Raw genomic sequence first — 230,686 nt, 5'->3', positions numbered from 1 at the left:
CGCGATGAGCCAGGCCGCCATGGGCGGATGGTCGTAGTAGCCCCACGCCAGGTGACGGGCCCACTGCCAGTAGTACGCGGTGTCGAAGTAGACGTCCGTGCCCAGCGCCAGCACGAGCCGCAGCGCCGCCGACACCGCGAGCACGGCGAGGCAGGCCTTCAGGCCCGGTCCGGTGGTGGGGGTGGGTACGGCTGGGGGCGACGACGGGCTCACGCCTCTGGATAAGCGCACCGGGCTCCCGTTGACCAGAGGCGTGTTGTATCTCCGGGCTCAACGCCCCCTACACGCCAGCGGGCTTCGAGGTGGAGTTCAGGTTGCGCTCGTCGACGAGCACCATCCGCGTGCCCGGCCCATCCTTCGAGTTCCGGACGCCCTAAGCGCGGGTGCGGGGAATGCCGAGCTTCTGCCGCTTCTCCCACAGCGCCTTGCGGCTGATGCCCAGGCGCTTCGCCAGTTCCGTCTCTCCCATGTGGTCCTGGTGCTCCAGCACGAAGCGGCGGAAGTACTCCTCCATCGAGTCCGGCGAGTCTCCCGCTTCCTCGACACCGCTCTCGACGACCTCCGGTGTCACGCTCTCACCGCCGCCCGGCAGCTCCAGCGCGAGCAGGTCCGGCGTCACCACCGTCCCGTCCGCGAGGATGACCGCGCGCTCGATGGCGTTCTCCAGCTCGCGCACGTTGCCCGGCCATGGATGCGACGTCATCGCCACCATCGCCTCCGTCGAGAACGTCGCCACGGGGCGCCCGAGCTGCCGGCACACCTTTTCCAGCAGGTGCTTCGCCAACGCGGGAAGGTCCTCTGCGCGCTCCCTCAGTGGCGGAAGCCTTATCTCCACCACGCGCAGCCGGAAGTAGAGGTCCTGTCGGAACGTCCCTTCCTGCACGCGGCGCGGCAGGTCCCGGTGCGTCGCCGCCACGATTCGCACGTCCACGCGGCGCGGCCGCGTCGAGCCCACCCGGCGCACCTCGCCGTCCTGCAACATCCGCAAGAGCCGCGCCTGGGCGGGCGCGGGCAGCTCGCCAATCTCGTCCAGGAAGAGCGTGCCGCCGTGCGCCGCCTCCACGAGGCCCGCGTGTGCCGTCTGCGCGCCTGTGAACGCGCCCTTCTCGTGGCCGAACAGCTCACTCTCCAGCAGGCCCTCCGGAATCGCCGCGCAGTTCACCGCCACCAGCGGCCCGTCCGTCCTCGGGCTCTGCGCGTGAATCGCCCGGGCCACCAGCTCCTTGCCCGTGCCGGACTCGCCCAGCACCAGCACGGTGGCGGGAGAGGGTGCCACCTTGCGCACGCGCTCGAAGACCTCGCGCATCGCAGCGCAGCTCCCCACCATGCCGCTCACCGGGTGCGCCTGCTCCACCTCGCGCTTCAGCGCCGCGTTCTGCCGCGCCAGCTTCCCCTCGCGCAGCACCCGCTCCACCTGCATCAGCAGCTCGTCGTGGTCGAACGGCTTCGCGATGTAGTCCACCGCGCCCAGCTTCATCGCGTCCACCGCGGACTTCACCGTGGCATAGCTCGTCATGATGAGCACCGGCACGCCCGGGCACAGCGCAATCACATCCGTCCCGGGCGCTCCCGGCAGCCGCAGGTCCGTCAGCACCAGCTCGAACGAGTCCAGCGCGTAGTCGGCCGACGCCTCCTGCACGCTGCCCGCCTCGGAAACGTCGTGCCCCGCGCGCACCAGCAGGCGGCGCAGCTCCGTGCGGATGATGGGCTCGTCCTCGATGACCAGGATGCGACTCATGCCAGGGCTCCTCGTCCGGTCTGGGCTCCCAGCGGCTCCGGCAGGCTCACCGTCACGCTAGTGCCTCCCCCGGGGCGGCTGTCCACCTGCATGACCCCTCCATGCTCCCGCACGATTCCCGCCACCAGCGCCAGCCCCAGCCCCGTGCCCTCGCCCGGCTGCTTCGTCGTGAAGAAGGGCTCGAAGATGCGCTGCGTGAGCTCGCGCGCAATCCCGGCCCCCCGGTCCAGCACCCGCAGGTGGATGCGCCCATCGGCGGCCTCCGCCTCCAGCTCCACCTCCGCGCCGTCGGGCGAGGCGTCGATGGCGTTGGTCAGCAGGTTCACCAGCACCTGCTCCAGTCGCTGCGCGTCGCCCAGCACCTCCAGTCCCTCGGGACAGCGGTGCTCGAAGCGCAGCCCCCGGTCCTTTCGCGTGCCGCGTGCCAGCCTCGCCAGCTGTACCGCCTCCGTCAGCAGGGGGGACACCGCGACGCGCGTGAAGGGGCGCGCCTCGCCGCCCGCCGTGCCCGCGTGGCTGAAGCCCACCAGCGCCCGGACAATCGCGTCGATGCGCTGGCACTGCTGGAGGATGAGGCCCACGCGCTCGCGCACCGCCTGCGCGTCGTCCAGCTCGTACTTGAGGTTCTGCGCCAGGCTGGCAATCGCCGTCAGCGGGTTGCCAATCTCGTGCGCCACGCCCGCCGCCACCCGGCCCAGCGAGGCCAGCCGGTCCTGGTGCGCCAGCCGCGCGTCCACCGCCTTGCGCTCCGTCAGGTCCTCCACCAGCAGCGCCATGCCCTCGGAGGCGCTGCCCCTCGCCTCCGCCGCCGACAGCCGGGAGCGGTGCAGCCGCAGCACGCGCTCTCCTGTCGCCACGGTGACGCGCGCCTCCGTGTCCTCCTCGGCGCCCGCCGCGAAGCCGGACAGCAGCGGGCCCCAGGGCCCCGGCAGCGCCGCGAGCAGGAGGCCCCGCACCGCGCCCGCCTCCACGCCGGCCAGCCGCTCCAGCGCCGCGTTCCAGATGACCACCTCGCCATCCGGACCCACCGCGCACACGCCCAGCGGCAGGTCCTCGAGGATGCGCCGCAGGTAGCGCCGCACCGCCTCCAGCGCGAGCACGGGGCCGTCCTGCATGCCGCGCGCATCCCGCAGTCGCTCCTCCACGAAGCGCAGCTGCTCCGCCAGCGCGGTGCGCGCCCCCGGCTCCAGCCGCAGGGCCTCCTCCACCGTCAGCCGTGCCAGCACCGGACCGAGGAGCCCCGACAGGTTCCGCTCCACGCCGTCGCGCAGCCGGCGCAGCTCCGCGGGCCGGCGCTCGTCCGGGGGCAGGCCCAGCGAGGCCAGCGCCCGGTCCACCTCCGCCGCCGCGGCCTCCTTGCCCAGCAGCGGCGCCAGGCTGCGGCGGAACTCCTCCGGCGAGCCCGCCACCACGCCGCCCGAGGCCAGCGCGGGCGCCTCGCGAGTGCAGGCCCGCGCGGCCTCCGCCTCTCGCGCCGACTGCCGCGTGGCCAGCGACACCGCCACGAAGGCCAGCACGTTGAGCGTCAGCGACGCGAAGGTGGAGAAGCCCCACGGCTCGTCCGAGGGGAAGCCGAGCAGCCCCGCCACGCGCCGCGTCCACGCCACCACGCCCGGCGAGGCCCACAGCGGCATCACCAGCGTCACCGCCCACATGGCCGCGCCCACGCCCAGCCCCGCGAGCAACCCCGCCCGCGTGCCGCGCTTCCAGAAGAGCAGTCCGAGGACGCCCGGCGCGAACTGCGCCACCGCGACGAAGGACACCAGCCCCAGGTCCACCAGCCCCGTGCTCCGCGCGTCCAGCAGCCGGTAGAAGCCGTAGCCCGCGAGGATGATGATGGCGATGAGCAGCCGCCGCGCCCACAGCAGCCATCCGTACAGGTGCGGCTGTCCGCGCGCGTAGCCCAGCGGCAGCACCAGGTGCGTGAGGCACATGGGTGCCAGCGCGAGCGTGGTGACGATGACCATGGCGCTCGCCGCGGACACGCCGCCCAGGAAGGCCACCAGCGCCAGCCCCGTGGCCCCGCGCGACGCCGGCACGCCCAGCACGTGGAAGTCCGCGGGCCAGGGCAGCCCCACCGCGTCGCCGCTCCACAGCAGCACCGGCACGAACAGGTTCATCACCAGCAGCAGCAGGGGCAGTGCCCAGGTGGCGGTGGCCCAGCCGTCCTTCTCCGGGGCCTCGGTGAAGGCCACGTGGTAGCTGCGCGGTGTCAGGAAGGCCGCCGCGCAGGACAGCACCAGCAGCGGCGCCCAGGACGCGTCCCGGGCCGGCCGCTGGAGCCCGTCCACCGCCTCCGGGTGCGCGTCCAGCCACGCCAACAGCCCGTCCACGCCGCCGAACACGGAGGACACCGCCCACAGGCCCACGGCCATGAGCGCCACCACCTTCACCGCGGACTCGAAGGCGATGGCCAGCATCAGCCCCTCGTGCCGCTCGCGCGGGGTGAGGTGCCGCGCGCCGAAGAGGACGGAGAAGCCGGTCAGCACCGCGCAGAAGCCCAGGCCCACCAGCGTGGGCGACGCGGAGGGGCTGAGCACCTTCGCGGACTCCACGACGGCGCGCACCTGCAGCGCGAGGTAGGGGAGGCTGCCGGCCAGCATGAACAGCGTCACCGCCGTGCCGGTGGACTGGCCCGGGTAGCGGTAGGCCAGCACGTCCGCCAGGGACGTGAGCTGCAGCTCACGCGTCAGCCGCAGCAGCGGGCGCCACAGCACGGGGCTCAGCAGGCACGCCAGCGTGACGCCCAGGTAGATGCCCAGGTAGCGGAAGCCGTGCCGCGCCGCGTACCCCACGCTGCCGAAGTAGGACCACGACGTGGCGTACACGCCCAGCGCCAGCGAATACACGAGCGGGTGCTGGGTGATGCGCGCGGGGATGACGCCCCGCTCGGCCGCGTACGCCACCAGGAAGAGCACGAGCAGGTACGCGACGGACGCCGCGACGAGCGGGCCCAGCTCAAGCGTCATGGCCGCCGCTCCGGTGCGCCACCCAGCCGCCCAGGGCGATGACGCCCAGCCAGACGAGGAAGGGCAGGTAGCCGGGCGCGCCCTCCGCCAGCCACAGCCGGCGCAGCGGGGAGCCGAAGACGAGCACCGCGATGGCGAAGACGAGCAGCGTCGGCATGGCCGGCGCGTCGGGCTCGGAGGGGCGCTTCATGACCTCCGAGGATAGCAGCGGTGGGACGGCCGGGTAGCCCACCCCCGGCCCGGGCTGATAATCCAGGAGGCACATGGCGGACGTCCCTCCCTTCTCCGAGCTCTCCCAATTCACGTTGGACCGTCCCTCGCTCCGGCTGCTCCCGGAGTCCTTCTGCCGGCGCAACAAGGTGGTGGTGCTGGGCCGCGTGGACCCGGCCGCGCACGCCACGCCGGTGACGGTGGGCATGGTCCAGCCGGACAACCGCGTCATCCTCGAGCTCATCACCGACTTCCTCCGGCGCCCGCTCCAGCCCGTCCACCTCAACCACTACGAGGTGGAGTCCGCGCTGGAGGTGGGCTTCGGCGCGGGGCCCCGCATCACCGCGGACCTCACGCTCAAGGCCCGCGTGCCGTTGTCCGAGAGCCCGTCCGCCGTGGAGCTGGTGGACCACGTGCTCGCCACCGCGGTGGAATTGAAGGCGTCCGACATCCACGTCGAGGGCTACTTCGACGACGTGGACCTGCGCTATCGCATCGACGGCATCCTCCACCAGTCGTACACGGACATCGACCCGCGCTCGCTGCCGGAGGTGGTCAGCCGCATCAAGCTGCTCGCCGGGATGGACATCACCGAGCGCCGCCGCCCGCAGGACGGCCGCTTCCGCGCGCTCCTGGAGGGCTCCGACGGGCGCAAGCTGGTGGACTACCGCGTCAGCGTGGTGCCCAGCCCCGTGGGCGAGGACGTGGTCATCCGCATCCTCGACTCCAGCGTGGGCCTGGTCCCCGTGGAGAAGCTGGGCATGTCCCCGGCCATGCAGACGCTCTTCCTCCAATTGCTGTCCAACCCGGAGGGGCTGGTGCTCGTCACCGGGCCCACGGGCAGCGGCAAGACGACGACGCTGTACTCGGCGCTGGCCCGGCTCAATGACGGCCGCAGGAAGATCATCACCGCCGAGGACCCCATCGAGTACTACGTCCCCAAGGTGAACCAGAAGCAGGTGACGCAGCAGATGCCGCACGCGACGCTGCTGCGCGCCATGCTTCGCCAGGACCCCAACGTCATGCTGGTGGGGGAGGTGCGGGATTTGGAGACGGGCAGCATGGCCCTCACCGCGGCATCCACCGGCCACGTGGTGCTGGGCACGCTGCACACCGCGGACGCGGTGGGCGCGGTGGCGCGGCTGCGCGGGCTGAAGCTGGACGACGTGGACATCAGCGACTCGCTGCTGGCGGTGCTGGCCCAGCGGCTGGTGCGCCGCATCTGCGAGCAGTGCGTGGAGCCCGTCGCGCCCACCGCCGAGCAGGAGGCGCTCCTCGGCCGGCTGCTGAAGGGCGTTCAGCCGCACGCGGGCAGGGGCTGCGAGGCGTGCCACCACACCGGCTACAAGGGACGCCTGGGCATCTTCGAGCTGCTGCTGGTGGACCCGGACCTCCAGGAGCTCATCGCCCGGGGCGCGCCCACCGTGGAGCTGCGCCGCCACGCGCGAGCGCACGGGCTGCGCACGCTGGTGGAGGACGCGCTGGACAAGGTGTCCGCTCGCACGACGACGCTCGCGGAGCTGGTGCGCGTGGTTCCGTACCGCCACATCCTGTCCACCCGCGACGAGGAACAGGACGCCGGGTAGGATGCCGGCCTCGAAACGAGGGTGGGGGACCAGGCCATGCTGACCGTCCAGGAACTGCGAGCGCTGAGCAGGCGGCTGACGGAGCCGTTCTTCTGCCGGCAGGTGGGCCCCTTCGTGCTGGTGCAGAAGCCGCCCAGCCCGGTGATGGCGCAGCTCGCGCTGAAGATGGGCGCGGCCCGCACGACGATGGCGCGCGACATTCCCAGCCTGGAGCGGCAGCAGGTGGCCCTCTGGCTGCACTTCGACGCGCTCACCGTGGCCACGCTGCCGCCAATGGGCGGGCAGGACGTGCTCACCGTGGGCCGCCAGCCGGACTGCGACCTGGTGGTCAACGAGCCCTCCGTCTCCAAGCGCCACGCGCAGCTGTGCTGGCACGGCCCCGCGGCGGGCTGCACCCTGGTGGACTTGAAGTCGAGCAACGGCACCTTCATCAATGCGAAGGAGCTGTCGCCGGGCGGCGAGCTGCACGTGCGGGACGGCGACCTGCTGGGCTTCGGCGATGCGACGTTCGCCTACCTGCTCGCGCCGTCCTTCTACGCGAAGCTGCAGCGCCTGGCCCCGTGAGACTCCGGGCCCGGGGCCCCTCCCGTTCCCAGCGCACCGGGGCTACCTGAGAAGCATGGACCGGAGGGAATGATGCAGGCGGCCGGACACGGGAGCGCACGGCACCTCGCGGAGGCGGGGTGGCTCAAGGGCACGACGTCCGGTGAGCCCGGGGCGCCGGAGGCGAAGGCCGAGGAGTCCCTGGAGACGCGCGAGCCGGACGCACCCCTGTGCTGCGCGCGCTGTGGCCATCCCGTGACACGCGAGCGCCACCGCATCCCCGTCAACGGCCGGCACCGTCACACGCGCGTCAACCCGTTCGGCATCGTCTTCCACTTCGGCTGCTTCGCGCAGGCGGAGGGCTGCGCCGTGGACGGGCCGCCCACGGCCGAGGCTACGTGGTTCCCCGGATACGCGTGGCAGGTGGCGCACTGCGCCGCCTGTGGCGCGCACCTGGGCTGGGCGTTTCGCGGCGACGGGGACTTCTTCGGGCTGCTGCTGGACAGGCTGACCCTGCCATCCTGAGCGTGCTACGCACCCAGGAGCGCAACGGCACGCATCGGGAGGGGATGCACATGGACACGACACCTGGGGACTACGGGTCTCCGCGAGACGAGCAGGAGCTGGCGGCGGCCGCGGACATCATGGTGCAGTCGTATGCGATGGCGCCGGCGGCGGCGACCACCTGGACACAGCGCGTGGGGGCATCCAGCCTGCGGCTGATGCGCGAGGGCGGCCGTGTCGCGGGGACGCTCGTCTTCATTCCCATGGGCCAGTGGTACGGCGGGCGCAACGTGCCCATCATTGGCATCGGCGGCGTGGGCGTGTCTCCGGTGCACCGCGGCCAGGGCACCGCCACCCGGATGATGCGCAACGTGCTGCGCGAGGCCCGCGCGACGGGCGCTCCGCTGTCCACGCTCTATCCCGCCACGCAGCCGCTCTACCGGCGCGTGGGCTACGAGCACTCCGGCGCGCGGTACGAGGTGCGCCTCCAGGTGCCCATGCTGGACGTGAGCGAGCGCACCCTGTCGCTGCGGCCCGTGGAGGAGAAGGACGAGGCGGCCATCGCCGCGAACTACCAGCGCTTCGCCCAGGCGCGGCAGGGCTGGCTGGCCCGGGGGCCCTACGTGTGGAGCCGTGTGTATGCCCCGCGCGACGGAACGGCCTCGGGCTACCTCGTGGAGGGCGCCTCCGGCGTGGAGGGGCACCTGTTCGTCGTGCGCAAGTCACTGGCGGGGTGGAAGCAGGAGCTCATCCTGTCGGACGTGGTGGCGAACACGCCCGCGGCGGCGCGGCGCATCCTGAGCTTTTTGGGCGACCACCGCTCCCTGGCGACGGAGGCCGTCTGGTACGGCGGGGCGGATGACCCGCTGCTCCTGCATCTGCGCGAGCAGACGTACACGGTGAAGCTGGACATGCACTGGATGGTGCGGGTGCTGGACGTGGCGAAGGCCCTGGAGGCGCGCGGCTGGCCGGTGGGGCTGTCCGGGACGCTCCACCTGGAGGTGGAGGACGACCTGTTCCCGGAGAACCACGGGCGCTTCGTGCTGGAAGTCTCGGACGGCGCGGCGCGCGTGCGGAAGGGCGGAGACGGGAGCCTGCGGCTGCATGTGAAGGGCCTGTCCCCGCTCTACACGGGCTACCAGTCCGCGGAGACGCTGCGGATGGCGGGCCTGCTGGAGGCGGATGACGCCACGGTGCGCACCGCGGTGTCCCTGTTCTCCGGCCCGCAGCCGACCCTCCGCGACATGTTCTGAGTCAGCGCCCGTCGGTGGGTGCGTCCGCGCGGTGCAGCTCCTCGGCGAGCGCGGTGAGCAGCTCCCGCGCCTCCGCCAGGGACTCCGACGGCATGCGCAGGAGCAGCCGCTGGGTGGCGGCCTCGACGGTGCCCGTGGTGGGGACGTCCAGCGCGCGTCCCGGCCCGGCCACGAAGAGCAGCGTCCGGCGCATGTCTCCCGGGTCCTCCTGGCGCATGAGGTAGCCCCGCTTCACCAGCCGCTTCACCACGCCGGTGAGGGTGCTGGGGTGGACGTGGAGGACGCGCGCGAGCCGGGTGGCGGTGGTGCCGGGGGACTGCTCCACCAGCTGGAGCACCAGTCGCTGGAGGTCCGTCAGCCCCAGCGCGGCCTCCATCCCCTTCGAGGCGGTAATCAGCCCCTGGGACACCGCCCACAGCAGCCGCATGAACTCCAGCACCTCGCCCAGGTCTGTCGGCGTGAGCGCGGGGCCCGAGAACCGGGCCCTGGCGACACGCCTCTCCTTCGTGGGCGGGGCCTGGCTCACCGAGTCTTCAGCAGTCATGGCTGGTGCGCCTGCTCGGAAGAGGGGAGTCCCAGGGCGCCGGCCAGCTCGGAGAGCTTCGCCTGCACCTTGCGCATGTTCTCCGGCCCCATGCGCAGCAGGTGCTTCTCGGCGTCGCCGAGGGCCTCCAGGCGCGGGTCCGCATAGACGTAGAGCGCGCCCTTCGGGGTGAGCTCCACGGGGCCGCGAGGAACCTCGACGCGGGTGAGCCTGCCGATGGCCTGGGCCAGGGCCTGCTTCAGGCTCCGCCCGGGCGGGGCCATCTCCGCGTGGGCCGCGTCCAGCAGCGGCTCGAGCTCCTGGTACACTCGCTGGACGCCCTTCACGTCCACCGAGGTCAGGGCCCGGACGACGCCGTCGTAGCGGGCCGCGCTCTCCGGCGCCATGACGGTGCGCCCGGCGCGCTTCACGACGCGAAAGGCCCCGGCGGGCGCCATGAAGGACAGCGGCGTCCGCGGGCTCTGTCCCTCGGCGACGAGGTTCGTCGCGGCGGTGAAGCGACGGGGCAGGTCCTCCGCGGACAGCCAGCGCAGGAAGTCCGCGTCGCTGGAGAGCCCACCCAGGAGCTCCCTCACGCGCGGGTCGGTGCCGGACAGCTGCACCGCGGGCGGGGCGGGGACGGCCGCGACGGGGGCCGCCTGCTCGGGTACCGGAGCGGGCGCGGGCGGCGGCTCGGACGCGCGGATCAGGTACGTGGCCACGCCTCCGACGAGCAACACCAGGACCAGGGAGCCCGCTACCAGGGGGCCGCGCGAGGAGCGGGGGGGCGGGGCGGGCGACGGCGGGGACGCGTTCTCGGGGGTGTTCATGGGCGCTCTCAGGCGGGGAGGGAGGGCTACAGCTCGCCCGCGTGGGCCTGCTCGGCCTGACGGAACGAGAGCTCGGCGCGGCGGTTCTTCTCCGGGGCGCTCATGTCCATCGGCCGCTCCTCGCCATAGGACACGACGGAGATGCGCTGGGGCTCGACGCCCAGGCGCACGAGGTAGGCGCGCACGATGTCGGCGCGGCGCTGCCCCAGCGCGATGTTGTACTCGGTGGTGCCCAGCTCGCAGCTGTGGCCCGACACCGTCACCTTCGCGAGCGTGCGCTGGTGCAGGGCCTGGGCGACGCCCTCCAGCGCGTCACGCGCCTCGGGCGCGAGCGTGGCGGAGTCGAGCGAGAAGTAGATGGGCGCGGCGGTGAGTGCCAGGAGCGCTTCGGGGTCCGCCTCATCGGCGGCCGGGCGGGAGGCCGCGTCGGGCCGCAGAGCCGTGGGCGAGGGCGCGGCCTGGGCGGGGCCCGTGGGGGAGGTGGAGCTGTTGGCGGCGCGGCTCGCACAACCGACGAGGCCGGCCGTCAGGAGGAGACAGAGGAGGGTGCGGGGCATGCCTTGTGGTTGAGCAAGCCCCATGCCGCGCGAGCCGCCCTCGGGAGAGGGGCGCATCGCCTCCTCCGGGTCTGGCAAAGCGCGGCGTCCTAGCGTTGCGAAACGCCGGGGTCGGCGCGCTCCCGCCGGTGGATGGTGGAGACGTCAATCCCCAGCAGCTCCGCCGCGCGCGTCTTGTTGCCTCCGCAGCGGGCAAGCACCCAGGCGATGTACTCGCTCTCGAGCTGCCGCAGCGGCACCACCTGCTCGTGGGCCATGGCCAGGGGGTGGGGCTCCACGGCCCCCCCGGAGGCGTGATGCCGCAGGAGCGACAGGTCCACGGTGGGCTGGGTTCCGAGCACGACGAGGCGCTCGATGAGGTTCTCCAGCTCGCGCACGTTGCCGGCCCACGGCATGCGCGCGAGCACGGCCACTGCGTCGGGGGCCAGCGTGGTGACGGGGGAGCGCGGGTTGCGGGTGCGCGCCCGGGCCACGAAGTGCTCGACGAGCATCGGGATGTCCTCGGGCCGCTCACGCAGCGGCGGAATCCGCAGCGACACCACGTTGAGCCGGTAGAAGAGGTCCGCCCGGAAGCGCCCCTCCTTCACCCGGGCCTCCAGGTCCTGGTGGGTGGCGGCGATGACGCGCACGTCCACGCTGCGCGAGCCGTCCGCGCCCACCGCCCGCACCTCGCCGTCCTCCAGCACGCGCAGCAGCTTCGCCTGGAGCTCGGCGGGCATGTCGCCAATCTCGTCGAGGAAGAGCGTGCCGCCGTCCGCCTCGACGAAGAGGCCCCGGCGCGCCGTGGTGGCGCCGGTGAAGGCCCCCTTGAGGTGACCGAACAGCTCGCTCTCCAGCAGCGCATGGGGCAGCGCCGTGCAGTTGACCGCCACGAAGGGGCCGGCGCGTCGCGGCCCCTCCGAGTGCAGGGCCCGGGCGACGAGCTCCTTGCCGCTGCCGCTCTCTCCGCGCACCAGCACCGCGGCCCCGGAATGGGCCACGCGCTCGACGAGCGCGTAGAGGGACTGCATGGCCGTGCTCCGGCCGATGAGCGAGCCCAGGCCGCTGCGGTCCGCCACCTGGCGCTTGAGGTCGCGGTGCTCGGCGCGCAGGCGCCGTTCCTCCACCGCGCGCCCGACGTAGAGGAGCACCTCGTCCAGTCGGAAGGGCTTGGTGAGGTAGTGGTACGCGCCGCGCTTCATCGCCTCCACCGCGCTCTCCACCGCGCCGAAGGCGGTCATCAGGAGCACCGGTAGCTCGGGGTCCAGCTTGCGCGCCGCCGCGAGCACGTCCATCCCGTCCACGTCCTCCATGCGCAGGTCACACAGCACCACGTCGTAGAGGCGGGCGCGGAGCTGGGCGATGGCGTCCGCCCCGCCCGTCGCCAGGTCCACCCGGAAGCCGGCGTCCCGGAGTGGCTCCTCCAGCATCTGTCCCATCTCCTCGTGGTCATCCACCACGAGGATGCGTGCGCTAGACGGCATGTCGCTCCTCCCAACCGGGGACGGTGGCCACGGGCCACCGCAGCGTGACGAGGGTGCCCAGGCCGGGCTTGCTGTCCACCTCCACGTGGCCTCCGTGGTTGCGGACAATCTGCGCCACCATGGTGAGGCCAAGGCCCGTGCCCTGGCCCCGCTTCTTGGTGGTGAAGAAGGGGTCGAACACCTGGTGCAGGTGCTCCGGGGCGATGCCGCGGCCATCGTCCTGGATTCGCACCTCCACCATGCCCGCCGCGTCCGCTCCCTCGCCCGCGCTCAGCCGCACGGAGCCTCCGGCGCTGCACGCGTCGCAGGCATTGAGGGTGAGGTTGAGCAGCACCTGCTGGAGCTGGTCCACGTCGGCCGCCAGGGCGGGGAGCCGCTCGGGTACGTCGACCTCGAACCGGATGCGCCGTCGCTCCGCCTCCACCTGGAGCAGCTCCTGGAGACCGCGCACCACGGGGGCGAGCGAGATGGCGCGGGCCCTGGCGGGCTGGAGGCGCGAGAGGTCCAGCAGCTGGCGGATGATGCGGCTGACGCGGTCAATCTGGGTGACGATGGCGCCGAGGCCCCGGCTCCGGGGCTGGTCCGCCCCGCCGGCCTTCTGGAGCATGTACTCGGCGTGGCCGCGGATGATGCCCAGGGGCGTGCCAATCTCGTGGGCCACGCCCGCGGCGAGCACGCCCACCGTGGCCAGCTTCTCCGCGCGCAGCAGCTGGTCCTCCAGCATGCGCACGTTGCTCAGGTCCTCCAGCACGAGCAGGGAGCGGACCTCGCCATCCCCGTGCTCCAGAGGCACGGCGTGGACGTTGTACTGCCCCTTCTCGCTGAAGAGGCTGAGCGGCTCGCCATGCAGGCTGCGCACGCCACCACCCTCGCGCGCGGACGTCACCAGGGCCTCCAGCCGCTGCACCACGGGGGCGGGCGCGGCCGGGAAGGCCTCGGCGAGGCTGCTGCCCAGCACGGTGGCGGGCAGCCGCGAGCGGAGGGCCTGGTTCACCGCGCTGATGTGGCCCTCGTGGCTCAGGGCGAGGACGCCGGTGGGGATGTGGTCGAGAATCTTCTGCGTCTTCTCATGCAGGTGCGCGAGCTGGGCGGCGTGGCGGCGGCTCTCGCGCAGCTGCACGGCGCGGCGGTTGGCGAGCACGACGTACGCGCCGAACGTCACCAGGAAGACGGCGATGAGGAGCGCCGCCAGGGACAGGCGCAGGACGAGGGTGCGCTCATGGGTGCGCAGCGCCCGCGTGGAGGAGAACGTGGCCACGGACCAGGAGGACTCGCCGCTCATGCGCAGGGGCATGAAGGTGGCCACCACGTCGGCGGCCCCCAGGCCGAGCCGGTCCGCCTCGGCCTCGTCGAGCCGCAGCGTTCCGGACCCGCCGCCGCGCATGCGCTCCACCAGCGTCCGCAGGCCGGGCACGTGCGGGCTCCCGGCCGCCTCCAGGCGCGCGTACCAGGACGCCAGGGTCGGGTCGCTCATGGGAGCGGGCGTGCCGTGGACGCCGAGCAGCAGCAGCCGGGTGTTCTCGTCCACCGTCACCAGGCGCAGCGGCGCGAAGAGGGGCTCGGTGTCCACGAGGATGGCGACGGCACCTCCGCCCCCGGCCGCGTCGGTGGGGATGGGGGTGGCGAACACGCGCATCCACCCCGAGGCGGAGGAGCCGAGCGGGTGGGATGCGACGATGCTGCCTGGCGGCGCCGTGAGCGCCTGGCGCGCGGTGTCCGCCAGGGCCGGGGGGCGGACGGCATCGGCCGGCAGGTGGCGGGCCCGGTGGTCCACCAGGGTGAGCAGCTCGCCACCCTCCGGCCCGAGCACGGCGATGGCGCGGTACTGGCCCACGGCCTCCAGCAGGGCGCGCAGCTCGCGGCGGTGGTCCTCGGCGGAGCCCGGCTGGGCGAGCAGCTCGCTCGCGAAGCGCAGGTTGTCCCCCAGGTCCTCCAGGGACTTGGAGACGCCGCGGGCGGCCTCCTCCAGCTGGGCACGCCGCTCCTGGCCGAACTGCTCGACGAGCGCCTGGCGGTCCCGCTGGATGAACCACACGGCACCGCCCGCCACGCTGGCCAGGGCCATCAACAGCAGGAGGATGGGGACGAGGGGGCGGTGCATCCGTGGAATCCAGCGCCCCCACAACGCAAGGCGGATGCCAGCCGTTCCCGGGTGCGGCGGACCTCCAGGCGGCCCGACGCCGTCGTAAAACGCCAGACCCGACTGGCACTTTGCCAGGGCCCGGGCGGCATCCGCCCGCCCCGGCCGGGTGCGCCAGGCTGCCTGGCAGCGCGCCGGGCCCCCCTCACCGTGGAGGCAGGTGCTTCGCTTCCTGGACGATGAGGACGTCGCACTCCGCCCGCCGCAGGCACGCCTCGGCGACGCTGCCCATCAGCCTGTGGCCCAGTCCCTGCCTGGCACGCCTGCCAATCACCAGGAGCTCCGCCCCCTGTTCGCGCGCGGAGCGCTCGAGCTCGACCCGGGGGTCTCCCGATATCACCCGGGCGTGAAGTCGCGCTCCCTGCTCCAGGTAGGGCTCCAGGAAGCCGCGCAGCGTGGCCTCGGACCGGGCGTGCTCTTCCTGGTAGTAGGCCATCAAACGCTCGGAGGACACGCCCTCCTGGCGCAGCACGAGCGCGTAGCTGGTGTCATGGCAATGGACCACGTCCACGGGCCCGGTCTCTGGCGTCTTCAGGCGGAGCGCCAACGCCAGGGCTTCATGTGAAGTTTTGGAGTAGTCGAGGCCGACCACGATGCGCTGGTAGGCCTGCCTCGCCGGGTGCTGGATGACCAGGACCGGCGCACGCCCGGAGCGGGCGAGTTGCTCGGGCGTGGTGCCGAGCAGGCGCGCCAGCCGCCCCCTCGGCTCGCGGGTGATGGCGACGAGCTCCAACCCCGCCTGCTCGCGCTCACACTCGATGGCCGCCGTCAGGTCGTCCTCCGCGGGGCGCCGGATGAGGGTGAGCTCGCCTCCCAGCGCGTGCAGCCGCGACGCCAGCTTCCGGGCGGAGTCGCCCAGCACTCCCTTGAGGTCCTCACCCTGCCTCAGGAGGAGGGCCACGCGAGCCTCGGGCGCCAGGTGCAGCAGGCCGGCCCTGTCAACGGCGAGCGACGCGTGCGCGGACATGGCTACCACGGCCACCTCGCGCAGGCCCCGCGAGGCGTGGGGCCGTGCGACGGGCGAGGACTCCTGTCGAGGTTCCAAGTGGTTGTCCATCGCCGCTCCCCTGGTGCCCCCGTCGCGGTGGGCCCGCTCACCTTCATGCTCCGCACCCTCTGCGTGAGATTCAACGACCTCCGGGCCGCGTCAGGCTGGTTGGAGGGCGGAGGGCACCGCCCGCCGGTACGCGCGGGGTGTCCTCCCGCGGACGGGGCTCCTGGAGAACTGTGTGGAAGTGACGCTCCCTGGCCCGGGCCCCGCCCGCCCGGCGCGTGCCGCCTGGGAGATGTGGTCGAGTCCCGGGCTCTCGTGGCGAGGAGGCCCGCGACACCCCGGCGGCCATGATTACGGCACTCGTCATTGGCGGTTTCTGCGCGGCGCTCCTCGCTCCCTGGGGCGTTCGGCTCGCCCCGCGGCTGGCGGGCCGGGCGTTGATGCTGCTGCCGCTGGGCGCCTTCGTGGCCTTCGCGCGCGTGCTCCCGTCCGTCACGTCGGGAGCGCCCCTCACCGAGCGGCGGGCGTGGGCGCCGCAACTGGACCTCTGGCTGTCCTTCCGCCTGGACGGACTGGCGCTGCTGTTCGCGTTGCTCATCACCGGCATTGGCGCCCTGGTGACGCTCTACGCGGCGTACTACCTGGAGGGGCACGCGCAGCTGGGGCGCTTCTACGGCTACCTCTTCCTGTTCATGTCCGCGATGCTCGGGGTGGTCGTCGCGGACAACCTGCTCGCGCTGTTCATCTGCTGGGAGCTCACCAGCCTGAGCTCCTATGCGCTGGTGGGCTTCGACCACGAGCGGCCCCAGGCCCGCCGCTCCGCGCTGCAGGCCCTGCTGGTGACGGTCGCCGGAGGGCAGGCGCTCCTGGTGGGGCTGCTGCTGCTGGCGGCCATGGGCGGCAGCTTCGAGCTGTCCGCGCTGGTGGAGCGGGGTGAGTCGCTGCGCGCCCATCCGCTCTACCTGCCCGCGCTGCTGCTGGTGCTCACGGGCGCCTTCACCAAGTCCGCCCAGGTGCCCTTCCACCCCTGGCTCCCGGGGGCCATGGAGGCGCCCACCCCGGTGAGCGCCTACCTCCACTCCGCGACGATGGTGAAGGCGGGCATCTACCTGCTGATGCGCCTCCACCCGGCCCTGGGCGGCACAGCCCCCTGGGGGCTGCTGCTGACGCTGGTGGGCGGAGCCACCATGCTGTGGGGCGCGGCACGGGCGCTCGCCGAGGTGGACCTCAAGCGGCTGTTGGCCCAGGCCACCCTCGGCGTGCTCGGGTTGCTGGTGATGCTGCTGGGAGTGGGGACGTCCGCGGCGCTGCGGGCGGCGCTCGCGTACCTGCTGGCGCACGCGCTCTACAAGGGCGCGCTCTTCCTCGTCGCCGGGGGGGTGGACCACGAGACGGGCACCCGCGACGTGGGGCGCTTGAGCGGGCTGCGCCGCGCGATGCCGCTCACCACCACGGCGGCGGCGCTGGCCGCCCTGGGCATGGCGGGCGTGCTCCCCGTCTTCGGCTTCATCGGCAAGGAGCTCGTCTATGAGTCGGTGCTCCACGCGTCGGGCTCCGCCGCGCTCGTCACCGCCGCTTCGCTCCTCGCCTTCGCCCTGCTGGTGGCCGCGGCGGGGCTGGTGGGCGCGCGTCCCTTCCTCGGCGGCCCCGGAAGCCCTCCCAAGGCTCCGCACGAGGCCCCACCAGGACTCTGGGGGCCGCCGCTGCTGCTCGCCTCGCTGGGGCTCGTCTTCGGCCTCGCACCCGGGCTGCTGTCGCCCCTGCTCGACTCCGCGGGCGAGGCGCTCCAGCCCGGGCTGGAGCCGGTGAAGCTGTCCCTCTGGCACGGCTTCACTCCCGCGCTCGGCCTGAGCGCGCTCAGCCTCGCCGCCGGCGCGGCGGTGTTCGTGGGGCGCGAGCGCGTGCGCGGGGTGGCGGCCGCGCTCTGTCCCCCGGCGGTGCGGGCGGCGTGGGACTTCGACCGCTTCCTCGCGGGGCTCAACGCGGTGGCCCTGTGGCAGACGCGGGTGCTCCAGTCCGGGGACACCAGCCGCTACATCCTGCTGGTGCTGGGGGCCACCTTCGGGCTGCTCGGCTATACGCTGGCGGTTCGCGGGGACGCCTTCGCGCTGCCGCCCACCACGGGCGGGGTGGACGTGGCGGACGCGGGCGTGGCGCTGCTCACCGTGCTGGCCGCGGGGCTCGCCGCGCGGGCGCGCTCGCGGCTGGCCGCTGTGGCGGCGCTGGGCACGGTGGGCTTCGGGGTGGCGCTGCTCTTCCTCTTCTTCGGCGCGCCGGACCTCGCGCTCACCCAGGCCATCGTCGAGGCGCTCACCGTCGTGGTGTTCCTGCTCGCGCTGCTGCACCTGCCACGCTACACGCGCTTCTCCAGCACGGCGGTGCGCCTGCGCGACGGGGCGCTGGCGGTGGGGGTCGGAGGGACGATGGGGCTGCTCGCGCTCTTCGCCGCCAACCCACCGCCGCATCCCACCCTCTCCACGTTCTACCTCGAGCAGAGCGTCCCCCAGGCGCACGGCCACAACGTGGTCAACGTCATCCTCACCGACTTCCGGGCGCTCGACACCCTGGGGGAAATCACCGTGCTCGCGGTGGCGGCGCTGGGGGTGCACGCGCTGCTCAAGTTGCTTCCCTCCCGGAGGGTGCCGCCATGAGCTCCTCGCTCATCCTCTCCACCACCACGCGGGTGCTCCAGCCGTTGCTGCTGCTCTACTCGTTCTTCCTGCTGGTGAGCGGGCACGACGAGCCCGGTGGCGGCTTCGCCGGAGGCCTCGTCGCCGCGGCCGCCTTCACCCTGCACGCCATTGCCTACGACGTGGCCTCGGCGCGCCGGGCGCTGCGCTTCTCGCCCTCCACGCTCATGGCCCTGGGGCTGCTGCTGGCGCTGGGGACCGGGGTGCTGCCGCCGCTGCTGTGGGGCGGGCCCTTCCTCACCAGCGCCTGGGTGGAAGTGCGGCCGCTGGGGCTGGGGCCGTTGGCCCTGGGCACGCCGCTGCTCTTCGACCTGGGCGTCTACCTGGTCGTCACGGGGGTGGCGCTCACCTTCGTGCTCTCGCTGGCGGAGGTGTAGCGGATGAGCATCCTCCTGGCGCTGGTGATTGGCTGTCTCTACGCCGCGGGCATCTACCTGATGCTGCGGCGCAACCTGATGCGGCTCATCCTCGGGCTGGCGTTGCTGTCGCACGCGGCCAACCTGCTCATCTTCACCGCGGCCAGGCTGCGGCGGGGCCGGCCTCCCATCGTCCCGGAGGGCGCCCTGGCGCCGGAGGGCCCCACGGCGGATCCGCTGGCGCAGGCGCTGGTGCTCACCGCCATCGTCATCAGCTTCGGGCTCCTGGCCTTCACCGTGACGCTGCTGCACCGGGCCCACCAGGTGACGGGGTCGGCGGACCTCGACTCGCTCGAGGACACAGACCGATGACGCAGCTGCCGGTCCTCCCGCTGGTCATCCCCCTGGCCACCGCGGCCACCACGCTGCTGCTCGGGAAGAGCCCCCGGGGCCGGCAGGCGGTGAGCACCCTGGGCGCGGCGCTGCTGCTGGCGGCGGCGCTCGCGCTGCTCGCACGCGTCGAGCGCGAGGGCATCCAGGTGGTGCAGGTGGGCCACTGGCCGTACCCGTTCGCCATCAGCCTGGTGGCGGACCTCTTCAGCGCGGTGCTGGTGGTGCTCGCGGGGGTGCTGGGGCTGGCGGTGAGCGTCTATTCCATGACGGGCCTGGACGCGCGGCGCAAGGCGTTCGGCTACGACGCCTTCGTGCACGTGCTGCTGATGGGCGTGTGTGGCGCCTTCCTCACCGGGGACCTCTTCAACCTCTACGTCTGGTTCGAGGTGCTGCTCATCGCCTCCTTCGCGCTGCTGGCGCTGGGCGGTGAGCGGCCGCAGATAGAGGGCGCGGTGAAGTACGTCACCCTCAACCTGCTCGCCTCGGCGCTGTTCCTCGCGGCGGTGGGGCTGCTCTACGGGCTGACGGGCACGCTGAGCCTGGCGGACCTGGCGCAGAAGCTGCCGCAGACGCCCCGGCCGGGTACGGTGGCGGCGGTGGCGGTGCTCCTGCTGGCGGCCTTCGGCCTCAAGGCGGCCCTCTTCCCGTTCTTCTTCTGGCTGCCGGCCAGCTACCACACGCCGCCCATGGCGGTGACGGCGCTCTTCGCCGGCCTGCTCACCAAGGTGGGCATCTACTCCCTCATCCGCGTCTTCTCGCTGCTGCTCGCCCATGACTTCGCCTTCTTCCAGCCGGTGCTGATGGTCATCGCCTCACTGACGATGGTGACGGGCGTGCTGGGGGCGGCCTCGCAGTACGACTTCCGGCGCATCCTCGCGTTCCACTCCATCAGCCAGGTGGGCTACATGCTGCTGGGGCTCGCGCTCTTCGCGCCGCAGGGCCTGGCCGGGGCGCTCTTCTTCATCCTCCACCACGGGCTGGTGAAGTCGAGCCTCTTCCTCGTCAGCGGGCTGACGCACCGGCTGCGGGGCACCTACGACTTGAAGGCGCTCGGGGGGCTCTACGTCTCGAGCCCGGGGGTGGCGCTGCTCTTCGCCATCTTCGCCCTGGCGCTGGCGGGCCTGCCCCCGTCCTCGGGGTTCTTCGCCAAGCTGGCGCTGGTGCGCGAGGCGCTCGCGCAGGAGCGCTACGTCACCGTGGCGGTGGCGCTCACGGTGAGCGTGCTGACGCTCTTCTCCATGACGAAGATATGGGCCGAGGTCTTCTGGAAGGCGCCGCCCGCGCCCGTGCTCGCGGGCACGCCGCCGCTGCCGCGCTCGCTCGTGGTGCCGGTGGGGGCGCTCGCGGTGGGGGTGTTGTGGCTGGGGCTCCTGCCCGGGCCCGCCTTCGGGCTGCTCACGCGCGCCGCCGAGCAGCTGCTGTCCCCCGAGGGCTACATCCTCGCGGCGCGGGGAGGTGGGTGATGAAGATGCTGCTCGGCAACGTGGCGCTGGCGGTGGGCTGGGCCGCCATCACCGAGTTCAAGGTGAGCAACCTGCTCGTGGGGTTCGTGCTGGGCTACTTCGTCCTCTGGGCCTCGCCCACGGTGGCCGAGCGCAACGCCTACTTCTCGCGAGTCCGGCAGCTCGTGGGCTTCGTGCTCTTCTTCATCAGGGCACTGGCCGCCGCCACGCTGCGCATCTCCTACGACGTGCTCACGCCCACCCACCGGATGAAACCGGCGGTGGTCGGGATTCCGCTGGACGCGCGCACCCCCGGGGAAATCACCTTCCTGGCGCTGGTGGTGAGCCTCACGCCGGGCACGCTCGCGCTGGATGTCTCCAGCGACCGGCGCACCCTCTACATCCATGCCATGTACGCCGCGGACCCCGAGGCGGTGCGCCGCGACATCAAGCACGGCTTCGAGCGGCGCATCCTGGAGTTGCTGCGATGAGCGCGCCGGACTCGCCCGCCTTCACCCTGTTGCTGGAGGTCACCCTGGGGCTGCTCACCCTGGCGATGGCCCTCGTCTTCGTGCGGCTGGTGCGTGGCCCCACCGCGCCCGACCGGGTGGTGGCGCTGGATGCGATGGGCGTGCTGACCATCGGCATGACGGCCGTCTACAGCGTGTATACCCGGGAGCCGCACCTGCTGCGCGTGGCCGCCGGTATCGCGCTCATCTCCTTCCTGGGCACGGTGGCGGTGGCGCGCTACCTCGAGCGGATGAGGGCCCGATGATGGCGTGGCTTGGCGGTGGGCTCCTGCTGTCGGGAGCCCTGTTCATGGTCATCGCGGCGCTGGGCCTGGTGCGCCTGCCGGACCTCTTCTGCCGCATGCAGGCGGCGGCCAAGAGCGGGACGGCGGGCGCGGGACTGCTGCTGCTGGGCACGGCGGTGTACTTCGAGGATGCGGAGGTGGCCACCCGGGCCCTCTCGGTGGTCGCCTTCCTCTGCCTCACCGCGCCAGTGGCCGCCCACCTGCTGGCACGCGCGGGCTACAGCCTTCACGTGTCCCTGTTCAGGACGGAGACGGACGAGCTCCGGGAGCGCTTCGGGCGGGGCGCGGAGGTGCCCGGAGGGACTCCCGCGCTCCACACGCCCGTCCGGCCCGTTCCGCCAGAACGCGCGGAGCCACCTGCCACTCCTGGCGACTGAGGGTCGCGGCGATGGCGGGGCTGGTTGCTCGAGTGAAGCCGACTCCGCCCACGGGCGGGCCGTCCGCCGGACTTCACGGCGGGTGACAGGCCGCCAGGTTCGCGGTGCTGGCCCCATTGTGGCGTATTCTCGACCTTCTGGCAGGGGCGGAAGGTCCGGAGTTTTCCCTGCCCACGCCATCGACCATGCACGCGCCCCGTTCCCTCATCGACCTCCTGGAAGAGCGAAGCCTCACGCGCGCCGAGCACACCCTCTACACGTTCCTGGAGGATGGGGCCGGAGAGGGCACCTCGCTGACGCGCGGCGCGCTGTACACGCAGGCCCGGCGCATCGGCGCGGCCCTGCAGGCGCTGGCGCCCGCGGGGGAGCGCGCGGTGCTGCTGTACCCGCCCGGCGCGGAGTACCTCGCGGGCTTCTTCGGCTGCCTCTTCTCCGGGCTGGTGGCCGTGCCCGCCTACCCGCCGGACCCGGCGCGGCTCGAGCGCACGCTTCCCCGGCTGCGCGCCATCATCGACGACTCGCGCGCCACGGTGGTGCTCACCACCTCCTTCATCGCTTCCATGGTGGAGGTGCTCTTCGAGAGCGCGCCGGACTTGAAGTCGCTGCGCTGGGTGGCCACGGACACGCTGGAGGAGGGGAGCGAGTCGGCGTGGCGCAGGCCGGAGGTGAAGGCGGACTCGCTGGCCTTCCTCCAGTACACGTCCGGCTCCACCGGCTCACCGAAGGGCGTGGTGCTCAGCCACGCCAACCTGCTGAGCAACCTGGAGCTGATTCGCGGCGCGTTCGGTACGCGTGATGACAGCGTGGGCGTCATCTGGCTGCCGCCCTACCATGACATGGGGCTCATCGGCGGCATCCTGGTGCCGCTGTACCAGGGCTTCCACACCGCGCTGATGTCGCCGCTGGAGTTCCTCAAGCGGCCGCGCTTCTGGCTGGAGACGCTGACGCGGTTTGGCGGCACCATCAGCGGCGGTCCCAACTTCGCTTTCGAATTGTGCGTGCGCCGCATTCCTCCCGCCGAGCGCGCGGGGCTCGACCTGAGCCGCTGGGAGGTGGCCTTCTGCGGCGCGGAGCCCATCCGCGCCGAGACGCTGGAGCGCTTCACCGAGGCTTTCGGGCCCTGGGGCTTCCGGCGCGAGGCCTTCTATCCCTGCTACGGGCTGGCCGAGGCCACGCTCATCGTCTCCGGTGGTGCGAAGGATGCGCCGCCCCGGCTGCGCGAGGTGGACACCGCCGCCCTGGAGAAGGGCCGCGCGGAGCCGCCGAGGGGCGAGGCCCGGACGCTGGTGGGCTGCGGCGGCTCGCTGCCGGGGCAGCGCGTCCTCGTGGTGGACCCCGACCTGCAGCGCCTGTGCGCGGAGGGGGAGGTGGGCGAAATCTGGGTGAGCGGGCCCAGCGTGGCGGGAGGCTACTGGCAGCGGCCGTTCGAGTCGCAGAGCGTCTTCGCGGCACGGACCAACAAGGGCGAGGGGCCCTTCCTCCGCACCGGAGACCTGGGCTTCCTCGACGAGGGCGAGCTGTACGTCACGGGACGGCGCAAGGAGCTGCTCATCCTCCGGGGCCGGAACCTCTATCCGCACGACCTGGAGCTGACGGTGGAGCGCAGCCACCCGGCGCTGCGGCCCGGGTGCGGAGCCACCTTCAGCATCGAGGTGGACGGTGAAGAGCGGCTGGTGGTGGTGCAGGAGGTGGACGCGCGCAAGGTGACGGGGTCGCTGGAGGACGTGGCGGGCTCCATCCGGCAGCGACTGGCGGAGACGCACGAGGTGCTGCCGCACGCGCTGGCGCTCATCGAGCCCGGCAGTCTGCCCAAGACGTCCAGCGGCAAGGTGCAGCGGCGCGCGTGCCGGGCCGCCTTCCTCGCTGGGGAGCTGCGCGAGGTGTACGCGTGGAGCGTGGCGCTTGGTGAGGCGCCTCCGCGTGCCGTGGCTTCGGAGGAGGCCGCGAGCGAGGTGTCCGAGGCGCGCGAGGCGCCCCCCGATGAGCCCGACACCGTGCGGAACGTTCCGGTCGACCTGCTCGGTGCGAGTCCCGCGGCCCCGCCGACTGCTGCCCCGGTCGGGACAGCCGAAGCCGCGCCGGTCGCGGGGACACGCGCGAATCCGCCGGCCCCGGCCTCTGCTGACGCGCAGGAAGCGCTGCTGGCGCGAGTCCTGGCGCGCGTGGCGACCCGCCTGGGCGCTCGCGTGGGGACGGTGGATGCGGAGGCGCCGCTCACCCGCTACGGCCTGGACTCCCTGGCCGCGGTGGAGCTGGCGCACGCCCTGGAGAAGGACCTGGGCATCGCGCTGCCCGTGGAGCTGCTGCTGAGCGGCGCGAGCGCGTCGGAGCTGACGCGGGAGCTCGCCGCGCGGCGCTCGGCGGCGGGGCTGCTCCCGCCCATTCCCCGCGCGCCACGCACGGGGGCCCTGCCGCTGTCCTTCGCCCAGCAGCGGCTCTGGTTCCTCGACCGGCTGGAGCCGGCCAGCGCCTTCTACAACGTGCCCGTCGTCTCGCGGCTGGACGGGAAGCTGGACACGCGGGCGCTGGAGCTCGCCCTCCAGGCGCTGGTGCAGCGGCACGAAGCGCTTCGCACCGTGTTCGTCGACGAGCAGGGAGAGCCTGCTCAACGCATCCGGGACTCGCTGTCCCTGCCGCTCGCGCTGGTCGATTTGCGCTCGCTGTCCGCGGAGCTTCGCGAGGCGGAGGTGCTCCGGCTCTCCGCGGAAGAGGCGCGGTGTCCGTTCGACCTGGCCCAGGGGCCGCTGCTGCGGGCCGTGCTGCTGCGCGAGGACGATGAGCGGCACGTGCTGCTGCTCACGCTGCACCACATCATCGCGGACGGCTGGTCCATGCGGGTGCTGGTGCGCGAGCTGGCGGAGCTCTACGAGGGCTTCCACTCCGGCCGCACGCCCGCGTTGCCCGAGCTGCCCCTGCAATACGCCGACTACGCGGCGTGGCAGCGTGAGTGGCTGCGCGGCGAGCGGCTCGAAGACCTCCTCGGCTGGTGGCGCACGCACCTGGCGGGCGCGCCCCCGTTGCTGGAGCTTCCGACGGACCGCCCGCGTCCGAAGACGCAGTCCTACCGTGGCGCGCACGTGTCGCGGCGGATGGAGCCGTCCGCGTGGGAGCGCGTGAAGTCGCTGGCCCAGGGCGAGGGCACCACCCCGTTCGTCACGCTGCTGGCCGGCTTCCAGGTACTGCTGCACCGCTACACCGGGCAGGATGACGTCGTGGTGGGCGTGGACACCGCGCACCGGAGCCGCGCGGAGACGGCGGACCTCATCGGCCTGTTCGTCAACCAGCTCCCGCTGCGCGGGGACCTCTCCGGGGACCCGAGCTTCCGCGAGCTGCTCGCGCGCCTGCGGCCCGTGACGCTGGACGCCTGGGCGCACCAGGACCTGCCCTTCGACGAGCTGGTGCGCGGCCTCAACCCGGAGCGCAGCCTCGCCCATGCGCCGGTGTTCCAGGTGAAGCTGGTGCTCCAGGACGCCGTGCCCGCGCCGCTGCGGCTGCCCGCGCTGTCGCTGGACAGCGTGCTGGGAGACACGGGCGCCACCAAGCTCGACCTCACCCTGTCCGTCACCGACACCGCCAGCGGCCTGGAGCTGCTGTGCGAGTACGCCACGGACCTCTTCGACGCGGCCACCGTCGGTCGCATGCTGGAGCAGCTTTCCGCCCTGCTCACGGAGGCCGCCGCCGCGCCGCAGCGCCGCATCTCCGAGCTGCCGCTGCTCTCCGAGGCGGAGCGCCGCCGTGCGCTGGAGGAGTGGAGCCACACCGCGCCGGCGATTCCGGACGCCTACGCGCACCTCCTCTTCGAGGGACAGGCGCGCCGCACGCCGGACGCTCCCGCCGTCTCCACGGGAGACCGGACGCTGACGTACCGGGAGCTGGACGCCCGCGCCAACCAGCTCGCCTGGCACCTGCGCGCTTCCGGTGTCGGCCCCGACGTGGTGGTGGGCGTGCACCTGGAGCGCACGCCGGAGCTGGTGGTGGCGCTGCTCGGAGTGCTCAAGGCGGGCGGGGCCTTCCTTCCACTGGACACGGGCTACCCGCTCGCGCGGCTGGAGTTGATGCTGCGCGAGGCCCGCGTGCCCGTGCTCGTCACCCGCGAGGAGCTGGCCGACCGGCTGCCCTCGCAGGGCGAGCTGCTGGTGCTGATGGACGCGGAACGCTCCGTGCTGGAGCGCCAGCCTTCGACGGCACTGGTTCCCGCGCCGGACATCACGCCCTCGCACCTCGCCTACGTCATCTTCACCTCCGGCTCCACGGGGATGCCGAAGGGGACGCTGCTCGCGCACCGGGGCCTGAGCAACTCCGCCTGCGCCCTCCGGGACGCGCTGGGCCTGCGGGCCGGTCAGCGCCTGTTGCAGCTCGCGGCCATCGGGTTCGACGCCTCGGTGTCGGAGGTCTTCTCCACGCTGCTCTCCGGCGCGGAGCTGTGCCTCGCGCCCGCCGAGTCGCTGCTGCCCGGGCCTCCGCTCCAGCAGGTGCTCGCGGAGCGCGGCATCACCACGCTTCAGGCCACGCCCACCTCGCTGGCCCCGCTGGAGCCGGAGGCGCTGCCCGGCTTGTCCGTCGTGGCCTCCGTCGGAGAGGCCTGCACGCCGGCCCTGGCCGCACGGTGGAAGCCCGGCCGCCGCCTGCTCAACGCGTATGGTCCCACCGAGGTGTCCATCTGCGCCAGCGTCGACCTGGACGTGGACCCGACGCGGCCCTCCATCGGCCGGGCCATTGCCGGCGCCCGCGTGTACGTGCTGGACGCGCGGATGGCGCCGGTGCCTCCGGGCGTGCCGGGCGAGCTGTACGTGGGCGGCGCGGGACTGGCCCGGGGCTACCTGCACCGCCCCGCGCTCACCGCCGAGCGCTTCGTGCCCGACCCGTTCTCCACGGCCCCCGGAGCGCGGCTCTACCGCACCGGGGACGTGGTGCGCCCGCTGGCGGACGGGCGGCTGGAGTTCCTCGGCCGGAGTGACTCGCAGGTGAAGGTGCGCGGCGTGCGCGTGGAGCCAGGCGAGGTGGAGGCGGCGCTGGCCCATTACCCCGGCGTGCGTCAGGCCGTCGTGGTGGCGCGCGAGGAGCGCCTGGTGGCGTACGCCGTCACCGACGAGGCGCTGGAGCCCGCGGCACTGCGGCGCTTCCTCAAGGAGCGGCTCCCGGAGGTGATGGTGCCCTCCGCCTTCGTGACGCTGGACGCGCTGCCGCTCACCCCGGGCGGCAAGCTGGACCGCCAGGCGCTGCCGTCGCCCGAGTCGATGCATCCGGCGCGGGAGTCGGCCGCCGCCGAGCCCCACTCGGAGCTGGAGCGGCGCATCGCCGAGGTCTGGGCGCGGGCGCTCCAGGTGCCGCACGTCGGGCTGCACGACCACTTCTTCGATGACCTGGGTGGCAGCTCGCTGCTGGTGGTGAAGGCCAGCTCGCAGCTGCGCGAGGTGCTGGGCCAGGACATCCCCATCACCCACTTCTTCGAGCACCCCACCGTGCACGGGCTGGCCGCGCGACTGGAGCGGGAGCAGCGCTCCGAGTCCGCCCCCGCGAAGGCACCCGAGCGCAAGGATTTGACGGACTCGGGCTCCGGCGACATCGCCATCATCGGCATGGCCGGCCGCTTCCCGGGAGCCGAGGACCTGGACGCTTTCTGGCGCAACCTGCGCGGCGGCGTGGAGTCCATCTCCCGCTTCTCGCCCGAGGAGCTGGAGTCATCACCGCTGTTCCCGGACTCGCTGCGAAGCCACCCGGAGTTCGTCCCCGCGGGCGGCGTGCTGGAGGGCGCCGACGGCTTCGACGCGCGCTTCTTCGAGGTGTCCCCGCGCGAGGCGCAGTGGATGGATCCGCAGCAGCGGCTCTTCCTCCAGTGCGCGTGGAATGCGCTGGAGGACGCCGGGTATGACCCGGAGCGCTCCGAGGGGCTCATCTCGCTGTATGCCGGCGCGGGCTCGTCGGGCGGGCACATGCTGTCGCTGCTCGGCCAGACGCGGAAGGACCCGGCCTCGCTGTTCGAGGCGCTGGGCACCACGACGGGAGAGAATGCCGCCACCAAGACGGCCTACAAGCTGAAGCTCGGCGGTGAGAGCCTCAACGTCTACACCGCGTGCTCCACCGGCCTCGTCGCCGTCCACCTGGCCTGCCGCAGCCTGCGCATGGGGGACTCGGACGTGGCGCTGGCCGGCGCGGTGAAGGTGTCGCTGCCGCAGCGCACCGGCTACCTCTTCCAGGAGGGAATGATTCTCTCGCCCGACGGGCACTGCCGCGCCTTCGACGCGCGGGCCCGGGGCACCGTCCTGGGCAGCGGCCTGGGCGTGGTGGTGCTCAAGCGGCTCGACGAGGCGCTGCGCGACGGGGACCGTGTCTACGCGGTCATCAAGGGCTCCGCGCTCAACAACGACGCGGATGCGAAGGTCAGCTACACGGCGCCCAGCGTGCAGGGCCAGCGCGAGGTGATTGCCCGGGCGCTGTCCGCGGCGGGCGTGGACGCCGCCAGCATCGGCTACGTGGAAGCGCACGGCACCGGCACCCCGCTGGGGGACCCGATAGAGATTGCCGCGCTGACCCGTGCCTACCGCACGCATACCGACCGGACGGGCTTCTGCGCCATCGGCTCGGTGAAGACGAACATCGGCCACCTGGACACGGCGGCGGGCATCGCCGGCCTCATCAAGACGGCGCTCGCGCTGCACCACGGCGAGCTGCCCCCCAGCCTCCACTTCGAGCGGCCCAACCCGGAGATAGACTTCGAGAAGAGCCCCTTCTTCGTCAACACCACCCTGCGCCCCTGGCAGCGGGGCACGGAGCCGCGGCGGGCGGGCGTCAGCTCCTTCGGCATCGGCGGCACCAACGCGCACCTCGTGCTGGAAGAGGCGCCGCCGCGCGTGAAGGCGAAGGACAGCACGCGCGAGCGTCAGCTCGTCACGCTGTCCGCCCGCACCGCCTCCGCGCTGGAGGCGATGTCGCGCGAGCTCGCGGACCATGTGGAGGCGCATCCGGAGGTGGACCTCGCGGACCTGGCCTTCACCCGGGCCCTGGGGCGCAAGGGCTTCGAGTTCCGCCGCACGGTGATTGCCCGGGACACGGCGGGGCTGGCGCGCACGCTGCGCAAGAAGGGCACCGTCGTCCAGGTGGAGGACCTGGAGGAGGCCCGCTCCGCGCGCGTGGCGTTCCTCTTCCCCGGACAGGGCGCGCAGTCCGTCCGCATGGCGCAGGGGCTCTACACGTCCGAGCCCGCCTTCCAGCGTGAGCTGGACGCCTGCCTCGCGCTCCTGCCGGGCGCGGGGCTGAAGGAGGACCTGCGCCCGGTGCTCTTCCCCGAGCCGGGCGCGGAGGCGCTCGCGGAAGCGAAGCTCGTCCAGCCCCGCTTCGCGCTGCCCGCGCTGCTGTCGGTGGAGTACGCGCTGGCGCGGATGTGGATGGTCTTCGGCTTCCGTCCCTCCGCGATGTTGGGGCACAGCTTCGGTGAGTACACGGCGGCGTGCCTGTCCGGCGTGTTGTCCCTGGAGGACGCGCTGCGGCTCGCCGTGGTTCGCGGCGAGCTGATGTCGCGCCTGCCGCCCGGCGGCATGCTCGCGGTGGGGCTGTCCTCGGAGGAGCTGATTCCGCAGCTGCCCCCGGAGCTGGAGCTGGCCGCCTTCAATGGGCCGTTCCGCTGCGTGGTCTCCGGCCCGCTGGCGCCGCTGGAGGCCCTGGAGCACGCGCTCGCCGGCCGCAGCGTGGCCGTGATGCGCCTGTCCGCGGCGCATGCCTTCCACTCGCGCGCGGTGGAGCCGCTGATGCCCGAGCTGGAGCGGGTGGTGGCCGGTCTCACCCTGAGGGCCCCGTCCATCCCGTACGTCTCCAGCCTCACGGGGACGTGGATTCACGCCGACGAGGCCATGTCGCCGCGCTACTGGGCCCGGCAGATGCGCGAGCCCGTCCGCTTCACCGCGGGCATGGACTCGCTGATGAAGTGGGGCTGCGGCTGGTTCATCGAGGCCGGCCCGGACCAGCACCTCTCCTCCCTGGCGCGAATCCGGCTGCGCACCGAGCGCCATGCGCTGATGGTCGCCTCGCTTCCGAAGAGCGGCACCACCACCTCGGACGGAAGGACGCTGTTCGAGTCGCTGGGGGCGCTGTGGCGTGCCGGCGCGGCCGTCGATTGGGAGGGCTTCTACGCCCACGAGCAGCGCGGGCGCATCTCCCTGCCGGGCTACCCCTTCGAGGAGCGCAGCTTCCCCGTGGCGGCGCGGCCCGTGCTGCCCTCGGAGCTTCCCGCCCCCGTCGCCGTCGCCGAGACGGTGGAGCGCCCCGCCGCGACGCCGGTGGAGACGGAGCCCCGGAGCGACATCGAGCAGCGACTGGTGGAGCTGTGGCGCGAGCGGCTGGGCGTCGCGGACATCGGCCTGGACGACAACTTCCTGGAGCTGGGCGGCAACTCGCTGATGGCCGCGCAGCTCCTCACGCGGCTGCGCGAGGCGTTCCGCGTCCAGATTCCCCTCAGTGACTTGTTCGAAGCGCCCACGGTGGCCAGCCTGGCCGAGCGCATCGAGACGCGGCTCCAGGCCGAGCGGCCCGGGAGCAGCGCCGCCGCGACGGCGATGCAGCCCGTGCCTCGCACGGGCGAGCTGCCCCTGTCCTACGTGCAGGCGCGCGTCTGGGAGCTGGAGGTGCAGGAGCCGGGCAGCTCCATCTTCAACGAGCCGCTGGCGGTCCGCATCTCCGGCGCCCTCCAGGTCGCCGAGCTGGAGCGCGCCTTCAACGGCGTCATCCGCCGGCACGAGTCGCTGCGCACCGTCTTCCAGCAGGCGGGGACTGGAGTGGTGCCGCGCATCTTGTCGGAGGTACGCATCGCGCTCCCCGTGATGGACCTGCGCGACTTCGCGGGAGACCGCGAGGCAGAGGCGATGCGCCTCGCGCGGCTGGAGCCGGCGGAGCCCTTCTCGCTCGACCGGGGCCCGCTGGCGCGGGTGCGCCTGCTGTGGCTGGCGCAGACCGAGTACGTCCTGCTCGTCACCATCCACCACATCGTCGCGGACACGCTCTCGCTGGTGAACTTCATCCGCGAGGCGGTGGCGCTGTACACGGGCTTCACGGTCGGCGTCACCGTGCCGCTGCCGGAGCTGTCCGTCCAGTACCTGGACTTCGCGGTGTGGCAGCGCCGGGTGCTCGCGGATGGCACCCTGGCGTCGCAGCAGGCGTACTGGCGCCAGCGGCTCGCGCAGCGGCCCGGGCCGCTCCCGCTGCCGTTGGACAGGCCTCGCGTCGAGGGGGCGCGCCGGCGCGGAGCGCGGCACTCGTTCGCCTTCTCCCGGAAGCTGGGCGCGGCGCTGAAGGCGTTCAGCCAGCGCGAAGGGCTCACGCCGTACATGACGCTGCTGACGGGCTACAAGGCCCTGCTGGCCCGCTGCTCGGGGCAGGAGGACATCCTCGTCGGCACCTCCATCGGCAACCGCACGCGGCCCGAGCTGGAGCCGCAGATTGGCTATGTGGCCCACGCGCTGGCCCTGCGCACGAGCCTGGAGGGAGACCCGGGCTTCCGCGAGCTGGCGCTGCGCGTGCGCGACACCACGCTGTCCGCCTTCGCCCACCCGGACGTGCCCTACGAGCAGCTGCTGGGAGAGCTGGAGCCGGGCGAGGAGGCGAAGCTCTCCCGCCTCTTCGACGCCATCTTCCTGCTGCACACCCAGGACGTGTCCGCGCCCATGCTGGAGTTCCCCGGCCTGCGCCTGGGCTACTTCGACGTCACCGGGTTGCCCGCGCAGTACGGCACCTCGCTGGCGGACCTCACGCTGCTGATGCGCGAGGACGATCACGGCTTCTCCGGCACCCTGGAGTACGCCGTCGATCTGTTCGACGTCTCCACCATCGAGCGCCTGCTCGCGCAGTTGGAGGCGCTGCTGTCGGACGCGGTGGCCTCGCCGGACCGGCCGCTGTCGCAGCTCTCGCTGGAGGCCAAGGCCGAGGAGCGCCGGTTCCCCACGGCCGATGTCCAGAGCGGCAATCCGTCGTCACAGCTCTCGCTGGAGAGCTCTTCCGAGGAGCGCCAGCCCTCCACGGCGGATGCCCGGAAGGGCAATGCGGCGTCGCAGCGCGCTCTGGTGGACACGGCCGAGGAGCGTCGGTCCTCCACGGTCGTGGCTGAAAGTGTCTTCGCTCCCTCGCTGCTGTCGGCGCGAGCGGAGCAGGCGCCGGACGCGGTGGCACTGCGCGCGGGGGCTCGGAGCCTGAGCTGGCGCGAGCTGCGTGCGCAGGCGCACGCCCTGGCGACGGAGCTGCGCGCCCGGAGCGTGGGGCCCGGTGTCCCGGTGGCCGTGTGCCTGGAGCCCTCTCCCGAGCGCGCCGTGGCCCTGTGGGCCGTGCTGGCCGCCGGTGGTGCCTTCGCGCCCGTCACGACCGAGGAGCTCAGCGGGCTGTCGGCGCTGGGAACTCCGCTGCTGATTGCTTCCGAGTCGCTCCGCCTCCCTCCGAGCGTGGAGGAGGCACGCGTCCTCCGCCTGTCCCTTTCTGGTGAGCCACGCCCGGCGTCCGCGCTTCCCTCCGTGGAGGCGGGCACGCTGGCCTGCCTGGCACTGCAAGGCGAGGCGGGGCAGCGCACGCGGGTGATGCTCAGCCACCGCAACCTCGTCCACCTCTTCGCCGCGCTGGATTCCCGCGTGGACGCGAAGGCAGGCGAAACGTGGCTCAGCGCCGCCGAAGACGACCTGGAGCTGCTGTGGGCCCTCACGCGGGGGCTCACGGTGGTGTGCCCCTCGAAGGCCGCGGAGCGCGCCGTGGCACCGCGCCCCGAGAGCGCACGGAGGCCGCTGGACTTCAGCCTCTTCTACTTCGCCAACGACACGGAGGTGTCCGGGCGGGGCCGCTACCAGCTCCTCATCGAGGGCGCGAAGTTCGCGGACACCCATGGCTTCAGCGCGGTGTGGACACCCGAGCGGCACTTCCACGCCTTCGGTGGGCCGTACCCCAGCCCCGTCGCCACCAGCTCGGCGCTGGCCATGGTGACCGAGCGCGTCGCCATCCGCGCCGGCAGCGTGGTGCTGCCACTGCATGACCCCATCCGCGTGGCGGAGGAGTGGTCCGTCGTCGACAACCTCTCCAACGGCCGCGCGGGCGTGTCCTTCGCGACGGGCTGGAACGTCAACGACTTCGTCTTCGCGCCGGAGAACTTCCACCAGCGTCCCGAGGCCGTGCGGCGGGGCGTGGAGGAGGTGCGCGCGCTGTGGAAGGGCGGCACCGTGCGCCGCACCAACGGCAACGGCGCCGAGGTGGACATCTCCATCCGCCCGCGCCCGGTGCAGGCCGAGCTGCCCATGTGGCTCACGGCCGCCTTCAACCCGGAGACCTTCCGGCTGGCCGGAGAGCTGGGCGCGGGCCTGCTCACCAACGTGCTGGGCCTGGGCCAGGACTTCGAGGAGCTGTCGCGCAAGATTGCCCTGTACCGCGAGGCCCGTCGCAAGGCGGGGCACGACCGGGGCCACGTGGTGTTGATGCTGCACACCTTCGTGGCCGACAGCGTGGAAGAGGTGAAGCGACAGGCGCGCGAGCCGCTCATCCGCTACTTCCGCAGCTCGGTGGAGCTGTTCAACAGCCTGGTGGCCAGCCAGGGGCCGGGCATCGACGTGCGCGGCCTCACGCCCGCGGACATGGACGTGCTGCTGGAGCAGGGCGTCACGCGCTACCTGGAAGCAGGCGGACTCTTCGGCACGCCCGAGACGCTCGCCGCGCGCGTGGAGCAATTGCGCCAGTGCGACGTGGACGAGGTGGCCTGCCTCGTCGACTTCGGCCTCGGCCAGGAGGTGGCGATGGAGGGACTGCGCCACCTGGACGTGCTGCGCCAGGAGAGCCAGCGCGGGCAGGCACGCACGGTGTCCTCGTGGGAGGAACTGGAGCGTGCCGGGGCCGCGCGCCTCACGGCTTCGTCGCTGGAGGAGACGCTTCGCACCGGGACTCCGAGCCACCTGCGCCTCACGGCCGCGCTGGCCCGGACGCTCGCGGGGATGCCGGATGCGGCCACGGTGCTCGCGCCCGTTCGCACGCTGGTGCTCGACGACGCGGAGCGGCTCCCCGTGGACCTCGCCGCCGCGCTGAAGTCCGCGACGTCCGCGCGCGTGGTGTCCCCCGTGTCCGTGCTCCCGGAAGCCCGCGAGGGTGCCACGCAGGCGCCTCGCGTCGTCCTGGACGGCGCGGGCCGCCGCGCCCCCGTGGGCGTGGTGGGTGAGCTGTTCCTCGGCGGAGCCGCGGTGCCGCTGGGTTTCTGGAAGGCGCCGGAGGTGTCGCGCGCACGGCTGCGCGCGTCGCCCGAGGACACGGGTGTCCAGTTGTTCGGCACCGGCACGCCCGCCCGCTACCGCGCGGACGGAGCCGTGGAGGTCCTCGCCCCCGCCATCCGTCGGAGCACCCCTGCCTCGGTCCGGAGCGGTTCTTCCGTCGCTCCCACGCATGGAGACCTCTCCGCGCGTCCCGGCACGGCACAGCGCCTCCCCGTCCCTGCGAGCGTGGGGGGCCTTACCCCCGCCGCACGCCCCGGGACGGCACCGGGCAGCACCGTCGCCGCCCCCGTGCGAGCGGACGCGCTGATTCCCCGCGTGCCGCGAAACGGCGCGCTGCCGCTGTCCTTCGCGCAGCAGCGGCTGTGGTTCCTGGACCAGTTCCAGCCGGGCTCCGCGCTCTACAACATCCCCTCCGCGATGCGGCTGGAGGGGACGCTCGACGTGGGCGCGCTCGGACGCGCCTTCGCCGAACTGATGCGTCGCCACGAGGCGCTGCACACCACCTTCCAGGCCCGGGAGGGTGAGCCCATCCAGGTGCTTGCTCCCGACAGCGTGACGTCCACGCTGGACCTGGTGGACCTGGGCCACCTGCCGCCCGAGCAGCGCGAGGCGGAAGGACTGAAGCTGGCGCGTGAGGAGGCCAGCACCCCCTTCGACCTCTCCAAGGGGCCCCTGCTGCGCGCACGGCTGGTGCGCCTGTCGGAGTCGGAGCACCTGTTGCTGGTGACGATGCACCACATCGTCTCGGACGGCTGGTCCATCGGCGTGCTCATCCGCGAGGTCGTCGCGCTGTACGAGGCCTTCGTGGCCGGCCGTCCGTCGCCGCTGCCGCCGCTGCCCATCCAGTACGCCGACTATGCGATGTGGCAGCGTGACTGGCTCAAGGGGCCGGTGCTGGAGGAGCAGCTCGCCTGGTGGAAGGGCCGGCTCGCGGGAGCGCCGCCCTCGCTGGAGCTGTTCACCGACCGGCCGCGCAGCACGGACACGAGCAGCCCCGGCGCATCACACCGCGTGCTGCTGCCGCTGGAGCTGATGAAGGGCCTGCGCACGCTGTGCCGGCAGGAGAAGGGCACGCTGTTCATGGGGCTGCTGGCGGGGCTCCAGGCGCTGCTGTTCCGCTACACCGGGCAGGAAGACCTGTGCGTGGGCTCGCCCATCGCCGGGCGCACGCAGCCGCAGACCGAAGCGCTCATCGGCTTCTTCGTGAACACCCTCGTCCTGCGCACGCAGCTGGACGGAGACCCGAGCTTCCTGGACGTGCTGCGCCGCGTGCGCGAGGTGACGCTGGGCGCGTACGCGCACCAGGACGTGCCCTTCGAGAAGCTGGTGGAGGTGCTCCAGCCGCCGAGGCAGCCGGGTCACACGCCCTTCTTCCAGGTGACGCTGGTGCTGCTCAACACGCCCTCGGCGGAGCTGGCCGCGCGCGGACTCACCTTCCGCCCGGTGGACGTGGACAGCGGCACCTCCAAGTTCGACCTCATGCTGGTCTGCACCGAGACGCCTCGGGGCCTGAGCACCGTGCTGGAGTACCGCAGTGACTTGTTCGAGGAGTCAACGGCCGCGCGGATGATGGAGCACCTGCGCACGCTGCTGGAGGACGCCGTGGCCAACCCGCGGCGGCGCCTGTCCGAGCTGGCGCTGATGCCGGAGGCCGAGCGGCACCAGGTGCTGCTGGAGTGGAACGGCAGAGCGGAGGACTCCAACGACGAGCCCTGCGTCCACGAGTCCTTCGACGCCCAGGCCGCGCGGACGCCCGACGCGGTGGCGGTGGTCTTCGACGGCAGCCAGCTCACCTACGCGGAGCTGGAGCGCCGCGCCAACCAGCTTGCCTGGCACCTGCGCTCCCTGGGGGTGCACACCGGGGACCGCGTCGCGCTGTGCCTGGAGCGCTCGCCGGAGATGGTGGTGTCGGTGCTGGCCGTCCTGAAGATGGGGGCGGCCTTCGTCCCCGTGGACCCGCAGTACCCCACCGAGCGCCTGGCCTTCATGCTGGAGGACTCGGGCGCGCCGCTGGTGCTCACGCAGTCCCACCTGCTCCCGTCGCTGCCCCGGGGCATGCAGGCGCGCGTGGTCTGCGTGGACACGGAGGCGGAGGCCTTCGCCCGCCAGCCGGATGACGCCCCGTACTGGCCGCTGTCGCCGGACGCCCTCTGCTACATCATCTATACGTCCGGCAGCACGGGCCGGCCCAAGGGCATCGCGGTGCCGCACCGCACGCTGTCCACCGTGGTGGCCTGGCAGCGCGCGCGCTCCGTGAGGGCGAAGGCCACGACGCTGCAGTTCGCCTCGCTCAACTTCGACGTGTCCTACCAGGAGATGTTCGCCACCTGGTCCGTGGGCGGCACGCTGGCGGTGCCCACGCAGCAGGTGCGCCAGGACATGCCGGCGCTGCTCGACTTCATGGTGCGCCATGACGTGGAACGACTGTTCCTTCCGTTCATCGCGCTCCGCGCGCTGGTGGAGGCGGTGGCCCACGCGAAGCAGTTCCCTCCGCGCCTGTGCGAGGTGGTGACGGCGGGCGAGCAGCTCCAGGTGACGCCCGCGCTGGTGTCCTTCTTCGAGCGGCTGCCGGACTGCGTGCTGGAGAACCAATACGGCCCGTCGGAAGCGCACGTGGTGAGCGCGTACCGGCTTCAGGGAGCGCCGTCCACGTGGCCGCTCTTGCCGCCCGTGGGCAGCGCGGTGCCCGGCACGCGCCTGTATGTGCTGGACGTGCACGGCGGCCCCTGCGCCATCGGCGTGCCCGGTGAGGTGTACGTGGGCGGCGTGCAGGTGGCGCTCGGCTACCACGACCGGCCGGAACTGACGGCGGAGAAGTTCGTCCCGGACGCGCTCTCCGGAGTGCCGGGCGCGCGGCTCTACCGCACGGGGGACCGCGCTCGCTGGAAGGCGGACGGCGTCCTCGAGTACTTCGGCCGGCTGGACGGGCAGGTGAAGGTGCGGGGCTTCCGCATCGAGCTGGGCGAGGTGGAGGCCGCGCTGCGCGACGCTCCGGGCGTCCGCGAGGCCGCGGCCATGGTCCGCGAGGACACGCCGGGCGACAAGCGACTGGTGGCCTACGTGGTGCTCCAGCCGGGCACCGCATGGGAGCCGGAGGCCCTGCGCCAGACGCTCGCGCGCCGCATGCCCGAGTACATGCTCCCTTCCGCGCTGGTGCGGCTGGACGCGCTGCCGCTGATGCCCACCGGCAAGCTCGTGCGCAGCCTGCTGCCCGCGCCGGACGTGGAGAGCCTGCGAGGCGAGGCGCCCCTCGTCGCGCCGCGCAACCCGCTGGAGCAGGCGCTGGCGGAGGCCTTCGCCCGCGTGCTGAACCTCTCGCACGTCGGCGTCACCGATAACTTCTTCGCCCTGGGTGGGCACTCGCTGCTGGCCACGCAGGTGGTCGCGCGGGTGCGCACCGCCATGGGCGTGGAGGTGGCGCTACGGGAGATGTTCGAGGCGCCCACGGTGGAGTCGCTGGCGCGGCGGCTCGAAGCGCGGATTCCGGCGGGGCCGCGCCGGGCGTCCGCGCCGAGGATTGCCCCTCGCGCTGGCACGGGCGACGTGGAGCTGTCCTTCGCCCAGCAGCGGCTGTGGTTCCTGGACCAGTTCCAGCCCGACAGCGCGCTCTACAACATGCCGGCCGCCCTGCGGCTGGAGGGCGTGCTCGACGTGGAGGCCCTGGCGCGGGCCTTCACCGAGCTGGTCCGCCGACACGAGGTGCTGCGCACCACCTTCGCCGCCGGGGACAACCGCCCCATCCAGGTCATCTCCCCCGCGTCGGACCAGGCGCTGGAGGTGGAGGACCTGTCCTGGCTGCCGGCTTCGGAGCGGGAAGAGGAGGCGATGACGCTGGCGCGCGAGGAGGCGCGCCGTCCCTTCGACCTCACCGCGGGGCCGCTGCTGCGCACGCGGCTGTTGCGGCTGGCCGAGCAGCACCACCTGCTGCTGGTGACGATGCACCACATCATCGCGGATGGGTGGTCCATCGCCGTGCTGACGCACGACATGGTGGCGCTGTACGAGGCGGCCCTGGCCCGGAAGCCGTCGCCGCTGCCGTCGCTGCCCATCCAGTACGCGGACTACACGGTGTGGCAGCGCGAGTGGCTCCAGGGTGAGGTGCTGGACTCGCAGCTCGACTACTGGCGCAAGCAGCTCGACGGGGCCCCGCCCGCGCTGGAGCTGCCCACGGACTGGCCTCGCACCGCGGAGACGAGCAACCCGGGCACCTGGCTCCGGGTGGAGGTGTCGCGGCAGCTCACGCAGGCGCTGACGGCGCTCTCCAAGCGCGAGGGCGCCACGCTGTTCATGGGCCTGCTGGCCGGGCTCCAGGCGCTGCTGTCGCGCTACTCGGGGCAGGACGATGTCTGCGTGGGGGCGCCCATCGCCGGCCGCACGCAGGCGGAGACGGAGGGGCTCATCGGCTTCTTCGTCAACACGCTGGTGATGCGGACGCGGCTCGACGGGAATCCGACGTTCCGCGAGCTGCTCGGCCGCGTGCGGGACGTGACGCTGGGCGCGTACGAGCACCAGGACGTGCCCTTCGAGAAGCTGGTGGAGGCGCTCCAGCCCCCGAGGCAGCCCGAGCGCACGCCGTTCTTCCAGGTGGCGCTGGTGATGCTCAACACGCCCACGACGGAGCTGACCGTCCCCGGGCTCACCCTGAAGCTGATGGAGCTGGACAGCGGCACCGCCAAGTTCGACTTCAACCTCACGGTGAGCGAGACACCCGAGGGCCTGCGCGGCGCGCTGGAGTACCGCACCGACCTGTACGAAGACGCGACGGCCGCGCGGATGATGGAGCACCTGCGCACGCTGCTGGAAGACGCGGTGGCCCACCCCGAGCGCCGCCTGTCCGAGCTGTCGCTCCTGTCCGAGGCCGAGCGCCGCAAGGTGCTGGTGGAGTGGAATGCCACGGCGGTGGACACGGCGCGCGCGGCCTGCGTGCACGGACTCGTCGAGGCCCAGGTGGCACGGACGCCGGACGCCGTGGCCGTGCGCTTCGAGGAGGAGCAGCTGTTCTACGCGGAGCTGGAGCGCCGGGCGAATCAGCTCGCGCACCACCTGCGCGCGCGGGGCGTGCGCCCGGGAGACCGGGTGGGGCTGTGCGTGGAGCGCTCGCTGGAGCTGGCCGTGGGCGTGCTCGGCATCCTGAAGACGGGCGCGGCCTACCTGCCGCTGGACCCGGCCTATCCGGTGGAGCGGCTGGCCTTCATGCTGGAGGACTCCGCCGTGGCGGTGGTCGTCACGCAGGAGCGGCTGGTCCCGGTGCTCCCGGCGGGAGCGCGCGTGCTGCTGGACACGGAGGCGGCGGTCATCGCCGGCCAGCCTTCCGGGGCGCTGGCGCTCGACGTGTCGCCCGAGTCCGCCTGCTACGTCGTCTACACCTCCGGGAGTACGGGACGGCCGAAGGGCGTGGCGATGTCCCACCGTGCGCTGTTCCACCTGCTGACGTGGCAGCTCGGGCAGTCTGTGAAGCCCGACGCCACGACGTTGCAGTTCGCCGCGCTCAGCTTCGACGTCTCCTTCCAGGAGATGTTCTCCACGTGGTGCGCGGGCGGCACGCTGGTGGTGCCCACGGCCGAGATGCGGCGCGACATGCCCGCGCTGCTGGGCCTCATGGTCCGGCAGGGCGTGGAACGACTGTTCCTTCCGTTCGTCGCGCTCCAGGCCCTGGCGGACGCCGTGGCCCAGGGCGCGCCGTTGCCGCGACAGCTGCGGGAAGTGCTGACGGCGGGCGAGCAGCTCCAGGTGACGCCCGCGCTGGTGTCCCTCTTCGAGCGGCTCCCCGGGTGCCAGCTGGAGAACCAGTACGGCCCGTCCGAGACACACGCGGCGAGCGCGTACCGGCTGCACGGTGCGCCGGCCTCCTGGCCGCGCCTGCCGCCCATCGGCTCGCCGCTGCCGGCCGCGCGGCTCTACGTGCTGGATGCGAGCGACCAGCCCTGCGCCGTCGGCGTGCAGGGAGAGCTGTTCATCGGCGGCGAGCAGCTGGCGCACGGCTACCCCGGGCGTCCCGAGCTGACCGCCGAGCGCTTCGTGCCCGACCCGTACGCCTCCGAGCCGGGAGCGCGCCTCTACCGCACCGGAGACAGGGTCCGGTGGAAGTCGGACGGCGTCCTCGAGTTCCTCGGACGCCTGGACGGACAGGTGAAGGTGCGCGGCTTCCGCATCGAGCTGGGCGAGGTGGAAGCGGCCCTGCGAGACGCGCCCGGCGTGCGCGACGCCGCCGCCGTGGTGCGCGAGGACGTGCCCGGTGACAAGCGGCTGGTGGGCTACGTGGTGCTCCCGCCCGACGCCACCTGGGCGCCCGAGTCCCTGCGCGAAGCGCTGCGGAGCCGGCTGCCCGAGTACATGGTGCCCTCCGCGCTGGTGCGGCTGGACGTGCTGCCGCTGACGCCGAGCGGCAAGCTCTCCCGCCGCCAGCTGCCCGCGCCGGACGCCGACAGCCTGCGCGGCGAGGCTCCCTTCATCGCGCCGCGAAGCGCGCTGGAGCAGTCGCTGGCGGACGTCTTCGCCAGCGTGCTGGGCGTTGCGCGCCTGGGAGTCACCGACAACTTCTTCGCCCTGGGCGGCCACTCGCTGCTGGCCACGCAGGTCGTCTCGCGCCTGCGCGGCGTGCTGAAGCTGGAGGTGCCGCTGCGCGAGCTGTTCGAGGCGCCCACCGTGGAGGCGCTGGCCCGTCGGCTCGAAGGCAAGGCCTCCACCGAGGCGCGGGGGATGTCGGCCCCGGTGATTGTCCCGCGCACCGTGGAAGCGGAGCTGTCGTTCGCGCAGCAGCGGCTGTGGTTCCTCGACCAGCTCCAGCCGGGCACGCCGCTCTACAACATGCCGTCCGCGCTGCGCCTGGAGGGCGTGCTCGACGTGGCGGCGCTGGAGCGGGCCTTCACGGAGCTGGTCCGCCGGCACCAGGCGCTGCGCACCACGTTCCGCACCCACGAGGGGAGTGCGGTCCAGGTCATTGCTCCCGCGGCGGCCTGCCACTTCGAGCTCGAGGAGCTGGGACACCTGCCGGAAGCGGAGCGGGAAGGGGAGGCACTGAGCCGGGCGCGTGAGGAGGCGCGGCGGCCCTTCGACCTGTCTCGCGGCCCGCTGCTGCGCACGCGGCTGCTGCGTCTGTCCGCACAGCGGCACGTGCTGCTGGTGACGATGCACCACATCGTCACGGACGGCTGGTCCATTGCGGTGCTCATCCGGGAGATGGCCGCGCTGTACGACGCCTTCGTGTCCGGCCGGCCGTCGCCGCTGCCGCCGCTGCCCATCCAGTACGCGGACTTCGCGACGTGGCAGCGCGGCTGGCTCCAGGGCGACGTGCTGGAGGCGCAGCTCGACTACTGGCAGAAGCAGCTCGAAGGGGCACCGCCCACGCTGGAGCTGCCCACCGACCGGCCGCGCACCACGGACACGGACAGCCCAGGGGCCTCGCTGCCCATCGCCCTGCCGCCGAGGCTGACGCGGGCGCTGGCGGCGCTCTGCCAGCGCGAGGACGCCACGCTCTTCATGGGGCTGCTGGCGGGGCTTCAGGCCCTGCTGTCCCGCTACTCGGGACAGGACGACGTCTGCGTGGGCGCGCCCATCGCCGGCCGCACGCAGGCGGAGACGGAGGGGCTCATCGGCTTCTTCGTCAACACGCTGGTCCTGCGCACGCGGCTGGAGGAGAAACTCACGTTCCGCGAGCTGCTCGGCCGCGTGCGCGAGGTGACGCTGGGCGCGTACGCGCACCAGGACCTGCCCTTCGAGAAGCTGGTGGAAGCGCTCCAGCCCCCGAGACAGCCGGGCCGCACGCCGTACTTCCAGGTGGTGCTGGCGCTGCTCAGCATGCCCGAGGCGAAGTTGGAGCTGCCCGGGATGCGGATGGAGAAGCTGGAGGTGGGCAACGCATCCTCGCGGTTCGACCTCTCCCTCGTCTTCAACGAGACGCCGGCCGGGCTGCGCGGAATGCTGGAGTACCGGACCGACCTCTATGACGCGGCCACGGCGGCCCGGCTGGTGGAGCACCTGGGCGTGCTCCTGGAGGAAGCGGTCTCCCGGCCCGACCAGCGCCTGTCCCAGCTCTCGCTGATGACCGAGGTGGAGCGGCAGCGCATCCTCGGACGGTGGAGCACCCGCGTGACGTCCCACCCGGTGGGGACGAGCATCCACGCGCTGTTCTCCGCCCAGGCCGGACGGACGCCGGAGGCGGTGGCGCTCGTCTCGGGAGACACCCGGCTCACCTACGCGGAGCTGGAGCGGCGGGCGAATCAGCTCTCGTGGCATCTGCGCTCACGCGGCGTGCGGCGGGGTGCGCGCGTGGGTGTCTGCCTGGAGCGCTCCGTCGACCTGGTGGTGGCGCTGCTCGGCATCCTCAAGGCGGGCGCCGCCTACGTGCCCATCGACCCGGGCCTGCCCGCGGAGCGCTCGGCGCTCCTGCTCCAGGAGGCGGATGCCGGCGTCCTCGTCACCCGCGAGGCGCTGGCGGACGCGCTGCCCACCGTCTCCAGCCTGCTCGTCCTGGTGGATGCGGAGGCCGCGCTCATCTCCACCTGGCCGGACACGGACCTCGCGCTCGACTTCGGTGGCGAGGCGCTGGCCTACGTCATGTTCACCTCGGGCAGCACGGGCCAGCCCAAGGGCATCTGCATTCCCCACCGGGGCGTGGTGCGACTGGTGAAGTCCGACCCGTTCATCCACTTCGGAAGCGAGCAGGTCTTCCTCCAGCTCGCGCCCGTCGCCTTCGACGCGTCCACGCTGGAGGTCTGGGGCGCGCTGCTGCACGGCGCCCGGCTGGTGCTGGCTCCGCCCGGCGAGCTGTCGCTGGAGGACCTGGGCGCGCTGCTCACCCGCCACCGCGTCACCACGCTGTGGCTGACCGCGGCCCTGTTCGAGCAGATGGCACGGCACCAGGGCGAGGCCCTGGCCCGTGTGTCCCAGGTGCTCGCCGGTGGCGACGTGCTGCCGGCGCAGACGGTGCGCGAGCACCTCGCGCGCCTGCCGGAGGGCGAGGGCGCGGTGCTGGTCAACGGCTACGGCCCCACGGAGAACACCACCTTCTCCACCACGCACACGCTGCGGCGCGGGGACGGGGTGGGGGCCTCGGTGCCCATCGGCCGGCCCCTCGGGAACTCGACGGCCTACGTCCTGGATGCCTCGCTGCGCCCCGTGCCGGTGGGCGTCCCCGGCGAGCTGTATGTCGGCGGTGACGGGCTGGCGTGGGGCTACCTCCACCGCCCGGACCTCACGGCCGCCGCGTTCGTCCCGCATCCGTTCTGCACCATTCCCGGCGAGCGGCTCTACCGGACGGGTGACAGGGCCCGCTGGCGCGCGGACGGCACGCTGGAGTTCCTGGGCCGCTTCGACTTCCAGGTGAAGGTGCGGGGCTTCCGCATCGAGCCGGGCGAGGTGGAGGCCGCGCTGCGCCAGGTGCCCGGCGTGGAAGACGCCGTCGTCCTGGCGCGCGAGGACGTGCCCGGCGACAAGCGCCTCGTGGCGTATGTCGTGGGCCCGGCGGCGGAGGACTTCCGCGCGCTGCGCACCGTCCTCGGGAAGAAGCTGCCCGACTACATGGTGCCCTCCGCCTGGGGCCGGCTGGAGGCGCTGCCCCTCAACGCCAACGGCAAGGTGGACCGCAAGGCCCTGCCCGCTCCGGAGGCCCCCGCCTCCGACGAGGCGCGCTTCGTCGCTCCGCGCACGCCCGTGGAGGAGCTGCTCGCCTGTCTGTGGATGGAGGTGCTGCACACGCCTCGCGTCGGCATCCACGACGACTTCTTCGAGCTGGGTGGCCACTCGCTGCTGGCCACGCAGCTGCTGTCCCGCATCCGGAGTGCCTTCTCCGTGGACCTGCCGCTGCAAGCGGTCTTCGAGGCGCGCACGCTCGCGGAGCAGGCGGCGCGCGTGGAGTCCCTCACGCAGCGGGGCGCGCGGCTTCAGCCGTCACACCCCCGGCCGATGCCGCGCCAGGAGCGCATGCCGCTGTCCTTCGCGCAGCAGCGGCTGTGGTTCCTGGACCAGCTCGAGCCCGGAAGCCCCACGTACAACATCCCCATCTCCCTCCGCATCGAGGGCGCGCTGGATGTGCCGGCGCTGGAGCACGCCTTCCAGGAGGTGGTGCGCCGGCACGAGGCCCTGCGGACCGTCTTCGTCGACACGCCCGAGGGGCCCGCGCAGACGGTGGTCTCCGACGTCGAGCTGCTGCTGGCGGGCGCGGACCTGAGCGTCCTTCCGGCGGAGGCTCGCGAGCAGGAGTCGCGCCGGCTGGAGGCGGAGGAGGCGCTGCGCCCGTTCGACCTGTCCCGGGGCCCGCTGGTGCGCGCGACGCTGCTGCGGCTCCAGGAGGAGGAGTACCTCCTGCTGCTGACCATGCACCACATCGCCTCGGACGGCTGGTCCATGGGCGTGCTGGTGCGTGAGGTGGGGACGCTCTACGCCGCGCACCGCGAGGGCCGGCCCGCGCCTCTCCCGAAGCTGACGGTGCAGTACGCGGACTACGCGGCCTGGCAGCGGGAGTGGCTGAAGGGCGACGTGCTGGAGGCGCAGCTCGCGTACTGGCGCCAGCAGCTGGAGGGCGCCCCTGCCGTCCTGGAGCTGCCCGCCGACAGGCCCCGCCCCGCGGCGCGCTCGTACCGGGGCGCGACGCATGTCTCGACACTGAGCCCCGCGCTGGCGGAGAAGCTGGAGGCGCTGGCCCGGCGCGAAGGGGCCACGCTCTTCATGGTGTTGATGGCGGGCTTCCAGTCGCTGCTGCACCGCTACAGCGGCCAGACGGACGTGGTGGTGGGCACGGACGTGGCCAACCGCAACCACGGGGAGACGGAGGGGCTCATCGGCTTCTTCATCAACCAGCTCGTCATGCGCCTGCGGCTGGAGGGCAACCCCGTCTTCCGTGACGTGCTGGAGCAGACGAAGCGCGTGTCGCTGGCCGCGTACGCGCACCAGGACCTGCCCTTCGAGGAGGTGGTGCGCGCGCTCGACCCGGAGCGGAGCCTGGCGCACGCGCCGCTCTTCCAGGTGAAGTTCGTCCTGCAGAACATGCCGCTGACGCCGCCGGCGCTGCCCGGCCTGAAGCTGCACATCAAGGAGTCCGAAGCGGCCCCGTCCAAGCTGGACCTGACGGTGCTCGTCAGCCCCATGCCCGAGGGGCTGGTGTGCTCGTGGATGTACAGCACGGACCTCTTCGAGGCCTCCACGATGGAGCGCCTGTCACGGCACTTCCAGCGGGTGCTGGAGGCCGTGGTGGCGGAGGAGGGACGGCAGCGGCTGTCCGCGCTGCCACTGATGTCGGACGCGGAGCGGCACCGGGTGCTGGTGGAGTGGAACGACACCGCGGCGCCCTACGCGCGCCAGTGCATCCACCACCTCATCTCCGAGCAGGCGGCACGGACACCGGACGCAGTGGCCGTGGTGGCCGGCGACGAGCGGCTCACCTACGCGGAGCTGGAGCGGCGGGCGAACCAGCTCGCGCACTGGCTGAAGGCGCTGGGCGTGGAGCCGGAGACGCGCGTGGGCCTGTTCGTGGAGCGGCGCGCGCACGCCATGGTGGGCCTGCTGGGCATCCTCAAGGCGGGCGGCGCCTACGTGGCCTTGGACCCGGCGCACGCGCACATGCGCGAGCGTGTGCGGCACGTCCTCCAGGACGCGCGGGTGCAGGTCATCGTCACCGAGGAGGCGCTGGCCAACGAGCTGCCCTCGCAGGGCGAGTTCCTGGTCAGCCTGGATGCCGACGACGGACTGCTGGAGTCGCAGCCGGAAGAGGCGCCGGTCAGCGGCGTGGTGCCCGGCAACGCGGCGTACATCATCTACACCTCGGGGAGCACGGGGCAGCCCAAGGGCGTGTGCATCGAGCACGGGCAGCTCGCCTGCTACGTGGCGGGCGTGAGCCGGCGGCTGGAGCTGCCCCAGGGCATGAGCTTCGCTTCCGTGTCCACGCTGGCCGCGGACCTGGGCCACACGGCGCTGTTCCCCACGCTGTGCGCCGGAGGCGCGGTGCACCTGGTGGGGACGGCGGCGGCGGCCGACGCTGCACGGCTGTGGGCCTATGGGCGGAAGCACGGGGTGGAGGGACTGAAGATCGTCCCCACGCACCTGGAGGCGCTGCTCATGGACGAGGGCGCGCGTGACCTGCTGCCGCGCCGCCGGCTGGTGCTGGGAGGAGACCGGGCGGAGTGGTCCCTGGTGGAGCGCGTCCACGCGCTGGTGCCGGAGTGCGAGGTGTTCAACCACTACGGCCCCACCGAGACGACGGTGGGCGTGCTCTCGGGTCGGGTGGAGCGCGGCGAGCGCGTGCCGGGGACTCGCTCGGTGCCGCTGGGACGGCCGCTGGGCAACGTGCGCGTGTACGTGCTGGACGGGTACGGGCAGCCGGTGCCTCCGGGTGTGCCAGGGGAGCTGTACGTGGGCGGCCAGAGCGTGGGCCGCGGCTACCTGGGCCGGCCGGACGGGACGGCGGAGCGCTTCCTGCCGGACGGCTTCAGCGGTGAGGCCGGCGCGCGCCTGTACCGGACGGGAGACCGGGTGCGCTGGCTGGAGGACGGGCGCATCGAGTTCCTCGGCCGCGTGGACCACCAGCTGAAGATTCGCGGCTACCGCGTGGAGCCGGGCGAGGTGGAGGCCACGCTCGCGCAGCACCCGGGCGTCAGCGAGTGCGTGGTGGTGGCGCGCGAGGACGTGCCCGGTGACAGGCACCTGGTGGCGTACGCGGTGGGCAGGCCGGGCCGGACACTGGAGGAGCCCGCGCTGCGCGAACACCTGGAATCGCGGCTGCCGGACTACATGGTGCCCTCGGCCTTCGTGGTGCTGGAGGCGCTGCCCCTGACGCCGAACGGGAAGGTGGACCGCAAGGCGCTCCCCGCGCCGTCGCGGAAGCGCTCGGAGGCGGAGTACGTGGAGCCGCGCACGGAGACGGAGCAGCGGGTGGCCGGGCTGTGGATGGAGCTGCTCGGCGTGCCCCGCGTGGGCGTGCGCGACGACTTCTTCGACCTGGGCGGCCACTCGCTGCTGGCCACGCAGGTGGTGGCGCGCGTGCGCTCGCTGTTCGACGTGCAGCTCGCCGTCATCGACCTGTTCGAGGCGCCGACATTGGAGGCCCTGGCCGCGCGCATCGAAGCGGGCACCACGTCGGACTCGCCGATGGTGACGTTGAGGAAGGGCGGCGACGCGAGGCCCTTCTTCTGCGTGCACCCGGTGGGAGGCGGCGTGCTGGCCTACCTGGAGCTGGCGAAGCGGATGGATGCGGACCAGCCCTTCTATGGCTTGCAGGTCCCCACGGGCGGCTCCGGTGACACGGTGGAGCAGATGGCCACCCGCTACCTGGAGGCCGTGCGCGAGGTGCAGCCGGAAGGCCCGTACCTCCTGGGCGGATGGTCCATGGGCGGCCGGCTGGCGTACGAGATGGCGCGGCAGCTCCGGGAGCGGGGAGACGAAGTGGGGCTGCTCGTCGTCATCGACGCGAGAGGCGTGGATGTGGCGCCCGCGGAGGAGCTGGACGCGGAGGTCGTGCTGGAGTTCGCCAGCCACCTGACGCGGCTCTCCGCCCTCCACCCGAGGGCGGCGGAGGTGCTGGACCACGTGGACGCGGCGGAGCTGGCGGCGGTGCTGGAGGCGCGGCCCGGCGCGGACTCCGCCCTGGACGCGGAGGCGTGCGCGGAGCTGCGGACCCTCTGGACGATGTTCGCGCGGAACCGGCGGGCGTCTCGCGGGTACGTGCCCCAGCCGCTCGATGGCGCCATGGTGTTGCTGCGCGCCGCGGAAGGCCCTCCAGGACAGGAGGAGGACCTCGGGTGGCGCGGGCTCGCGCGGGGCGGGGTGGAGGTGTTCGAGGTGCCGGGTGACCACTTCAGCCTCGTGGCCGTGCCCCACGTGGAGCACCTCGCCGCGCGGCTGCGGGCCCTGCTGGCTCGGGCCCGCTCGGGGGAGGGACTGCAGAAGGCCGGGTAGCGTGGGTGGCCGGCGGCCTGTTCGGGTCGCCGGCTACCGGGACGTGGCGCCGTACTGCTTCACCTTGCGGAGCGACTCCCGCGCGGCCTCGCGCAGGGCTTCCTCCGGTGCGTCCTTCAGGGACTCCAGCGCGGCGGGGACTTCGTCACCGGGGTAGATGATTTCGCCGAGGCGCTGGGCGGCGAGGACGCGGTCCTTCAGGTCTCCGCGCCGCACTTCCTGCAGCAGGTAGTCCTTGTAGCCGGCGAGGAAGTGGTTCTCCGCCTCCAGCATCCGGGCGCAGAGCGCGCGCAGGTGCTCGCGGTCCTCGGGGGCTTCGGGCACGCGGTAGCCCCAGCGCTTGCGGCACGCGTAGATGTCCTCGAACAGGGGAGACCACGCGTCATTCACGAGCTCGCGGTGCGCCTCGATGGACTCGCGCTTGGACGCGGTGTTGCGGCCGGTCTTCGCGACACCGACGGCGGCGAACCAGCACGCCAGGGAGACCAGCTCCTTGAATCCCCGGTGCAGCTGCCCCCCGGCATCCATCGCCTCGCGGTGGTCATAACCGTAGAGCTCGCCTTGCGGGTCCGGGTAGTCGAGCGGGTAGCGCAGCGGCTCGCCCTCGCTCCGGGCGCGGCCGCGCTCCATGAACATGTAGGGCCAGTGCATGCAGAAGCGCAGCCACCGGTCCGGCGCCATCATCGGCACCTGCTCGCGGATGTCCTCTCCCGCCAGCAGCAGGGAGTTTCGCTTCAGCTTGACCTCGCCCAGCTCCATCAGCTGCGCCTCGTCCACCACGCTCATGTCCAGGGGCATGCGGGCCAGTCCGCCCAGGTAGTGCCGGAGGCGGGCCGCGCTCTCCTTCTCCCCCTCCTGGAAGCGCTCCTTGAACACCACCGTCAGGTCGAGGTCGCTGTCCTCCACCGCCTCGTTGGTGGCATGCGTGCCCAGCAGGTAGCAGGCCCGGATGCGACCCGGGAAGACCAGCTGGCAGACACCAACGAAGCCGAAGAGGGCGAGGTTGACGGTCATGTCCTCCGTCATCGCGACCAGCGGGAGCTCTTCATCCATCACAGGGGCCTCGTCTCCTCGGGCACGAGCGTCCCGGCTCCAGGCCGCGGACCCGTCGCCCGGGTGGGAGTCTCGAAGGGACGCCGGGCGGAGGCAACCCTCGCGTCCGCACGAGGCTCCATGATTTCATGGCGCTCCGTCCATGGCCCGTCGCTTCACGCCCGAAGAGGAGAAGGAGCTGCGCGCCCTGCTCGCCGCGGGAACGCCCCTTCGCATCGCCGACGTGCAGCGGGTGCTCCGGCTGCCGGAGCTGCCCCATGCGCACCTGCTCGGTGACGACACGTGGCTTCTGGGCGGACGCGTCCTGCGCTGGCTGAGCGGGGAGATGGATGGCACCCGGGACTCGGCGGACTACGACTTCTACTGTGGCTCCGTCGAAGCCTACGAGCGGACGGCCCGGCGACTGCTGGAGGCGGGCTTCACGCCGTGCCGTCGGAAGGGACCTCCGACGATGTTCCGGTGGCTGATGGGCATGGTGTTCCCCAAGGACGAGCACGCCGCGTGCGCCGCCGAGCGCGCGGGGTCCGCGTCGATGGAGGAGCTGCTCAAGGTCCGGAAGCTCCCGGACGGCAGCGAGCTGTACATCCTCCAGGTCCACTCGCCGGAGGGACACCTGCTCCAGCTCATCCACCTCCCGGCGCTCTTCCGGGAGGGGCCCCGCGTGGGCCGTCAGGTCGACGTCACGGACCTCAGCATCTGCCAGTTCACCCTGGACGGCAGCCACGTCCATGCGGGGCCCGACTCCTGGGAGGACCTGCTGCGCGGGCGCGTCCACGCGGTCCACATCGCGGTGGCGGAGCGCACGCTGTACCGGCTCATCAAGTACGCCCTCCGGGGGTTCTGGCCCCGGTGGCAGGCGCTGCGGGCCGTGCGCGAGGCGTGGAGCGCGCGGCGGCGCGGACGCGGGTGACGCCGGACCGGGGGAGGCGACGCGCCCGGGCCAGGTGACACCCTGCCCGAGGCGGCCGACTGGCGGCTACCCCGCTGGACACGGGTGGTGGTAGGAGCGCGGGGTCTTCAGGTCAGGAGAGTCGTCCATGCGGGCATTCGTCACCGGCGGTTCGGGCTTCGTGGGCAGGAACCTCATCGCGGCGCTGAAGGCGCGCGGGGACTCGGTGCGAGCGCTGGCGCGCTCTGCCTCCTCCGTGGCGGCGGTGACGGAGTCCGGCGCCGAGCCCTTCGAGGGAGACCTGTCCGACGCGGACAAGCTGAAGCCCGGCATGGAGGGCTGCGACACCGTCTTCCACGCGGCGGCGTACGTGAAGGGATGGGGGCCTCGCGAGGAGTTCTACGAGGCCAACGTGCGCGGTACGGAGCGGGTGCTGGAGGCGGCGCGCGCGGCGGGTGTGAAGCGGCTGGTGCACGTCAGCACGGAGGCGGTGCTGGTGGACGGCACGCCGCTGGTGAAGGTGAACGAGACCTGGCCGATTCCGGAGCGCCCCATCGGCAACTACCCCTCCACCAAGGCCGAGGCGGAGAAGCGGGTGCTGAGCGTCAACTCCCCGGACTTCGTCACCGTGGCGGTGCGCCCGCGCTTCATCTGGGGGAAGGGTGACACCTCGCTGCTGCCGGAAATCATCGACGCGGTGAAGGCGAAGCGCTTCGCGTGGTTCAGCGGCGGGCGCTACCTGTCCTCCACCTGCCACGTGGCCAACTGCGTGGAGGGCATGCTGCTGGCGGCGGAGAAGGGCCGCGGAGGCCAGGCGTACTTCCTCACCGACGGCGAGCCGGTGGTGTTCCGCGACTTCATCACCGAGATGCTGCAGACGCAGAACGTGGACGCGGGCACGCGCACGGTGCCGTATGGCCTGGCGGCGACGCTGGCCACCCTGGGTGACATGGTCTGGGGCGCCTTCCACCTGAGCAGCCGGCCGCCCCTCACCCGCGCCGAGCTGCTGCTGGTGGGACGCGAGGTGACGGTGAGCGACGAGAAGGCCCGCCAGGAGCTGGGCTACGAGGGCCGGATGACGCGCGAGGAAGGGCTGCGCGAGATGCGCGCGGACTTCAAGGCGAAGGCGCCGCGCACGCTGTGAGGCGCCGGGCCGGAGCGGGAAGCGGGGCTCAGGCCGCCGCCGCCGTCCGGCGCTCCCGGGCTTCGCGCGCGAGCCGCTCCAGGGTGTCGAGGGCCTCGTTGTCCTGGCGCAGGGCCTTGAGCTCCTCCGAGGTCTTCTTCAGCCGCGAGCGCAGCACCTGGTCCTCCAGCAGGGCCTGGACGCGGGCGCGGATGGCCTCCGGCGTCGCCTGGTGCAGCGGCAGTCGATAGGCGAGGCCCTGCTTCTCCAGCAGCAGGGCGTTGAGCGGCTGGTCGGCGAAGAGGGGGATGATGAGCATGGGCACGCCGTGGCGCAGTGCCCGGCCCACCGCGCCCCAGCCTCCGTGCGTCACCAGGGCGGAGACCTGGGGCAGCACCTGCTCGTGGGGCACGAAGCGCTCGATGCGGATGTGCGGGGGCATTCCCTCGGGCACGTCGCGGGCGGCGGCCGCGGTGGCGAGCACGGGCCGCTTCAGCGGGGCCAGCGCCTCCAGCACCTTGCGCAGCAGGCCCCGGTCCCGGCCCACGGTGGTGGTGCTGACCAGCACGGTGCCGGGCTCGACGGCCGGCGGGGCCTCGGTGGGGGCGGGGTCCCCGTCGAAGACGTTGGGGCCCGAGAACAGCTGATGCTCCCGCAGCGGGATTCCGGCGAGGCAGCCGGGCTGGCTGGGGATGAGGTTGAGCTGCGGGGACGCCATGACCTGGAAGAGCTCCGCGTGCTTCACCGGGCGGGGGGGCAGCCCCAGCCGCGCCCGCGTCCGCCGCAGGGGCACCACCGCGTCCACCAGGGCATGCCCCAGCCGCAGCGGGAGCCGGTGGAGCCGCTGCTTCCAGCCGCGCCCCGCCATCACCAGGGCCAGCGGGAAGCCCGTCGTCGTCACGGCGTTCCCCAGGTTGCCGGTGCTGACGGCGGGGATGCCCACCCGCTCCGCCGCGTAGCTCGCGCCCAGGGCGAAGAAGTCGTACACCATGCAGTCCACCTGCTCGCGGCGCAGGATGGGCTCCAGCAGCCCCGCGAGCTCCGCGGCGCTCTCGTCCAGGTGGCGGCGCAGGTGCACGCCGCTGTACAGCGCGCCCAACGGCCCACCGCGGGCCCAGCGCGGCGCCGACTTCGAGGTCTGGTCCAGCCGGGCGCCCACCTCGCGGAAGCCCTGCGAGGAGAGGAGCTCCGCCCCCGCGGCTTCCACCAGGGCGCGGGACGCCTCCGGCGTGTGCACCAGGACGCGGTGTCCCCGCCGCGTGAGCTCCCAGGCGAGGTCCAGCAGGTTCAGCAGGTGGCCCTTCAGGGCGTTGCCCGCGTTGGGCGCCACCAGCAGGAACGTGGACCGGCCGGAGGAGGGAAGGGAAGGCGCTGTCGTCGACATGGGCTGTGTCCTCTCAGGCTGCCACGAACTGCCGCTCCACCAGCCGGCGATACAGGCCCCCCTGCTCCATGAGGGAGGCGTGGTCGCCGCTCTGCACCACCTGTCCGCCTTCCAGCACGAACACGCGGTCCGCGTTGGCCACGGTGGACAGGCGGTGGGCGATGATGAGGGTGGTGCGGCCCTTCATCAGGCGCTCCAGCGCTTCCTTCACCAGGTGCTCGCTCTCCGAGTCGAGCGCGCTGGTGGCCTCGTCGAGGATGAGCAGGCGCGGGTTCTTCAGCACGGCGCGGGCAATGGCCACGCGCTGCTTCTGGCCGCCGGACAGCTGCACCCCGCGCTCGCCCACCAGCGTGCCGTAGCCGTCCGGGAAGCGGGCGATGAAGTCAGCGGCGTTGGCGGTGCGGGCCGCGGCCTCCACCTCCGCCTTGGTGGCGTCCATGCGCCCGTAGCGGATGTTGTCGAAGATGGAGCCGGAGAAGAGCATGGGCTCCTGCGCCACCACGCCCACCTGCTGGCGCAGCCACTCCGGGTCCAGCGCGCGCAAGTCCCTACCGTCCAGCATCAGCCGCCCGCCCTGCGGGTCGTACATGCGCGCCAGCAGGCTGGCGATGGTGGACTTGCCCGCGCCCGAGGGGCCGACGATGGCCACCACCTCGCCGGGCTGAACCGACAGGTCCACCCCCTGGAGCACGGGCGCGTCCGGCCGCGTGGGATAGGAGAAGTGCACCCCCTGGAAGTCGAGCTGGCCCTGGAGGCCCGGGATGCGCTCCCCTCCGGAGATGGGCATCTCGGGCTGGCGGTCGAGCATCTCGAAGACGCGCTCCGCGCTGCCGGACGCGCGCATGAAGTCCGCCCACAGGTCCGTCAGCCCGCTCACCGACAGGGAGACCAGGGTGGTGTAGACGAGGAAGGACGTGAGGTCGCCCACCGTCATGTCCCCGCGCAGCATCAGCCGGCTGCCGTACCAGAGCACGATGGAGCCGGCGGCGAACCCGCTGAAGGAGGTGCCGGCGATGAAGAAGGCGGACAGCCGGGAGCGCTGGCGGGCCAGCGCGGCCGCATCCTCGATGGCGCCCCGGTAGCGGACCACCTCGTGGCGCTCGGCGGCGAAGGAGCGCACGGTGCGGATGCCGACGAAGATTTCCTCGGCCACCCCGTTGGAGGCGGCCAGCGCGTCGTTCACCCTCCGCGACGTCAACCGCATGCGCCGGCCATACACGACGCCCACCACCACCACCGGAGGCACCACGAGGAGCATCAGCAGCGTGAGGGTGGGCGAGGTGTAGAAGAGCAGCGCGAGGCCGCCAATCACCTGCGCCCCGCTGCGCAGCGCCATGGCGATGTTGCCGCTCACCGTGTGCTGCAGCACCGCCGAGTCCGCGCCCAGCCGGCTGACGAGCTCCCCCGTCTTGCTCTGGTCGAAGAAGGCCACCTCCTGGGACACGAGGTTGGAGAAGAGCTGCTCGCGCAGCCGTATCACCACGCGCTCGCCCGCACTGGTGAAGAAGTAGTAGCGCAGCGCGTGCGCCACGGCCTGGAGCGCGAAGATGACCGTCATCCAGAGGGTGGCCTCGTCGATGAGGCGCTGGTCCCTGGCGCCCAGCGCCTCGTCGATGATGAGGCGGATGACCTGCGGGAAGGCCAGCGACAGCGCGCTGCCAATCATCAGGAAGACGATGCCCACCGCGAGCCGGCGCGCCTCGGGGCGGGCCAGGCTGAGGATGCGGCGCACGGTGACTCGGTTGTCGTCAGTGGGCATGGGCAGTCGGACGAAGGAGGTGCGGCGGACGCTCGCGGCCTGCGCCGGAGTGTCGAATCGTTTCGGGGGACGGCCGGCTCAGGCCGCCGCGGCCTGCCGGCGCCCGCGAGTCTCGTGCGCGAGCCGCTCCAGGGTGTCGAGGGCCACGTTGTCCCGGCGCATCGCCTTCAGCTCCTCGGAGACCTTCTTCACGCGCGCGTGGAGGACCTGGTCCTCCAGCAGGGCCTGGACGCGGGCGCGGATGGCCTCCGGCGTGGCCTGGTGCAGCGGCAGGTGGTACGCGAGCCCCTGCTGCTCCAGCACCGTCGCGTTGAGCGGCTGGTCGGCGAAGAGGGGGATGATGAGCATGGGCACGCCGTGGCGCAGCGCCCGGCCCACCGCGCCCCAGCCGCCGTGCGTCACCAGGGCCGACACGTGGGGGAACACCTGCTCGTGGGGCACGTAGGCCTCGGTGCGGATGTGGGGGCCCAGATTCGTGGGCACGTCGCGGGCGCCGGCCGTGGTGGCCAGCACCGGGCGCCCCATGGGGGCCAGCGCCTCCAGCACCTTGCGCATCAGCCCGCCGTCCTGTCCCACGCTGGTGGTGCTGACCAGGAGGGTGCCGGGGTCGATGGCGCCGAACGCCTCCGCCTTCGCCTTGGATGCACCGTCGAAGGCGATGGTCCCCGCGTAGAGCTGGTGCTCGCGGCGGGGGATGCCGTCCAGCAGGTTGCCGGGGACCATGGCGAGGTGCAGCTGGCTGGAGCCCATGGTCTGGAAGAACTCGGCGTGCTTCGACGGGCGCGGGGCAAGGCCCAGCTTCTCCCGCGTCCGCCGCAGGGGGAGGAACGCATCCACCAGCGTGTGCGTCAGCCGGGGCAGGCGGCGCGCCAGCTGGCCGGGCGGCGAGGCCCGCAGCAGCATGGGCAGCCCGTCCGCGTCGATGACGCTCCCCAGGTTGCCGGTGCTGATGGCGGGGATGCCCAGCTTCTCCGCCGCGTACCCCGCGCCGAACGCGAAGTAGTCGTACACCACGCAGTCCACCTGCTCCTGGCGCAGCAGCGGCTCCAGCTCCTGGAAGTAGGCCTCCGCGCTGGCCAGCACCGCGCGGCGGTAGCACACGTACCAGTAGGCCCTGCGCGCCAGCAGCGAGATGCGCATCCAGGAGGGAATCGTCTTGCGCGCCTCCTCCAGCCGGTCCCGGATGCCCCGGTAGCTCCTGGCCGCCACCAGCTCCGCCCCCGACGCCTCCACCTCTCCCGGGACGGCCGCCTCCGTGAAGACCAGCACGCGGTGGCCCCGGGACACCAGACCCTGGGCCAGGTCCAGCACGCGCGTCAGGTGGCCCTTCATCTGGCCTTCACCACCGGGCGTAATCATCAGGAAGGTGGCCCGGCCGCCTGACGGCGTGGAGGGCGGGTGGCTCTGCATGGGGAACCTCGGGAAGGTGCCGCGGCCCGGGCCGCGGAGGAGTCAGCGCAGGAAGTACTCGGCCTGCCCGTAGGGCATGTCCGCGCGAATGCCCTTCTCGGCGCAGTACGCCAGGAGCTTGCGGGACTCGACGAGCTGGGGCGAGTTCTCGTGGTAGCCCATCACCATGACGTGCCCCAGCCACGGCTCGCGGCCCATGGCGTAGATGTAGACCTGCCCGGGCTTCAGCCGCTGGACGATTTCGATGGCGCGCACGGCGTTGGAGCCGTTGAGCCGCCGCGACTGGTCCATCTTCCGCTGCATGGGGGCCGGCAGGAGCGGGCCATACATCCAGCTCAGCGGCCCACCCTCGGACTCCATGCCCAGCCACATCATGTCGATGTGCCCCACCTCGCGGTGGACGTGCTCGTACAGGCGCGGCTCGAGCGCGTTGGAGTCCGCCGCCATCAGCAGCGACTTGCCCTCCAGCTTCACCAGGTGGGCCAGCTTGGCCTGGATGTCCAGGTCGCCGTGCTCACCGATGAAGGGCAGGCCCATGAGCTCGCCGCCCTGCAGCGGCAGGGACTCCAGCTCCGCCAGGGCGACGACGTTGCGGAAGCCCGCGTGCTTGAGCATCAGCTTGAGGGACGGGTCCGCCAGCCCGCCGCCGCCCGCCGCCGGCACGACGACGGTGCCAATGCGGTGCCGCAATTGCAGCAGCGGCTCGAACATCAGGTGGTCGGCGTGGCCGTGGGTGATGAGGACGTAGTCGATGTGCTCCGGCAGGTCCGCGAAGGTGTAGCGCGGCATGTCCGTGGGGAAGTCGTAGCTGACCACGGGGTCCGTGAGGATGCTGACGTGGCGCGACTCGATGAGCACGCACGCGTGGCCGAAGTAGCGCACACGCACCCCGTCACCGTCATATCGGGGCGCCGGGCGTGGAGGCTCTTCGGTGAAGAAGGCGGCGAAGGTGTCCTGGTCCTTCGCGTCGATGCCCAGCGCCTCGCGCACCGGCTCTACCGCCGCCGGCGTGCGCCGCATGGCGAAGAGCCGGTCAATGGCCTCGTGACGGTAGGGAATCTTCACCTGGAGGCTGCCGTCCGCCGTGTCCAGCCGCGGCGTGCTGAAGACATACGGCCGCGCGTCCTTGTGGATGAGACGCATGGACAGGCTCTGCGAGGACTCCCGGTGGAACGGGCTGCGGTAGAGCAGTGGCTCGAAGAAGCGCGGCGTGGCCCGGTTGTTCAGGTCGTACGTCAGCTCCACGTAGCCGCGCAGCAGATCCGGAACGCGCGGGTACAGGTCCTCCAGCGAGTAGCCCTCCGCGGTGGCCAGCAGCTTGTCCAGCTCCACCATGGCCTTCGCGTACTGGATTGACAGCGCCTCCTCCGAGAGTGTGCGCTCCAGCAGCGCCTTCACCTCGGCCACCCGGTCCACCCCGTAGTTGAGGTAGGGACCACCCCGCAGGGCCGGGCTCTTCAACGCCGCCACGTGGATGGCAGGGTTGGCCACGAAGGACTCCATGATCTTCACATGGAGGTTCGCGACGAAGAGCGGCGCCGTCATGGGCGACGCGAGAAACCACCACGCGTACCACTGATTGTAGAGCGGTTCGGTGACGACGTTCTGCTTCAGATACAGCGCTGGCTGAGACATCCCTCGGTCCTCGGTGGAACGCGCCCCCCCAGCAATGGAGGGCCGTTCGGGCTCACGGTTGCGAGTCGGGGCTGACTCTTCTGGCCGCAGGCGCGGCGCAGTTTGCCACAGGCAATGAAATTGTATAGGTGTCACCCCCGCAAAATTTGTATTCAGGGCATTACTGACCGTCTCTGCCAAGCAAGGACTCCTGGCGAGAATGGTTTGCCCTTCGAGGACTGTAATGGCTGCCGGTCTTGCCCCGCGTTCCGGGACGTTGGTTGACGTGTTGCTATCGCGGGTCGGGGAGCAGCCGGAGGAGCGTCTCTACAGCTTCGTGGAGGAGGACGGGCCGGACGCGGAGCTGACGTACCACGGGCTGGATGCGCGAGCGCGGCGCATTGGCGCTGCGCTCCAGGAGTCCGCCGGGCCGGGTGAGCGCGCGGTGCTGCTGTATCCGCCCGGGCTGGAGTACGTGGCGGGCTTCTTCGGCTGTCTGTATGCGGGCCTGGTGGCGGTGCCGGCGTACCCACCCGACCCGATGCGGCTGGAGCGGACGCTGCCGCGGCTGCGGGCGATCATCCAGGACGCGCGGGCGACGGTGGTGCTCACCACGTCCTTCGTGCTGTCGATGAAGGAGGCCCTCTTCGAGCTCGCGCCGGAGCTGGCCGCGCTGCGGTGGGTGGCGACGGACGAGCTGCCCGAGGGCGCGGAAGGAGCGTGGCGCAGGCCGGAGCATGACGCGGAGTCGCTGGCGTTCCTCCAGTACACCTCCGGCTCCACGGGCACCCCGAAGGGGGTGATGCTGAGCCACCGCAACCTGCTGCACAACCTGGGGCTCATCTCCTCGGCCTTCGGCGTGCGGGACGACAGTGTGGGTGTCATCTGGCTGCCGCCCTACCACGACATGGGGCTCATCGGCGGCATCCTCCAGCCGCTGTACGCGCGCTTCCCGTGCACGCTGATGTCGCCGCTGACGTTCCTGAAGAACCCCTTCCGGTGGCTGGAGGTGCTGTCGCGCACGGGAGGCACCATCAGCGGCGGGCCCAACTTCGCCTTCGACCTGTGCGTGCGGAAGGTGTCGGAGGCGCAGCGCCAGCAGCTGGACCTGAGCCGCTGGGAGGTGGCCTTCTGCGGCGCGGAGCCGATTCGCGCGGAGACGTTGGACCGCTTCGTGGAGGCCTTCGGGCCGAGCGGCTTCCGCCGGGAGTCGCTCTACACGTGCTACGGCCTGGCGGAAGGGACGCTCATCGCCACGGGCGCGACGAAGGGCCAGGCGCCGGTGCTGCGGGAGCTGGACCGGGAGGCGCTGGAGCTGGGGCGTGCCGAGCCGCCGCGTCCGGGCACGGTGGCGCGCACGCTGGTGGGCTGCGGCACGGTGCTGGAGGATCAGACGCTGCGGGTGGTGCACCCCGAGCTGCGCGAGCCCTGCCCGGTGGGTGCGGTGGGCGAGGTCTGGGTGGCGGGGCCGAGCATCGCGCAGGGCTACTGGCAGCGGCCCGGGGAATCCGAGGCGGCCTTCCAGGGGAAGCTGGTGGACGGGCACGGGCCGTTCCTGCGCACCGGAGACCTGGGCTTCGTCGACGCGAGCGGGGAGCTGTTCGTCACGGGGCGCCTCAAGGACCTCATCATCCTGCGCGGGCGCAACCACTACCCGCAGGACCTCGAGCTCACCATGGAGGGGAGCCACCCGGCGCTGCGGCCGGGCGGGGGCGCGGCCTTCGCGGCGGAGGTGGGCGGGCAGGAGCGGCTCGTCGTCGTGCAGGAGGTCGACCTGCGCCGCTACTCGAACCTGCGCCAGCAGCTGGAGGCGGGTGAGCTGGCGCTGGGCGCCATCCGCCAGCGTCTGGCCGAGGGGCACGAGGTGCGGCCCCACGCGGTGGTGCTCATCGAGCCGGGGAGCCTGCCCAAGACGTCCAGCGGCAAGGTGCAGCGCCGCGCCACGCAGGCCGCCTGGCTGGCGGGTGAGCTGCGCGTGGTGCTGGCGTGGGAGGAGGAGGGCGGCCCCACCGACGGGGGCCCTTCCGGTGGTGGGCCCGGCTCGGACGGTCCTTCCTCCAGCGGCCCCACGGGGGGACCATCTCCGGCCACCGGGGCGGGAAGCGGGACGGTGCGCGCCGCGGGCGAGTCCGGCGCGCCGACGCGGCTGGAGGCGGTGCAGGCGTGGCTCGTCTCGCGGCTGGCGGCGCGGCTGCACCTGCGTCCCGAGGAGCTCCGGCTGGAGGAGCCCATCACCCGCTACGGGCTGGACTCGCTGGCCGCCGTCGAGCTCGCGAACGAGGTGGAGACGGGGCTGGGCGTGGCGCTGCCCATGGAGGTGCTGCTGCAGGGGCCCAGCCTCTCCGAGCTGGCCCAGCGCATCCTCGCGAAGCGCGACGGGAGCGCGCGCGTGGCGCTCACCCGCGGTCCGGACGACGGGGCGGTGCCGCTGTCCTTCGCGCAGCAGCGCCTGTGGTTCCTGCACCAGCTGGAGCCGGGCAGCCCGCTGCACCACATCCCCGCGGCGGTGCGCCTCTCCGGCGAGCTGGACGTGACGGCCCTGGAGCGCGCGCTGGGCGAGCTGACGGGGCGCCACGAGGCCCTGCGCACCACGGTGGCCGAGCAGGACGGCGTGCCCGTGCAGCGCGCCCTTCCCGCCATGGACGTGGCGCTGTCCCGGGTGGACCTGTCGGACGTGCCCGCGGCGCTGCGCGAGACGGAGCTGCACCGGCGCCTGGGGGAGGAGGCGCGCCGCCCTTTTGACCTGGCGGGGGACCTGCTGCGCGCGCTGCTGGTGCGCACGGACGCGCGGGAGCACGTGCTGCTGGTGGTGGTGCACCACCTCGTGGCCGACGGCTGGTCCATGGGCGTGCTCGTGCGCGAGGTGGCGGCGCTCTACGCGGCGCTGCGCGAGGGCCGGGACGCCGCGCTGCCGGCGCTGGCGGTGCGGTACGTGGACTTCGCGCGGTGGCAGCGCGAGTGGCTGAAGGGCGAGGTGCTGGAGTCGCAGCTCGCGTGGTGGCGCCAGCAGCTCGCGGGGGCTCCGCCCGTGCTGGAGCTGCTGGGGGACGCCCCGCGTCCGCCGGTGCAGTCCTACCGGGGCGCGAAGCTGCCCGTGCGCCTGCCCGCGGAGCTCACCCGGGCCGTGCGCGAGCTGGCCGCGCGCGAGGGCGTGACGCCCTTCATGGTGCTGCTGGCGGCCTTCCAGACGGTGCTGCACCGGTACTCCGGACAGGAGGACGTGTGCGTGGGCACGCCGGTGTCGGGCCGGCAGCGCTCGGAGCTGGAGGGGTTGGTCGGCGTGTTCATCAACACGCTGGTGCTGCGCACGCGCGTGGAGGGGCGGCTGACCTTCCGGGAGCTGCTGGCGCGGGTGCGGGAGGTGACGCTGGGGGCGTACGCCCACCAGGACGTCCCCTTCGAGCTGCTCGTGCAGGCGCTGCAGCCCGCCCGCTCGCGGAGCCACGCGCCGCTGTTCCAGGCCATGCTCATCCTGCAGCCCGTGTCGGCGGCGGCGCCCGCACTGCCCGGCCTGGAGTCCCGCCTGGAGGACGTGGACACCGGCACGTCGCAGTACGACCTGACGCTGTCGCTGCACCAGGTGCGGGACGGGCTGGAGGGGACGCTGGAGTACAGCACCGACCTCTTCCAGGCCCCCACCGCCGCGCGACTGATGGCGAGCCTGGCGACGCTGCTGGAGGGCGCCGTGGCGCAGCCCTCGCGGACGCTGTCCCGGCTGCCCCTGCTGCCGGAGGAGGAGCGGCGGCGCGTGCTGGTGGAGTGGAACGCCACCGGCCGGCCGTACGAGGAGGCGGGGCTCGCGGCGCTGCTGGAGGCGCAGGCGGCGCGCACTCCGGACGCGGTGGCGCTGGTGTGTGGTGGGGAGCGGCTCACGTACGCGGCGCTGCACCAGCGGGCCAACGCGCTGGCGCTGCGGCTGCGCGGGCTGGGCGTGGGGCCCGAGACGGTGGTGGGCCTGTGCGCGCGACGCTCGGTGGAGCTGGTGGTGGGAATGCTGGGCATCCTGAAGGCCGGTGGCGCGTACCTGCCGCTGGACCCCGGCTACCCCGCGGAGCGCCTGGCGTACATGCTGGAGGACTCGGGGGCGCGGCTGCTGCTGACGCAGGCGTCGCTGGCCGGCACCCTGTCCACCGGGGACGTGCGCACGGTGTTGCTGGACGCGCCCGAGACGCGCGCGGACGTGGCCGAGCAGGGGCCCGGAGAGGGTGCGGGCCCGGAGCACCTGGCCTACGTGCTCTACACGTCGGGCAGCACGGGGCGTCCCAAGGGCGTGCAGGTGCTGCAGCGCAACGTGGCCAGCTTCTTCGCCGGCATGGACGAGCGCGTGCCCGTGGGGCCCCGGCCGGTGTGGCTGGCCGTCACCAGCATCTCCTTCGACATCTCCGTGCTGGAGCTGCTGTGGACGCTGGCGCGCGGCTTCCAGGTGGTGGTGCACGGTGACGAGGTGGGCGCGGCCGCGGTGCTGGCGGGGCTGCGCGCGCACGGGGTGACGCACCTGCAGGGCACGCCGTCGCTGGCGCAGGCGCTGCTGCTGGAGCCCGGCGCGGAGGACGTGCTGGGTGCGCTGCGCTGCCTGATGGTGGGCGGTGAGGCCCTCCCGCCCGCGCTGGCGGCGTCACTGGAGCGGCGGCTGCCCCGGCGGCTGCTCAACATGTACGGCCCGACGGAGACGACGGTCTGGTCCTCCACGCACACGGTGGGGCCGGCCGAGTCGCCGGTGTCCATCGGGCGGCCCATCGCCAACACGGAGCTGTACGTGCTGGACGCGCACCTGGGGCCGGTGCCGGCGGGGGTGGCGGGGGAGCTGTACATCGGCGGCGCGGGCGTGGTGCGCGGCTACAGGGGCCGTCCGGAGCTGACGGCGGAGCGCTTCGTGCCGGACCCGTTCAGCGGGCGGGCGGGGGCGAGGCTGTACCGGACGGGAGACCTGGCGCGCTGGAAGTCGGACGGGACGGTGGAGTTCCTCGGCCGCGCGGACTTCCAGGTGAAGGTGCGGGGCTTCCGCATCGAGCCGGGCGAGGTGGAGGCCGTGCTCGCGCGGCACCCGGACGTCCAGGCCGCGGTGGTGGCGGCTCGCGAGGACGTGCCCGGCGACAAGCGCCTGGTGGCATATGCCGTGCCTCGCCCGGGGCAGGCGCTGGATGTGGGCGCGCTGCGAGAGCACCTGCGGCGGGGGCTGCCGGAGTACATGGTGCCGTCGGCCTTCGTGGTCCTGCCGGCGCTGCCGCTCACGCCCAACGGGAAGGTGGACCGCAAGGCGCTGCCCGCGCCGGAGGGCCGCTCGCTGGAGCCGCGCCGCGAGGCCTTCGTCGCGCCGCGCACGCCCACCGAGGAGCTGGTGGCGGGGCTGTGGGCGCGCCTGCTCCAGGTGGAGCGGGTGGGCCTGCACGATGACTTCTTCGAGCTGGGAGGGCACTCGCTGCTGGCGGCCCGGCTGGTGTCGGCGCTGCGCGCGTCCCTGGGCGTGGAGGTGCCGCTGCGGGACGTGTTCTCGGCCCCGACGGTGGCCCGTCTGGTGGAGCAGCTCCAGTCCGTGGCACGGGGCGCCGCGGACTCCGTCCCGCCGGTTCGGCCCGTCCACAGCGAGGGCCCGGCGCCGCTCTCCTTCGCGCAGCAGCGGCTGTGGTTCCTGGACCGGATGGAGCCGGGCAACCCGGCGTATAACGTCTCCGGAGCCGTGTGGCTGGAGGGCCGGCTGGAGGTGGCCGCGCTCGAGGAGGGGCTCCGCGAGGTCCTCCGCCGGCACGCGTCGCTCCGGACGACCTTCCGTGAGGCGGAGGTCGGTCCCGTCCAGGTCGTCTCGCCGGTGACGTCCGGTCCGCTGCTGGAGGTCATCGAGCTGAAGGGGGTGGATGCGTCCGCGCGTGAGGCCGAGGCGCTCCGGTGGTCTCGCGAGGAGGCGCGGCGTCCCTTCGAGCTCACGCGAGGGCCGCTGCTGCGGGCCACGCTGCTGCGGCTCGGCGAGCGTGAGCACGTGTTGCTGCTGACGATGCACCACATCGTCTCGGACGGCTGGTCGCTGCGGGTGCTGGTGCGCGAGGCGGTGCAGGTCTATGGCGCGCGCGTCGAGGGTCGCGCGCCCGTGCTGCCGGCCCTGCCCGTGCAGTACGCGGACCATGTGCTGTGGCAGCGGGAGTGGCTGCGGGGCGAGGTCCTGGACGCGCAGCTTTCCTGGTGGCGCGAGCAGCTCGCGGGGGCACCGCCGGTGCTGGAGCTGCCAACGGACCGGCCGCGCCCGACGGTGCAGGGCTTCCGAGGCGCGCTGCTGCCGGTGCACCTGCCCCGTGAGCTCTCCGGAGCGCTGAAGGCGCTGAGCCGCGCCGAGGGCGTGACGCCCTTCATGGTGTTGCTGGCGGGGCTCCAGGTGCTGCTGTCGAGGTACTCCGGACAGCCGGACGTGAGCGTGGGCACGCCAGTGGCGGGTCGTCATGGCACGGAGGTGGAGGAGTTGATTGGCGTGTTCATCAACACGCTGGTGCTGCGCACGAAGCTGGAGGACGGGGAGTCGTTCCGGGCGCTGCTGGGGCGCGTGCGGGAGGTGACGCTGGGCGCGTTCGCGCACCAGCACGTGCCTTTCGAGCGGCTGGTGCAGGCGCTCCAGCCCGAGCGGCGACTGGGGTACTCGCCGCTGTTCCAGGTGATGCTCGTCCTCCAGCAGGACCTGCAGGCCGAGCTGAATCTGCCGGGTCTGAGCGCGCGCCTGAAGGACGTGGACGTCGGCACGTCACGATTTGATTTCACCCTCTCGCTCGCGGACACGGCGGAGGGATTCCAGGGGACGCTGGAGTACAGCACCGACCTCTTCGAGGAGGCGACGGTGCGGCGGATGCTGGGTCATCTGCGCGTGCTGCTGGAGTCCGCGGTCGCGGAGCCGGAGCGGCGGCTGTTGGAGCTGCCGCTGCTGATGGAGGCGGAGCGCCAGCAGGTGTTGGTGGAGTGGAACGCGACGGCGCAGGAGTACGCGCGCGAGTCGAGCATTGCCGAGGAGTTCGAGCGTCAGGTGGCGGCGAGGCGTGACGCGGTGGCGGTGGAGTGTGGGGAAGAGAAGCTGACGTACGGGCAGCTGGAGGAGAAAGCCAACCAGCTGGCGCACTACCTGCGAGGCAAGGGAGTGGGGCCCGAGGAGCGGGTGGGGCTGTGCGTGGAACGCTCGGTGGAGTTGGTGGTGGCGCTGGTGGCCATCGCCAAGTCTGGCGGGGCGTACGTGCCGCTGGAGGTGGACTACCCGCGAGCGCGGCTGGAGCAGATGGTGGAGGAGGCGAAGCCGCGCGTGGTGGTGACGAAGCGCGCGCTGGCGGCGCGACTGCCGGTGGAGGGGCTGGAGTGCGTGCTGCTGGAGGAGGTGGCGGAGCAGCTGGCCCAGCAGCCGAAGCAGGCGCCTCGCAGTGGGGTGGGCGGACGCAACCTGGCGTACGTGGACTTCACCTCAGGAAGCACGGGCAAGCCGAAGGGCGTAGGGACGGAGCAGCGCAGCGTGCTGCGCACGGTGAAGGGGCCCAACTACGCGCGGCTGGGGCCTGAGGAGACGCTGCTGCTGATTGCGCCCGTCTCCTTCGACGCGTCGACGCTGGAGGTATGGGGCAGCCTGCTGAACGGGGCCCGGCTGGTGGTGTACCCGGCGGGGCCGGTGGGAGACGTGGAGCAGCTGAAGAAGGTGGTGAAGGGGCAGGGGGTGACGACGCTGCACCTGACGGCGGGACTCTTCGCGCAGGTGGTGGACGCGGACGTGGAGGTTTTGAGGGGACTGCACCAGCTGCTGACGGGCGGGGACGTGGTGTCAGCGCCGCACGTGAAGCGGGTGGTGGAGGAGCTGGGAGTGCCGGTGACGGCGTGCTACGGCCCGACGGAAAACACGCTCTTCACCAGCTGCCACCGGATGACGGAGGCGGGGCAGGTGGGAGAGGTGGTGGCGATTGGGCGGCCGATTGGCAACACGCGGGTGTACGTGCTGGACGGGGCGCTGAAGCCGGTGCCGGTGGGAGTGGCGGGAGAGCTGTACGCGGCGGGAGAGGGAGTGGCGCGGGGGTACATCGGCAGCGCGGAGCAGACGGCGGAGCGCTTCGTACCGGACCCGCATGGTGCGGTGGCTGGGGAGCGGATGTACCGCACGGGGGATATGGCGCGGTGGCGTCCGGACGGGGTGCTGGAGTTCCTGGGCCGGGCGGACACGCAGGTGAAGGTGAGGGGCTTCCGAATCGAGCTGGGGGAGGTGGAAGGAGCGCTGAGGGCGCACCCGGCGGTGAAGGAAGCGGTGGTGGTGGCGAAGGGGCAGGGCGCGGGCGACAAGCGCCTCGTGGCCTATGTCGTCGGTCACGGCTCCGACTCACTGGACGTGAGCGAGCTGCGTCAGGGCATGAAGTCGAGGTTGCCCGAGTACATGGTGCCAGCGGTATTCGTAGCGCTGGAGGCGCTGCCGCTAACGTCCAACGGCAAGGTGGACCGCAAGGCGCTGCCGGAGCCGGAGGGCGTGCGTCCCGAGCTGGCGCGCGAGTACGTGGCGCCGCGCACGGAGGCGGAGAAGTCGCTGGCGGAGGTCTGGGCGCAGGTGCTGGGGCTCGACCGGGTCGGCGTGCAGGACAACTTCTTCGAGCTGGGTGGCGACTCCATCCTCACGCTCCAGGTGGTTTCGAGAGCGCGCAGAGCAGGGCTGGAGATTGCTCCGAGGCAGCTCTTCCAGCGGCAGACGGTGGAGGAGTTGGCGCAGGTGGCGAAGGCGGCGGTGGCCGTGGCGCAGCAGGGCCCGGTGGAAGGACCGGTCGACCTGACGCCCATCCAGCGGGACTTCTTCGCGCAGCACCGGAACAAGGCTCACCACTTCAATCAGTCCCTGATGTTGGAGGTGACGAAGGGGACGGAAGCGTCGGCGCTGGAGAAGGCGCTGGGCGCGGTGGTGAAGCACCACGACGCACTGCGGATGCGCTTCGAGCGGGTAGGCGGTGAGTGGCGTCAGCGCAACGCCGGGGTGGAGGAGGCGGGGAGCCTGAAGCTGGAGCAGGTGGACCTGCGCGGAGTGGAAGCAGGGGCAAGGGCCGCGGAGCTGGAGCGGGTGGCGACGGGAGTGCAGGGGGGCCTGGAGCTGGAGAAGGGTCTGCTGGTGAGGGCGGTGCTCTTCGAGCTGGGAGAGGCGGGGAGGCGACTGCTGGTGGTGGTGCACCACTTGGTGGTGGACGGGGTGTCGTGGCGGGTGGTGGTGGAGGACGTGGAGAGGGCGTGCGAGCAGGCCAGCCGGGGAGAAGAAGTGGAGCTGGGGCCGAAGACGGCCTCGTACCAGCAGTGGGCGAAGAAGCTGGGGGAGTACGCGGGGCAGGTGGAAGGGGAGGTTGGGTACTGGGAGGAGCAGGGGGCGAAGCCGGTGGCGGGGCTGCCGGTGGACGAGGCGGGCGGGAGGAATGAGACGGGGCTGGAGGGAGAGGTGCGGCTGGAGCTGAGCCGCGAGGAGACGGGCGCGCTCTTGAGAGAAGTGCCCGGGGCCTACCGCGCCCGCGTGGACGAGGTGCTGCTGGCCGCGCTGATGGCGGCACTGGCGAAGTGGAGCGAGGCGCGCGGCGCGAAGGCCGCGCAGAGTCTGCGCGTGGAGCTGGAAGGGCACGGGCGCGAAGAGGAAGTCGGGCTGGACGTGTCGCGCACGGTGGGGTGGTTCACCAGCCTCTACCCGGTGGTGGTGGAAGCGCCCGCGCAGGAGGCGGCGGGGGCGTGGGTGCGCGCGGTGAAGGAGTCAGTGCGGCGAGTGCCCGGCAAGGGCCTGGGGTACGGGCTGCTGAAGTACCTGGGCAGTGAAGAGGCGCGGAGGAAGCTGGGCGCGTTGCCCAAGGCGGAAGTCGTCTTCAACTACCTGGGCCAGGTGGACGGAGTGGCAGCGCAGTCGAGGCGGTTTGCCCCGGCGAAGGAGAAGGCGGGAGCGGCGCAAGCGGCGGGCGAGAAGCGCGGGCACGTGCTGGGAGTGAATGGGCTGGTGGTGGGCGGCCGGCTGGAAGTGGCCATCGACTACAGCCAGGGCCTGCACCGGCGCGAAACCGTGGAAGCGCTGGCGGGACATTTCGCGAAGGAGTTGCGGCGGCTGGTGCAGCAGCGCGCGGACGCGGACGCGGGGCTGTGGACGGCGGCGGACTTCCCGCTGGTGAAGGCGAGCCGGGAGCAGTTGGAGAAGGTGCTGGGGCGTGGCGAAGGCGTGGAGGACGTCTATCCGCTCTCTCCGCTGCAGCAGGGCCTGCTCTTCCACTCGCTGCTGGAGACGGGCAGCGGCGTGTACGTGGAGCAGCTCACCTGGGAGGTGAGCAGCGGATTGGACATCGCGGCCTTCAGGACGGCCTGGGAGCGCGCGGTGGAGCGACTGCCGGTACTGCGCACCGGCTTTGTCTGGGAGGGGCTGGAGGAGCCACTTCAGCTCGTCCACGGCGCGGTGGTGCTGCCCTGGGAGGAGCGTGACTGGAGCAGCCTCGGACGCGAGCAGCAGCAGCGCGCGCTGGACGAGTACCTGAAGACGGACAGCCGCCAGGGCTTCACGCTGAGCAAGGCGCCGCTGATGCGCATGGCGGTGATGAAGCTGGGCGAGTCAGGGTGGCGGTTCATCTGGAGCCATCACCACCTGCTGCTGGATGGGTGGAGCCTCGGCCTGGTGCTGGAAGAGGTCTTCGGCACTTATGAAGCGCTGGTGACGGGCGCGCAGTCGCGAGGCAAGTCCCGCCCTGCCTATCGCGAGTACATCGGGTGGTTGGCGAAGCAGGACTCGAAGAAGGCGGAGTCGTACTGGCGCGAGGCGCTCCAGGGTGTGAGTGCGGCGACGCGACTGCCGCTGGAGGCTCGTGGCCAGAAGGGAGCCAAGGAGCAGCAGGACCTGCATGTGCAGCTGACGAGGGAGGAAACGTCGGCGGTGCAGGGCTTCGCGCAGCGCCACCAGGTCACGGTGAACACGCTGACCCAGGGCGCCTGGGCGCTGGTGCTGGGACGCCACGCGGGCGAGTCCTCGGTGGTCTTCGGCGCGACGGTGGCGGGTCGTCCCTCGGAGCTCGAGGGTGTGGAAGGCATGGTGGGCCTCTTCATCAATACCCTGCCGGTCCGGGTGCGCCTGCCTGGAACCGAAGTCGTGGCGGAGTGGCTGAAGGGCCTGCAGAAGCAGCAGGCCGAACAGCGGCAGCACGAGCAGAGCGGGCTGGTGCAGGTGCAGGGCTGGAGCGATATCCCTCGCCGTCAGCCGCTCTTCGAGAGCCTGCTGGTCTTCGAGAACTATCCCATCGACGACTCCATCAAGAGCAGGACGACCCGGCTGAACGTGCGGGACGTGTGGCTCGGTGAGCGGACGAACTATCCCCTCACGCTGTCGGTCATCCCTGGCGATCAGCTGCGCATGCGGCTCGCGTACGAGACGCCGCGCTTCGAACAGCACGGGATGGACGTGCTGCTGAAGCAGTGGAAGGCGGCACTGCTGGAGCTGGTGTCGAGCGCGGGCACGCGCCTGGAAGACGTGTCGCTGCTGACGGAGGCGGAGCGCCAGCAGGTGTTGGTGGCGTGGAATGCGACGGCGCAGGAGTACGCGCGCGAGTCGAGCATCGCGGAGGAGTTCGAGCGCCAGGTGGCGGCGAGGCGTGACGCGGTGGCGGTGGAGTGTGGGGAAGAGAAGCTGACGTACGGGCAGCTGGAGGAGAAAGCCAACCAGCTGGCGCACTACCTGCGAGGCAAGGGAGTGGGGTCCGAGGAGCGGGTGGGGCTGTGCGTGGAGCGCTCGGTGGAGTTGGTGGTGGCGCTGGTGGCCATCGCCAAGTCAGGCGGAGCGTACGTGCCGCTGGAGGTGGACTACCCGCGAGCGCGGCTGGAGCAGATGGTGGAGGAGGCGAAGCCGCGCGTGGTGGTGACGAAGCGCGCGCTGGCGGAGCGTCTGCCGGTGGAGGGGCTGGAGTGCGTGCTGCTGGAGGAAGTGCAGGCGCAGCTGGCCCAGCAGCCGAAGCACGCGCCTCGCAGTGGGGTGGGCGGACGCAACCTGGCGTACGTGGACTTCACCTCGGGAAGCACGGGCAAGCCGAAGGGCGTAGGCACCGAGCAGCGCAGCGTGCTGCGCACGGTGAAGGGAGCCAACTACGCGCGGCTGGGGCCTGAGGAGACGCTGCTTCTGATTGCGCCCGTGTCCTTCGACGCGTCGACGCTGGAGGTATGGGGCAGCCTGCTGAATGGGGCCCGGTTGGTGGTGTACCCGGCGGGGCCGGTGGGAGACGTGGAGCAGCTGAAGAGGGTGGTGAAGGGGCAGGGGGTGACGACGCTGCACCTGACGGCGGGACTCTTCGCGCAGGTGGTGGACGCGGACGTGGAGGTATTGAGGGGGCTGCACCAGCTGCTGACGGGCGGGGACGTGGTGTCAGCGCCGCACGTGAAGCGGGTGGTGGAGGAGCTGGGAGTGCCGGTGACGGCCTGCTACGGCCCGACGGAGAACACGCTCTTCACCAGCTGCCACCGGATGACGGAGGCGGGGCAGGTGGGAGAGGTGGTGGCGATTGGGCGGCCGATTGGCAACACGCGGGTGTACGTGCTGGACGGGGCGCTGAAGCCGGTGCCGGTGGGAGTGGCGGGAGAGCTGTACGCGGCGGGAGAGGGAGTGGCGCGGGGGTACATCGGCAGCGCGGAGCAGACGGCGGAGCGCTTCGTGCCGGACCCGCACGGGACGGTGGGCGGAGAGCGGATGTACCGCACGGGGGATATGGCGCGGTGGCGGCCGGACGGAGTGCTGGAGTTCCTGGGTCGGGCGGACACGCAGGTGAAGGTGAGGGGCTTCCGAATCGAGCTGGGGGAAGTGGAAGGAGCGCTGAGGGCGCACCCGGCGGTGAAGGAAGCGGTGGTGGTGGCAAAGGGGCAGGGCGCGGGCGACAAGCGCCTCGTGGCCTACGTCGTGGCCCACACCCCCGAGTCCCTCGATGTGAGCGAGCTCCGCCGCGGCCTCAAGACCCGTCTGCCCGAGTACATGGTGCCCTCCGCGTTCATGTCGCTGGAGGCGCTGCCGCTGACGTCCAACGGCAAGGTGGACCGCAAGGCGCTGCCGGATGTCTCCGGAGCACGTCTCGCCTCCGACCAGCCGTACGTCGAGCCGCGCAGTGACGTCGAGCGACAGCTCGCGAGCATCCTGTCCGAAATCCTTGGAGTGGAGCGTGTCGGCATCCACGACGACTTCTTCGAGCTGGGAGGCCACTCCCTGCTCGCGACCCGCACCATCTCCCGCATTCGCAGCGAGCTCGGCGTCGAGCTGCCGCTGAGTGCGCTCTTCGAGAATCCAAGCATCGCCCGGCTTTCCGTCCACCTGGTGCAGGCGCAATCCACCCAGGCCGACCCGGAAGAGCTGGAGCAACTGCTGGCCCTGCTGGAGCAGGACGCCGGCGGCGACATTGAAGCCCTGCTTGCGTCAGGGCCCCCGGCATCCCGCGAGGAATGACATCCATGAGCGACATCAATCAGCGTATCGCGGCTCTCTCGCCCGAGAAGCGAGACCTGCTCCTCCGCCAGCTTCGCAAGAAGGACGCCCAGGCGGCGCGTCCGGCCATCACCGCGCGCCCGCGTGAGGGCGGCACGGCCCCGCTCTCGTTTGCCCAGCAGCGCCTGTGGTTCCTGGACCGCATGGAGCCGGGAACGCCCACGTACAACATGCCGGCGGCCGTGAGGCTCGAGGGCTCGCTCGACGTGGCCGCGCTGGAGCGCTGCTTCGCGGAGCTGCTCCGCCGTCACGAGTCCCTGAGGACGGTCTTCCGCGACGAGGACGGCCAGGCCCTCCAGGTCATCCCGCCTCCGGGCCCGCTCGCGCTGACGCTGCATGACCTGACGTCGCTGCCCGAGGCGGCTCGGGAGCAGGAATCGCGGCGCCTGGCTCGCGAGGAGCAGCAGACGCCGTTCGACCTCACGCGCGGTCCGCTCCTGCGGGCCACGGTGCTGCGGCTGGGCGAGCGCGAGCATGTGCTGCTGCTCACGATGCACCACATCGTCTCGGACGGCTGGTCCATGGACGTGCTGGTGCGCGAGATGGGACTGCTGTACGCGAACCTCTCACGCGGCCAGGCGGGCCAGCTGCCCGAGCTGGCGGTGCAGTACGCGGACTATGCGCAGTGGCAGCGGGAGTGGCTCCAGGGCGCGGTGCTGGAGAAGCAGCTCGGATGGTGGCGCGAGCAGCTCGCGGGGGCTCCGCCGGTGCTGGAGCTGCCGACGGACCGGCAGCGGCCCTCGGTGCAGAGCTTCCGGGGCGCCAGCTGCGAGTCCCTGCTGCCTCGTGCCCTCCATGAGCGACTGAAGGCGCTGGGGCAGGCGGAGGGAATGTCTCCGTTCATGGTGCTGCTGACGGCGTGGAAGGCCCTGCTCGCGCGCTACTCGGGGCAGGAGGACATCTGCGTCGGAACGCCCATCTCCGGCCGGCACCAGTCCGAGCTGGAGGGGCTCATCGGCTTCTTCGTCAACACGCTGGTCGTGCGCGCGAAGCTGCCCGCGGAGGCGAGCTTCCGCGACCTGATGAAGCGGGTGAAGGAGTCCACCCTGGGCGCGTATGCGCACCAGGACGTGCCCTTCGAGAAGCTGGTGGAGGACCTGAAGCCCGCGCGCAATCTGAGCTACTCGCCGCTGGTCCAGGTGATGGTGAACCTGGAGCAGGCGAAGCCTCGTCGACTGGAGGTCTCGGGGCTCACCTTGACCCCGATGCCGCAGGCCGACCTGTCCGCGAAGTTCGACCTGGAGCTGCTCTTCAAGGAAGAGGCCGAAGGGCTGCGCGCCGTGCTCGTGTACAGCACGGACCTGTTCGACGCGGAGACCGCGAAGCGGATGCTCGGACATCTGCGCGTGCTCCTGGATGCGGCGGCGGCCAATCCCGAGCGGAGCCTCGCCGAGGTGTCGCTGCTGACGGAGACGGAGCGGCGGCAGGTGTTGGTGGAGTGGAATGCGACGGCGCAGGAGTACGCGCGCGAGTCGAGCATCGCCGAGGAGTTCGAGCGTCAGGTGGCGGTGAGGCGTGACGCGGTGGCGGTGGAGTGTGGGGAAGAGAAGCTGACGTACGGGCAGCTGGAGGAGAAAGCCAACCAGCTGGCGCACTACCTGCGAGGCAAGGGAGTGGGCCCCGAGGAGCGGGTGGGGCTGTGCGTGGAGCGCTCGGTGGAGTTGGTGGTGGCGCTGGTGGCCATCGCCAAGTCTGGCGGGGCGTACGTGCCGCTGGAGGTGGACTACCCGCGAGCGCGGTTGGAGCAGATGGTGGAGGAGGCGAAGCCGCGCGTGGTGGTGACGAAGCGCGCGCTGGCGGAGCGTCTGCCGGTGGAGGGGCTGGAGTGCGTGCTGCTGGAGGAGGTGCAGGCGCAGCTGGCGCAGCAGCCGAAGCACGCGCCTCGGAGTGGGGTGGGCGGACGCAACCTGGCGTACGTGGACTTCACCTCAGGAAGCACGGGCAAGCCGAAGGGCGTGGGCACCGAGCAGCGCAGCGTGCTGCGCACGGTGAAGGGGCCCAACTACGCGCGGCTGGGGCCTGAGGAGACGCTGCTTCTGATTGCGCCCGTGTCCTTCGACGCGTCGACGCTGGAGGTATGGGGCAGCCTGCTGAACGGGGCCCGGCTGGTGGTGTACCCGGCGGGGCCGGTGGGAGACGTGGAGCAGCTGAAGAGGGTGGTGAAGGGGCAGGGGGTGACGACGCTGCACCTGACGGCGGGACTCTTCGCGCAGGTGGTGGACGCGGACGTGGAGGTTTTGAGGGGACTGCACCAGCTGCTGACGGGCGGGGACGTGGTGTCAGCGCCGCACGTGAAGCGGGTGGTGGAGGAGCTGGGAGTGCCGGTGACGGCCTGCTACGGCCCGACGGAGAACACGCTCTTCACCAGCTGCCACCGGATGACGGAGGCGGGGCAGGTGGGAGAGGTGGTGGCGATTGGGCGGCCGATTGGCAACACGCGGGTGTACGTGCTGGACGGGGCGCTGAAGCCGGTGCCGGTGGGAGTGGCGGGAGAGCTGTACGCGGCGGGAGAGGGAGTGGCGCGGGGGTACATCGGCAGCGCGGAGCAGACGGCGGAGCGCTTCGTACCGGACCCGCATGGTGCGGTGGCTGGAGAGCGGATGTACCGCACGGGGGATATGGCGCGGTGGCGTCCGGACGGGGTGCTGGAGTTCCTGGGCCGTGCGGACACGCAGGTGAAGGTGAGGGGCTTCCGAATCGAGCTGGGAGAGGTGGAAGGAGCGCTGAGGGCGCACCCGGCGGTGAAGGAAGCGGTGGTGGTGGCGAAGGGGCAGGGCGCGGGCGACAAGCGCCTCGTGGCCTACGTGGTGCCGAAGGCGGAAGGCTGGCCCGGCGTCTCCGGGTTGCGGGAGCACGTCAAGGCGAAGCTGCCCGAGTACATGGTGCCGTCGGCCTTCGTGGCGCTGGAGGCGCTGCCGCTGACGTCCAACGGCAAGGTGGACCGCAAGGCGCTGCCGGAGCCGGAAGGCGTGCGCCCCGAGCTGGCGCGCGAGTACGTGGCGCCGCGCACGGAGGCGGAGGAGACGCTGGCCGACGTGTGGGCGAAGGTCCTGGGCATCGACCGGGTCGGTGTGCAGGACAACTTCTTCGAGCTGGGGGGCGACTCCATCCTCACGCTCCAGGTCGTGGCGCGGGCTCGCAGGGCGGGCCTGGAGATCACCCCGAGGCAGCTCTTCCAGAAGCAGACGGTCGCGGAGCTGGCCCAGGTCGCGAAAGTGGCGCTGGAGGCCGGAGAGCAGAAGCCGGTGGAAGGCCCCGTGGAGCTGACGCCCGTTCAGCTCGCCTTCTTCGAGCAGGGGCGGAGCCATGCCCACCACTTCAACCAGTCCCTGATGTTGGAGGTGGGGGAGGAGGTCGAGGCGTCAGCGCTGGAGAAGGCGCTGGGCGCGGTGGTGAAGCACCACGACGCGCTGCGGATGCGCTTCGAGTGGGTGGGAGGCGAGTGGCGTCAGCGCAACGCCGGGGTGGAGGAGGCGGGGAGCCTGAAGCTGGAGCAGGTGGACCTGCGGAGCGTGGAGGCTGGAGCGCGGGCCGCGGAGCTGGAGCGGGTGGCGACGGGAGTGCAGGGGGGCCTGGAGCTGGAGAAGGGGCCGCTGGTGAGGGCGGTGCTCTTCGAGCTGGGAGAGGCGGGGAGGAGGCTGCTGGTGGTGGTGCACCACCTGGTGGTGGACGGGGTGTCGTGGCGGGTGGTGGTGGAGGACGTGGAGAGGGCGTGCGAGCAGGCCAGCCGAGGGGAAGAAGTGGAGCTGGGGCCGAAGACGGCCTCGTACCAGCAGTGGGCAAAGAAGCTTGGGGAGTACGCGGGGCAGGTGGAAGGGGAGGTTGCCTATTGGGAGGAGCAGGGAGCGAAGCCGGTGGCGGGGCTGCCGGTGGACGAGGCGGGCGGGAGGAATGAGACGGGGTTGGAGGGAGAGGTGCGGCTGGAGCTGAGCCGCGAGGAGACGGGCGCGCTCTTGAGAGAAGTGCCCGGCGCCTACCGCGCCCGCGTGGACGAGGTGCTGCTGGCCGCGCTGATGGCGGCACTGGCGAAGTGGAGCGAGGCGCGCAGCGCCAAGGCCGCGCAGAGTCTGCGCGTGGAGCTTGAAGGGCACGGGCGCGAAGAAGAAGTCGGGCTGGACGTGTCGCGCACGGTGGGGTGGTTCACCAGCCTCTACCCGGTGGTGGTGGAAGCGCCCGCGCAGGAGGCGGCGGGGGCGTGGGTGCGCGCGGTGAAGGAGTCGGTGCGCCGAGTGCCCGGCAAGGGTCTGGGGTACGGGCTGCTGAAGTACCTGGGCAGTGAAGATGCGCGGAGGAAGCTGGGCGCGTTGCCTAAGGCGGAAGTCGTCTTCAACTACCTGGGCCAGGTGGACGGAGTGGCGGCGCAGTCGCGGCGGTTTGCCCCGGCGAAGGAGAAGGCGGGAGCGGCGCAAGCGGCGGGCGAGAAGCGCGGGCACGTGCTGGGCGTGAATGGGCTGGTGGTGGGTGGCCGGCTGGAAGTGGCCATCGAGTACAGCCGCGAGCTGCATCACCGCGAGAGCATCGACGCGCTGGTGAAGGAGTACGAGGCGCAGCTGAAGAAGCTGCTGCGCGAGAAGCAGGAGTCGGACGCAGGGCTGTGGACGACGGTGGACTTCCCGCTGGTGAATGCGAGCCGGGAGCAGCTGGAGAAGGTGCTGGGGCGTGGCGAAGGCGTGGAGGACGTCTATCCGCTGTCTCCGCTGCAGCAGGGCCTGCTGTTCCACTCGCTGCTGGAGACCGGCAGCGGCGTGTACGTGGAGCAGCTGGCGTGGGAAGTGCGCGGCGGGTTGAAGGTGGAGGCCCTCAAGCGCGCGTGGGAGCTGGTGGTGGAGCGGCTGCCCGTGCTGCGCACCGGCTTCGCATGGGAAGGCCTGGAGGCGCCGCTGCAGGTGGTGCACCGGGCAGTCCGGTTGCCCTGGGATGAGCGCGACTGGACGGGCCTGAGCCGTGAAGGCCAGCAGCAAGCGCTGGACGCCTATCTCCAGGAAGACGCCCAGCGTGGCTTCGAGCTGGAGAAGGCGCCGCTGATGCGCATGGCGCTGATGAAGCTGGGCGAGGAGGGGTGGCGCTGCGTGTGGAGCCACCACCACCTGCTGCTGGATGGGTGGAGCCTCGGCCTCGTGCTGGAGGAGGTCTTCAGCACGTACGAGGCGCTGGTCACTGGCGGCGAGACGCGAGGCCGGACGCGCTCGGCGTACCGCGAGTACATCGCCTGGCTGGCGAAGCAGGACTCGAAGAAGGCGGAAGCCTACTGGCGCGAGGCCCTCAAGGGCGTGAGCGCCCAGACGCGGCTGCCGCTGGAGGCTCGCAGCCAGAAGCCGATGGCGCAGGAGGAGCTGACGCTCCAGCTGACGGAGCAGGAAACGTCGGCGGTGCACGGCTTCGCGCAGCGCCACCAGGTGACGGTGAACACGCTGGCGCAGGGCGCGTGGGCGCTGGTGCTGGGCCGGCACGCGGGCGAATCGGAAGTGGTCTTCGGCGCCACGGTGGCGGGCCGCCCCGCGGAGCTCGAGGGCGTGGAAGGCATGGTGGGGCTATTCATCAACACGCTGCCGGTCCGGGTGAAGCTCGGCGGCGGCGAGTCGGTGGAGTCCTGGCTGAAGGCGCAGCAGGAGCAGCAGTCGGAGCAGCGGCAGTACGAGCAGAGCCCGCTGGTGCGGGTGCAGGGCTGGAGCGAGGTGCCTCGCGGCCAGTCGCTCTTCGAGAGCCTGCTCGTCTTCGAGAACTACCCCATCGACTCGTCGCTGAAGGGCCGCGCCAACCGCTGGGAAGTGCGGGACGTCCGAGTGAAGGAGCGGACGAACTACCCGCTCACCCTGTCGGTGATTCCCGACAAGCAGCTGCGGTTGATGCTCGCCTTCGACGTGTCCCGCTTCGAGCAGCACGGGATGGACGCGCTGCTGAAGCAGTGGAAGGTGGCGCTGCTCGGACTGGTGGCCAGCGCTGGCAGGCGCGTCGAGGACGTGCCGTTGCTGACCGACGCCGACCGTCACCAGGTCCTGTCGTCGTGGAGCGGCACTCGCGCGCCCTTCCCGGCGGAGTCCTCCCTGTCCTCGCTCTTCGAGGCCCAGGTGGACCGGACGCCGGACGCGGTGGCGGTGGAGCTCGCGGGACAGCGGCTGACGTACCGCGAGCTGGATGCGCGGGCCAACCAGCTTGCCCGGCGCCTGCGTCAGCTCGGCGTGGGGCCCGAGGTCCGGGTGGGGCTGTGCCTGGAGCGCTCGCTGGAGCAGGCGGTGGCGCTGCTCGGCATCCTCAAGGCGGGTGGAGCGTACCTGCCGTTGGACCCGTTGCTGCCTCGCGAGCGGCTCGCCTTCATGCTGGAGGACAGCGGCGCGGAGGTGCTGCTCACCCAGTCGTCGCTGCTGGAGCGCTTCCCCAGGAGCGCGGCGCGCACGCTCTGCCTGGACGGGGAGCGTGAGGCGCTCCTGCGCGAGAGTGCCGAGCGCGTCTCCTCCGGCGTGAGCGCCGGCAATGTGGCGTACGTCATCTACACCTCCGGCAGCACCGGCACCCCCAAGGGCGCCGCCATCGAGCACCGGAGCGTCGTCAACCTGGTGACGCACGAGGCGGTGGCGTACGGCATCGGGCCGGGCAGCCGGATGCTCCAGTTCGCGAGCCTGAGCTTCGACCTGTCGGTGGAGGAGATCTTCACCACGCTGACCTCGGGGGCCACGCTGGTGCTGGCGCCCTCGGAGCGGCTGATTCCGGGCGACACGCTGTGGGCGCTGCTGCGGGACGAGAGCATCACCGTGCTCAGCCTCACGCCTGCGGCGCTCGCCGTGACGCCGGCCGAGGGACTGCCCTCGCTGCGCACGGTCATCTCCGGCGGCGAGGCACTCCCGGCGGACGTGGTGGCGCGCTGGGCTCCGGGGCGGCGCTTCGTCAACTCGTACGGCCCCACGGAAGCCACGGTGGTGGCCACGCTCACCGACTGCGTGGCGGATGGCCGCATGCCGTCCATCGGTCGGCCGCTGGCCAACGTGCGCGCCTACGTGCTCGACGCGCGTGGCGCGCTGGTTCCGATGGGCGTCGCTGGTGAGCTGTACCTGGGCGGCGTGGGCGTGGCTCGGGGCTACCCGGGCCGTCCGGAGCTGACGGCGGAGCGCTTCGTGCCGGATGCTTTCGGCGGCGAGCCGGGAGCCCGTCTGTACCGCACGGGAGACGTCGCGCGCTGGCGCGAGGACGGCAGCCTGGAGTTCGTGGGCCGCGTGGACGCGCAGGTGAAGGTGCGCGGCTTCCGCATCGAGCTGGGCGAGGTGGAGGGCGCGCTGAGGGCGCACCCGGCCGTGAAGGATGCCGTGGTGATGGCCCGGGGAGAGGGCGCTGGCGCCAGGCGACTGGTGGCCTACGTCGTGGGCCACGGCTCCGAGCCGGTGGACGTGAGCGAGCTGCGTCAGGCGCTCAAGAACCGCCTGCCCGAGTACATGGTGCCGTCCGCGTTCGTGGCACTGGACGTGCTGCCGCTGACGTCCAACGGCAAGGTGGACCGCAAGGCGCTGCCGGAGCCGGAGGGCGTGCGCCCGGAGCTGTCGCGCCGGTACGTGGCACCGCGCACGGAGATGGAGAAGACGCTGGCGGAGGTCTGGGCGCAGGTGCTGGGGCTCGACCGGGTCGGCGTGCAGGACAACTTCTTCGAGCTGGGTGGCGACTCCATCCTGAGCCTGCAGGTGGTGGCACGTGCGCGCAGGGCGGGCCTGGAGGTGACGCCGAAGCAGCTCTTCCAGCGGCAGACGGTGGAGGAGCTGGCGCAGATCGCGAAGGCGGCGGTGGCCGTGGCGGCGCAGGGGCCGGTGGAGGGGCCCGTCGAGCTGACGCCCATCCAGAGGAGCTTCCTGGATGAGGCGTGGAAGAAGCCGAGCCACAGCAACCAGGCCGTGCTGCTGGAGGTGAAGGCGGGGACGGAAGCGTCGGCGCTGGAGAAGGCACTGGGTGCGGTGGTGAAGCACCACGACGCGCTGCGGATGCGCTTCGAGCAGGTGGAAGGGAAGTGGCGTCAGCGCAACGCCGGGGTGGAAGAGGCGGGGAGCCTGAAGCTGGAGCAGGTGGACCTGCGGGGAGTGGAAGCAGGGGCAAGGGCCGCGGAGCTGGAGCGGGTGGCGACGGGAGTGCAGGGGGGCCTGGAGCTGGAGAAGGGTCTGCTGGTGAGGGCGGTGCTCTTCGAGCTGGGAGAGGCGGGGAGGCGACTGCTGGTGGTGGTGCACCACCTGGTGGTGGACGGGGTGTCGTGGCGGGTGGTGGTGGAGGACGTGGAGAGGGCGTGCGAGCAGGCCAGCCGGGGAGAAGAAGTGGAGCTGGGGCCGAAGACGGCCTCGTACCAGCAGTGGGCGAAGAAGCTGGGGGAGTACGCGGGGCAGGTGGAAGGGGAGGTTGGGTACTGGGAGGAGCAGGGGGCGAAGCCGGTGGCAGGGCTGCCGGTGGACGAGGCGGGCGGGAGGAATGAGACGGGGTTGGAGGGAGAGGTGCGGCTGGAGCTGAGCCGCGAGGAGACGGGCGCGCTCTTGAGAGAAGTGCCCGGGGCCTACCGCGCTCGCGTGGACGAGGTGCTGCTGGCCGCGCTGGCCTCGGCGTTGAAGAAGTGGAAGGGCCTGGAGCGCGTGCGTGTGGAGCTGGAAGGGCACGGGCGCGAAGAGGAAGTCGGGCTGGACGTGTCGCGCACGGTGGGGTGGTTCACCAGCCTCTACCCTGTGGTGGTGGAAGCGCCCGCGCAGGAGGCAGCGGGGGCATGGGTGCGCGCGGTGAAGGAGTCAGTGCGCCGAGTGCCCGGCAAGGGCCTGGGGTATGGACTGCTGAAGTACCTGGGCAGTGAAGAAGCGCGGCGCAAGCTGGGTGCGCTGCCCAAGGCGGAAGTCGTCTTCAACTACCTGGGCCAGGTGGACGGAGTGGCGGCGCAGTCGAGGCGGTTTGCCCCGGCGAAGGAGAAGGCGGGAGCGGCGCAGGCGGCGGGAGAGAAGCGCGGGCACGTGCTGGGCGTGAATGGGCTGGTGGTGGGCGGCCGGCTGGAAGTGGCCATCGACTACAGCCAGGGCCTGCACCGGCGCGAAACCGTGGAGGCGCTGGCGGGACACTTCGCGAAGGAGTTGCGGCGGCTGGTGCAGCAGCGCGCGGACGCGGACGCGGGGCTGTGGACGGCGGCGGACTTCCCGCTGGTGAAGGCGAGCCGGGAGCAGCTGGAGAAGGTGCTGGGGCGTGGCGAAGGCGTGGAGGACGTCTATCCGCTGTCTCCGCTGCAGCAGGGCCTGCTGTTCCACTCGCTGCTGGAGACCGGCAGCGGCGTGTACGTGGAGCAGCTGGCGTGGGAGGTGCGCGGCGGGCTGAAGGTGGAGGCCCTCAAGCGCGCGTGGGAGCTGGTGGTGGAGCGGCTCCCGGTGCTGCGCACCCGCTTCGTCTGGGAGGGCCTGGAGGATCCGCTGCAGGTGGTGCACCGGGCGGTCCAGCTGCCGTGGGAGGAGCGTGACTGGAGCAACCTCGGCCGCGAGCAGCAGCAGCGCGCGCTGGACGAGTACCTGAAGGCGGACAGCCACCAGGGCTTCGAGCTGGGCAAGGCGCCGCTGATGCGCATGGCGGTGATGAAGCTGGGCGATGAGGGGTGGCGGTGCGTCTGGAGTCACCACCACCTGCTGCTGGACGGGTGGAGCCTGGGGCTCGTGCTGGAGGAGGTCTTCACCACGTACGAGGCACTGGTCACTGGCGGCGAGGCGCGAGGCCGGACGCGCTCGGCGTACCGCGAGTACATCGGGTGGTTGTCGAGGCAGGACTCGAAGAAGGCGGAGACGTACTGGCGCGAGGCGCTCCAGGGCGTGAGCTCGCCGACGCGGCTTCCGCTGGAAGCGCGGGTGGGCAAGGGCCAGACGGGACAGGAGGAGCTGGCGCTTCAGCTGACCGAGGAGGAGACGTCGGCGGTGCAGGGCTTCGCACAGCGCCATCAGGTCACTGTGAACACGCTGACCCAGGGCGCCTGGGCGCTGGTGCTGGGCAGGCATGCGGGCGAGTCCGAAGTCGTCTTCGGCGCGACGGTGGCGGGACGCCCCGCGGAGCTCGAAGGCGTGGAAGGCATGGTGGGGCTCTTCATCAACTCGCTGCCGGTCCGGGTGCGCCTGCCTGGAACCGAGGTCGTGGCGGAGTGGTTGAAGGGGCTCCAGCACCAGCAGGCGGCTCAGCAGCAGTTCGAGCAGAGCCCGCTGGTGCAGGTGCAGGGCTGGAGCGACGTGCCTCGCGGTCAGCCGCTCTTCGACAGCTTGCTCATCTTCGAGAACTACCCTGTCGATGAGTCGCTCAAGGGGCGTGCGAGCCGCTGGGATGTGCGGGATGTCCGCTCGAAGGAGCGGACGAACTACGCGCTCACGCTGTCGGCGATGCCGGGCTCCCGGTTGAAGCTGAAGCTCGTCTACGAGACGCCGCGCTTCGAGCAGCACGGCATGGACGTGCTGCTGAAGCAGTGGAAGGCGGCGCTGCTGGGACTGGTGGCCCGCGCTGACCAGCGGCTCGACGAGACTCCGCTGCTGACGGAGACGGAGCGCCAGCAGGTGTTGGTGGAGTGGAATGCGACGGCGCAGGAGTATGCGCGCGAGTCGAGCATCGCGGAGGAGTTCGAGCGTCAGGTGGCGGTGAGGCGGGACGCGGTGGCGGTGGAGTGCGGAGAAGAGAAGCTGACGTACGGGCAGCTGGAGGAACGCGCGAATCAGCTGGCGCACTACCTGCGAGGCAAGGGAGTGGGCCCCGAGGAGCGGGTGGGGCTGTGCGTGGAGCGCTCGGTGGAGGTGGTGGTGGCGCTGGTGGCCATTGCCAAGTCTGGCGGGGCGTACGTGCCGCTGGAGGTGGACTACCCGCGCGCACGGTTGGAGCAGATGGTGGAAGAGGCGAAGCCGCGCGTGGTGGTGACGAAGCGCGCGCTGGCGGAGCGGCTGCCGGTGGAGGGGCTGGAGTGCGTGCTGCTGGAGGAAGTGCAGGCGCAGCTGGCCCAGCAGCCGAAGCATGCGCCTCGCAGTGGAGTGGGCGGACGCAACCTGGCGTACGTGGACTTCACCTCGGGAAGCACGGGCAAGCCGAAGGGCGTGGGGACGGAGCAGCGCAGCGTGCTGCGCACGGTGAAGGGCGCCAACTACGCGCGGCTGGGGCCCGAGGAGACGCTGCTTCTCATTGCACCCGTGTCCTTCGACGCGTCGACGCTGGAGGTATGGGGCAGCCTGCTGAATGGAGCCCGGCTGGTGGTGTACCCGGCGGGGCCGGTGGGAGACGTGGAGCAGCTGAAGAGGGTGGTGAAGGGGCAGGGGGTGACGACGCTGCACCTGACGGCGGGACTCTTCGCGCAGGTGGTGGACGCGGACGTGGAGGTATTGAGGGGACTGCACCAGCTGCTGACGGGCGGGGACGTGGTGTCGGCGCCGCACGTGAAGCGGGTGGTGGAGGAGCTGGGAGTGCCGGTGACGGCCTGCTACGGCCCGACGGAAAACACCCTCTTCACCAGCTGCCACCGGATGACGGAGGCGCAGCAGGTAGGGGAGGTGGTGGCGATTGGGCGGCCGATTGGCAACACGCGGGTGTACGTGCTGGACGCGGCGTTGAAGCCGGTGCCGGTGGGAGTGGCGGGAGAGCTGTACGCGGCGGGAGAGGGAGTGGCGCGGGGGTACATCGGCAGTGCGGAGCAGACGGCGGAGCGCTTCGTGCCGGACCCGCACGGGACGGTGGGCGGAGAGCGGATGTACCGCACGGGGGATTTGGCACGGTGGCGCCCGGACGGGGTGCTGGAGTTCCTGGGCCGAGCGGACACGCAGGTGAAGGTGAGGGGCTTCCGAATCGAGCTGGGGGAAGTGGAAGGAGCGCTGAGGGCGCACCCGGCGGTGAAGGAAGCGGTGGTGGTGGCGAAGGGGCAGGGCGCGGGCGACAAGCGCCTCGTGGCCTACGTCGTGGCTCACACCCCCGAGTCCCTCGATGTGAGCGCGCTGCGCGAGGCCCTCGGCCTCCGGTTGCCCGAGTACATGGTGCCCTCCGCGTTCATCGCGCTGGAGGCGCTGCCGCTGACGTCCAACGGCAAGGTGGACCGAAAGGCGCTGCCGGATCCGGAAGGCGCGCTGCTGGAGCGGGCGCGCGAGTACGTGGCGCCGCGCACGGAGGTGGAGCAGACCCTGGCCGGAGTCTGGGCCCAGGTGCTGGGCACGGAGCAGGTCGGCGTGAACGACAGCTTCTTCGAGCTGGGCGGCCACTCCCTGCTCGCCACCCGCGCCATCTCCCGCATCCGAGAGGCGCTCGACGTCGAGCTGCCCCTCAAGGCCCTCTTCGAGGCACCCACGGTGGCGGAGCTGGCCTCCCTCCTCCAGCGCAGCGCGCTGGCTCCGGAGACGCTGGCGCCGCCGCTCACCCCCGCGGACCGCTCGCGACCGCTGCCGCTCTCCTTCGCCCAGCAGCGACTGTGGTTCCTGGAACAGCTCGCTCCGGGCGGCTCGCGCTACAACATCCCGGCCGTCTTCCAGCTGGAGGGAGCGCTCGACGTGAGCGCGCTCCGGCAGGCGCTCCACGCGCTGCATCAGCGCCATGAAGCCCTGCGCACCTCCTTCGCCGGTGAGGCCGGGCAGGTCTGGCAGGTCATCTCCCCCGAGGCAGAGCCCGCCCTGACGCTGGCCGACCTGCGCCACGTCCCCGAAGCCGAGCGCGAGGCCGAGGCCCTGCGCCAGGCCACGCAGGAAGCCCAGCGGCCCTTCGACCTCCGCAAGGGCCCGCTGCTGCGCACCCTGCTGCTGCGGCTCGGTGAGCACTCCCATGTGCTGGTGCTCACCGTGCACCACATCGTCTTCGACGGCTGGTCCACCCAGGTACTCGTCCGTGACCTCGCCGCGCTCTACGAGGCCCGGCGCCGTGGCGGTGAGGCGTCGCTGCCTCCGCTGCCCATCCAGTACGCGGACTACGCCGTGTGGCAGCGCACGTGGCTCCAGGGCGCGGCCCTCGAGTCGCGGCTGGCCTGGTGGAAGGACCAGCTCGCAGGCGCTCCGCCCGCGCTGGAGCTGCCCACCGACAAGCCCCGCCCGGCCGTGCAGTCCTCCCGTGGCGCCAGCCACCCGGTGTCGCTGCCTCGCGAGCTGGCGGACCGCCTCAAGGCGCTCGGCCAGCGCGAGGGCGCCACGCCCTTCATGGTGATGCTCGCCGCCTTCCAGTCCCTCCTGTTCCGCTACTCGGGCCAGGAGGACCTCAGCGTGGGCTCCCCCGGCGCGGGCCGTGGCCGGCTCGAGCTGGAAGGCGTCATCGGCTTCTTCATCAACACCCTGGTGCTGCGCACCCGCCTGTCGGGCCAGCACTCCTTCCGGGAGCTGCTCGCCCGTGTCCGCGAGGTGACGCTCGGCGTCCACGCCCACCAGGACGTCCCCTTCGAGCGGCTCGTCGACGAGCTGCGTCCGGAGCGAGACCTCAGCCGCAACCCGCTCTTCCAGGCGTGGTTCGTCCTCAACCCCGAGGAGCCCATCGCCCGCGTCCTGCCGGGACTGTCGCTGCGGCCGCTCGCGCTGGAGGACCCCACCACCCAGTTCGACCTGACGCTGTCGCTGGTGGACTCGCCCGAGGGCTTCTCGGGTGCCCTGTCGTACGCCACCGACCTGTTCGAGCCGGCCACCATCGCCCGCATGGGCAGCCACCTGCGGGCGCTCGTTGAGGCCCTGGTCGAGTCGCCCGAGCACCCCCTGGCCTCGCTGCCGATGCTCGGCCATGCCGAGCGTGAGCAGCTCCTGCGCGCCTGGAACGACACCGCCCGGCCCGTCACGGCCGAGCCCGTCCACCGCCTCTTCGAGGCACAGGTGCGCCGCACGCCGGACGCCGTCGCCGTCTCCTTCGAGGGCCAGGAGCTCACCTACGCGGAGCTCAACGGCCGCGCCAACCAGCTCGCGCACTACCTGCGCGCGCGCGGCGTGGTGCCGGACGTCCTCGTGGCCCTCCATGTCGACCGCTCGCTGGAGCTGATGGTGGGCGTGCTCGGCATCCTCAAGTCCGGGGCCACCTACGTCCCGCTGGACCCGGCGCTGCCGGAGGACCGGCTCGAGCTCATCGCCGACGAGGCCCGCGCCCCGCTGCTGCTGACGCAGGAGTCGCTGGCGGACCAGCTCAGCCACCGCGCCGCCCACACCCTGTGCCTGGACGTGGACTGGGACCGCGTGGAGCGCTACCCGGAGCGGGACCTCGAGGGCGGGGCGGAGGGGCATCACCTCGCCTACGTCATCTTCACCTCCGGCTCCACGGGCACGCCCAAGGGGGTGATGCTGGAGCACCGCGGGCTGACCAACACCGCCCTGGCCTGCGTCGACGCCATGGAGATTGGCCCCGGCAAGCGGGTGCTCCAGTTCTTCTCCAGCGGCTTCGACGCCTCCGTCTGGGAGATGTTCCCGGCCCTCATCTCCGGCGCCCGCCTGCACCTGGCGAGCCGCGAGAGCCTGATGCCCGGCACGCCGCTGCGGACGCTGCTCGCCGAGCAGGCCATCACCACCCTGACGCTCACGCCGTCCGTGCTGGCCCAGCTGTCGCCCGATGCGCTCCCCGCGCTGAAGGTCGTCGTCGCCGCGGGCGAGGCCTGCACGCCGGACGTCGTGGCGCGCTGGCGGCCGGGCCGGCGGTTCATCAACGCCTACGGGCCCACGGAGACCACCATCTGCGCCACCCTGAGCGCGGACGTGGACGCGGCGCGGCCCACCATCGGCCAGCCCATCACCAACGCCCGGGTGTACGTGCTGGACGCGCACCTGCGGCCCGTGGCCACCGGCCTGCCCGGTGAGCTGTACGTCGGCGGCACGGGCGTGGCCCGGGGCTACCTCGGCCGGCCCGAGCTGACCGCGGAGCGCTTCATCCCGGACCCGTTCAGCGGCGACCCCGGCGCCCGGCTGTACCGCACCGGTGACCTGGTGCGCTGGCTGCCCGAGGGCTCCATCGAGTTCCTCGGCCGCCTGGACAACCAGGTGAAGCTGCGCGGCTACCGCGTGGAGCTGGGTGAGGTGGAGGCCGTGCTCCTGCGGCACCCCGGCGTGCGCGAGGCCGTGGCGCTGGTGCGCGAGGACTCGCCGGGCCTGCGGCGCCTGGTGGCCTACCACGTCGGCGACGCGGCGCTCACCGCGGCCGAGCTGCGCGCCTTCCTCCAGACGCGGCTGCCCGAGTACATGGTGCCCTCGGCGTTCGTCGGCCTGGCTTCGCTGCCGCTCAGCTCCAGCGGCAAGGTGGACCGGCAGGCGCTCCCGGCGCCGGAGCTGCTGCGCGACGAGGAGTCCCATGTCGCGCTGACCACCGACACGCAGCGGCGGCTCGCGGCCATCTGGAGCGAGCTGCTCGGCGTGGAGCGGGTGGGGGCGAGCGACAGCTTCTTCGAGCTCGGCGGCCACTCGCTGGTGGCCACCCAGCTGCTGTCACGCATCCGCCAGGGCTTCGAGGTGGAGCTGCCCCTGCGCGCCATCTTCGAGGCCCGCACCCTGGCCGAGCAGGCCGAGCGCGTGGACGCCCTCGCCGGGCGCGGCGGCGAGCTCCAGGGGGGCACCCCGCGGCCCATGCCGCGACAGGAGCGCATGCCCCTGTCCTTCGCGCAGCAGCGGCTCTGGTTCCTGGACCAGCTCGAGCCGGGCATGCCCTTCTACAACATCCCCATCGCGGTGAAGATCGAAGGCGCGCTGGAGGTGGAGGCCATGGACCAGGCCTTCCAGGAGGTGGTGCGCCGGCACGAGTCGCTGCGCACCACGTTCCACCATGGCGAGGACGGCCCCGCGCAGGTGGTGCAGTCGGGCGTGCAGATGCCGCTGGCGCGGGTGGACCTGCGCGCGGTGCCCCAGGCCCTGCGCGAGCAGGAGGCGCTGCGGCTCCAGGAAGAGGAGGCGCGCCGGCCGTTCGACCTGTCCCGGGGCCCGCTCGTGCGCGCCACGCTGCTGTGGCTGAGCGAGGACGTGCACCTGCTGCTGCTGACCATGCACCACATCGTCTCGGACGGCTGGTCCATGGGCGTGCTGGTGCGCGAGGTGGTGACGCTCTACGCGGCCTACCGCGAGGGCAAGCCCTCGCCCCTGCCGGAGCTGGCGGTGCAGTACGCGGACTACGCGGCCTGGCAGCGGCAGCACCTCCAGGGCGCGGCGCTGGAGGCGCAGCTCGACTACTGGAAGAAGCAGCTCGACGGCGCGCCCTCCACGCTGGAGCTGCCGGCGGACCGCCCGAGGCCGGCGGTGCGCACCTACCGCGGCGGCACGCACGTGTCGATGATGAGCGCGGAGCTCGCCAAGGGGCTGGAGGCGCTGGCCCAGCGCGAGGGCGCCACGCTCTTCATGGTGCTGCTGGCGGGCTTCCAGTCGCTGCTGCACCGCTACAGCGGCCAGACGGACGTGGTGGTGGGCACGGACGTGGCCAACCGCAACCACGCGGAGACGGAGCCGCTCATCGGCTTCTTCATCAACCAGCTCGTCATGCGCCTGCGGATGGAGGGGGACCCTGCCTTCACCTCGCTGCTGGCCCAGGCGAAGCAGGTGTCGATGGACGCGTACGCCCACCAGGACCTCCCCTTCGAGGAGGTGGTGCGCGCCATCAACCCGGACCGCAGCACCGCGCACGCGCCGCTGTTCCAGGTGAAGTTCGTGCTCCAGAACATGCCGGTGTCCGCGCTGGAGCTGCCCGGCCTCAAGGTGAGCGCGGAGGGCGCCGACCCCGCCACCGCGAAGCTGGACCTGACGGTGCTGGTGAATCCCCGCCCGGACGGCCTGGTCATCACGTGGATGTACAGCATGGACCTGTTCGACGAGCCCACCCTGGCGCTCCTGGCCCAGCGCTTCCAGCGACTGCTGGAGGGCGTGGTGGCGGAAGGCGGACGGCAGCGGCTGTCCGCGCTCCCGCTGCTTTCGGACGCGGAGCGCCACCGGGTGTTGGTGGAGTGGAACGACACCGCGGCGCCCTACGCGCGCCGCTGCATCCACGAGCTCGTCTCCGAGCAGGCGGCGCGGGTGCCGGACGCGCTGGCGGTGGTGGCCGGCGATGAGCGGCTCACCTACGCGGAGCTGGAGCGGCGGGCGAACCAGCTCGCGCACTGGCTGAAGGCGCTGGGCGTGGAGCCGGAGACGCGCGTGGGCCTGTTCGTGGAGCGGCGCGCGCACGCCATGGTGGGCCTGCTGGGCATCCTCAAGGCGGGCGGCGCCTACGTGGCGCTGGACCCGGCGCACTCGCACGTCAGCGAGCGCGTGCGGCACGTCCTCCAGGACGCGCGGGTGCAGGTCATCGTCACCGAGGAGGCGCTGGCCAACGAGCTGCCCTCGCAGGGCGAGTTCCTGGTCAGCCTGGATGCCGGCGACGGACTGCTGGAGTCGCAGCCGGAAGAGGCGCCGGTCAGCGGCGTGGTGCCCGGCAACGCGGCGTACGTCATCTACACCTCGGGGAGCACGGGCCTGCCCAAGGGCGTGTGCATCGAGCACGGGCAGCTCGCCTGCTACGTGGCGGGCGTGAGCCGGCGGCTGGAGCTGCCCCAGGGCATGAGCTTCGCCTCGGTGTCGACGCTGGCGGCGGACCTGGGCCACACGGCGCTGTTCCCCACGCTGTGCGCGGGTGGCACGGTGCACCTGGTGGCCAAGGACACGGCCTCCGACGCCGGGCTCATGGCGGCGTATGGACGGGAGCACCGGGTGGAGGGGCTCAAGATTGTCCCCACCCACCTGGAGGCGCTGCTGGCGGCGGACGACGCGCAGGCACTGCTGCCTCACAAGCGGCTGGTGCTGGGCGGCGACAAGTCCGAGTGGGCGCTGGTGGAGCGCGTCCACGCGCTGATGCCGGAGTGCGAGGTGTTCAACCACTACGGCCCGACGGAGACGACGGTGGGTGTGTTGTCGGCGCGGGTGGAGCGCGGCGCGCGCGTGCCGGGCTCGCAGACGGTGCCGCTGGGCATGCCGCTGGGCAACGTGCGGGTGTACGTGCTGGACGGGTACGGCCAGCCGGTGCCTCCGGGCGTGCCGGGTGAGCTGTTCGTCGGCGGCGAGAGCGTGGGCCGTGGCTACGTGGGACGGCCGGACCTCACCGCCGAGCGCTTCGTCCCGGACGGCTTCAGTGGCGTGGCCGGGGCGCGGCTGTACCGCACGGGAGACCGCGTGCGCTGGCTGGAGGGCGGCCGCATCGAGTTCCTCGGCCGCGTGGACCACCAGCTGAAGATTCGCGGCTACCGCGTGGAGCTGGGCGAGGTGGAGGCCACGCTCGGCCAGCACGCGGGCGTGGGCGAGTGCGTCGTGGTGGCCCGCGACGAGGCCGGCGGCAAGCAGCTGGTGGCCTACGTGGTGGCGAAGCCGGGAAGCACCCTGACTGAGGCGGGGCTGCGCGAGGACCTGGCCGCGCTGCTGCCGGACTACATGGTGCCCTCCGCCTTCGTGGTGCTGGAGGCGCTGCCGCTGACGTCCAACGGCAAGGTGGACCGCAAGGCGCTGCCGGCCCCGTCGCGCGTGAAGGCGGAGACGTCGTACGTGGCGGCGCGCACGGAGACGGAGCGGCGGCTGGCGGCGCTCTGGCAGGAGCTGCTCGCCGTGCCCCGCGTGGGAGTGCACGACGACTTCTTCGACCTGGGCGGCCACTCGCTGCTGGCCACGCAGGTGGTGGCGCGCGTGCGCTCGCTGTTCGACGTGCAGCTCGCTGTCATCGATTTGTTCGAGGCGCCGACGCTGGAGGGGCTGGCCGCGCGCATCGAAGCGGGCACGTCCTCGGACTCGCCGCTGGTGACGTTGAGGAAGGGCGGCGAGGCCCGGCCCTTCTTCTGCATGCACCCGGTGGGGGGCAGCGTGCTGGGCTACCTGGAGCTGGCGCGGCGCCTGCCGCCGGAGCAGCCCTTCTACGGGCTGCAGGTGCCCGCGAGCGGGGCCGGGGAGACGGTGGCGGAGATGGCCACCCGCTACCTGGAGGCCGTGCGTGAGGTGCAGCCCGAGGGGCCGTACCTGCTCGGCGGCTGGTCGCTGGGCGGGCGCGTCGCCTACGAGATGGCGCGGCAGCTCGAGGCGCGCGGCGAGCAGGTGGGCCTGCTCGTGGTCATCGACGCGAGCAGCCAGGACGAGGCCGCGCCCGAGGAGGAGTGGCAGCAGACCCTGGAGTTCGCCGACCACCTGTCCCGGCTGTCGGGCGTCCACCCGAGGGCGGCCGAGGTCCTGGAGTTGGTGGACGCGGTGGAGCTGCGCTCGCTGCTCGAGGGCGCGTCCGGCGCGGCGCTGGGCCTCGACGAGGAGGCGTGCGACGAGCTGCGCGGGCTGTGGCGGCTGTTCGCGCGCAACCGGCGGGCCGCGCGGGCGTACGTGCCCGGGCCCTATGGCGGCTCGCTGGTGCTGCTGCGCGCCGCCGAGTCACCGGCCGGGCTGGAGGCGGACCTGGGCTGGGGCGCGGTGGCGCGGGGCGGGGTGGAGGTGGCCGAGATTCCCGGCGACCACTTCACCCTCATCGCCATGCCGCACGTGGAGGCGCTGGCGGCGAAGCTCACCGCGCTGCTGGAGCAGGTCCGGTCCGGACCCGTGCTCCAGGCCGGGTAGGCCCCGCCCGTCCGGCGCCGGCGGCGCGGCTCAGGCCGTCGGCGTGCCAGGACGGGGGCCGTACTTCTCGAGGCGACGGAGCGACTCCGCCGCCGCCTCGCGAAGCTCCGGCTCCGGCGCTTCCCCAAGTGCCTTCAGGGCCGCGGGCACCTCGTCGCCCGGGTAGAAGATGTCCCCCAGTCGCCGGGCCGCCTGCACGCGGTCCTTCACCTCTCCCCGCCGCAGCTCGGCCAGCAGGTAGTCCTTGTAGAGGCCCAGGAAATGGTTCTCCGCTTCCAACATCCTCGCGCAGAGCGAGCGCAGGTGCTCCCGGTCCTCCGCCGCCTCCGGCACCCGGTAGCCCCAGCGCGTGCGGGCCGCGTAGATCTGCTCGTAGAGGGGTGTCCAGACGTCGTTCACCAGCGCGCGGTGCGCTTCGATTGCCTCGCGCTTGGAGTACGTGTACCCGCCCGCCTTCACGGCCACGTCCACCGTCGCGAGCCGGCACGCCAGGGTGACCAGCTCCTTGAAGCCCCGGTGCGACTGGCCCTGGGCGTCCTGCACCTCGCGGTGGTCATAGCCGTACAGCTCGCCGCGCGGGTCCGGATACTCCAGCGGGTACCGCAGGGGCTCGCCCTCGCCGCGCGAGCGGGCGCGCTCGATGAAGACGTAGGGCCGGTGCATGCAGTAGCGCACCCACTGCTCCAGCGGCATCAGGGGGATGCGCTCCCGGAGGTCCTCGCCCGCCAGCAGCAGCGAGGTGCGCTTGAGGTTGACCGTCCCCTCCGTGAGCAGCTCCTCCTCCTCCACGACGTTCGCATCCAGCGGGAGCGTCATCAGCGGGCCCAGGTTCCTGCGGAAGCGGCGGAAGCGCTCCCGCTCGCCCGGCTGGAACCGGCCCTTGAGGACCAGCGTGAGGTCGACGTCGCTGTCGCCCACGGCCTCGCTCGTCGCGTGACTGCCCAGCAGGTAGCAGGCCCGGAGGCGGCCGGGGAAGACCATCTGGAACAGTCCCAGGAAGCCGATGAGGACGCCGTTGAGATGGAAGTCCTCCGTGAAGCCGACCAGCGAAACCTCTTCATCCATTGCGATGCGTCCCTCGTGACTTTCGAAACTCGCTGTCATCCTAGTGTGTCCACATGAATCGGGTCAGGCCTGAATACGACGTGGTGATTGTTGGCAGCGGCCCTGGTGGCAGCACGCTGGCCCAGGGGCTGGCGCGTCGCGGTCTCCAGGTGCTCATCATCGACCGGGGGGACTACCTCAAGCCCCTCCCGGCCTTCGCCGGACAGGCGGGCGTCTTCATGGACGACGTCAAGAAGGCCGGCGCGCGCAGCACCGTGGGCGGCTCGACGAAGTACTACGGCGCGGCGCTCTACCGCCTGCGCGAGCACGACTTCCAGGCCACGGCCACGGAGAACGGCGAGTCGCCCGCGTGGCCCATCTCCTACGCCGACCTGGAGCCCTACTACGCGGAGGCGGAGCGCCTGTACGGGGTGCGCGGCACGTCCGAGGGCGACCCGTCCGAGCCGCCCCGCTCCTCGCCGTACCCCCATGGCCCCATTCCCCACGAGCCCCTCGTCGCCGGGGTGATGGAGCGCATCCGCGCCCAGGGCATCCCCGTCGCCAGCATCCCCAAGGGCCTGGACGTCGGGCCCGGCGGCAAGTGCGTGCTGTGCGCCAACTGCGACGCCTTCTACTGCCAGCGGGACGCGAAGATGGACGCGGAGACCGCTGCGCTGCGCCCCGCGCTCCAGACGGGCCGGGCCCAGCTCCTCACCCGCACCGCGTGCCTCAAGGTGCTCACCTCGCCCGACGGGCGCCGCGCCACGGGCGTGCTCCTGCGCAACGATGACGGCGAGGAGCAGGTGGTCCACGCCGGCGTGGTGGCCGTCTGCGCCGGGGTGTCGAACACGCCGCTGCTGCTGTGGCGCTCGCGGGGTGGGGCCCACCCCAACGGCATCGGCAATGCCTCCGGCAGCCTGGGGCGCTACCTGGCCGGCCACACCGCCAGCTTCATCTTCCCCGTGCACGGCTGGAAGAAGCTGCCGCCGCTGCACCAGAAGACGTTCGCCATCAATGCCTTCTACGGCCCCTCCGCGGACTGGCCCTACCCGCTGGGCGTCATCCAGGCCACGGGGCAGATTCCCGTCTGGAGGAACGTGCCCGCCGCCGCTCGGCCCTTCGTGCGGTTCGTGGCCGAGCGCAGCCTGACGTGCATGCTGATGACCGAGCTGGTGGGCAGCCGCGACTCGGGCTTCGAGTTCGGCGATGACCACATCGTCTCCCGGCGCTCGCCCCCGCGCCACCGGCAGACCTTCGCCAGGCTGCGCGGCCTCGCCGTGGACATCTTCCGCCGGGCCGGCTTCCCCTACGTGTATGCGCCGCGCGGCCCGAAGGGCATCTGGCATGCCGTGGGCACCGCGCGCATGGGGAATGACCCCGCGACTTCGGTGGTGGACGCCGGGTGCCGCGTGCACGGCATGGACAACCTCTACCTGGTGGACTCGTCCGTCCTGCCGTCCGCGGGCGCCGTCAACACCACGCTGACCGTCAATGCCCTGTCGCTCCGCGTCGCCGCGGCCATCGCCGGTGAGCGGCCCGCGACGGAGCCGGGCCCCGCGCCGGGAAGGGTGGCCTGATGGCTTTCATAGGATTGCCGTCCCCGCGCCTGGAGCGCCGTTGATGGTCCGCGACTTCAGCGAGACGGAGCGGCGGGAGCTGTGTGCCCTGCTCGGTGTGGGGGACTTGCGCGACACGGAGGCCCTCGCGAAGCAGGGGCCCGTCCTCATCGAGGACGTGCGCCGCATCCTCCAGCTCCCGCCCATGCCCCACCACCAGCTGCTGGACGAGGAGACCTGGATGATGGGGGGCCGCGTCGTGCGGTGGCTCGGCGGGGAGATGCGGGATGGGAAGGACGACGGGGACTATGACCTCTACCCCGGCTCGCTCCCCGCCTTCGAGCGGACCTACGCGCGGATGCGCTCGGCCGGTTACGCCGTCTGCCAGATGGAGTACGAGCGGCCCTGGTCGAAGCTGCCGGTGCCTTCCGTGCTGCGCGGCCGGCAGCCGGCCCGTGGCGACGGCCCGGAGGCCAGGGCTCCGGCGAGGGAGGCCGGGCCCCTGGTGCGCACGCTGCCGGATGGTCAGCAGATGCACTCGGTGCAGATGCGCTCGCCCGAGGGACACTTCCTCCAGGTCGTGTACATCCCCTCGCTCTTTCCGGAGGGCCCCTCGGTGCACCACCTCATCCGGCAGACGGACCTCAGCATCTGCCAGTTCGTCCTGGACGGCCGCCACCTCCATGCGGGTCCCCACTCCTGGGCCGACTTCTTCCGGCACCGCCTCCGCACGGTCTTCATCCGCAGCGCGCGCCGCACCGCGGGCCGCCTGCTGAAGTACTCCCTCCGCGGCTATCTGCCCTATCCGCAGGCCGTGCGGGACGTGTCCGGCACCTGGCTCGCGGAGGCGCTGGGACGCAAGGCGCCAGGCGTGTAGGCGCCGCGGGGGGCCCTCCGCGCCAGTCCGTGCGGGCGCCCGGCGAGGCGGTGCGCTAGCGTGCGCCGGACGCCGTCGCCCGAGGAGGGAGCGCCATGCGCAGGTTCGAGTTCGTCGAGGGCAGCAGCTCCAAGTTCTGGGAGCCGGAGCTCAAGGGCAGCACCTTCACCGTCACGTTCGGCCGCATCGGCACCGCGGGCCAGCGCAAGGAGAAGGCGTTCCCCGACGAGGACTCCGCCCGCCGCGAGTACGAGAAGAAGGTCGCCGAGAAGCAGCGCGAGGGCTACCGCGAGGTGACGGCCGGCGCGCCGGACACCGCCGAGCCCCCGCCGCCTCCCAAGCCCCAGAAGGCCCCGCTGCCCCGCCGCGTGCCGCGCGCCACCCCCACGCCCGAGGCCGTGAAGGCCGCCGCCGACGCGCTGGCCGCCCTGCGCGCCCGGCTCGGGTGGCGCAGCTGGGAGGTGACGTCCCGTGCCCGTCGCGCCCGGCGGGCCCTGCGTGCGCTCGGGGGCGTGGACCCGGCGGCGCACCCGGAGCTGGCGGGCACCTTCACCGCGCTGATGGAGCGCGTGGTGGCAACGCCGAAGGAGGGCCGCCTGCCGCTGCGCCACGCGCTCTCGCTGCTGGGCGCGGTGGACGTGGCGGCCTTCATCCGCGCCACCGAGGTGTGGCGGCGCGCCACGGCACCGGCCGCCCCCGCCGCCACCGCCGTCTCCCAGCAGGCCGCGTCCCTGGGGGAGCCCGAGCTGGCGCTGCGCCTGGGCATGCTGCTGGCCGAGCGCCCGGGCCTCGGCGGCGGCCTGTCCGAGGACGTCTGGGCGAAGCGCTGGGCGGAGCTGAAGCCTCACGTGGAGTCACACCTGACCTCCGCGGGCGGCTCACTGGCCGCCTGGGTGAAGGGCGTGGAGGCCGGGAGCGACGCGCACCTCGCCAAGCGACTGGCCCGTCTGGAGGCCTGAGCGGACGCCGGTGCTACCGTGGGGGGCATGACGAGCACCACCCCACGAGGGCTGCTGGCGGCGCTGCTGCTGCTGGCGGCAGGCTGCGCCTCCGACAGCGGCGCGACGCGCGAAGGCAACACGTCGGATGCACGCGTGCAGGAGCTGGAGGCGCGCAACCAGGAGCTGCGCGAGGAGCTGCGCCGCAAGCAGGCGGAAATCGAGCAGTCCTTCGCCGCCGCCACCCAGGCGGAGGCCGCCGCCGGGCTGCGCGGCCTGGACTGCGCGGGCGTCACCCCCGCCAGCGCTCCGGCGAAGGGCCAGCCGCGCTCCGGCACCGTCCACTCGAAGGTGAAGCTGAGCCACCGCGCCTTCCAGATGACCCCGAGCTTCTCCGCCGCCCGCACCGCCGGAGGCTGGAAGGTGTCGCCGGGCAACTGCCAGGTGTCCGCGCAATGAGCACGCGAATGAAGCGGGGTTCCGCGTGGGGGCTGCTCACCGCCGCCGTGCTGCTCGGCGCCGCGGCGCTGCTGGGCGGTTGCGCGGCGGACCCGCGCGTGCGGATGAAGTCGCTGCGGGAGGAGAACGGGCAGCTCACCCGTGACGTGCAGGCCGCCGACCAGGCCGTGCAGGCCTCCGCCTCGTACCTCGCGGAGCTGCAGTCCCCGGCGAAGGCGGGTGGGGCCTTCTCGCTCTACTTCACGCCCGAGGCGCTGGACCGGATGGCGGCGCAGATGGTGCCGTACCGGATGCCCGGCCGCGACTTCAACAGCAAGCTCCAGGGCGAAATCGTCGTGGAGCGCGTGACGGACTTCCAGTTCCTCTCCCGCAACCGGCTGCGCTGCAAGGCGCACATGCGCGGCGAGAAAATCAAATACACCGGCAACGTGCCGTCCTTCGCGAAGGGCCAGGTGAAGGAGTTCGAGCAGGCCGTCACCAAGGGCGCCATCGCCGACATGGAGGTGGAGCTCAAGCTGGAAGGAGCCCGCGTGCTCGCCCGCGCCCAGGCCACTGACATCCGCCTCAAGGCGAAGCGCGACTCCAGCGCGGAGAGCCGCCTCCAGAGCGAGATGAACAGCCGGGCGCTGCGCCTGCCGCTGGTGTTCGACATGACGCTGCAGGCCAGCGGCGCCGTGCCGCGCCGCCTCCTGGTGACGGGCAACCACGTCGTCGTCACCTACGCCCCGTAGTCCCGGCGGGCGCTCAGCCCGGCCCACCGGCCGTGGACTCCCGGGCGGCGGAGCCCTGCGCGGGTACGGTGTCCGGCTGCCGGTCCACCTCCTCGGCGGGGAAGTTGCCCGCCGCGTCCAGGTAGCGCCGCGGCTGGATGAGGCGGCGCTCGCGGCGCGTGAGGCCCTCGGGCTCGAGGAGCTGGGGCTCGGCGCCCGGGGCACGCTCGACGCGGTGCCCGTCGCAGAAGAGCCACCCGGTGCGGCCGTCCGGCTCCTGGCGCGCGTAGTACACGTCCGGCCGTCCCACCTGGGGCTTCTCCGGGCACCACGTGGCGCGCGCGGACGACTCCCGCTGGGGGGCCTCCTCCTTCCACTTCGTCCGCGCCTCGCTCAGCGCCGCGGCCGCCAGCACAGTGGGCACCTCCTCCAGCCGGGTGCTCGCGGCCCGCAGCAGCTCCGCGCCCCGCCGGGAGATTTCAGGGAAGGCCCCGGAGCGGCGGAAGCCACACTGCTCCAGCGCCGCGAGCGTGCCCCGGTGCACCTCCATGACGGGCGGAAGCGTCCGTGTCGCCTCCTCCGCCAGCGCTCGCGCCTGCTCCGAGCCGCCCAGCTGCTCCGACTCGCGGAGGAAGCGCGCGAGCAGTCCGTTGACGGCCGTCAGCTCGTCCGCCAGCCACCGGGGCTCCGCGTCGCAGGGGCTGGCCTTCGCCCCCGCGTAGTCCCGGTACTCCGCTCGCGCCATGCCCAGCGCATACCGCTTCATGGGGGGCGCGGGCCTCCCCGCGCAGGCGCAGAGCGCCGCCCCCAGGCCCAGGACCATCAGCCGCCGCATCGTTCCCGCCATGCTCCGGAGTCTGGCATATCATTTGAGCACAAACAAACCGCCGGAGGATGGCAGCCCGAGGTGCGCGGGGGCTTGCGAGGAGGGCAGGCGGCCTGACGGACTCCGTGCGCGCCCGCCATGTCACGACTGTGTGACAGGGGTGCAAAGACGAGGTGAGCAGGCGACGGGACTCCTTGTGACGTGACGTCGGGGCGTTTCACAGTGGTGACCGACGATGCAGGGGAGAAACCGCCGATGTGGAAGGTCCAACTGGGGTGTCTCGCGCAGGCGCTGCCGGAGGCGTGCGGGTGTGGCGACGGTGCCTCTTCGCGTGAGACGGGCTCCACCGGACGCGCCTTCGAGGAGACCTTGAGGTCCTCTCATGAGGCGCGAGTCGGCACATGAAGCCCAGCGTCCTCATCATCATCGGGTTTCTCGTCGCGGTCGGCGGGGTCTTCTATCTGACCTCCCAGCGCGGCGTGGGCTCCCAGGGCGGCCCCGCCCCTCGGGGCACCGAGCCGGCCGCGCGCGGCGAGGTGACGGAAATCTCCTTCCTCTACAGCACGGAGAAGAAGGACTGGGTGGAGTCCGTCGCGGCGTCGTTCCAGCGCGAGCACCCGGACATCAAGGTCAACCTCGTGGGCAGGGGCTCGCTGGAGGCGGCGCAGGCCATCCTCGACGGCCGCGAGAAGCCCACCGTGTGGAGCCCCGCGGACAGCGCGGTGCTGCGCATGCTGGAGGCGGACTGGGCCACCGAGCCCTCGCGCGGGCCGCTCTTCGCCACCGACGGCGAGGGGGCCCCGCAGCCGCTGGTGATTACGCCGCTCGTCTTCGTCGTCTGGGAGGACCGGGCAGAGGTGCTGCAGAAGGCCAACGAGGGCAGGGCCGTGTCGTGGAAGGCCATCCACAAGGCGGTGGCCAGCGACCAGGGCTGGCCCGCGATTGGCGGCAAGCCGGAATGGGGCTTCGTGAAGCTGGGCCACACGGACCCGACGCGCTCCAACTCCGGGCTCCAGGCGCTGCTGCTGGCGACGATGGAGTACTACGACAAGCGCAGCGGCCTGACGGTGGGTGACTTGCTGGACCCGAAGTACCAGCAGTGGGTGAAGCAACTGGAGAAGGGCGTCACCCGCTTCGAGACGTCCACGGGCACCTTCATGACGGACATGGTCCGCTTCGGCCCGTCCAAGTACGACATCGCCGTGGTGTACGAGAACCTGGCGATTTCGCAGATCTCCAATGCGCAGGGCCGCTGGGGCAACCTGAAGGTCTACTACCCGGCCCTCACGCTGTGGAGCGACCACCCCGCGGCGGTGCTGCAAGGCGACTGGGTGACGCCGAGGCAGAAGGCGGCGGCGCTGGAGTGGCTGCGCTACCTGCGCAGCCGGCCCGTGCAGGAGCGCGCGCTGGCCTTCGGCTTCCGGCCCGTGGACCCGGCGGTGCCGCTGAAGACGCAGGACGCGGGCAACCCCTTCACGCGGCTCGCGCCACACGGCATCCAGGTAGACGTGCCGCCCGCGGCGGAGGTGCCCGAAGGGCCCGTGGTCCGCAATCTGTTGACGATGTGGTCTCACGTGGTGGCCGCGTCCCGGTAGCGGGCGGGCGGCCAGTGTCCGCTTTCGGGCGTACGGCCTCGTGAGCATCTCTGATGCGGGCCCGCGGCCCTCGTCCTGGGAGCGGGGAAGACGTCCTGGGCCGGCCCTCACATCGGCCCGGAATGCGCCCCATCCAGGTGTCCGTCCCTTCGTAGGCCGAGCAACCGGACGGTGCGTCAGGGAGCGTCCCTGGCCGCACCGTGCGTACGCCGTCACCTTCGCCGGGGGTGGATGGGAGGGGTACACATGACACCTGGTCTGTATGTGAAAAGAAGTGTCGTGGTGCTGTGTCTGGGACTGCTGGCGCTGGTCCCCCGGGCAGAGGCCTTCAGCGACGCGGACGCGGTGAGGGTGATTGGCTTCGCGCGCACGCAATTGGCGGACACCACGCGGGAGATGCCGGACGCGACGTGGTCTCCCAAGGCGGGCCTGTCGGACGGCACGTGGAGCCGGGAGCCCAACACGGACCTCATCGAGTGGACGCAGGGCTTCTTCCCCGGGAGCATGTGGTTCATGTTCCAGGTGGGCAGCGAGCCCCTGTGGAGGGACCGCGCGGACCGCTGGACGCGGCCGCTGGAGCTGCAGAAGACGAACCGGCAGACGCACGACCTGGGCTTCAAGCTCTTCCTCAGCTTCGGCAACGCGTACCGGCTCACCGGTAACACGTACTACCGCGACGTCCTGCTCACGGCCGCCGAGTCGCTCGCGTCTCGCTACAACTCCCAGGTGGGCATCATCAGCTGCTGCGACTGGAACTCCGCCTGGCAGGTTCCGCTCGTCACCGACACGATGATGAACCTGGAGCTCCTGCTGTGGGCGTCGCAGAACGGCGGTCGTCCGGAGTGGAGGACGATGGCCGTCAACCACGCGCTCCGGACGCTGCAGGACGCGGTGCGCGCGGACGGCAGCTCCTTCCACTACGTGGACTACAGCCGCACCACGGGGGCCATCCGCTCGAAGGGCACCTTCCAGGGGTACTCGGCCAGCTCCACGTGGGCGCGCGGCCATGCGTGGCTCATCAACGGATACACCATGGTGTATCGGTACACGGGTGACGTGCGGATGCTGGAGGCGGCGCGGAAGGTGACGGACTGGTACCTGGCCCGGCTGCCGGCGGACATGGTGCCCAACTGGGACTTCAACGCGCCCAGCATGCAGAAGGACTCGTCCGCGGCGGCCATCGTCGCCTCCGGGCTGCTGGAGCTGAGCAGCCTGGAGACGGACGCCACCCGCAGGACGCGCTACCGCGACGCGGCGCTGCGCATGCTCGACTCGCTGGTGTCGCCCGCGTACTTCGCGGAGGGCACCAACAGCCCGGGCCTGCTGCTGCACGGTGTGGGGCACCTGCCGGCGGGGCGGGAAATCAACACCACGCTCATCTACGGCGACTACTACTTCCTGGAGGCGGTGCTGCGCTTCAACCCGAAGCCGCCGTACCCCTGGTACTCGAAGACGTCCTTCTTCCAGAGCCAGCACCTGCTCGGCACCACCAACACCGGCGTGCGCACCATCGAGTTCGACATCAATCCACGTGCCTTCCCGCAGGACGGCACGGTGGGCTACGCGGACAGCTCCACCGAGATTGCCGGGTATGGAAGCCTGCCGATGACGGTGCGCATGAACACGAGCGGCTACTTCGACGTGCGCAACGGAGGCGGCTACGCGGCGCTCACGCGGGTGCCGTACGCCTCCGGGCAGACGTACCACGTGCGCATCCTCGTGGACCTGCCGGCGCAGCGCTACAGCGTCTGGGTCCGCCCGCCGGGAGGGAGCGAGATTCGGATTGCCGACCGCTATGTCTTCCGCACCGGGGCCCCGGCCATCAATGACGTCGGCCGCGTGTCGGTGAGGACGGTCATCGAGGACAGTGACTTCCGCGTGCTGCGGCACACGGTGGTCGCCGGCTCGACCGCGACGGCGGTTGCTCCCGAGCCCGAGGCCGAGGTGCTCCCGGCCCTGCTGCTGGACAGCGTGGGCGGCTTCGAGCGGGACGAGGCGGCCCGGGAGGACGGCGAGGGTGGGACGCCACTGGAGGGCGACGGGCCTCCGGGCGCGGTGGAGGACGCCATGTCCCCGCCGGACACCGCGCCCACCCCGGCGCCGGACGAGGGCGTGCCCGACGTACTGGGGAACGAGGGGCCCGGGGGCTGTGGCGTCACGGGGGCGGCGGCGCTCCCGCTGGGCCTGCTCGTGCTCGCGGGTCTGGCACTGCGCGGGAGGCGCAGGCGCGCGTCGCGATGAACCCGAGCCGAGCCCGGCCTCCCGCCGCGAACCGCGAGCGGAGGAGGGCGTGCCTTGGCTTCACACCTCCAGGATGAATCCGGCCTCCCTCCGCGACGTGCGCGCGGAGGGAGGCCGCGCCGTCTCAAATCATCCCGTCCCAGCCGGCGTCATGCCGACGGAAGGTGTCGCGGATGGCGTCGACGAAGTCCGCGGGCAGCGGGCCCTGCTCCAGCGTGCGCAGGTTGCGCCGCAGGTTGTCCAGCCGCCCGGTGCCCACGATGCAGGTGGACACGCCGGGCACGTGCGCGGCGAAGCGCAGTGCCACCTCGCTCCAGTCCAGCCCGCGCGAGTCCAGCGCCATGGTGCGCATCCGGTGCCAGTACTCGCCAAGGTCATGCGCACCGGGGCGCTCCGCGAAGCGCCAGGGCGCGTTGCCCAGGGGCCGCTTGGCGATGACGCCCACGCCTTTCTCCCGGGCCCAGGCCACGCCCCGGTCGATGGCGCGCTGGTCGAACAGGTTGACGGACGTCTGCACCACGGTGAAGGCGCCCGTGCCCAGCGCGTACTCCAGCGCGGCGTTGTCTCCGGAGTAGGCGGCGGCGCGCACCTTGCCCGCCTCCACGGCGCGCACCAGGGCCTCAATCAACCCGGGCCGCTGGAGCACGTCCACGGGGCACGAGTGGAAGTGCACCACGTCGAGCACGTCGGTGCGCAGCCGCTGGAGGGCCTGCTCCACGCCCCGGGTGATGCACTCGGGCGTCCAGTCCTCCACACCGGGCACGCCGTAGCCGCACTTGGTGGAGAGGACGAGCTCGGAGCGGCGGCCGTGCAGGTGCCGGCCGATGCGCTCCTCCGACAGCCCATAGCCGGGCGCCGTGTCGACGAGGTTGATGCCCGCGTCCAGCACGCCGTGCAGCAGCGCGGCGGCGTCCGCCTCTGCGAGGTCCGGACTGCCCACGTGCCCCGCGCCAAAGCCGAGCACGGACACGTGCAGTCCCGTCCTTCCCAGGGGACGACGCTCCATGGAACCTCCTCGCGCGGCCCCGCGGGGGCGCGCTCCAGGTGAGGTCCCCAGCATGGCACGGCGTCAGCGGCCTCCGCGCGCCGCCAGGTCGATGAAGCCGCGAATCCAGATGAGATTCACCGCGTGGCACTTCGCCAGCGGCGTGGGCGTCGTGGTCTCCAGCGTCGCCGCGTAGGGGACGCCCTGGCGCGTGTACCAGTCGGTGATGCTGCCATCGTGGTACTCGATGAGGCCGTCCGCGTCGGTGACGTTCACCTCGTCCACCTTCTGGTTGCGCACCACGGTGACCTGGCGGGCCGCCGCATCCACCAGCGGGCGGTAGGCATTCTTGTCCCCGAAGGTGTACGCGTACGTCGCCTCGCCGCCCAGGTAGTTGTCCTGGTGGATGTCGAGCGCGGCATGCGGCGGCGGGAAGCGCGCCAGGTCCGAGCGCACCGCGCGCGTCTCCTTCGGGCCGCCGTCGAACAGCACCCAACGGAGGATGGGCTGCGGGCGGCTCAGCTCGCCCTTCCACTCGCCGGGCGCCACTTCGTAGCGCATGAAGTCGTTGTTGGGTTTCTCACCGCTGCGGTTGTAGCGGGTGCCGTCCTCGAAGCCGGAGGGGTTGATGCACGGGTAGACGCGCAGCCCCACGTTCCGCTCGCGCGCGTAGGCCACCACCTCCGGGAAGTGCTCGGCCAGCGTCAGCGGGCCGGCGGGCTCCTCCCCGTGGAAGCCGGAGGTGATGACCAGCCAACGTTCACCCGGGACGGTGAGCCGGAAGAGGGGGTACTCGAGGCCCCCTTCCGTGACGCGGCCATACTCGGCCACCTCCGCGAGCGTCACGAAGGAGCGGATGCGCTGGGCATAGTCGGTGTAATTCACGGCTTGAAGCTATCCGTGTCGCACCCGGCCGCCCACCCATTCCCACCTCGGTACAGGGCCGGGGCGTTCAGTGCTCCACGGCGCCCGGGCCCGTCCTGGGTGACGGGCCCGGCCGGGCGTTCACTTCACGCCCGTGCGCTGACGGAACTCGGTGGCCAGCTCCTTGCGCTGCTCCGGCGTCAGCGTGCCGTGCACCTCCAGCGCGGCATCCGTCATCTTGTGGGCGAAGGCGCGCATGGCGTCGATGCGGGCATCCACCAGCGCGTGCAGCTTCTGCGCGTCCGGGTTGTCCGACGCGAGCTGGGTGAAGGCCTCCGCGCGCGCCCCGTGATGCTCCTCCATGAGCTGCACTCCGTCCTCGAAGAGGCGGTCCTTCACGGCGTTGATGGACTGGCGCTGCGCCTCGGTGGCGTCCAGGTCCTCCAGCTTGTCGTTCAGCCGCCACGTCACCATCTGCTTGATGCGCTCGGGGTTGTGGCCCCAGCCATGGCCGCCGCGGAAGGCGAAGCCGCTGAGGAGGAGGACGGCGAGGACGGCGGAACTGGCAATGGCGAGCTTCTTCATCATGGCACTGTCTCCAGGGGCCTGAAGGGCCCGGAAGGGGTTGTCGACAGTGCTCAATGTGCCGGTCGCCCGTTTCGTGCGTCTGTACGGGGCGTGAAGAAGTGTGAAGGCGAAGGCGGGGCTCAGCGCCGCCCCTGGACGCGAGGGCGGTGTGACACCGGCCGCTCGCGGGCCAGCACCTCGCGCAGCGAGCGCACCACGTCCGGATGCAGCTCGCTGATTTCGCGCGCTTCCTCCGGGTCCGCCACCACGTCGTACAGCTCCACCTTCACGCCGCGCGGCGTGGGCAGCTCCAGCAGCTTCCAGCGCCCCAGGTACACGCCCCGGTGCTTCGCGCGCTGCACGGGCGCCTCCCACTCGGGCTTGAGGGTGATGTCCCCCGAATCCGGTTCCACGGTGGCCGTCTCGTAGACCCAGGGGTAGGGGATGCGCACGCGCTGGTAGGGCTGGCCGTCCCTGTCACTGAACCACAGGTCCGTCTCCACCAGCGCGGGCGCATCCGGCAGCGTCACGCCCCGCGCGCCCGGCCGGACGAGCGGCGCCAGCGAGCGGCCGCGGAAGCTCTCCGGCGCGGGCACGCCCAGCAACTCCAGCAGCGTGGGGGCCACGTCCAGCGAGCGGGCGCGCTGCTCCACCGTGGCCCCTTGGGCCACCTGTCCCGGCATGCGCAGCACGAAGGGGATGCGCAGCGCGGCGCCGCCCCACAGGTGCTCCCCGTGGCCCACGCCCCGGTCCGCCTCCGCGAGGTGCTCGCCATGGTCCGCGAGCACCACCACCAGCGTGCGCTCCCACAGCCCGCGCTGCTCCAGCTCCGCGCGCACGTCGCCCACCAGCCCGTCGAAGGTACGCACCGCCGCGTCGTAGTTGGCCACCAGCGCCTGGACGTCCTCGGGCGTCGGCGGCGGCTCGCCCGGAGGCGCCTCCATCCGGGGCGTGGTGCCGAAGCGCCAGGGGCCCGCGTAGTCCGGCGCGACGAAGCGGCCCTCCTCGGGCCAGGGCGCGGCGTAGGGAAAGTGCGGCGTGGAGCCGAAGACGACGAGCGCGAAGGGCGCGTCGCGCGGCAGCCCGTCCAGCGTGCGCCGCACGCGGCCGAGCAGCGGGGCCGGGTCGGTCAGCTCGGGGAACTGGCCACGCTCGGGAAAGAGGCCGGGCACGAGCGCCGTCCACGGCAGCAGCGCCACATGGGTGATGAGCATCCGCTGGCGGATGAGGTCGGGGAACAGGAAGGAGGGCGCCTCCACGTGCTGGAAGCCGAAGTCCAGGCGGGAGAAGTGGTCGCCCGCGTAGTCCGCCACCACCGCCGTGCGCCAGCCCGCGCCATTGAGCGCGGTGGCCAGCGTGGTGAGCGGCTGCGCGCGTGCGTCGCGCCCCACCAGCGTGTGACGGATGGGATGCTCTCCCGCCCACTGCGAGGTGAGCAGCGTCGTCCACGAGGGCGCGGTGCGCGGCACCTGCACCACCGTCTCGCGGAACTGCGTGCCCTCTCGCAGCAGCCGGTCGATGTTGGGCGTGGTGGGGCGCGGGTAGCCGTTGCCGGAGAAGTGGTCCGGCCGCAGCCCGTCCGCGGAGAGGATGACGAGGTTCCACCGCCCCGCCTGCTCCTCGGGCATGGCGGGCGGAGGCCCGGCCCGGACCCGCCCGCCCGTCACCAGCAGCACCGCCACCGCCAGGGCTCCGCCCACGGCCACCACCTGTCCGCGGACCCGCCACGTCGCCCGCGCGAGCAGTGCCATGACAGCGAGGGCGGGCAGCACCGCCGCGGCCCCCTGGTACATCCGGGGCGGCGTGCCGCTCACCGCCAGCAGCAGCCACCGGGTGACGGCCGAGCGCTCATACAGCGTGGCCGCATACAGGTGCGGGTGGTGCGCCAGGTCCCCCAGCACCAGCAGCCCGTCCACCGCGAGGCAGGCCAGCGCGCTGCCCCAGAACACCGCCCGGCGGCCCGCGCCCAGGGCCCACAGCCCCGCCCCCAGCAGCGTGCCCAGGGCCAGGCCCACCCCGGTATAGGCCGCGATGAGCCGGGCGACCTGCCACAGCACCACCTCGCGCCACTGGCTCCACACGAAGTCGGTGACGACGCGGCTCTCGTTCCCCTGGTAGCCCAGCCTCATGTTGAACACCGCGCACACGGTGTAGAGCGCCAGGAAGGCGAGCAGCCCCGCCCGGCAGCCGAGCAGGAGGGCGCGGGCAGGGGTGGGGCGGTCCGCGGAGGCCATGGCCGTTTCACCCTGGGCATCGTCGAGCCCGCGCAACACCCCGAAATCGCACCGGAATGCGCATGACTGGACGCTTGGACGGCCGCACGGGGGCGGGCGCCGGCAGGCCCGCGTCGTTACTTTCTTCGCCCCCGCTTCCGCCCATGGCAGAAGAGGCTCCAGGGCCGATTTATCGGCTCCGCCGTCGCCTACCTCCAGAGTCTCGATACTGGACTGGCGAGCAGGGGAGCGCAGCCCTAGTGTTCAGCATCTCTCCTCCTGGAGTGGCACGAGCCCATGTCTTTCACCCACCTCCACCTGCACACCCTCTACTCGCTCCTCGATGGGGCGATTCGGATGAAGGACCTCATCAAGACGGTGAAGGAGAAGGGGATGACCAGCGTTGCCGTGACGGACCACGGCAACATGTTTGGCGCCATCGACTTCTACAAGAAGGCCAAGGACGCGGGCATCAAGCCCATCCTCGGCATGGAGGCCTACGTCGCCGGCCCCAAGGGGCGTGAGGACCGCTCGGAGAAGGTGTCCCACCACCTCATCCTCGTGGCGAAGAACGCGGAGGGCTACGCCAACCTCCGCTACCTCTCCTCCACCGCGTACATGCAGGGCTTCTACTACCACCCCCGCATCGACAAGAAGGTGCTGGCCGAGCACAGCAAGGGGCTCTTCGCCCTCACCGCGTGCCTCGGCGGTGAAGTCACCAGCGCGTGCTTCCGCGGCGACATGGACCACGCCCGCCGCGCCGCGCAGGAGTACAAGGACATCTTCGAGCCCGGGCACTTCTTCCTGGAGGTGCAGTCCAACGGGATGCCCGAGCAGGAAAAGGCCAACGAGAACCTCAAGCAGCTCTCGCGGGACATGGACATCCCGCTGTGCGCCACCGCGGACGCGCACTACATCAAGCGCGAGGACGCCCGCGCGCACGAGTTGCTCATGTGCATCGCCAGCGGCAAGACGCTGGCGGACGGCAAGCGCATGAAGCACTCCACGGACAAGCTCTACGTCACGAGCCCCGCGGAGATGCTGGAGGCCTTCAAGGACATCCCCGAGGCCGTCCACAACACCCAGCGCATCGCCGAGCAGTGCAACCTGGAGCTGAAGCTGGGCAAGCCCATGCTGCCCACCTTCAAGGTGCCCGACAGCCACACCCCGGACAGCTACATGGCGGAGCTGGCCTACGAGGGCCTGCGCGAGCGCTTCCAGGAGCTGGCGGCCACCGTCACGTACCCCATCGACCGCGAGGTGTACCTGGACCGCCTGAAGCTGGAGATTGGCGTCATCCAGAAGATGGGGTTCAGCGGCTACTTCCTCATCGTCCAGGACTTCATCAACTGGGCGAAGAAGCAGAACATCCCCGTGGGGCCGGGCCGTGGCTCCGGCGCCGGCAGCCTCGTGGCCTACGCGCTGCGAATCACGGACGTGGACCCCATTCCGTACAACCTCCTGTTCGAGCGCTTCCTGAATCCGGAGCGCGTGTCGATGCCGGACTTCGATATCGACTTCTGCCAGGACCGCCGCGACGAGGTCATCAAGTACGTCGGCCGCAAGTACGGCGAGATGAACGTGGGGCAGATCATCACCTTCGGCTCGCTCAAGGCGAAGAGCGTGCTGCGCGACGTGTGCCGCGTGTTCGCGCTCCCGTTCAGCGAGGGTGACCGCATCGCCAAGCTGGTGCCCGAGGTCCTCAACATCACCTTGAAGGAGGCCATCGAGATGGAGCCTCGCCTCAAGGAGATGATGGAGACGCCCACCAACCTCGGCGAGGTGGAGGGCCGCCCCGTCACCACCAAGGACGTGCTGGAAATCGCGCTCGCGCTGGAGGGCCTGCACCGCCAGCCCGGCATGCACGCGGCCGGCGTCGTCATCGCCGACAAGCCGCTGTGGGAGTTCGTGCCCGTCTACCAGCCGCCCGGTGAGAAGACGCTCATCACCCAGTTCGCCAAGGACGAGGTGGAGGCGGCGGGCCTGGTGAAGTTCGACTTCCTCGGCCTGAAGACGCTCACCGTCATCCAGCACGCGCTGGATCTGGTGAAGCGCAACCACGACAAGGACATCCCCCGGCACGAGATTCCGCTCAACGACGACAAGGTCTGGGAGCTGATGGCCAAGGGCGACACGGCCGGCGTCTTCCAGATGGAGTCGAGCGGCTTCACGGAAATGGTCGTGAAGCTCAAGCCGAACTGCTTCGAAGACGTCATCGCCGCCGGCGCGCTCTACCGCCCGGGTCCGCTGGACTCCGGCATGGTGGACGTCTTCATCAACCGCAAGCACGGCCGGGAGAAGGTCTCGTACCCGCACCCCGCGCTGGAGCCGGTGCTCAAGGACACGTACGGCGTCATCGTGTACCAGGAGCAGGTGATGCAGATTTCGCAGGTCCTGGGTGGCTACACCCTGGGCCGCGCCGACCTGCTCCGCCGCGCGATGGGCAAGAAGAAGGCCGAGGTCATGCAGGCCGAGCGGGCCGGCTTCCTCGAGGGGTGCGCGAAGAACAACGTCGACCTGAAGGTGGCCGGCGAAATCTTCGACCTCATGGAGAAGTTCGCCGAGTACGGCTTCAACAAGAGCCACTCGGCGGCCTACGGCCTCGTCACCATCCACACGGCGTGGCTGAAGGCGCATTACCCGTGCGAGTTCATGGCGGCCCTTCTCTCTTCCGAGAAGGACAACACTGACAAGGTGGTGAAGCACATCAGCGAGGCGCGCGAGTCGGGCCTCGCGGTGCTGCCGCCGGATGTGAATCAGTCGGACCTGCACTTCGGCGCGGTGGAGGGGAAGATCCGCTTCGGCCTCGGCGCCATCAAGGGCGTGGGCGAGGGCGCCATCGAGTCGATTCTGGAGGCGCGCAAGGACGGCCCCTTCAAGAGCCTGTTCGACTTCTGCGAGCGCGTGGATGGCCGCAAGGTCAACCGCAAGGTGCTGGAGGCGCTGGTGAAGGCGGGCTCCTTCGACTTCGAGAAGCGCCCGCGCCGGCAGATCTTCGACACGATTGAGAAGGCGATGAACCGCGGCTCGGCGAGCCAGAAGGACAAGGCCGCGGGGCAGAGCTCGTTGTTCGGCATGCTGGCCGGCCCGGCCTCGGGCGGCAGCGGGCTGAAGGACGAGTACGTGCAGGTGGAGGAGTGGACGGAGAAGGAGCGGCTGGCCCTGGAGAAGGAGGCCATCGGCTTCTACGTGTCCGGCCATCCGCTGCACCAGTACGACAAGGAGCTGAAGCGCTACGCCAAGCCCATCACGGCGGTGCAGCGGGCGCGCAAGGACGACAAGCTCACGGTGGCCGGCGTCGTCACGGTGCTGCGCGAGCGGCCCACCAAGACGGGCAAGCGCATGGCGTGGGTGACGATTGAAGACCTGTCCGGCTCCATCGAGCTGGTGTGCTTCCCGGGCAAGGACGGCACGCGCAACGTCATGGGGCGGGATGGCAAGTGGTCCAAGCAGGGCCCCAAGCCGGGCTTCGAGAACTGGGAGCACCTGCTCAAGTCGGATGACCCCATCCTGGTGTCGGGCACGGTGCAGATCAGCCAGCGCGACGAGGAGTCGCCCACGCCGGAGCTCATCGTGGACGACATCCAGAGCCTCAAGTCCGTGCGAGAGAAGCGCACGAAGCGGCTGGAGTTGCGCGTGCCCGCGGACCTGCTCACCGAGGAGCGGGTGGCGAAGCTGCAGGAGCTGGCGAAGAAGTACGCGGGCGCCACGCCCGTGGCCGTCAGCGTGCTCTTCCAGGGCGAGGGTGAAGCGCTCATCGGCAACACATCCATCAAGGTGCAGGTGAATGACGACCTGCTCCACGCGGTGGACCGGCTGTTCGGCATGCGGGTGGTGGAGTTCGGCTGACCGCGGGCGCCGCATCTGGTCAAGTGCCGTCCAGCTCATCTCCGCGGGAGGAATGAATGGACGGCACGTACAAGTCACTGCGCATCGAGAAGGGTGAAGGCGTCGCCGAGCTGGTGCTCACCGGCCCGGGCAAGGGCAACGCCATGGGCCCCGACTTCTGGCGGGAGATGCCCGAGGCGCTGAAGGCCCTGGACGCGGACGACAGCGTGCGCGTCGTGCTGGTGCGCGGCGAGGGCAGCCACTTCACCTACGGCCTCGACTTGATGGGGATGATGGAGTCCCTCGGGCCGCTGCTCACCGCCGAGGGCAACCTGGCGCTGGAGCGCACGAAGCTGCTCAAGCTGATTGGTGAGATGCAGCAGGCCACCGAAGGCATGGCCCGGTGCAGGAAGCCCGTCATCGCCGCGGTGCACGGCTGGTGCATCGGCGGGGGCATGGACCTCATCGCCGCGTGTGACTTCCGGTACTGCTCGCAGGAGGCGAAGTTCTCCCTGCGCGAGGTGAAGGTCGGCATCGTCGCGGACCTGGGCGCGCTCCAGCGGCTGCCGCGCATCATCGGCGAGGGGAACACGCGCGAGCTCGCCTACACCGGCGGCGACGTGGACGCGGCGCGGGCTTTGCGCATGGGGCTGGTGAATGAGGTGTTCCCCACGCCCGAGGCGCTGCTCACGGAGGCGCGGGCCACGGCGCGGCGGATTGCGGACAACCCGCCGCTCGTCGTGCAGGGCGCCAAGCAGGTGATGGAGTACTGCGCGGACAAGTCCATCGCGGACGGGCTGCGCTACGTGGCGGTGTGGAACTCGGCGTTCCTCCAGTCGCATGACCTCACGGAGGCCTTCTCCGCCTTCGCCGAGCGCCGGCCTCCCCGCTTCCAGGGTCGTTGAGACTCGCTCCAGACAGAGAGAGAGGAGCACGCATGGCACCGCGTCGGTTGTTCGAGTACCGCGTCGCCCAGTCGCAGGAAGGGCGGATTACGTTCATGGATGGTCAGTGGGCGGGAAGCATTCCCCTCCAGGAGGCATCCCGGCATCCCAAGCCCTTCGAGTACTGCGCCCAGGTGCCGGAGTGGCTCCAGGCCCAGGGGCAGAGGGGCTGGGAGCTGGTGTCCGTCACCGTCGAGGGAGCGGGCGGGCAGAACCTGACCCGGCTGTACCTGAAGCGCGAGCTGGACGTGGACTGACGGGGTGGGGGGCTTCCGCGAGCGTGCCGTCGATGCGAGGATCTCCTCATCATCATCGTGCACGTGCAGCGGGAGCCTGTCTCACATGACGGAGAGCATCGCGTTGCTGGGGTATGGGCGCTTTGGTCGCGCCCTCTCGGGGTTGCTGCTCGAAGCAGGCGTCCCGCACCGGGTGCATGACCCACGGCAGCCGGAGGTTCCCCCGGCGCTGCGCGCGGACTCGCTCGCGGAGGCGGTGGACGGCGCGAGCTTCGTGGTGCTGGCCATGCCGGTGGGGGCCATGCTCGCGGTGCTCCAGGAGCTGCGCCCGCACCTGAAGCCCACGCAGACGGTGCTCGACGTGGGGAGCGTCAAGGTGAAGCCGGTGCAGGTGCTGGCCTCGGTGCTGGGCCGGGACATTCCCTGGGCCGGCACGCACCCGCTCTTCGGCCCCGCCAGCCTCGCGCGGGGAGACAAGCCCCGGCGCACCGTGGTGTGCCCCAACGCGCTGCACCCGGACGCCGTGCGGCGGGCCCGGGAGTTGTTCGAGCGGCTGGGGTGCGAGGTGACGGAGATGACGCCGGACGAGCACGACACGCTGATGGCGCGCACGCACGTGCTCACCTTCTTCCTGGCGCACGGCCTGATGCGCGCCGACGCGGGGAAGGACCTGCCCTTCGCGCCGCCGAGCTTCCTGCCCATTGCCCGCCTGGTGGAGTACGCGAGCCAGGAGGTGCCCCACCTGCTCGGCGTCGTGCAGTCGGAGAACCCCTACGGCCGCGACGCGCGCCTGGGGCTGATGGACGCGCTCACCCGGCTGCACCTGGAGCTGGAGGCCTCGCGGACCTCGGACCGCCTCGCGGCCTCAGAGGCCCTCCCCACGCCCCCCGGGCTGGCGGAGATTCGCGAGCGCATCGACGGGCTCGACCGCGAGCTGGTGGAGCTGCTGGAGCGCCGTGCGCGCCTCGTGCAGGAGGCGGCCCGGGTGAAGGCGGAGCACGGCCTGCCCCTGCCGGACCTGGAGCGGGAGGCCAGCCTGCTGAACGTCCGGCGCCAGTGGGCGTCGGAGCAGAAGGTGGACGCCGACGCGGTGGAGGACGTGTTCCGCGCCGTGCTGCGCTTCTCCCGCCGGACGCCCCAGGCCTGAGCCGGGCCGCGCTCCGCGGCGGTCAGACCATCCGGCCCGAGCGCGCGTCGGTGTAGCGCCCCTGGTCGACGAACACGCGCCCGTTCACGATGACCTTCTCGAAGCCCGTGGCCCGGCGGATGTAGCGGCCTCCTCCTCCGGGGACGTCATCAATCATGTGCTCCTCCCCGCGGGCGACCGTCTCCGGGTCGAAGAGCACCAGGTCCGCGAACTTCCCCTCCGCAATCACGCCGCGGTCCGGGATGCGGAAGTCCCGCGCCATCTCGCCCGTCATGCGGTGGATGGCGCGCTCGAGCGTGAGCTTCCGGTGCTTTCGCACGTAGCACTCCAGCATGTACGTGGAGTCACCCTCTCCGGAGAACTGGGCGATGTGCGCGCCCGCGTCGGACCCACCCACCTTCACGGAAGGGTGGTTCAGCATGTGTCCGACGATATTCACGTTGGCGTGAATCGCATTCCTCCAGTCGAACAGCGTCGCGAGCCCATCTCTCAGGCTGACGTCCAGCAGCACGTCCGTCATGGTGCAGCCCTCCTCCTGGGCGATGTCCCAGAGGTTGCGGCCGACGTAGCCCTGGTTGTGCGGTGAGTCCGTCTTGCGGACGTGGATGCAGCGGAACAGGTTCTCGAAGGGCCGCGTCTCCTCGTGGAGCGCCTGGCGGAGGGTGCGGTCGGCGAACCCCGCGGCGCGCTCCGGGAGGCCCCGGGCCATGATGGCGGCCCACGTGGGCATGTAATAGGCCACGAGCCAGGCCCTGTTCAGGGTGAAGGCCAGGTCCAGCGGCCGCACCTGGGTCTCCAGGGCGATGTTGGCGCCACGCGCCCTCAGCGCGTCGACCTTCTCGAGCTCCGCCACCCACTGCCCTGGAGTGACGGGGTTCTCCATGATGCCAAGGACCGAGCAGAACACGCCGGACTCGAGGGCGAGCGCCCCGAGCTCGTCGAGCTGCCGCAGCCGCGTCTGGGTATCCAGCAGGTCGATGTTGCACTGCACGTACGCACGCTGGTGCGCCGAGACGACCCGGGCGAGCGCGATGCGCTCCCGGGCATCCGCGAAGCCGCTGGCGACCGGACGGTCATTCTCGTCGTGCAGGTGCCCGTAGGACAGCGAGAGGCCGAACCCTCCGCCGGAGAGCGAATCGGCGAGCACCGCGCACAGGTTGTCCAGCTCGGCGTCCGTCGCCGGGCGCTCCTGGGCGGCATCCCCCATGACGAAGTGCCTGAGCGTGGAGTGCCCCACCACCGCCCCCGCATTGATGCCGAGCCCCGGCTTCACGAAGTCGACGTACTGCCCGAAGCCCTCCCAGCAGTAGGGGACCGCGGCCGCGAAGAGCTCGGGCCTCAGGTCCTCGATGCGGTTGAACATCCGGGTCATCTTCGAGACGCCGGGGCCCTTCACGGGCGCGAGGCTGAGCGAGCAGTTCCCCATCACCACGGTGGTCACCCCGTGCTCCGCGGCCGGGGAGGCCGTCTTGTCCCAGCACAGCTGCGGGTCATAGTGCGTGTGCACCTCGATGAAGCCCGGGGCCAGCACCTTCCCCGTCGCATCCACGACGCGCTCGGCTTCGAGCTGCCTTCCCGTGCCGACGTAGGCGATGCGCTCTGCGGCGACACCGACGTCACCGACGAACTCGGGCCCGCCCGTTCCATCGACGATGCGGGCATTCTTGAGCAGCAAGGACAGGGTCATTTCTCCATCACCTCTCTGGGCTTGAGCGCCTTCATGAAGCCGACCAGCTCCTGTCCCCGGGGATTGGTGCTCTGGTCCAGGCGCTGCATGATTGTCTTCTGGTCCTGCTCGCTGCGGTTCTGGCTCAGCTTGAAGCTGCCCTCCAGCCGGCCCACCTGGAACTCGAAGGCGACGACGCCGGGGAGGAGGCGATTCATGACCTCTTCGTTCTCGTCCGGGTTCCAGGGTGTGTCATTGCCCCGCTCATGTTTCAGGGAGAGCAGCCGCAGGAAGCGCAGCACCTCCCGGGGCTCCGTCAGGACGCGGGGCGTGCCGTAGGCATGGACGGCGGCGTAGTTCCAGGTGGGCACGTTCGGCGCCGAGTACCAGGCGGAGGACACATAGGCATGGGGCCCCTGGAAGATGAGGAGCGCTTCGCCTGCCGCGGAGAACGTCTGCCATTGCGGGTTGGCCCGGGACATGTGGCTCAGCAGGGTCATCCGGCCATCCATGGCCCGCCCGACGAGGAAGGGCAGGTGGCTGGCCATGGGGACGCCGTTCTGCAGGGTGACCAGCGTCGCGAAGTTGTACTGCTCCATCAGCGCGAACAGCCGGGACTCGTCCTGCTCGAGGAAATGCCTGGGAGTGTGCATGGTGGCGCGTGTCCTTCCTGTCTGGTTTGGGGGGAGTCTGCCTGGCCGCGCGGCCTCAGTCGTCGGGGGCGTCTGGCGGGCCCGCGCTCCGCCGCAGCCGCTCCGTGAAGCCCTGGAACGTGCTCATGTCCACGTAGAGGGGGATGAGCAGCTTCCTGCCCGTGGCATCCAGGGCCACGTCACCCAGCATCTGCGCGCCCTGCCGCAGGTAGAGATGGAGCAGGAAGGGGAGGGACTGGCTCGGGACGCCTGTCTTCAGCTGACGCACCAGGGCCCGGAAGGCCTGGGCTCGCGAGGAGGGCCGCGCGGGAGGCTCGGGCGCGGAGTCCGCGTCGTCCCCGAAGGGGCGCCGGGGGTGGACCCTGCGGGTGGCCGGCAGGTGATGGCGGCGCAGGTAGTCGACGATGAGCCCGAGCGACGTCACGCCGTGGTCCAGCAGGGACACCGTACCGAAGACGCTCTGGTATCTCGGATGCAGCCGGGCGAAGGCGCCAATCGAGGACAGCAGCGCATTCATGATGGTCTGGGTGCGCGGGTGCCCTCGCAGGGCCCAGAAGCGGCCATATTCCAGGGCGGTGTCGAAGAACAGCTCGGCCCTGGGCGCGAAGGTCCAGCCCGTGTTCAGGTAGAAGGCCGCCAGTCCCTCGTGGGCGACCAGCTCGTCGCCCAGGCACAGCCGGAGCGCTCCCACCGGCTCGGAGGCCTCGCAGGCAATCAGCTGGAGGGCCCGCTGGTCCTGGTCATCCAGGCCGTAGTTCCATGGCCCGCCCTCGCCGAAGGCCCGGGCCCGCAGCCGGGTGATGCGCCGGACGAGCGCGGGTTGCTCCGCGAGCCGGATGGCATACACCGAGAGGCCCCTGAACTCGCAGAGCGGCTGCAGCCCGTGGACCGGTGAGTCGGCCTCCGCGTCCGGCTCGGGAGCGCTCAGGACGCGCGATAGACTTGTATCTGCCACAGCTGGGTCCTCTCCCTGTCCATGGCTCCCCGGAACGAGGAGGACAGCAGCTCGAAGCCCGAGGTGTCTGGCCTTGGGATGCGCATGTGCCCCCGGGTGACGACGTGGGCCCGAGGTGTGAGCCCCGGCCGCAGCTCCTGCAGGAAGTGCTGCTCGCGCGGGCCCTTGAAGAAGGTGGGGACGTCGGACAGGGAGAGGAAGTCGACGCCGTCACCGCTGTTCCGGACGGTGTCGAGCACGTCGCCCTTCACGTAGCAGACGTCCGTCTCCTCCAGCGCGCGGCGGGCCCTGGCGTGGATGTCCGGGTCGCACTCGAGGGGATTGCCCTCCGCGTAGCGGAGCTCTCCGAAGAAGACCAGCTGGAGGAAGTAGCTCTCACGCGCCCGCGCTTGCGTCAGCAGTCTGTCGAAGATGCCGCGGTAGATGCTGAAGGCGCTCTCCGGGCGGTTCTTCCGGGGGAACTCTCCCTTGTAGAGCAGGGAGTTCAGGACGGTGGCATTGCCCAGCAGCAGCAGCACGAGGCGGAAGCGGCGGTGGGGGAACGAGGAGCCCAGGTAGGCGTGCTGGGCCTCGAGGCTCGTCGCCTCGAAGACGCCCTGTCCCGCGCGGCCGGTCAGCAGGTGGTTGAGCCGGGACAGCTGCGCCAGGGTCTGCTCGAAGCGGCCGAGGTAGATGATGGGCGCCCAACCCCTCGCTTCGAACGTCCGCTCCAGCGAGCGACGCGCCGGAGCGGACAGCGCCAGGCGCTGGAAGCACTGCTTGCGCTCCTGGGGCGTCATCGGCCGGGGCGGGTAGCCCAGGAAGCCGACGAACTCCTCGTGCTCCAGCGCGCGCAGGGCCGCCAGTCGCAGCTCCGTCAGGAAGAGCTGCGGGCCGGAGATGTCGACGCAGGTGAGCTTCCGGGGCGCGCGGGCGAGCAGCGGAATCACCCGGCCACCGGAGCCCGCGACGGAGACGACGTGCCGCGCCTGCTCGGGGAGGACCGCCAGCTCCACCGACGTGTCCTCGTCGCCCAGCGTGTAGTTGAGCTGCTCGTCGAAGTACTCCGCCTCCCCCGCGCCCGCGCTCACTTCAGCATCCCGAGGAAGGCGTAGCCGGGAGAGCGCTCCTTCTTGAGCCGCTCGTACTCCGCGTAGACCTCCTCCATCATGTTGCCCATCAGCCGCAGGCTGGTCTCCATGGCCCGCTCGACGTCCTGCCAGTCCTGCTCGGACTTGCAGTGCTGGGCAATCATCCGTCGCACCTGCTCGGCGTGGTCCTCGTCAATCTTCGAGTGCGCGATGAAGAACGTCATCTGGCCAGGCTTGAGGTCGAGCCGCTCCTTCAAGCGCGTGATGAGCGGCATGATGTAGTCGTAGGAGCTCTCCGCCCAGTAGCTGTAGCCGAGCCGGCGCAACGGATTCCCGGTCGCCGAAATCCAATAGAGATAGGCAATCAACGCCTCGGTCATGGGCAGCGGAGGCGGAATCACGAGCGTGTCCTTCGACAGTCCGAGCGAGAGCACGTCGTGCAACGCCATGTGCTCGTGGCCCGTCTCCTCGGTGGCGTGCTCGAAGCAGAACTTCAGGTAGGGAATGCTGATGTCCCGCGCGCGCACGCCCACCAGCGCCTGGTTGCGGGCGTTGTGCAGCGTGTAGTGGTAGGTCTCCAGCAGGTAGATGGCGTAGAGCTGCTTGTCGACGCGGTCCTGCTGGATGGATTGGATGAGCCGGGAGCGGGCGAACAGGTCCTCCCAGGCGGACTTCAGCGTCTGGTCCAGGACCTTGAACCTGGAGTCCGTGTCGGCATTCTCGAGGGTGCTCATGTGTTGTCTCCGGGAAGGGCAGGGTGCTGCGGCCTGGGGGACGACGGGGGAAGGCGGTTCAGGAAGGGAGCACGTGCAGGGGGAACCGGGCGCCATCGACACCGGAGACCAGGCACGCGCCGACCACGCGCCCGTGCTCGAAGTCGCACTCCATGGTGGTGCCCGGTGCGAGGCCCTGGACCCGGAGCACTTCGTCCGACGCCGGTTCGAGCCTCAGCAGGGGCTGCTCGTTGACGAGCGCGATGAGCCGCCCCTCCTGCACCTGGACACGTCCCGCGACGGGCGCTGGCAGCGGGTCATAGGACGTGCCGGGAGGAACGAAGCCCGCGGGAAGGCGGAACTCGAAGGCGAAGCGCCGCAGGTGCTCCTCCCCGCGGGACGGCTCGCCGGCCATCTTGATTCCCCGCGCCCGCTGCGACGCGATGAACTCCGCCGGGAAGAGCCCGAGCACGAAGTCATTCACCAGCAGGTCGATGACCAGGTGCACCCGGGTCACCCGGCTGCGGTTGCAGGCGCTGTGGGGCAGGGAGAAGTCGCCGTACCAGAGCTCTCCCTCCTTCCAGTCACAGCGCCTGCCGCCGATGAAGAAGTCGACGTCCGGGTGGGTCACCACGGGGACGTGGAGTCTCAGCATTCCATCCTGGAAGGAGACGAACTCGTCACGATGTTCGGAGATGATGCCGCCCGGCCCCAGCGATAGCAGGCGGACCAGCGGCTTGGGACAGGCCAGCCCCTCGAGGATTTCCGCGAGGTACGGAGCCCGCCCCAGCGCGGCGGTCGGGCTCGACGCCTCGGCGGTGCCCTGCTCCAGCCGCGGATGTCCGGCCCCCGCCCGCGGGGCCATCAGGCTGAGGCTCTCCCACGCGCGGTGGGATTCGCCCGCGTACCCGGCGGACACGCGCTGCAGGGCCTCCAGGTGACACAGCTCGGCCTGCATCCGGGCGGTGTCGTAGGTTCGTGGCAGGCGTATCGCTGCGTGGTGCATGGGCTGTCTCCCCCGGCGCGGACTACGAGGCGGCGCGGCCCTGCTCGACGTGTCTCGCGCCGGCGAGGAGGCGCTCGATGTTCTTGTGGAGGACGAGCTCCCGCTCCAGCGGCGTCAGGTCCGCGAGCGGCCCGTCTTCCTTCGTGACTGTCGCCACGAAGCTCTGCTGGGTGCCCTGGAGCCGGAAGACCGGCCAGTCCGTCCCGAAGATGACCTTGTGGTTGATGCCCCGGGAGACGGCGGCCCTCACCACCTGCCCGTTGCCATCCGCCCGGAGCCTGCTCTGGAAGGCGCTGATGTCCAGGTAGACGTTGGGCCGGTGCGAGCACATCATCGCGCACTCCTCGGTGAAGCTCACCGAGCCATGCGCGAGGATGAAGTTGACCGTCGGGAAGCGCCGGGCCGCCTCGTCGAGCATGAAGGGATTCGTGGTGTCGAAGGCCAGTGCCGGCGACGTGGGGCCGATGTGCAGGAGCACGGGGACCCGGTAGTGCGCGCACAGCTCGTAGTAGGGGAACAGCGCCGGGTCGCTCGGGCTGTACCCGCAGGGCGGGTAGACCTTGAGGCCCCGGAACCCGAACTCCGCGAGCGAGCGCTCGAAGAGCGCGATTCCGTCCGCGCCCCAGCGGGGGTCCACCCCGCCGAAGACCTCGAACTTGCCCGGATGCCGGAGGAGCACCTCGCGGTGTCTGAGGAACGACTCCTCGATGGTCAGCGGGCAGTCCTTCAGCGCATGCGTGAAGTCCGGGACCAGGAGGATGCTCTTCGCGATGCCCGCCTCCGCCATCTCCGCGACGAGCTCGTCGCAGAGCGGGTCCTGCAGCTTCTGCAGGTACATGCTCGCAATCATCTTCGGGGAGGCCCGCACCCCCTGGGCCACCAGCGCCGTCACCATGTTGGAGATGGCTCCGTCGATGAACGAGCGGGGCGTGTGCTCCGGGGTCGCGATGTGGCAATGCGCGTCGATGAGGGTCGGAGGTGCTGCGGCGTGCGCGTCCATGGTCATCCCCTCTCAGGAGGCCTGCTGGGCCCGGGCCCGGCTCACAATCTGTCTGCTGGCGTTGAGCGCATCCGCCACGGTGCGCATCTGGTTGACGTTCAGGTCCATGGCCTGGTCGCCAATCTCGATGCCGAACGCCTCCTCGAGCCGGAACACGAGCGCGGCGATGCCGAGTGAGTCGATGCCGAGGTCGTTGCGCAGCTGCAGCTCGGGGGTGATGCGCGTCTTCCGGAGCTGGCCCGGAATCGCCTCCGCAATCAGGGACAGGACCTTCTCGTCGAACTTCGCGTCAACTTCCATGGGTTCTCCTGACGGGGGCTGCCTTGCCTTCAGGCCGCCGCGGACTCGGACTGGGATTGAAAGTGCGCGGCGATACGCTTGCGGTCGAGCTTGAGATTCGGACGCAGGAAGCCGTTCTCACGGGTGAAGACCACGTCCGTGAAGAGGACCCGTCCCACGCTCCTGGACGGCCGGCGCACGCCCAGCTCATTCACGAAGCGCTCGATGCGTGCCCGGGCCTCCGGGTCCTTCAGGTCCTTGGGAAGCACCACGGCGACCAGGGCCCGGGTCCCCGGGTCGATGAACACCACCGACTTGGCGACGTCGGGGCACGCGTCGATTTCGGCCTCGAGCGCCTCGGGGTGGACCTTCTCGCCGCCGGCGGTGATGAGAATCTCCTTCTTCCGGCCGACGATGTAGAGATAGCCCTCCTCGTCGAAGCGGCCGATGTCGCCGGTGGCGACCCGGTTGTCCCCGACGAAGGTCTTCTCGCTCTCTCCCGGCGCGCACTCGAAGTAGCTGACCGCCTTCATGTGCTCGCAGCGGACGATGAGCTCCCCGTCCGCGGCGATGTCGACCTGGAGTCTGGGCAGGAGCCTGCCGACGGAGCCAATCTTCCGCGCTCCAGGAAGGTTGAAGGAGATGGAGCCGGCCTCTATCAGCCCGTAGGTCTCATACAGGGGGAGCTGCATGCGGGCGAACAGGTCGAGCGTCGAGCGCTTGATGGGGGCCATGCCCGTCACCATCATCCGCATCCTGCCGCCCAGCGTGTCATACGCCTGTCGGAAGATGCGGGCGGCCAGTGCCTCGCGCGCCGCCTGGGTGGGAAGCGCGCCCGCCACGCCCGCGGCAATCATTGCCACCGTCCGCTTCCACCGGGGCAGGTTGTAGAAGCGCGTCTCGAAGGCCTCGTAGAGCGTGGGCGGCGCGACCAGGATGGTGGGCCGGAAGTCCTTGAGCGCGCGGAAGAGCCGGTTGGGGTCCGTCACGGCGATGTCGGCGCCGTACCAGAGCGCCGCGTAGTACAGCATCCGCTGCTGGAAGTTGGCGATGGGCAGGAACAGCAACAGGCAGTCATCCGGACGCGGGGCCACCGCCTCCGTGATGGCGACGACGTTGTCCTCGATGCCCCTGCGGTTCAGCACCAGCCCCTTGAGCCCTCCGGAGGAGCCCGACGAGAAAATCATCCACGGGTGGTCCGTCCCGTCGCTCCGGTGGAGCGGGCCGTGGTCGGCGGCCCGCACCCCCGTGTTGTCCCCACCCATGCTGGCGATGAAGGTGTCCTCCGCGGGGTGGCTCGCGCGCTCGCTCGCGGGGACGAGCAGCACCGCCAGGGAGTACTTGTCGCGAAGCTGCCTCGCGCTGACGCCGACGAAGTCGTCCGGGAAGGCCACCGAGATGGCCCCCAGCTCGAGCAGGGCCAGGTCATAGACAATCCAGAAATAGGAATTGGGAGAGCGAATCCCCACGCGCATCCCGGGCTTCACGCCCCAGGCAGTCAACGCCGCGCAGGCGGCCCGCACATCCTCATGCAGGGTGGCATGGGTCCTCTGGACCACGCGTCCACCCTCGAAGGTGAAGACTTTGTTGCCATGCCGTCCAGACAGACGGGAGAGCAGGGTGGCGAACTCCATGAGCCTCGTGCCTCGTTCGATGGATGCGGACGGCGGACCCGGCGTGGCCTTCGCCGTGCGGCGGTCCGGCCATGGTCAGGGGTATGTCTTGTCAATGCGTCAGGAGCGCTCAGGCGCTCCGGGTGGCTTCGTGCGGCACGGACGGCCGTGCGGAGTGCCGGGGCTGCGTCCGCAAGAACTCCTCGATGAGCTCCGCGATGAACTCCGGTCTGTCATACAGGCAGTAGTGGGTCGCCCCCTGGACGTGCACGTGGCGGGCATTGGGGAGCAGCTCCGCCATCTCCCGCGACGTTTCGGGTGAGGCCACCGCGTCGTGTTCCGCGCTGATGAGCAGCACCGGGGCGTGGACTCGCGCCGCCGTCTGTCGCGGGTCGTAGGACCAGAAGTCGACGATCTGCCTCGCATAGTTGACGACGACCGGCTCGCTCCGGAAGGGCGCCAGGACGTGGGGCTTCAGGTCCCTGTTCATCAGGGCGAGCACCCGGGTCGCCGCCTCGGAGTCCCGCGCCCCGCTCAGGTCGCCCTCCTCCTGGGACATGCTCAGCCGGAGGGACTTCAGGACCGAGGCGGCCATGGCCGGGCGGCGGACGAGGATGCCGCACAGGGGCTCGAAGTTGTGCTCATAGGCCGTCTGGTGCGTCTTCGGGCTGCCGGTGCACCGGAACGAGCCATTGAGGAACACCATGGACGCAACGCTGGAGGGGTGGCGGAGGTAGAACTCCACGGCGACCTTGGGCCCGGTGCACCAGCCCACGAGGTGGCTGGACTCGAGGCCCTCATGACGGAGGATGGCCTCCAGGTCGTCCACCTGGTCGCGCAGCAGGAACGGCTGCGGGCCGGACTCCGTGCCGCGCGGCTCCCAGATGAGGACGCGGTGGCGGCGCAGCAGGTTGCTCACCAGCCGTCTCCAGTAGAACATCCCCTGTCCCAGGGCGTTCAGGAGGACGATGGGCGTGCCGCCCCGGGCGCCGCCGACGAAGTAGGTCAGCGGGGCACCGCCCCTGTCGAGCGTGCGCTGGCCGAGCGTGGCGAACACGGAGGCGGCGCGGGCCCTGTCCTCGGCGCGCGCCGCGTCCTGCTCCCGGCGGATGGCCTGGAAGACGGCCTCCTGGGTCGCCCCGTCCAGCCGCACCTCCTCGAAGCCCTCTTCCACCGAGGCGGCGGGGACGTCCGTCAGCCAGCCGTGGAACCCGCCCAGCCGCTCATGGAGGCTCCGGTCGACGGCGTTCAGCGCCTGCGGGTCCTCGACCGCCTGGAGATTCACGCCATAGGCCGCGCCCACCCGCTCGCAGAGCCGGGCGAAGGGGACGCGCTCCGAGGCGGTGAGGTGGAAGCGGCGCGACAGGCTCCCGGGAGCGCGCGCGAGGCTCAGCAGTTGCCGCGCGGCCTGCTCGACGCGCACCAGCCCGAGGCTCGCGCCCGCGGGGGCCCAGCAGTGCAGCGGCCGGGAGCCGAGGTACCCGGGGTGGCGCTCCTCGAGCTCCCCCTTGAGGTCATGGAGCGCCTCGAGCAGCTGGAGGCCCCCCTCACGGTCCGGCCCCCGGAGCGCGGGGCCGTGCCCGATGACCGGTGCGGTCCGGAAGAGGCCATGGCCGATGCGGCCCGCCTCGCACGTGGCCACCACGGCGCGCTCCGCGTCACGGTGGACCGCCGTGAAGTCCGCGTCGTCCCGGGGCGCCAGCTGCGGGCCCACGTAGTTGAAGTCCGGGACGCCGAGTCGCGGCAGCACCGCGAGCAGGCGGCGCAGCAGTCCACCGTCTGCCTCCAGGGGCGCTCCCCGCGCGGGACGGTACCCTCCGCCCAGGTACCAGGCCTCACTGATGCCGGCGCCCTGGAGGGCATTGAAGAGCGCCTCCTCCTCGCCGTCCACCTCCAGGGTGTGCAGGCGGGAGCGCAGCTGCTCCCACCGGCCCTCCGCCTCGGGGCCTGACAGCAGCCGCCGCACGGCGTGGCGCACCAGCAGGTGGGACTCCTCCGCATCGAAGCGGGTGCCGTCCGGACGCCCCAGGAGGACGAAGACGGTGTCCTCCGATGACGACAGGCAGAGGGCCGCGAGGTGGCTCGCGAAGAGGCCGGCTGAGCCGGTGATGAGGACGTGGCGTGGCATGCGTTCATGTCCTGTGGCGTGCCCGCTGCCGCGGCGGGCGGCCCACCTCATGGTGCGCCGCACTCCCGGCCCGTTCGTCGCGGGGCGCGTCCGTCAGGAATGTCAATCATCGAGAGGGGTGGTGGAACGTCCGGTTCGCGATGAACAGCGTTCGCGGCTTATACGCGCCCCTCTGGCGCGCCGATAGCTGGGGTGAACCCCATACATGAATATATGTATCTGGTTTTCCGGTATGTACGGGGCTTTACTTGTTCAGTACAAGGCTCACGCAAGGCGGGTGTCCCGGTCTGCCTTTCATTGTCGACCGGGTTCAGGGCCTGAAAGTCATTGGGTCTGCTCCACGGAAGCCCCCAGGAGATATTCATGTATTCCAATTACGCGTTGGATCTGTTGATCGACTTCGCGCTGATTGTCGGATTCGGGGTCCAGCATTCCATCATCGCCATGATCCGGCTGAAGACCGTCATCCAGCGGGTGACCGGCATCGACCCGATTGCCTGGCGTGGGGTGCAATCCTTCATCAATGTCTCCTACCTGCTGATGGCGTGCATCCTGTGGCGCGAGGTGCCCATCGTCATCTGGGACCTGCAGGGGGTGTGGTACTGGGTCGCCGGGGTGACGCTGGTGCTCTCGTGGGCCTGGTACTTCCAGATCCACCTCTTCGAGTACGACTGCGGCATGGCCTTCGGCTCGTCGGCCGTGCTGGCGCGCCTGCACAACGCGAAGCCGCCGCCCATGGAGATGTGGAAGGTGGGCACGCGCCGCTGGCTGCGCTTCCCCGTGCACACCGCCTTCTTCCCCATGTTCTTCGCCTTCCCGAGGATGACCGCGAGCATGTTGCTGCTCGCCATCGTGGCGAACGTCGCCAACATCATCGGCACCGTCCTCTATGACCGGCGGATGGTGTTCCTCGTCAAGGACGTCTACCGCGAGTACCAGAAGGTGACGGGGCTGATTCTGCCGCCGGTGTTCCGCGCTCCGGGCGGGGCCAAGGACATGAAGTTCCCCGAGCCCTGGCACTGGTCCCGGGTGGCGCACAACGTCCCGGGCCTGGCCATGGGGCTCTTGGCGGGGGCCCTGTTCTGGAAGGGCCTGGGGCCCACGAGCCTCGTCACCGAGGAGCTGGTCCGCTCGTGGCTCTCCGCGTTCGCCGTCGCGCTGGTGGGTGGCACGGTGGTGGGGCTGATGCACGCGGTGCGTGGCGGTGCGCTGGAGCTGGCCTACCCCAAGCTCCTGACGATGCTCGCCACCAACACCGCGCTGATGAGCGCCACCTCGCTGCTCACCTGGACGGGGCTCTGCTTCGCCACGCAGGGCACGCTGCCGCTGCTCTACATCTTCTTCCCGATGTGGATGACCATGCTGTGGCTGGGCCACTTCGTGTCGTCCACCGTCTTCTTCGGGCTGAGGCCCTCCCTGGTGCCGGGCCCCGCGGCCATGGCGCCGGCCACGGCGGACATCAAGCCCGCCCGCTGAAAGCCCGCCCGTCCTCCTCCCGCCGTCCGTCCTGGACCGAGACCCATGACCTCGTTCAACACGCTCGTCCGCGAGTTCGATGTCAAACCGACCGTCCGCTCACTGCCGCGCGGCTACAGCAGCGCGTGCTGGGAGCCGCCGGCCCGTCTGGCCCCGGCGCAGAAGGAAGCCATCTATGGCGCGCTGCGGGAAGTCTCCACGCTCGCCTTCGGCGCGGACATGACGCCCTACTGGCGCGACCGCTCCCGCGATGGCTACCTGGACAGGATTTCCCGCTTCTATTTCATCCACAGCGCGGATGACCGCATCGTGGGGTGGACGGGGTATCACCGGCTGAAGCTGGCCGGCCGCTCGTGCCTGTATCTGGATTCGACGGGCGTGCTGCCGGAGCTGCAGAACACCGGCATCATGACAGGGCTGTTCAGCCAGTTCCTGACGCGGGAGATGCTGCGCGCGGCACCGTGGGGCGTCTATGTCTCCATGCGCACGGAGAACCCCGTCGTCTACCAGTCCTTCTACAAGGTCGCGGGCGAGCGCAACACCTTCCCCTGCCTCACGGCGGCGGTGCCCGCGCGAGTCCAGGAGATGGGCCGCCAGCTCTCCGTGTGGCTCAAGCAGAGCGACAAGTTCGAGCCCTCCTCGCTCCGCGTGAAGGGCGCGTACGACAACCTCGACGCGCTCTACGGCGAGCTGCCCACCTGCGACGACGACAACATCAATCGCTACTTCCGGCAGCACCTGCGGCCCGTGGATGCCTTCCTCGTGCTCGCGAAGCTGTCGGGCCCCAGCACGCTCCTGTCCATTGCCCGGAGGCGGCTGGGCGCGGTGCTCAACAAGCGCCACTCGCGTCGCCCGGCCGACGTAAGGAAGAAAGCCGCCTGACCCGGCTCGCCCTCGCTCCTCTCCCACCTTCGGAACCAGGTCTTATGATCATTGATGACGTCGAGCGGAGTTTCTGGGCGACGGATGGCTGCCTGAACATCCCCGAAATCGGGCTCAACCTCTCCGCGCTGAAGCAGTACATGCCCCAGGGCTGGGTGCACCTGGTGTACCTGACCCGGCTCGCGAACACGATTCGCTCGCTGCAGCGCAATGACGGCTCGCTCACGGCGCCGGACATCGCCCGGCAGCTCTTCGAGCAGTCCGCGCGGGCGCTGGACTCGGCCGCGGACACGTGCCCGGACCGCGACATCGGGGAGCTGATGCGCCTGCGGGCCCAGGGGCTGCTGCGCAATGACCTGCGCGAGGCCGCCACCGCGCTGGGGCGCTCGGAGAACGACCGGCTGATGGTGCTCTGCGGGCCGCTCGTCACCTGGCCGGGCCGCAGCAGCGCGTATCTCCACTCCACCTGCGTGGCCCTGGAGAACCGCCGGCTGACCCTGCAGGTGCGCGCGCTCGAGGAGCGCCTGGACGACCTGCGGCGGTACTACGAGGAGCTGCTCGGCCTGACGGGGCTGGAGCTCCACGAAATCCCCCGCTACACCGCCAGCGAGCTGGTGCTCTGCGGCGGCGAGGCCAACGGCTTCCCCAAGCACTTCACCTACTTCCTCCCGGAGGACGAGGGGCACCGGAAGATAAAGCCGCGCAAGACGGTGCTGTTCCGCAACATCTACCTCGAGCGCATCCGCTGCCTCAGCCTGCCGCTGCTGCGCAGCCTCTGCCCCGGCCTGCCGCTGGCCGACGAGGACGTCTGCGACACGCTGGTGGCGCTCACCTGGTTCCGCGGCCACGACGTGGGGCACTACTGGCGCCACCCCTCCGCCGCGTTCGCCCGGCTGCGGGAGCTGGGGACCGCGCGCTCGTACGCGCTCCAGGAGGCGCTGTGTGACGTGCTCGGCTACCTCGCGCTGCTCGGGCCGTGGCGTCAGGGCTCCCGGCGCGACGCGCCCATGGGCTTCTACCTGGCGGAGATGCTGCGCTTTCTCGGCCGCGGCTACCAGGGCATCCACCCCGACTTCGAGGCCTCCCACATCGTCGTCTCGTACCTGGTGAAGAAGGGGTTCGCGTCCCTGGATGGGGCGCGCGGCGAGCTGTTCGTCACCCCCGAGAACTTCCAGCGGGGCGTGACGGAGGTCGCCGTCCGGCTGATGCGCGCCGTGCTTGGCGGAGACGTGGACGAGGCGCGCAGCCTGCTCGAGGCGCATGGCCTGGCGACGGAGCCGCGCGACAGCCACCTGGACCCGCTGATTCGCAAGGCCGCGAGCATCGGCAATGACATCCGGTACACCTACGAGGGCTGACATGGCGGGCGGAGACAATCTTCAGGGCAGGCGGGTGGTGCTCACGGGCGGAGCCAGTGGCATCGGGCGTGTCACGGCGGCGGCCTTCATCCGGGCCGGCAGCCGGGTGGCCATCCTGGACCGCGACGAGGCGGCCCTCGCCGAAGTGGTGAAGGAGCTGGGGCCCGCGGCGCGCGGCATCCTCACGGACGTCTCGGACCCGGACTCGCTCGAGGAGGCCTTCCTGCGCGTGGACCGGGAGCTGGGCGGCGTGGACGTGCTCATCGCCAACGCCGGCATCAGCGTGAGGCGCTCCTTCCTGGACATCTCCCCGCAGGAGTGGCGGAAGGTGATGGCGGTCAACCTGGACGGCGTCTTCTTCTGCGCCCGCGAGGCGGCGGCGCGGATGGTGGCCGGGGATGGCGGCGTGCTGCTGCTGATGGGCTCCACCAACGGGATGGCCGGCTACCCCTACTACGCCTCGTACAACGCCTCGAAGGCGGGCGTCATCGAGCTGGCACGCTCGCTGGCCATCGAGCTCGCGCCCAAGGTGCGCGTCAACGCCATCTGCCCCGGCTACGTGATGACGCCCATGCAGGAGCGTGAGTACACGCCCGCGATGCTGGAGAAGGTGAACGCGAAGATTCCCCTCAAGCGCCATGCGCGCCCGGAGGAGATTGCCGACCTGTTCCTCTTCCTCGCCTCGGACCGGGCCCGGTACATCCATGGCCAGGCGCTCGTCATCGACGGCGGGGAGCTGGCGGGGGGCCTGGCGAGCGCGGGCGTCAGCAGCGAGGGCGGGGCATGAGCGCGGGGGGCGGCATGGGCGGCGCCGAGGCGTTCTCGCGGGGATACATCCCCGCGCGGGCGCGCTTCCGCGACGCGTGCGCGCGGGCGGACTTCGAGCTGCGAAGCCACCCCCTGCCCGTGTCCGTGCCCGGCGTGGAGCTCACGGTGGATGTGGCGGTGGGCGGCACGCGGGACGCCCGGCGCGCGCTGCTCGTCACCAGCGGCCTGCACGGCGTGGAGGGCTTCATCGGCTCGGCGCTCCAGCTCGCCTTCCTCCAGCGGCTGGCCGAGGACCGCTCGCCGGCCCGGGACTTGAGGCTGGTGTTCGTCCACGCGCTCAACCCCTTCGGGTTCCACATGCAGCGGCGCACGGACGCGCAGAACGTGGACCTCAACCGCAACTTCCTGTTGGGCTCCGAGGAGTACCGGGGCGTGCCGGAGTCGTACTGGGCCATCCAGCGCCTGCTGGGGCTGTCCGCCGCCACGCCGGGCCGGGGCTTCTTCCCCGTCAACCTGCTGCGCTGCCTCTCGCGCCATGGAGAGTCGGCCACGCGGGACGCGGTGGCGAGCGGGCAGTACGAGGACCCCTCGGGGCTCTTCTTCGGAGGCCGCGAGCTGTCCGCCACCGGGGCCCTGCTCCAGGCGCAGCTGCGGGGCTGGCTCGGGGAGGCCCACGAGGTGCTGCACGTGGACCTGCACAGCGGGCTCGGGGAGCGGGGCGGGTACCGGCTCATCCTGGAGCATGACTGGGAGACGCCCCACCTGCGCTGGTTCGCCCACCGCTTCGGCGAGGGACGGGTGGAGCCGAGCGAGCCCGAGCGGGGCATCTCCTACCGCAAGCGCGGCTCGCTGGGGCCGTGGTGCGCCGAGCTGCTCAAGCCCCGCGCGTACGACATCCTCATCGCGGAGTTCGGCACCTACCCGATGCCACTGGTGCTGCTCGCGCTGCGCGCGGAGAACCGGGACTGGTTCCTCGGGCGGGACGGGCCCCGGCGCAGGCTGGCCACGGCCGCCCTGCGCGAGGTCTTCGCGCCTCGCAGCCGCCGCTGGCGCGAGGCCGTGGTGCACCGGGGCCTGGAGTTGCTCCACCGGGCGGCGGACGTCTGCCGCACGGAGGGCGTCCCCACCGCGAGGCCCCGCGCGGTCGCCTGAGCCGGGCCCCGCGAATCCATTTCCTTCCCGGCCCGGGCGCCCCCGGTTGCCGGAGGCACGTCACCCGCTCGTTTCCACCCAGGACCCACCATGACTGCAAAGACTACGAATGATGTGGCAGCCCAGCGTTCCTCCGAGCCCAGCTCCCACGAGTTCATCGAGAGGCTCGGACGCGAGGTGATGGCGCACCGCGCGGTGAACCACCCGTACCTGCGGGCGCTCGCCAGCGGGCAGCTGCCGGACCCCGTGGGGGCGCTGCGCGACTATGCGCACCAGTACTTCGCGTACAGCACGAACTTCCAGCGCTACCTGACCGCGACCATCTCCCAGCTGGACCTGCCGGAGCACCGGAAGGTGCTGCTGGCCAACCTGCTGGAGGAGGCGCACGGGGTGAGCCCGGAGGAGGCCGACATCATGCGCAAGCATGACATCGACCTGGAGTGGGTGGAGAACGTCCCGCACCCGGTGCTGTACCGGCGCTACCTGGACGCGCTGGGCATGGACGAGGCCTGGCTGCGCGCGCACCCCTTCTGCGACGACGCGGTGCTCTGGAGCCAGCTCTTCCTCCAGTGCTGTACCGCCCTGGGTGCGGCCACGGCGGTGGGGGCCATGGGCATTGGCACGGAGCTCATCGTCCGCCACGTGTACACGCCCGTGCTGGAGGCCATCCAGAAATACATGGACGTGTCACCGAGGGACCGCGTGTTCTTCGACCTGCATCAGAAGATTGATGACGAGCACGGCGAGGTGCTGCTGGAAATCGCCAAGGAGATGGCGGAGGACCTGGAGCACCGCCCGCGGATTCGCGCCGGCGCGCTCATGGCGCTCAACCTCCGCGCGTCCTTCTACGACTCCATGTTGCATCGCGCGCAGGCGATGCCTCGCATGACGCGCCTGCGCGTCGCCCAGAGCCCGGCCGCGAGCGGCCCCGCCTCCAGCGGCTCGTCGGAGTTCGTGGACACGCTGCGCAACCGGGACTCGCTCGAGCCGCGCCCGGTGGAGCATGAGCTGGGGGAGCTCGTCCACCGGCAGGTGGGACGCGAGGGCGTGGCGGAGGACTTCAGCCGCTCGCGCGGGCACCCGGTGTACCCGGTGTCGCTGCCCTCGCGGGCGGTGAGCTTCAGCATCGGTGAGCTGGAGTCCGGCCAGGCGACGTCCAACCACCGCCACGCCTACGAGTCGCTCATCTACATCCTCGAGGGCTCCGGGTGGACGGTCATCGAGGGGCGCAAGGTGGCGTGGAACGCGGGCGACGCGCTCTATGTCCCGCCGTGGAACTGGCACCAGCACTTCGCGAGCGACGAGAAGGCCGTCTACCTCACGGGCACCAATGTGCCCCTGCTGAACAGCCTCGGCCAGACGGTGCTGCGTCAGGAGCAGGGCTCCGGCAACGCCTGAGCGGCTGCGGGTCCTGGAGTGCTCCCGAGCGCGCGTGACGCTGGCGCGCGGGCGGGGGCCCGCCCGGAAGCCCGGGACCACCGCGTCCCGGGCGCTTGCGTCATGGACGCGCATCTATCGCGGCATCCGGGTGGAGCAATACCTGGACACCGGCTGGGGCCGGCGAGCAGGGTGGGGGCCGCGTGACGGGCCAGCAGGCTTTGTCTCGAAGCGCGGAGTGTGTGCGATGGCGCCATGAATGCGTCGCCGTCCGGCGCGCTCCGGCTCCCGGGGGCGCATGGCATCCAGGGACGCCGCGGGCAGAATGCGCGCGGTCCTGGTTGCAGGCACCTTCAATTCCGCAACGTCACCTGTGTCCGGCTGCCCTCCGGGTGACAGCCGGGCCTTGTTGAACGTTGCTTTCCGAGCGGAGTGTCGATGGGTCTCGTCAAGGGGGCAGTCCTGCTCCACCTGAAGCAATTCGTTCATGAGCGGTTCGGCCCGGAGGCCTGGCGTGCGCAGCTCGCGGCGATGCCGGCGGCGGGGCGCGCGGGGGCGCTACAGCCAGTGCAGGCCTGCTGGTACGATGCGACCATCTTCCGACAGTTGCTGCGGATGTGCTCCGAGTACTCCGGCAATGGAAGCCGCTTCGTCATTGGAGAGCTGGGGCGCTACACGGCGGAGCGGGAGCTGTCGGGACCCCAGCGGTGGATGTTGAGCCTGCGGCCGTCCTTCGCGGTGCAGAACCTGGACCTGTGCTGGCGCCGCCTGTTCGACATGGGCCGTTGGAGCTCCCGGCGCAAGGGCGGAGAGCTGGTGTTGCGGCTGTCCGAGTGGGCGGGAGAGCCGCTGCTGTGTGAATGGGGAACGGGATATCTCCGGGGCGCGCTCGGCCTCTTCGGGTGGCAGGTGGATGAGGTGAAGCACGTGGACGAGCCCTCGGAGGCGGGGGGCGGGACGTGTGCCTTCCTCGTCGGAGGTCGCCTGAAGTCGGACTCGGTCCGGGTGGGCCGGCTCACCTCCCGCGCCGAGGTCATCCAGGCCGCGCGTGTGTTCACGCAATACACCCAGACGGAGGAGCTGGCCCGGCTGGTGGTGGAGCTGGTGCGCGTACAGCTGGGGGCGGCGGGGGTGCAGCTCTGGGTCTTCGAGGCAGAGGACAGCGGGTTGCGGCTGCTGTGCACGAGCGGTGAGTGGGGGCGGGGGATGCGGCGCAGCTGTTTCCTGCTGGAGTCGAGCGGGCGGATGATGGGGCGCGTCGAGGTCTGTCACATGCAGCCGCAGCTGGAGGAAGACGCGGCCAGCCTCCTGGACGAGCTGCTGCCATTCATCGCGGACAGCCTGGCGGGCCTGATGGGGGCCAACGTCCCCGAGGCGGAGGTGTCGCGGACCCGGGACGAGGCGTTCAATGAGAAGCTGCTCGCGGCCCGGCACCTGTGGGGCCTGACGGCGCGGCAGACGGATGTCCTGGCGCTGGCGGTCCAGGGGCAGGCGAACAAGGAGATTGCCCTGGCGCTCGGTTGTCAGAAGAGCACCGTCGAGCTGCACATGTCTCACATCCTCCGGAAATGCAGGGCGGAGAACCGGAGCATGTTGACGGCCAGCTTCTGGGGTCTGCACTGAGCGTCGCGGGCCGGGCCCGCGCGGCACGGCGGCCCGGTCCTGTCCGGCTTCCGGATGCTGGAAGAGGAGCGTGGTGATGGACGAGCTCAAGGGCAGGGTGGCGCTGGTCACTGGCGGAGGGATTCGGCTGGGGAGGTCGCTGGCGGAAGCGCTGGGCCGGGCCGGGGCGACAGTCGCGGTCCACCACCACGGCTCCCGTGAGGGAGCGGAGGCCGTGGTGGCCACCCTGCGTGAGCGTGGCGGCCGGGCCCGGTCGTTCCAGGCGGACCTGTCGCGCTCCGAGTCCATTGCACCCCTCGTCGACGAGGTGGAGCGGGAGCTGGGCCCCATCTCCATCCTCATCAACAGCGCCGCGCGCTTCGACCGGGCGCCCTTCGTGGAGACGTCCATGGCCACGCTGGAGGCCTGCTGGGCCCTGAATGCCAGGGCGCCGTATCTGCTGAGCCAGCAGGTGGCTCGGGGGATGCTGGCACGGGGTGGAGGCGACATCGTCAACATCCTCGACGTGGGGGGCGCCTTCGCGCCCTGGCGGAGCTACTCGGCGTATGGAATGACCAAGGCGGCGCTGACGCATCTGACGCGATGTCTGGCGTTGGAATTGGCGCCTTCCATTCGAGTCAACGGTGTGGCCCCGGGCACCGTCCTGCCTCCCGAGGCGATGGCGCCCGCCGTGAGGGAGGCGCTTCGCGGGCGCATTCCCCAGAAGCGCTTCGGAGCACCGTCGGACATCGCGGAGGCGGTGCTCTTCTTCCTGACGGGGCCTTCCTTCATCACGGGGCAGATCCTGGCGGTGGATGGTGGCCGGATGTTGGAGTCAGCGCCCTCCTGAGCCGGGGACGGAGACTTCCCCTCGCGCCCCCGTGTCCAGGTAGCGCCGGAGCTGCTCCGCGAGCAGGTCCACGTTCGGCGACCGCAGGATGGAGTGGTGATTGCCTGGAATCCGGTGGACCTTGACGCCCGCGCTCGCGAGCGGCCGCCAGCCATTGTCCTGCGCCTGGAGGGTGGGGTTGGAGACCTCGGTCGCCTGCAGGAGGACGAGCTCTCCGCCATAGGGCCCGGGCGCGTAGGACGAGAGGAGCCGCAGGTGGTGCTCCAGCAGCTGGCGCAGGGCTGCGATTCGGGGATGGTCCAGGTGCTCCGCGAGGTGCTGCAGCTCGGAGGCAAGCACCTCCTTCACCACCTCGCCGACGTCCGCATCCGCGGACAGCTGGCTCGTGGGGTGGGCATAGGCGTCGATGAGTGCGAGCAGCTCCACCTGCTCGCCCTGGGCTTCGAGCTGACGGGCCATCTCGAACGCGATGTCGCCACCCATGGACCAGCCCATGAGGCGGTAGGGCCCGGACGGCTGCACCGCCCGGATGCTGTCCAGGTAGAAGCGGGCCAGGGACTCGAGCGACGTGGCGGGGCCCCGCGGCGTGTCGAGGCCTCGTGCGCGCAAGCCATAGAAGGGCTGCTCGTCGCCGAGCCGTCGTGCCAGCTCCACGTAGCAGAAGACTTCACCGCCAATGGGGTGGACGCAGAAGAGGGGCGGCCGCGAGCCTCCTGCCTGGAGGATGACGAGCGGCGAGTCCGGGACCTCCAGCGGCGTTGAAGCGGAGCCAGGCTGCCGGGGCTCGGCTTCGAGCGTGGCGGCGAGCGAGGCGATGGTGGGGGACTCGAAGAAGCGCTCCAGGGGCACGTCCGTGCCCAGGACTTCCTGGACGCGCGCGAGCATGAGGACGGAGGAGAGCGAGGAGCCGCCCAGCTGGAAGAAGCTGTCGTTTACGCCGGGCGTGGGCACCTCCAGTACCTCGGCCCAGATGGAGGCCAGCGACGCCTCCAAAGACGTGCGCGGGGCGATGAACTCCGCGGAGGCCGGTGCCTCGGGAGTGACGAGGATTTGCGGGCGCAGGGGCGGCAGCTGGAGGGGCGCTTCTGGAGGCAACTGGCTCAGCGGGAGGAAGGGGTTGACGGCGATGCCTTCCAGCAGTGCGACGAAGTGGCCCGCCAGGCGCTGCATGGAGGAGGGCTCGAAGAGGTCGACGCAATACTCCACCTGGGCTTCGAGGGCCCCGGCGTGCTCCACCATCGTGAGGCCGAGGTCGAACTTGGAGGTGTCGGTGGGGGCGGAGATGCCTTCGACGCGCAGGCCGGAGAGGGCCGGCGGGCGCATGGGAGCATTCTGGAGAGCGAAGGACACCTGGAAGAGTGGAGAGCGACTGAGGTCTCTCACCACGCCCAGCTCCTCGACGAGCTGCTCGAAGGGGACGTCCTGGTGGGAGAAGGCGGCGAGGGATGAGTCCTTCACCGAGGCCAGCAGCTGGGTGAAGGTCGGGTCTCCGTCCAGACGAGTGCGCAGTACGAGGGTGTTGACGAAGAAGCCGATGAGCGGCTCGGTCTCGCGGCGGGTGCGGTTGGCGATGGGAGTGCCGACGCAGATGTCCGTCTGGTTTGAGTAGCGAGAGAGGAGCACCTGCCAGGAGGCGAGCAGCACCATGAAGAGGGTGGAGCCGGACTCGTGGGCGAGTTGGTGGAGGGAGTCGGTGAGGGAAGGGGGAATGCGGAAGGAGTGGGCTGAGCCGCGGTGACTCTGGAAGGCAGGCCTGGGCTTGTCGGTGGGAAGGGCGAGGGTGGGGGCGCCGTGCAGCTGCTGGCGCCAGTAGTCGAGCTGGGCCTGGAGGACATCGCCGCGCAGCCACTGGCGCTGCCAGAGGGCGTAGTCGGCGTACTGCGCCGGCAGCGGAGCCAGGGGCGAAGGGCGCCCGAGGAGGAAGGCCTCGTAGAGCGCGGCCACTTCACGCACCAGCACGCCAGCGGACCAGCCGTCGGAGACGATGTGGTGCATGCACGCGAGCAGCAGGTGCTCACCGTCGTCGAGCTTCAGCAACTGGGTGCGAAGCAGCGGGCCGGTGCTCAAGTCGAAGGGACGCTGGGCCTCGTGCATGGCCAGCTCGCGGGCCTGGGTTTCGCGCCCATCCACGGGCAGCGAGGACAGGTCCACGAGGGGCAGGCTCCAGGCTGGAGGCGGGTGGATGAGCTGCTGAGGCGCGCCGTGCACGGTGGAGAAGGTGGTGCGAAGGGCTTCGTGACGGCGCACAAGCTCCTCGAAGGAGCGGCGAAGAGCCTCGACATCCAGGGGCCCGGAGAGGCGGAGGGAGGCGGGGATGTTGTAGGAGGCGCTGCCGGGCTTGAGCTGGTCGAGGAACCACAAGCGCTGCTGGGCGAAGGACAGCGGCAGTGCGCCCTCACGCGGCTGCGGCGTGAGCGGCGGTGCGCGCGGGCCCGCGTGCCGGGGCTCGGTTTCGAGCGTGGCGGCGAGCGAGGCGATGGTGGGGGACTCGAAGAAGCGCTCCAGGGGCACGTCCGCGCCCAGGACTTCCTGGACGCGAGCGAGCATGAGGATGGAGGAGAGCGAGGCGCCACCCAGCTGGAAGAAGTTGTCGTTTATGCCGGGGGCCGGCACCTCCAGCACCTCGGCCCAGATGGAGGCCAGCGACGCTTCCAGGGCCGTGCGCGGCGCGACGAACTCCGCGGAGGCTGGTGCCTCGGAAGTGACGAGGATTTGCGGGCGCAGGGGAGGCAGCTGGAGGGGCTCTTCCGGAGGCAACTGGCTCAGCGAGAGGAAGGGGTTGGTGGCGATGCCTTCCAGCAATGCGACGAAGTGGCCCGCCAGGCGCTGCACGGAGGTGAGCTCGAAGAGGTCGACGCAGTATTCGAGGTTGGCCTCCAGTGCGCCCTCGTGCTCGACTAGCGTGAGGCCGAGGTCGAACTTGGAGGTGTCGGTGGGGGCGGAAACGCCTTCGACGCGCAGGCCGGAGAGGGCCGGCGGGCGCATGGGGGCATTCTGGAGGGCGAAGGCGACCTGGAAGAGCGGAGAGCGGCTGAGGTCTCTCACAACGCCCAGCTCCTCGACGAGCTGCTCGAAGGGGACGTCCTGGTGGGAGAAGGCGGCAAGGGACGAGTCCTTCACCCGAGTCAGCAGCTGGGAGAAGGAAGGGTCGCCCTGGAGAGGGGCACGCAGCACGAGGGTGTTGACGAAGAAGCCGATGAGCGGCTCGGTTTCGCGGCGGGTGCGGTTGGCGATGGGGGTGCCGACGCAGAAGTCGTCCTGGCCGCTGTAGCGGCCCAGGAGGGACTGGAAGGCAGCCAGCAGCACCATGAAGAGGGTGGAGCCGGACTCGTGGGCGAGCTGATTGAGGGAGTCGGTGAGGGAAGGGGGAATGCGGAAGGAGTGGGCTGAGCCGCGGTGACTCTGGAAGGCAGGCCTGGGCTTGTCGGTGGGAAGGGCGAGGGTGGGGGCGCCGTGCAGTTGCTGGCGCCAGTAGTCGAGCTGGGCCTGGAGGACATCGCCGCGCAGCCACTGGCGCTGCCAGAGGGCGTAGTCGGCGTACTGCACCGGCAGCGGGGCCAGAGGAGAAGAGTGCCCCAGCAGGAAGGCCTCGTAGAGCGCGGCCACTTCACGCACCAGCACTCCGGCGGACCAACCGTCGGAGACGATGTGGTGCATGCACGCGAGCAGCAGGTGCTCACCGTCGTCGAGCTTCAGCAACTGGGTGCGAAGCAGCGGGCCGGTGCTCAAGTCGAAGGGACGCTGGGCCTCGTGCATGGCCAGCTCGCGGGCCTGGGTTTCGCGCCCATCCACGGGCAGCGAGGACAGGTCCACGAGGGGCAGGCTCCAGGCTGGAGGCGGGTGGATGAGCTGCTGAGGCGCGCCGTGCACGGTGGAGAAGGTGGTGCGAAGGGCTTCGTGACGGCGCACAAGCTCCTCGAAGGAGCGGCGAAGAGCCTCGACATCCAGGGGCCCGGAGAGGCGGAGGGAGGCGGGGATGTTGTAGGAGGCGCTGCCGGGCTTGAGCTGGTCGAGGAACCACAAGCGCTGCTGGGCGAAGGACAGCGGCAGTGCGCCCTCACGCGGCTGCGGCGTGAGCGGCGGTGCGCGCGGGCCCGCGTGCCGGGGCTCGGTTTCGAGCGTGGCGGCGAGCGAGGCGATGGTGGGGGACTCGAAGAAGCGCTCCAGGGGCACGTCCGCGCCCAGGACTTCCTGGACGCGAGCGAGCATGAGGATGGAGGAGAGCGAGGCGCCACCCAGCTGGAAGAAGTTGTCGTTTATGCCGGGGGCCGGCACCTCCAGCACCTCGGCCCAGATGGAGGCCAGCGACGCTTCCAGGGCCGTGCGCGGCGCGACGAACTCCGCGGAGGCTGGTGCCTCGGAAGTGACGAGGATTTGCGGGCGCAGGGGAGGCAGCTGGAGGGGCTCTTCCGGAGGCAACTGGCTCAGCGAGAGGAAGGGGTTGGTGGCGATGCCTTCCAGCAATGCGACGAAGTGGCCCGCCAGGCGCTGCACGGAGGTGAGCTCGAAGAGGTCGACGCAGTATTCGAGGTTGGCCTCCAGTGCGCCCTCGTGCTCGACTAGCGTGAGGCCGAGGTCGAACTTGGAGGTGTCGGTGGGGGCGGAAACGCCTTCGACGCGCAGGCCGGAGAGGGCCGGCGGGCGCATGGGGGCATTCTGGAGGGCGAAGGCGACCTGGAAGAGCGGAGAGCGGCTGAGGTCTCTCACAACGCCCAGCTCCTCGACGAGCTGCTCGAAGGGGACGTCCTGGTGGGAGAAGGCGGCAAGGGACGAGTCCTTCACCCGAGTCAGCAGCTGGGAGAAGGAAGGGTCGCCCTGGAGAGGGGCACGCAGCACGAGGGTGTTGACGAAGAAGCCGATGAGCGGCTCGGTTTCGCGGCGGGTGCGGTTGGCGATGGGGGTGCCGACGCAGAAGTCGTCCTGGCCGCTGTAGCGGCCCAGGAGGGACTGGAAGGCAGCCAGCAGCACCATGAAGAGGGTGGAGCCGGACTCGTGGGCGAGCTGATTGAGGGAGTCGGTGAGGGAAGGGGGAATGCGGAAGGAGTGGGCTGAGCCGCGGTGACTCTGGAAGGCAGGCCTGGGCTTGTCGGTGGGAAGGGCGAGGGTGGGGGCGCCGTGCAGTTGCTGGCGCCAGTAGTCGAGCTGGGCCTGGAGGACATCGCCGCGCAGCCACTGGCGCTGCCAGAGGGCGTAGTCGGCGTACTGCACCGGCAGCGGGGCCAGAGGAGAAGAGTGCCCCAGCAGGAAGGCCTCGTAGAGCGCGGCCACTTCACGCACCAGCACTCCGGCGGACCAACCGTCGGAGACGATGTGGTGCATGCACGCGAGCAGCAGGTGCTCACCGTCGTCGAGCTTCAGCAACTGGGTGCGAAGCAGCGGGCCGGTGCTCAAGTCGAAGGGACGCTGGGCCTCGCGCATGGCCAGCTCGCGGGCCTGGGCTTCGCGCCCGTCGACGGGCAGCGAGGTCAGGTCCACGACGGGCAGGCTCCAGGCCGGGGGCGGGTGGATGAGCTGCTGGGGCGCGCCGTGCACGGTGGAGAAGGTGGTGCGCAGGGCTTCGTGACGGCGCACAAGCTCTTCAAAGGAGCGGCGAAGCGCCTCGACATCCAAAGGCCCGGAGAGGCGAAGGGCGGCAGGGATGTTGTAGGAGGCGCTGCCGGGCTTGAGCTGGTCGAGGAACCACAAGCGCTGCTGGGCGAAGGACAGTGGCAGCGCGCCCTCGCGCGGCTGCGGTGTGAGCGGAGCCACGTCTCCCGTGCCTGTCTCGGTCCGGGCCTGCTCGATGCGCCTGGCGAACGCTTCGAGCGTCGGCGCCTCGAAGATGCTCCGCAGGGACAGCTCGAGCTGGAACGTGCTGCGAATCTGGGAGAGCGTCTGGGTGGCCAGCAGGGAGTGGCCGCCCAGCGCGAAGAAGTCATCCCCCAGTCCCACGCGCTCGACGTGCAGCACCTGCTCCCAGATGCGTGCCAGGGCTTGCTGGACTGGCGTCCGTGGAGCGATGAAGACAGCGTCCTCTCCCCGGAGCATGCCAGGCGCCGGGAGTGCCCGGCGGTCCACCTTGCCGTTGGCGGTGAGGGGCAGGGCTTCCAGCAGCATGAAGACCGACGGCACCATGTGCTCGGGCATCCGCTGGCGCAGGAAGTCCCGCAGGGCTCCCACGTCCGGCGCCTGCTCCCGAGCCACCGCGTAGGCCACCAGTCGGGTGTCACCCGGTACGTCCTGGCGCGCGAGCACCACCGCTTCTTTCACCGCGGGGTGCTGGAGCAGGGCGGTCTCCACCTCGCCCAGCTCGATGCGGAAGCCGCGCACCTTGACCTGATGGTCGATGCGATGGAGGTAGTCGAGCTGGCCATCCGTGCGCCAGCGCACCTGGTCTCCGGTCCGGTACAGCCTTGCCCCCGGGGTGCCGCTGAAGGCATCCGGGACGAACCGCTCGGCGGTCAGCTCCGGGCGGTTCAGGTAGCCGCGGGCCACCTGGAGGCCACCGATGAACAGCTCACCGGGAATGCCAGCAGGCACCGGCCGCAGCGCCGAATCCAGCACGTACACGGGCACCCCGGGTAGCGGCCGGCCGATGCTCGGCGCGTCGGGGGACGTGTGCATGGCGCATGAGGTCGCATCGACGGTGCATTCGGTGGGACCGTAGACGTTGAAGAAGCGGATGCGCGGGTGCCGGGCGAGCTGCACCCAGGTGGCCACGTCCACCGCCTCACCTCCCACCAGCACGCGCCGGAGCGTGTGCTCCGTGCGCTGGAGGAGCCCCTCGGCCACCAGCAGCCGGAGGTGAGCCGGTGAGCAGTCGAGCACGTTCAGCCGGTCCCGCTCGATGCGCAGCAGCATCCGCGCGATGTCGCCGCGGTCCTCTTCGGGGATGATGCACAGCGTGTGGCCATCCAGCACCTGGATGAGCTGCTTGACCGAGGCATCGAAGGACAGCGGTGCGTTGACACTGACACGCTCGGCGCCCTGACGGTCGGCGTGGACCGTCGAAGCCAGGGCCTCGCGCAGGTGCAGCGCGGAGCGGTGCGAAATCATCACGCCCTTGGGCCGCCCCGTGGAGCCCGACGTGTAGATGACGTAGGCGAGGTGGTCCGCGTGTGCGGACAGCGGCGGCGCCTCGGTGCTCTCGCCGGCGAGCACGTCCCCGTCCGAGCCGAGGCAGAGGACGTGGGCTTCGCCCGAGGGCAGCGCCTCGCGCAGGTGCCGCTGCGTCAGGATGACCCGGGCCCCGGTGTCCTGGAACACGAAGGCCTTCCACTCGTGGGGGTAGGAGGGGTCCACGGGGACGTAGGCGCCGCCCGCTTTGAGCGTCCCGAAGATGGCGACCAGCGCCTCCACGGAGCGCTCCATGCAGAGGACGACGGCTGAATCAGGGCCGACGCCGAGCGCCCGCAGCCGGTGGGCAAGCTGGTTGGCGCGCGCTTCCAGCTCCCGGAAGGACAGGTGGGCGTCGCCGCAGGTGACCGCCTGGGCATCGGGCGTGCGTCGGGCCTGCTCCGAGAAGAGCTGGGGAAGGGTGGCCTGAGACGGAGCCTCTCGCCGGGGGCTGTTCCACTCCACCAGGAGCTGGTGGCGCTCGGCATCGGTGAGCAGCGACAGCCGCTCGAGCGGGACATCCGGTTGCGTGGCGGCGGCCACGAACATCTCCCGCAGGTGGCCGAGCAGCCGCTTCACGGTGGCGGCGTCGAAGAGCTCGGCGTTGTAGCTCATGGAAACGGCCAGGCCCGTGGGCTCCTCGTTGAGCGTCAGGGTGAGGTCGAACTTGGTGGCGTGGCTGTCGGCGTCCAGGACATGGAAGTCCAGGCCGGGCAACTCCAGGCGGGCCCGCGGCTGGTTCTGCAGGACGAGCATGACCTGGAACAGCGGCGTGTGGCCGAGGCTGCGCAGCGGATTGAGCTCCTCCACGAGCCGCTCGAAGGGAACGTCCTGGTGGGAGTAGGCCTCCAGGGCGTTGTCACGGGTCTGCCGCAGCAGCTCCCGGAAGCTGGCGCGCGCGTCGATGCGCGCCCTCAGCACGAGCGTGTTGACGAAGAAGCCCACCAGCGACTCCACCTCGGGGCGGGTGCGGCCGGAGATGGGCGAGCCGACGCAGACGTCGTCCTGGCCGCTGTAGCGTGAGAGCAGTACCTGGAAGGCGGCCATCAGCCCCATGAACGGGGTGGCCTTCTCCTGGAGGGTCAGCGCGTACAGGGGCGCCATCACCTCCCGGGGGAAGTGCTCCTGGCGCCTGGCGCCCTGGAAGTTGAGCACCGCCGGGCGAGGCCTGTCCGTGGGCAGCTCCAACAGGGCAGGTGCCCCGGCGAGCTTCTGGCGCCACCAGGACAGCTGGGTGTCCAGGATGTCTCCCTGCATCCACTGGCGCTGCCAGAGGGCGTAGTCGGCGTACTGCACGGGCAGCGGCGGAAGCGAGGGCTCCTGCCCGGCCGAGAGGGCCTGGTACAGCGCGACCATCTCCCGGACCATGACGCCCGCGGACCAGCCGTCGGAGATGGCGTGGTGCATCGTGCACTGCAGCACGTGCTCACGAGGGCCCAGTTCCAGCAGCACCATGCGCAGCAAGGGGCCGCGTGCCAGGTCGAACGGGCGCGCCGCGTCCTCGGCGGTCAGGCGCAGGACCTCGGCCTCACGTGTGCCCGCGGGGAGCGGGCTCAGGTCGATGCGGGCGAGGCGCGGCGGCTCCGGGGAGATGACCTGGACCGGTCTCCCGTCGATGCTGGGGAAGTAGGTGCGAAGCGACTCGTGCCGCTGGACGAGGAAGGTCAGGGCCTTCTCGAGCACCTCCCGGTCCAGGGCCCCCTCGATGCGGAGGACCGCGGGGATGTTGTAGGCGGCGCTACCCGGCTTGAGCTGGTCGAGGAACCACAGGCGCTGCTGGGCGAAGGACAGCGGCAGTGCGCCCTCGCGCGGCTGCGGCGTGAGCGGCGGTGCGCGCGGGCCCGCGTGCCGTGGCTCGGCTTCGAGCGTGGCGGCGAGCGAGGCGATGGTGGGGGACTCGAAGAAGCGCTCCAGGGGCACGTCCGCGCCCAGGGCTTCCTGGACGCGGGCGAGCATGAGGACGGAGGAGAGCGAGGAGCCGCCCAGCTGGAAGAAGTTGTCGTTTACGCCGGGCGCGGGCACTTCCAGCACCTCGGCCCAGATGGAGGCCAGAGACGCTTCCAGGGACGTGCGCGGCGCAACGAACTCCGCGGAGGCCGGTGCCTCGGGAGTGACGAGGATCTGCGGGCGCAGGGGCGGCAGCTGGAGGGGGGCTTCCGGAGGCAACTGGCTCAGCGGGAGGAAGGGATTGGCGGCGATGCCTTCCAGCAGCGCGATGAAGTGGCCCGCCAGGCGCTGCACGGAGGTGAGCTCGAAGAGGTCGACGCAGTATTCGAGGTCGGCCTCCAGGGCCCCGGCCTGCTCGACCAGGGAGAGGGACAGGTCGAACTTGGCGGTGTCGGTCGGAGTGGAGACGCCTTCGACGCGCAGGCCGGAGAGAGCCGGCGGGCGCATGGGCGCATTCTGGAGAGCGAAGGACACCTGGAAGAGTGGAGAGCGACTGAGGTCTCTCACCACGCCCAGCTCCTCGACGAGCTGCTCGAAGGGGACGTCCTGGTGGGAGAAGGCGGCGAGGGATGAGTCCTTCACCGAGGCCAGCAGCTGGGTGAAGGTCGGGTCTCCGTCCAGACGAGTGCGCAGTACGAGGGTGTTGACGAAGAAGCCGATGAGCGGCTCGGTCTCGCGGCGGGTGCGGTTGGCGATGGGAGTGCCGACGCAGATGTCCGTCTGGTTTGAGTAGCGAGAGAGGAGCACCTGCCAGGAGGCGAGCAGCACCATGAAGAGGGTGGAGCCGGACTCGTGGGCGAGTTGGTGGAGGGAGTCGGTGAGGGAAGGGGGAATGCGGAAGGAGTGGGCTGAGCCGCGGTGACTCTGGAAGGCAGGCCTGGGCTTGTCGGTGGGAAGGGCGAGGGTGGGGGCGCCGTGCAGCTGCTGGCGCCAGTAGTCGAGCTGGGCCTGGAGGACATCGCCGCGCAGCCACTGGCGCTGCCAGAGGGCGTAGTCGGCGTACTGCGCCGGCAGCGGAGCCAGGGGCGAAGGGCGCCCGAGGAGGAAGGCCTCGTAGAGCGCGGCCACTTCACGCACCAGCACGCCAGCGGACCAGCCGTCGGAGACGATGTGGTGCATGCACGCGAGCAGCAGGTGCTCACCGTCGTCGAGCTTCAGCAACTGGGTGCGAAGCAGCGGGCCGGTGCTCAAGTCGAAGGGACGCTGGGCCTCGTGCATGGCCAGCTCGCGGGCCTGGGTTTCGCGCCCATCCACGGGCAGCGAGGACAGGTCCACGAGGGGCAGGCTCCAGGCTGGAGGCGGGTGGATGAGCTGCTGAGGCGCGCCGTGCACGGTGGAGAAGGTGGTGCGCAGGGCTTCGTGACGGCGCACAAGCTCCTCGAAGGAGCGGCGAAGAGCCTCGACATCCAAAGGCCCGGAGAGGCGCAGTGCGGCGGGGATGTTGTAGGAGGCGCTGCCGGGCTTGAGCTGGTCGAGGAACCACAGGCGCTGCTGGGCGAAGGACAGCGGCAGTGCGCCCTCGCGCGACTGCGGCGTGAGCGGCACGTCGTCGGTCCGTTGCTTCTCCTCCAGATGCTTCGCGAGGGACTCCACGGTGGGCGCCTCGAACAGGGCGCGCAGGGGCAGCTCCACGCCCAGCTCCGAGCGCACGCGTGAGACGACCTGCGTGGCCAGCAGGGAGTGACCGCCCATGGCGAAGAAGTCGTCGTGTACGCCCACGCGCGGCAGCCGCAGGACCTCGGCCATGAGAGCGGCCAGCTTCGCCTCCGCTTCCGTGCGGGGTGCCACATACTGCTGGAGGGAGTCAGGCGCCTCCGGCTCGGGCAGGGCCTTGCGGTCCACCTTGCCGTTCGCATTGAGAGGCAGGGCCTCCATCACCCTCAGGGTGGAGGGCACCATGTATTCCGGCAGTACGCGGCGCAGCGACTGCTTCAGTGTGTCCGTCTCCAGGGTGTGGCCCGGTCGTGGCACGACATAGGCTACCAGGCGCTTGTCGCCGCCATCTCCGCGGGCGACCACCACTCCGTCCTTCACTGCCTCCTGGTTGCGCAGCGCCGTTTCCACTTCGCCCAGCTCGATGCGGAAGCCTCGCACCTTCACCTGCTGGTCGATGCGTCCCAGGAACTCCACACGCCCGTCCGACAGGTGGCGCGCCAGGTCGCCCGTCCGATAGAGCCGGCTGCCCGGAGGCCCGAAGGGGTTGGGGATGAAGCGCTCGGCCGTCAGCGCCGGGTTGTGCAGGTACCCCCGCGCCAGCCCCGCGCCGGCCGTGTACAGCTCTCCCGCGACTCCCACCGGCACCGGCTGCAGGTGCTCGTCCAGCAGGTAGACCTGGGTGTCGTCCAGCGGCCTGCCCAGGGGCACCGAGGCCCTCTCGCGCAATTCCCTCACCGGCTCGCAGCAGGTGAAGGTGGTGTTCTCCGTGGGGCCGTAGCCGTTGATGAGCTGGCAGTGTGGCAACTCCTGGAGCACGCGCCGTACGTGCAGCGGTGAGAGCACGTCGCCGCCAGCCAGCAGGTGACGCAGTCCCTTCAGCGCGTCCAGGTGGAGGTCCACCATCTGGTGGAAGAGGGGGGCGGTCAGCCACAGCGTGGTGACGTGGTAGCGCCGCAACTGCTGGCAGAGCTCTTCGAGGGAAAGCGCGCCGGCATCCGCCACCGCGACGGTGGCACCGTTGAGCAGGCCCGCCCAGATTTCGAAGGTGGCCGCGTCGAACGAGACAGGCGCGAACTGCAGCAGCACGTCGTCCGCGGTCAGGCGGATGTAATTGGAAGCCCTGGCCAGGCGGACGACGGCGCCGTGGGGAATGCAGACCCCCTTGGGCCGCCCGGTGGAGCCGGAGGTGTAGTTGATATAGGCCAGCTGCTCGGCGCGAACGCGAGCGACGGAGCCTGTCGGCGCGCGGGCAGCAATCGCGGCGGCCTCCGTGTCCAGACAGACGACGCGCGCTCCGGTCTCCGGCAGCCGGGGGAGGAGCGAGGACGTGGTGAGCAGCAGCCGGGCGCGTGCGTCCTCCAGCATGAAGGCCAGGCGCTCGCGCGGAGCGGCCAGGTCGAGCGGCAGGTAGGCGCCACCGGACTGCAGGATGGCCAGCAGGCAGATGACGCTGTCCGCCGAGCGCTCGAGGTACAGGCCGACAACGGACTCCGGCCCCGCGCCGAGCGCCTGGAGATGGCCGGCCAGGACGCGGGCGCGACGCGACAGCTCCCGGTAGGTGAGGCGCGTGTCACCCGCTACCAGGGCGATGGCGTCCGGAGTCCGGGTGACCTGTTCCTCGAACAGCTCGTGGACACACCGATGCAGGGGGTGGTCCGTCGCCGTGGCATTCCACTCCACCAGCAGCTTCTGACGCTCCTCGCCCTCCAGCAGCGGCAGCATCGCGAGGGGCTGCTCCGGCCGGGCGACGATGCCCTCCAGCAACCGCTGGAGGTGGCTCACCAGCCGGGTCATCGTCTCCGCCTCGTACAGTGCGGTGCTGTATTCCAGCGTTCCGCTCAGCCCCTGGGGCGTTTCGGTGAAGAAGACGCTCAGGTCGAACTTCGCCGTCTGGCCTTCGAACGCAAGCGGGGAGAGCGTCAGCTCGGGCAGCCGCAGCTCGCCCACGGGCATGTTCTGTAGCGCCAGCAGTGTCTGGAAGAGGGGCGTGTGGCTCAGGCTGCGTCCGGGCTGCAGCGTCTCCACCAGCTTCTCGAAGGGCACGTCCTGGTGCTCGTACGCCCGCAGCACCGTGCCGCGCACCTGCCGCAGCAGCTCGCGGAAGCCCTCGCCGCCATGCACCCGGGCGCGCAGCACGAGGGTGTTGACGAAGAAGCCGATGAGCGGCTCGGTCTCCTGCCGGGTGCGGCCCGCGATGGGCGAGCCGACGCTGATGTCCGGCTGGCCGGAGTAGCGAGCCAGCAGCACCTGCCAGCCCGCCAGCAGGACCATGAAGAGCGAAGCGCCTTCCTGGTGCGCCAGCCTCTCGAGGCCCTCCAGGAGCGCTCGCGGCAGGGTGAAGCCAAGCGAAGCCCCCGCGCTGCCACGCACGGTGGGCCGGGGCTTGTCGGTGGGCAGGGCCAGGGGGGGGGCGTCGTGCAGTTGCTGGCGCCAGTAGTCGAGCTGGGCGTCGAGGACGGGCCCCTGCAGCCACCGGCGCTGCCAGAGGGCGTAGTCGGCGTACTGCACTGGCAACGGAGCCAGGGGCGAGGGACGTCCCCGCAGGAAGGCCTCGTAGAGGGCGGCCACCTCGCGCACCAGTACGCCGATAGACCAGCCGTCGGAGACGATGTGGTGCATGCACACCAGCAGCAGGTGCTCGCCGTCGCCCAGCTTCAGCAGCTGGGTGCGCAGCAGCGGGCCGGTGCCCAAATCGAAGGGACGTCTCTGGTCCTCGAGGACCCTCCAGCGCGCCTCGGTCTCACGGGCCTTGGCGGGCAGTGCGCTCAGGTCCACCCGGGTCAGCGGTACCGCGGACTCCGCGGCGATGACCTGATGCGGCTGTCCCTCCACCGTGACGAAGGTGCTCCGCAAGGTCTCATGTCGCCGCACCAGCTCCGCGAAGCTCCGCTCCAGCGCCACCCCGTCGAGGGGGCCGGAGAGCCGGATGGCCGCGGGGATGTTGTAGGCGGTGTCGTGCGGCGCGAGCTGATGGATGAACCACAGCCGCTGCTGCGCGAAGGAGAGGGGCACCGGGCCCGTGCGGGCCACGGGCTGGAGGACGGGGACCGCGAGCCCCTCGCGGGCCTCCCGGAGGACGTCGATGCGCCGGGCCAGTCCCTCCAGGGTGGGGAACTCGAAGAGGTCGCGCACGGACAGCTCCACCTTGAAGGTGGCGCGAATCCGCGAGGCGGCCTGGGTGGCCAGCAGCGAGTGTCCGCCGGCCTCGAAGAAGTGGTCGTTCAGGCCCACCCGCTCCAGGAGGAGCAGTCCGGCCCACAGGTCCGCCAGCCGCTGCTCGGTGGCGGTGCGCGGCGCAACGTACGCCCGCTCCAGCTCCAGCCCGGAGACGTCCGGCGCAGGCAGGGCCCGGCGGTCCACCTTGCCACCAGGCGTCAGGGGCAGTGCCCGCAGCCGGACGAGGGCGGAGGGCACCATGTGCTCTGGCAGCTTCTGCTCCAGGAAGGCGCGCAGGTCGGCCGCTGTCAGCGCCTCGGAGGCCACGAAGTAGCCCACCAGCCGCGGGCCATTGCCGTCGTCGCGGGCCGCCACCACCGCGTCTTGCACCTCGGAGTGGGCGCGGAGCGCGGACTCCACCTCGTCCAGCTCGATGCGGAAGCCCCGCACCTTCACCTGCTGGTCCACCCGGCCCAGGTACTCCAGGGTGCCGTCCGGAAGGTACCGGGCCAGGTCCCCCGTGCGGTACAGCCGGCTTCCGGGCTCGCGGGCGAAGGGGTGGGGCAGGAAGCGCTCCGCGGTCAGGTCCGGCCTGCCCAGGTAGCCTCGCGCCACGCTCGCCCCACCGAGGTAGAGCTCGCCCGGCACGCCCACCGGCACGGGCTCCAGCCATCCGTCCAGGACATACGCCTGGGTGTTGTCGACAGGCCGGCCAATCGGGACGGTCGCCCGCGTGTCCTCCGCCCGGTACCGCGCGAAGGTGGCGTCGATGGTCACCTCCGTGGGCCCGTAGAGGTTGACCAGCGCCACCGAGGGCAGGAGCGCGCGGAGCCGCTCACCCGATTCGGGCGTCAGCGCCTCACCGCCGCAGAACAGCCAGCGCAGGCTCGTGGCGCTCGCCAGCGTGCCGTCCTCCAGCATCACCCGCAGCTGGGACGGAACGAGCTGGAGCACCGTCGCCTGATGCCGCACCACCGTGTCCACCAGCGCGGCGGAGTCCCGGTGGGCCTGGGGCCCGGCCACCGCCAGCCGCCCGCCGGTCATCAGCGAGGCCCAGCACTCCCACACGGAGGCATCGAAGCTGAGCGGCGTCTTCTGCACCACGCGGTCCTCCGCGCCCAGTGCGAAGGCGGAGGTGAACCAGGCCATGTGGTTGCTCAGGGCGCCGTGGGAAATCTGCACGCCCTTGGGCCGGCCGGTGGAGCCCGAGGTGTAGATGACGTAGGCGAGGTGGTCGGCGGAGACAGGAGTGTGGAGGGGCGCGCCCGACTCCTTGAAGACGCGCTCCCACTCCGAGTCGAGGCAGAGCACCCGTGCGCCATTCGAGGGGAGCAGCGAGCGCAGCCGCTGCAGCGTGAGGAGCACCCGCGGCTCGGCGTCCTGGAGCATGTAGGCCAGGCGCTCGGGGGGATATCCCGGGTCCAGCGGCACGTAGGCGCCGCCGGCCTTGAGGATGGCCAGCAGGGCCACCACCAGCTCCAGGGAGCGCTCGACACAGAGCGCCACCCGCACCTCGGGCCCGACGCCGAGTGAGCGCAGGTGGTGGGCGAGCTGGTTGGCACGCCGGTCGAGCTGGCGGTACGTCAGCCGCTCTCCCTCGAAGTCCACCGCGATGACGTCCGGCGTCCGTCCGGCCTGGGCCTCCACCCGCTGGTGGACGCAGGTGTCGTAAGGGGCGGCCCTGCGGGTGTCGTTCCACTCGACGAGCAGCGCGTTGCGCTCCGTCTCGCTCAGCAGGGTGCTCCGCTCGTAGCGCTCGCCGGGCTTCAGGGCCATGAGCTCCAGGGCCCGGGCGTAGTACCGGCTCAGCTCCTCCACTCGCGCCGGGTCCACGCCCGTGGAGCGCAGAATCAGGTGCAGCTCCGAGGTCCGCGGGTCCACGCTGAACGTCGCGGAGAGCGGCAGCTCCAGCCGCTCGATGACCTGGGGCGGCTCCACCAGCTCCAGCCCCTCGAGCCGGGACAGCCCGTCGTAGACGTGGAAGTGGACGTAGTTGAAGAGCGTGGTGAACAGCGGCGTGCCGCCGTGCCGCTGCAGCAGCCGGGCCAGGGGGTAGCGCCGGTGCGGCACCAGCTTCTGCTCCCGGGCGAAGGTGGCCTGGACCAGCTCGCTCCACGTTCCACCGGAGAGCGGCAGCCGGAAGGGGACCGTGTTCAGGAACAGGCCGAGGACCCGCTCTCCGTCGCGGACCTCGGGACGCCCGTTCGAGACCAGCCCCGTGGCGACGTCCGCGCTCCCCTCGACCCAGCCCATCACCCGCAGGTGCGCGGCCAGGAGCACGCTCTTGAGCGGCACCGCGGCGGTCCGGGCGAGCCGCTTCAGCCCCTGGTGGACGTGCTCGGGAAGCGCGAGCCACTGCTCGTGGAAGGCGGGCGCCGCCGCCCACGAAGGACTGGCGCGGGGCAGCGCCTCCAGCACCTGCTCGAAGTAGCGCGTGGCCTGCTCCGAGCGAAGCGTCTGGCGCTCCAGCGCGATGAAGGCCTGGAACGAGGTGGCAAGCGCCGGGGGCTCCTGCTCCGAGCCGGCCCGGAGCGCGAGGTAGCGCTCGAACAGCTCGGTGAACATCGAGGCCACGCTCCAGCCATCCAGGATGGCGTGGTGGAAGACGGCCGAGAACTGGACCGTCCCGTCGGTGCGCCGGTGCAGGGCGAGCCGCAGCAGCGGGGCCCGGGCCCAATCGAAGGGCCGGCAGCGCTCCTGCTCCAGCCACGCCGCCAGGAACGCGCGCTGCGCGTCGGCGTCCAGGTGCCGGAGGTCCTCGACGTGCAGGGGGACCTCCACCGCGCGGTGCACCCGCTGGAGCGGCTCGTCATGGTCGACCAGGTCGAACGAGGTCCTCAGCACCGGGTGGCGCGCGATGAGCCGCCGCGCCGCCTCCCGGAAGGTGTCCACGTCCAGGTCCAGCCCGAGGTGGAAGCTGAAGGCGTCGTGATACAGGGCCACTTCCGGGCTGAGCTCGCTGCGGAAGAGCATCCCCGCCTGGAGCATCGACACCGGGTAGGCGTTCTCGACGTCCTCGGGCAGGCGCGCCCTGTCCGCCGGGGAGATGAGCGCGAAGGGGAGCTCGCTGCCCGCTTCGGGCACCTCGGCCTCGCCTCGCCCGAGCCGCTGCGCCAGCTCGCGAATCGTCTGATGCTCGAGGAGCTCTCCCACGGACAGCTCGATGCCCCGGGCCCGACACCTGGCGACAATCTGGATGCTGCGCAGGGAGTCTCCCCCGAGCGCGAAGAAGTTGTCGTCGCTGCCGACCGACTCCAGGCCCAGGACGTCCGCCCACACCGCGGCCAGCACCTCCTCTTGCGCCGTGCGGGGCTGCGCGAAGGCCACGGAGAGCCGGGGCCGTTCCGGGCCCACCTCGGGCAGCGCGCGCCGGTCCACCTTGCCGTTCGGGGTCAGCGGCAGTGTCTCCAGGAGGACCAGGGCCGAGGGCACCATGAACGCGGGCAGCCTCTCCCGCAGGAACAGGCGCACTTCGTCCATGGTCAACGCGGCCCCTTCGGAGGGGACCACGTAGGCGACCAGCGCCTTCTCGCCGGCGAGCTCCCGCACGACGACCGCCACCTCACCGACCGACCGGTGCTGCCGCAGGGCGCTCTCGACCTCTCCCGGCTCGATGCGGAACCCGCGAATCTTCACCTGCTGGTCCATCCGGCCGAGGAACTCGATGCTGCCGTCGCTCCGGTGCCGGCACAGGTCTCCGGTGCGGTACATCCGCGCGCCAGGGCGCGGGCTGAACGGGTCCGGGACGAACCGCTCGGCGGTGAGGCCCGGCTGGTTCAGGTACCCGAGGGCCACCCCGGCCCCACCGGTGAACAGCTCCCCGGGCGCGCCTGTCGGCACGGGCTCCAGGGCTTCATTCAACAGGTAGACCTGCGTGTCCGAGATGGGATGCCCGATGGGAACGGAGGTCCGGAGCGCGGCCCTGTCCCGCACCGGGTAGCAGCACGTGAAGGTCGTGTTCTCGGTGGGGCCATAGCCGTTGATGACCGTGCACGCCGGGTAGCGCTCCATCAGCTTGAGCACCTGCGGCGGGGACAGGACATCTCCTCCCGCGAGCAGCTGCCGCACCGAGTCCAGTCCCGCGAGCTCCGCATCGACGACCTGATGGAACAGCCCGGCGGTGAGCCACAGGGTGCTCACCCGCTCCCGCTCGATGAGCCGGGCGAGCTCCTCCAGGGAGGGCGCGTGGGGCGGGAAGACCACGAGCCGGCCACCGTTGAGGAGCGCGCCCCAGATTTCGAAGGTGGAGGCGTCGAAGGCCAGCGGCGCGAGCTGGAGGAGCGTGTCGGCCGCGCTCAGGGTGACGTAGTTCGCCTCGCGCACGAGCCGGACGACGCCGCGGTGCGTGGCCGACACGCCCTTGGGCCTGCCGGTGGAGCCGGAGGTGTAGAGGACGTAGACCTCCGTGTCGCCTCCCAGGCCGGGGGCCGGGTTCTCGGTGGGGTGCCGCGCCAGGGCGCGCGCCTCCAGGTCCAGACACACCACCTGCGCCCACTGAGAGGGCAGGGCATCGGCCAGCTCCGACTGGCTCACAATCAGGGGCAGCCGGGCATCTTCGATGAGGTACGCCAGTCGCTCCGCCGGGTAGGCCGGGTCCAGCGGGACGTAGGAGCCGCCCGCCTTGAGGATGGCCAGCAGGCCGACCACCAGCTCCAGCGAGCGTTCCAGGCAGATGCCGACGCGGCCTCCCGGGGGGAGCCCCATGACCCGCAGGTGGTGCGCGAGCTGGTTGGCCTGGCGGTTCAGCTCCGCGTAGGTGAGCTGCGTGCCCTCGAACGACACCGCCACCGCGTCGGGTGTCCTGGCCGCCCAGGACTCGAAGAGCTCCTGGACGCTCGCCTCGCGGACGTCGGAGGCCGGCGTCGCATTCCACTCCAGGAGCAGTCGCTGTTCCTCCGCCGTCAGCAGGGGCAGCGCGGAAATCCTCCGGCCCGGCTCCTTCACCACCGCCCTGGCCAGATTCATGTAGTGCGTCCACAGGCGCGAGGCACCGGCCGTGTCGAAGAGGTCCGTGCTGTGCTCGAGCGTGACGGACAGCCCCTCATCGCCAGGGGTCAGGATGAGCAGGAGGTCCCACCGGGCGGTCCCCTGTCCCTCGCTCTCCATGGGCGTCAGGCGGAGCCCCGCCAGTTGCTGCGCGGGCAGCGGTGCGTTCTCCAGCACGAACTTCACCTGGAAGAGGGGCTGGCCTCCGGCGTCCCGCTCGGCCTTGAGGGCTCGCACCAGCTTCTCGAAGGGGACGTCCTGGTGCTCGTAGGCCTCCATCGCCACCTTGCGGACGCGCCCGAGCAGCTCGCGGAAGGTGGGGGCGCCCGAGACATCGGTGCGCATCACCAGCTGGTTGGTGATGAGGCCGATGAGCGGCTCCACCTCCTGCCGGGTGCGATTCGCGATGTCCGTGCCCACGGCCAGGTCGCTCTGGCCGGTGTAGCGGTGCAGCAGGATGTCGAAGACCGCGAGCAGGGCCATGAACAGCGTGCCCCCTTCGCGCCGGCCCAGGGCCTCCAACTCGCGGACCAGCTCCGTGGGAAGCACGAAGCGTCGCGTCTCGCCCCGCCTCTCACCGCCCGGGGCGCGTGGAAGGTCCGAGCGGAACTGCAGCCGCTGCAGCCCGTCGAGCTGCCGCGTCCAGTAGGAGAGCTGCTCTTCGAGGACGCCGCCCTCCAGCCAGCGCTGCTGCCACAGGCTGTAGTCCGCGTACTGGATGGGCAGCTCCCGCAGGGGGGAGGGCTCGCCTCGGGAGAAGGCCGCGTACAACGCCGACAGCTCGCGCACGAACACGCCAATGGACCAGCCGTCCGCGACGATGTGGTGCAGGGTGACGCAGAGGATGTGGTCGTCGGAGCCACGCCGCAGCAGCAGCGCGCGCATCAGCGGCCCACGCGTCAGGTCGAAGGGCCGCGCCGCCTCCTGCCGGGCCAGGCGCTGGCCCTGCTCGTCGAGCGCGTGCTCGGGGAGCGGACCGAGCTCCACCAGCGGCATTGCGCGGGGCCGGGGAGGAAGGACCTCCTGGACCGGCTGACCCTGGGCCAGCGGGAAGACCGTCCTCAGGGCCTCGTGGCGCCGCTCGAGCTCGTCGAGGCTCCGCTCGAGCGCGCGCACGTCGAGGGGGCCGCGCAGGCGGACCGCGCAGGGCATGTTGTAGGCGGGCGTGCCTGGGTGGAGCTGCTCGAAGAGCCAGAGCCGCTCCTGCGCGAAGGACAGGGGAAGCGTCTCCGGACGTGGCGCGGGAAGCAGCGGCGGGGCCCGAGGCCCCTGCTGCTGGCGGAGGGTGGCTTCGATGCGCGCCGCCAGCCCCGCGACGGTGAAGTCCTCGAAGAGCGCGCTCAGGGGGAGCTCCACCTGGAAGGCGCCACGGATGCGGGAGAGCACCTGGGTGGCGAGCAGGGAGTGGCCGCCCAGCTCGAAGAAGTCGTCGTGGATGCCGACCCGGCTCACGCCGAGCAGCTCGACCCACGACGCGGCGACCTGCGCCTCGGTGGGCGTCCGCGGCCCGACGAAGGGCGTGCCCTCCTCCAGCCAGCGGCTGTCGGGCTCCGGAAGCGCCTTGCGGTCCACCTTCCCGTTGGGCGTCAGCGGCAACGCCTCCAGCCGGACGAAGACGGACGGCACCATGTACCCGGGCAGCCGCTGCTGCACGAAGGCCCGCAGGGGGCCCACGTCCAGCGCCTGCCCCGGCCTGGGGACGGCGTACGCCACCAGGCGCTTGTCGCCGCCGCCGTCCTCCCGCGCGACCACCACTGCCTGCGCCAGGGCCGGATGCTGGCCCAGCACCGCCTCGATTTCCCCCAGCTCGATGCGAAAGCCCCGCACCTTGACCTGGAAGTCGGCCCGGCCCAGGTACTCCACCGTGCCGTCCGCGCGCCAACACGCCAGGTCTCCGGTCCGGTACAGCCGCGCCTCCGTACCCCCGCCGAACACGTCCGGGAGGAAGCGCTCGGCGGTCAGCTCCGGCCGGCCCAGGTAGCCGCGCACCACGCCCTCGCCGCCGATGAACAGCTCTCCGGCCACGCCCACCGGCACGGGCCGCAGGGACGCATCCAGGATGTAGAACGTGGTGTTCGCGATGGGCCGGCCGATGGAGACCGGCCCGCCTCCCGCGACCACCCGGTGCGTGGAGGACCACACGGTGGTCTCCGTCGGGCCGTACATGTTCAGCACCGACGGCACGGTGCGCGCCAGCTCGTCCGCCAGCGCGGGGGGCAGCGCCTCGCCGCCCACCAGCAGCTGCGTCAGCGTGGAGAGGGCTTCCCGCGACGAGGGCTCCAGCAGCAGCGCCCGCGCCAGCGACGGCGTGCACTGCACGTGGGTCACCCGGTGCCGCCGTATCTCCGCGGCCAGTCCGTCCACCGCGCTCGGGTCCGCCACCACCACCTTGAAGCCCCGGCTCAGCGTCCAGAACAGCTCCAGCACGGAGATGTCGAAGGAGACGCTCGTCACCGCCAGCCAGACGCCCGCGCCGGGCACGTCCAGCCGCGCGTCCATGCCCGCGAAGAAGTTGAGGACGTTGCGGTGTTGCACCACCACGCCCTTGGGACGGCCGGTGGAGCCCGAGGTGTAGATGACGTACGCGGCGTTGCCGGGCCGGGCCCCGCGCGGCACTTCCGCCTCCTGCGCGGAGGCCGCCTCCAGCGCATCCAGGCACAGCACGGCGCCCTCATGCGGGAGCTGCCCTGTCAGCCGCGTGTGTGTCACCAGCACCGGCGCGCCCGAGTCCTTCAGCATGAAGGCCAGGCGCTCGCGGGGGTACGCCGGGTCCAGCGGCACGTAGGCTCCGCCCGCCTTGAGCACTCCGAGCAGGCCCACCACCAGGTCCAGCGAGCGCTCCAGGCAGAGGCCGACGCGGACCTCGGGCCCCACCCCCAGCGCGGTGAGTCGCGCCGCCACCTGGCTGCTGCGCAGGTCCAGCTCGCGGTAGGTGAGCGACGTCTCCCGGAAGCAGACCGCCACCGCGTCCGGCGTGCGTCGCGCCTGCTCCTGGAACAGCACCGGCACGCTGACGTCGCCGCGCCAGGCGGCGTGGGTCTGGTTCCAGTCCGTCAGCACCTGTCGCCGCTCCGAGGACGTCAGCAGCGGCAGCTCCGACAGCCGCCGGTCCGGCGCTGCGACGCCGCCCTCCAGCAGGGTGCAGAGGTGGCCCGCCATCCGGTCCACCGTGGCGGCCTCGAACAGGTGGCTGTTGTACTCCAGCGTGCCGGTGAAGCCGTCCGCGGTGTCGTTGAGCAACAGGCTCAGCTCGTACGCGGACGTGCCCGTGTGCACCTCCACGCGGCTCGACTTCAGCCCGGGAAGCTCCGGGGTGGCCGTGTCTCCCTGGAGGACGAACAGCACCTGGAACAGCGGCGAGTGGCGAGCGCTGCGCCTGGGCCGCAGCACCTCCACCACCTTGTCGAAGGGCACCTCCTGGTGGGCGTAGGCCCCCAGCGCCGTCTCGCGGACCCGGCCCAGCAGCTCCCGGAAGGTCAGTTCCCCCGACAGCTCCGTCCTCAGGACGACGAGGTTGAAGAACAGGCCGATGAGCTCGCGGAGCTCGGCGCGGGAGCGGCCGGCGATGGCCGTGCCCACGCTGAGGTCCTCCTGTCCGGAGTGACGGTGGAGCAACGTCTGGAAGCCCGCCAATAGCAGCATGAAGGGCGTGACGCCTTCACGCTGACAGAGGCTTTTGATGGCCGCCGACAGCTCTCGCGACAGCCGCACCGGCCGGGTGGCTCCCCGGTACGTCTGCACGGCCGGGCGCGGGTGGTCCGTGGGCAGCTCCAGGGCCGGCGGAGCCCCCGCGAGCCGCTGGCCCCACCACGCGAGCTGTGCGTCGAACGCCTCGCCCCGGAGCGAGTCCCGCTGCCAGAGGGCATGGTCTGCGTACTGGAGGGGAAGCTCCGGCAGCGGCGAGGCCCGCCCCGCGCGGAAGGCCTCATAGAGCGCCGCCAGCTCCCGGAGGAGGACGCCCATGGACCAGCCGTCGGAAACGATGTGGTGCAGCGTCGCGAGCAGCAGGTGCTCCCGCTCGCCCGAACGCAACAGGGTGGCACGCAGCAGGGGGCCGCGAGCCAGGTCGAAGGGACGGCGCGCTTCCTCGGACGCCCGCCGCGGCGCGTCCGCGTCGAGCTCCACCACCTCCAGTGAGAACCGCGCCAGGGGCGAGACGACCTGCACCGGCTGGCCGTCCCGGGCCTCGAACGTCGTGCGCAGGGACTCGTGCCGTCGGACCAGCTCCTCGAAGCCGCGCTCCAGCGCACGCACGTCCAGAGGGCCTTCCAGCCGCAGCGCACCGGGAATGTTGTAGAGGGCGTTGCCCGGCTCCCGCTGCTCGAACAGCCAGAGCCGCTGCTGCGCGGAGGTCAGCGGCACCTCCCGCCCTTCCGGCGCGCGGGAGGGCGCGGCGCGCGGCGCCAGCGCCGCCGGCTTCACCATGGACTTCAGCGTGTGCAGTTGCCACGCGAGCTGGGACAGCGTCGGCCCCTGGAGGAGCAGCTCCATCTGGAAGGGCACGCCCAGGCCCTGCTCGATGCCATGGGACAGCTCCACGGCCGCCAGCGAGTCCAGGCCATGGCTCGTGACGGGGACGTGCGGGTTGATGTGCTCGCGCCCCAGCTTCAGCCGCTCGGCGAGCAGGTCCACCAGCCAGGCCTCGATGCCCGCGGTCGTGCTCAGCGCCCGCGCGTCGGCCCGCGCGGGCTCCCGCCGGGGCGCGGGGGGAGGGGGCACGGCCACCTGCGCGGGGGCCTCCGTCCGCCGCCACGCGTGCGCGACGCGGAGCTCCTCGGCGAGGAACGCGGCCCGGCAGGCATGCCGCTGAATCTTCCCGCTGGAGGTCTTCGCGATGCTCCCGGACTCGATGAGGACCAGCACGTCGAGCGGGACTTCGTGCTCCTCGGACAGGCGCTGGCGGATGGCGCCCACCACCTCGGTCGGCTCCGCCTGCTTGCGCGTGTCGAGCTCCTGGACGACGACCAGCCGCTCCTCGCCGCCCACCTCCACCGAGAACGCGGCGCCGCACCCCGGCCGCAGCGCGGGGTGGCTCTTCTCCACGGTCAGCTCGAGGTCCTGGGGGTAGAGGTTGCGCCCACGAAGGATGATGAGGTCCTTGAGGCGCCCCGTGACGAGCACCTCCCCGTCCCGCGTCATCGCGCCCAGGTCTCCGGTGCGCAGGTACGCCGGGGCGGTGCCCCCCCGGGTGGGGCGCGCGTGGAAGGTGCGCGCCGTCTCCTCCGGCTTGCGCCAGTAGCCGCGCGCCACGCTCGGCCCGCTGACCCACAGCTCACCGACCTGCCCTTCCGCGCACGGTGCCAGCGTCTCCGGGTCGACGACGAGGAGCTCCTGGTCCGGCAGCGTCCGGCCGCACCCCACATACGTGCGCGCCTCCGGCGTGCCCGGCGTGGCCGGCACCACCTGGTGGCGCACCAGCGCTCCGGCGTCCAGCGTGTGGAGCACGGGCGCGCGCCCCGCCTCACCGCCGGTGACGATGAGGGTGCCCTCCGCCAGGCCGTAGCAGGGATAGAGGGCCTCGCGCCGGAAGCCACTGGGCGCGAAGGCCTCCGTGAAGCGCTCCAGGGTCTCCGCGCGGATGGGCTCGGCGCCGCAGAAGGCCACGTCCCAGTTGCTCAGGTCCAGGCGCTGACGCTCCTCGGGCGTGCTCCTGCGGACGCACAAATCGAAGGCGAAGTTGGGGCCGCCGCTGATGGTGCCCCGGAAGCGAGAGATGGCCTCCAGCCAGCGCATCGGGCGGCGCAGGAAGGACAGGGGGGACAGCAGCGCCGTCTCGATGTCCGAGTAGAGCGGCTCCAGGATGCCGCCAATGAGGCCCATGTCGTGGTACGGCGGCAGCCAGATGACCCCCACGCTCTCGCGCGGGCGCACCTGGAAGGCGTGAGAGATGAGCCGCAGGTTGTGCAGCAGGTTGTCATGCGTGAGCATGACCCCCTTGGGTGTGCCGGTGGAGCCGGAGGTGTACTGGAGGAAGGCCAGGCTCTGCCCACCGAGCCCCTCCGGACGGGACCATCCGGCCTCGAGCCCCCCGGGCAGGTCGTCCGTTGCCATCCAGCGGAGCGCGCGGAAGTCCGGCGCCTGCTCGAACACGAACTCCGTCATGGCCAGGATGCCGGACGTGGTGAGCACCGCCGAGGCCTGCGCATCCTGGATGATGGCGCGAAGTCGCGGCAGCGTGCGCTCCAGCCGCACGGGGTCCGGCGGGTAGGCGGGAACGGCTACCACTCCGGCGTAGAGACACCCGAAGAATCCCGCGACGTAGTCCAGCCCCGGCGGGTAGAGCAGCAGCACCCGCTCCCCGGCGGGCACCTGCTCCCGCAGCGCCACCGCGATGCGCCGCGCGCGCCGGTCCAGCTCGGCGTGGCTCAGCGTCTCCTCTTCACCCTCCTCGTCACCCAGGAACGTGAAGAGCCGCCGCGCCCCCTCCGTGCTGGCGCGATACAGGAGGAGGTCCACGAGCGAGGGCTGGGAGATACCGGGGAATGCGCTCATCGGCTGATATCCAGAAGGAAGAGACTCAAGGTCGCGAGGTGTCAGCGGACGCCGTCTGGAGATACGCGAGGAGGTTGTCTTTGAACCCGGGCAATGGGGATGCGCCATGCCCACGTGGAGACATGGACAGCCAATTGCCAGACAGGTGGATGTTCGAGGGCCTCGCTCCGGAACGGACAGTCAGCATGAAGCCAGACAGGGATTCAGCCGTCGTTGGAGCTCATGGGCCCTCCGGGCACTGACGCCATGTCCCGTCTTGCGCAATGGCTTGTACTGAACGAGGGCTTGCCCGTACATACAGGCAAGCTCGATACGGGAAAACATGTATCGAGCCCTTCCGGGCCCTCCGCGCCGGGCGCGGCCCGCGGGCCGCGCTCCTCGCGCGTGGCCCGGTGCTTCAGCGCTGCACGGTGAACGTGGGGTTGAGCACCTTCATGGTGCCCTTCGTCACGCCGAACTGCTCGTGCACGGCCGCGCGGCGCACGGCCTCCGCCGGCCCGATGCGGCCCGCGAGCAGGTCCTGGTACGCGGACAGCACGCGCGTGGCCTCCTCGCGCGACTCGCGGACGAACTCCACCCGGTAGCGCCGCACGCCGCGCTCCAGCAGCCGGGGCACCAGCGACGCCGCGCTCTGCGCCTGCGCGTTGAACACCGTGTTGCGGCACCCCACGTCCACCACCACCGGGTGCTCCAGCCCCTTGTGGTCTCTCAGTGAGACGCGGTGCTGCTCACACGGCCGCCCGCAGCTGCGGTAGTCCCGCCCGTGAGACAGCGTGTGTGAATACACGCAGTGCTCCGTGTGGAACGTCGCGATGTGGTGGTGCACCGTCACCGCGAAGCGCTCCGCCGGCAGGTGCTCCAGCATGGCCTCCAGCTGCACCGCGTCCAAGTCGTGCGCGAAGGTCAGCGAGTCCAACCCCAGCCCGAGCAGGTGCAGCGCCGTCACCGAGTTGGTGACGTTGAGCGAGAAGTCCCCGTGCAGCGCCGGGCGCGGCTCCCCGGGCGCGGGAGGCCGCTCCAGGAAGTGCATCATCGCGCCCCAGTGCCGCACCAGCACCGCGTCCGGCTTCAGCTTCTGGATGCGCGCGTCGTAGCCCTCCTCGCCCGGCTTCTGCACGCGCACCGTCGCAATGGTCACCTTCAGACCCGCCGCGCGTGCCCGCTCCACCGCGCGCTGCAGGCCCACCAGCTCCATCCAGTCCAGCTCCACCTCGGGCAGCCCCGCGGCGATGACGGCCTCCAGCTGCTCGTCCGTCCGGCACAGCGGCAACAGCCTCGCGCCCTCGGGCACGGGCGCCGCCACGACGCGCTCGCGCAGGGACGTGCGCAGGCCCTCCAGCGTGGAGCCCTCCTGCACCGTGCGCACCGGCCCGCGCGCCACCGCCTCCGACAGCTCCGCCACCAGCCTGCGCCGCAGCGCCTTCAGCTCCGACACCGGCAGGTGCAGTCCCGGCGCCAGCCCCGCCGTGTCCAGTCCGGCCAGGTGGAACGGCGTCCCGCCCAGCGCCGCCAGCTTGTCCTTCAAGAGCGCCGCGTCCAGGCCGCCACCGCGCGCCTCCGCCAGCATCACCTCGCTCGACACCGAGCACGCGTGCCCGCCGCGTGCCTTCCCCGACACCGCCAGCGGCGCCCCGGCCGTGCCGGACACCACCAGCTCCAGCGGTACGCGCCCTTCCGGCTCGCCCTGCGCCAGCAATTCCTCCGTGCGCTTCGCCAGGGCGGGGTCGCTCGTAATCCAGACGCGCTGGCCCGGTGCCACGCGCGCCAAATCGGGCCCCGGGTTGCCGAAGCCCAGCACCCAGCCGCGCCCCTTGCGCTCCACGCGGAACAGCGGCCCTCCGGGCTCGTGCTTGTCCTCCGGGTGGCCCGCGTCGAACACCACGCCCATGCCGGGACGTGGGGACAATTCCGCCGCCACCGGCGCGTCGCCCTCCAGCGGCGAGGACACCTTGCCCTGCGGCGCGTCCGGGCGCTCCTGCTCCTCCTGCCCCAGGCCGCCCGTCCACGGGCGCCCCTCCGCGTCATCCACCACGCGCACGTCGCGCCCGTGCACCGACTCCACCCGGCCCAGGTACGCGCCGCGGTGCTTGGGGAAGCGCCCCTCCACCAGCGTCTGGTGGTCCGAGCCCGCGAAGAAGCCGTGCGAGAAGCCCCGGCTGTACGACAGCGTCATGTCCGCGAGGTCCTTCTTCAGCGCGCCCGCGTCCGGCTTCCCCTCCGCCACGCCGTCCACCCAGCGCCGGTAGCCCTGCACCGCCGTGGCCACGTACTGCGGCCCCTTCTGCCGCCCTTCAATCTTCAGCGAGTGCACGCCGATGTCCACGAGCCGGGGCACCGCCATCACACCCGCGAGGTCCTTGGGGCTCAGCAGGTACTGCACGTCCCCCAGCTCGCGCGTCTGGCCATCCACCACCAGGTCATACGGCAGCCGGCAGGACTGCGCGCACTGCCCGCGGTTGGCGGAGCGCCCACCCCACGCCTCGCTGGTGAGGCACTGGCCGCTCCACGACATGCACAGCGCGCCGTGGATGAAGACCTCCAGCTCGATGTCCGTCTCCGACGCCAGCCTGCGAATCTCCACCACCGACAGTTCGCGCGGCACCACCACCCGCGTGGCGCCCAGGCCCCGGGCGAAGCGCGCGCCCTCCGCGCTCGAAATCGTCATCTGCGTGGAGGCATGCACCTCCATCTGGGGACACACCGCGCGTGCCACCAGCGCCACCGCCGGGTCCTGGACGATGAGCGCGTCCACGCCCGCCGCGGCCACCCGGCGCAGGATGTCCTCCACCACGGGCAGCTCCGGCTCGAACACCAGCGTGTTCAGCGTCAGGTACGCCCGCGCCCCGGCGCGGTGCACGAGCGCCAGCGTCTGGGGCAGGGTGGCGAGCGAGAAGTTCTCCGCCCGGGCGCGGGCGTTGAAGCCCTCGTCCAGCCCGAAGTAGACGGCGTCCGCGCCACTGGCCAGCGCGGCCTTCATCGAGTCGAGGTCCCCCGCGGGGGCGAGGATTTCAGGACGGCGACGGGTCATGTCGCGTCCTCTAACACAGCACCCCAGCCCCTGCCGTCCGGTACGCGAAGTCCATGGCGCGGTGCGGCAGGTTCTGTTCAAGTCGCCGCCTGGTTGCTTCCACAGGAGACGAGTCAATGGCTGATGGCGTGTTCCGGGACGGGCTGCTCGCGGGCAAGGTGGCGTTCATTTCCGGCGGCAGCAGTGGCATCAACCTCGGCATCGCCGAGGCCTTCGTGAAGGCGGGCGCGAAGGTGGCCATCAACGGCCGCAACGTGGAGAAGCTGGAGGGCGCGGTGAAGGGCCTCCAGGCCCACGGCACCGCCATGGGCGTGGCCGCCGACGTGCGCGACTACGCCGCCGTGGAGAAGGCGCTCCAGACGGTGCGCGACGCGTACGGCGAGCTGGACATCGTCGTGTGCGGCGCCGCCGGCAACTTCCCCGCGCCCGCGCTGGGCATGTCCTCCAACGGCTTCAAGGCGGTGATGGACATCGACGTGCTGGGCACCTTCAACATCAGCCGCGCCGCCTTCGACCACCTGCGCAAGCCCGGCGCCTGTCTCATCAACATCTCCGCGCCCCAGGCCTACCTGCCCATGGCCATGCAGGCCCACGTGTGCGCCGCCAAGGCCGGCGTGGACATGCTCACCCGCGTGCTGGCCATCGAATGGGGCGGCTCCGGCGTGCGCGTCAACGCGATTACCCCCGGCCCCATCGACGACACCGAGGGCATGCGCCGCCTCGCCCCCAGCGAGGAGGGGAAGAACAAGATCATCCAGGCCCTGCCCCTGCAGCGCTTCGGCAAGAAGGAGGACATCGCCCGGCTCGCGCTCTTCCTCGCGTCCGACGCGGCGTCCTACATCACGGGTTCCATCATGGTCTGCGACGGGGGCCAGTCCCTGCTGGGCGGCGGCGCCCTCATGGCCGCCCTCATGTAACCCCGCGCCACGACTGGGTGACAGGGCGCTCACGGCACCGTGAATTTATATTGGTGCTGCAAGTTTGCCGTCAGGCACTACTTTTGGGAGGGGAATGTCTGATAGAAGGCGATGCAACCCCGCGCGGGGGGATTTTCGCGCGGGGTCCGCTCGCTTCCGGAGACATCCATGTCCCGTCTGTCCTCCCCGCTGACCCGACTTGTCGGGTTGAGCGTGCTGTGCCTGGGTGTGGCCCTGGGCTGTGGTGGTGGTGGCACCGAACCGCAGCCCAACCCGACGCCGAAGCCGCTGCCCGACGCGGCGCTCTCGCGGGTGGAGGTGAGCCGTGCCGCGCAGGTGCTCGCCGACGGCGAGGACCGCGTCACCGTCACCATCACCGTGAAGCAGAAGGACGGCGCGCCCATGGAAGGGCGCACGGTGCGCGTGGAGGTGTCCGGCGACGGCAACACCGTGACGCAGCCGGCGGCGAAGACGGACGCCGAGGGCAAGACGACGGCGTCCGTGGTGTCCACCGGCGCGGGCTCGAAGACGGTGACGGCTTCCGTGGAGGCCGAGGGCGGCGCGGTGGTGCTCGGCACGCGCCCCGTCATCGCCTTCGTCGCCCCGCGTCCCTCGCAGCTGGCCTTCTCCGCCACCGCGCTGACGGCCACGGCCGGCGCGCCCATTGGTGCGCTGGAGGTGACGCTGAAGGACGCGAAGGGCCGCACCGTGACGAGCGCCACCGACGAGGTGACGCTGTCGCTGGCCGCGGGCCCGGGCGGCGCCGCCCTGGAGGGCACGCTGAAGGCGCACGCGGTGGACGGCGTGGTGCGCTTCACGGAGGTGGTGCTGAAGAAGGCGGGCGCCGGCTACCAGTTGAAGGTGGAGGCCGCGGGCCTGGAGGGCGCCACCAGCCCCACCTTCGCCGTCGCTCCGGCCGAGGCCGCCTCGCTGGAAGTCACGGGCCTGCCGGCCGTGGCCACCGCGGGCGCCGCGCAGAGCGCGCAGGTGACGCTGCACGACGCCTTCGGCAACGTGGCCACCGGCTACGTCGGCACGCTGGCGGTGACCTCATCGGACTTCACCGCCACGCTGCCCGCCGCCCACGCCTTCACGGCGACGGACGGGGGCCGCTTCACCTTCACGGGCATCACCCTGAAGCGCGCGGGCGCCCAGCACCTCACCATCCAGGACGGGACGCTGGCGGCGCTGACGTCCAGCCATGACGTGGGCGTGGTCGCCGGTGAGGCCGCCGCGCTCGTCCTCATCCGGACGCAGGTCCGCGCCTCCGTGCGCACGGCGCTGTCCCCGGTGACGGTGTCGCTCCAGGACGCGTACGGCAACCACGCGGCCGTCGGCGCGCCCCTGGTGACGATGGGGCTGGCGGAGAACGGCACCGGGCTCGGTGGCGTCCTCGAGGCCGCCCCGGTGGACGGCGTGGCCACCTTCTCGAACCTGCGGCTGAACGAGGAGGGCAACTTCAAGCTCCTCGCCTCCGCGCAGGGGATCACGTCCACCACCAGTGACACCATCGAAGTGGTGGATGACTTCGCCCCCGCGAGGCCGTCTCTCGCCGCGGGTACGTCCACGCCGACGAGCGCCACCGTGACGTGGCTCGCCGTGGGTGACGATGGCACCGAGGGCCGTGCGACGTCGCAGGAGCTGCGCTACTCGACGAGCGCCATCACCAGCGATGCCCTGTTCGATGCGGCCACCCCGGTGGCGGGTGTCGGCGCTCCGGCCGCGGCGGGCACTACCGAGTCGGCGACCCTGGCCGACCTGTCCCCCAGCCAGACGTACCACGTGGCGCTGCGGGTGACGGACAACCGCGGCAACTCCGCGCGCTCCGACAGCTTGATGGTGGCCACGCAGGACCCGGAGGTCACGCAGCTGGCCTTCACCGTGCAACCTCCCAACAGCATCGCGGGCCAGGCGCTGGGTGAGTTCCGCGTCGCCCTGCTGGATGTGAATGGCGCCGTCGTCCGCACCGCCACCACCCCGGTGACGCTGACGCTGACGAGCGAGCCCGGCTTCGAGTCCGTGACGGTGGCCCCCGTCGACGGCGTGGCGGCCTTCACCGGCGTGGTGTTGAAGAAGGCGGACACGCACCGCTTCACGGCCACCGCCAACGCGCTGACGGTGCAGAGCGCCCCGTTCACTGTTGATGCGGCCGAGGCCATCCGCCTCACCCTCACCGGTCTCGTGAGCCCCGTCACGGCGGGCGCCGAGGGCAGCCTGGAGCTCACCGCGTATGACACGCACGGCAACGTGGCCACCGGCTACACGCGCACGGTGCACTTCACGTCGACGGACGCCCAGGCGGCACTGCCGGGCGACTACACGTTCACCTCGGGTGACCAGGGCCGCCACGTCTTCGGGAACGTGGCGCTGCGCACCTCGGGCCCCCAGAGCGTGACGGCGACGGAGCTGATGGCCAGCCCGCTCACCGCCACGCTCGCGGTGGAGGTGACCAGCGACGCGGCGGACCACTTCGTGCTGAGCGGTCTGGCCGAGGACGTGACGGCGGGCGCGTCGCACCCGCTCGCCTTCAGCGCGAGGGACCGCTTCGGCAACATCGTCACGGGCTACGCCGGCACGGTGCGCTTCACGTCGAACGACGCGCAGGCGGTGCTCCCGGAGGACTTCACCTTCGTCCCCGCGCGCGACGCCGGCCAGCACGCGTTCTCCGTCACCCTGCGCACCGCGGGCCCGCGCACCGTCACCGTGACGGAGCAGGGCGGCTCGGGGCTGAGCGTCTCGGCGAGCACGCGCGTGGCTCCGGCCGCCGCCACCCAGCTGCGGCTCGCGCTGTCCACCACCGAGCCGGCCGCGGGCGAGCCCGTGACGGCGACGGTGACGCTGTTCGACGCATTCGAGAACCAGGCCTCGGGCTACCGGGGCACGGTGGGCTTCCAGGTGCTGAATGATGAGCAGGCCACCGTGCCCGGGAACTACACGTTCACCGAGGCGGACGGTGGCCGGCACACCGTCAACGTGACGTTCGCCACCGTGGGGAACAGCGCCTTCCTGGCCCGGGACGTGGCGGATTCAATCCTCCAGACCTTCGAGCGCGTCACCGTGCGGCCCGGCGTGCTCGCGCAGCTGCGCGTGGAGCGCCTGCCGGGGTCCGTGGTCGCGGGCCAGGGCAACCTCTTCACCGTCACCGCGTACGACGGCGCCGGCAACGTGAAGACGGACTACACGGGCACGGTGGACATCACCACCACGGACCCGAACGCGGTGCTGCCGGAGCCCTCCTATACGTTCTCCCCCGCGGACCGCGGCCAGCACACGCTCCCGGTCATCTTCAGGACGGCCGGGCCGCGGACGGTGACCTTCCGGGACGCCGCGCTCAACGTGTCCGGGACGAGCGACGTCACGGTGGAGGCGGCGCAGGCGGATCGGCTCGCGGTGCTCGACGCGCCCACGACGGGCTCCGTGCGCCAGCCGCTCTCGCAGCTGCGCGTGGCCCTGAGGGACGCGTACGGCAACACCCCGCTCGTCACCATGCCGACGGTGACGGTGCAGCTGATGGGCGCGCCCATGGGAGCCCTGGGCGGCACGACGACGGTGGCGCCGGTGGACGGCGTGGCCACCTTCACCAACCTCACGGTGAGCGAGGAGGGGACGTTCCGCCTCGTCATGGACACGGAGGACCCGAGCGTTTCCGGGACGGACACGGAGGTCGTCATCACCGACGACCTGGCGCCCGCGCCCGCGCCCGCGTTCTCCGCGACGCTGGATGAGGACCGCGTGGCCCACCTGTCGTGGCAGGCCACGGGCGACGACGGCACCGACGGCCTCGCCCACCACTACGAGCTGCGCTTCAGCCCGGACCCCATCGACGAGAGCAACTTCGGCAGCGCGCCCCAGCTGTCCACCACCCCGCCGCTGCCGAACGGCTCGGCGGAGGAGGCCAGCGTCCAGCTCCCGACGCAGGAGCGGACCTGGTACTTCGGCCTGCGCGTCGTCGACAGCGCGGGCAATGCCAGCACGCTGGTGCTGGCCTCGGTCGACGTCCCCGGCCCCTGCGCCGACGTCGTCTGCCCGCCGCGCGCGCCGGAGTGCGGGCCGGACAACCTGAGCCTCGTGACGTACACGAGCGCGTGCGAGGTGCAGAACGACGCGCCCCGGTGCGTGGACACGCCCTCCCAGGCCCTCTGCACCGGCCAGGACGCCGTCTGCTTCGAGGGCGCGTGCGCCGCGGCGCCGCCGCCGGCCGCGGGCGAGCTGGCCATCAGCGAGGTGATGCACACGCCGAGCGCCGGCACCGCCGAGTACCTGGAGCTGACCAGCACCGTGGACGGGCTGCGCAACATCACCAACCTGCTCGTCACCTACGACAACGGCGCGGGCGGCGTGGAGAGCTTCGCGGTGCAGGCGCCGGGCGACCGGCCCACGATTGTCCGCGGCCACGGGACGTTCGTCGCGGCGAGCAACACGGACGAGGCCACCAACGGCGGCGTGCCGGCGCAGTACAGCTTCGCCGGCGGCACCTTCGCCATCGGCAGCTCGGGGCGCCTCACGCTGCAGCAGGGGCCCTCCGTGGTGGTGGACGACCTCGTGTACACGCCGTCGTTCCCCCAGACGACGGGCCGCTCCATGAACCTGTCCTCGGTGGTGGTGGGGACGGCGGCGCACCAGTACAGCTGGTACTGGTGTGACTCCAGCGCGGCGCTCGCGGGCGGGGACCGGGGCACCCCGGGCCAGCCCAACGAGACGTGCGCCGTGGCCATCAACCCGCCGGTGGACTACTGCGCCATCCAGTTCCCGAAGACGATTGGCACGCCCATCCAGACGAACACGCCGCAGACCATCTACAGCCAGTTCTACGACGACCAGATCTCCAACCGGAACCAGAACGGCAATGACCACTTCCCGTTCATCGTCGCCGAGCTGGGCTACGGCACGGACGCCAACGCTCCGGAAGGCTGGACGTGGGTGCCCGCGCCGTTCAACGCGTCCTACAGCACGTCCGGCGCCAACAACGACGAGACGGTGGGCACGCTGAACATCGGCACGGCCGGCAGCTACCTGTACGGCTTCCGCTACCGCTTCACGCAGGGGCCGGCGGGCGCGCAGGACTGGGTGTACTGCGACCAGAACGGCGTCGTGTCGGGCGGCACGCCGCAGTACGGCACGGTGACGGTGGCCGGGCCGCCGCCGCCGCTGACCAATCACGTGGTCATCAGCGAAATCAGCGGGGGCAACGGCACCGGCACCGCCGCGACGGACGAGTTCATCGAGCTCTACAACCCGACCAACAGCGACGTGAACATCGGCAGCTGGGTGGTGCAGTACAAGTCCGCCACCGGCAGTGTCTATGCCAGCACCATCCCCATCCCCGCCGGCAGGGTCATCAAGGCCCGTGGCTACTTCCTCCTCGCGGGCGCCAACTACACCGGCAGCCAGGCGGCGGACCTGTCGTACTCCTTCGACATGTCCGCTTCCACCACGGCGGGTGGCCACGTGCGCATCGGTCCGGGGCTCACCAACAGCACCACGGACGTGGCGGTGGACAAGGTGGGTTGGGGCACCGGCAACAGCCCGGAGGGCACGGCGGCTCCGTCCCACCCGGCCGTCGGCGGCAGCCTCGAGCGCAAGGCGCTGTCCAGCTCCACCTCGGCCACCATGGCCGTCAATGGTGCCCACGCGAGCTTCGGCAACGGCACCGACACGGACAACAACTCCCAGGACTTCGTCACCCGCGCCGTGCGTCAGCCGCAGAACTCCTCGAGTCCCATCGAAATCTACACCCCGTAGCCCACTGAACCGTTGAGTCGTCCAGGAGGCCGCACCCGGCACACGCCGGGGCGGCCTCCTGCTTTTTCCGGCACGGAAGGCTGCTGCCATGCCGGGGCGCCCGCATTACCTTTGGCGCCCACCCTTCCTGTCACCAGGTTCAGGAGAAGACAGTGCCCGCCGAGACGCTCGTCCCCGACGCCGCCCGCCTCATTACCTGCCCGCCGGCCGAGTTCCGCCGCTCCGGAGAGGAAGCCATCGCCGCGGCCCGTGCCGGCATCGCCCGCCTCAAGGACTTCAAGCCCCCCTACGCCGTGCGGGAGGTGCTGGAGGTGTACGACGAGGCGATGGCCGCGCTCGACGACGCCAGCGCGCGCGCTTCCGTCGCCCGCCACGCCCACCCGGACGGCGCCATGCGCGAGGCCGGCGAGGCGGCCGAGCAGGCGCTCGAGACGCTCAGCAACGACATCCGCATGGACCGGGGCGTCTACGACGTGCTCGCCTCGCTGGACCTGTCCGCCGAGGACGCCCCCACGCGCAAGTGGATGGAGAAGGTGCTGCGCGAGTTCCGCCGCGCTGGCGTGGACCGCGACGCCGCCACCCGCGCCCGCGTGAAGGAGCTGCAGGAGGAGCTGGTCCGCATCGGCCAGGAGTTCAGCCGCAACATCCGCCAGGACACCCGCACCGAGGCTCTGCCTCCGTCCGCCCTGGAGGGGCTGCCCGACGACTACGTGCGCGCCCACCCGCCCGGGCCGGACGGCCAGGTGCGCATCACCACGGACTACCCGGACATCGTCCCCTTCATGACGTACTCGCGGGACTCGAAGGCCCGCGAGACGATGTGGCGCCTGTTCCGCCTGCGCGGCCATCCCGCCAACGTGGACGTGCTCCAGCGCATGGTGGCCCGCCGCCACGAGCTGGCCTCGCTGCTGGGCTACCGCAACTGGGCGGCCTACTCCACCGAGGACAAGATGATTCGCGACGAGCAGGCCGCCGCGGACTTCATCGAGAAGATTTCCGCCGCCTCCGCCGCGCGCATGAAGCGCGACTACGACATGCTGCTCGCGCGCAAGCGCCGCGACGTGCCCGACGCCCCTCGCGTGGACCCGTGGGACCAGGCGTTCCTGGAGGACCGCGTCCGCGCCGAGCAGTACGCGTTCGACTCGCAGGCGGTGCGCCCCTATTACGAGTACACGCGCGTGAAGCAGGGCGTGCTCAACCTCACGGCGCGCCTGTTCGGCGTCACCTACCGCCACGTGCCGGGCGCGCCGGTGTGGCACCCGGACGTGGAGGCCTACGACGTCTACGAGGGCGCCACGCTGCGCGGGCGCTTCTACCTGGACATGCACCCGCGCGAGGACAAGTACAAGCACGCGGCCCAGTTCACGCTCACCAGCGGCAAGACGGGGCTCCGGCTGCCGGAGGGCGTGCTCCTGTGCAACTTCCCCCGGCCCGGCGCGGAAGCGGCGCTGCTCCAGCACAGCGACGTGGAGACCTTCTTCCACGAGTTCGGCCACCTCCTGCACCACATCTTCGGCGGCCACACGCGCTGGGCGGGCGTGTCCGGCGTGCGCACGGAGTGGGACTTCGTGGAGGCCCCCTCGCAGATGCTGGAGGAGTGGGCGCGCGACACCGCGTGCCTGCAGACGTTCGCCCGGCACTACCAGACGGGCGAGCCGATTCCCGCGGACATCGTCGCGCGCATGCGCCGCGCGGAGGAGTTCGGCAAGGGGCTGTGGGTGCGCCAGCAGATGTTCTACGCCGCGCTCAGCCTGGAGCTGTACCGGCGCGAGCCCGGGAGCGTGGACGCCACCTCGCTCGTCCGTGAGCTGCAGGGGAAGTACACGCCCTTCCCGTATGTGGAGGGCACGTACTTCCACCTCTCCTTCGGGCACCTCGACGGGTACTCGTCCAACTACTACACGTACATGTGGTCGATGGTCATCGCGAAGGACCTCTTCACGGTGTTCCAGCAGAAGGGGATGCTGGACCCCGCGCCCGCGCAGGCGTACCGCCGCGAGGTGCTGGAGCCGGGGGGCTCGGACGACGCCGCGCGGCTGGTGCACGGCTTCCTCGGGCGCGACTACGACTTCCGCGCATACGAGGCGTGGCTCAACAAGGCGGCCTGAGCGGGGGCGGGCGCCGCACGCGCATGGGGCGGCCGCTGTCCGCCTGTCGTGCGCGGCTCCGCGTCAGTTGCGTCCCCACACCCGGGGGCGCTCGAAGCGGAAGAAGCCTCCCCCCTCCTCCTGGGCGATGATGTCCGCCTCGGTTCCGAAGTAGCGCGTGCGCGCCTCCTGGAGGCGCGTCTCCAGCGCCTCGCCGGACAGCTCCTTCGCCAGCGCCGCGCGCTCCTCCATGTACCGGGCGCCCGCGTCCCAGCGCGTGTCGCGGGACTGGTCCAGCGCGTCCCAGCGCTGCAGCGCCTCCTCGTCCAGCCCCATCTCCTTGCGGATGGCGCGCAGGTTCTGCGAGCGCTCCGCGGGGGCCATCTGCGTCAGGTCCCGCTGGATGGAGGACAGGTCCAGGAAGCGGTTCATCAGCTCCTGCTGGTGCCGTGCGAGGTACGCGTCGGCCGCCACGCCGTGGGTCTCCTTGAGCGCCTGCTTGTACGAGGACAGCTTCTGCGTGACGGTGGCGCCCTCCAGCGCGTCGAGCGAGCGCAGTGTGTCCGCGAGGGCCTGGTTCTTCAGCTCGGCGGCCCACAGGCGCTCCGCGACGTCCTTGCCGAAGAGCCGGTTGCGCGCGTCCCAGACGGCGGCACGGCGCTCCTTCTCGCCGAGCCCGCGCAGGTACGCGTCATTGTCCTTCACCCACTTCTCGTAGTCCTCGCGGTTGCGGAGCAGGGCGGCCAGCTCGTCGTACCGCTCGGGGAAGGCCTTCTTCAGGAAGGCCAGCAGCTCCTCGCGCCAGCCGTCGGGGTTGCGCTTCTGGAAGAAGCGCATCAGGTCTTCCAGCATGCGCAGCTGCACGGACGGCTCGTCCAGCCGCGCGCCGTAGCGCTCGCGCATGGTGGTGACGAGCGCCTCCAGCTCCGCGTCGCCGGCCTCCTGTGGGGACGCGGCGGGCGCGGCCCCGGAGGCGCCGCTGGCGGTGGTGGCCAGCGGCGAGGGGGAGGGGAGGGCCGCCCGCGGGCGGAGGTCCGGAGAGGCGGGACGCTCCGGCGCCGGTCCCACGGCCGCCTTGCCCGGCGCGAGCAGCCCCACGCCAGCAAGCAGTCCGAGCACCGCCACCGCACCGCCCAGCATCACCTTCGTCCGCGTGCGCATCCCGTCCCTCGTGTGTGGCTAGTCGTTCTTCGCGACGTAGTTGAAGATGGCCGCGTAGAACTCCATCTCGTCGAACGTGTCCGGCCCCAGGCCGATGACGTCCAGGTGGTCCTGGTTGATGAGCGACGACGAGGACGTCATCTGGAGCGAGCTGGGCGCGTTGATGTTGGAGACGTAGCCCAGCGCGGAGTCGATGCTGAGCGAGTTGAGCACGAACAGTTGGTCGTTGTAGCGCAGCCGGTAGCCCATCTGCTGCGAGTTGATGCCCACCAGGCCGTCGTCGTCATCCTCCGACTTCCAGCCGTCGCCCCTGCCCGCCGCGCCGTCATTCTCACAGTCGTCGACGCAGTAGCCGTCCCCGTCGATGTCGAAGAAGAAACCGCGCAGCAGGTACAGCGCGGGATTCACGTTGATGCCGGACTGGGCCGTCATGATGGACGCGTAGTGGGACGCGTACGACGCGCTGACCGGGTAGTTCTGGTTGAAGAGCTTCGCGCCCGTCGCCTTGCCGTCGTTGGCGTCATAGTCGTTGTAGACGAGCGCCTTGGTGGCCGCGTAGCCGTCATTGCCCGGCCCGTAGACGACGTCGCCGTAGATGCGGAACAGCGCGTCGATGACGCTGGTGACGCCGGGGCCCAGGTCGAGGATGAACTTGGCCACCGGCGAGCCCCGGTGCGGCGAGGAGATGCTCAGGAGCACCTTCACCACCGCGTAGCCCTTGCGCTCGCGCAGCACACGCGCGGCCTTGCGCGCGTCGATGCCGCCCTGCGAGTGGCCCACGAGGCTGACGTGCCGGACGCCCTTCGTGGCCATGTAGCTCTCGATGTCGTTGGCCAGGTCCAGGCCGCGGACATCCGAACTCTGGAGCGGCTGCACAGCGGCGACGAAGGACTGCTGCCCGCTGTCGATGTCGCCGTTGCAGCTCACCTCGAGGAACTCGTTGCACGGGTCTCCGACGAAGGTGCCGTAGTCGTCGCCCCAGTAATCATAGCCGAGGATGTCGTCGAAGCCGCCCAGGCCATGGGCGAAGACGACGGGGTAGGTGGTTCGCTCGGCCGCGGCCGAAGCCGGGAGGGACAACCCAAGGAGGGCCAGGACGGCCAGGAACAACGGGCGCTGCTGCTTCATACGGACTCCTGCAAGGGGGGACGAAGCACTGCGCACTGCGGACGGAACAATCCCAGGCGTGTCCCGGCCTTCCAGAACAGGAAGGCGAACCCGGAACACCGGGAGTGTTAGTGCCCGCGATTGATTCGCCAGTCAATATGGCGCGGCGTGTTGGGTCATGGCGCTGTGCGTCGAGAAACGGAGGGCTCGCACTAGAGGGTGATTGTGCACTGCGTTGTCGGCCGGGGCTCGGGGAGGAGGAGGGGCCGGTCTCTACTGCCAGCGGTGCCCTCGCCGTCCACGGCGGCATTGTCTGCGGAGAGCGCGCTCCGCCCCGGCCGCGAAGGCGTGAGCAGCGGGGGACATCTGGGACCGGCGCAAGCGTGAGTCGCATGCGACCGGACCGCGTCGTAGCGTGATACGGGGCCTGCCGGGTGAGCGATGAACTGGAGAAGTTGGTTTAAGCGAAAGCCATCGAAACCGCCTGCGAAGGAGGATGTGGGCGGTCCGCCGCGCGTGCCACGAGACACGCATGCACCGCTGCGAGAGCTGTTGTTCGCGGACGAGTCGCTGGAGGGCGTGGCGCGCTTCGTCCTCCAACAGGAGGCGCTGGGGGCGGACGTCGGCTCGCTGTGGAGGCGCCTGGCGAACGTGGCCGCATGGGTGGCGCAGGGGCAGCGTGAGCGCGCCATCGAGGAACTGAGCCGCCTGTTGGACGATGAGGGACACGACGCTCGCTCCTGCTTCCAGTTCTGGAACTACCTGCGTCAGCTGGGGCAGCCGCCCGCGCCGGAGGTCGCCGTGCGCGTCCTGGGGCTCGTCGTCGAGCACGCGCGTCGGGGCTCCCCGGAGATACTGTCCGCCTATTGGGATGGCAGCGCGCGGTTGCTGGACATGAGGGGAGACTTCAGCGGCTTCACCCAGCCTTCACCCGTCATGGTGGACCTCGTGCGGCAGTGCCTGGGCGTGTGCCGGCCGCTGGTGGAGGCCACGCGCCCCACGAGCGGCTCGAGGCCCGCTCCACCCGAAGGCGCGCGGTGCCGCATCACCGTGCTCACGCCCGCGGGGCTTCGCGCCCGCGAGGGCGAATGGGATGCGCTGTGGGCTGACGAGGTCTGCGGCCCGGTGCTGGAGATGGCGGAAGCGCTGGGCCAGCGGCTGATGGAGGAAGCCGCGGCGAAGGGCCTGTGGAGGAGTGACGTGGCGCCCTGGCCGGGACGCGGTGGCACCAGCGGAGAGGGCGGTCCCCTGGTTCATTGAGACATCTTCCGCCACCGAAGAGCAGGGTCTGAAGGAAGGGCGGCGGGAGCGTGAGAACGCGGTCGCCGAGGACTCCCACGTGTCAGGTGCCTCTGGTAGCGTCCAACGCTGGAGGTTGACCCTGGATGTCCCTACCTTCTTCGGTGGTGGTGGTGTGGGCGGTGCTCGTGGGTGCGGCGGCGCACGGGCAGGAGTTCGCGGGCGGGCGTCGGAAGATGGAGCAGGTCATCATCCTGAAAGGGGATGAGAAGCAGACCGCGCATGTGCTCAGGCTGGCGCCGGGCATGGCGACCCTGGTCCTCTTCGAGCCACCATTGCTCCGCGGTTCCGTGGACACCCGGGCGCTCCAGACATTCGAGCGCGCCGAGGTGACGGAGCGCTCTCTGGTGCTCAGGCCGGCGGAGGAACTGGACCCCGACGCGCCACTGAAGCTCACGGTCCGCTTCGCGGACGGCGAGTCGCCTCAACAGATGGAGTTCACGCTGACGTCCGAGCCGGGCGTGGTGGACACCCAGGTGGAGGTGCGGCGCGGCTCCGAGTCGAAAGCGCGGTTGGCCGCCGAGCTGGTGAAGCTGCGCGGGCTCTGCGCCGCCACGGAGGCGGGGCTGGCGCCCCTGCGGGCACGCTGCGCCCGGGCGGGGCTGGCCGGCCTCTTCGTCTCCGGGGAGATGGACCCCGAGGACGGCGTGAAGGCCTATCGTCCCAGAGCGCTGCCTTTGGAGTTGGGTGTCACGCAGCGGAAGGTCACCGTCTTCCATACGCGTGGCACGGTCATGGTGGGCGCGCGGCTGGAGAACCCAGCCGGTGAGGCTCCGTGGATAGCGGGTCCGGCGCGGCTGGTGCGGCTGGACGCGCGGGGCCAGCCGCTGCAGGAAGCGCGGTCGCTCCCCGTCATCATGGATTCGGAGCGGCTGGCGCCCGGAGGGGCCGCCTGGGTGGCGGTGCAGTGGGAGGAGCCGCTTGACGCTCCCTCCGCCGCGGTACAACTGGAGGTGGCAGACGCAAGCGGCCGTGGCCTCCGGTGGGAGCGGCTCGAACTGCAGCCGCCCGTGGCGGACGCTCCCCATGCCCCTCGTGGTGAGAGGGCGGACCCATGAATGGCGTCAGCCGCGGCGAGGGGGCGCGCGAGCCCGCCTGGGTGCTGTCACCCCTGGCGCTGCCAGAAGGTACGCAGGTCGGGCGCTGGCGGGTGGTGCGGAAGGTGGGGCAGGGCGGCTTCGGGACCGTGTACGCGGTGCGCGAGGCGGACGTGAGTACCGGGACCTTGTATGCGCTGAAGCTGGCGCAGATGCCGGAGGACGTGGGCTTCGGACGGGAAGCAGAGGCGCTGCAGCGGGTCTGTCACCCGGGGGTGGTTCGGTTGGTGGAGGTGGGACGGTGGGAGGCGCGGGGGGCGGACTATCCATACCTGGTGCTGGAGTACGTTCATGGCGAGGGCCTGTACCGCTGGGCCTCGCTGCGCAATCCCACCGCGCGTCAGGTAGCAGGGCTGTTGCTCCAGGTTGCCGAGGCGTTGGAGGCCGCGCACGCAGAGGGGGTGCTGCACCGCGACTTCAAGGGGGGCAATGTGGTGGTGCGCCCGGACGGGCACGTGGTGGTGCTGGACTGGGGCGCGGGCATGCACCCGGAGGCCACCGCCCTGACCTGTACCGCGCGCATGCCTCCGGGCACGCCGCCGTACTACAGCCCCCAGGTGCTGAGCTGGCGCACGCGCGCGTTGCGCGGAGGGGGCGGGCGCTACCCGTACACGGAGGCGGACGAGGCCTACGCGGTGGGCGTCACCTTCTACCGGTTGCTGACCGACGAGTACCCACCACTGGAGCTGGTCGGGCTGGAAGCCGCCGACGGACTGGCGGCGCTGGCGCCTCGCCCGCTGGTTCACCTCAACCCGCGCGTGCCCGAAGTGCTGGCGTCCCTCGTCATGTGGCTGCTGGCGCCCCGGCCCGAGGTTCGCCTGGGGCGCATGGCCACGCTTGCCGCGGAGGTGCGCCGGGTGCTGGAGGGGGCGGACGAGGCGTGGGACGCGCGCCTTTTCGAGTGGTACGCCGGTCCTGGTCGCCACTCCCGCACCACCGCCGGGGGTGGCGAATGGGGGCCGCTGGCGCCCGGCCATGAGGCCGCCCTGCTCAGGGACAGGATGCACCGGCCCGACATGCTGGCGGACAAGGCCGCCGAGCGCTGGTTGCGGCGGCGCCATCCCCAGGTGCTGGCTGCGCCGGAAGCCGAGGAAGTGGAACGTGGGGCTGGCGAAAAGCGCCCTTTCGAGCCGCCGGGTCCGCTGGTGGAGCCTGAAGCGCGACCGCCGGAGGCGACTCCGCTCGAGATGTCCCGCCTGGCGCATGGGATGTCGCCAACACCTGTGCCTGGCGAACGGGAGGCATCATCCAGCGCGGCCCGATTGGCGGAGCCGGTGGCGGTGCCGAGGTCCCTCTCCGCCCGGTGGGGGACCAGGGCACTTCGTGGGGGGTGGGTCATGATGGTGCTGACGGTGGTGGGGCTGGCGGGCGCGCTGGTGCTGGAGCGCTCCGGGGCTCCGTCCGCCTCCAGCGCAGAGGATGCGGCTGGCCTCAAAGTGGCGCCCCTTGCCGGGCCCCCGCATTCTGTCGACGCGAAGGCGGCCCGCGCTTCTTCATCGCCATCTCCATCCCAGGAGCAACCCATGCCCACTCCTTCCGCCCCTCCAGCCCGTGCGAAGGGCCTTGTCTCTACCCTCAAGCGTGGCGCGGTGGCCTGCGGCGCCGCGGCCACCCTGGCCTGCTCCGGCCCCCAGGTTCGCCCTTCGCCCGGCACCCCCTGCCCCGATGGGTCGCTCGAGGCCATGCGGAAACTCCGCCTGAACCAGGGACGGCAAGTCAGCATCTACGTGCGCGAGGACAAGCCAGGCAGCGCAGGTTCCCCGCTGTTCGTGCGCGACGGCGACATCGTCAGCCGGGTGTTCGAAAGCACCTTTCTTCCAGACGACACCCTCATCGAGGGGCGCTTGTGGACGCGGGGAGAAACCATCATCGGACGCTACACTGCGCTGGAGCTGCCCAACGGCCGGCGCTATCCCGTCTGCCTGGTGCTGTGCGACGAGCGGGGCTGTCTCAAGCATCCCGAGTCCACGCCGGACGCCCCCGCTCTCGGACATGCCATGTTCTTCAAGGTGGTGGATGTCTTCCCCTGAGCGGACCACGGCTGCCGCTGTAAAGCCTCTTGCCAAAACGCGCGCATTGGCGAGAGGAGGCGAAAGTGGATGCATGGGACGCTCCAGGTCGTTCCGTTTCCACCTCCCCCCTGGGTAGTCTCCATGGCACCCGGACGCGGATGAATGCCGCGCGGGTGACAAGGAGCCCGCACGTCATGGCTGGAACGAAGGACCCTGGAGCCGGGGGCGACGTCCTCTTCCGCGAGGGCAACATCACCTGGCGGAGAGTGAAGGACCTGGGGGAGGACGCGCATGGCGTGAGCCTGCTGCTGGCGCGGCGCTCCCGGGGCTCAACGCATGAGCCGCGCCTGCTCAAGTGTCTGGCCCTCCCGGAGGACGGCGCGTTTTCCCCAGAGGTGGTGCGGGCGCGGCGACGCCTGGAGGAGTCGGTCCGGCTGGCTGCCTACCTGCGGCACCCGGCCCTTGCCCGGGTGTACGGCCTGCACACCCCTCCCGGCGCGCTGTTCGTGGAGCTGGAGCACGTGCCCGGCCTGTCGCTGGACGACCTGGTGACGGTGACGCTGGCCCGGGGACGCGCGCTCCCGGAGCCCTTCCTGGTGCACGTGGGCCTCCAGGTGGCCGAGGCGCTCGCTTACGCCCATGCGTGCGTGGATGAGCGGGGCGTGCCGCTGGGCATCATCCACCGGGACCTCCACCCGGGTCGCGTGCGCGTGCGCGCGGACGGCGCGGTGAAGCTGACGGACTTCGGCCTCGCCTGGTCCCGGCTGCCGGAGCGGAAAGCCACCACCGCTCCCCAGTCTCGCGGCGCGCTCTTCTTCGCCGCGCCCGAGGCCCTCTTCCTGGAGGACATGGATGCGCGCGCGGACCTCTTCTCATTGGGGGCGGTGCTGCTGGAGCTGGCCACGGGCCGCAACCTCTACAACCGTCCCGACGTGCTGGAGGCCCGGCTGCGGAAGCGGCTGAAGCGGCGGGAGCGGGCGCGCATCACCCGGGCACTGACGGCGGCCACGTCCGCGGGGCTGTCGCTGGAGGGCTCCACGCACGTGGCCCTCCAAGCAGCCACCTTCCAGCCTGAGGACGTCGAGCGTCTGGCCCGGGAGCTGTCGCCTCCGCTGCGAGGCCTCCTCCACGCGCTGCTGCGCGCCGACCCCGGGGAGCGCCTCCCTACCGCGGACGCGCTGGTGGCCGACCTGCGCGCGCTGCAGGTGAAGCAGGGCCCCTACTCGAACGCGGAGGCGGCGGAGGACATACGGCGGGCCCTGTCGGGCGCGGGACGGAGGCTCGTCGACTCCGAGCTGCGGGGCGACCTTCGCGACGCTTTCGCCCCGGATGAGGTCAGCACCGGACCTTGAGCCCTCGCGCGGCGGCCGGCGTCACCGCCGGCCCGCGCTTCACAACTACAGCTCCACGGGCGTCTTCTGGATGTGCCAGATCTCCTCGGCGTACTGCTTGATGGTGCGGTCCGAGGAGAAGATGCCGCCGCGGGCGACGTTGATGATGCACTTCTTCGACCAGCCCTCGACGTCCTGGTAGGCGCGGACCACGTCCTCCTGCTTCGCCATGTACGACGGGAAGTCGGCGAGCACGAGGTAGCGGTCCTCGTCGAGGAGGCTGTCCACCAGCGGCTTGAAGAGATGCTTGTCCTCGGGCGAGAAAAAGCCCGTGGAGATGAGGTCCAGCGCCTCGCGCAGCTCCAGGTGCTGGTTGTACACGTCACGGGGGCGGTAGCCCTCGCGCTTGCGGGCGATGACCTCGTCCGCCGTGAGGCCGAAGAGGAAGAAGTTCTCGTCGCCCACCGCGTCGCGAATCTCCACGTTGGCGCCGTCCAGCGTGCCCAGCGTCAGCGCGCCGTTGAGCATCAGCTTCATGTTGCCCGTGCCGGATGCCTCCATGCCCGCGGTGGAAATCTGCTCGGACACGTCCGCCGCCGGGATGATGCGCTCGGCCAGGCTCACCCGGTAGTTGGGCGCGAAGACGACCTGGAGCCCCGTGGTGCCCGCGTCGCTGTTGACCACCTCGGCGATGCCGTTGATGAGGCGGATGGTCAGCTTCGCCAGGTGGTAGCCCGGCGCCGCCTTGGCGCCGAAGATGAACGCCCGCGGGTGGATGATGGAGGACGGGTCTCTCCGGGCCTTCATCCACAGCGCCACGATGTGGATGGCATTGAGCAGCTGCCGCTTGTACTCGTGCAGGCGCTTGATCTGCACGTCGAAGATGGCGTCCGGGTTGAGCTGCACCCAGCGCAAGTCCCGGATGTGCTGGGACAGGTCTTCCTTGTTGGCGCGCTTCACGTCGCGGAAGGCCTTGCGGAACGCCGGGTCCTCCGCGTGCGGCTCCAGCTTACGCAGCTGGTCCAGGTCCGTGGCCCAGCCCTCGCCGATGCGCGAGGTGATCAGCTTGGACAGGCGCGGGTTGCACCAGGCCAGCCAGCGGCGCGGGGTGACGCCGTTGGTCTTGTTGTTGAAGCGCTCCGGGTACATGGCGGCGAAGTCCGTCAGCACGTCCCGGCGCAACAGGTCCGTGTGCAGCGCGGCCACGCCGTTGACGCTGTGGCTGCCCACCACCGCGAGGTGGGCCATGCGGATCTTCTTCTCCGGGCCCTCCTCCACCAGGCTCATCCGCCGCATCTTCTCCTGGTCATACGGGTAGCGGATCTGCACCTGGCGCAGGAAGCGCTGGTTGATTTCGTAGATGATTTCCAGGTGGCGCGGCAGCAGCCGCTCGAAGAGCGTGGCCGGCCACTTCTCCATCGCCTCGGCCAGCAGCGTGTGGTTGGTGTAGCCGAACACCGCCTGCGTGATTCCCCACGCCTCGTCCCAGAGCAGCCGCTTCTCGTCCACCAGCACGCGCATCAGCTCCGCCACGCCGATGGCCGGGTGCGTGTCATTGAGCTGGATGGCCGCCTTGTTGGGGAAGTCCCTGAAGTCCGTGTGGTTCTTCAGGTAGCGCCGGACGATGTCCGCGATGGAGCAGGCGACGAAGAAGTACTGCTGCTTGAGGCGCAGCTCCTTGCCGGCCTGGAAGGCGTCGTTGGGGTAGAGGACCTTGGAGATGACCTCCGAGTCGTTCTTCTCCACCACCGAGCGCTCGTAGTCGCCGGCGTTGAACAGGAGCAGGTCGAACTCTTCCGAGGCGCGCGCCTGCCACAGCCGCAGCGTGTTGACGGTGTTGTTGTGGTAGCCGGCGATGGGCGTGTCGTACGGGACGCCCACCACCGTCTTGCCACCCACCCAGCGGGCCACGGGGCGGCCGTCCGGGCCCTGGTGGTGCTCCACGCGCCCGAAGAAGCGCACCGGCACCGCCTTCTCCGGCCGGACGATTTCCCACGGGTTGCCGAACTTGAGCCACTCGTCGGCGCGCTCCACCTGGTAGCCGTCGACGATGTCCTGCGTGAAGATGCCGAACTCGTAGCGGATGCCATACCCCATGCCGGGGTAGGCGAGCGTGGCCAGCGAGTCCAGGAAGCACGCGGCGAGGCGCCCCAGGCCGCCGTTGCCCAGGCCGGCGTCGGGCTCCATCTCCAGCAGGTTGGTGAGGTCCACCCCTACCTCGCGCATGCACTCGGAGGCGGCGTCGTGCATGCCCAGGCTCAGCAGGTTGTTGCCCAGCGCTCGACCCAGCAGGTACTCCGCGGACAGGTAGTACGCCCGCTTCACGTCCTGCTCGTAGTAGGTGCGCGCCGTCTTCACCCACCGGTCCGCGAGCCTGTCGCGCACCGCGAGCGACAGCGCCATGAAGCGGTCATGCGGGGTGGAGGTCTCGTAGTTCTTGCCACGCGAGTAGCGGACGTGGTCCAGGAAGGAGCGGCGCATGCTGGCCGCGTCGTTGCCGGTGCGGCCGCTGTCATCGTTCGTTCCCGCCTGCGCGGCGCGGGGGGGCGTGACAGGGGTCTGCGTCCTCATGGATTCAGCCATCGGGTAGGGAGTCCTCCGGAAGACCTTCATTTACCGCGATTGGAGCCATGGGCTCCACTGCTGTGTCGCGAGTCTGGTACAAGACGCCTGCAAGGTCAGCGGGCCTGCACTCCTCAGCCTGGAGCCCCTCCTCGATGCCCAGCGACAAGAGCGAACTTGCCCAACGGATCGCGCTGACGCGCCCCGACGACACCGTGAGGGGTTTCATCTTCAACTCCATCCTCACCCTCGTGTCCCAGCGGGCGGGCAGCGAGGCCGTGGCCCGGCTGGCGGACCCGGTGAAGATGAAGAGGCCCATCGACTTCTTCTCCTACCCGGCGGCGGACTTCCTCCAGCTGCTCTACGCCGCGGTGGACGTGCTGGAGCCGCACTACGGTTCGGTGGATGACGCCTTTCGTGCCTGCGGGGCGGCCACCGTCAGCGGCTTCTTCGAGTCGCACGTGGGCAACACGCTGGCCAAGCTGGTGGGCCGGGGAGACCCGAAGCGCGCCTTCGCCAGCACGCCCACCGTGTACCGGACGCTGGTCAGCTACGGCTCCCACGACTGCGAGCCCATGGAGGGCCGGCGGGTGAAGATTGTCTTTCGCGGGGACATGCAGCCCATGCTGTTCCACGAGGGCAGCCTGAGGGCCGCGCTGCTGGCGGTGGGCGGGGGCGTGCAGAGCACGGTGGAGGGCACCGCCTGCGCGCTGGACCACTCGGAGTTCCTGGTGCGGTGGTAGTCGTTTCGGCGGGCTGCCGGCCGCTTCAGCCCCGCCGCCCGGCCCAGAAGAGGTTGGTGTCCGAGGCGTCGCTCGTCAGCTCAAGCGTGGACAGGCGCCGCTCCGGGCGGCCCTCGCACAGCGCCTGGAACTCCTGCCGCTCGCGGTGCAGCACGCGCCAGTCCCCCACGTACTCCATGAAGGCCCGCCACGGGTTGGGGGCATGGAGGTTGGTCAGCAGCACGCGTCCGCCCGGCGCCACCAGGGGCGCGAGCAGGTCCAGGAAGCGCTCGGCGACGGGGGCCTTGAGGTAGTCCAGCAGCCCGGCCACCACGAGCACGTCGTGCCCCTCGGGGTGGCGCAGCTGCTCCACGACTTCCTTCTGCTTCAGCAGCTGGTAGGTGGACAGCTGCACGTAGTCGACGGTGGGCGGGGGCGGCGCCGAGCGGCGGGTGAGCACCTGGAACTGGCGGCGGCAGTGCTCCAGGGGCGCCGGGTCGAAGTCGCAGAGCGTGAAGTGGCCCGAGGCCCCGGCGGTGGCGTACTCGCGCAGCGTGTGCTCCGGCCCACAGGCGAAGGACAGCACGCGCAGCGGGCGGCCCACCTCCTGCTCATGCTGGCGCAGGTGCCCGAGCACCCACGGCGGGCGGGCGCGGTGCGCGCGGGCGGGGCCGCACTGGAGCGCGTAGTGCGACAGCAGGCGGGCGAAGGTGGAGACGCCCTCGTCCTGCTCGTTGAAGATCATCTCCACCATCAGGTAGTCCCCGGGATAGCCCAGGGGCTTGTCCGCGGAGCGGCGGATGAAGGGGCACTGGAGGAAGAAGGGCTGCACGCGCGCGCGGTGGTGCTCCAGCGCGGCCTCCCGCTCCTCGTCGGACATGTGGGCGTCCAGCGCCGTCAGGCGCGCGTAGGCCGCGTCCAGGCGGGAGGTGAGCACCGGGAGGATGCGCCGCAGGGCCTCCGCCTGCTCATGCTGGAGGGCGCGGCGCTGCTCCGGATCCCTGGGAAAGCGCGACAGCCGGTCCGGCAGGCCGTGCGACAGCTCCTCGTCCAGGCCGAGCAGCTCGGTGTGGAGCTGCTCCGACAGCGCGATGAAGTCGGCGACGGAGGACATACGCCTCCTACGGGGCTATGGCTGCGTGGGTGCGACGGGAGCGGTGGCGGCCTGGCCGGCCACCGCGGCCACGGACACGGCCTCCAGCTGCGCCGCCAGCTCGTGCGCCTTCGCCAGGAAGTCCGGCAGCAGCGCCTTGGGCAGCGGGTCCGCGCGGGGGTACACCTGGTTGAGCGGGTTGGTGTACGCGCCGTTGCGCTTGAGGCCGAAGTGCAGGTGCGGCCCGGTGGAGCGGCCGGTGTTGCCGGAGTACGCAATCACCTGCTTCTGGCGGATGCGCGCGCCGGCGCGGACGCCGTCGCCGAAGCGCGACAGGTGCATGTACTGCGTCTCGAAGCCGTTGGCGTGGCGGATGACCACCATGTTGCCGGCGGCGCCCGCGTAGCCCGCCTGCGTCACCGTGCCGTCCGCCACCGCCCACACCGGGGTGCCGATGGGCGTGCCGTAGTCCACGCCGTTGTGCGCCTTCATGTACTGGAGCACGGGGTGGAAGCGGCTGCCGAACTTGCTGGTGACGTGCGCGTACTTGAGGGGCGTCTTGAGGAAGGTCTTCTTCGCGCTGGCGCCCTCCTCGTTGAAGTAGTTGGGCTGCCCGTCCGGCATCAGGTAGCGGAACACCTTCTTGTCGCCCACGAGGCCGCCCGCGTAGGTGGCCGCCAGCACCTCGCCGTAGCGCAGCACGCGGCCCTTGGAGACGAACTTCTCCACCAGCGCGCGCGCCCGGTCGCCCTTGCGCACGTCGCGGTAGAAGTCGATGTCCCAGGCGAACACGTCCGCCAGCACCATGCCGATGGCCGGGTCCTCACCCGCCTCAATCGCCGCCTCGTACAGCGAGGAGTTGATGTCCAGCGAGACGACGGACACCTGCTTCTCCACCTCGATGGCGCGCTTGCTGCCCACGTACTTCTCGCCGTCGCGGCGCACCTGCCACTCGTCCACCAGGCTCTGCCGGTAGTCGAAGAAGTCCAGCTCCCCGCCGCGGATGACGAGCCGGAACTGGTCGCCCACGCGCGACTTGCGGAAGTCGAACACGCCTTCCAGCGCGGAGATGACGGCCGTCACCTGCGCGTCTGGCAACTGCGCGTCGTGCAGCGCCTGGGCGAGCGTCTGACGCGGCTCGATGCGGCGGTTCTTGATGACGTACCGGGTGCTGGCTTCGGAGACGGAGGCGGCCAGCAGGGCGACCAGGCAGAGCAGGGGGGCGATTCGCATGGGGCGGGGGCGAGTTTAGTGGACACTCGCGCCCGCGCCCAACTGCCGTCCCGAGAATTCCCGCGCTCGCCCGCCGGGCAGCCCGGGAACCCGGCAGGTAGGGGGCTTGGTATGAAATTTCTACCGCATTGCTGAACGGCCCGGAGGACTAGAGCTCGACCTTCTTCTCCGAGTGGGTGGTGCCGTCGAAGCGCAGCATCATGCCCTTGTTGTCGTAGCGGGTGATGATGTTGACGGGGCGGCGCCAGAGGGACTGGAGGTTGCGGAGCGTCTCGCGGGCGTAGTCGCCCTTGAGGTCCTGCCCGTCGTGCTTGTGCGCGAGCAGCATCTCCCCGCGATTCTCGTGGTTGCCGTCCACCACCTCGATGATGGGCTGGCCGAAGTTGGTGAGGCCCTGGAGCAGCTTGCTCTTCACCTTGCGGAACTCGCGGTCCATGATTTCCCACGAGTTGCGCTTGTCATTGAAGCCATACACGAAGAGCTTCTGCTCCATCGCGAACTCGGCCGTGAGGAACGTGTCGATGAAGGTGATGTCGTTGTAGTGCTTGCGGACCTCGAAGATCTTCTCGCGGCCGGCGCCCAGCTTCTTGTCCCAGGAGCGGCGCGCGCGGAGGTCATCGCACTCGTCCCACTCCTTGCCGAAGCGGCCCTTGTTCCACCGGTCCTCGATGTCCCGCCACAGCTCGATGCCGAGCTTGTACGGGTTGATGGCCCCGGGGCGCGTCCCCATGGTGCCCGAGTGGTGGTCCGCGTAGTCGATGATTTCGTCGTCCCGGAGGGCCCGCCGCGTCATGATGGTGGAGTGCCAGTAGCTGGCCCACCCCTCGTTCATGATTTTCGTCTGGCCCTGGGGCGCGAAGTAGTAGGCCTCGTCGCGGAGAATCGCGAGGATGTCCGACTCCCAGGGCTCCAGCGGCGCGTGCTCCAGGAGGAACATCAGCACGTCGCGCTGCGGGCGCTCGGGGAACTTCTTCGCGCGCAGCTTCTCGTCCTCCACGCGCTTGCGCTGTGAGTCCAGGAACTCGGAGGGGTTGATGTAGCCGCGCATGTACTCGCGGCCCACCTTGAAGCCCTCCACGCGCTCGTTGGACTTGAGCTCGTCCTCGGCCTTCTTCGGGTCCGGGTTGCGGCGGATGTGGGGCGCGTGCTGGTCGATGAGGTTCTCCAGGCTCAGCGTCCGGTCGATGAAGTCCTCGACCTTCTCCACGCCAATCTTGTCCACCCACCGGCGCACCCGGGTGGCGTGGTTGGCCATGTCATCAATCATCCGGCGGTTGGTGTGCCGGAAGGAGAAGTTGTTCTTGAAGAAGTCGCAGTGTCCGTAGACGTGGGCCATGACGAGCTTCTGGTCCACCTCCGGGTTGCTCTCCATCAAGTAGGCGTAGCAGGGGTCATTGTTGATGACGAGCTCGTAGATTTTGCTCAGCCCGTACTCGTACCCCTTCGCCAGCTGCTCGTACTCCATGCCCCAGCGCCAGTGCGGGTAGCGCGTGGGGAAGCCGCCGTAGGCGGCCACCATGTTCATCTCGTCGTAGGACACCATCTCGAAGATGGTGTCGAAGAAGTCGAGGCCGAACTCCTTGGCATAGCCGTGGATTTCGTCCCTGAGCGCGGCGAGGCGGGGTGTCAGGCTCTTGGGCATGGGGCGTCTCGCTCCGGTGGCTATGAGTCCGCGGGTTAGCGGCCCTTGCCGAGGAAGTCCTTGATGGACGCGTAGATGGCGTCCTTGTCCGCAATCTCGCTCAGCGCGACGTTGGGCGTGTCCCCCACCGCCTCGCGCAAGTCCTTGATGAACTGCCCGCTGCCGTAGGGCGACTCCACCTGTCCGTAGGCGAACTGGTTGACGTTGGGCAGCACGTCGTTGCGCAGCATGTCGATGCACTGGCGCGTGTCGTCCGCGCTCCAGTTGTCACCGTCGCTGAAGTGGAACGGGTAGATGTTCCACGCGCTCTTCGGGTAGTCCGCGAGGATGATGTCGCGGCAGAGCTTGTAGGCGCTGGAAATCATCGTCCCGCCGGACTCGCGGGTGTGGAAGAAGGTGTCCCGGTCCACCTCGCGGGCCACGGCGTCGTGGATGATGTAGCGCGACTCCAGGCCCTTGTACTGGTGGCGCAGCCACGTATCGAGCCAGAAGCTCTCAATCCGGACGATCTCCTTCTGCTCGTCACCCATGGAGCCGGACACGTCCATCATGTAGATGATGACCGCGTTGGTCTCCGGCAGGTTCTGCAGCTTGTAGCTGCGGTAGCGCCGGTCCTCGCGCATGGGGACGATGATGGGCCGGTGCGGGTCATACGTCCCCGCGGCAATCTGCCTGCGCAGGGCCTGCTTGTAGGTGCGCTTGAAGTGGCGCAGCGACTCCGGGCCGGTGGTGTTGATGCCGGTGTAGCGGATCTTCTGCGTGACGATCTTCTCGTTCTGCCGCCGCTCGATGTTGGGCAGCTGCAGCTCCTCGCCCAGAATCTGGGCGAGCTCGTCGAGGGTGACGTCCACCTCGAGGGCGTGGTCGCCCTCGCCTTGTCCGGCCTGGTGGCCCTCCCCGGGCTCGACGGCCCCGGGGCCGAGCTGCTGACCCACCTCTCCATCTCCCTGCCCGACACCGCCCTGCTCCTTGTGGCCGTACTTGAAGCGGGGAATGTCGATGAACGGAATGGGGATGGAGATGGCGTCCTTCCCCTTCTTCCCCAGCATCTCGCCCTTCTGCACGTACTTGCGCAGGTTGGCCTTTATCTTGCCGCGGACGATCTGTTTGAAGCGGGAGTGGTCCTGGTGGATCTTCAAGGTCACGACGGCTCGCCTCTCTCCTGGGGTGTTACTCCTTCGCGTCGCCTCGGGCGAAGATGCTGGCCACGAAGTTGAGGACGTCCGTGGAGCAGATCTCGCAGTAGCCGTAGTTCTTCATCATCCGGTCCTTCACCAGGTCGATCTTCTCCTGGGTCTCCTTGTCCACGACGGAGGAGACGAGGTTCTTGAGCTTGATGCTGTCCTTCTGGTCCTCGAACAGCTTCAGCTCCAGTGACTTGTGGAGCCGCTCATTGGTCCGGTAGTTGAAGGTCTTCCCTTCGACGGCCAGCGCGCCGATGTAGTTCATGATTTCGCGGCGGAAGTCGTCCTTGCGGCTGTCGGGGATGTCGATCTTCTCCTCGATGGAGCGCATGAGGCGCTCATCGGGCTCCTCGTACAGGCCGGTGTACTTGTTCTTGACCTTCTCCTTCTGGGTGTAGGCCTTGATGTTGTCGATGTAGTTGCCGCACAGCTTGCTGATGGCGTCTTCATCCGCGGAGATGGCGCGCTGGACCTCGTTCTTGACGATGTCCTCGTACTCCTGCTTCACGGAGGTGAGCAGCTCCTTCATGCGCTTTCGGGCGTCCTCGCTGTTGATGAGCGAGTGCGTCTTGAGGCCGGCCTCCAGCTCGTTGAGGACCATGAAGGGGTTGATGCAGCCCTCGCCCTTGTCGCTGACCAGGGCGTTGGAGATCTTGTCCTGGATGTAGCGGGCGGAGATGCCCTCCAGGCCCTCGCGGTTGCTCTCCTTGCGCAGCTCCTTGATGTTGTCCTCGGTGAAGTTGGGGAGCGTCTTGCCGTTGTAGAGCTTGAGCTTCTGCAGGAGCGAGAGGTTGTGCTTCTTGGGCTCCTCCAGGCGCGTGAGGACGGCCCACATGGCGGCCATCTCCAGCGTGTGCGGAGCGATGTGCTTGCCTTTGATTGCGCGGGAGTTGAAGTCCTTCTCGTAGATCTTCACCTCCTCGGACAGCTTGGTGATGTACGGGATGTCAATCTTCACCGTACGGTCTCTCAAGGCCTCCATGAACTCGTTGTTCTCGAGCTTCTTGTACTCGGGCTCGTTGGTGTGGCCGAGGATGACCTCGTCGATGTCCGTCTGGGGGAACTTCTTCGGCTTGATCTTGTGCTCCTGCGACGCGCCGAGCAGGTCGTAGAGGAAGGCGACGTCGAGCTTCAGGACTTCGACGAACTCGATGATGCCGCGGTTGGCGATGTTGAACTCGCCGTCGAAGTTGAAGGCGCGCGGGTCGGAGTCGGAGCCGTACTCGGCAATCTTCCGGTAGTTGATGTCACCGGTGAGCTCGGTTGAGTCCTGGTTCTTCTCGTCCTTGGGCTGGAAGGTGCCGATGCCGACGCGGTCCTTCTCGCTGAAGACGAGGCGGTTGACGCGCACGTGGTTCATGACCTTGGCGAAGTCGCCCTGGTACTGCGTCATCAGGTCCTTGAAGACGAAGCGGCAGGCGGGGCACAGCTCGGAGCCGTCGGGGATGGTGTAGCCGCTCTCCGGCGGGGACAGCTCGGCGTAGATTTTCGGGCGCCACTCACGCGGGATGAGGTTGAGCGGCTCCTCGTTCATCGGGCACTTCATCTTCTCCTTCACCGTGGTGCCGTCAGGCAGCTTGCGGTCGGTGGTCCAGGAGAAGGTGTACGCGGCGCCGTCCGGCGTCTTGGAGTAGTCCTCCATGCCCTTCTTGAGGAGGCGGGCGATGGTGGACTTGGACGAGCCAACGGGGCCGTGAAGGAGGATGACGCGCTTCTCGGTGCCGTAGCCCTGGGCGGCGGACTTGAAGACGTTGACGAGCTTCATGAGCGGGACGTCGAGGCCGAAGATGGCGTCGCGGCCGCCGAACTTCTCGTCGCTGAAGAAGTGGTAGCGGATGAGCTTCTTCTTGTTGTCGATGTACTCCGTCTTCCCGTGGCTGAGGATCATGTCGTAGATCCTCTGGAAGGCGGTGCGGGTGACCTTGGGGTTCTTGCGGACGATTTCGAGGTAGTCCTCGAACGAGCCGTCCCAGGTGAGCTCGGCGTAGGTCTTCGCGTCCTGGAGCGCGGCGATTCTGGAGACCCACGAAACCTTCTCAGCGTCCTTCATGTCTCTCCCTCGGGGCCGCCCCGGGGCGCGGAGGAGCCGCGCCGACAGGGGGCCATAGTGGTGAACCTGGAGGGCTGGAATGCCATTCCACAACCACCCCGCCGAGGTCCCAGGCACAAACAGCCCTGCTGCCCCTTCGGGACCCCGCCGCGGAGTGGGACCGCGCGTTACGCTCGTGTCGGGGATGGACGCCCTGAAGGCGCACCCCCTCCACGGGGTGAAAAGGCACTTTGATTATAAGGTGCCTCGCCCACGGGGGTAGGGTGCCCCCCCTGGCGCGAGGGGTATTGAACGCCCGGGCAGTGGATTTCCGTGCGCCCGCCGAGGCCGGACTGTTACCTAGCTGTGGGGCAGCGTGCCCGTACGTTCCACATGTCGTCGTGCGGCCTGCACCGCCCATGCGGCGAGCGGCCAGAGTACCGCGCTGAAGGTCAGCAGGGCGCCCCAGGTGGGAAGGAGGCGCTCCATGCCGGCGCCCTCCAATGCCGCGGCGCGCAGGCCGTGCAGGGCGTGCGTGGCCGGCAGCAGCCGGGCGGCCATGCGCAGTGCGTCGGGCAGCACGTCCACCGGATAGAGCACACCGGCGAACAGATAGCTGAGCATGTCGAGCGCGTAGGCGAACGGGTCTCCGCGCTTGAAGACGAGCACGAAGGCGGCGGACAGCAGGCCGAGCGCGCTGAAGGCGAGCACGCTCAGCACCAGCGTCACGCCGAACGTCAGCGGGTGGACGGAAAGGCGGGCGCCGAAGAGGAGCGAGCCGGCGACGAGCAGGCCGCACGCGCGCACGAGCGAGCCTGCGACGGTGCCGGCCGTCATCAATGCGACGACGTGGAAGGTGGAGAGGGGCGCGGCGAGCAGGGGCTCCAGCGAGCCGTCGTTCTGCGCGGCGCGCACCGCGTTGCCGAAGCCGCGCTGCAGGCTGCGCAGCAGGGTGGCGGTGGCCAGGCCGACGAGCGCGAAGGAGTAGTAGTCCGCGCCGTAGCGGCCGCGCACGGCGGGGGCTTCTCCCACGGTGCGGGCGAGGAAGTAGAAGAGCGTCAGGGTGAAGAGTCCGCCTGCCGCCAGGAGCAGCCCGTTGAGCCGGTAGGCGGTGGCGATTTCGAAGTCGCGCCGGAGGAAGGCGAGCAGGCGCCTCATGCGTCCTCCGCGGTGGCGGCCGCGAAGAGGCCTTCCGCCGCGGGCAGCACGTCCGCGAAGGTGCCGGCGGCGGCGATGCGCCCGGCGTCGAGCAGGAGGACGCGGTGGGCCACGGCCTGCACTTCGGCCAGGTCATGGCTGGCGAAGAGGACGGCGGCGCCGCGCGAGGCCGCGTCCGTCAGCACGCGGTTGCGCACGCGGCGGGCGGCGCCCGGGTCCAGCGAGCGCGTCACCTCGTCGAGCAGCAGCACGCGCGGGCGGTGGAGCAGGGTGCGCATCAGCACCACGCGCGCCTTCTCTCCGCTGGAGAGCGTGCGCGTCTCGCGGTCCAGGAGGCGGCGGGCCTCCAGCGTGTGGGCGAGCGCGTCGATGCGGGCGTCCACCTCACGGTGGGGGACGTCGTAGAGCGCGGCGTAGAAGCGCAGGTTCTGCCGGGAGGTGAGGCGCGGCGCGAGCCCCCGGTCATCGCTGAGCGCGGCGCCCACGTGGCGGCGGACCTCGGGCCTGTCCCTCACCACGTCGCGCGAGGCCACCCGCGCGGTGCCCCCGTCCGGGAGCAGCAGCCCGCAGAGGATGCGCAGCAGCGTGGACTTGCCGGCGCCGTTGGGGCCGATGAGCGCGACGACCTCCCCGGCGTCCACGTGGAAGGAGACGCCGCGCAGGGCCGGGCGGGAGGGCGCCGCGCGGCCGCGCAGGCGCGCCCAGGGGCCGGGCGGCGGGTACGTCTTCTCCAGGGCAGAGACCTCGACCTCCGGCATTGAGGGCATTGGAGCCGAAATCCCGCACGGTGTCTCGGGCGCTGGAGGCGGTGGGCGGCGCCAGCGTCGGAGGCGGGGCGAGCGGCCCGAGGCCGGAATCGTGCACGGTGTCTCGCGTGCTGGACGGCTGCGTTGCGCAGTGTCCTGGGGCCGACGGTGAGCACGGCGTGTGCAGAGGGCCTCGGCGTCACCCAACCCAGGGAGTCGAGTCGTGTCCGCCTTGCTTGCCGCGTCATGTCTGCTGGGCTCGCTGCTGCAGAGCCTTCCACCCGTGGCCGCTGAAGAGGTGGTGGCCCTGGCGTTGCTCGATGACGGCGCCGAGCCGCGCAGGGCGCTGGCGCTGACGCATCGGCCGGGGTGGGCGCAGCGGGCGAGGCTGTCGATGGCGTCCGAGGTGGAGACCGTCTCGGGCGAGGAGCTGCGCACGGAGTATGGCCCCGAGGTGGTGGTGCCCTTGCGGTTGGCGCTTCCAGCGTCGGGGCTGGTGGAGGGAGCCGCCCGGTTCAGGAGGGGCCCGGGCCGCCTGGCGCCCCCGGACCCATGGGCCACCGAAGGCCTGGCCCGGTACCGGCTGCGCGTGGGGCGCCCGGAGGTGCGCGCCGCGGATGAGGACGGCGTGGAGCATGCCTTGCGACTGGCGGAGGCGCTCCGGGGCTTGAGCGGGCGGGAAGGGGAGGTGGTGCTGGCCTCGACGGGGGCGCTCGTCGAGGCACGGATGGACCTGCGAGGAGGCACGTCGCCGAAGCTGGCCGTATTGCTGGGGGAGGGCATGTCCTCGGACTGGCTCGCGACGCCACAGTTCCCCGAGGAACCGGTGGGGCCCGGTGCGCGCTGGACGGTGGCCCGGGCCCATGGACCCGGGGTGCTGTCCGTCATCACCTACGAGCTGGTGGAGCTGCGCGGCCCGCATGGGAGGCTCCGGTTCCAGCTCCACTCGAGACGGTCGGGCGGCGCGCGGGAGCCGGTGGCGGACGGGGAGCTGCGCTTCGACCTGCGCCGGCCACTGCCCGAGCGGATGGAGGCCCTCTTCACCTCCCGTGCGTCGCCGGGCCTTCGGGAGGGGCGGAGGCTGGAAGTCGTACGGCGCACCCGGGTGACGCTGGAGGCGGGGGGGCTGCAGCCGCTGGCGCAACACGTGAGGGTCGCGGTGCCTCCGTGAGAGCGGGCCTGGCGGTAGGCCCGGGCCACGGGCGCAGGGGGGCGCCGTCCCCCGCAAGCGATGGTTGCGGCTCCAGGGAAGGTGGGGTGCTGGGAGCGCGGGGCTTCGCGGAGGGTGAATCCGGGGAAGCCCTGCAAGCAGGGGAGCAGGGGCCTCTGGCTTGGCTTTGGCCCCTGCCTGCGTATCCTGCCGCGCGAAATGGCGACCGCCCCCTCCCCCCTGTCCGCTCCGCCGTCCCACACGCCGAATCTCTCGGCGGTGCCCACCCCCGCGCCCGAGCCGAGCAACCGGCTCCTCATCGGGCTGATGCTGGTGGCGGTGCTGGTACCGCGCCTGCTGGTGTTCGCCGTCAACGAGAACCTCTACGGCGATGCCGTCGTGCGCACGGAGCTGGCGGAGCGCTGGCTGAGCGCGCCGCACGTGATTACCGCGTACGGCGACGGGGCCTACCAGTTCGGCCCGCTGCACATGTACCTGGTGGGCGCGGCGCTGTCGGTGATGGACCGCGAGGTGGCGGGCCGCGCGGTGAGCCTGCTGTTCGGCGTGCTGTCGGTGATTCCGTTGTTCGCGCTGACGCGGCGACTCTTCGGCTGGCGCGCGGGCGTGGTGGCCGGGCTGGCCTTCTCCGCCTGGGGCATGCACATGCAGTTCGCCACCACCGCGGGCAGCGAGGCGGTGTCGCTCTTCTTCATGCTGGCCACCTTCGCGCTGTACGCGGAGGGCGTGGATGAGAATCGCTTCGCGCCGCTCTTCCAGGCGGGGCTGATGCTCAACCTCGCCTGTGCGCTGCGCTACGACGCGTGGATGTACATCCCGCTGCTCACGCTCGCGCTGTGCTTCAGCAGCGAGGACAAGGTGGCGGCGGTGACGCGGGCGGTGGGCTTCGGGCTGGTGTGCCTGCCGTTCCCCCTGCTGTGGATGCAGGGCAACGAGCTGATGCACGGGGACCCGTTCTTCCCGGTCAAGGCGGTAGAGGACTTCCATCGCAACTGGGTGCAGTCGTCGGCGGGCTCGGGCGCGGCCATCGGCTGGCGCCTGCAGCAGCTCGGGTTCTGGCCCGGCATCGCCCTGCTCACGCTGTCCCCCGGCGTGGCGCTGCTGGGCATGTGGGGCATGGTGAAGGCGTGGCGCGCGCGCCCGGACACGCGCTGGCTGGTGGCGGTGACGGTGGTGCCGGCGGCGTACTTCACCTTCCGCGCGGCGGTGCTGCTGACCTTCGTGCCGCTGGGGCGCTTCACGGTGACGCAGGTGGCGGTGGTGCCCGTGTTCGTGGCGTTCGGCTTCGCCGCGCTGGTGGGCAGCCGTGGCGCCGGCGTGCGCAAGGCGCTGGCGGGGGTGACGGCGGTGCTCGCCGTGGCCGTGCCGGTGGCGCTGGGCCTCTATACCTTCCGTGCGGAAGGCCGCTTCCAGGACTCGCTGCGGCCGGTGAGCCCCACCTCCACCAACCCGGTGGCGATGATGAAGGTGGCGGACTTCGTGAAGGCGGAGGTGGCCAGCAAGGGTGGGGCGGTGGCCCTCGACGACGACCCCAGCTACATGGACCTGCAACTGGCCTTCTTCTCCGGGCTGCCCGAGGAGCGGCTGGCGCGCGTGCGCTGGGACACCTTCCGCAAGCGCCTGCAGGAGGCGCGGCCGGAGGTGCTCATCCGCTTCGACCAGGGCTCGCTGGTGAAGGACCCCGGCGTGAAGCTGGAGGGCCGCGCCCTGGTGCTGGACGGCGTCGCCTACGAGGAGCTGGAGGGCTTCTCGGCGCCGCTGCACGTGTACCGGCGCCGCCCGTAGTCGTCAGCGCGGCGGCGGCTCACGGCTCCGAGTCGTAGTCGTCGTCCGCGTGGTAGCCGGAGTCGGGCGGGCGGTGGGCGTCCAGCCATCCCTGGAGGATGAACTGGGCGGCCACCTGGTCGATGACCTCCCGGCGGCGGGCGCGGCTGACGTCCGCCTCCAGCAGGGTGCGCGTGGCGGCGACGGTGGACAGCCGCTCGTCCCAGAGCTCGACGGGGACGCCCAGCGTGGTGCCCAGCGTGTCCGCGAACTTGCGGGAGGCCTCCGCGCGCGGGCCCTCGCTGCCGTCCATGTTCAGCGGCAGGCCGAGCACCACCCGGCTCACCTCGTGCTCCTTCGCGAGCGTGGCGAGGGCGGCGAGGTCCGCCTTGAGGGAGGTGCGCCGCACCGTGGTGACGCCCTGGGCCGTCAGGCCCAGTCCGTCCGACACGGCTACTCCGATGGTCTTGGTGCCCAGGTCCAGGCCCATGGTCCGCATGGCGGCGGGACTCTAGCCCCAATCCTCCGCCGTGGACCGCCCCGTCCGCAGGCAGGGACGCGCCCGGGGCCGGGGCCGGGCCAACCCGTGGATATCGCTGGAGGAAGGGCGGGACGGCGGGCGGCACCGGCGCTGCAAACCGGACGGTGACTGCGCGGCGTCCATCCAACCCCGCCGCGCCAGAGGGCTCATGCTCGACTTCCTCAAAGGTGCGGCCAACCTGCTGGCCGACCCCATGTCCGCCGTGGTGGACCTCGCGGGCAACGCGCTGGGACTGCCACCGCTCATCACCAACTCCATCAAGGCCGCTGCGGGGGTTGCGACGGGCAACGTCATGATGGTGGCCAGCGGCGCCATGGGCGTGGCGAAGGAGCTGTCCCAGAACCCGGCCGCGAAGACGGAGTACCGCCCGCCCTCGGGCGGGGACTCCAGGGTGGGGGAGGGCTATGCGTCCTCCTCGCCCGTGCTGCCCTCGGGCACGAGCCCGCTGGACCCGAAGATGCTCGACTACGCGGACGCGCTGCGGGTGCTGGAGGCGAACTTCGAGCAGCTCGACTACCTGGATGGGAAGAAGAGCGGCTCGCTGACGAAGAAGGACCTGGAGCGCATCTCCAGTGACGCCGGCCTGTCGCCACAGCTGCGCAGCGCGGCCCGCTTCATGCTGGAGAACAACGCGCTGTTCGAGCGGCTCGATAACGGGAACAAGCTGCTCAACCTCGGGGTGATGGGCCTGCTGACCAATGACCGCTTCAACCTCAAGGACCTGAGCAGCGAGCTCAAGCGGGTGGAAGGGGAGTTCTCCCGGTATGGCCGCCCCGAGCGCCCGGGCAGTGGCACACCCGGCGGCGGCGGTGTTCCCGGCCCGGGGACGACGCCGACGACGGGCACGGGCTCGACGCCCTCGTGCGGCACTCCCTCGCCCACGCCGTCGACCCAGGGCGCTTCGGGGAGCGCGCTGGACCCGGACTTCGCCGAGTACCGCGACGCGCTGTCGGTGCTGAACGCGAACTGGGACGCGTTCGACACGGCGGTGGGGACGAAGGACAACCTGCTGACGCGTGACAACCTGGAGGCCATCCTGAGCAGCCCGGGGGCCTCGTCGACGCTGAAGCGCGCCGCGCAGTTCTTCAAGGACCACCCCGCGTACTTCGACCAGCTGGAGATGGCGAATGGCGTGGGCGGGCGCGACGGAATCGTGGGGCGGCCGGACGTGACGGCGGCGCTGCGGCAGGCGGGCTCGGTACAGGGCTCCTCGGGGACGCAGCCCTCCACGGGCGGAAGCAAGCCGGTGGGCAGCGGTGGCTCCGGCGTGAAGAGCATCCTCGACAACCCGAACATGAGCGTGGAGGACAAGATTCAAGCCATCCTCATGTCCATCTCGCAGAACACGGACGACGAGCTGCTCGGCGTGCTGAACGAGATGGCGGACCAGCGCGACCAGCGGGCCACGCTGGGCACCAGCGACGCGGACAAGAAGAAGGCCGCGAAAATCGACAGCAGCATGCAGGAGCTGGAGCTGCGCCTGCAGAAGCTGATGGAGAAGCGCAAGGCCATGTTCGACCTGATGAGCAACATGTCCTCGAAGTTCCACGAGATGGCGAAGACGGCCATCTCCAACCTGCGGAGCGCGTGAGCCGCCATGGGACGCGTCATCAAACACGAGGGAGCAACGGCCATGCGGATGGAGAGCGGAGCGGTGCGGCGACTGAAGGCGTTTGCCCGTGGCGAGTCGACGTGGGCGGAGGTGGAGGGGATGACCTTCGAGGAGGCGAAGGCCATTGCGCAGGTGGGCTGCGACCTGGCGGCGGCGGGCCGGCTGGAGGAGGCGCGCATCCTCTTCGAGGGGCTGGTGGAGGGAAACCCGAAGGACACGGCGGCGCGGGCGGCGCTGGGCACCGTGTACCAGAAGCTGGGACGGCTGGAGGAGGCCATCTCCGAGTACAGCGCCGCGCTGTCGAGGGAGCCGGGCAACCCGGTGGCCCTGGCGAACCGCGGCGAGCTCTACCTGCGCAAGGGGGACCGGCAGGGCTTCACGGACCTGGCCAACGCGGTGGACGCGGACCCGCACGGGGAGACAGCGGCGGGCCGGCGGGCGCGGGCGCTGGTGAAGGCCATTGCCCTGGTGGCGGTGGAGAAGCTGAAGGAGGACTCGCAGCCGTAGGGCGGGGGTGACGAGGGGCCGCCGGGACGACGGGGAGCGGACCGGCGGCGGCTGTCGGCGGGTGGGCTCGCGAGGGGTGAGGGCGGGAGTCGCGGGGAGTCCACCTGCCGGCCGCTTTTTCGCGGGGGGCGCGGCGCTATGGCTTCGGAGGCGGGAGGGCGGCGAGCCGCTCGCCGATGGGCGGGTGGCTCATGCCCTTGAGGACGACCCAGCGGGGCGGCTCGGGGTCCATCTTGTTCACCCGGGCGGCCTTCACGAGCATGCGGCGGAAGGACTCCGCGTCACCGGTGAGGCGCAGGGCGTAGCGGTCCGCCTCGCGCTCGCGCTCGCGCGAGAAGGCGGCGGAGAGGGGGTTGCCCAGCAGGATGACGACGATGACGAGCAGGGAGATGAGCGGCAGGGTGCGGATGTCCGCGAAGCGGTGGGTGCCGAACCAGCCCCGGCGCGCGGACAGGCGCAGGAGGCGGTCGATGGCGAAGAGCAGGGCCACCAGCGCCAACGACGCGGTGATGCGGCCGGGCCACTTCGGCTCCTGGACGTGGCCGGCCTCGTGGGCCACGGCGGCGAGGACCTCGTCCTCGGAGAGCTCCTTGAGGATGACGTCGTTGAGGACGATGGCGCGCGTGGGGCCCTGGCCGGCGAAGTACGCCTGGACGCGGCGCGAGGCGACCGAGGTCTCCGCCACCAGCACGTCGGAGAAGGGGATGTCGGCTTTGGCCATCAGCTCCGTCATCCGCGTGCGCAGGACGCCGGCGGGCAGCGGCTTCTGCTTGAAGTAGAGGAGGTCCCGGTACGGGTCCAGGGCCGACGACACGAGCATGAGCAGGGCCACGGGCACGCCCAGCACCAGCCACCAGTGCCGCAAGCGACGGGCGAGCCCATACAGGCCGATGACGAGCGCGGCGAGGCAGAACGCCACCAGCAGGTTGCCCTTGAGCACATCCCACGCATAGGTGCCCGGGGTGTAGTTGGACAGGCCGTGGCGGTGCTCGAGCGTGTACGTGAACCAGACGTCCACCGGCAGGTAGACGAGCTTGACGAACAGGTCGATGAAGAGGGCGAAGAGCACCGCGGTGCCCCAGCCGGCCTCGCCCCACAGCCGGTCCATGGCGCGGAAGAAGGCGCGGCTGACGGGGGCCGTGCGCAGCACGCCGAGCCGTCGCTCCAGCCCGGCGGTGGCCGCGAGGGCCGCGCGATACAGGGGCTGGACGAGCACCCCCAGCAGCAGCGCCTGCAGCGCCAGGCGCGCGAAGGGGTCCACCGCGGCCCGGATGTAGTGGGGCAGGTGGTAGGCGTGAATCTCCGCGAGCTGCTCGGCGGTGAAGAGGGGCTCCATGGGGCGCCCCCAGGCTATGCCGCGCGGGCCCCGGCTGCCCAGCCGGGGCCGGGGCTCACGAGTGCGGCTCGGCGTCCGCCGAGGGCGGCGTGGACGAGGAGTCGGGCTCGGCTTCCGCGTCCGCCAGCAGCAGGGCCTTCACCTTGGCGAGGCTCTCGCGGGTGCGGTCCACGAAGGCGCTCTGCGAGCCGATGCGCTCGGCCGTCTCCAGGGTGCGCTCGTAGATGTTGATGGACTTGGTGAGCAGCACGCGAATCTTCTTCCGCAGCTCCTGGCGGTAGATTTGGGCCTCGCTGGCGTCGAGCTCGGCGGGCGCGGGCGAGTTCACCATGTGCTCGTAGAGGTTCTCGTAGAGGGCGCCAATCTGCGCGCCCGCGGCGGTGGCCCAGTAGCCGTTGCCCACGCGGATGGAGCGCAGGTAGTGGCCCTGCGCGGAGAGCAGCAGCTCCGCCTTGTAGTTGAGGTCCTCGGCGAGCTTGTCGCTGCCCCGGGTGGCGTCCAGCTTCACGTCGTCGTAGTGGAGCCGGTAGATTTCCCCGATGAAGAAGTGGGCCTGCGCGGGGAAGTAGTCGTCCACCTCGTCCTTGTCGGCCAGGCCGTCGTAGGTGGAGAGCGACTTGCGCAGCGTCTTCTCCGCCTCTTCGGAGCGGCCGGCCTCCAGCTGGCAGATGCCCTGCTGCACCTGGGCCTCCAGCCGGCGGTTGAGGGGGAGGTCCTGCCGCTCGGCGATGACGCCCAGCAGGGCGATGGCGTCGCCGTAGCGCTCCAGGTGGTACTGCGTCTCCGCCACGCGGAAGGCGGCGTCGAGCGCGTCGCCCGTGCCCTTCGCGGGGTCCGACAGCTCGGAGAAGCGGTGCCCGGCCTCCTCCCACTCCTTGAGGCGCTGGTGGGCGAGGCCCGCGTTGTAGAGGGCCGCGCGGCGGTGCTTGCTGTCCGGGTGGAAGTCCGCAAGCCGGCCGAAGTAGCGCGCCGCCTGCTTGAAGTCATTGGCCGCGAAGGCTGAGGTGCCGCCCGCGAAGAGCTCCTCGTCGTTGAGCTTGTCCAGCTCCAGGTCCGCCGTCACCGTCACCGCGTCGAACTGGAGCTCCTGCCGGGGCGGAGTCCCCTGCCCGTCGGCCCGTGCGGCCGAGCCCGTCGTCCGGCACCCGGACACCGCCAGCCCCAGCGCCGCGAGCCACCACCACCGACTGACCGACATGTGCGCCCGCTCTCTGCCAATCACGAAGTGCGTCCTCCTGGACCGGCTGACCGGCCCTACTCCCCGACATCACGGAGGCCCGGGGAGTTCCCAACCACGACGGTGGGCGCGCCCAGCTTAATGCGCCCCCGCCCCCCGCGCCTCCCCGGCCGCCTGCCCTCCGGACGGGAAGGGCCCCGCGTCCAACATGGGCTCCAGGAAGGCGTCTTTCGTCAGGAAAGCGACTCGTCGCCCAGCAGGTAGCGACTGGTGCGCCAGAGGGCGGTGATGTCGTGCACGTCCAGCTCGAAGCGGGGCACCCGGATGATGGGGACGCCCGGACAGGCGGCCTCGAGCTGGGAGATGCCCGCCTGGTCCTGCTCGGCGAGCACCTGGAGCTCGCGCAGCGTCTCCTCCACCTTGGCGCGGCGGGTGGGCGTCAGCGTGGCCGCGTCCTCCCACAGCGCCTCCGGGGGCATGGGGTGCACGCGGTTGACCACCAGCGCCACCACGCCCATCCGGTGCTGCTTCAGCAGCGTGTGGAAGTGGATGGCCTCGTCCATGCGCTCGGGGTGGGGGCTCGTCACCAGCACGAAGCCGGTGCTCGGGTCCTCCAGGAGCTCCCTCACGCCGCGGGCCCGCTCGCGGAAGCCCTCGTTCATGGAGGAGATGGCGAGCATGAAGTTGGACAGCTCCTGCAGCATCTCCGTGCCGGTGAATTTCGCCAGCGCCCGCATGACGTAGCCGCTGCGGTTGAACAGCGACATGCCCAGCTTGCCCGCCTTCAACGCGGGGGCGAGCAGCCACTTGGCGGCCTCGTTGTCCAGGAAGTCCAGCACCCGGTTGGGCGCGTCCAGGAAGTCCAGCGCGTGCGCGGTGGGCGGCGTGTCCAGGACGATGAGCTCGTGGGAGTTGCGGCGGCGCAGCTCCCACAGCTTCTCCATGGAGATGTACTCCTGGCTGCCCGCCAGGGCCGTGGAGAGCGACTGGTAGAAGCGGTTGGAGAGGATGCGCTCGCGCTGGTCCGGCGGGGCGACGCGGGCAATCAGGTCGTCCCACGTCTGCTTCATGTCCAGCATCATCGCGTGGAGCGGCGCGCGGGCCTTGATGCCGAGCGGCTCCAGCGCGGTGGCGGGCACCTGCGTCTCCGTGTTGCCCAGCCCGGTGAGGCCCAGCGAGTTGGCCAGCCGCTTCGCCGGGTCGATGGTGCACACCAGGCTCTTGCGCCCGTCCACCGCGGCGCGCAGGGCCAGCGAGGCCGCCGCCGTCGTCTTTCCCACGCCTCCCGAACCCACGCAGATGAGGACGCGCTTGCCCGCGAGCGCGGACGCCAGGGCCGTCGTGCTCACGTCTCCCCCGTCACCATCGGTTCGAGATGCCCCATGACCTGTTCAATCGCGTCCCGTCCGAATTCGGGTGTGAAGAGCCTGGGCACCGTGAAGAGCGGCGCGTGCAGGTTGCGCTCCAGCTTCGTCCCCGCGAGCACCGCCTGCGCCGCGCGGTCATGGTGGGCCTTGGCCACCGCGTGCAGTTCCGGGTGGCCGAGCAGCGCCTCCAGGTCCGCCTCCGTGAAGCGCTCCGGGAAGGCCTGGTTGAGCACCACCGCGTGCGTGCGGATGTTCACCTTGTCGCGCAGCGCCGCGTGCAGCTCCAGCGCCTCGTTCACCGGCATCTCCTCCGGCAGCGCCACCAGCACCGTCGCCGTCACCGCCGGGTCCACGAGCAAGTCCCGCATCTTCTGCGCCTCGCGGGACATGGGCCCCGGGGGCACCGTCTGCACCAGCACCTGCGGCACGCTGAGGAAGGAGATGGCATGTCCGGTGGCCGGCGCGTCCATGACGATGGTGTCGAAGCGCGGGCGGCCGTCCGGCCCCTTCTCCTGCAGGTGGAACATGATCTTCCCCAGCAGCACGAGCTCCTGCAGGGAGGGGATGAAGCGCAGGAAGTAGCGCACCAGCCGGTTCTCGAAGACGGTTTTGTAGAGGGTCTCGAAGCGCAGCACCATGAGGCCGTACTCGCGCATGGCCTCCTGGGGGCGCACGTCCACCGCCCAGAGGTTCTCCTCCAGCAGCGTGACTTCCGGGCCGGCCGCCGGGCGTTCGAGGAAGCGGCTGACGCGCTCCTGCGTGTTCACCTCGCACACCAGCGTCTTGCGCCCCGCGCGCGCGGAGGCCAGGGCGAGGGCCGCGGCAATGGTGCTCTTGCCGACTCCGCCCTTGCCGGAGACGATCCACAGACGCTTGTCGAGTAGTCCGGCCATAAAAGAGAGCGGCGAACCGTAGGAATCGTGTCTCCAGGAGTCAACGCGTTTGGCCGCGTTCTGTTGCGCTGCTTGACACGTCGCGTTGGCAACTCGCAGAGTGCGGCGTCTTCTTCCTGACTTCCGAAGGCCGTGCAGGCCTCGCGCGCGAGGACGCGCTTTCCATGCTCAAGAACAACCCGGTGATGAAGAAGCTCGTGGAGACGGGCGAGGAGCGGATTGGCAAGCTGGCGCAGCAGCTGCTCTCGAACGAGAAGTTCGTGGCGGCGGTGCAGACGCTGGTGGCCCGCTCGCTGGCCGCGAAGGGCACGCTCGACAGCACGCTGCGCACGGCGCTGTCGGCCATGAACCTGCCGTCCACGGCGGACCTGGAGCAGCTGCGCTCGAAGGTGGACGACCTGGAGCGCCTGCTGGCCTCCGTCGAGGGCAAGGTGGACACGCTGGTGGCGGCGAAGTCGTCCTCGAAGAAGTAGTGGCGCCCGGGGCCATGCGGCGCATCGCCTTCATCAACGAGAAGGGCGGCACCTGCAAGACGACGCTGGCGGTGAACACCGCCGCGTGGCTCGCGCGGGAGCGGGGCCTGCGCGTGCTGCTGGTGGACCTGGACACGCAGGGCCACGCGGGCAAGGTGCTGGGCGTGGACGTGCGCACGCTGCCGCGCAACGTCTTCCACCTGCTGACGGACGAGGCGGTGCGACTCGAGGACGTGGTCCAGCGCTCGGCGGTGGAGGGCCTGGACGTGCTGCCCGCGTACAAGGAGATGGCGGACTTCCCGGTGGTGGTGGCCGGGGACGCGCGCCGGGCCCACCGGCTGGCGGACCGGCTGCGGGCGGCGGAGGGCGCGGGCTACGACGCCATCGTCTTCGACGCGCCGCCGTCCATGGGGCTCACCACGCGCAACATCCTCGTGGCCTCCACGGAGGTGGTGGTGCCGGTGGCGCTGACGTACCTGGCGCTGGACGGCTGCGCGGAGGTGGCGGACACGGTGCGGCAGGTGGGCGAGGCGGAGGGGCGGCCGGAGCTGCGCGTCACCAAGGTGGTGCCCACGCTGTACCGGAAGACGGCGCTGGCCACGGCGATTCTCGAGCGGCTGAAGGCCTACTTCCCGGACGCGCTGGCGGCCACGCCGCTGGGCTACGACGTCAAGGTGGACGAGGCCCAGAGCCACGGGAAGACCATCTGGGAGTACGCGCCGAAGAGCCGGGGGGCCCGCATGCTGGGGGCCATCGCAGCCGAGCTCCACGGCGGGCCCGCCCCCCGGAAGAAGGGGCGGACGCCGAAGGTGGCGTAGGGCGCGGCCGGGAACGGCGGCGCGCGCCCCGGGGGCGGCTACTGCTTCTTCTGCTGCTCGACCTGCTCGAGCTTCTTCTCCAGCTCCTCCAGACGCTGGGTGAGCGACGCCATGTCGCGGCCCAGGGCGGGGAGGTTGCCGGTGAGGTTCTCCACGACGTGCTTCACGCGCTCGTCGATCTTCCGCTGCCAGTCCTCGAAGGCGCGCTGGCTGGCCTTGAGCAGGTCGGCGGGGTTGAGGCCGGCGGCGGCCGCGGCGTCAGGGGTGGCGGCGCTGGCCGCGGGCTCCTCGGCGGCGGGGGCGTCCGTCTTGCCGGTCGTCTCATCGCGGCGCAGGAGCTTGTCGAGGCGGGACTCGGCCTCCTCGCGGATGGAGGCCACGCGGGGCGTGACTTCCTTCTGGATGAAGCCGGAGATGGACTCGCCGGGGTGGCGGATGATCTCCCGCAGCACCGACAGCGGCATCTGGTTCTTCTTCTTCTCCTCTTCGAAGATGATCTGCGCGAGCGTGACCGAGGTCAGGTCCTCCTTGGTACGATTGTCGACAATCCGTACCTCGGTGCCCTCCTTGATCATCGCGGCGATCTCATCCAGGGTGACGTACCGGCTCTCCACGGTGTCGTAGAGCTTCCGGTTCGTGTACCGCTTGATGATCTTGGGCTCCTTGCTCGGAGCGCCTGCTTGCTCGGCCTCGCTCATGTGTCTCTCCGCCCCTTTTGGGCTCGACTCCAAGCCACGTGCCCCGCCTGAGTCTCGCAGGGGCGAACCTCGTAGCAGAGGGGTTGGTAGCGAGCAAGCAACGAGAACCCGGCTCGCCGTGTCCGCCTACTGCCCCTATACTCGCGCTCCCAGCCGGGCCTGCTGAATGATCGTCAAGTGCGAGCGGTGCCAGACGCGGTTCAAGATCCCCGATGAGAAGGTGACGGACAAGGGGGTCAAGGTCCGCTGTACCAAATGTCAGAACACCTTCCGGGTGACCCGTGAGACCGCCACGGGCGGAACGGGTGCGTCGCCCGTGCCCCCTCCGACGGGGCAGGCGGACCCGTTCGCCGAGTTCGGGGTCGCTCCTGACCCTCAGCATGTGGAGATAACGAAGCCGGGCTACTTCGCGCAGGGCGTGGAGGCCACCCGGGGCTCGCCTGCCCGGCCACCCTCGACGCCGTGGAACAGCGTGGACGGGGACCTGGACACGGAGGCCGGTGTCTTCCAGGAGCCGACCCGCATCGGCCCGATGCCGCTGCCTCCCGCCGCGCGTCCCGCCGCGACGCCGTTCGACGTGTCCGGGCCCGAAGGGCAGGGGATGGCCGTGCCGCTGCCCGCCCCCGCAGGAGGGCCGAGCCCCGCGGGCCGGTCGGCGACGGGGCTGTACGGGAGCGCGGTACCTCCGTCGGAGGCGCTGCCGTATCTGTCGGATGGGGCCGTGCCGCTGCCGGGGGCGACGTCCGGGGCCGTGCCGCTGCCGGGCGTGGCCGGGGCGAGGAGCGCGCCGCCGGCTCCAGGGCCAGGACGCGCGGTGCCCTCGAGTGCCGTCCCGGGCGCGGCGATGCCCGCTCCGGTGACCCTGTTCGGCGCACCGAAGGGAGGCGCCCAGGCGCCCATGGCCGCTCGTGGGGGCCCGGGCGGAGCGGCTCCCCAGCCGGGAAGCCGGCCCCCTCCGGCACCTGGCGCCGTGGCCTTGCCTCCCGCTCCTCCAGGGGCGGCGGGAGCCGCCGGCGGGCCTCCTCCGAGTGCCCGCCGGGGCGCCGCGCCCGCGCCGGGCGCCGCCGTGCCGCCGCCTCCCTTCCCCCTGGGGGGAGATGACCCGTTCGCGGACCTCCTCGGAGCTCCCGGCGACCCGGCTCCGTCCGCGCCTGCCGGGGCGTTCGACCTGCTGCCCGCGCCCAGGGCTCCCGCGGCCGCGAAGCCCGCCGGTGCCCCCGACCCGCGGAAGGCCCCCGCCGCCCCGGCGGGCGCGTACGACCTGCTGCCTTCACCCAGGGCTCCCGCGACGGCGGCTCCCTCGGGTGCTCCGAGCCCGCTGCCCCCGCCCACGGCTTCCGCCGCCGACGCGCTTCGCCGGGCCGCGGCGCCTCCGGCCGCCCCGCCCACGGGCGCGGTGGCGCTGGGGCCGATGCGCCCGGCACCGACGGGGGCTCCTCCTCCCGCCGCCTTCCCGGGAGAAGACCCGTTCGGCTCCATCGACATCGATGACGCCACCCTCACCGAGGTGCGGCCTCCCGCCCGGGCGTCCCTCCCGGCTCCCGCTGGCGAGGACCCGTTCGGCTCCATCGATGTCGCTGACACCACCGTCACCGACGTGCGGCCCGCGGCGCTGTCCCCCCTGCCGGCGCCTGCGGGCGAGGACCCGTTCGGCGCCATCGACGTCGATGCCGCCACCGTCACCGCCGCCCACCCGGCGCCCGTGCCGCTGACCGCGCCCCCGGGGGCGGACCCGTTCGCGTCCATCAACCTCGGCGGCTCCCACGGGGCCGCGGCGCCCGCTCCCGCGGCGCCGGGCAGGGCTCCCGCCACGCCCCCCCGGCCCGTCTCGAGCGCCAGCGACCTGTTCGACCTCTCCTCGGACGTGGACCCGTTCGGTGAGCACTCCGGCGTGCAGCCCAGCGACACCGGCCGCGCCGCGCTGCTCGGGGCGCCGCCTCCGCACGCGGACGGCCTGGAGGACCTCGCCTCCCTGTCCGAGTCCGGCGGCGGCTCGCTGCTGGGAGACGTGCCCCCGGTGGGGGAGGCCCAGGAGTTCAGCGTCACCCTCGGCAGGGTCGGCGCCGCGGGCTCCGTCGAGGTGCTCGACGTGGGCACCCTGCCGTCCACGCCCGCCGTCACCGTGGCCCGGCCCACCGCCCGGCCCGAGGACGTGGGAATCCCCCAGAGCCGGCCGCCGAGCCGCGCCCGCAAGGCCACCGCGCTCATCGCCAACCTCGTCGTGGCCGCCGTGCTGGTGGTGGCCTTCGCCGCCGTGGGCCGCGTCTACCTGCGCGAGGGCCGCGTGGACCTGTCCGTGCTCTCCCCGGACCGCCTGCGCACGCTCGTCGTCCCCGCGCCCCGGCCGCTCGTGGCCCTGGATGTGACGAACGCCCTCTACGAGACGCAGTCCGGCCGGCCGCTCTTCTACGTGCGCGGCGAGGCGGAGAACCGCACCGGCTCCGCCACCCGCATCCGCGTGCGCGCCGCGCTGTATGACGGCAACCAGCGCGTGCGCTCCGCCGAGGCGCTCGCCGGCGCGGTGCCCACGCCCGAGGAGCTCCACGCGGTGGGCAACTCGGAGGCGGCCACGGCGCTGAGCCAGCGCATGGACGCGGCGGCCACCCCCGTGGCGCCCGGCGCGAAGGTGCCCTTCCTCGTCATGTTCCAGGAGTACCCGGCGGACCTCGGCGGCTTCCGGCTGGAGGTGACGCTGGAGCCGGTGCCGCCCGCGACGGCGGAGGCCGGTGGCCGCACGGAGTAAGCCACGATGAGCACGCTGGACGAGGCCCGCACCGTCGCCCGTTTCCTCCACGCCCTGAGCGGCGGCGCCGAGGTGCGCCGCAAGGCCGCCGCGCGCGAGCTGGCCCGGAGAGACCCGCTCGACGCCAACGAGCTGGTCGGCGTGCTCATCTCCCTGGCCCGGGGCGGCTGGGCGCCCGCCTCGTGCGTCCTGCCGGACTTCATGGCCGCGCTGGCCCAGGAGGCGGAGCACATCCCCCATGTGGAGGCGCTGCGCCGGCTCGCGCACGTGCAGTCGCTCGACACGGTGGCGGACCTGTTCGCCCAGGGCCCCGCGAAGATGGAGATGGACGCGGACGCCGCCGCCCGCGCGGACGCCACCGCCTTCTCCCAGTCCCTGGGCCACCTCAAGCAGCAGGCGCGGCTCACGAAGGACCCGGACACGCTGTCCCGCCTGGCCACCGTCAGCGACCCGTCCGTCCTGCGCAACGTGCTCATCAACCCGCGCCTCACCGAGGACCTGGTGGTGCGCATCGCCGCCCGCCGCCCGGCCCGTCCCGAGCCGCTCATCGAAATCTGGAAGTCACCGCGCTGGTCCGTGCGGCATGGCGTGCGCCGGGCGCTCGTCTTCAACCCGTACCTGCCGCCGGAGATTGGCGCGAAAATCGTCCCGCTCCTGAGCAGCACGGACCTGCGCGAGGTGGCCGCGAGCGCCACCCTGCACCCGGCCCTGCGGGAGCAGGCGCTCCGGCTGCTCGCCGGGATGGCGGACGAGCGTCAGGTGTCCGACAGGCCGGCCCCGGCGCGGCGCCACGGGCCTCACGGACTGGACTGAGCGGCGGGCCTAGCGACGGCGCGGGTGGTCCGGGTCGCTGAACTCGGCGTCCGTGCTGCCCCGGCGCGGCGAGGTCAGCGACTTCGCATTCGCGTCGACCAGGTCCTCGCCCTTGGAGGCCTTCTTGAACGAGTAGACGAACTTGCCCACGGCGTTGCCGAGCTGACCCATGCGGGCGGCCGAGAAGACCACCAACAGGATGAAGCCGAGGACGATGATTTCTCCGAGGCCGAGGCCCAGCATGGTGCGGGCACAGTGCAGCAAAGGGGCGGGGGAGGCAAGCCGCGCGTCCACCACCGGACCCGGCCCGCCCGCACCGTTGCTGCGCGGCGGGCCCGGACGTCGCAGACTGGTGGCCCATGCTCCTGCTTGCCCACCGCGGCGCCAGCGCCGATGCCCCCGAGAATACCCTCGACGCCTTCGCCGAGGCCGCCCGCCAGGGCGCCGACGGCGTGGAACTGGACGCCATGGTGTGCGGCTCCGGCGAGGTGGTCGTCTGCCACGACGAGCACCTGGACCGGCTCGCGCGCCTGCCCTGGGAGGTGCGCGTCACGCCGTGGTGGAAGCTCCAGCGCGCCGACGTGGGCTCGCCGCTGGGCTTCGCCCCCGCCCGCATCCCCCTGCTGGAGGAGGTGCTCGAGGCGCTGCCCGCCCACTTCCTCGTCAACATCGAGCTGAAGTGCGAGCGCTTCGACGACGACGGCCTCGCGAGGAAGGTGGCGGACCTGGTGCGCCGGCGGGGAATGGCCGAGCGCGTGGTCCTCTCCAGCTTCAACCCGCTGTGCCTCTTCCGCCTCGCCGCCGCGGCGCCCGAGCTGCGCCGGGGCTTCCTCATCGACCCGGACAAGCCCTGGGCCGTGCAGGCGTACGGGGTGAGCCCGCTGGTGTCCTCACACTCGGTCCACCCCTTCCACGAGGCGTGCACCCACGAGCGCGTGGCCGCGTGGCGCGAGGCCGGCCTGCGCGTGGCCGCGTGGACGGTGGATGACCCCGCCCGCGCCGCCTCGCTGGAGCGGATGGGCGTCAGCTACCTCATCACCAACCGCCCCGGCGCCGTGCGCGAGGCCCTCAGGGCCGCCGCCTAGGGGCGGCTCAGAAGTCCAGGCCGAGCGTGGTGTTGAAGGCGAACACCGCCGGCACGCCGCGCGTCTCCTCGGAGTCCGGGTCCGGGGCCACGCTGCCCGTGCGCGTCAGCGACAGCTCCGCGCCCAGCTGCAGCACGCCGCCGATGAACCGCACGCCGCCGTACAGGCGCTGGTTCATGTTGTCGCCGAAGGAGACCTTCGCGTACTCGGCCGTGTCCTCCAGGGCCGCGCGCGAGTTGTTCTCCGTCGAGTCCTCGAAGGAGCGGGTCGGGTTGAAGTCGATGCGGCTGGAGGTGGCGCCCACGAAGCCCAGGTCCAGGCCGCCGTAGGGCGTCAGCGTCACCATGCCGCCCAGCGGGAACTGCTTGCCCACGCCGAAGTCGAGCCCCATCACCGTCAGGCTCAAGTCCCGCGCGCCGAACAGGCGCGTCACGTGCCCGCGCACGCCGATGTCCGGCAGCCAGGTGAAGCCCTCGTTGACGGCCCACTTCAATTCGCCCGTGCCCACCACCTGGCTGCTCTTCTCCACCCAGCCCACGCGCCCGCCCAGCTCCAGCGAGAAGGGCAGGCCCTTGCGCACGTGGAAGGAGGGGATGAGCACCGTGGAGGGCTGCGGGCTCTCCGTGGGGATGAGGAGGTCGTCCGGCATCGACACCACGGACAGCTCCGCGTTGACGGCCCAGGCCGAGTGGCCCGTCGTCTCCGGTGGCATCAGGTTGACGGAGGTGATGGCCGCGCCCATGACGCGCGCGAAGGCCTGGAAGTCCGCGTTGGCGGACACGCGGAAGTTGGTCTCGCCCAGGTTCGGATTGCCGAACTGGTGGATCTGCAGGTCGTTGTCGTCCGCGTACGCCGTCGCCCCTGAAGCCCAGGCCGCAAGGACCAGCCACCGACTGAACGTCCGCATTCGAGTCACCGCCTCCGGGGGCGCGCGACCGGCCGGGGGGCGCCCAACGCGTCGGACGCTAACGCCTGCCCGCGAGGAGCGTCAACAAAACGGGCGGCCCTTCCCGAAGGAAGAGCCGCCCGGAGGGAGGCGGGAAGCGCCCTGGGGCGCGTCAGGCGCCTACCGCTGCTGCGGCTTCACCGTGGTGGCGCCGGCGCCCGGCGCGGCGACCTTCTGGGCGACCTCGGCCGGACGGCGGCGGATGACCAGCGTGCGGCGGCTGGCGAAGTCGCTGTCCTCGCGGGCCACCACCAGCACGTTGTTGTTGCCCTCCTTGAGCGCGAACTCGGTGGAGAACTTCAGCGTGTTGGGCTCGCCGCCCTTGGGGTCCACGCCCTTGAAGAAGACCTTCTGGTCATTCACGAGCACGTAGACGTCCAGGAGGCCGTTGGGGTCCGTCACCGCGCCGGTGAGGGTGAACTTCTCCCCGTTGGCGACGAGGCCACCGGCGGCCGGGTCCACTTCCAGACGGATGTCCGGCGGGCGGTGCTGCGTGGTCAGCGCCAGCTTGGGCGCCGTGGCGCGGCCCGCGGACTTCTGCTCGCGGGCGTCCTGGGTGCGCACGAAGGCGAAGCGGTCCTTCTCCATCTCCACGCGGTAGAAGCCCTTGGTGATGGCCTCGACGGGCAGCACCGTGACGCCGCCCACCTTCGCCACCGGACGGGCGTCCGCCGACGGGGCGCCGAACAGCTCCGCCTTGTCGTTCACCCGGACGAAGGACTTCCTGGGCTCCATCGCGGCCACCGCGGCGTCACGCACCGGCAGCTCCAGCTTCTCCATGACGAACTCCTCGAGGGGCTCGTCGATGATGGCCAGCTTCAGCGGGAAGCTGTCGCCCTTGAAGCCCTTCTTCACCTCGAGGTGGAAGCGCGCCGACTTCGTCTCGCCGGGCTTGAGCTCGCCCAGCTTGAAGCGCCCCTTCTCGATGAAGATGTTGGCGTCCCCGCCATTCTTGATCTGCGTGAAGGAGTCGAGCGCCGGGCCGCTGCCCGCGTTCGTCACGTCCAGCACCACCGCGACAGTCTCGCCGCGCTGCACGGTGCCGTCGCCGTTGCAGGTGGAGCAGTCGTCGATGACCTGCCAGTTGAAGGCGAAGGCGGGGCGGGGCAGCTCCACGAAGTTGAGCTCGGCCACGCGCGTCTCGGGCAGTGCACCCTGGTCGTCGAAGAAGCGCACCGTCACGTCGTCGCGGCGGCTGGTGAGGTCCTTGGGCAGGCGCACCTTCACCTTCCAGGACTTCTTCTCACCCGGGTTCAGCGCGCCGAAGAGGAACTCGCGGCGGTCCAGGAAGGCGTTGTCGCTCTCCGTCCAGGCGCGCACGCGCTTGAGGGGCTCGGTGCCCTTGTTCTCGGCGGTGACGACCATCTCCAGCACCTCGCCGGCCGCAATCTTCGCGTCGGCGCCGGGGCTCAGGGTGGCGGCCAGCTGCACGTTCTTCGGGGTGGGGCCGGCGCTCCAGTCGATGCCCAGCCCGGCGATGGCGGCGTTGATGCGGGACTCCTCGTCCTTGCGCTTCTGGTCCACGAAGGCCTTGCCCTGCGCCAGCTGCTGCTTGCGGGTGGTGGCCGGGGCCTTGAGCACGTAGTCGCGCGCGAACTGGACCTCGAAGTCCTCCTTGATTTCGTCCTGGGACTCGGCGTCGAGCTGGTCGTCCAGGTCCTCGCCCTGGCCGGCCACGTCCACGTCCAGCAGCGGGTTCTCCTTGTCGCCGTGCTTCTTCTCGCCCGCGGCCTTCTCGTTGACGGTCACCTTGGGGTTCTTCGTCTCCTCCTTGGCGGCGCTGGCCTGCTGCTGCTTCTCGTCCACCTTGAGGTACTTGAGGCTGTCCAGCGGCTTCTCGCGGTCCAGCACGTCCTCGCGCTTCTTGGCGACGGTGGACGAGTCCGGGTTGCCGAAGTGCTGGTCCAGGTCCGCCTCGCCCATGGAGCGGCGCGGGGCGAACACGTCCAGGCGCTCGTCGGTGACGCGCGTGGGGACGAGCTGGATGTCCGGGACGATGCCGACCTCCTGGATGGAGACGTCGCCCGGGGTGAGGTACTTGGCGATGGTCAGCTTCAGCGCGCTGTCATCCGGGAAGTCGTACAGCACCTGCACGCTGCCCTTGCCGAACGTCTGGCGGCCGATGATGACCGCGCGGTCCAGGTTCTTCAGCGCGCCGGCCACGATTTCAGAGGCGGAGGCGCTGCCGGCATTCACCAGCACGGCGATGGGGTACGCGTCCTCGCCGTCGGTGGGACGCGCGCGCTTCTCCTCGCGGAGCTTGTCGGACAGGCCCACCGTCGCGACGATGGTGCCGCTGGAGAGGAAGGCGTCGGAGACCTGGATGGCCTGCTCGAGCAGACCGCCCGGGTTGCCGCGCAAGTCCAGCACCAGGCCCTTGAAGCCGCCCTTGGCCGCCGCCTGCTTGCGCATCTCGGTGAGCGCGGACTCGAGGTCGCGGGTGGTGTTGCCCTGGAAGTTCTTCAGGCGGACGTAGCCGACGTTGCCGGCGAGCAGCTTGTGCTGGACGCTCTCGATGGAAATCATCGCGCGGGCCAGCGTCATGGCGCGGGGCTTGTCCCAGCCGTCGCGCTCCACCGTAATGGTGATGCGGCTGTCCACCGGGCCGCGCAGCTTGGACACGGCCTCGTTGAGGTCCATGTTGACGGTGGACTCCTCGCCAATCTTCTTGATGCGGTCGTCCTTCTGGATGCCGGCGCGGTGCGCGGGCGTCTTGGGCAGCACCTTGACGACGGTGAGGTTGCCCTCGCGCATCTGGATGACGAAGCCGAGGCCGCCGAACTCACCCTTGGTGGAGAGCTTCATCTCCCGGTAGAGCTCCGGGCGCAGCAGCACCGAGTGCGGGTCCAGCGTGGACAGCATGCCGTTGACCGCGGCGTACTCGATGTCGCGCGTCTCCTCGATGGGGCGCATGTTCTTCGACAGGAAGTCGAAGACGTCCTTGAGGGCGAAGGACATCTTCCACAGCGAGTCCACGTGGGCGATGTCGAACTCGCGCTGCTTGCCGTTGACGTTGACGTTGAGCTTGCCCGTCTCGGCGTTGCCGTCCACGAGCACGTCGGGGACGCTCTTCTCCACGTACTCCAGCGCGGAGATCATCATCTCCTTGGGCCGCACGCGCTTGGGGTCGACGTAGTTTTCCTTCACGTACAGGATGACCTTCGTCAGGACGCGAAGGCTGTTGAGGTCGTGCTGAGCCTTCTCGCCCTTGGCGGCAGGCAGGCTGCCGTCCCAGGAGCCTTGCCCGGCCTCGGCTGCGCCCATGGTGAGCGGCAAGGGAGCCCGGTTGCTGCCCACCAGGGCCCAGGCGCCGAGAAGCACGGCAACGGCTGTGATGCGGCGGAAGAAACGCGGCATGTGATTCATCCAAGCTGGAGCGCCGAGACGCCCCTGGGTATTGCGAGAAATGCCCTGAGATTCCGTACGTTTGTAACGCGAAAAACGAGCGCTGGGAGCGGCCGGGCAAGCCTAATCACGCCTGCCGGGTGCTTCAAGGCATCGCCTTGCTGCTGAGGATGCAGAACGTCCCTGACGGTCATTGCGTTCCCGCCCTCTCGGGTGGACAGCCAGCGCGGACGTTTATTTCAGGGCACCTTGGGTACCGTCCGGAGGGGGTGGCAGGAGCCGGGCCTCGCGCAGGCCCCTGTAGAGCAGCGTACCGGCGATGATGGCCAGGGGCAGGAAGAAGGTGTTGAGGATGGGCACCCAGAGCAGGACATAGACGCCGGCGCCCAGGCCCAGGCAGAGGGCGCGCCGCTCCCGGAGCATGCGGCGCACCTCGGCGAAGGGGTAGAGGTGGCGCGTCATGGGGGCGGCCAGGAACTCGCCCGCCATCCAGGTCATGGTCCACAGGCTGCCGAGCACCGTCCACAGCACGCTGCCCACCCCAGGTATCAGGTGGAGGGGCAGGAGGATGGCCAGTCCCACCACCAGGAAGAAGAGGCGCGCCAGCGTGTGCGCCACCCCGGTGACGATGCCGCGGACGAGGCCCGCCAGGGTGAAGGGCGGGCCCTCGTCCCCTCCCACCACGGCCTCGGTCGTCTCGGAGAGCGGGTCCTGGAGGGGGGCGAGCAGGAGGGGCGGCACCACGTTGGCGCCCACCACCCAGACGACGAGGGAGGCGAGCACCAGCACGGTGTACCAGCCGAAGCGGCCGTACCAGGACTCGGGCAGGGGCCAGTACCCGGCGAGCAGGCCGGGGGCGTGGCTCCACAGCGCCCAGCCCAGGCCCACCAGCGCCACGGCGGTGACGGCGGCGCACAGGAGGGACAGGAGGAACAGGCGCCGGGAGCGGAAGAGCAGCGAGAAGGCGCGGCCAAGGAGCCCCAGGCCCTGGAAGAAATCCGACAGCCGGGCGGTGGGGGCGATGTTGGGGACGGCGGAATGTGGGGTCATGAAGGGGCCGTGCGCAAATCAGGGCGGGTCCAACGACTCACGTTATATAGGGCGCGCTCATGTCTCTCGATCTCAAGCGCGCGGCCTCCGAGCCCATCACCTCCGTCGACATGCTGGTGGCCGGCTTCCGGACCGCCGAGAAGCCCCGGGGCGAGCACCGGCTCGGCCTGGAGCACGAGAAGTTCATCTATCCCGCCGGGTCCGCGACGCCCCTGCCCTATGAGGGTGAGTCAGGCGTGGGCGCGCTGCTGGGCCGGCTGGCGCCGGGGGGGTATACGCCCTTCCGGGAGACGCCCGAGTCGCCCGTCATCGCCCTGCAGCGCGGCATGGCCACCATCTCCCTGGAGCCGGGGGGCCAGTTCGAGCTGTCCGGCAGCCCCTTCCACACGGCGCGCGAGGCGCACGAGGAGAACCTGGCGCACCTGCGCGAGGTGAAGACGGCGGCGGACGCGCTGGGCCTGCGCATCGTCTTTCTGGGCTACCGGCCCACCGTCACCCCGGCGGACATGCCGTGGATGCCGAAGACGCGCTACCTGGTCATGCGGCGCACGCTGCCGGAGCGCGGCCGGCTGGCGCTGAACATGATGCTGATGACGGCCACCGGGCAGGTGTCGCTCGACTGGGCGGACGAGGCGGACTGTGTCCGCAAGACGGTGGTGGTGGCGCGGCTGGCGCCGCTGATGAACGCGATGTACGCCAACAGCCCGCTGGTGGAGGGCAAGCCGTCCGGCTACCTGTCCTTCCGCAACCGCGTCTGGGACGAGGTGGACCCGACGCGCTGTGGCTACCTGCCGGCGTTCTTCGACGGCTCGTTCTCCTACCGCGCCTACGTGGAGTGGGCGCTGGACGCGCCGCTGCTCTTCCTGCGCCGCAACGGGCAGTACCTGCACCCGAAGCTCACCTTCCGGCAGCTCCTGAAGGAGGGCTTCGAGGGCAGGCCGCCCGACCTGGACGACTGGACGGACCACCTGTCCACGCTCTTCCCCGAGGTGCGGCTGAAGAAGGTGGTGGAGGTGCGCGGCGCGGACTGCGTGAACCCGGCGATGACGGGCGCGCTGGGAGCGCTGTGGCGCGGCATCCTCTACGACGCCACCGCGCTGGACGAGGCGGAGCGCCTGCTGCCGAAGCTGGGCTTCGCCGAGCACCAGGCCTTCCACGACACCGCGCGCCGCGAGGGGCTGGCCGGGAAGCTGGGCTCGCAGGAGCTGAAGCGGCTGGCCGCGGAGATGGTGGCCATCTCCCGGCGCGGCCTGCAGCGGCTGGACGCGGCGGACGCGCCGCTGCTGGAGCCGCTGGCCGAGGTGGCCGCCTCGGGACGCTCGCCCGCGGTGGCCGTGCTCGAGGCGTGGGAGAAGGACCCCCGCCCCGAGTCGGTGATGGCCCGCTTCTCGCTGTGACGCGCAGCTAGAAGCGGCCGCCAACGGTGATGTTGGCGTTGAACAGGCTGCCCTTCTCGTCACCGCCGCCGGGCGCCTCGACCAGCTCCTCGTTGCCGACGAGGCTGTACGTGGCGCGCGCGCCCGCGACGATGTTGCCGAAGCGGTAGTCCAGGCCGGCCGCCAGCGGGAGCTCGGTCTGGACGTCGTTTTCGTAGACGTCCTCCGCGCCGTTCGAGGGGTTGAGGTAGCTCAGGCCGAGGCCGGCCCCTACGAAGGGCCGCCACTTCTCGTTGAGCAGCGGCCCCACCTTGCCGAGGATGGCGCCATTGTGGCGCCAGATGCCCTCGCCGCTTTCTACCCGGGTGTCGTCGATGGCCAGGCGCTGGCCCTGATAGCCGGTCTCGATGCCGATGAGAGACCAGGGCTGCACGGTGGCGGCGATGCCCAGCAGCGGGCCCGGGTTGGTGTTCTCGGCCAGGTCGCCGGTGTAGCCGCCCGCGCCCAGGCTGACGTCGAGCCCCACCGGGGGGTTCTGCTTCACGCCCAGCTTCGGGCCTACCTGCTGGGCCTCAATCGCGAACGCTGGCGCGGCCAGGCAAACGGCCGCCACGGCGGCTCCTCCCCAAATCGAACGTCGCATCGCATTCCTCCCCGATGAATCGGTCAGCGGAAAGGTGGGCATCCGTCGACCAGGCTACAGGGAGGGACACTGCGGCTGGCGGTGGCTCGCAGGGTCGCGGCGGGGCCGTGCGCTCAGCGGCGGCCGAACAGCTTCTTCAGTCCGGACAGCAGGCCGCCCGGACGCGCCTCGGGCTCGCCCTCCAGGGGGGAGCGGGCGATGAGCGTGTCGCGGGCCGCGTCGTCCAAATCATCACCGGCCAGGGAGACGGGCTTTCGCTTCGCGCCGGGGAGCGTGGCCTCCAGCGAGAGGGCCCCGTCGGCGGAGAGGGCGAAGTGCAGCTCCGCCTCGCCCGGCCGCTCGACGAAGAGGGAGAGCTTGCCCAGGTACTCGTTCTCCGTCGCCAGGGCGGAGGGGCCCTGGAAGAGGGAGAGCTCCAGGGCGCCTGGGGCGGGGATGGGCAGCACCAGCGTCTTGCTGGTGGGCAGGCGGGTGTTGCGCTCCAGCACGCGGCGCAGCGTGCCGCCGCGCTCGGCGACGCCGATGGGGGCGGAGAGCACCTCGGACACGGTGGCGGCGGGCTTGCCGGCCTCGGCCAGGAGCAGGCCCTGACCGAGCAGCGCCGCGCCGAGCGCCACCGCGCCGCGCGGGTCCACGTCCTCGCGCACGGGGACGCCCAGGCTCTCCTCCAGCCGGCGGCGCACCAGCGGCGCGCGGCTCTGCCCGCCCACGAGCAGCACCGCGTCCAGCCCCTGGGGGGAGAGGGCATTGGACTCCAGCACCTCGCGGACGACGGCCGTCACGCGCTGGGCGAGGTCCGCGGTGAGGGCCTCCACGCGCTCGCGGGTGAAGGGCGGCACCGTGCCCGTGGAGAGCGAGACGTCCACCTGCTCGCGCTCGGAGAGGGCCACCTTGGCGGACTCGGCGGCGGTGCGCAGCGGGGCCCAGTCGAGCAGGTGCTGGGGGCGGGGGACGCCCTGGTCGGCGAGGTCGGCGGCGAGCGCCTCGGCGATGCGGGCGTCGAAGTCCATGCCGCCCACCATCGGGTCGCCGCCGGTGGTGATGACCTCGAGGTCGTCGCCCGTCACCTGCACCACGCAGACCTCCAGGCCGCCGCCGCCCAGGTCGACGACGAGCACGCGCTTGCGGGCCAGCCCCCGGCCCTGGCCGTACGCGAGCGCGGCGGCGGCGGAAGCGGTGAGGATGCGCTGCGCGTCGAGCCCCGCGAGCGTCGCGGCCTCGCGCAGGGCGGCGCGCTGGCGGTCGGTGAAGTGCGTGGGCGCGCAGATGACGGCGCGCGTGGCCTTGCGGCCGACGAAGGTCGCCGCGGCGTGCTTCAGCTCGCGTAGCAGCAGGGCAGTGAAGAGCGTGGGGGCGATGAGCCGGCCGCCCAGCTCGACGGCCGCGTCACCGCTCGGGTCGGACGCGACGGGGAAGGGGAGCTGCGTGGACAGCTCGCGCAGCCGGGGCGAGCGCGCGCGCAGGCCGAGCAGCCGCTTGAGGCCCGTGGCGGCGCGGCGCGGGGCGCGTTCTGCTTCCACCTGCGCGGCCGGGCCGACGAGCAGCTCGCCGCTGCCGTCCACCGCGACGAGGGCGGGCAGTTCCGTGCCGTCCGTGCCGGGGAGGGGGACGAGCTTCGCGATGCCCTCGTGGAAGACGGCGACGCGCGCGTGCGAGGTGCCCAGGTCGATGCCGAGGATGACCTCAGGGGCGGAGGGCGCTGGCGTGGCCGCCGTGACGGGCATGTCGAGCAGCGCGCGGCGGCGGTTGCGCACCGCCTCGGCATCCTGGGCGGAGGAGGACGGAGGCTCGGGCTCGGTGGGGGCTGGCGCGGTGGGCTGCGGCTGAAGCTCGGTGGGGGCTGGCGCGGTGGGCTGCGGCTGAAGCCCGGTGGTGGCTGGCGCGGTGGGTTGCGGCTGAGGCTCGGTGGTGGCCGGCGCGGTGGGCTGGGACTGAAGCCCGGTGGTGGCCGGCGCGGTGGGCTGCGGCTCGGTACTGCCGGTGGTAGCCGGAACGATGGGCTCTACTTCACTCCGCTCCGCGGTGGCCCGCGTGGTGAGCGGCGGCTCGGCGTGGCCGGTGGTCGCCGGAACGATGGGCTGCGGCTCGGCGCGGTCGGTGGTGGCTTCTGTGGGCTCCGACTCCGTCAGGCTCGCGGTGATGTCGAAGCCGAAGTCTTCATCCTCCGACGGAGGCGACGGTTCAGTTGCGGAGGTGGCCTCCGGGCGCGTCTCGGGCGGAGCCGCTTCGGCCGCGCCGGCCTCTTCGGAAGGGGCGGGCTCCCCACGCGCGAAGTCCTCGGCCGCTCCAGCTTCCTCGGAAGGGGCGGGCTCCCCGCGCACGAAGTCCTCGGCCGCTCCAGCTTCCTCGGAAGGGGCGGGCTCCCCGCGCACGAAGTCCTCGGCCGCTCCAGCTTCCTCGGAAGGGGCGGGCTCCCCGCGCGCGAAGTCCTCGGCCGCTCCAGCTTCCTCGGAAGGGGCGGGCTCCTCCCGCTCAGCGCCCCCTGCCTCTTCGCGCGTCGCGGCCTCGGCCGGTGGCGTGGTCCGTTCTTCAACCGGTGCCGGAGCGGGCGCCGCTTCCGTCACCCGCCGCGCGGGCTCCGCCGCACCGCTGCGCCGGGCCACGACGCGGTCGATGAGCGCCTTGCTCGCGGCGTCCAGCTTCACGAAGCGCACCGTCATTCCAGCGCGCCCGCCGCCCGCGTCCACCTGCGCCTTCACCACCACGCCCTCGCCGCGCAGCAGCCGAGTGCCGTCCGCCAGGACGAACTCGAACGCGAGCCCGGTGCCCTCGGGCTTCAGCGCGCGCGTGGCCACGAACACGCCGCCGCGCGCCACGTTCGAGCCGTACTTCTCGATGAACTCGTCCTCCGTGGTGTACGGAAGACGGATTCGCAGGGGCAGGAGCTTGGACGCGAGCCCGCTCATCGCAGGGGAATCCGTACGTCCCCTCCGGACCCCTGCATCACCAGGTGCAGGCCGTCTTCCCGCAGGGCCGCCGGGGGGAGCTCGAACAGGAGGACCACGTCGGTGCGCTCCTGCGGCGCCCAGGTGCGCCGAAGGGGCCGCGTGCCCGCCACCACCTGCGCGTCACGGGCCAGCGGATACGGCTGGCCTCCCGCGCCCATCACCTGCGCGCCGTCCAGGTCCAACGTCAATGGCGCGGCACCCACGTTCTGCGTCACGAGCCGCACACGGAGGAACAACTCCTCCGTCGTCAGGCCCACCTTCCCCGAGCCCTTCACCGAGTGCGAGGACTCCAGCCCGGTGAGCTTCACCGCGAGGGTGTCCACGTGCACGGTGGCGTTGTTCTCGGGCAGCGCCAGCGGGCGGTCCGCGGACTCGTCGAGCCCCGCGGCCAATCCCGCCAGCTGCGCATTCGGGTCGCCCCGCGTCGACTCGGGCCCCCGGGTGGGAGAGCCACCCTGGTTCACCCGGTCCACCTCGGCGCGGAGCTTCTGCAGCGTCCGGTCATCTCCCGCTCCCTCGGCACTCCGCGCGGACTCCTCCTTCGTGCAGCCCCCCAACAGGAGGGCCGCCGCGGTGAGGAGCGCCGTCGGCGCCAGGGAAGGAGAGGACCGGGGACTCACGCCGCTCCCGCGCCCTTCACCAGCTCGTACAGCTTCTCGAGCGCCGCGGGCAGCTTCGCGGCATCCGGACCACCGGCCTGCGCCATGTCCGCCTTGCCGCCGCCCTTGCCGCCCACTTCCTTCGCCATCTCCCGCACCAGCGCGCCCGCGTTGATGCCCTTGGCCACCACGTCCTTCGTGGCCGCCACGAGGATGATGGCCCGGCCGTCCTTCTCGCCGCCGATGGCCACCACGCCCGAGCGGATGCGGTCCCTCAGCTGGTCCGCCATGCCGCGCAGCACGCTGTCGTCCGCCGAGTCCACCTGCGTGGCCAGCACCTTCATGCCGTTGACTTCGCGCGCCTGCTCCAGGAGGTCCTTGCTGCCCGCCGTCTGGGCCTTCACGGCGACCTCTTCCACCTTGCGCTCCAGCTCCTTCACGCGCTTCTGGGTGGCCTCGATGCGCTTGGACAGGTCCTTCGGGGACGTCTTCAAGAGCTCGGCCGCGCGGCGCAGCTCGTGCTCCTGCTCGCGCACGTACTGGAACGCGCCGATGCCGGTGAGCGCGACGATGCGGCGCACGCCCGAGGCCACGCCGCCCTCGCTGGCAATCTTGAACAGGCCGATGTCACCGCTGCGCCGCACGTGGGTGCCGCCGCACAGCTCGGTGGACTCCGGGTGCACGGTGACGACGCGCACTGTCTCGCCGTACTTCTCGCCGAACATGGCGACGGCGCCGGACTTCTTCGCGTCCTCCAGCTTCATCACGCGCGTCTCCGCGGACGCGTTGTCGCGAATCCAGCCGTTGACCAGGTCCTCCACCTTCTCGAGCTGCTCCGGCGTGGCCTGCGAGAAGTGCGAGAAGTCGAAGCGCAGGTAGTCCGGCGCCACGACGGAGCCCGCCTGCTTCACGTGCTCGCCCAGCACCAGCTTGAGCGCCTTGTGCAACAGGTGCGTCGCGGAGTGGTTGGCGCGGATGGACTTGCGGCGCTCGACGTTGACGCCCGCCTGCACCATGTCGCCGACCTTGAAGGTGCCCTCGGCGACCTTCACGGTGTGGACGACGAGGCCCGCCACCGGACGCTGCGCGTCCTCCACCTGCGCCACCGACTTGCCGCCGTTGCCGACGATGCGGCCGGTGTCGCCCACCTGGCCGCCGGACTCGCCGTAGAAGGGCGTGCGGTCCAGCACCAGCTCGACCTTGTCGCCCTGCGACGCCTGCGTCACCTCGGCGCCGTCCTTCACGATGGCGCGGATGCTGCCCTCGCCCTCGTGGCCCTCGCCCTCGTAGCCGAGGAACTCCGTGGTCCCGAGCCGCTCCAGAAGCTTCAGGTAGATGTCACCGACGCCCTTGTCGCCGGAGCCCGCGAACTTGTTCTTGTCCGCCTCCTCCTTGAGGAGCTCCTCGAAGCGGGGCAGGTCCACGTCGAGGCCGCGCTCCTTGGCGATGATCTGCGTCAAATCCCACGGGAAGCCGTAGGTGCCGTGCAGCAGGTACACCACCTCGCCGGACAGCTGCTTGCCGCCGGACTTCTGCAGCTTCGCCAGCTCCTCCTCGATGAGCTTGAGGCCGCGGCTGAGCGTCTGGCGGAAGCTCGTCTCCTCGTGGCGGCAGACCTCGAGGATGAAGGTGCGGCTCTCGCGCAGCTCGGCGTACGCGTCGCCCATCAGCTGGATGACGCGGTCGACGACCTTGAAGAAGAACACGTCCTCCAGGCCCAGCTGGGTGCCGTGGCGGATGGCGCGGCGCATGATGCGGCGCAGGACGTAGCCGCGGCCCTCGTTGGAGGGCTGCACGCCGTCCGCGATGAGGAACGCCGCCGCGCGGCTGTGGTCCGCCACTACGCGCATGGAGGCACCGCCCTCCTGCGTGTACGGCTTGCCGCACAGCTCGCTGATGGTGGCGATGATGTGCTGGAAGAGGTCGGTCTCGTAGTTGGAGCGCTTGCCCTGGACGACGGACGCGATGCGCTCCAGGCCCGCGCCCGTGTCGATGGACGGCTTGGGCAGCGGAATCAGCGGCGCGTCCTTCTCCTTGCGCTCGAACTGCATGAACACGAGGTTCCAGATTTCGAGCCAGCGGTCGCAGTCACACGCGACGCCCTGACAGGGCTTGCCCTGGGCCTCCTCCACACAGGGGATGTCATTGCCCTGGTGGTAGTGGATTTCCGAGCACGGGCCGCACGGGCCGGTGTCGCCCATGGCCCAGAAGTTGTCCTTGTAGCCGAGCTTGAGGATGCGCTCGCGGGGCACGCCCTGCTTCGCCCACAGCTCGAAGGCCTCCTCGTCCCAGGGGATGCCGCGCTCGCCGTTGAACACGGTGACGGCGAGGCGCTCCTTGTCCAGGCCGAGCGTCTTGGTGACGAACTCCCAGCCGTAGGCAATCGCCTCGGCCTTGAAGTAGTCGCCGAAGGAGAAGTTGCCGAGCATCTCGAAGAACGTGTGGTGCCGGGCCGTGAAGCCCACGTTGTCGAGGTCGTTGTGCTTGCCGCCGGCGCGCACGCACTTCTGCGAGGTGGTGGCGCGCTTGTAGTCGCGCTTCTCGCGGCCGGTGAAGACGTCCTTGAACTGGACCATGCCCGCGTTGGTGAACATCAACGTCGGGTCGTTGGCGGGCACCAACGAGGAAGAGGCCACGCGGGAGTGGCCACGCTCCTCGAAGAACTTGAGGAACGCCTCGCGAATCTGGGAGGCGGTGAGGGCGGAAGGCATGGTGTGGGTATATGCCACAACGCGAGGCGGCGCAGGAGTTCTTGGAGGGTGCATGGGGTAGGAGGACGGCCCACGCGCCCTGGGGCTGACCTTGGCCGGTGGTGTGCCTGGGGAGAAGCCGACTGCGGGCCGGGACGGTTGGACGGTCCCCGGGCGGGCGGTGTCGGGTGGGGGACAGCCGACGACTACTGTCCGGGCAGCAGCATCGCCTCCCGGAGCTGCGCGGGGGTGTCGGTGCCGAGCGCCAGGTAGACCTCGAACCACGCCACATAGGAGCGCCAGGTCGGGTTGCGCTGGTCGATGAGGGTGCGCTGCGCCTGGCCCATGCGCGCGGGCACGTCGAAGGGCAGCTTCGTGCTCCCGTCCAGGTGCAGCTGCGCCGCGAACCAGAGCACGTCCAGTTGGCCGGCATCGACCGGGGCGTGGGTGCGCGCAATCAGGGTGTCCGCGTGCTCCATCGTCCTGCCCAGCCACCAGGCCGCGCGGGCCGTGTCGCGGCGGTCGACGGCATTCTCGGCCAGCCGCAGCTGCGCCAGCATCACCGCGCGGAGGTCCTCGTCGCGGTCCGTGTCCGCGAACTGCTCCAGGAAGAGCTCGCGGCGCTGCTCCAGCGAGCGGGCGGCGGCGTCCAGGTGCCCGAGCTTGCCCTCCGCGTTGGCGCGCAGCCCCGCGGCGATGATGCGGTAGGAGCGCTGCACGTGCTCGCGGGTGACGTGGGCCTGCTCGAGCGTGGCCTGCACGGCCGGGGTCGCCAGGTCGCGGTCCACCGTGTCCAGGTCCTCCAGCGCGCGCTGGGGGTGACCCGCGCCCAGCGCGGCCGCGCAGCGGGCCAGCCGCACCACCAGCCGGTTGCGCAGCCCCTCCGCGTCGCGGGTGCCCGCGTCCACGACGGGCAGCTCGCGGTCATAGAGCGCCAGCGAACGTTCGAAGCGTCCCGCGGCGAGGTTGTAGAGCGCCGCGCGGTCCATCACCAGCGGAGCGAACCCGGCCAGCTTCGGGGAGGCGTCCACCATGGCCAGGGCCTGGTCCGCCGCCTTCGCCGCCTCCGCCTCGCGGCCGACGTGCAGCAGCGCCCGGGCGCGGGCGAGCGACACCGCCAGCCCCGCCGCATTGTCCACGTAGGGCAGCTTGTCCCGCTGCTCCAGGTAGCCCAGCGCGATGTGGAAGTTGCCCACCTGCGTGTGCAGCAGCCCCAGCGCGCCGAGGAGCATCGCCTTGTAGCGGAGGTTGTTGCGCACCAGGTCCAGGGCAATCAGGTAGTGCCGGTTGGCGCGCTCGGCGGAAGCGGGGTCCTTGCCGCGCAGGAAGTCCTCGTGCTGGATGGCCCCGTAGAGGGCATGTACCGCGCGCTGGTTCTTGAGCTCCTGCCACGACGCGCGCAGCTCCTGCACGGCCGCCTTCACCGCCTGGGCGTGGGCGCTGTCATCCAGCTCGGGCAGCTGGCGCGCGGTGAGGTAGGCCTTCACGAAGTGCGTGAGCGGCTTCGCCATGCTCGCGGAGGTGGTGGTGACTTCCTTCTCCACCACCTCGGGGCTGACGCCGGCCCGCAGGCGCAGGCTCATGGACTCGACGGCGCTCTCCAGCGAGCCGGTCCGCCGGGTGACGAGGTCGAAGTCGGCACGGGCGTCGTCCAGGCGCTCCCGCCCCAGCCGGCGATAGGCGCGGCCCGTCATCGCGCGGCGGAACAGCCGCTCGGCCCGGCGGCGCTCCTCGGTGCCGGCCGGGGCATCGTCGACGTAGGCCGTGGCGAACGCCTCCAGCACGCCGTCGGCGCCGAGGCCCGACGCGCGCTCGACGGCGTCCTGCACCAGCGCGCGCCGTCGAAGGGGGTTCTTCTGCTGATGGTAGAAGGCAATCAGCGCATCCCGCACCGGGCGGGGGGGACGCTCTTCATGCAACGCATTGACGTGCCGGCCCGACTCCAGGGCGAACGCGTAGGCCGAGCCGGCGGGCGCTGAGGCGAGCTCCCGGGCCATGGCAGCCTCCGCCTCCGCGTAGGGGCGTCCCCGGTAGAGGGCGCGGACCGCGGCGCGAGCGAAGTCGAGCTGGTCGTCTTCCTTGAAGACCTTGTTCGTGGAGAGCCGGCGGCCGGCTTCGGCCAGCGCCTCCCGTTCGTCGAGCGCGCGGTACAGCGCGTCCGCTCGTTCGTACCAGGCCTCCAGCACCCCGCGCGGCGTGGTGTCCGTCACCTGGGCCGCCTCCAGCTCCTGCCGCGCCAGCGTGAAGTCGCCAGCGTCCTGCGCCAGCTCGCTGCGCACCACGTGCCGGAAGACGGCGGAGGGCGGGCTGGGCGCGGCGGCCGGGTCCAATGCCGCCATGCGCTGCCGTTCGACTTCGCTCAGCTCCTCCATCATGCGGCCGCGCTCGCGCTCCTTCATGTCGCGGCGGTGGTCGATGAGCAGTTGCAGCGGCTCCGCCAGCCCCGCGGTGGCGGGGTCTTCCACCGATTGCATGTGGCGGGCGTAGAACTGCGCCGTATCGAAGTCATCGAAGCCCAGGTGCAGCCGGCTCAGGCGCATCATCAGCAGACGGCGGGGCTTGGGCCGCTCCTCGCGCAGCAGGCGCTGGCGATAGAGCAGCAGCAGGTCCGCGCGCCGGCCGGCCATTCCCAGCTCCTCGTTGAGGCGGGGCACGTCCCAGTTTCCAGGCACCTGGCCATCCAGCGGCAGTTGATACACGTCCAGCGAGCCACCACGCGAGCAGGTCGCGATGAGCGACGCGGCCGCGGGCGCCGGGTACTCGCAGCTCCAGGTCTCACTGGTGAGCTGGTCCGGACTGGAGGCGGCGGCCCGCTCGGCGGCGTCCTCACGCTCGGTGGCGAAGGGCACCCGGAACAGCATCCCGCGGTCTCCGGCGTCAATCACCCCGTCCGCGTTGGAGTCGCTGAAGAACTGCACCACGTACAGCGAGCGCCCATCGAGCGCGAACACCGGCTGCCCCGTCCGTCCCGGAAGCTCGAGCGCCAGCGGGATGGGGACCGCGCCGGGGCGGTCCAGCCGGAGTGCCTCCAGGTGGTCCGAGGCGCGCGCGGCGAAGCCGGGGCCCACCTGCTGCACGGAGCGCTCCACGGGGACGTACACGAGCCAGCGCCCATCGGGGGAGATGGTGGGACTGGTCAGGTTGCGCTCGAGCAGGGGGCTCGCGCTCAGCTTCGGCCCCACCGTGACGCGGGACAGGTGCAGGCCGCCCTGGATGCTCGCCCGGCTCACCAGCGCGACATGTGAGGCGTCAATCCACTCCGCCTGCAGCGCGCTGGTCTCCTCTTCGAGGCAGCGGCGGTCTTCCCCCTCCGGCAACGTCCGCACACAGAGCTGGCCGCTGGCCTGGTTCCGGAACGAGATGTAGAGCAGGTGCTTGCCGTCGGGACTGATGCGCGGCCAGGTCACGTCCGCGCCTTCGTCGAAGAGGCGGCGCTCGCGGCCCTTCTCCAGGTCCTGCGCGTAGATTTCGGTCGCGATGTCGCGGTTGGACACGAAGACCAACGTGTTCCCATCAGGCGCCAGCTGCCCCAGGAACTGGTCTCCCATGCCCACGGTGAGCCGTGAGAGCGTGCGCAGGCCCCCTTCGTTGTCGTCGTCCTGGGCCCAGGCGCCGTGGGTGACGAGGAGCGCCAGGAGCAGGAGCCACCGGCCTCGCGGCGTCAGCACTTCTTCTCTCCCCAGACGCCGTCAGCGGCTTCGACCCAGCCGCCGCACACCACTCCCTCCGCGTGCGCCTGGTGCCAGCTCTTGCGCAGTGACTCCTCGGACACGCCGGGGCGGACCGTCCGCATCCACTTCCACAGCTGCTGCCGGGCCCGGTTCACCCGCTCCACCAGGGCGACGTCATCGGCCGTCAGTCGACCGGCCAGGCAGCTGCGCCGGGTGTCCACCAGCAGCCCGTCCTTCCCTTCGCCGATGCAGTGGCGGAACAACAGCTCGTCGACGCGGTCCGCCTGCGTCTTGCCGAGGTTCTCGACCAGCGGCGTGGGCCGGATGCCCAGGTCCTCCAGCTGGTTGGGCGTGAGCGGCACCGGCGTCGGGCTCATGCCCGCGCGAGCCAGCCGCTGCTCCACGTCCTTGAATGAGCCCGCGGCCTGTTCCTCGAGCGCCGTCGCGCGGTCGACCATGACGATCTGCGGGGCGCGGATGCACCCGGTGGCGAGGACGGTGAGGAGCAGCAACCCGCGGAGCTTCATGGCGCGGCCTCCGGTGGATACATGGAGTTGATGATGCGGTCGACGATGGGGCCCATGGAGATGCCCCGGATTTCGTCGATGCTGATCAGCCTGGCCAGCCCGCCCATGGTGATGCGCAGGCTGCCGAAGCCGTGGTTGAAGCTCACCCGCACGTGCTCCGGGTAGCCCAGGCTCAACGCGTAGCGGACGCGGTTGGTGGCGGCGTCGGTGTGGTGCGGGTCCTCGAGGTCCAGCAGGTCCAGCAGGTGGCGGTTGCCGATGCGCAGGATTTCCGCGCGCCCGTTGACGCTGCGGTCCTTGGCGGAGATGACCACGGCCGCATTGCCGTCGAAGGGCTCGCCCCGGGACGACTGCACGCCCGTCGCCCGCACGTGGGCCTCCAGGGTGGAGTGCTTCCCCTGGTAGTCCAGCACGCACTGTCCGGTGATGCGCCCGCCGCGGACGCCCATCTCCAGCTGACTGATGGAGACCACGCTCTGGTTGATGAACATGTTGCCGGCCAGGGGCGCGATGGAGATGCGTGGGGTGACGATGCGGCCCACCGACATGAAGCCGCCGCGCGACATCAGCGGGTGCTGGTCGGCGAAGCGGAGCATCGAGTACGGATTCACGTCGATGTCGCTCAGCAGCCGGACCTGGCCCTCGGCGAGCTCCACGTTCTCCGTCAGCGGCACGTTGCCGTCGAGCGTGTCGATTTCCACGCCGGATTCGGGCAGCCGCAGGCTCACGTTCTGGAAGAGGAGGTTGGACAGGGTGCGGAAGACCACGAGGTCGGGCGAGGCCACCCGGAAGTCGACCGTGACCTTGCCGCTGCTCTCGATGCGGCCGGGCTGCGCGAGCTTGGACAGGTCCTGCGCCAGCTCACCCCGCACCGCGAGGAGGCGCCGGTCGTCACTGAGGTCGAGCCGGCCCTGGGCCGTCAGCGCGGTGCTGGTGCTGGCAATGGACAGCTTCAGGTCGGGGACGTGAACGACGCCATTGGCCTTACGGCGAATGGAGAACGAGCCTTCCAGGTCCTGGACCGGATAGGGCAGCGCCGGCTTCTGTTCGAGGGTGCGGACCTTCAAGCGTTGCTTCAGCTCGACTTCGTCCGCTTCCAGCTTGTCGGTGAAGGTGGCGGTGGTGGCGCTGGACACGTCGGCGAGCGACACCCGGCTGTCGCGCATGCCCATGTTGAGCTTCTCCACCGTCAGGTCGCTGTGGACGGTTCGCCGGGGCCCATCGACGAGCGACTCGACCTGCCAGCGCAGCGCGGGAAGGTTCACCGACAGGGCATCCTGCCTCCAGCGGATGCCGCGCGCGCCCACCACCGCCTTGCCCTCGAAGCTGGCCGTCCGCAGCGGGGTGGGCGTCAGGCTCGGGGTTCCGTCGGCGGCGATGTCCGTGAGCACGCCGCGCAGCGTGCCGTGCAACTCCACGTTCAGCGCGAGCTTCGAGGCATCCAGCTCCTTGGGAACCTGGGCCCTGGCCAGGAGGGGTGACAGTGCTCCGATGGGCGGAAGGTCGCTCGTCACATCCATGCGGAGCGCGCGGGTCTTCCGGTCGAACGCCAGTGCGGCATCGAGTGAAATCATCAGCCCCGCCTGGCTGGTGAGCCCCAGGCGAAGCGACGGCTTGCGGCGGTCGAGGTCCAGCGTCAGCGTGTGGTGCTGCGGACCCGCGTCGAGCTGTCCGGCGCGCAGCCCTTCGATTTGAAGGTCCACGTCGCCCTTGTGCCGCCACGCATCTCCCTGCGAGCGCACCACGACGGCGGCGCTGCTGGCCGACACGTCGTCCCAGCCCGGCCGCTGCAGGCGCAGCTCCGTTCGGTGCTCAATCCGAGGCGAATGGGAGAAGAGCGCCGCCAGCCTGCCCTTGGAGGCCACGCTCACGCCCAGGTGCTTCCAGGGAATGCGAGCGGCGACCGGGTCGGGGATGAAGGGCCGGGCGGCGGCGAGGTCCGGCGTCTGGACGGCCAGGGTGTACGCCACCGTGTCGGTCCCCTTGTTGGCATCCAGCGACGCATGCAGCGTGCCCGCGTCGAGCTCCAGCCGGACGCGGGCCTGGCTGAGCCGGGGGTCCTCCATCTGCGGGAACACCTCCGACGCGTTGAGCTTCACGTGCACGGGGCCTTTCAGCACCTCGCGTCCATCCGCCGTGACGACCTGGAGCGCCCGCACGGGGACGTCCGCCTTCAGCGCGAAGGGCGGCTCAACCGTGAGGGGGAGCTGGAGCTGGAGGCCCAGCCGCTCGGCCGTCGCGCGGAGCCCGGAGGCACGGACGTCCAGGGCATCCACCATTCCGGACAGCGAGACGTCCCCCGCGACCCGGATGGGCGAGGCGAGGTCCGGCCGCAGCTGGTGCGCCTTCAGCTCGATGGAGGCCTTCGGCACACGCAGCAGGGTGGGCCCGCTGACGGCGAGCCCCTGGAGCGCGAGCGTGAGCTGAGCGGCAAGTCCCTTCTCTGTGTCGGGAGTGGCCACCAGCGCGATGCGGCCACCGCCGAGTGCCACCCGGAGCCCGTCCTGGGCGAGCAGGAGCTCCCCGACGTCGACGTCCAGGGCGAGCCGGCCCTGGGCTCCCAGCTGCGGCATGTCGCTGAGCGTGACCTCCTTGGCGTCCAGGTGCAGCTTGCCGCGCTCGACCGAGAACGGACGCCACTCGGCGGGAATCTCTTGAAGCAGCCGTCCCAGGTCCACATCCGCCAGGGCCTGGGTCAGGACGGGTGGTACCTCTCGCGCATCGGGAAGCACCAGCCGGGCATGCACTTCGGCGCTGTCGGTCAGCGTGGTGCGGTCCAGCTCGAGAGTGATGTGCTGCTTCTCACCGTCGAACTTCGCCGAGGCCGCGCCGTGCAGCAGCTTGCGGACCGTGAACCGCGAGTCGAAGGACTGTCGCGCGACATCGAGGTCCACCTGTGCGCGCGCGGCCGACGCGCCTACCTCCGCGGAGAGGACCAGCTCCAGCACGGCGAGGGCCGGCGGAATGGCCGGGCCTTCTCGGGTCAGCTCCAGGGGAAGCGGCGCGCCGGGTTGGCCCAGCCGCGCGAGGAGCTTCCAGCCGTCGTCCTCATGCTTCGCTTCGACGTCGGCCGCGAAGCCACGCAGGGACCCGCGTTCGAGCACCTCGCCGTTGCGAACGCGGATGTAGCTCGCCGACACGCCCGAGACTTCAACCTTCCCGACGGGAGGCGCGGAGGCCAGGAGCGCAGCGGCTTGTCGGGAGGCTCCGAGGGGCTCTTCCATGGACGTCGGCTCGGGAGCCTTCGTCCCCTGCAAGGCCGTGAGGGACGTGGCGCCCTGCTCGTCAGCCACCAGGGTGAAGGTCACGTCCCGGATGGCCACCCGCTCGACGAGGTTGGGGCCGCTCAGCAGGGAGCCAGGCGACCACTGCGCCTCCAGCCTGCCGACGCGGAGCAGTTCCGGCGCGATGGCCTGGAACGGTGGCGGAGTCTGGACCACCAGCCCTTCCAGTCGCAGACCCGAGAGCAGCTCGACGCGGGCTATCTGGTAGTCCAGCCGCACCCCCGTGTCCGCTTCCACCCGGGAAACGATGCGCTGCTTCAGCCAGGGGCGGTCGAGGTTGTGCAGGACGGCCACTGTCGCGGCCAGCGCCAGCACGGGGAGCGCGACGAGCACCAGGAGCACGCCCACGATGATGCGAGCCAACCGCCGGCGAGGGCGTCCAGCTCCTGGGGATTCCATGCTGTTGGGGCGGGAGTCGCTGGGACCCACCGGGCTCGGCACTCGAAAACTCCGGTTCCGTCAGGCGGGCCCGGAGCATAGGCGAAATCGGTCCCCGGGGCGCGCACGCTGACCGAGGCCGCTCGCTCTTCGTCTGGAGCACCCAGGGGAAGTGGCCGGAGCGACTTTCAGCCGAGGGCGGGGGGCAAGGAGCCCTCCGTCCTACAGGGGCTTGCGCTTCAGCTCCCGCGCGGGAATCCCCGCAATCACCGCTCCAGGGGCCACGTCGGCCGTCACCACCGCGTTCGCCCCAATCACCGCACCGTCACCCACCGTGACGGGGCCGAGAATCTGCGCGCCCACGCCGACGTAGACGTTGCGTCCAATCCGCGGCGCACCCGGCACGCCGGGCTTCGGCTCCACGCTGACGTTCTGCGAGAGGAAGCTCCCCTCGCCAATCTCCACGCCGGGCGCCACCACCACGCCCATGCCGCCGTAGCCCAGCTCCACGCTCGCATGGAGCTCGGCCCCCAGGTCCACGTGACACTGGTGCATGCGCGTGCCCACCGCCGCCACCATGTCCGGCAGCACCGGCACTCGCCACGTCTGCAGCCGCTTCGCGGCCCGGTAGAAGGTCAGCGCCGTCGGACCCATTTGCCCACCATTCTCCGAGCCACGGGGGCCCAGCGGAACTTCGCCCGGTACAGCGCACGGCCTCTCAGCGAGTTCCGGTAGATGAACAGCCAGTGGTGTGGACGCACCGTGTCCGTCCACTCCCGCTTGAAGGGCGCGTCGTCCCCCAGCAGGTCCAGCTCCGTCACTCCCCGGCCGATGCAGTCCTGGATGAGCCCTTCCGTCAGCAGCTGCCCCGGGCTCACCTCCGCGAAGCGCTCGTCGTATCCCGGCTTCAGCGCGAGGTACCGGCCGCCGTACTCCAGCCCGTACTGGAACGCGATGGCCTGCGTGCCCAGCCGCAGGTAGTAAAGCCCCAGCCAGCCGGCCTTCGCCGCCACCTCCGCCAGGTCCGAGTAGAACGCCAGCCGCTTCCGGCTCTGCGCAATCGCCGTCCCGCGTTGCGCCTTCCAGCCGCTACGCTCCAGCGCGAAGCCCTCTTCCAGCCGCTCCGCCAGGCGCTCTCCGCCTGTCACGCGCTCCAGCGTCACCCGGCCGCGCTCCTCCAGCCGGCGACGCCGGCGGCGCAGCGGCTTGGACTGCCGTCCCCGCTCGCGCTGCCACGTGTCCACCGCGTCCGGAAGCAGGGCGTATGGCGAGCGCGCGCTCTCCCACGTCCCGCAGGGCATGCCCACCCGGCGCGCCGCCGCGAGCACCGCGAAGGCCGAGCCGCCGTCCGGCACGTCCGCCAGCCGCAGTACGTCCCAGCTCGGGTCCTTCATCAGGTGCGCCAGGAACGCGGTCCCCGCGCGGCGCGGGTCCTCCGCCAGCAAATCAAAGCGGCACGAGTGTTTGTTCGTCAGCGACAGCAGCTGCCGCACCGGCATGCCGTACTGCCGCCCCCGCTGCGCACGCAGCGGCAGCACCGCCACCAGCCGGCCTTCCGCGTCACGCCCCGTCAGGATGCGCAGCCGGCCCTCCGGCGCGAAGTGCCGCAGCCAGCAGCGAAGGAACTCGTGCCGGTAGAAGACCTGGTCGTCCGTGCGCGAGACGAGGTCGTTCCACTCCGGCTCCAGCGCGTCGAATCCGGCGAGGTCGCGCACCTCGCTCACGCGCATCGTCTGCCGCGCGTAGAACAGCGCGCGCCGCCGGGCTCCCGGCGTGGTCTCGTTGTGCCCCGGTACGCCGACTCCGACGCGTGTGCCCGTTGGCACACTCGCGATGCCGGGAGCATCCGGGGTGGGAAGCTCCTCCATGAAATCCCCTCCTCAGGTTGTCGCGACGCCGCCAGCGTCAGTTCGCTGGATCCCCCGCGTCGTCCACCGGTGCGCGTGGCACCGGTGCCTCCTGGGCCGCGGACTCCCGCTCTTCGCGAGGCTTCGCGTGGCCCCCCTCCAACGACGGCCTCGGTGCCGCCACCACCGTACTGTTCGCGCCGTGCGTGGGCCCTGGCACCGGCACCGCCACGTCGTCGCGCTTCGCCCCCAATGCCTCGTCGAACACGTCCCGCAGCGGCTGCGGAGCCACCGGCTCCAGCACCTCCGGCTGGGTCGGCGCCGGCAGCGCGGGTGCCTCCTCCGGCTTGCCCGCGCCGAAGCCCGAGAACAGCCAGCCGCCCTTCTGCCGCTCGTACAGCTTGCGCGTCTCCAGCGCCGCCCGCGCGTGCGACACGCGGCCGGCCACCAGGTCCTCCAGCAGCAGCTCGCTCAGCCGGCGCCGCTGCACGCTGTCCAGGTAGTCGAACACCTTCTCCACCTTGCGCGTGACGGACTGCATGAAGGTCGCCGTCCCCGTGTGCTTCAGCGCCGCGAGCTTCGCCTCGTGCGTGGCCCGCGCCTTCTCGGCCAGGCGCCGCAGCCGCTCTGCTTCCTCCGGAGTCTGGGCACTCATCGCCAGCCGCGGTAGCGCCACCCGCGCCAGCCCCGCGTCCACCAGTCCGGAGTCGGCGAAGGTCTCCAGCGACTCCAGGGCGCGCCGCCGCGGCTCGGCGGAAGCCTTCCCCAGGGCCTCCAGCGCCGAGCCCACCCTGTCCAGCGCCAGCCACCGGTACACCCAGTCCAGGCCCGTGCCCTTGATGTTCTGCGCGCCCATGATGCTCACGCCCAGGCCCGGCGGGACGGCCCGCGCGCACGCGTCGATGACCTGGTCACCCGTCGCTGCCGCGTCCTCCACCGGGACCAGCTGCTCCAGGTACAGGTCCCGGTACGCGTCGCGGAACTTCCGGTGGAACGCCGCCACCTCGTCGCCGTCGGCGCCCGGGCGGGGCAGGGCCCGCCGAAGCCGCGCGTGCACCACCAGTCGCGCCAGCGTGTAGAGCGCGTGCTCGCACACCTCGTCCTTCGTCGCCGGGGCCAGCACCTCCGGCATCGCCGCGTCCTCGCGGAGCGGCCCCTCGCGCAGCGCCGCGTCCAGCAGCGGCCCCACCTCGCGCTCCAGCGCGGAGCGCACCTTCGCCACCGCGACGTGCTCGTCCGGCGTGCTCAGCGCCGACTCCACCGCGGCGGCCAGCTCCGGCGTGCGCACGGCGCTCAGTCCCGCGCCATTCGCGTACAGCTTCAGGCGCTCGAAGAAGGCCTGGGGCGTGGGGCGCGGAATCTTCAGCCGCGCCAGCTCGCGCGTCAGGCGCACCTCGGGGCGGCCCGCGTCCGCGCCGTCGACGAGGTCCTCCGCGGCCACGACTTCCGTGCGCTGGAGGTAGCGGTCCAGCGCGTCACGCACGTACTTCTGCAGGCCCTCCAGGTTGGTGCCGATGAGCACGTGCCGGTCCGCCGCCGCGTCCTCCACCATGATGCGGGCGAACACCTCCGAGCGCGACACGCGGTCCCACCGGTTGTTGATGACGGTGATGACGGCGCGGTCCGGCTGCGTCTCCGGCTCCACCGTGTCCAGCCCGGTGCGGCGCCAGTTGTTGA

At 71.2% G+C, this 230,686-nt stretch carries 116 protein-coding genes (2 of these 116 only partly in view); 53 read left to right on the top strand and 63 right to left on the bottom strand.

Annotated elements, in window-relative coordinates:
- The 4 genes from ACX9TP_RS37720 to ACX9TP_RS37705 all read right to left on the bottom strand — a co-directional run.
- Positions 1 to 213, bottom strand: partial view of an ArnT family glycosyltransferase gene (locus ACX9TP_RS37720; RefSeq protein WP_482975506.1) — the 5' portion only. It extends 1,176 nt beyond the left edge of the window; the window shows 213 of its 1,389 coding nt (coding positions 1-213); the start codon lies at positions 211 to 213; its stop codon lies beyond the left edge, outside the window.
- 160 nt (positions 214 to 373) lie between these two features.
- The gene (locus ACX9TP_RS37715) at positions 374 to 1,738 is read right to left on the bottom strand and encodes a sigma-54-dependent transcriptional regulator (RefSeq protein ID WP_482975505.1); all 1,365 of its coding nucleotides are present in this window, start codon (positions 1,736 to 1,738) and stop codon (positions 374 to 376) included.
- Positions 1,735 to 4,707: an ATP-binding protein gene (locus ACX9TP_RS37710; protein ID WP_482975504.1), complete on the bottom strand. Its 2,973-nt coding sequence runs from the start codon at positions 4,705 to 4,707 to the stop codon at positions 1,735 to 1,737. Before ACX9TP_RS37710 ends, ACX9TP_RS37715 begins: the two co-directional genes overlap by 4 nt.
- Complete coding sequence (locus ACX9TP_RS37705) at positions 4,697 to 4,972, bottom strand: hypothetical protein (protein WP_482975503.1); 276 nt, start codon at positions 4,970 to 4,972, stop codon at positions 4,697 to 4,699. Before ACX9TP_RS37705 ends, ACX9TP_RS37710 begins: the two co-directional genes overlap by 11 nt.
- Between ACX9TP_RS37705 and ACX9TP_RS37700 the strand changes: the two genes are divergently transcribed.
- The 4 genes from ACX9TP_RS37700 to ACX9TP_RS37685 all read left to right on the top strand — a co-directional run bounded on the left by ACX9TP_RS37700 (position 4,971) and on the right by ACX9TP_RS37685 (position 8,803).
- Positions 4,971 to 6,503 carry a GspE/PulE family protein gene (locus ACX9TP_RS37700; RefSeq protein WP_482975502.1) on the top strand — a complete coding sequence of 511 codons (1,533 nt, stop codon included), beginning with the start codon at positions 4,971 to 4,973 and terminating at the stop codon, positions 6,501 to 6,503. The genes ACX9TP_RS37705 and ACX9TP_RS37700 overlap by 2 nt on opposite strands.
- 36 nt (positions 6,504 to 6,539) lie before the next feature.
- Complete coding sequence (locus ACX9TP_RS37695) at positions 6,540 to 7,067, top strand: FHA domain-containing protein (RefSeq protein ID WP_482975501.1); 528 nt, start codon at positions 6,540 to 6,542, stop codon at positions 7,065 to 7,067.
- Between the two features lie 69 nt (positions 7,068 to 7,136).
- Positions 7,137 to 7,571, top strand: a complete 435-nt coding sequence (locus tag ACX9TP_RS37690; protein ID WP_482975500.1) for a cereblon family protein — start codon at positions 7,137 to 7,139, stop codon at positions 7,569 to 7,571.
- Between the two features lie 50 nt (positions 7,572 to 7,621).
- On the top strand, positions 7,622 to 8,803 hold the full coding sequence (locus ACX9TP_RS37685; RefSeq protein WP_482975499.1) for a GNAT family N-acetyltransferase: 1,182 nt from the start codon (positions 7,622 to 7,624) through the stop codon (positions 8,801 to 8,803).
- Position 8,804: 1 nt separating this feature from the next.
- On the opposite strand, the gene ACX9TP_RS37680 is transcribed toward ACX9TP_RS37685, so the two are convergent.
- From ACX9TP_RS37680 to ACX9TP_RS37655, 6 genes are all read right to left on the bottom strand, one after another.
- Positions 8,805 to 9,347: a MarR family winged helix-turn-helix transcriptional regulator gene (locus ACX9TP_RS37680; RefSeq protein WP_482975498.1), complete on the bottom strand. Its 543-nt coding sequence runs from the start codon at positions 9,345 to 9,347 to the stop codon at positions 8,805 to 8,807.
- On the bottom strand, positions 9,344 to 10,156 hold the full coding sequence (locus tag ACX9TP_RS37675) for a DUF3014 domain-containing protein (RefSeq protein ID WP_482975497.1): 813 nt from the start codon (positions 10,154 to 10,156) through the stop codon (positions 9,344 to 9,346). Before ACX9TP_RS37675 ends, ACX9TP_RS37680 begins: the two co-directional genes overlap by 4 nt.
- Before the next feature lie 26 nt (positions 10,157 to 10,182).
- Complete coding sequence (locus ACX9TP_RS37670) at positions 10,183 to 10,713, bottom strand: OmpA family protein (RefSeq protein WP_482975496.1); 531 nt, start codon at positions 10,711 to 10,713, stop codon at positions 10,183 to 10,185.
- A gap of 89 nt (positions 10,714 to 10,802) precedes the next feature.
- Positions 10,803 to 12,176 carry a sigma-54-dependent transcriptional regulator gene (locus ACX9TP_RS37665; RefSeq protein ID WP_482975495.1) on the bottom strand — a complete coding sequence of 458 codons (1,374 nt, stop codon included), beginning with the start codon at positions 12,174 to 12,176 and terminating at the stop codon, positions 10,803 to 10,805.
- A complete protein-coding gene (locus ACX9TP_RS37660; RefSeq protein WP_482975494.1) occupies positions 12,166 to 14,277 on the bottom strand; it encodes an ATP-binding protein in 2,112 nt (703 codons plus the stop codon). The genes ACX9TP_RS37665 and ACX9TP_RS37660 overlap by 11 nt, the downstream gene beginning before the upstream one ends.
- Positions 14,278 to 14,461: 184 nt before the next feature.
- Positions 14,462 to 15,361 (bottom strand): universal stress protein, encoded by a 900-nt coding sequence (locus ACX9TP_RS37655; RefSeq protein ID WP_482975493.1) that lies wholly within the window; start codon positions 15,359 to 15,361, stop codon positions 14,462 to 14,464.
- Positions 15,362 to 15,657: 296 nt separating this feature from the next.
- On the opposite strand from ACX9TP_RS37655, the gene ACX9TP_RS37650 reads away from it, so the two are divergent.
- From ACX9TP_RS37650 to ACX9TP_RS37615, 8 genes are all read left to right on the top strand, one after another.
- On the top strand, positions 15,658 to 17,961 hold the full coding sequence (locus ACX9TP_RS37650; protein ID WP_482975492.1) for a putative monovalent cation/H+ antiporter subunit A: 2,304 nt from the start codon (positions 15,658 to 15,660) through the stop codon (positions 17,959 to 17,961).
- Positions 17,958 to 18,377, top strand: coding sequence for a Na+/H+ antiporter subunit B (locus tag ACX9TP_RS37645; RefSeq protein WP_482975491.1), 420 nt, complete (start codon positions 17,958 to 17,960; stop codon positions 18,375 to 18,377). Before ACX9TP_RS37650 ends, ACX9TP_RS37645 begins: the two co-directional genes overlap by 4 nt.
- Before the next feature lie 3 nt (positions 18,378 to 18,380).
- Positions 18,381 to 18,728, top strand: coding sequence for a Na+/H+ antiporter subunit C (locus ACX9TP_RS37640; RefSeq protein ID WP_482975490.1), 348 nt, complete (start codon positions 18,381 to 18,383; stop codon positions 18,726 to 18,728).
- On the top strand, positions 18,725 to 20,212 hold the full coding sequence (locus tag ACX9TP_RS37635) for a proton-conducting transporter transmembrane domain-containing protein (protein WP_482975489.1): 1,488 nt from the start codon (positions 18,725 to 18,727) through the stop codon (positions 20,210 to 20,212). The genes ACX9TP_RS37640 and ACX9TP_RS37635 overlap by 4 nt, the downstream gene beginning before the upstream one ends.
- Positions 20,212 to 20,682, top strand: coding sequence for a Na+/H+ antiporter subunit E (locus tag ACX9TP_RS37630; protein ID WP_482975488.1), 471 nt, complete (start codon positions 20,212 to 20,214; stop codon positions 20,680 to 20,682). The genes ACX9TP_RS37635 and ACX9TP_RS37630 overlap by 1 nt, the downstream gene beginning before the upstream one ends.
- Positions 20,679 to 20,966, top strand: a complete 288-nt coding sequence (locus ACX9TP_RS37625; protein WP_482975487.1) for an MrpF/PhaF family protein — start codon at positions 20,679 to 20,681, stop codon at positions 20,964 to 20,966. The genes ACX9TP_RS37630 and ACX9TP_RS37625 overlap by 4 nt, the downstream gene beginning before the upstream one ends.
- Complete coding sequence (gene mnhG / locus ACX9TP_RS37620) at positions 20,963 to 21,382, top strand: monovalent cation/H(+) antiporter subunit G (RefSeq protein ID WP_482975486.1); 420 nt, start codon at positions 20,963 to 20,965, stop codon at positions 21,380 to 21,382. The genes ACX9TP_RS37625 and mnhG overlap by 4 nt, the downstream gene beginning before the upstream one ends.
- A gap of 185 nt (positions 21,383 to 21,567) precedes the next feature.
- A complete protein-coding gene (locus ACX9TP_RS37615; RefSeq protein WP_482975485.1) occupies positions 21,568 to 47,487 on the top strand; it encodes a non-ribosomal peptide synthase/polyketide synthase in 25,920 nt (8,639 codons plus the stop codon).
- 33 nt (positions 47,488 to 47,520) lie between these two features.
- On the opposite strand, the gene ACX9TP_RS37610 is transcribed toward ACX9TP_RS37615, so the two are convergent.
- The gene (locus ACX9TP_RS37610) at positions 47,521 to 48,540 is read right to left on the bottom strand and encodes a nucleotidyltransferase domain-containing protein (RefSeq protein ID WP_482975484.1); all 1,020 of its coding nucleotides are present in this window, start codon (positions 48,538 to 48,540) and stop codon (positions 47,521 to 47,523) included.
- 142 nt (positions 48,541 to 48,682) lie between these two features.
- Between ACX9TP_RS37610 and ACX9TP_RS37605 the strand changes: the two genes are divergently transcribed.
- Positions 48,683 to 49,450, top strand: a complete 768-nt coding sequence (locus ACX9TP_RS37605) for a hypothetical protein (RefSeq protein WP_482975483.1) — start codon at positions 48,683 to 48,685, stop codon at positions 49,448 to 49,450.
- 127 nt (positions 49,451 to 49,577) lie between these two features.
- Complete coding sequence (locus tag ACX9TP_RS37600; protein ID WP_482975482.1) at positions 49,578 to 50,573, top strand: NAD-dependent epimerase/dehydratase family protein; 996 nt, start codon at positions 49,578 to 49,580, stop codon at positions 50,571 to 50,573.
- Positions 50,574 to 50,601: 28 nt separating this feature from the next.
- On the opposite strand, the gene ACX9TP_RS37595 is transcribed toward ACX9TP_RS37600, so the two are convergent.
- The 4 genes from ACX9TP_RS37595 to ACX9TP_RS37580 all read right to left on the bottom strand — a co-directional run bounded on the left by ACX9TP_RS37595 (position 50,602) and on the right by ACX9TP_RS37580 (position 56,740).
- Positions 50,602 to 51,936 carry a glycosyltransferase gene (locus tag ACX9TP_RS37595; protein ID WP_482975481.1) on the bottom strand — a complete coding sequence of 445 codons (1,335 nt, stop codon included), beginning with the start codon at positions 51,934 to 51,936 and terminating at the stop codon, positions 50,602 to 50,604.
- Between the two features lie 13 nt (positions 51,937 to 51,949).
- Complete coding sequence (locus ACX9TP_RS37590) at positions 51,950 to 53,695, bottom strand: ABC transporter ATP-binding protein (protein WP_482975480.1); 1,746 nt, start codon at positions 53,693 to 53,695, stop codon at positions 51,950 to 51,952.
- A gap of 78 nt (positions 53,696 to 53,773) precedes the next feature.
- The gene (locus tag ACX9TP_RS37585; protein ID WP_482975479.1) at positions 53,774 to 55,105 is read right to left on the bottom strand and encodes a glycosyltransferase; all 1,332 of its coding nucleotides are present in this window, start codon (positions 55,103 to 55,105) and stop codon (positions 53,774 to 53,776) included.
- 42 nt (positions 55,106 to 55,147) lie between these two features.
- Positions 55,148 to 56,740, bottom strand: a complete 1,593-nt coding sequence (locus ACX9TP_RS37580; RefSeq protein ID WP_482975478.1) for an MBL fold metallo-hydrolase — start codon at positions 56,738 to 56,740, stop codon at positions 55,148 to 55,150.
- 223 nt (positions 56,741 to 56,963) lie between these two features.
- Here ACX9TP_RS37580 and ACX9TP_RS37575 point away from each other — a divergent pair, with 223 nt between their 5' ends.
- Positions 56,964 to 70,130 carry an amino acid adenylation domain-containing protein gene (locus tag ACX9TP_RS37575; protein ID WP_482975477.1) on the top strand — a complete coding sequence of 4,389 codons (13,167 nt, stop codon included), beginning with the start codon at positions 56,964 to 56,966 and terminating at the stop codon, positions 70,128 to 70,130.
- Positions 70,131 to 70,135: 5 nt separating this feature from the next.
- Complete coding sequence (locus ACX9TP_RS37570) at positions 70,136 to 89,650, top strand: non-ribosomal peptide synthase/polyketide synthase (RefSeq protein ID WP_482975476.1); 19,515 nt, start codon at positions 70,136 to 70,138, stop codon at positions 89,648 to 89,650.
- A 30-nt stretch (positions 89,651 to 89,680) separates the two neighbouring features.
- Here ACX9TP_RS37570 and ACX9TP_RS37565 read toward each other — a convergent pair whose 3' ends face one another.
- The gene (locus ACX9TP_RS37565; RefSeq protein ID WP_482975475.1) at positions 89,681 to 90,715 is read right to left on the bottom strand and encodes a hypothetical protein; all 1,035 of its coding nucleotides are present in this window, start codon (positions 90,713 to 90,715) and stop codon (positions 89,681 to 89,683) included.
- A gap of 53 nt (positions 90,716 to 90,768) precedes the next feature.
- Between ACX9TP_RS37565 and ACX9TP_RS37560 the strand changes: the two genes are divergently transcribed.
- From ACX9TP_RS37560 to ACX9TP_RS37540, 5 genes are all read left to right on the top strand, one after another.
- Complete coding sequence (locus tag ACX9TP_RS37560; protein WP_482975474.1) at positions 90,769 to 92,271, top strand: GMC oxidoreductase; 1,503 nt, start codon at positions 90,769 to 90,771, stop codon at positions 92,269 to 92,271.
- A gap of 43 nt (positions 92,272 to 92,314) precedes the next feature.
- Entirely contained in the window at positions 92,315 to 93,127 is an 813-nt protein-coding gene (locus ACX9TP_RS37555) for a hypothetical protein (RefSeq protein ID WP_482975473.1), read from the top strand.
- 95 nt (positions 93,128 to 93,222) lie between these two features.
- Positions 93,223 to 94,086: a WGR domain-containing protein gene (locus ACX9TP_RS37550; RefSeq protein WP_482975472.1), complete on the top strand. Its 864-nt coding sequence runs from the start codon at positions 93,223 to 93,225 to the stop codon at positions 94,084 to 94,086.
- A 27-nt stretch (positions 94,087 to 94,113) separates the two neighbouring features.
- Positions 94,114 to 94,524 carry a hypothetical protein gene (locus ACX9TP_RS37545; RefSeq protein ID WP_482975471.1) on the top strand — a complete coding sequence of 137 codons (411 nt, stop codon included), beginning with the start codon at positions 94,114 to 94,116 and terminating at the stop codon, positions 94,522 to 94,524.
- Positions 94,525 to 94,532: 8 nt separating this feature from the next.
- The gene (locus tag ACX9TP_RS37540; RefSeq protein ID WP_482975470.1) at positions 94,533 to 95,255 is read left to right on the top strand and encodes a hypothetical protein; all 723 of its coding nucleotides are present in this window, start codon (positions 94,533 to 94,535) and stop codon (positions 95,253 to 95,255) included.
- A gap of 13 nt (positions 95,256 to 95,268) precedes the next feature.
- On the opposite strand, the gene ACX9TP_RS37535 is transcribed toward ACX9TP_RS37540, so the two are convergent.
- Complete coding sequence (locus ACX9TP_RS37535) at positions 95,269 to 96,000, bottom strand: hypothetical protein (protein WP_482975469.1); 732 nt, start codon at positions 95,998 to 96,000, stop codon at positions 95,269 to 95,271.
- Between the two features lie 461 nt (positions 96,001 to 96,461).
- On the opposite strand from ACX9TP_RS37535, the gene ACX9TP_RS37530 reads away from it, so the two are divergent.
- Positions 96,462 to 97,655, top strand: a complete 1,194-nt coding sequence (locus ACX9TP_RS37530) for a substrate-binding domain-containing protein (protein WP_482975468.1) — start codon at positions 96,462 to 96,464, stop codon at positions 97,653 to 97,655.
- A gap of 246 nt (positions 97,656 to 97,901) precedes the next feature.
- A complete protein-coding gene (locus ACX9TP_RS37525) occupies positions 97,902 to 99,896 on the top strand; it encodes an alpha-12C2-mannosidase (protein ID WP_482975467.1) in 1,995 nt (664 codons plus the stop codon).
- Positions 99,897 to 100,020: 124 nt separating this feature from the next.
- Here ACX9TP_RS37525 and ACX9TP_RS37520 read toward each other — a convergent pair whose 3' ends face one another.
- The 4 genes from ACX9TP_RS37520 to ACX9TP_RS37505 form a co-directional block, all read right to left on the bottom strand.
- A complete protein-coding gene (locus ACX9TP_RS37520) occupies positions 100,021 to 100,902 on the bottom strand; it encodes an aldo/keto reductase (protein ID WP_482975466.1) in 882 nt (293 codons plus the stop codon).
- A 63-nt stretch (positions 100,903 to 100,965) separates the two neighbouring features.
- Positions 100,966 to 101,766: a M14 family metallopeptidase gene (locus tag ACX9TP_RS37515; protein ID WP_482975465.1), complete on the bottom strand. Its 801-nt coding sequence runs from the start codon at positions 101,764 to 101,766 to the stop codon at positions 100,966 to 100,968.
- Between the two features lie 120 nt (positions 101,767 to 101,886).
- Entirely contained in the window at positions 101,887 to 102,333 is a 447-nt protein-coding gene (locus ACX9TP_RS37510) for a Spy/CpxP family protein refolding chaperone (protein ID WP_482975464.1), read from the bottom strand.
- Positions 102,334 to 102,452: 119 nt separating this feature from the next.
- Entirely contained in the window at positions 102,453 to 104,546 is a 2,094-nt protein-coding gene (locus tag ACX9TP_RS37505) for a sulfatase family protein (protein WP_482975463.1), read from the bottom strand.
- A 276-nt stretch (positions 104,547 to 104,822) separates the two neighbouring features.
- Here ACX9TP_RS37505 and dnaE point away from each other — a divergent pair, with 276 nt between their 5' ends.
- The 4 genes from dnaE (at position 104,823) to ACX9TP_RS37485 (ending at position 110,680) form a co-directional block, all read left to right on the top strand.
- The gene (gene dnaE, locus ACX9TP_RS37500) at positions 104,823 to 108,374 is read left to right on the top strand and encodes a DNA polymerase III subunit alpha (RefSeq protein WP_482975462.1); all 3,552 of its coding nucleotides are present in this window, start codon (positions 104,823 to 104,825) and stop codon (positions 108,372 to 108,374) included.
- Between the two features lie 56 nt (positions 108,375 to 108,430).
- A complete protein-coding gene (locus ACX9TP_RS37495) occupies positions 108,431 to 109,258 on the top strand; it encodes a crotonase/enoyl-CoA hydratase family protein (protein ID WP_482975461.1) in 828 nt (275 codons plus the stop codon).
- A gap of 32 nt (positions 109,259 to 109,290) precedes the next feature.
- Complete coding sequence (locus tag ACX9TP_RS37490; protein WP_482975460.1) at positions 109,291 to 109,554, top strand: hypothetical protein; 264 nt, start codon at positions 109,291 to 109,293, stop codon at positions 109,552 to 109,554.
- 85 nt (positions 109,555 to 109,639) lie between these two features.
- Complete coding sequence (locus ACX9TP_RS37485) at positions 109,640 to 110,680, top strand: prephenate dehydrogenase/arogenate dehydrogenase family protein (RefSeq protein ID WP_482975459.1); 1,041 nt, start codon at positions 109,640 to 109,642, stop codon at positions 110,678 to 110,680.
- A 22-nt stretch (positions 110,681 to 110,702) separates the two neighbouring features.
- Here the strand turns inward: ACX9TP_RS37485 and ACX9TP_RS37480 are convergent, their stop codons facing one another.
- The 10 genes from ACX9TP_RS37480 to ACX9TP_RS37435 form a co-directional block, all read right to left on the bottom strand.
- A complete protein-coding gene (locus tag ACX9TP_RS37480; protein WP_482975458.1) occupies positions 110,703 to 112,367 on the bottom strand; it encodes an N-acyl-D-amino-acid deacylase family protein in 1,665 nt (554 codons plus the stop codon).
- Positions 112,364 to 112,999, bottom strand: a complete 636-nt coding sequence (locus ACX9TP_RS37475) for an FMN-binding negative transcriptional regulator (RefSeq protein WP_482975457.1) — start codon at positions 112,997 to 112,999, stop codon at positions 112,364 to 112,366. Before ACX9TP_RS37475 ends, ACX9TP_RS37480 begins: the two co-directional genes overlap by 4 nt.
- Positions 113,000 to 113,054: 55 nt before the next feature.
- Entirely contained in the window at positions 113,055 to 113,954 is a 900-nt protein-coding gene (locus tag ACX9TP_RS37470; protein ID WP_482975456.1) for a hypothetical protein, read from the bottom strand.
- The gene (locus ACX9TP_RS37465; RefSeq protein WP_482975455.1) at positions 113,924 to 115,024 is read right to left on the bottom strand and encodes a DUF3419 family protein; all 1,101 of its coding nucleotides are present in this window, start codon (positions 115,022 to 115,024) and stop codon (positions 113,924 to 113,926) included. Before ACX9TP_RS37465 ends, ACX9TP_RS37470 begins: the two co-directional genes overlap by 31 nt.
- On the bottom strand, positions 115,021 to 115,758 hold the full coding sequence (locus ACX9TP_RS37460; protein ID WP_482975454.1) for an iron-containing redox enzyme family protein: 738 nt from the start codon (positions 115,756 to 115,758) through the stop codon (positions 115,021 to 115,023). Before ACX9TP_RS37460 ends, ACX9TP_RS37465 begins: the two co-directional genes overlap by 4 nt.
- Before the next feature lie 58 nt (positions 115,759 to 115,816).
- Positions 115,817 to 116,743, bottom strand: a complete 927-nt coding sequence (locus ACX9TP_RS37455) for an aspartyl/asparaginyl beta-hydroxylase domain-containing protein (RefSeq protein ID WP_482975453.1) — start codon at positions 116,741 to 116,743, stop codon at positions 115,817 to 115,819.
- A gap of 22 nt (positions 116,744 to 116,765) precedes the next feature.
- On the bottom strand, positions 116,766 to 117,743 hold the full coding sequence (locus ACX9TP_RS37450) for an amidohydrolase family protein (protein WP_482975452.1): 978 nt from the start codon (positions 117,741 to 117,743) through the stop codon (positions 116,766 to 116,768).
- Positions 117,744 to 117,755: 12 nt separating this feature from the next.
- A complete protein-coding gene (locus tag ACX9TP_RS37445) occupies positions 117,756 to 118,043 on the bottom strand; it encodes a phosphopantetheine-binding protein (protein ID WP_482975451.1) in 288 nt (95 codons plus the stop codon).
- A gap of 29 nt (positions 118,044 to 118,072) precedes the next feature.
- Positions 118,073 to 119,656: an AMP-binding protein gene (locus ACX9TP_RS37440; RefSeq protein ID WP_482975450.1), complete on the bottom strand. Its 1,584-nt coding sequence runs from the start codon at positions 119,654 to 119,656 to the stop codon at positions 118,073 to 118,075.
- 109 nt (positions 119,657 to 119,765) lie between these two features.
- Complete coding sequence (locus tag ACX9TP_RS37435; protein ID WP_482975449.1) at positions 119,766 to 121,763, bottom strand: alpha/beta fold hydrolase; 1,998 nt, start codon at positions 121,761 to 121,763, stop codon at positions 119,766 to 119,768.
- Positions 121,764 to 122,126: 363 nt separating this feature from the next.
- Between ACX9TP_RS37435 and ACX9TP_RS37430 the strand changes: the two genes are divergently transcribed.
- The 8 genes from ACX9TP_RS37430 (at position 122,127) to ACX9TP_RS37395 (ending at position 131,228) form a co-directional block, all read left to right on the top strand.
- Complete coding sequence (locus ACX9TP_RS37430) at positions 122,127 to 123,239, top strand: hypothetical protein (RefSeq protein ID WP_482975448.1); 1,113 nt, start codon at positions 122,127 to 122,129, stop codon at positions 123,237 to 123,239.
- 45 nt (positions 123,240 to 123,284) lie between these two features.
- Positions 123,285 to 124,121: a GNAT family N-acetyltransferase gene (locus tag ACX9TP_RS37425; protein WP_482975447.1), complete on the top strand. Its 837-nt coding sequence runs from the start codon at positions 123,285 to 123,287 to the stop codon at positions 124,119 to 124,121.
- A gap of 44 nt (positions 124,122 to 124,165) precedes the next feature.
- Positions 124,166 to 125,479, top strand: coding sequence for a hypothetical protein (locus ACX9TP_RS37420; protein WP_482975446.1), 1,314 nt, complete (start codon positions 124,166 to 124,168; stop codon positions 125,477 to 125,479).
- A 1-nt stretch (position 125,480) separates the two neighbouring features.
- On the top strand, positions 125,481 to 126,266 hold the full coding sequence (locus tag ACX9TP_RS37415; RefSeq protein ID WP_482975445.1) for an SDR family NAD(P)-dependent oxidoreductase: 786 nt from the start codon (positions 125,481 to 125,483) through the stop codon (positions 126,264 to 126,266).
- The gene (locus ACX9TP_RS37410) at positions 126,263 to 127,399 is read left to right on the top strand and encodes a M14 family metallopeptidase (protein WP_482975444.1); all 1,137 of its coding nucleotides are present in this window, start codon (positions 126,263 to 126,265) and stop codon (positions 127,397 to 127,399) included. The genes ACX9TP_RS37415 and ACX9TP_RS37410 overlap by 4 nt, the downstream gene beginning before the upstream one ends.
- 90 nt (positions 127,400 to 127,489) lie before the next feature.
- Complete coding sequence (locus ACX9TP_RS37405) at positions 127,490 to 128,797, top strand: iron-containing redox enzyme family protein (RefSeq protein WP_482975443.1); 1,308 nt, start codon at positions 127,490 to 127,492, stop codon at positions 128,795 to 128,797.
- Positions 128,798 to 129,214: 417 nt separating this feature from the next.
- Positions 129,215 to 130,399 (top strand): LuxR C-terminal-related transcriptional regulator, encoded by a 1,185-nt coding sequence (locus ACX9TP_RS37400; protein ID WP_482975442.1) that lies wholly within the window; start codon positions 129,215 to 129,217, stop codon positions 130,397 to 130,399.
- A gap of 76 nt (positions 130,400 to 130,475) precedes the next feature.
- Positions 130,476 to 131,228, top strand: a complete 753-nt coding sequence (locus ACX9TP_RS37395) for an SDR family NAD(P)-dependent oxidoreductase (protein WP_482975441.1) — start codon at positions 130,476 to 130,478, stop codon at positions 131,226 to 131,228.
- Here ACX9TP_RS37395 and ACX9TP_RS37390 read toward each other — a convergent pair.
- Positions 131,214 to 156,560: a non-ribosomal peptide synthase/polyketide synthase gene (locus ACX9TP_RS37390; RefSeq protein WP_482975440.1), complete on the bottom strand. Its 25,347-nt coding sequence runs from the start codon at positions 156,558 to 156,560 to the stop codon at positions 131,214 to 131,216. The two genes, ACX9TP_RS37395 and ACX9TP_RS37390, sit on opposite strands and share 15 nt — an antisense overlap.
- Positions 156,561 to 156,957: 397 nt before the next feature.
- Positions 156,958 to 159,588 (bottom strand): U32 family peptidase, encoded by a 2,631-nt coding sequence (locus tag ACX9TP_RS37385; RefSeq protein ID WP_482975439.1) that lies wholly within the window; start codon positions 159,586 to 159,588, stop codon positions 156,958 to 156,960.
- 116 nt (positions 159,589 to 159,704) lie between these two features.
- Here ACX9TP_RS37385 and ACX9TP_RS37380 point away from each other — a divergent pair, with 116 nt between their 5' ends.
- The 3 genes from ACX9TP_RS37380 (at position 159,705) to ACX9TP_RS37370 (ending at position 168,355) form a co-directional block, all read left to right on the top strand.
- Positions 159,705 to 160,505: an SDR family oxidoreductase gene (locus ACX9TP_RS37380; RefSeq protein ID WP_482975438.1), complete on the top strand. Its 801-nt coding sequence runs from the start codon at positions 159,705 to 159,707 to the stop codon at positions 160,503 to 160,505.
- Between the two features lie 168 nt (positions 160,506 to 160,673).
- Entirely contained in the window at positions 160,674 to 166,247 is a 5,574-nt protein-coding gene (locus tag ACX9TP_RS37375; RefSeq protein WP_482975437.1) for a lamin tail domain-containing protein, read from the top strand.
- Positions 166,248 to 166,399: 152 nt separating this feature from the next.
- On the top strand, positions 166,400 to 168,355 hold the full coding sequence (locus tag ACX9TP_RS37370) for a M3 family metallopeptidase (protein ID WP_482975436.1): 1,956 nt from the start codon (positions 166,400 to 166,402) through the stop codon (positions 168,353 to 168,355).
- Positions 168,356 to 168,418: 63 nt separating this feature from the next.
- Here ACX9TP_RS37370 and ACX9TP_RS37365 read toward each other — a convergent pair whose 3' ends face one another.
- Positions 168,419 to 169,495 carry a hypothetical protein gene (locus ACX9TP_RS37365; protein WP_482975435.1) on the bottom strand — a complete coding sequence of 359 codons (1,077 nt, stop codon included), beginning with the start codon at positions 169,493 to 169,495 and terminating at the stop codon, positions 168,419 to 168,421.
- Between the two features lie 18 nt (positions 169,496 to 169,513).
- Positions 169,514 to 170,623: an esterase/lipase family protein gene (locus ACX9TP_RS37360; protein WP_482975434.1), complete on the bottom strand. Its 1,110-nt coding sequence runs from the start codon at positions 170,621 to 170,623 to the stop codon at positions 169,514 to 169,516.
- A gap of 495 nt (positions 170,624 to 171,118) precedes the next feature.
- On the opposite strand from ACX9TP_RS37360, the gene ACX9TP_RS37355 reads away from it, so the two are divergent.
- The 4 genes from ACX9TP_RS37355 (at position 171,119) to ACX9TP_RS37340 (ending at position 176,362) form a co-directional block, all read left to right on the top strand.
- Positions 171,119 to 171,862 (top strand): hypothetical protein, encoded by a 744-nt coding sequence (locus ACX9TP_RS37355; protein ID WP_482975433.1) that lies wholly within the window; start codon positions 171,119 to 171,121, stop codon positions 171,860 to 171,862.
- Between the two features lie 125 nt (positions 171,863 to 171,987).
- Positions 171,988 to 172,959, top strand: coding sequence for a DUF2381 family protein (locus ACX9TP_RS37350; protein WP_482975432.1), 972 nt, complete (start codon positions 171,988 to 171,990; stop codon positions 172,957 to 172,959).
- Positions 172,956 to 175,028 (top strand): serine/threonine protein kinase, encoded by a 2,073-nt coding sequence (locus tag ACX9TP_RS37345; RefSeq protein WP_482975431.1) that lies wholly within the window; start codon positions 172,956 to 172,958, stop codon positions 175,026 to 175,028. Before ACX9TP_RS37350 ends, ACX9TP_RS37345 begins: the two co-directional genes overlap by 4 nt.
- Positions 175,029 to 175,204: 176 nt before the next feature.
- Positions 175,205 to 176,362, top strand: a complete 1,158-nt coding sequence (locus ACX9TP_RS37340; RefSeq protein ID WP_482975430.1) for a serine/threonine-protein kinase — start codon at positions 175,205 to 175,207, stop codon at positions 176,360 to 176,362.
- A 45-nt stretch (positions 176,363 to 176,407) separates the two neighbouring features.
- Here ACX9TP_RS37340 and ACX9TP_RS37335 read toward each other — a convergent pair whose 3' ends face one another.
- Positions 176,408 to 178,912, bottom strand: a complete 2,505-nt coding sequence (locus ACX9TP_RS37335) for a glycogen/starch/alpha-glucan phosphorylase (protein WP_482975429.1) — start codon at positions 178,910 to 178,912, stop codon at positions 176,408 to 176,410.
- A gap of 146 nt (positions 178,913 to 179,058) precedes the next feature.
- On the opposite strand from ACX9TP_RS37335, the gene ACX9TP_RS37330 reads away from it, so the two are divergent.
- Positions 179,059 to 179,646 (top strand): DUF2378 family protein, encoded by a 588-nt coding sequence (locus ACX9TP_RS37330; protein WP_482975428.1) that lies wholly within the window; start codon positions 179,059 to 179,061, stop codon positions 179,644 to 179,646.
- Positions 179,647 to 179,671: 25 nt separating this feature from the next.
- On the opposite strand, the gene ACX9TP_RS37325 is transcribed toward ACX9TP_RS37330, so the two are convergent.
- From ACX9TP_RS37325 to ACX9TP_RS37295, 7 genes are all read right to left on the bottom strand, one after another.
- A complete protein-coding gene (locus ACX9TP_RS37325) occupies positions 179,672 to 180,739 on the bottom strand; it encodes a class I SAM-dependent methyltransferase (RefSeq protein WP_482975427.1) in 1,068 nt (355 codons plus the stop codon).
- 15 nt (positions 180,740 to 180,754) lie between these two features.
- Positions 180,755 to 181,951, bottom strand: a complete 1,197-nt coding sequence (locus tag ACX9TP_RS37320; RefSeq protein ID WP_482975426.1) for a peptidoglycan DD-metalloendopeptidase family protein — start codon at positions 181,949 to 181,951, stop codon at positions 180,755 to 180,757.
- A gap of 148 nt (positions 181,952 to 182,099) precedes the next feature.
- Positions 182,100 to 183,593, bottom strand: coding sequence for a SpoVR family protein (locus ACX9TP_RS37315; RefSeq protein WP_482975425.1), 1,494 nt, complete (start codon positions 183,591 to 183,593; stop codon positions 182,100 to 182,102).
- 35 nt (positions 183,594 to 183,628) lie between these two features.
- Positions 183,629 to 184,738, bottom strand: a complete 1,110-nt coding sequence (locus ACX9TP_RS37310; protein WP_482975424.1) for a DUF444 family protein — start codon at positions 184,736 to 184,738, stop codon at positions 183,629 to 183,631.
- Between the two features lie 25 nt (positions 184,739 to 184,763).
- Entirely contained in the window at positions 184,764 to 186,827 is a 2,064-nt protein-coding gene (locus ACX9TP_RS37305) for a PrkA family serine protein kinase (protein WP_482975423.1), read from the bottom strand.
- Between the two features lie 339 nt (positions 186,828 to 187,166).
- Positions 187,167 to 187,964 carry an ABC transporter permease gene (locus tag ACX9TP_RS37300; protein WP_482975422.1) on the bottom strand — a complete coding sequence of 266 codons (798 nt, stop codon included), beginning with the start codon at positions 187,962 to 187,964 and terminating at the stop codon, positions 187,167 to 187,169.
- The gene (locus ACX9TP_RS37295; protein ID WP_482975421.1) at positions 187,961 to 188,731 is read right to left on the bottom strand and encodes an ABC transporter ATP-binding protein; all 771 of its coding nucleotides are present in this window, start codon (positions 188,729 to 188,731) and stop codon (positions 187,961 to 187,963) included. Before ACX9TP_RS37295 ends, ACX9TP_RS37300 begins: the two co-directional genes overlap by 4 nt.
- Before the next feature lie 202 nt (positions 188,732 to 188,933).
- On the opposite strand from ACX9TP_RS37295, the gene ACX9TP_RS37290 reads away from it, so the two are divergent.
- Positions 188,934 to 189,881 (top strand): hypothetical protein, encoded by a 948-nt coding sequence (locus ACX9TP_RS37290; RefSeq protein WP_482975420.1) that lies wholly within the window; start codon positions 188,934 to 188,936, stop codon positions 189,879 to 189,881.
- A 198-nt stretch (positions 189,882 to 190,079) separates the two neighbouring features.
- Positions 190,080 to 191,663 (top strand): ArnT family glycosyltransferase, encoded by a 1,584-nt coding sequence (locus tag ACX9TP_RS37285; protein WP_482975419.1) that lies wholly within the window; start codon positions 190,080 to 190,082, stop codon positions 191,661 to 191,663.
- A 19-nt stretch (positions 191,664 to 191,682) separates the two neighbouring features.
- On the opposite strand, the gene ruvX is transcribed toward ACX9TP_RS37285, so the two are convergent.
- Positions 191,683 to 192,141, bottom strand: coding sequence for a Holliday junction resolvase RuvX (gene ruvX / locus ACX9TP_RS37280; RefSeq protein ID WP_482975418.1), 459 nt, complete (start codon positions 192,139 to 192,141; stop codon positions 191,683 to 191,685).
- 190 nt (positions 192,142 to 192,331) lie between these two features.
- On the opposite strand from ruvX, the gene ACX9TP_RS37275 reads away from it, so the two are divergent.
- Together ACX9TP_RS37275 and ACX9TP_RS37270 are read left to right on the top strand one after the other, a co-directional pair.
- Complete coding sequence (locus tag ACX9TP_RS37275) at positions 192,332 to 193,774, top strand: hypothetical protein (RefSeq protein ID WP_482975417.1); 1,443 nt, start codon at positions 192,332 to 192,334, stop codon at positions 193,772 to 193,774.
- A gap of 6 nt (positions 193,775 to 193,780) precedes the next feature.
- Complete coding sequence (locus tag ACX9TP_RS37270) at positions 193,781 to 194,302, top strand: tetratricopeptide repeat protein (protein WP_482975416.1); 522 nt, start codon at positions 193,781 to 193,783, stop codon at positions 194,300 to 194,302.
- 136 nt (positions 194,303 to 194,438) lie between these two features.
- Here the strand turns inward: ACX9TP_RS37270 and ACX9TP_RS37265 are convergent, their stop codons facing one another.
- The 4 genes from ACX9TP_RS37265 to ACX9TP_RS37250 all read right to left on the bottom strand — a co-directional run bounded on the left by ACX9TP_RS37265 (position 194,439) and on the right by ACX9TP_RS37250 (position 199,075).
- Positions 194,439 to 195,638 (bottom strand): M48 family metalloprotease, encoded by a 1,200-nt coding sequence (locus ACX9TP_RS37265; protein ID WP_482975415.1) that lies wholly within the window; start codon positions 195,636 to 195,638, stop codon positions 194,439 to 194,441.
- Positions 195,639 to 195,693: 55 nt separating this feature from the next.
- Positions 195,694 to 196,836 (bottom strand): tetratricopeptide repeat protein, encoded by a 1,143-nt coding sequence (locus tag ACX9TP_RS37260; RefSeq protein ID WP_482975414.1) that lies wholly within the window; start codon positions 196,834 to 196,836, stop codon positions 195,694 to 195,696.
- A gap of 212 nt (positions 196,837 to 197,048) precedes the next feature.
- Positions 197,049 to 198,164: an ArsA family ATPase gene (locus ACX9TP_RS37255; RefSeq protein ID WP_482975413.1), complete on the bottom strand. Its 1,116-nt coding sequence runs from the start codon at positions 198,162 to 198,164 to the stop codon at positions 197,049 to 197,051.
- Complete coding sequence (locus tag ACX9TP_RS37250; protein WP_482975412.1) at positions 198,161 to 199,075, bottom strand: ArsA family ATPase; 915 nt, start codon at positions 199,073 to 199,075, stop codon at positions 198,161 to 198,163. The genes ACX9TP_RS37255 and ACX9TP_RS37250 overlap by 4 nt, the downstream gene beginning before the upstream one ends.
- Positions 199,076 to 199,239: 164 nt before the next feature.
- On the opposite strand from ACX9TP_RS37250, the gene ACX9TP_RS37245 reads away from it, so the two are divergent.
- Both ACX9TP_RS37245 and ACX9TP_RS37240 read left to right on the top strand, forming a co-directional pair.
- Positions 199,240 to 199,548 (top strand): hypothetical protein, encoded by a 309-nt coding sequence (locus ACX9TP_RS37245; protein WP_482975411.1) that lies wholly within the window; start codon positions 199,240 to 199,242, stop codon positions 199,546 to 199,548.
- Between the two features lie 14 nt (positions 199,549 to 199,562).
- Positions 199,563 to 200,366: a ParA family protein gene (locus ACX9TP_RS37240; RefSeq protein WP_482975410.1), complete on the top strand. Its 804-nt coding sequence runs from the start codon at positions 199,563 to 199,565 to the stop codon at positions 200,364 to 200,366.
- A 38-nt stretch (positions 200,367 to 200,404) separates the two neighbouring features.
- Here the strand turns inward: ACX9TP_RS37240 and ACX9TP_RS37235 are convergent, their stop codons facing one another.
- Entirely contained in the window at positions 200,405 to 201,064 is a 660-nt protein-coding gene (locus tag ACX9TP_RS37235; protein WP_482975409.1) for a polyhydroxyalkanoate synthesis regulator DNA-binding domain-containing protein, read from the bottom strand.
- Positions 201,065 to 201,230: 166 nt separating this feature from the next.
- Between ACX9TP_RS37235 and ACX9TP_RS37230 the strand changes: the two genes are divergently transcribed.
- A complete protein-coding gene (locus tag ACX9TP_RS37230; RefSeq protein ID WP_482975408.1) occupies positions 201,231 to 203,807 on the top strand; it encodes a zinc-ribbon domain-containing protein in 2,577 nt (858 codons plus the stop codon).
- A gap of 6 nt (positions 203,808 to 203,813) precedes the next feature.
- Complete coding sequence (locus ACX9TP_RS37225) at positions 203,814 to 204,620, top strand: hypothetical protein (protein WP_482975407.1); 807 nt, start codon at positions 203,814 to 203,816, stop codon at positions 204,618 to 204,620.
- A 9-nt stretch (positions 204,621 to 204,629) separates the two neighbouring features.
- Here ACX9TP_RS37225 and ACX9TP_RS37220 read toward each other — a convergent pair whose 3' ends face one another.
- A complete protein-coding gene (locus ACX9TP_RS37220) occupies positions 204,630 to 204,863 on the bottom strand; it encodes a twin-arginine translocase TatA/TatE family subunit (protein ID WP_482975406.1) in 234 nt (77 codons plus the stop codon).
- A 116-nt stretch (positions 204,864 to 204,979) separates the two neighbouring features.
- Here ACX9TP_RS37220 and ACX9TP_RS37215 point away from each other — a divergent pair, with 116 nt between their 5' ends.
- Positions 204,980 to 205,705 carry a glycerophosphodiester phosphodiesterase gene (locus ACX9TP_RS37215; RefSeq protein WP_482975405.1) on the top strand — a complete coding sequence of 242 codons (726 nt, stop codon included), beginning with the start codon at positions 204,980 to 204,982 and terminating at the stop codon, positions 205,703 to 205,705.
- A gap of 7 nt (positions 205,706 to 205,712) precedes the next feature.
- Here ACX9TP_RS37215 and ACX9TP_RS37210 read toward each other — a convergent pair whose 3' ends face one another.
- The 3 genes from ACX9TP_RS37210 to ACX9TP_RS37200 all read right to left on the bottom strand — a co-directional run bounded on the left by ACX9TP_RS37210 (position 205,713) and on the right by ACX9TP_RS37200 (position 211,046).
- The gene (locus ACX9TP_RS37210) at positions 205,713 to 206,612 is read right to left on the bottom strand and encodes a hypothetical protein (protein WP_482975404.1); all 900 of its coding nucleotides are present in this window, start codon (positions 206,610 to 206,612) and stop codon (positions 205,713 to 205,715) included.
- A gap of 159 nt (positions 206,613 to 206,771) precedes the next feature.
- Positions 206,772 to 210,017 carry an MXAN_5808 family serine peptidase gene (locus ACX9TP_RS37205; RefSeq protein WP_482975403.1) on the bottom strand — a complete coding sequence of 1,082 codons (3,246 nt, stop codon included), beginning with the start codon at positions 210,015 to 210,017 and terminating at the stop codon, positions 206,772 to 206,774.
- 213 nt (positions 210,018 to 210,230) lie between these two features.
- The gene (locus ACX9TP_RS37200) at positions 210,231 to 211,046 is read right to left on the bottom strand and encodes an EI24 domain-containing protein (protein ID WP_482975402.1); all 816 of its coding nucleotides are present in this window, start codon (positions 211,044 to 211,046) and stop codon (positions 210,231 to 210,233) included.
- A gap of 59 nt (positions 211,047 to 211,105) precedes the next feature.
- On the opposite strand from ACX9TP_RS37200, the gene ACX9TP_RS37195 reads away from it, so the two are divergent.
- Positions 211,106 to 212,443, top strand: coding sequence for a glutamate--cysteine ligase (locus tag ACX9TP_RS37195; RefSeq protein WP_482975401.1), 1,338 nt, complete (start codon positions 211,106 to 211,108; stop codon positions 212,441 to 212,443).
- A 7-nt stretch (positions 212,444 to 212,450) separates the two neighbouring features.
- On the opposite strand, the gene ACX9TP_RS37190 is transcribed toward ACX9TP_RS37195, so the two are convergent.
- From ACX9TP_RS37190 to ACX9TP_RS37145, 10 genes are all read right to left on the bottom strand, one after another.
- Complete coding sequence (locus ACX9TP_RS37190) at positions 212,451 to 213,035, bottom strand: outer membrane beta-barrel protein (RefSeq protein WP_482975400.1); 585 nt, start codon at positions 213,033 to 213,035, stop codon at positions 212,451 to 212,453.
- 143 nt (positions 213,036 to 213,178) lie between these two features.
- On the bottom strand, positions 213,179 to 215,971 hold the full coding sequence (locus ACX9TP_RS37185) for a TIGR02266 family protein (protein ID WP_482975399.1): 2,793 nt from the start codon (positions 215,969 to 215,971) through the stop codon (positions 213,179 to 213,181).
- Positions 215,968 to 216,633 carry a hypothetical protein gene (locus ACX9TP_RS37180; RefSeq protein WP_482975398.1) on the bottom strand — a complete coding sequence of 222 codons (666 nt, stop codon included), beginning with the start codon at positions 216,631 to 216,633 and terminating at the stop codon, positions 215,968 to 215,970. The genes ACX9TP_RS37185 and ACX9TP_RS37180 overlap by 4 nt, the downstream gene beginning before the upstream one ends.
- Positions 216,630 to 219,323, bottom strand: a complete 2,694-nt coding sequence (gene alaS / locus ACX9TP_RS37175) for an alanine--tRNA ligase (RefSeq protein ID WP_482975397.1) — start codon at positions 219,321 to 219,323, stop codon at positions 216,630 to 216,632. The genes ACX9TP_RS37180 and alaS overlap by 4 nt, the downstream gene beginning before the upstream one ends.
- A gap of 185 nt (positions 219,324 to 219,508) precedes the next feature.
- Positions 219,509 to 222,970, bottom strand: coding sequence for a hypothetical protein (locus tag ACX9TP_RS37170; RefSeq protein ID WP_482975396.1), 3,462 nt, complete (start codon positions 222,968 to 222,970; stop codon positions 219,509 to 219,511).
- Entirely contained in the window at positions 222,964 to 223,500 is a 537-nt protein-coding gene (locus ACX9TP_RS37165) for a DUF1318 domain-containing protein (RefSeq protein WP_482975395.1), read from the bottom strand. The genes ACX9TP_RS37170 and ACX9TP_RS37165 overlap by 7 nt, the downstream gene beginning before the upstream one ends.
- Entirely contained in the window at positions 223,497 to 227,183 is a 3,687-nt protein-coding gene (locus tag ACX9TP_RS37160; RefSeq protein ID WP_482975394.1) for an AsmA family protein, read from the bottom strand. Before ACX9TP_RS37160 ends, ACX9TP_RS37165 begins: the two co-directional genes overlap by 4 nt.
- Before the next feature lie 201 nt (positions 227,184 to 227,384).
- Positions 227,385 to 227,816 carry a serine O-acetyltransferase gene (locus ACX9TP_RS37155; protein ID WP_482975393.1) on the bottom strand — a complete coding sequence of 144 codons (432 nt, stop codon included), beginning with the start codon at positions 227,814 to 227,816 and terminating at the stop codon, positions 227,385 to 227,387.
- On the bottom strand, positions 227,798 to 229,030 hold the full coding sequence (locus ACX9TP_RS37150) for a GNAT family N-acetyltransferase (protein WP_482975392.1): 1,233 nt from the start codon (positions 229,028 to 229,030) through the stop codon (positions 227,798 to 227,800). Before ACX9TP_RS37150 ends, ACX9TP_RS37155 begins: the two co-directional genes overlap by 19 nt.
- Positions 229,031 to 229,067: 37 nt before the next feature.
- Positions 229,068 to 230,686, bottom strand: the end of a protein-coding gene (locus ACX9TP_RS37145) for a hypothetical protein (protein ID WP_482975391.1). The gene runs 2,977 nt beyond the window's last position; the window shows 1,619 of its 4,596 coding nt (coding positions 2,978-4,596); its start codon lies beyond the right edge, outside the window — the gene reads right to left on this strand; the stop codon is at positions 229,068 to 229,070.

This window comes from Pyxidicoccus sp. M15, assembly GCF_056858435.1.
This window is presented reverse-complemented; position numbering and strand designations above follow the sequence as displayed.

Coding starts and splice junctions, on each gene's coding strand:
- dnaE (WP_482975462.1), top strand. CDS start 104,823: ATGTCTTTCACCCACCTCCACCTGCACACCCTCTACTCGCTCCTCGAT.
- ACX9TP_RS37645 (WP_482975491.1), top strand. CDS start 17,958: ATGAGCTCCTCGCTCATCCTCTCCACCACCACGCGGGTGCTCCAGCCG.
- ACX9TP_RS37685 (WP_482975499.1), top strand. CDS start 7,622: ATGGACACGACACCTGGGGACTACGGGTCTCCGCGAGACGAGCAGGAG.
- ACX9TP_RS37530 (WP_482975468.1), top strand. CDS start 96,462: ATGAAGCCCAGCGTCCTCATCATCATCGGGTTTCTCGTCGCGGTCGGC.
- ACX9TP_RS37640 (WP_482975490.1), top strand. CDS start 18,381: ATGAGCATCCTCCTGGCGCTGGTGATTGGCTGTCTCTACGCCGCGGGC.
- ACX9TP_RS37400 (WP_482975442.1), top strand. CDS start 129,215: ATGGGTCTCGTCAAGGGGGCAGTCCTGCTCCACCTGAAGCAATTCGTT.
- ACX9TP_RS37415 (WP_482975445.1), top strand. CDS start 125,481: ATGGCGGGCGGAGACAATCTTCAGGGCAGGCGGGTGGTGCTCACGGGC.
- ACX9TP_RS37535 (WP_482975469.1), bottom strand. CDS start 96,000: ATGAAGCGGTATGCGCTGGGCATGGCGCGAGCGGAGTACCGGGACTAC.
- ACX9TP_RS37410 (WP_482975444.1), top strand. CDS start 126,263: ATGAGCGCGGGGGGCGGCATGGGCGGCGCCGAGGCGTTCTCGCGGGGA.
- ACX9TP_RS37650 (WP_482975492.1), top strand. CDS start 15,658: ATGATTACGGCACTCGTCATTGGCGGTTTCTGCGCGGCGCTCCTCGCT.
- ACX9TP_RS37185 (WP_482975399.1), bottom strand. CDS start 215,971: ATGAGCGGGCTCGCGTCCAAGCTCCTGCCCCTGCGAATCCGTCTTCCG.
- ACX9TP_RS37240 (WP_482975410.1), top strand. CDS start 199,563: ATGCGGCGCATCGCCTTCATCAACGAGAAGGGCGGCACCTGCAAGACG.
- ACX9TP_RS37390 (WP_482975440.1), bottom strand. CDS start 156,560: ATGAGCGCATTCCCCGGTATCTCCCAGCCCTCGCTCGTGGACCTCCTC.
- ACX9TP_RS37315 (WP_482975425.1), bottom strand. CDS start 183,593: ATGCCCAAGAGCCTGACACCCCGCCTCGCCGCGCTCAGGGACGAAATC.
- ACX9TP_RS37295 (WP_482975421.1), bottom strand. CDS start 188,731: ATGCCCTCAATGCCGGAGGTCGAGGTCTCTGCCCTGGAGAAGACGTAC.
- ACX9TP_RS37195 (WP_482975401.1), top strand. CDS start 211,106: ATGTCTCTCGATCTCAAGCGCGCGGCCTCCGAGCCCATCACCTCCGTC.
- ACX9TP_RS37285 (WP_482975419.1), top strand. CDS start 190,080: ATGGCGACCGCCCCCTCCCCCCTGTCCGCTCCGCCGTCCCACACGCCG.
- ACX9TP_RS37210 (WP_482975404.1), bottom strand. CDS start 206,612: ATGCGGACGTTCAGTCGGTGGCTGGTCCTTGCGGCCTGGGCTTCAGGG.
- ACX9TP_RS37445 (WP_482975451.1), bottom strand. CDS start 118,043: ATGGAAGTTGACGCGAAGTTCGACGAGAAGGTCCTGTCCCTGATTGCG.
- ACX9TP_RS37555 (WP_482975473.1), top strand. CDS start 92,315: ATGGTCCGCGACTTCAGCGAGACGGAGCGGCGGGAGCTGTGTGCCCTG.
- ACX9TP_RS37575 (WP_482975477.1), top strand. CDS start 56,964: ATGGCTGCCGGTCTTGCCCCGCGTTCCGGGACGTTGGTTGACGTGTTG.
- mnhG (WP_482975486.1), top strand. CDS start 20,963: ATGATGGCGTGGCTTGGCGGTGGGCTCCTGCTGTCGGGAGCCCTGTTC.
- ACX9TP_RS37335 (WP_482975429.1), bottom strand. CDS start 178,912: ATGAGGACGCAGACCCCTGTCACGCCCCCCCGCGCCGCGCAGGCGGGA.
- ruvX (WP_482975418.1), bottom strand. CDS start 192,141: ATGCGGACCATGGGCCTGGACCTGGGCACCAAGACCATCGGAGTAGCC.
- ACX9TP_RS37220 (WP_482975406.1), bottom strand. CDS start 204,863: ATGCTGGGCCTCGGCCTCGGAGAAATCATCGTCCTCGGCTTCATCCTG.
- ACX9TP_RS37215 (WP_482975405.1), top strand. CDS start 204,980: ATGCTCCTGCTTGCCCACCGCGGCGCCAGCGCCGATGCCCCCGAGAAT.
- ACX9TP_RS37250 (WP_482975412.1), bottom strand. CDS start 199,075: ATGGCCGGACTACTCGACAAGCGTCTGTGGATCGTCTCCGGCAAGGGC.
- ACX9TP_RS37690 (WP_482975500.1), top strand. CDS start 7,137: ATGATGCAGGCGGCCGGACACGGGAGCGCACGGCACCTCGCGGAGGCG.
- ACX9TP_RS37260 (WP_482975414.1), bottom strand. CDS start 196,836: ATGTCGGTCAGTCGGTGGTGGTGGCTCGCGGCGCTGGGGCTGGCGGTG.
- ACX9TP_RS37540 (WP_482975470.1), top strand. CDS start 94,533: ATGAAGCGGGGTTCCGCGTGGGGGCTGCTCACCGCCGCCGTGCTGCTC.
- ACX9TP_RS37490 (WP_482975460.1), top strand. CDS start 109,291: ATGGCACCGCGTCGGTTGTTCGAGTACCGCGTCGCCCAGTCGCAGGAA.
- ACX9TP_RS37420 (WP_482975446.1), top strand. CDS start 124,166: ATGATCATTGATGACGTCGAGCGGAGTTTCTGGGCGACGGATGGCTGC.
- ACX9TP_RS37525 (WP_482975467.1), top strand. CDS start 97,902: ATGACACCTGGTCTGTATGTGAAAAGAAGTGTCGTGGTGCTGTGTCTG.
- ACX9TP_RS37590 (WP_482975480.1), bottom strand. CDS start 53,695: ATGCCCACTGACGACAACCGAGTCACCGTGCGCCGCATCCTCAGCCTG.
- ACX9TP_RS37230 (WP_482975408.1), top strand. CDS start 201,231: ATGATCGTCAAGTGCGAGCGGTGCCAGACGCGGTTCAAGATCCCCGAT.
- ACX9TP_RS37265 (WP_482975415.1), bottom strand. CDS start 195,638: ATGGAGCCCCTCTTCACCGCCGAGCAGCTCGCGGAGATTCACGCCTAC.
- ACX9TP_RS37375 (WP_482975437.1), top strand. CDS start 160,674: ATGTCCCGTCTGTCCTCCCCGCTGACCCGACTTGTCGGGTTGAGCGTG.
- ACX9TP_RS37245 (WP_482975411.1), top strand. CDS start 199,240: ATGCTCAAGAACAACCCGGTGATGAAGAAGCTCGTGGAGACGGGCGAG.
- ACX9TP_RS37480 (WP_482975458.1), bottom strand. CDS start 112,367: ATGACCCTGTCCTTGCTGCTCAAGAATGCCCGCATCGTCGATGGAACG.
- ACX9TP_RS37300 (WP_482975422.1), bottom strand. CDS start 187,964: ATGAGGCGCCTGCTCGCCTTCCTCCGGCGCGACTTCGAAATCGCCACC.
- ACX9TP_RS37320 (WP_482975426.1), bottom strand. CDS start 181,951: ATGCGAATCGCCCCCCTGCTCTGCCTGGTCGCCCTGCTGGCCGCCTCC.
- ACX9TP_RS37440 (WP_482975450.1), bottom strand. CDS start 119,656: ATGGAGTTCGCCACCCTGCTCTCCCGTCTGTCTGGACGGCATGGCAAC.
- ACX9TP_RS37605 (WP_482975483.1), top strand. CDS start 48,683: ATGGCCCGTCGCTTCACGCCCGAAGAGGAGAAGGAGCTGCGCGCCCTG.
- ACX9TP_RS37580 (WP_482975478.1), bottom strand. CDS start 56,740: ATGTCTCAGCCAGCGCTGTATCTGAAGCAGAACGTCGTCACCGAACCG.
- ACX9TP_RS37205 (WP_482975403.1), bottom strand. CDS start 210,017: ATGAATCACATGCCGCGTTTCTTCCGCCGCATCACAGCCGTTGCCGTG.
- ACX9TP_RS37360 (WP_482975434.1), bottom strand. CDS start 170,623: ATGAAGCAGCAGCGCCCGTTGTTCCTGGCCGTCCTGGCCCTCCTTGGG.
- ACX9TP_RS37330 (WP_482975428.1), top strand. CDS start 179,059: ATGCCCAGCGACAAGAGCGAACTTGCCCAACGGATCGCGCTGACGCGC.
- ACX9TP_RS37305 (WP_482975423.1), bottom strand. CDS start 186,827: ATGAAGGACGCTGAGAAGGTTTCGTGGGTCTCCAGAATCGCCGCGCTC.
- ACX9TP_RS37550 (WP_482975472.1), top strand. CDS start 93,223: ATGCGCAGGTTCGAGTTCGTCGAGGGCAGCAGCTCCAAGTTCTGGGAG.
- ACX9TP_RS37630 (WP_482975488.1), top strand. CDS start 20,212: ATGAAGATGCTGCTCGGCAACGTGGCGCTGGCGGTGGGCTGGGCCGCC.
- ACX9TP_RS37700 (WP_482975502.1), top strand. CDS start 4,971: ATGGCGGACGTCCCTCCCTTCTCCGAGCTCTCCCAATTCACGTTGGAC.
- ACX9TP_RS37405 (WP_482975443.1), top strand. CDS start 127,490: ATGACTGCAAAGACTACGAATGATGTGGCAGCCCAGCGTTCCTCCGAG.
- ACX9TP_RS37570 (WP_482975476.1), top strand. CDS start 70,136: ATGAGCGACATCAATCAGCGTATCGCGGCTCTCTCGCCCGAGAAGCGA.
- ACX9TP_RS37595 (WP_482975481.1), bottom strand. CDS start 51,936: ATGTCGACGACAGCGCCTTCCCTTCCCTCCTCCGGCCGGTCCACGTTC.
- ACX9TP_RS37585 (WP_482975479.1), bottom strand. CDS start 55,105: ATGCAGAGCCACCCGCCCTCCACGCCGTCAGGCGGCCGGGCCACCTTC.
- ACX9TP_RS37155 (WP_482975393.1), bottom strand. CDS start 227,816: ATGGGTCCGACGGCGCTGACCTTCTACCGGGCCGCGAAGCGGCTGCAG.
- ACX9TP_RS37510 (WP_482975464.1), bottom strand. CDS start 102,333: ATGATGAAGAAGCTCGCCATTGCCAGTTCCGCCGTCCTCGCCGTCCTC.
- ACX9TP_RS37680 (WP_482975498.1), bottom strand. CDS start 9,347: ATGACTGCTGAAGACTCGGTGAGCCAGGCCCCGCCCACGAAGGAGAGG.
- ACX9TP_RS37710 (WP_482975504.1), bottom strand. CDS start 4,707: ATGACGCTTGAGCTGGGCCCGCTCGTCGCGGCGTCCGTCGCGTACCTG.
- ACX9TP_RS37150 (WP_482975392.1), bottom strand. CDS start 229,030: ATGGAGGAGCTTCCCACCCCGGATGCTCCCGGCATCGCGAGTGTGCCA.
- ACX9TP_RS37600 (WP_482975482.1), top strand. CDS start 49,578: ATGCGGGCATTCGTCACCGGCGGTTCGGGCTTCGTGGGCAGGAACCTC.
- ACX9TP_RS37610 (WP_482975484.1), bottom strand. CDS start 48,540: ATGGATGAAGAGCTCCCGCTGGTCGCGATGACGGAGGACATGACCGTC.
- ACX9TP_RS37565 (WP_482975475.1), bottom strand. CDS start 90,715: ATGGATGAAGAGGTTTCGCTGGTCGGCTTCACGGAGGACTTCCATCTC.
- ACX9TP_RS37435 (WP_482975449.1), bottom strand. CDS start 121,763: ATGCCACGCCACGTCCTCATCACCGGCTCAGCCGGCCTCTTCGCGAGC.
- ACX9TP_RS37160 (WP_482975394.1), bottom strand. CDS start 227,183: ATGGAATCCCCAGGAGCTGGACGCCCTCGCCGGCGGTTGGCTCGCATC.
- ACX9TP_RS37505 (WP_482975463.1), bottom strand. CDS start 104,546: ATGGCCTCCGCGGACCGCCCCACCCCTGCCCGCGCCCTCCTGCTCGGC.
- ACX9TP_RS37660 (WP_482975494.1), bottom strand. CDS start 14,277: ATGCACCGCCCCCTCGTCCCCATCCTCCTGCTGTTGATGGCCCTGGCC.
- ACX9TP_RS37270 (WP_482975416.1), top strand. CDS start 193,781: ATGGGACGCGTCATCAAACACGAGGGAGCAACGGCCATGCGGATGGAG.
- ACX9TP_RS37200 (WP_482975402.1), bottom strand. CDS start 211,046: ATGACCCCACATTCCGCCGTCCCCAACATCGCCCCCACCGCCCGGCTG.
- ACX9TP_RS37475 (WP_482975457.1), bottom strand. CDS start 112,999: ATGCACACTCCCAGGCATTTCCTCGAGCAGGACGAGTCCCGGCTGTTC.
- ACX9TP_RS37450 (WP_482975452.1), bottom strand. CDS start 117,743: ATGGACGCGCACGCCGCAGCACCTCCGACCCTCATCGACGCGCATTGC.
- ACX9TP_RS37560 (WP_482975474.1), top strand. CDS start 90,769: ATGAATCGGGTCAGGCCTGAATACGACGTGGTGATTGTTGGCAGCGGC.
- ACX9TP_RS37395 (WP_482975441.1), top strand. CDS start 130,476: ATGGACGAGCTCAAGGGCAGGGTGGCGCTGGTCACTGGCGGAGGGATT.
- ACX9TP_RS37715 (WP_482975505.1), bottom strand. CDS start 1,738: ATGAGTCGCATCCTGGTCATCGAGGACGAGCCCATCATCCGCACGGAG.
- ACX9TP_RS37235 (WP_482975409.1), bottom strand. CDS start 201,064: ATGAGCGAGGCCGAGCAAGCAGGCGCTCCGAGCAAGGAGCCCAAGATC.
- ACX9TP_RS37670 (WP_482975496.1), bottom strand. CDS start 10,713: ATGCCCCGCACCCTCCTCTGTCTCCTCCTGACGGCCGGCCTCGTCGGT.
- ACX9TP_RS37485 (WP_482975459.1), top strand. CDS start 109,640: ATGACGGAGAGCATCGCGTTGCTGGGGTATGGGCGCTTTGGTCGCGCC.
- ACX9TP_RS37675 (WP_482975497.1), bottom strand. CDS start 10,156: ATGAACACCCCCGAGAACGCGTCCCCGCCGTCGCCCGCCCCGCCCCCC.
- ACX9TP_RS37380 (WP_482975438.1), top strand. CDS start 159,705: ATGGCTGATGGCGTGTTCCGGGACGGGCTGCTCGCGGGCAAGGTGGCG.
- ACX9TP_RS37340 (WP_482975430.1), top strand. CDS start 175,205: ATGGCTGGAACGAAGGACCCTGGAGCCGGGGGCGACGTCCTCTTCCGC.
- ACX9TP_RS37430 (WP_482975448.1), top strand. CDS start 122,127: ATGTATTCCAATTACGCGTTGGATCTGTTGATCGACTTCGCGCTGATT.
- ACX9TP_RS37615 (WP_482975485.1), top strand. CDS start 21,568: ATGCACGCGCCCCGTTCCCTCATCGACCTCCTGGAAGAGCGAAGCCTC.
- ACX9TP_RS37165 (WP_482975395.1), bottom strand. CDS start 223,500: ATGAAGCTCCGCGGGTTGCTGCTCCTCACCGTCCTCGCCACCGGGTGC.
- ACX9TP_RS37325 (WP_482975427.1), bottom strand. CDS start 180,739: ATGTCCTCCGTCGCCGACTTCATCGCGCTGTCGGAGCAGCTCCACACC.
- ACX9TP_RS37625 (WP_482975487.1), top strand. CDS start 20,679: ATGAGCGCGCCGGACTCGCCCGCCTTCACCCTGTTGCTGGAGGTCACC.
- ACX9TP_RS37665 (WP_482975495.1), bottom strand. CDS start 12,176: ATGCCGTCTAGCGCACGCATCCTCGTGGTGGATGACCACGAGGAGATG.
- ACX9TP_RS37635 (WP_482975489.1), top strand. CDS start 18,725: ATGACGCAGCTGCCGGTCCTCCCGCTGGTCATCCCCCTGGCCACCGCG.
- ACX9TP_RS37275 (WP_482975417.1), top strand. CDS start 192,332: ATGCTCGACTTCCTCAAAGGTGCGGCCAACCTGCTGGCCGACCCCATG.
- ACX9TP_RS37385 (WP_482975439.1), bottom strand. CDS start 159,588: ATGACCCGTCGCCGTCCTGAAATCCTCGCCCCCGCGGGGGACCTCGAC.
- ACX9TP_RS37460 (WP_482975454.1), bottom strand. CDS start 115,758: ATGAGCACCCTCGAGAATGCCGACACGGACTCCAGGTTCAAGGTCCTG.
- ACX9TP_RS37425 (WP_482975447.1), top strand. CDS start 123,285: ATGACCTCGTTCAACACGCTCGTCCGCGAGTTCGATGTCAAACCGACC.
- alaS (WP_482975397.1), bottom strand. CDS start 219,323: ATGCCTTCCGCCCTCACCGCCTCCCAGATTCGCGAGGCGTTCCTCAAG.
- ACX9TP_RS37520 (WP_482975466.1), bottom strand. CDS start 100,902: ATGGAGCGTCGTCCCCTGGGAAGGACGGGACTGCACGTGTCCGTGCTC.
- ACX9TP_RS37345 (WP_482975431.1), top strand. CDS start 172,956: ATGAATGGCGTCAGCCGCGGCGAGGGGGCGCGCGAGCCCGCCTGGGTG.
- ACX9TP_RS37455 (WP_482975453.1), bottom strand. CDS start 116,743: ATGCACCACGCAGCGATACGCCTGCCACGAACCTACGACACCGCCCGG.
- ACX9TP_RS37350 (WP_482975432.1), top strand. CDS start 171,988: ATGTCCCTACCTTCTTCGGTGGTGGTGGTGTGGGCGGTGCTCGTGGGT.
- ACX9TP_RS37705 (WP_482975503.1), bottom strand. CDS start 4,972: ATGTGCCTCCTGGATTATCAGCCCGGGCCGGGGGTGGGCTACCCGGCC.
- ACX9TP_RS37495 (WP_482975461.1), top strand. CDS start 108,431: ATGGACGGCACGTACAAGTCACTGCGCATCGAGAAGGGTGAAGGCGTC.
- ACX9TP_RS37225 (WP_482975407.1), top strand. CDS start 203,814: ATGAGCACGCTGGACGAGGCCCGCACCGTCGCCCGTTTCCTCCACGCC.
- ACX9TP_RS37545 (WP_482975471.1), top strand. CDS start 94,114: ATGACGAGCACCACCCCACGAGGGCTGCTGGCGGCGCTGCTGCTGCTG.
- ACX9TP_RS37695 (WP_482975501.1), top strand. CDS start 6,540: ATGCTGACCGTCCAGGAACTGCGAGCGCTGAGCAGGCGGCTGACGGAG.
- ACX9TP_RS37365 (WP_482975435.1), bottom strand. CDS start 169,495: ATGCGCACGCGGACGAAGGTGATGCTGGGCGGTGCGGTGGCGGTGCTC.